The 230686-nt window shown below is 64.3% G+C and carries 226 protein-coding genes (1 of these 226 cut by a window edge); 66 read left to right on the forward strand and 160 right to left on the reverse strand.

What is annotated here, in order from left to right; translation table 11 throughout:
* Positions 1-154 precede the first annotated feature (154 nt).
* Entirely contained in the window at positions 155-2812 is a 2658-nt protein-coding gene (locus CH306_RS22755) for a bifunctional acetate--CoA ligase family protein/GNAT family N-acetyltransferase (protein WP_032398411.1), read from the reverse strand.
* A gap of 64 nt (positions 2813-2876) precedes the next feature.
* On the reverse strand, positions 2877-4145 hold the full coding sequence (locus CH306_RS22760; protein WP_094648031.1) for an acetoin utilization protein AcuC: 1269 nt from the start codon (positions 4143-4145) through the stop codon (positions 2877-2879).
* Positions 4146-4330: 185 nt separating this feature from the next.
* On the opposite strand from CH306_RS22760, the gene CH306_RS22765 reads away from it, so the two are divergent.
* On the forward strand, positions 4331-5017 hold the full coding sequence (locus CH306_RS22765; RefSeq protein WP_032397915.1) for a metal-dependent transcriptional regulator: 687 nt from the start codon (positions 4331-4333) through the stop codon (positions 5015-5017).
* A 46-nt stretch (positions 5018-5063) separates the two neighbouring features.
* The gene (gene galE, locus CH306_RS22770) at positions 5064-6044 is read left to right on the forward strand and encodes a UDP-glucose 4-epimerase GalE (protein ID WP_045195416.1); all 981 of its coding nucleotides are present in this window, start codon (positions 5064-5066) and stop codon (positions 6042-6044) included.
* A 40-nt stretch (positions 6045-6084) separates the two neighbouring features.
* On the opposite strand, the gene CH306_RS22775 is transcribed toward galE, so the two are convergent.
* The 4 genes from CH306_RS22775 to CH306_RS22790 all read right to left on the reverse strand — a co-directional run bounded on the left by CH306_RS22775 (position 6085) and on the right by CH306_RS22790 (position 9889).
* The gene (locus tag CH306_RS22775) at positions 6085-7137 is read right to left on the reverse strand and encodes a DUF4192 domain-containing protein (RefSeq protein ID WP_179272745.1); all 1053 of its coding nucleotides are present in this window, start codon (positions 7135-7137) and stop codon (positions 6085-6087) included.
* Between the two features lie 214 nt (positions 7138-7351).
* Complete coding sequence (locus CH306_RS22780) at positions 7352-8062, reverse strand: DUF5642 family protein (RefSeq protein WP_094648033.1); 711 nt, start codon at positions 8060-8062, stop codon at positions 7352-7354.
* Between the two features lie 112 nt (positions 8063-8174).
* Positions 8175-8807, reverse strand: a complete 633-nt coding sequence (locus tag CH306_RS22785; protein ID WP_045195419.1) for an MBL fold metallo-hydrolase — start codon at positions 8805-8807, stop codon at positions 8175-8177.
* The gene (locus CH306_RS22790; RefSeq protein WP_032397911.1) at positions 8804-9889 is read right to left on the reverse strand and encodes an S-(hydroxymethyl)mycothiol dehydrogenase; all 1086 of its coding nucleotides are present in this window, start codon (positions 9887-9889) and stop codon (positions 8804-8806) included. The genes CH306_RS22785 and CH306_RS22790 overlap by 4 nt, the downstream gene beginning before the upstream one ends.
* 163 nt (positions 9890-10052) lie before the next feature.
* On the opposite strand from CH306_RS22790, the gene sthA reads away from it, so the two are divergent.
* From sthA to CH306_RS22810, 4 genes are all read left to right on the forward strand, one after another.
* Positions 10053-11468, forward strand: a complete 1416-nt coding sequence (gene sthA, locus CH306_RS22795; protein WP_094648034.1) for a Si-specific NAD(P)(+) transhydrogenase — start codon at positions 10053-10055, stop codon at positions 11466-11468.
* Between the two features lie 183 nt (positions 11469-11651).
* The gene (locus CH306_RS22800; RefSeq protein WP_032397909.1) at positions 11652-12596 is read left to right on the forward strand and encodes a proteasome assembly chaperone family protein; all 945 of its coding nucleotides are present in this window, start codon (positions 11652-11654) and stop codon (positions 12594-12596) included.
* Between the two features lie 228 nt (positions 12597-12824).
* Positions 12825-13865 carry an alpha/beta fold hydrolase gene (locus tag CH306_RS22805; RefSeq protein ID WP_032398408.1) on the forward strand — a complete coding sequence of 347 codons (1041 nt, stop codon included), beginning with the start codon at positions 12825-12827 and terminating at the stop codon, positions 13863-13865.
* A 70-nt stretch (positions 13866-13935) separates the two neighbouring features.
* Complete coding sequence (locus tag CH306_RS22810) at positions 13936-16452, forward strand: DEAD/DEAH box helicase (protein ID WP_094648035.1); 2517 nt, start codon at positions 13936-13938, stop codon at positions 16450-16452.
* Here the strand turns inward: CH306_RS22810 and CH306_RS22815 are convergent.
* Positions 16439-17377: a hydrogen peroxide-inducible genes activator gene (locus tag CH306_RS22815; RefSeq protein ID WP_094648036.1), complete on the reverse strand. Its 939-nt coding sequence runs from the start codon at positions 17375-17377 to the stop codon at positions 16439-16441. The two genes, CH306_RS22810 and CH306_RS22815, sit on opposite strands and share 14 nt — an antisense overlap.
* 155 nt (positions 17378-17532) lie before the next feature.
* Here CH306_RS22815 and CH306_RS22820 point away from each other — a divergent pair, with 155 nt between their 5' ends.
* The 3 genes from CH306_RS22820 to CH306_RS22830 all read left to right on the forward strand — a co-directional run bounded on the left by CH306_RS22820 (position 17533) and on the right by CH306_RS22830 (position 19410).
* Positions 17533-18120, forward strand: coding sequence for a peroxiredoxin (locus tag CH306_RS22820; RefSeq protein WP_032397906.1), 588 nt, complete (start codon positions 17533-17535; stop codon positions 18118-18120).
* Position 18121: 1 nt separating this feature from the next.
* The gene (locus tag CH306_RS22825) at positions 18122-18661 is read left to right on the forward strand and encodes a carboxymuconolactone decarboxylase family protein (protein ID WP_032397905.1); all 540 of its coding nucleotides are present in this window, start codon (positions 18122-18124) and stop codon (positions 18659-18661) included.
* Between the two features lie 77 nt (positions 18662-18738).
* Positions 18739-19410, forward strand: a complete 672-nt coding sequence (locus CH306_RS22830; RefSeq protein WP_094648037.1) for a PhzF family phenazine biosynthesis protein — start codon at positions 18739-18741, stop codon at positions 19408-19410.
* Here the strand turns inward: CH306_RS22830 and CH306_RS22835 are convergent.
* Positions 19400-20044 carry a hypothetical protein gene (locus CH306_RS22835; RefSeq protein WP_032397903.1) on the reverse strand — a complete coding sequence of 215 codons (645 nt, stop codon included), beginning with the start codon at positions 20042-20044 and terminating at the stop codon, positions 19400-19402. The genes CH306_RS22830 and CH306_RS22835 overlap by 11 nt on opposite strands.
* Before the next feature lie 38 nt (positions 20045-20082).
* Here CH306_RS22835 and CH306_RS22840 point away from each other — a divergent pair, with 38 nt between their 5' ends.
* On the forward strand, positions 20083-20313 hold the full coding sequence (locus CH306_RS22840) for a hypothetical protein (RefSeq protein WP_032397902.1): 231 nt from the start codon (positions 20083-20085) through the stop codon (positions 20311-20313).
* Here CH306_RS22840 and CH306_RS22845 read toward each other — a convergent pair.
* Positions 20297-21547, reverse strand: coding sequence for an aminotransferase family protein (locus CH306_RS22845; protein ID WP_032397901.1), 1251 nt, complete (start codon positions 21545-21547; stop codon positions 20297-20299). The genes CH306_RS22840 and CH306_RS22845 overlap by 17 nt on opposite strands.
* Before the next feature lie 14 nt (positions 21548-21561).
* Complete coding sequence (locus CH306_RS22850) at positions 21562-22224, reverse strand: Pr6Pr family membrane protein (RefSeq protein ID WP_254924118.1); 663 nt, start codon at positions 22222-22224, stop codon at positions 21562-21564.
* A 68-nt stretch (positions 22225-22292) separates the two neighbouring features.
* On the opposite strand from CH306_RS22850, the gene hrpA reads away from it, so the two are divergent.
* Positions 22293-26189 (forward strand): ATP-dependent RNA helicase HrpA, encoded by a 3897-nt coding sequence (gene hrpA, locus CH306_RS22855; RefSeq protein WP_094648038.1) that lies wholly within the window; start codon positions 22293-22295, stop codon positions 26187-26189.
* 12 nt (positions 26190-26201) lie between these two features.
* On the opposite strand, the gene nrdR is transcribed toward hrpA, so the two are convergent.
* Together nrdR and CH306_RS22865 are read right to left on the reverse strand one after the other, a co-directional pair.
* Positions 26202-26666: a transcriptional regulator NrdR gene (nrdR, locus tag CH306_RS22860; RefSeq protein ID WP_008716872.1), complete on the reverse strand. Its 465-nt coding sequence runs from the start codon at positions 26664-26666 to the stop codon at positions 26202-26204.
* A gap of 100 nt (positions 26667-26766) precedes the next feature.
* Complete coding sequence (locus tag CH306_RS22865) at positions 26767-27177, reverse strand: hypothetical protein (protein ID WP_094630082.1); 411 nt, start codon at positions 27175-27177, stop codon at positions 26767-26769.
* Between the two features lie 384 nt (positions 27178-27561).
* On the opposite strand from CH306_RS22865, the gene lexA reads away from it, so the two are divergent.
* A complete protein-coding gene (gene lexA / locus CH306_RS22870) occupies positions 27562-28245 on the forward strand; it encodes a transcriptional repressor LexA (protein WP_094648157.1) in 684 nt (227 codons plus the stop codon).
* Positions 28246-28322: 77 nt separating this feature from the next.
* Here lexA and CH306_RS22875 read toward each other — a convergent pair whose 3' ends face one another.
* The 3 genes from CH306_RS22875 to ptsP form a co-directional block, all read right to left on the reverse strand.
* Entirely contained in the window at positions 28323-29465 is a 1143-nt protein-coding gene (locus CH306_RS22875) for an acyl-CoA dehydrogenase family protein (RefSeq protein WP_045195435.1), read from the reverse strand.
* Positions 29466-29617: 152 nt separating this feature from the next.
* Positions 29618-30889, reverse strand: a complete 1272-nt coding sequence (locus tag CH306_RS22880) for a uracil-xanthine permease family protein (protein ID WP_179272746.1) — start codon at positions 30887-30889, stop codon at positions 29618-29620.
* Between the two features lie 22 nt (positions 30890-30911).
* A complete protein-coding gene (ptsP, locus tag CH306_RS22885; RefSeq protein ID WP_094648039.1) occupies positions 30912-32600 on the reverse strand; it encodes a phosphoenolpyruvate--protein phosphotransferase in 1689 nt (562 codons plus the stop codon).
* 212 nt (positions 32601-32812) lie between these two features.
* Between ptsP and CH306_RS22890 the strand changes: the two genes are divergently transcribed.
* Genes CH306_RS22890 through CH306_RS22905 form a run of 4 tightly spaced genes read left to right on the forward strand, consistent with a single transcriptional unit; the run spans position 32813 to position 36943 of the window.
* Positions 32813-33580 carry a DeoR/GlpR family DNA-binding transcription regulator gene (locus CH306_RS22890; RefSeq protein WP_032397896.1) on the forward strand — a complete coding sequence of 256 codons (768 nt, stop codon included), beginning with the start codon at positions 32813-32815 and terminating at the stop codon, positions 33578-33580.
* Positions 33577-34587: a 1-phosphofructokinase family hexose kinase gene (locus CH306_RS22895; protein ID WP_032397895.1), complete on the forward strand. Its 1011-nt coding sequence runs from the start codon at positions 33577-33579 to the stop codon at positions 34585-34587. The genes CH306_RS22890 and CH306_RS22895 overlap by 4 nt, the downstream gene beginning before the upstream one ends.
* A 9-nt stretch (positions 34588-34596) precedes the next feature.
* On the forward strand, positions 34597-36642 hold the full coding sequence (locus CH306_RS22900) for a PTS fructose transporter subunit IIABC (RefSeq protein ID WP_032397894.1): 2046 nt from the start codon (positions 34597-34599) through the stop codon (positions 36640-36642).
* Positions 36643-36685: 43 nt separating this feature from the next.
* On the forward strand, positions 36686-36943 hold the full coding sequence (locus CH306_RS22905) for an HPr family phosphocarrier protein (protein ID WP_032397893.1): 258 nt from the start codon (positions 36686-36688) through the stop codon (positions 36941-36943).
* A gap of 21 nt (positions 36944-36964) precedes the next feature.
* Here CH306_RS22905 and CH306_RS22910 read toward each other — a convergent pair whose 3' ends face one another.
* From CH306_RS22910 to CH306_RS22930, 5 genes are all read right to left on the reverse strand, one after another.
* Positions 36965-38020, reverse strand: coding sequence for a hypothetical protein (locus CH306_RS22910; RefSeq protein WP_256981242.1), 1056 nt, complete (start codon positions 38018-38020; stop codon positions 36965-36967).
* Positions 38021-38061: 41 nt separating this feature from the next.
* On the reverse strand, positions 38062-39612 hold the full coding sequence (gene hflX, locus CH306_RS22915) for a GTPase HflX (RefSeq protein WP_200893173.1): 1551 nt from the start codon (positions 39610-39612) through the stop codon (positions 38062-38064).
* 79 nt (positions 39613-39691) lie between these two features.
* A complete protein-coding gene (gene dapF / locus CH306_RS22920) occupies positions 39692-40561 on the reverse strand; it encodes a diaminopimelate epimerase (RefSeq protein ID WP_094648040.1) in 870 nt (289 codons plus the stop codon).
* A gap of 24 nt (positions 40562-40585) precedes the next feature.
* Positions 40586-41515, reverse strand: a complete 930-nt coding sequence (gene miaA, locus CH306_RS22925) for a tRNA (adenosine(37)-N6)-dimethylallyltransferase MiaA (protein ID WP_094648041.1) — start codon at positions 41513-41515, stop codon at positions 40586-40588.
* Positions 41508-42230, reverse strand: a complete 723-nt coding sequence (locus CH306_RS22930) for a class III extradiol dioxygenase subunit B-like domain-containing protein (protein WP_179278605.1) — start codon at positions 42228-42230, stop codon at positions 41508-41510. The genes miaA and CH306_RS22930 overlap by 8 nt, the downstream gene beginning before the upstream one ends.
* A 152-nt stretch (positions 42231-42382) precedes the next feature.
* Here CH306_RS22930 and CH306_RS22935 point away from each other — a divergent pair, with 152 nt between their 5' ends.
* On the forward strand, positions 42383-43870 hold the full coding sequence (locus CH306_RS22935; RefSeq protein WP_094648042.1) for a DUF349 domain-containing protein: 1488 nt from the start codon (positions 42383-42385) through the stop codon (positions 43868-43870).
* Positions 43871-43907: 37 nt separating this feature from the next.
* On the opposite strand, the gene CH306_RS22940 is transcribed toward CH306_RS22935, so the two are convergent.
* The 3 genes from CH306_RS22940 to CH306_RS22950 form a co-directional block, all read right to left on the reverse strand.
* A complete protein-coding gene (locus CH306_RS22940; RefSeq protein WP_256981243.1) occupies positions 43908-44495 on the reverse strand; it encodes an Rv2732c family membrane protein in 588 nt (195 codons plus the stop codon).
* Entirely contained in the window at positions 44492-46012 is a 1521-nt protein-coding gene (gene miaB, locus CH306_RS22945) for a tRNA (N6-isopentenyl adenosine(37)-C2)-methylthiotransferase MiaB (RefSeq protein WP_179272748.1), read from the reverse strand. Before miaB ends, CH306_RS22940 begins: the two co-directional genes overlap by 4 nt.
* A 183-nt stretch (positions 46013-46195) precedes the next feature.
* Positions 46196-46426, reverse strand: coding sequence for a DUF2188 domain-containing protein (locus tag CH306_RS22950; RefSeq protein WP_179272749.1), 231 nt, complete (start codon positions 46424-46426; stop codon positions 46196-46198).
* 911 nt (positions 46427-47337) lie between these two features.
* Between CH306_RS22950 and CH306_RS28825 the strand changes: the two genes are divergently transcribed.
* Positions 47338-47910 carry a hypothetical protein gene (locus CH306_RS28825; protein WP_143545354.1) on the forward strand — a complete coding sequence of 191 codons (573 nt, stop codon included), beginning with the start codon at positions 47338-47340 and terminating at the stop codon, positions 47908-47910.
* Between the two features lie 88 nt (positions 47911-47998).
* Here the strand turns inward: CH306_RS28825 and CH306_RS22955 are convergent, their stop codons facing one another.
* Complete coding sequence (locus CH306_RS22955) at positions 47999-48349, reverse strand: hypothetical protein (RefSeq protein ID WP_143545355.1); 351 nt, start codon at positions 48347-48349, stop codon at positions 47999-48001.
* 254 nt (positions 48350-48603) lie between these two features.
* Here CH306_RS22955 and CH306_RS28830 point away from each other — a divergent pair, with 254 nt between their 5' ends.
* Positions 48604-49200, forward strand: a complete 597-nt coding sequence (locus CH306_RS28830) for a hypothetical protein (RefSeq protein WP_143545356.1) — start codon at positions 48604-48606, stop codon at positions 49198-49200.
* 41 nt (positions 49201-49241) lie between these two features.
* Positions 49242-49895 carry a hypothetical protein gene (locus CH306_RS28835; RefSeq protein ID WP_143545357.1) on the forward strand — a complete coding sequence of 218 codons (654 nt, stop codon included), beginning with the start codon at positions 49242-49244 and terminating at the stop codon, positions 49893-49895.
* A 2-nt stretch (positions 49896-49897) separates the two neighbouring features.
* On the opposite strand, the gene CH306_RS22965 is transcribed toward CH306_RS28835, so the two are convergent.
* From CH306_RS22965 to CH306_RS29195, 16 genes are all read right to left on the reverse strand, one after another.
* The gene (locus CH306_RS22965; protein WP_094648047.1) at positions 49898-50848 is read right to left on the reverse strand and encodes a DUF2971 domain-containing protein; all 951 of its coding nucleotides are present in this window, start codon (positions 50846-50848) and stop codon (positions 49898-49900) included.
* 338 nt (positions 50849-51186) lie between these two features.
* Positions 51187-51603, reverse strand: coding sequence for a hypothetical protein (locus CH306_RS28840; protein ID WP_143545358.1), 417 nt, complete (start codon positions 51601-51603; stop codon positions 51187-51189).
* Complete coding sequence (locus tag CH306_RS22970; protein WP_094648048.1) at positions 51603-51992, reverse strand: hypothetical protein; 390 nt, start codon at positions 51990-51992, stop codon at positions 51603-51605. The genes CH306_RS28840 and CH306_RS22970 overlap by 1 nt, the downstream gene beginning before the upstream one ends.
* Entirely contained in the window at positions 51992-52300 is a 309-nt protein-coding gene (locus CH306_RS22975) for a hypothetical protein (RefSeq protein WP_143545359.1), read from the reverse strand. Before CH306_RS22975 ends, CH306_RS22970 begins: the two co-directional genes overlap by 1 nt.
* A gap of 56 nt (positions 52301-52356) precedes the next feature.
* Complete coding sequence (locus CH306_RS22980; RefSeq protein WP_094648050.1) at positions 52357-53904, reverse strand: HK97 family phage prohead protease; 1548 nt, start codon at positions 53902-53904, stop codon at positions 52357-52359.
* On the reverse strand, positions 53894-55051 hold the full coding sequence (locus CH306_RS22985; RefSeq protein ID WP_094648051.1) for a phage portal protein: 1158 nt from the start codon (positions 55049-55051) through the stop codon (positions 53894-53896). The genes CH306_RS22980 and CH306_RS22985 overlap by 11 nt, the downstream gene beginning before the upstream one ends.
* 24 nt (positions 55052-55075) lie before the next feature.
* A complete protein-coding gene (locus CH306_RS22990; protein WP_094648052.1) occupies positions 55076-56557 on the reverse strand; it encodes a terminase large subunit in 1482 nt (493 codons plus the stop codon).
* The gene (locus tag CH306_RS28845) at positions 56558-56896 is read right to left on the reverse strand and encodes a hypothetical protein (RefSeq protein ID WP_143545360.1); all 339 of its coding nucleotides are present in this window, start codon (positions 56894-56896) and stop codon (positions 56558-56560) included.
* A gap of 338 nt (positions 56897-57234) precedes the next feature.
* Positions 57235-57516 carry a hypothetical protein gene (locus CH306_RS28850; RefSeq protein WP_143545361.1) on the reverse strand — a complete coding sequence of 94 codons (282 nt, stop codon included), beginning with the start codon at positions 57514-57516 and terminating at the stop codon, positions 57235-57237.
* Between the two features lie 113 nt (positions 57517-57629).
* Positions 57630-57923: an HNH endonuclease signature motif containing protein gene (locus tag CH306_RS28855; RefSeq protein ID WP_143545362.1), complete on the reverse strand. Its 294-nt coding sequence runs from the start codon at positions 57921-57923 to the stop codon at positions 57630-57632.
* Positions 57920-58279, reverse strand: coding sequence for a hypothetical protein (locus CH306_RS28860; RefSeq protein WP_143545363.1), 360 nt, complete (start codon positions 58277-58279; stop codon positions 57920-57922). The genes CH306_RS28855 and CH306_RS28860 overlap by 4 nt, the downstream gene beginning before the upstream one ends.
* A 501-nt stretch (positions 58280-58780) precedes the next feature.
* Positions 58781-59983, reverse strand: a complete 1203-nt coding sequence (locus tag CH306_RS23000; protein WP_094648054.1) for a hypothetical protein — start codon at positions 59981-59983, stop codon at positions 58781-58783.
* Between the two features lie 267 nt (positions 59984-60250).
* Positions 60251-60457 (reverse strand): hypothetical protein, encoded by a 207-nt coding sequence (locus tag CH306_RS28865; RefSeq protein WP_143545364.1) that lies wholly within the window; start codon positions 60455-60457, stop codon positions 60251-60253.
* 576 nt (positions 60458-61033) lie between these two features.
* Positions 61034-61504, reverse strand: a complete 471-nt coding sequence (locus tag CH306_RS23005; protein ID WP_094648055.1) for an Lsr2 family DNA-binding protein — start codon at positions 61502-61504, stop codon at positions 61034-61036.
* Between the two features lie 213 nt (positions 61505-61717).
* Positions 61718-62485 carry a tyrosine-type recombinase/integrase gene (locus tag CH306_RS29865; RefSeq protein WP_094648056.1) on the reverse strand — a complete coding sequence of 256 codons (768 nt, stop codon included), beginning with the start codon at positions 62483-62485 and terminating at the stop codon, positions 61718-61720.
* Positions 62486-62514: 29 nt separating this feature from the next.
* Positions 62515-62676: a hypothetical protein gene (locus CH306_RS29195; protein ID WP_179272729.1), complete on the reverse strand. Its 162-nt coding sequence runs from the start codon at positions 62674-62676 to the stop codon at positions 62515-62517.
* A 219-nt stretch (positions 62677-62895) separates the two neighbouring features.
* On the opposite strand from CH306_RS29195, the gene CH306_RS23015 reads away from it, so the two are divergent.
* From CH306_RS23015 to CH306_RS23030, 4 genes are all read left to right on the forward strand, one after another.
* Complete coding sequence (locus CH306_RS23015; protein WP_170944851.1) at positions 62896-63624, forward strand: amino acid ABC transporter ATP-binding protein; 729 nt, start codon at positions 62896-62898, stop codon at positions 63622-63624.
* A gap of 53 nt (positions 63625-63677) precedes the next feature.
* Entirely contained in the window at positions 63678-64511 is an 834-nt protein-coding gene (locus tag CH306_RS23020; RefSeq protein WP_045195442.1) for a glutamate ABC transporter substrate-binding protein, read from the forward strand.
* A gap of 85 nt (positions 64512-64596) precedes the next feature.
* A complete protein-coding gene (locus CH306_RS23025) occupies positions 64597-65274 on the forward strand; it encodes an amino acid ABC transporter permease (RefSeq protein WP_032377154.1) in 678 nt (225 codons plus the stop codon).
* Positions 65274-66146: an amino acid ABC transporter permease gene (locus CH306_RS23030; RefSeq protein WP_032397888.1), complete on the forward strand. Its 873-nt coding sequence runs from the start codon at positions 65274-65276 to the stop codon at positions 66144-66146. The genes CH306_RS23025 and CH306_RS23030 overlap by 1 nt, the downstream gene beginning before the upstream one ends.
* Positions 66147-66235: 89 nt before the next feature.
* Here CH306_RS23030 and CH306_RS23035 read toward each other — a convergent pair whose 3' ends face one another.
* The 5 genes from CH306_RS23035 to CH306_RS23055 form a co-directional block, all read right to left on the reverse strand.
* Entirely contained in the window at positions 66236-66787 is a 552-nt protein-coding gene (locus CH306_RS23035; RefSeq protein WP_094648057.1) for a regulatory protein RecX, read from the reverse strand.
* Positions 66788-66799: 12 nt separating this feature from the next.
* Entirely contained in the window at positions 66800-67837 is a 1038-nt protein-coding gene (gene recA / locus CH306_RS23040) for a recombinase RecA (RefSeq protein WP_008716921.1), read from the reverse strand.
* A gap of 194 nt (positions 67838-68031) precedes the next feature.
* A complete protein-coding gene (locus CH306_RS23045) occupies positions 68032-68223 on the reverse strand; it encodes a DUF3046 domain-containing protein (RefSeq protein WP_032397886.1) in 192 nt (63 codons plus the stop codon).
* A gap of 10 nt (positions 68224-68233) precedes the next feature.
* Complete coding sequence (locus CH306_RS23050) at positions 68234-69406, reverse strand: glycosyltransferase (protein ID WP_179272751.1); 1173 nt, start codon at positions 69404-69406, stop codon at positions 68234-68236.
* A gap of 124 nt (positions 69407-69530) precedes the next feature.
* Positions 69531-70127 (reverse strand): TetR/AcrR family transcriptional regulator, encoded by a 597-nt coding sequence (locus CH306_RS23055; protein ID WP_052050488.1) that lies wholly within the window; start codon positions 70125-70127, stop codon positions 69531-69533.
* Between the two features lie 265 nt (positions 70128-70392).
* Between CH306_RS23055 and CH306_RS23060 the strand changes: the two genes are divergently transcribed.
* Complete coding sequence (locus CH306_RS23060; protein WP_094648058.1) at positions 70393-71289, forward strand: diacylglycerol kinase; 897 nt, start codon at positions 70393-70395, stop codon at positions 71287-71289.
* Between the two features lie 18 nt (positions 71290-71307).
* Here CH306_RS23060 and CH306_RS29200 read toward each other — a convergent pair whose 3' ends face one another.
* The 5 genes from CH306_RS29200 to pgsA form a co-directional block, all read right to left on the reverse strand.
* A complete protein-coding gene (locus CH306_RS29200; RefSeq protein WP_032398397.1) occupies positions 71308-71481 on the reverse strand; it encodes a hypothetical protein in 174 nt (57 codons plus the stop codon).
* A 98-nt stretch (positions 71482-71579) separates the two neighbouring features.
* The gene (pspM, locus tag CH306_RS23070) at positions 71580-72380 is read right to left on the reverse strand and encodes a phage shock envelope stress response protein PspM (RefSeq protein WP_179272752.1); all 801 of its coding nucleotides are present in this window, start codon (positions 72378-72380) and stop codon (positions 71580-71582) included.
* Between the two features lie 112 nt (positions 72381-72492).
* Positions 72493-73302 carry a PspA/IM30 family protein gene (locus CH306_RS23075; protein ID WP_037189526.1) on the reverse strand — a complete coding sequence of 270 codons (810 nt, stop codon included), beginning with the start codon at positions 73300-73302 and terminating at the stop codon, positions 72493-72495.
* 144 nt (positions 73303-73446) lie between these two features.
* Positions 73447-73788 (reverse strand): helix-turn-helix domain-containing protein, encoded by a 342-nt coding sequence (locus tag CH306_RS23080; protein WP_032397883.1) that lies wholly within the window; start codon positions 73786-73788, stop codon positions 73447-73449.
* 252 nt (positions 73789-74040) lie between these two features.
* The gene (pgsA, locus tag CH306_RS23085) at positions 74041-74733 is read right to left on the reverse strand and encodes a CDP-diacylglycerol--glycerol-3-phosphate 3-phosphatidyltransferase (protein WP_373453992.1); all 693 of its coding nucleotides are present in this window, start codon (positions 74731-74733) and stop codon (positions 74041-74043) included.
* Between the two features lie 140 nt (positions 74734-74873).
* On the opposite strand from pgsA, the gene CH306_RS23090 reads away from it, so the two are divergent.
* Both CH306_RS23090 and CH306_RS23095 read left to right on the forward strand, forming a co-directional pair.
* Entirely contained in the window at positions 74874-75461 is a 588-nt protein-coding gene (locus CH306_RS23090) for an amino-acid N-acetyltransferase (protein WP_230597007.1), read from the forward strand.
* A gap of 41 nt (positions 75462-75502) precedes the next feature.
* Positions 75503-75787 carry a YciI family protein gene (locus CH306_RS23095; protein WP_045195454.1) on the forward strand — a complete coding sequence of 95 codons (285 nt, stop codon included), beginning with the start codon at positions 75503-75505 and terminating at the stop codon, positions 75785-75787.
* Between the two features lie 86 nt (positions 75788-75873).
* Here the strand turns inward: CH306_RS23095 and CH306_RS23100 are convergent, their stop codons facing one another.
* Entirely contained in the window at positions 75874-78561 is a 2688-nt protein-coding gene (locus CH306_RS23100) for a DNA translocase FtsK (RefSeq protein WP_179272753.1), read from the reverse strand.
* Positions 78562-78630: 69 nt separating this feature from the next.
* A complete protein-coding gene (locus CH306_RS23105; protein WP_032397881.1) occupies positions 78631-79254 on the reverse strand; it encodes a TIGR03085 family metal-binding protein in 624 nt (207 codons plus the stop codon).
* Positions 79255-79333: 79 nt separating this feature from the next.
* Between CH306_RS23105 and CH306_RS23110 the strand changes: the two genes are divergently transcribed.
* Positions 79334-80113, forward strand: coding sequence for a sulfite exporter TauE/SafE family protein (locus tag CH306_RS23110; RefSeq protein ID WP_032397880.1), 780 nt, complete (start codon positions 79334-79336; stop codon positions 80111-80113).
* A 31-nt stretch (positions 80114-80144) separates the two neighbouring features.
* Here CH306_RS23110 and CH306_RS23115 read toward each other — a convergent pair whose 3' ends face one another.
* The 3 genes from CH306_RS23115 to thyX form a co-directional block, all read right to left on the reverse strand.
* Positions 80145-81899 carry a ribonuclease J gene (locus tag CH306_RS23115; protein WP_094631819.1) on the reverse strand — a complete coding sequence of 585 codons (1755 nt, stop codon included), beginning with the start codon at positions 81897-81899 and terminating at the stop codon, positions 80145-80147.
* Positions 81900-82006: 107 nt separating this feature from the next.
* Positions 82007-82915, reverse strand: a complete 909-nt coding sequence (gene dapA, locus CH306_RS23120) for a 4-hydroxy-tetrahydrodipicolinate synthase (protein WP_027496818.1) — start codon at positions 82913-82915, stop codon at positions 82007-82009.
* A gap of 100 nt (positions 82916-83015) precedes the next feature.
* Positions 83016-83768, reverse strand: coding sequence for an FAD-dependent thymidylate synthase (gene thyX, locus CH306_RS23125; protein ID WP_094631733.1), 753 nt, complete (start codon positions 83766-83768; stop codon positions 83016-83018).
* Between the two features lie 140 nt (positions 83769-83908).
* Between thyX and CH306_RS23130 the strand changes: the two genes are divergently transcribed.
* Complete coding sequence (locus CH306_RS23130; protein WP_032397877.1) at positions 83909-84388, forward strand: hypothetical protein; 480 nt, start codon at positions 83909-83911, stop codon at positions 84386-84388.
* A 27-nt stretch (positions 84389-84415) separates the two neighbouring features.
* On the opposite strand, the gene zwf is transcribed toward CH306_RS23130, so the two are convergent.
* The 4 genes from zwf to CH306_RS23145 form a co-directional block, all read right to left on the reverse strand.
* Positions 84416-85870: a glucose-6-phosphate dehydrogenase gene (gene zwf / locus CH306_RS23135; protein WP_094648165.1), complete on the reverse strand. Its 1455-nt coding sequence runs from the start codon at positions 85868-85870 to the stop codon at positions 84416-84418.
* 66 nt (positions 85871-85936) lie between these two features.
* Entirely contained in the window at positions 85937-87145 is a 1209-nt protein-coding gene (locus tag CH306_RS23140; RefSeq protein WP_094648059.1) for a winged helix-turn-helix domain-containing protein, read from the reverse strand.
* A 35-nt stretch (positions 87146-87180) separates the two neighbouring features.
* Positions 87181-87297 carry an MFS transporter small subunit gene (locus tag CH306_RS29955; protein WP_441344239.1) on the reverse strand — a complete coding sequence of 39 codons (117 nt, stop codon included), beginning with the start codon at positions 87295-87297 and terminating at the stop codon, positions 87181-87183.
* The gene (locus CH306_RS23145) at positions 87294-88655 is read right to left on the reverse strand and encodes an OFA family MFS transporter (RefSeq protein WP_032397875.1); all 1362 of its coding nucleotides are present in this window, start codon (positions 88653-88655) and stop codon (positions 87294-87296) included. The genes CH306_RS29955 and CH306_RS23145 overlap by 4 nt, the downstream gene beginning before the upstream one ends.
* Before the next feature lie 97 nt (positions 88656-88752).
* Here CH306_RS23145 and CH306_RS23150 point away from each other — a divergent pair, with 97 nt between their 5' ends.
* Entirely contained in the window at positions 88753-89235 is a 483-nt protein-coding gene (locus CH306_RS23150; protein ID WP_256981244.1) for a hypothetical protein, read from the forward strand.
* 117 nt (positions 89236-89352) lie between these two features.
* Here the strand turns inward: CH306_RS23150 and CH306_RS23155 are convergent, their stop codons facing one another.
* From CH306_RS23155 to dapB, 3 genes are read right to left on the reverse strand one after another with little or no spacing between them, the layout of a single operon-like run.
* Entirely contained in the window at positions 89353-89805 is a 453-nt protein-coding gene (locus tag CH306_RS23155; RefSeq protein WP_032397874.1) for a flavodoxin family protein, read from the reverse strand.
* A 6-nt stretch (positions 89806-89811) separates the two neighbouring features.
* Entirely contained in the window at positions 89812-90231 is a 420-nt protein-coding gene (locus tag CH306_RS23160) for a hypothetical protein (RefSeq protein ID WP_179272773.1), read from the reverse strand.
* A gap of 50 nt (positions 90232-90281) precedes the next feature.
* A complete protein-coding gene (dapB, locus tag CH306_RS23165) occupies positions 90282-91040 on the reverse strand; it encodes a 4-hydroxy-tetrahydrodipicolinate reductase (protein WP_094648061.1) in 759 nt (252 codons plus the stop codon).
* 91 nt (positions 91041-91131) lie between these two features.
* Between dapB and CH306_RS23170 the strand changes: the two genes are divergently transcribed.
* On the forward strand, positions 91132-91920 hold the full coding sequence (locus tag CH306_RS23170; RefSeq protein ID WP_094648062.1) for an ABC transporter ATP-binding protein: 789 nt from the start codon (positions 91132-91134) through the stop codon (positions 91918-91920).
* Positions 91921-91923: 3 nt separating this feature from the next.
* On the opposite strand, the gene CH306_RS23175 is transcribed toward CH306_RS23170, so the two are convergent.
* The 7 genes from CH306_RS23175 to CH306_RS23205 all read right to left on the reverse strand — a co-directional run bounded on the left by CH306_RS23175 (position 91924) and on the right by CH306_RS23205 (position 102932).
* Positions 91924-93030 carry an alcohol dehydrogenase catalytic domain-containing protein gene (locus tag CH306_RS23175; protein WP_094648063.1) on the reverse strand — a complete coding sequence of 369 codons (1107 nt, stop codon included), beginning with the start codon at positions 93028-93030 and terminating at the stop codon, positions 91924-91926.
* A gap of 83 nt (positions 93031-93113) precedes the next feature.
* Positions 93114-95792, reverse strand: coding sequence for an MGH1-like glycoside hydrolase domain-containing protein (locus tag CH306_RS23180; RefSeq protein ID WP_256981245.1), 2679 nt, complete (start codon positions 95790-95792; stop codon positions 93114-93116).
* Between the two features lie 24 nt (positions 95793-95816).
* Positions 95817-97739 carry a putative nucleotidyltransferase substrate binding domain-containing protein gene (locus CH306_RS23185; RefSeq protein ID WP_094648064.1) on the reverse strand — a complete coding sequence of 641 codons (1923 nt, stop codon included), beginning with the start codon at positions 97737-97739 and terminating at the stop codon, positions 95817-95819.
* Entirely contained in the window at positions 97729-99276 is a 1548-nt protein-coding gene (locus CH306_RS23190) for a GMC family oxidoreductase (RefSeq protein ID WP_032397868.1), read from the reverse strand. Before CH306_RS23190 ends, CH306_RS23185 begins: the two co-directional genes overlap by 11 nt.
* A 12-nt stretch (positions 99277-99288) precedes the next feature.
* Entirely contained in the window at positions 99289-100800 is a 1512-nt protein-coding gene (locus CH306_RS23195; protein WP_094648065.1) for an APC family permease, read from the reverse strand.
* A 24-nt stretch (positions 100801-100824) separates the two neighbouring features.
* Positions 100825-102351, reverse strand: a complete 1527-nt coding sequence (locus CH306_RS23200; RefSeq protein ID WP_045195472.1) for an aldehyde dehydrogenase family protein — start codon at positions 102349-102351, stop codon at positions 100825-100827.
* 50 nt (positions 102352-102401) lie between these two features.
* Positions 102402-102932, reverse strand: coding sequence for a DinB family protein (locus CH306_RS23205; protein ID WP_045199857.1), 531 nt, complete (start codon positions 102930-102932; stop codon positions 102402-102404).
* A 58-nt stretch (positions 102933-102990) separates the two neighbouring features.
* On the opposite strand from CH306_RS23205, the gene CH306_RS23210 reads away from it, so the two are divergent.
* On the forward strand, positions 102991-103245 hold the full coding sequence (locus CH306_RS23210) for a hypothetical protein (protein WP_032398387.1): 255 nt from the start codon (positions 102991-102993) through the stop codon (positions 103243-103245).
* Positions 103246-103370: 125 nt separating this feature from the next.
* A complete protein-coding gene (locus CH306_RS23215; RefSeq protein WP_094648066.1) occupies positions 103371-104291 on the forward strand; it encodes a YdcF family protein in 921 nt (306 codons plus the stop codon).
* Here the strand turns inward: CH306_RS23215 and CH306_RS23220 are convergent.
* Entirely contained in the window at positions 104285-104878 is a 594-nt protein-coding gene (locus CH306_RS23220) for a TetR/AcrR family transcriptional regulator (protein WP_094648067.1), read from the reverse strand. The two genes, CH306_RS23215 and CH306_RS23220, sit on opposite strands and share 7 nt — an antisense overlap.
* 76 nt (positions 104879-104954) lie before the next feature.
* On the opposite strand from CH306_RS23220, the gene CH306_RS23225 reads away from it, so the two are divergent.
* A complete protein-coding gene (locus CH306_RS23225) occupies positions 104955-105434 on the forward strand; it encodes a DUF4188 domain-containing protein (protein WP_032397865.1) in 480 nt (159 codons plus the stop codon).
* Between the two features lie 3 nt (positions 105435-105437).
* Here the strand turns inward: CH306_RS23225 and nuoN are convergent, their stop codons facing one another.
* From nuoN to CH306_RS23295, 14 genes are all read right to left on the reverse strand, one after another.
* On the reverse strand, positions 105438-107000 hold the full coding sequence (gene nuoN / locus CH306_RS23230) for an NADH-quinone oxidoreductase subunit NuoN (RefSeq protein ID WP_094648068.1): 1563 nt from the start codon (positions 106998-107000) through the stop codon (positions 105438-105440).
* Complete coding sequence (locus CH306_RS23235; RefSeq protein WP_373453996.1) at positions 106997-108496, reverse strand: NADH-quinone oxidoreductase subunit M; 1500 nt, start codon at positions 108494-108496, stop codon at positions 106997-106999. The genes nuoN and CH306_RS23235 overlap by 4 nt, the downstream gene beginning before the upstream one ends.
* Before the next feature lie 32 nt (positions 108497-108528).
* Positions 108529-110400, reverse strand: a complete 1872-nt coding sequence (gene nuoL / locus CH306_RS23240; RefSeq protein WP_179272754.1) for an NADH-quinone oxidoreductase subunit L — start codon at positions 110398-110400, stop codon at positions 108529-108531.
* Between the two features lie 13 nt (positions 110401-110413).
* On the reverse strand, positions 110414-110713 hold the full coding sequence (gene nuoK, locus CH306_RS23245; RefSeq protein WP_032397862.1) for an NADH-quinone oxidoreductase subunit NuoK: 300 nt from the start codon (positions 110711-110713) through the stop codon (positions 110414-110416).
* A complete protein-coding gene (locus CH306_RS23250) occupies positions 110710-111471 on the reverse strand; it encodes an NADH-quinone oxidoreductase subunit J (RefSeq protein WP_032397861.1) in 762 nt (253 codons plus the stop codon). The genes nuoK and CH306_RS23250 overlap by 4 nt, the downstream gene beginning before the upstream one ends.
* Entirely contained in the window at positions 111468-112025 is a 558-nt protein-coding gene (gene nuoI, locus CH306_RS23255) for an NADH-quinone oxidoreductase subunit NuoI (RefSeq protein ID WP_032397860.1), read from the reverse strand. The genes CH306_RS23250 and nuoI overlap by 4 nt, the downstream gene beginning before the upstream one ends.
* The gene (nuoH, locus tag CH306_RS23260) at positions 112018-113298 is read right to left on the reverse strand and encodes an NADH-quinone oxidoreductase subunit NuoH (protein WP_094648169.1); all 1281 of its coding nucleotides are present in this window, start codon (positions 113296-113298) and stop codon (positions 112018-112020) included. Before nuoH ends, nuoI begins: the two co-directional genes overlap by 8 nt.
* 26 nt (positions 113299-113324) lie before the next feature.
* Positions 113325-115766, reverse strand: coding sequence for an NADH-quinone oxidoreductase subunit G (locus tag CH306_RS23265; RefSeq protein ID WP_094648070.1), 2442 nt, complete (start codon positions 115764-115766; stop codon positions 113325-113327).
* On the reverse strand, positions 115763-117064 hold the full coding sequence (nuoF, locus tag CH306_RS23270) for an NADH-quinone oxidoreductase subunit NuoF (RefSeq protein ID WP_094631748.1): 1302 nt from the start codon (positions 117062-117064) through the stop codon (positions 115763-115765). Before nuoF ends, CH306_RS23265 begins: the two co-directional genes overlap by 4 nt.
* Position 117065: 1 nt before the next feature.
* Complete coding sequence (nuoE, locus tag CH306_RS23275) at positions 117066-117959, reverse strand: NADH-quinone oxidoreductase subunit NuoE (protein ID WP_094648071.1); 894 nt, start codon at positions 117957-117959, stop codon at positions 117066-117068.
* Positions 117956-119254, reverse strand: coding sequence for an NADH dehydrogenase (quinone) subunit D (gene nuoD / locus CH306_RS23280; protein WP_032397857.1), 1299 nt, complete (start codon positions 119252-119254; stop codon positions 117956-117958). Before nuoD ends, nuoE begins: the two co-directional genes overlap by 4 nt.
* Positions 119254-119916: an NADH-quinone oxidoreductase subunit C gene (locus CH306_RS23285; RefSeq protein ID WP_094648072.1), complete on the reverse strand. Its 663-nt coding sequence runs from the start codon at positions 119914-119916 to the stop codon at positions 119254-119256. The genes nuoD and CH306_RS23285 overlap by 1 nt, the downstream gene beginning before the upstream one ends.
* Positions 119913-120467, reverse strand: coding sequence for a NuoB/complex I 20 kDa subunit family protein (locus tag CH306_RS23290; protein WP_032397855.1), 555 nt, complete (start codon positions 120465-120467; stop codon positions 119913-119915). The genes CH306_RS23285 and CH306_RS23290 overlap by 4 nt, the downstream gene beginning before the upstream one ends.
* Before the next feature lie 71 nt (positions 120468-120538).
* Positions 120539-120898 (reverse strand): NADH-quinone oxidoreductase subunit A, encoded by a 360-nt coding sequence (locus CH306_RS23295; RefSeq protein ID WP_032397854.1) that lies wholly within the window; start codon positions 120896-120898, stop codon positions 120539-120541.
* Between the two features lie 274 nt (positions 120899-121172).
* Between CH306_RS23295 and CH306_RS23300 the strand changes: the two genes are divergently transcribed.
* Positions 121173-121886: an aquaporin gene (locus CH306_RS23300; protein ID WP_094631824.1), complete on the forward strand. Its 714-nt coding sequence runs from the start codon at positions 121173-121175 to the stop codon at positions 121884-121886.
* Here CH306_RS23300 and CH306_RS23305 read toward each other — a convergent pair whose 3' ends face one another.
* Positions 121887-122336 carry a hypothetical protein gene (locus CH306_RS23305; protein WP_094648073.1) on the reverse strand — a complete coding sequence of 150 codons (450 nt, stop codon included), beginning with the start codon at positions 122334-122336 and terminating at the stop codon, positions 121887-121889.
* Positions 122337-122415: 79 nt separating this feature from the next.
* On the reverse strand, positions 122416-123060 hold the full coding sequence (locus CH306_RS23310) for an AMIN-like domain-containing (lipo)protein (RefSeq protein WP_143544574.1): 645 nt from the start codon (positions 123058-123060) through the stop codon (positions 122416-122418).
* Between the two features lie 79 nt (positions 123061-123139).
* On the opposite strand from CH306_RS23310, the gene CH306_RS23315 reads away from it, so the two are divergent.
* Positions 123140-123436 carry a hypothetical protein gene (locus CH306_RS23315; protein ID WP_230597004.1) on the forward strand — a complete coding sequence of 99 codons (297 nt, stop codon included), beginning with the start codon at positions 123140-123142 and terminating at the stop codon, positions 123434-123436.
* Positions 123437-123448: 12 nt separating this feature from the next.
* Here CH306_RS23315 and CH306_RS23320 read toward each other — a convergent pair whose 3' ends face one another.
* On the reverse strand, positions 123449-123880 hold the full coding sequence (locus CH306_RS23320; protein WP_032397852.1) for a hypothetical protein: 432 nt from the start codon (positions 123878-123880) through the stop codon (positions 123449-123451).
* A 58-nt stretch (positions 123881-123938) separates the two neighbouring features.
* Between CH306_RS23320 and CH306_RS23325 the strand changes: the two genes are divergently transcribed.
* Both CH306_RS23325 and CH306_RS23330 read left to right on the forward strand, forming a co-directional pair.
* Entirely contained in the window at positions 123939-124703 is a 765-nt protein-coding gene (locus CH306_RS23325) for a 2-phosphosulfolactate phosphatase (protein ID WP_094631754.1), read from the forward strand.
* A 96-nt stretch (positions 124704-124799) separates the two neighbouring features.
* Entirely contained in the window at positions 124800-125543 is a 744-nt protein-coding gene (locus CH306_RS23330; RefSeq protein WP_032398379.1) for a polyprenol monophosphomannose synthase, read from the forward strand.
* A gap of 9 nt (positions 125544-125552) precedes the next feature.
* Here the strand turns inward: CH306_RS23330 and CH306_RS23335 are convergent, their stop codons facing one another.
* Together CH306_RS23335 and CH306_RS23340 are read right to left on the reverse strand one after the other, a co-directional pair.
* The gene (locus CH306_RS23335) at positions 125553-126353 is read right to left on the reverse strand and encodes an SDR family oxidoreductase (RefSeq protein ID WP_094648075.1); all 801 of its coding nucleotides are present in this window, start codon (positions 126351-126353) and stop codon (positions 125553-125555) included.
* Positions 126350-127024, reverse strand: a complete 675-nt coding sequence (locus CH306_RS23340) for a lysophospholipid acyltransferase family protein (protein ID WP_094631756.1) — start codon at positions 127022-127024, stop codon at positions 126350-126352. The genes CH306_RS23335 and CH306_RS23340 overlap by 4 nt, the downstream gene beginning before the upstream one ends.
* Before the next feature lie 52 nt (positions 127025-127076).
* Here CH306_RS23340 and CH306_RS23345 point away from each other — a divergent pair, with 52 nt between their 5' ends.
* Entirely contained in the window at positions 127077-127649 is a 573-nt protein-coding gene (locus tag CH306_RS23345; protein WP_254924386.1) for a TetR/AcrR family transcriptional regulator, read from the forward strand.
* Here CH306_RS23345 and CH306_RS23350 read toward each other — a convergent pair.
* The 4 genes from CH306_RS23350 to CH306_RS23365 form a co-directional block, all read right to left on the reverse strand.
* The gene (locus CH306_RS23350; RefSeq protein ID WP_179272755.1) at positions 127630-129021 is read right to left on the reverse strand and encodes a M16 family metallopeptidase; all 1392 of its coding nucleotides are present in this window, start codon (positions 129019-129021) and stop codon (positions 127630-127632) included. The genes CH306_RS23345 and CH306_RS23350 overlap by 20 nt on opposite strands.
* Complete coding sequence (locus CH306_RS23355) at positions 128984-131245, reverse strand: polyribonucleotide nucleotidyltransferase (RefSeq protein WP_045195505.1); 2262 nt, start codon at positions 131243-131245, stop codon at positions 128984-128986. The genes CH306_RS23350 and CH306_RS23355 overlap by 38 nt, the downstream gene beginning before the upstream one ends.
* A 393-nt stretch (positions 131246-131638) precedes the next feature.
* Positions 131639-131908, reverse strand: coding sequence for a 30S ribosomal protein S15 (gene rpsO, locus CH306_RS23360; protein WP_032397847.1), 270 nt, complete (start codon positions 131906-131908; stop codon positions 131639-131641).
* 134 nt (positions 131909-132042) lie between these two features.
* A complete protein-coding gene (locus tag CH306_RS23365; RefSeq protein WP_176459297.1) occupies positions 132043-133011 on the reverse strand; it encodes a bifunctional riboflavin kinase/FAD synthetase in 969 nt (322 codons plus the stop codon).
* A 103-nt stretch (positions 133012-133114) separates the two neighbouring features.
* On the opposite strand from CH306_RS23365, the gene CH306_RS23370 reads away from it, so the two are divergent.
* From CH306_RS23370 to CH306_RS23385, 4 genes are read left to right on the forward strand one after another with little or no spacing between them, the layout of a single operon-like run.
* Positions 133115-134077 carry a metal ABC transporter substrate-binding protein gene (locus CH306_RS23370; RefSeq protein ID WP_032397845.1) on the forward strand — a complete coding sequence of 321 codons (963 nt, stop codon included), beginning with the start codon at positions 133115-133117 and terminating at the stop codon, positions 134075-134077.
* Positions 134074-134901 carry a metal ABC transporter ATP-binding protein gene (locus CH306_RS23375; protein ID WP_045195510.1) on the forward strand — a complete coding sequence of 276 codons (828 nt, stop codon included), beginning with the start codon at positions 134074-134076 and terminating at the stop codon, positions 134899-134901. Before CH306_RS23370 ends, CH306_RS23375 begins: the two co-directional genes overlap by 4 nt.
* A gap of 3 nt (positions 134902-134904) precedes the next feature.
* Entirely contained in the window at positions 134905-135777 is an 873-nt protein-coding gene (locus tag CH306_RS23380; protein ID WP_094631757.1) for a metal ABC transporter permease, read from the forward strand.
* A 1-nt stretch (position 135778) separates the two neighbouring features.
* Positions 135779-136531 (forward strand): metal-dependent transcriptional regulator, encoded by a 753-nt coding sequence (locus CH306_RS23385; protein ID WP_371828393.1) that lies wholly within the window; start codon positions 135779-135781, stop codon positions 136529-136531.
* 12 nt (positions 136532-136543) lie between these two features.
* On the opposite strand, the gene truB is transcribed toward CH306_RS23385, so the two are convergent.
* Genes truB through CH306_RS23400 form a run of 3 tightly spaced genes read right to left on the reverse strand, consistent with a single transcriptional unit; the run spans position 136544 to position 139097 of the window.
* Positions 136544-137476 (reverse strand): tRNA pseudouridine(55) synthase TruB, encoded by a 933-nt coding sequence (truB, locus tag CH306_RS23390; RefSeq protein ID WP_094631827.1) that lies wholly within the window; start codon positions 137474-137476, stop codon positions 136544-136546.
* Between the two features lie 35 nt (positions 137477-137511).
* A complete protein-coding gene (gene npt / locus CH306_RS23395; RefSeq protein WP_094631758.1) occupies positions 137512-138177 on the reverse strand; it encodes a 4'-phosphopantetheinyl transferase Npt in 666 nt (221 codons plus the stop codon).
* Complete coding sequence (locus CH306_RS23400; protein ID WP_032397841.1) at positions 138174-139097, reverse strand: metallophosphoesterase family protein; 924 nt, start codon at positions 139095-139097, stop codon at positions 138174-138176. The genes npt and CH306_RS23400 overlap by 4 nt, the downstream gene beginning before the upstream one ends.
* 242 nt (positions 139098-139339) lie before the next feature.
* On the opposite strand from CH306_RS23400, the gene CH306_RS23405 reads away from it, so the two are divergent.
* Genes CH306_RS23405 through CH306_RS23420 form a run of 4 tightly spaced genes read left to right on the forward strand, consistent with a single transcriptional unit; the run spans position 139340 to position 142464 of the window.
* Positions 139340-139738: a TOBE domain-containing protein gene (locus CH306_RS23405; protein ID WP_032398374.1), complete on the forward strand. Its 399-nt coding sequence runs from the start codon at positions 139340-139342 to the stop codon at positions 139736-139738.
* Positions 139739-139748: 10 nt separating this feature from the next.
* Complete coding sequence (gene modA / locus CH306_RS23410) at positions 139749-140546, forward strand: molybdate ABC transporter substrate-binding protein (protein WP_373453993.1); 798 nt, start codon at positions 139749-139751, stop codon at positions 140544-140546.
* Entirely contained in the window at positions 140543-141373 is an 831-nt protein-coding gene (locus CH306_RS23415; RefSeq protein WP_045195519.1) for an ABC transporter permease, read from the forward strand. The genes modA and CH306_RS23415 overlap by 4 nt, the downstream gene beginning before the upstream one ends.
* Positions 141370-142464, forward strand: coding sequence for a sulfate/molybdate ABC transporter ATP-binding protein (locus tag CH306_RS23420; protein WP_094648076.1), 1095 nt, complete (start codon positions 141370-141372; stop codon positions 142462-142464). The genes CH306_RS23415 and CH306_RS23420 overlap by 4 nt, the downstream gene beginning before the upstream one ends.
* A 7-nt stretch (positions 142465-142471) precedes the next feature.
* On the opposite strand, the gene CH306_RS23425 is transcribed toward CH306_RS23420, so the two are convergent.
* The 8 genes from CH306_RS23425 to rimP form a co-directional block, all read right to left on the reverse strand.
* Positions 142472-143800: an MATE family efflux transporter gene (locus tag CH306_RS23425; protein WP_094648077.1), complete on the reverse strand. Its 1329-nt coding sequence runs from the start codon at positions 143798-143800 to the stop codon at positions 142472-142474.
* Positions 143797-144795 (reverse strand): DHH family phosphoesterase, encoded by a 999-nt coding sequence (locus tag CH306_RS23430; protein WP_094648078.1) that lies wholly within the window; start codon positions 144793-144795, stop codon positions 143797-143799. Before CH306_RS23430 ends, CH306_RS23425 begins: the two co-directional genes overlap by 4 nt.
* Before the next feature lies 1 nt (position 144796).
* Positions 144797-145261, reverse strand: a complete 465-nt coding sequence (gene rbfA / locus CH306_RS23435; protein WP_032398371.1) for a 30S ribosome-binding factor RbfA — start codon at positions 145259-145261, stop codon at positions 144797-144799.
* Between the two features lie 101 nt (positions 145262-145362).
* Entirely contained in the window at positions 145363-145653 is a 291-nt protein-coding gene (locus tag CH306_RS23440) for a DUF503 domain-containing protein (RefSeq protein ID WP_094648079.1), read from the reverse strand.
* A 154-nt stretch (positions 145654-145807) separates the two neighbouring features.
* Positions 145808-148720 (reverse strand): translation initiation factor IF-2, encoded by a 2913-nt coding sequence (gene infB / locus CH306_RS23445; RefSeq protein ID WP_094648080.1) that lies wholly within the window; start codon positions 148718-148720, stop codon positions 145808-145810.
* Positions 148721-148817: 97 nt separating this feature from the next.
* The gene (locus CH306_RS23450; protein ID WP_373453528.1) at positions 148818-149078 is read right to left on the reverse strand and encodes a YlxR family protein; all 261 of its coding nucleotides are present in this window, start codon (positions 149076-149078) and stop codon (positions 148818-148820) included.
* A gap of 168 nt (positions 149079-149246) precedes the next feature.
* Positions 149247-150254, reverse strand: coding sequence for a transcription termination factor NusA (gene nusA, locus CH306_RS23455; protein WP_032397835.1), 1008 nt, complete (start codon positions 150252-150254; stop codon positions 149247-149249).
* On the reverse strand, positions 150251-150826 hold the full coding sequence (rimP, locus tag CH306_RS23460; protein WP_032398369.1) for a ribosome maturation factor RimP: 576 nt from the start codon (positions 150824-150826) through the stop codon (positions 150251-150253). The genes nusA and rimP overlap by 4 nt, the downstream gene beginning before the upstream one ends.
* Before the next feature lie 168 nt (positions 150827-150994).
* On the opposite strand from rimP, the gene CH306_RS23465 reads away from it, so the two are divergent.
* Entirely contained in the window at positions 150995-151495 is a 501-nt protein-coding gene (locus tag CH306_RS23465) for a hypothetical protein (protein ID WP_094648081.1), read from the forward strand.
* Positions 151492-151932, forward strand: coding sequence for a ferritin-like domain-containing protein (locus tag CH306_RS23470; protein WP_094648082.1), 441 nt, complete (start codon positions 151492-151494; stop codon positions 151930-151932). Before CH306_RS23465 ends, CH306_RS23470 begins: the two co-directional genes overlap by 4 nt.
* Here CH306_RS23470 and CH306_RS23475 read toward each other — a convergent pair.
* On the reverse strand, positions 151895-153349 hold the full coding sequence (locus tag CH306_RS23475) for an MFS transporter (RefSeq protein ID WP_094648083.1): 1455 nt from the start codon (positions 153347-153349) through the stop codon (positions 151895-151897). The two genes, CH306_RS23470 and CH306_RS23475, sit on opposite strands and share 38 nt — an antisense overlap.
* Before the next feature lie 83 nt (positions 153350-153432).
* Here CH306_RS23475 and CH306_RS23480 point away from each other — a divergent pair, with 83 nt between their 5' ends.
* Complete coding sequence (locus CH306_RS23480) at positions 153433-154047, forward strand: TetR/AcrR family transcriptional regulator (RefSeq protein WP_032397832.1); 615 nt, start codon at positions 153433-153435, stop codon at positions 154045-154047.
* A 3-nt stretch (positions 154048-154050) separates the two neighbouring features.
* Here the strand turns inward: CH306_RS23480 and CH306_RS23485 are convergent, their stop codons facing one another.
* Complete coding sequence (locus tag CH306_RS23485; RefSeq protein ID WP_094648084.1) at positions 154051-155775, reverse strand: acyl-CoA dehydrogenase family protein; 1725 nt, start codon at positions 155773-155775, stop codon at positions 154051-154053.
* A gap of 75 nt (positions 155776-155850) precedes the next feature.
* Positions 155851-157602 carry a proline--tRNA ligase gene (locus tag CH306_RS23490; RefSeq protein ID WP_032397830.1) on the reverse strand — a complete coding sequence of 584 codons (1752 nt, stop codon included), beginning with the start codon at positions 157600-157602 and terminating at the stop codon, positions 155851-155853.
* Between the two features lie 69 nt (positions 157603-157671).
* On the opposite strand from CH306_RS23490, the gene yaaA reads away from it, so the two are divergent.
* The 3 genes from yaaA to mgtE are packed head-to-tail and all read left to right on the forward strand — an operon-like array spanning position 157672 to position 161012.
* Positions 157672-158415 (forward strand): peroxide stress protein YaaA, encoded by a 744-nt coding sequence (yaaA, locus tag CH306_RS23495; RefSeq protein WP_094631764.1) that lies wholly within the window; start codon positions 157672-157674, stop codon positions 158413-158415.
* Positions 158412-159623, forward strand: coding sequence for a DUF2786 domain-containing protein (locus tag CH306_RS23500; RefSeq protein ID WP_094648085.1), 1212 nt, complete (start codon positions 158412-158414; stop codon positions 159621-159623). The genes yaaA and CH306_RS23500 overlap by 4 nt, the downstream gene beginning before the upstream one ends.
* 42 nt (positions 159624-159665) lie before the next feature.
* Positions 159666-161012 carry a magnesium transporter gene (gene mgtE / locus CH306_RS23505; RefSeq protein ID WP_094638050.1) on the forward strand — a complete coding sequence of 449 codons (1347 nt, stop codon included), beginning with the start codon at positions 159666-159668 and terminating at the stop codon, positions 161010-161012.
* A 13-nt stretch (positions 161013-161025) separates the two neighbouring features.
* Here mgtE and CH306_RS23510 read toward each other — a convergent pair whose 3' ends face one another.
* The 11 genes from CH306_RS23510 to mqo form a co-directional block, all read right to left on the reverse strand.
* Positions 161026-162513 carry an MFS transporter gene (locus CH306_RS23510; RefSeq protein WP_045195540.1) on the reverse strand — a complete coding sequence of 496 codons (1488 nt, stop codon included), beginning with the start codon at positions 162511-162513 and terminating at the stop codon, positions 161026-161028.
* Between the two features lie 7 nt (positions 162514-162520).
* Positions 162521-163756 (reverse strand): uroporphyrinogen-III C-methyltransferase, encoded by a 1236-nt coding sequence (cobA, locus tag CH306_RS23515; protein ID WP_032398366.1) that lies wholly within the window; start codon positions 163754-163756, stop codon positions 162521-162523.
* Between the two features lie 11 nt (positions 163757-163767).
* Positions 163768-165450 carry an ATP-binding cassette domain-containing protein gene (locus CH306_RS23520; protein ID WP_045195543.1) on the reverse strand — a complete coding sequence of 561 codons (1683 nt, stop codon included), beginning with the start codon at positions 165448-165450 and terminating at the stop codon, positions 163768-163770.
* Positions 165451-165503: 53 nt separating this feature from the next.
* Positions 165504-167171, reverse strand: a complete 1668-nt coding sequence (locus tag CH306_RS23525; RefSeq protein ID WP_179272756.1) for a DUF7800 domain-containing protein — start codon at positions 167169-167171, stop codon at positions 165504-165506.
* A gap of 57 nt (positions 167172-167228) precedes the next feature.
* A complete protein-coding gene (locus tag CH306_RS23530; RefSeq protein ID WP_094648087.1) occupies positions 167229-168245 on the reverse strand; it encodes a zinc-binding alcohol dehydrogenase family protein in 1017 nt (338 codons plus the stop codon).
* A gap of 2 nt (positions 168246-168247) precedes the next feature.
* Positions 168248-168634 carry a cobalamin biosynthesis protein gene (locus tag CH306_RS23535; RefSeq protein ID WP_094631770.1) on the reverse strand — a complete coding sequence of 129 codons (387 nt, stop codon included), beginning with the start codon at positions 168632-168634 and terminating at the stop codon, positions 168248-168250.
* 13 nt (positions 168635-168647) lie between these two features.
* Positions 168648-170078 carry a cobyrinate a,c-diamide synthase gene (locus CH306_RS23540; protein ID WP_179272757.1) on the reverse strand — a complete coding sequence of 477 codons (1431 nt, stop codon included), beginning with the start codon at positions 170076-170078 and terminating at the stop codon, positions 168648-168650.
* Positions 170072-170692: a cob(I)yrinic acid a,c-diamide adenosyltransferase gene (gene cobO, locus CH306_RS23545; RefSeq protein WP_032397822.1), complete on the reverse strand. Its 621-nt coding sequence runs from the start codon at positions 170690-170692 to the stop codon at positions 170072-170074. The genes CH306_RS23540 and cobO overlap by 7 nt, the downstream gene beginning before the upstream one ends.
* Before the next feature lie 9 nt (positions 170693-170701).
* A complete protein-coding gene (locus CH306_RS23550; RefSeq protein WP_179272758.1) occupies positions 170702-172675 on the reverse strand; it encodes a magnesium chelatase subunit D family protein in 1974 nt (657 codons plus the stop codon).
* Between the two features lie 275 nt (positions 172676-172950).
* Positions 172951-173427, reverse strand: coding sequence for a GNAT family N-acetyltransferase (locus CH306_RS23555; RefSeq protein WP_027496727.1), 477 nt, complete (start codon positions 173425-173427; stop codon positions 172951-172953).
* 11 nt (positions 173428-173438) lie between these two features.
* Entirely contained in the window at positions 173439-175007 is a 1569-nt protein-coding gene (mqo, locus tag CH306_RS23560) for a malate dehydrogenase (quinone) (protein ID WP_230597003.1), read from the reverse strand.
* 144 nt (positions 175008-175151) lie between these two features.
* Here mqo and CH306_RS23565 point away from each other — a divergent pair, with 144 nt between their 5' ends.
* Both CH306_RS23565 and mtr read left to right on the forward strand, forming a co-directional pair.
* On the forward strand, positions 175152-176192 hold the full coding sequence (locus CH306_RS23565; protein WP_179272759.1) for an alpha/beta hydrolase: 1041 nt from the start codon (positions 175152-175154) through the stop codon (positions 176190-176192).
* Positions 176189-177574, forward strand: coding sequence for a mycothione reductase (mtr, locus tag CH306_RS23570; RefSeq protein ID WP_094631772.1), 1386 nt, complete (start codon positions 176189-176191; stop codon positions 177572-177574). The genes CH306_RS23565 and mtr overlap by 4 nt, the downstream gene beginning before the upstream one ends.
* A gap of 6 nt (positions 177575-177580) precedes the next feature.
* Here the strand turns inward: mtr and CH306_RS23575 are convergent, their stop codons facing one another.
* The gene (locus CH306_RS23575) at positions 177581-178147 is read right to left on the reverse strand and encodes an alpha/beta fold hydrolase (RefSeq protein ID WP_094631834.1); all 567 of its coding nucleotides are present in this window, start codon (positions 178145-178147) and stop codon (positions 177581-177583) included.
* A 106-nt stretch (positions 178148-178253) separates the two neighbouring features.
* Here CH306_RS23575 and CH306_RS23580 point away from each other — a divergent pair, with 106 nt between their 5' ends.
* Genes CH306_RS23580 through CH306_RS23590 form a run of 3 tightly spaced genes read left to right on the forward strand, consistent with a single transcriptional unit; the run spans position 178254 to position 180228 of the window.
* Positions 178254-178616: a GntR family transcriptional regulator gene (locus CH306_RS23580; RefSeq protein WP_045199880.1), complete on the forward strand. Its 363-nt coding sequence runs from the start codon at positions 178254-178256 to the stop codon at positions 178614-178616.
* Positions 178613-179536 carry an ABC transporter ATP-binding protein gene (locus CH306_RS23585; protein ID WP_094631773.1) on the forward strand — a complete coding sequence of 308 codons (924 nt, stop codon included), beginning with the start codon at positions 178613-178615 and terminating at the stop codon, positions 179534-179536. The genes CH306_RS23580 and CH306_RS23585 overlap by 4 nt, the downstream gene beginning before the upstream one ends.
* Positions 179533-180228, forward strand: coding sequence for an ABC transporter permease (locus CH306_RS23590; protein ID WP_094631774.1), 696 nt, complete (start codon positions 179533-179535; stop codon positions 180226-180228). Before CH306_RS23585 ends, CH306_RS23590 begins: the two co-directional genes overlap by 4 nt.
* On the opposite strand, the gene CH306_RS23595 is transcribed toward CH306_RS23590, so the two are convergent.
* A complete protein-coding gene (locus CH306_RS23595) occupies positions 180212-181741 on the reverse strand; it encodes a cobyric acid synthase (protein ID WP_094648089.1) in 1530 nt (509 codons plus the stop codon). The genes CH306_RS23590 and CH306_RS23595 overlap by 17 nt on opposite strands.
* 37 nt (positions 181742-181778) lie before the next feature.
* Complete coding sequence (gene map, locus CH306_RS23600) at positions 181779-182654, reverse strand: type I methionyl aminopeptidase (protein WP_045195561.1); 876 nt, start codon at positions 182652-182654, stop codon at positions 181779-181781.
* 138 nt (positions 182655-182792) lie between these two features.
* Between map and CH306_RS23605 the strand changes: the two genes are divergently transcribed.
* Positions 182793-183665, forward strand: a complete 873-nt coding sequence (locus tag CH306_RS23605; RefSeq protein ID WP_094648090.1) for a helix-turn-helix transcriptional regulator — start codon at positions 182793-182795, stop codon at positions 183663-183665.
* 19 nt (positions 183666-183684) lie between these two features.
* Here the strand turns inward: CH306_RS23605 and CH306_RS23610 are convergent, their stop codons facing one another.
* The 5 genes from CH306_RS23610 to dxr form a co-directional block, all read right to left on the reverse strand.
* Entirely contained in the window at positions 183685-185448 is a 1764-nt protein-coding gene (locus CH306_RS23610) for a penicillin-binding transpeptidase domain-containing protein (RefSeq protein ID WP_094631835.1), read from the reverse strand.
* 133 nt (positions 185449-185581) lie between these two features.
* Positions 185582-186418 carry a GNAT family N-acetyltransferase gene (locus tag CH306_RS23615; protein WP_045195567.1) on the reverse strand — a complete coding sequence of 279 codons (837 nt, stop codon included), beginning with the start codon at positions 186416-186418 and terminating at the stop codon, positions 185582-185584.
* Positions 186419-186538: 120 nt separating this feature from the next.
* Positions 186539-187702 carry a flavodoxin-dependent (E)-4-hydroxy-3-methylbut-2-enyl-diphosphate synthase gene (gene ispG / locus CH306_RS23620; protein WP_176459303.1) on the reverse strand — a complete coding sequence of 388 codons (1164 nt, stop codon included), beginning with the start codon at positions 187700-187702 and terminating at the stop codon, positions 186539-186541.
* A gap of 37 nt (positions 187703-187739) precedes the next feature.
* Entirely contained in the window at positions 187740-188960 is a 1221-nt protein-coding gene (locus CH306_RS23625; protein WP_094648091.1) for a M50 family metallopeptidase, read from the reverse strand.
* A 6-nt stretch (positions 188961-188966) separates the two neighbouring features.
* Positions 188967-190229, reverse strand: coding sequence for a 1-deoxy-D-xylulose-5-phosphate reductoisomerase (dxr, locus tag CH306_RS23630; RefSeq protein ID WP_441344242.1), 1263 nt, complete (start codon positions 190227-190229; stop codon positions 188967-188969).
* Between dxr and CH306_RS23635 the strand changes: the two genes are divergently transcribed.
* Positions 190228-190749 (forward strand): DUF1990 family protein, encoded by a 522-nt coding sequence (locus tag CH306_RS23635; RefSeq protein WP_094648092.1) that lies wholly within the window; start codon positions 190228-190230, stop codon positions 190747-190749. The genes dxr and CH306_RS23635 overlap by 2 nt on opposite strands.
* Positions 190750-190762: 13 nt before the next feature.
* Here CH306_RS23635 and puuE read toward each other — a convergent pair whose 3' ends face one another.
* Positions 190763-191662: an allantoinase PuuE gene (gene puuE / locus CH306_RS23640; protein WP_176459324.1), complete on the reverse strand. Its 900-nt coding sequence runs from the start codon at positions 191660-191662 to the stop codon at positions 190763-190765.
* A 217-nt stretch (positions 191663-191879) separates the two neighbouring features.
* Between puuE and CH306_RS23645 the strand changes: the two genes are divergently transcribed.
* Complete coding sequence (locus tag CH306_RS23645; protein ID WP_032397812.1) at positions 191880-192149, forward strand: DUF2631 domain-containing protein; 270 nt, start codon at positions 191880-191882, stop codon at positions 192147-192149.
* 8 nt (positions 192150-192157) lie between these two features.
* Here the strand turns inward: CH306_RS23645 and rlmN are convergent, their stop codons facing one another.
* Entirely contained in the window at positions 192158-193309 is a 1152-nt protein-coding gene (rlmN, locus tag CH306_RS23650) for a 23S rRNA (adenine(2503)-C(2))-methyltransferase RlmN (protein WP_045195572.1), read from the reverse strand.
* A 127-nt stretch (positions 193310-193436) separates the two neighbouring features.
* Between rlmN and CH306_RS23655 the strand changes: the two genes are divergently transcribed.
* Together CH306_RS23655 and CH306_RS23660 are read left to right on the forward strand one after the other, a co-directional pair.
* Positions 193437-193856, forward strand: a complete 420-nt coding sequence (locus CH306_RS23655) for a LapA family protein (RefSeq protein ID WP_032398357.1) — start codon at positions 193437-193439, stop codon at positions 193854-193856.
* 106 nt (positions 193857-193962) lie between these two features.
* Complete coding sequence (locus CH306_RS23660; protein WP_094648093.1) at positions 193963-194805, forward strand: HpcH/HpaI aldolase/citrate lyase family protein; 843 nt, start codon at positions 193963-193965, stop codon at positions 194803-194805.
* A 44-nt stretch (positions 194806-194849) separates the two neighbouring features.
* On the opposite strand, the gene CH306_RS23665 is transcribed toward CH306_RS23660, so the two are convergent.
* The 6 genes from CH306_RS23665 to rpsB all read right to left on the reverse strand — a co-directional run bounded on the left by CH306_RS23665 (position 194850) and on the right by rpsB (position 199933).
* Positions 194850-195548, reverse strand: coding sequence for a class I SAM-dependent methyltransferase (locus tag CH306_RS23665; protein ID WP_032398356.1), 699 nt, complete (start codon positions 195546-195548; stop codon positions 194850-194852).
* Positions 195549-195586: 38 nt separating this feature from the next.
* Positions 195587-196501 (reverse strand): phosphatidate cytidylyltransferase, encoded by a 915-nt coding sequence (locus tag CH306_RS23670; RefSeq protein WP_032397810.1) that lies wholly within the window; start codon positions 196499-196501, stop codon positions 195587-195589.
* 37 nt (positions 196502-196538) lie between these two features.
* Positions 196539-197096, reverse strand: coding sequence for a ribosome recycling factor (gene frr / locus CH306_RS23675; RefSeq protein ID WP_032397809.1), 558 nt, complete (start codon positions 197094-197096; stop codon positions 196539-196541).
* Between the two features lie 55 nt (positions 197097-197151).
* Positions 197152-197880, reverse strand: coding sequence for a UMP kinase (pyrH, locus tag CH306_RS23680; protein WP_032397808.1), 729 nt, complete (start codon positions 197878-197880; stop codon positions 197152-197154).
* Positions 197881-198057: 177 nt separating this feature from the next.
* The gene (tsf, locus tag CH306_RS23685; RefSeq protein WP_032397807.1) at positions 198058-198882 is read right to left on the reverse strand and encodes a translation elongation factor Ts; all 825 of its coding nucleotides are present in this window, start codon (positions 198880-198882) and stop codon (positions 198058-198060) included.
* Between the two features lie 160 nt (positions 198883-199042).
* On the reverse strand, positions 199043-199933 hold the full coding sequence (gene rpsB, locus CH306_RS23690; RefSeq protein ID WP_094648094.1) for a 30S ribosomal protein S2: 891 nt from the start codon (positions 199931-199933) through the stop codon (positions 199043-199045).
* 344 nt (positions 199934-200277) lie between these two features.
* Between rpsB and CH306_RS23695 the strand changes: the two genes are divergently transcribed.
* Positions 200278-200784 carry a M23 family metallopeptidase gene (locus tag CH306_RS23695; protein WP_094631784.1) on the forward strand — a complete coding sequence of 169 codons (507 nt, stop codon included), beginning with the start codon at positions 200278-200280 and terminating at the stop codon, positions 200782-200784.
* A gap of 3 nt (positions 200785-200787) precedes the next feature.
* On the opposite strand, the gene CH306_RS23700 is transcribed toward CH306_RS23695, so the two are convergent.
* From CH306_RS23700 to CH306_RS23760, 13 genes are all read right to left on the reverse strand, one after another.
* The gene (locus CH306_RS23700; RefSeq protein WP_306436634.1) at positions 200788-201966 is read right to left on the reverse strand and encodes a MinD/ParA family ATP-binding protein; all 1179 of its coding nucleotides are present in this window, start codon (positions 201964-201966) and stop codon (positions 200788-200790) included.
* Positions 201967-202174: 208 nt separating this feature from the next.
* Positions 202175-203101, reverse strand: coding sequence for a tyrosine recombinase XerC (locus tag CH306_RS23705; protein ID WP_094648095.1), 927 nt, complete (start codon positions 203099-203101; stop codon positions 202175-202177).
* A gap of 69 nt (positions 203102-203170) precedes the next feature.
* A complete protein-coding gene (locus CH306_RS23710) occupies positions 203171-203953 on the reverse strand; it encodes a siderophore-interacting protein (RefSeq protein ID WP_094648096.1) in 783 nt (260 codons plus the stop codon).
* Positions 203954-204048: 95 nt separating this feature from the next.
* A complete protein-coding gene (gene dprA, locus CH306_RS23715; RefSeq protein WP_094631786.1) occupies positions 204049-205170 on the reverse strand; it encodes a DNA-processing protein DprA in 1122 nt (373 codons plus the stop codon).
* Positions 205167-206672 carry a YifB family Mg chelatase-like AAA ATPase gene (locus CH306_RS23720; protein WP_045195584.1) on the reverse strand — a complete coding sequence of 502 codons (1506 nt, stop codon included), beginning with the start codon at positions 206670-206672 and terminating at the stop codon, positions 205167-205169. The genes dprA and CH306_RS23720 overlap by 4 nt, the downstream gene beginning before the upstream one ends.
* The gene (locus CH306_RS23725; RefSeq protein ID WP_094648174.1) at positions 206672-207028 is read right to left on the reverse strand and encodes a YraN family protein; all 357 of its coding nucleotides are present in this window, start codon (positions 207026-207028) and stop codon (positions 206672-206674) included. Before CH306_RS23725 ends, CH306_RS23720 begins: the two co-directional genes overlap by 1 nt.
* Before the next feature lie 346 nt (positions 207029-207374).
* Positions 207375-207719 (reverse strand): histone-like nucleoid-structuring protein Lsr2, encoded by a 345-nt coding sequence (locus CH306_RS23730; RefSeq protein WP_045195586.1) that lies wholly within the window; start codon positions 207717-207719, stop codon positions 207375-207377.
* A gap of 427 nt (positions 207720-208146) precedes the next feature.
* Positions 208147-208452 carry a DUF2469 domain-containing protein gene (locus CH306_RS23735; RefSeq protein ID WP_008717288.1) on the reverse strand — a complete coding sequence of 102 codons (306 nt, stop codon included), beginning with the start codon at positions 208450-208452 and terminating at the stop codon, positions 208147-208149.
* Positions 208453-208489: 37 nt separating this feature from the next.
* On the reverse strand, positions 208490-209251 hold the full coding sequence (locus CH306_RS23740; RefSeq protein WP_082073708.1) for a ribonuclease HII: 762 nt from the start codon (positions 209249-209251) through the stop codon (positions 208490-208492).
* Complete coding sequence (lepB, locus tag CH306_RS23745; RefSeq protein WP_032397798.1) at positions 209248-210024, reverse strand: signal peptidase I; 777 nt, start codon at positions 210022-210024, stop codon at positions 209248-209250. Before lepB ends, CH306_RS23740 begins: the two co-directional genes overlap by 4 nt.
* 184 nt (positions 210025-210208) lie before the next feature.
* Positions 210209-210550, reverse strand: a complete 342-nt coding sequence (gene rplS / locus CH306_RS23750) for a 50S ribosomal protein L19 (RefSeq protein ID WP_027496692.1) — start codon at positions 210548-210550, stop codon at positions 210209-210211.
* Positions 210551-210682: 132 nt separating this feature from the next.
* Positions 210683-211537 carry a hypothetical protein gene (locus CH306_RS23755; RefSeq protein ID WP_032398353.1) on the reverse strand — a complete coding sequence of 285 codons (855 nt, stop codon included), beginning with the start codon at positions 211535-211537 and terminating at the stop codon, positions 210683-210685.
* 107 nt (positions 211538-211644) lie between these two features.
* The gene (locus tag CH306_RS23760) at positions 211645-213999 is read right to left on the reverse strand and encodes a Tex family protein (RefSeq protein ID WP_179272761.1); all 2355 of its coding nucleotides are present in this window, start codon (positions 213997-213999) and stop codon (positions 211645-211647) included.
* A 68-nt stretch (positions 214000-214067) separates the two neighbouring features.
* Here CH306_RS23760 and CH306_RS23765 point away from each other — a divergent pair, with 68 nt between their 5' ends.
* Complete coding sequence (locus CH306_RS23765; RefSeq protein ID WP_094631787.1) at positions 214068-215021, forward strand: serine hydrolase; 954 nt, start codon at positions 214068-214070, stop codon at positions 215019-215021.
* 5 nt (positions 215022-215026) lie between these two features.
* Here the strand turns inward: CH306_RS23765 and trmD are convergent, their stop codons facing one another.
* From trmD to ftsY, 12 genes are all read right to left on the reverse strand, one after another.
* Positions 215027-215707 (reverse strand): tRNA (guanosine(37)-N1)-methyltransferase TrmD, encoded by a 681-nt coding sequence (trmD, locus tag CH306_RS23770; RefSeq protein ID WP_032397795.1) that lies wholly within the window; start codon positions 215705-215707, stop codon positions 215027-215029.
* A gap of 3 nt (positions 215708-215710) precedes the next feature.
* Positions 215711-216253, reverse strand: a complete 543-nt coding sequence (rimM, locus tag CH306_RS23775) for a ribosome maturation factor RimM (RefSeq protein WP_045195597.1) — start codon at positions 216251-216253, stop codon at positions 215711-215713.
* Positions 216254-216267: 14 nt separating this feature from the next.
* Positions 216268-216510, reverse strand: coding sequence for an RNA-binding protein (locus CH306_RS23780; protein WP_027496687.1), 243 nt, complete (start codon positions 216508-216510; stop codon positions 216268-216270).
* Positions 216507-216983 (reverse strand): 30S ribosomal protein S16, encoded by a 477-nt coding sequence (rpsP, locus tag CH306_RS23785; protein WP_032397793.1) that lies wholly within the window; start codon positions 216981-216983, stop codon positions 216507-216509. The genes CH306_RS23780 and rpsP overlap by 4 nt, the downstream gene beginning before the upstream one ends.
* Positions 216984-217170: 187 nt before the next feature.
* Entirely contained in the window at positions 217171-218001 is an 831-nt protein-coding gene (locus CH306_RS23790; RefSeq protein WP_176459306.1) for a type II CAAX endopeptidase family protein, read from the reverse strand.
* A complete protein-coding gene (locus CH306_RS23795) occupies positions 217998-219104 on the reverse strand; it encodes an amidohydrolase family protein (protein ID WP_094638054.1) in 1107 nt (368 codons plus the stop codon). Before CH306_RS23795 ends, CH306_RS23790 begins: the two co-directional genes overlap by 4 nt.
* 19 nt (positions 219105-219123) lie before the next feature.
* Entirely contained in the window at positions 219124-220683 is a 1560-nt protein-coding gene (ffh, locus tag CH306_RS23800; RefSeq protein ID WP_032398352.1) for a signal recognition particle protein, read from the reverse strand.
* Positions 220684-220813: 130 nt separating this feature from the next.
* The gene (locus CH306_RS23805) at positions 220814-221752 is read right to left on the reverse strand and encodes a M23 family metallopeptidase (protein WP_094648097.1); all 939 of its coding nucleotides are present in this window, start codon (positions 221750-221752) and stop codon (positions 220814-220816) included.
* A 257-nt stretch (positions 221753-222009) separates the two neighbouring features.
* The gene (locus tag CH306_RS23810) at positions 222010-224541 is read right to left on the reverse strand and encodes a [protein-PII] uridylyltransferase (RefSeq protein ID WP_032398350.1); all 2532 of its coding nucleotides are present in this window, start codon (positions 224539-224541) and stop codon (positions 222010-222012) included.
* Positions 224531-224869, reverse strand: a complete 339-nt coding sequence (locus CH306_RS23815; RefSeq protein ID WP_019664269.1) for a P-II family nitrogen regulator — start codon at positions 224867-224869, stop codon at positions 224531-224533. The genes CH306_RS23810 and CH306_RS23815 overlap by 11 nt, the downstream gene beginning before the upstream one ends.
* A gap of 72 nt (positions 224870-224941) precedes the next feature.
* Complete coding sequence (locus CH306_RS23820; RefSeq protein ID WP_176459326.1) at positions 224942-226231, reverse strand: ammonium transporter; 1290 nt, start codon at positions 226229-226231, stop codon at positions 224942-224944.
* A gap of 202 nt (positions 226232-226433) precedes the next feature.
* Positions 226434-227816 (reverse strand): signal recognition particle-docking protein FtsY, encoded by a 1383-nt coding sequence (gene ftsY / locus CH306_RS23825; RefSeq protein WP_094648176.1) that lies wholly within the window; start codon positions 227814-227816, stop codon positions 226434-226436.
* Positions 227817-227920: 104 nt separating this feature from the next.
* On the opposite strand from ftsY, the gene CH306_RS23830 reads away from it, so the two are divergent.
* A complete protein-coding gene (locus tag CH306_RS23830; protein WP_094648098.1) occupies positions 227921-228553 on the forward strand; it encodes an MSMEG_1061 family FMN-dependent PPOX-type flavoprotein in 633 nt (210 codons plus the stop codon).
* A 16-nt stretch (positions 228554-228569) separates the two neighbouring features.
* On the opposite strand, the gene smc is transcribed toward CH306_RS23830, so the two are convergent.
* Positions 228570-230686, reverse strand: partial view of a chromosome segregation protein SMC gene (smc, locus tag CH306_RS23835; RefSeq protein ID WP_256981246.1) — the 3' portion only. The gene runs 1630 nt beyond the window's last position; the window shows 2117 of its 3747 coding nt (coding positions 1631-3747); its start codon lies beyond the right edge, outside the window; it ends in the stop codon at positions 228570-228572.

The following is a 230686-nucleotide window of genomic DNA, read 5'->3' on the forward strand; positions in this document are numbered from 1 at the left end:
CTCCACCACAGCAGCCACACCACCGCCCGGGGGGGGCAGGTCGAGCTGCCCCCTTCCCCCCCCCCCCTGCCGGCGCGCGGGCCCGGCTCTCTCCCCCCCCCCCCCCCCCCCCCGGGACGTCGACTCGGCTGCCGCTTTGTCGTGGCCCGTCCGCTCAGCGCAGGCGACGCGGACCCAGATCGGCCTTGGTGGGCTCAGGCCCGATGCGCACCCGGGCGTCGGTGATCTGCGCGCCGTCGGCGGAGGCCAACACAGGCTCGCAGGAGATCTCGCGAATGTCGGCGATGTCCTCTGCCAGAGCAGAAATACGCTGAACGAGGTCGATCAGGGCATTCTTGTTGACGGGCACCGCATTTCGGTATCCGGACAGCAGCGGAGCCGCTTTGGGCGCGTCGATGAGCTGCGCGGCCTCGTCTTCGGTCAGCGGCAGCACCCGGTACGCGCGGTCACCCAACAAGTCCGAGATCACCCCGGCCAACCCGAACGAGATGAGTGATCCGAACGACGGGTCGTCCTGCACGCGCACGACGCATCCGATGCCCTTGACCGCCATACGCTGAACGTGCAGCAACGGCTCGCCGGAGTCCGCAGCGAGGTTCCGGTACGCCACGCGCACTGCCGAGGCGTCGGCCATGTCCAAGCGCACTCCCCCGAGATCGGGCCGGTGTCGCCACCGCTCCCCGGTCGCCTTCACCGCCACCGGGTAACCCAGTTCGTCCGCCGCGGCGACCGCCTCGTCCTCGTCGGTCACGATTCTGAAGGCCACGACGTCGAGTCCGTAGCAGGACAACAGTTCTGCGGTCTCGAAGTCCGAGAGCCACCGTCCGTGACTGCCCGACGACCGCCATCCTTCCACCAGTCGCTTCGCGCGATCGGAGTCGATGCTCTTGGGACGGACGAGGTTCGACACCGGTCGCGAACGCCACGACGAGTAGCGCCACGCGGCAGCCAGGGCCGCAACCGCCCGCTCCGGACTCGAGTACGACGGCACCGAACCGCGAACGGGATGACCACCCGGTCCGCGTACCGCCAGGACGTCGGGGATTCCTTCGGTGGCCAGGAAAGTCGAGAGCACGGGCTTGTCGGATCCACGAACGGCATTGCCGAGCGCGGCCGCGAACGGTTCGACCTCGACGGCGACCGGAGGCACGAACACGACGATGACGGCATCGATGTCCGACGCGGCCAAGGCCGAGGACACCGCCGCAGCGAACTCTTCGGGACCCGCCTGCGGACCTACGTCGGTCGGATTGCTCGCATGCAGGCCCTTGGCTCGCGCAGCGTCGACGGCCAGCACACCCAGAGCCGTCGAATTTCCCACCACGGCAACCCGCGGGCCAACAGGAAGAGGCTGATTTCCGAACAGGACGGCGCAGTCGAACAGTTCGGAGATGGTGTCGACCTGGATGACGCCGGCCTGCGCGAACAGTGCGCGCACGATCGAGTCGTCGATGTCGGCACCGATCGCGTGGGCGGGCGGCACGGCACCGCGTCCGCTCTTGACCGCGATGATCGGCTTGGTGCGTGCGACCCGTCGAGCGATCCTGGTGAACTTCCTGGGATTACCGAAGCTCTCGAGGTACAGCAGGATCACCTCGGTGGCCGGATCCGAGTCCCAGTACTGAAGTAGGTCGTTGCCGGACACATCGGCGCGGTTTCCAGCCGAGACGAACGTCGACAGTCCCAGCCTGCGGTTGGCGGCCTCGTCCAGAATCGCGATGCCGAGGGCTCCGGACTGACAGAAGAACCCGACGTTACCCGGCGTGGGCAGATGCGGAGCCAGGGTGGCGTTCAGACCGAACTCGGGATCGGTGTTCGCCACACCGAGCGCGTTGGGCCCGATCAAGCGCATTCCGTGCGCCCTCGCGGCGAGCACCAGCCTGCGTTCGCTCTCCTGTCCCGCGGGTCCGGTCTCGCCGAATCCGCCCGAGACCACCAGTAACGCTTTGACGCCCTTGTCGAGGCAGTCGTCCAGTACCGCGTCGATCGCATCGGCGGGTACCGCAGCGATCGCCAGATCGACCGGATCCGGGATGTCGTGCACCGTGGCGTAGGCGCGGACTCCGCGGACCGACCGGTGGTCGGCGTTGACGGGATACACCGGGCCGGTGAAGTTGCCCGCCAGCAGATTCGCGAGAACGGCGTTGCCCACCTTGGAGCTGTCCGTCGACGCTCCGATCACGGCGACCGATCGAGGGCTGAGCACGTTGCGCACACTGCGGGCCTCGGCGGCACGTTCACGCGAATTGCGCACCGAGAGCAGCGCTTCGCTCGGGTCGATCGCGAACTCGAGTCGCAACACTCCCCCCTCGAAGGACCTGCTGACCTGATAACCCGCTTCGCGGAAGACGGTGACCATGTTCCGGTTCTCGGCGAGCACCTCGGCGACGAACATGTTCACCCCGTTCTCGGCAGCCGCCCCCGCGAGGTGTTCGAGCAGGATCGGCCCCAGCCCGCGGCCCTGATGCGCGTCGGCGACGACGAAGGCCACCTCGGCGGAATTGCCGTCTCCCTCGGGAAGTCGTTCGTACCGGCCGACCGCGATGATGTCGTCACCGAGCACCGCGACGAACGCGACTCTGTCGTGGTGGTCGACGGTGGTGAAGTTGAGCACGTCACGCTGGGGCATCGTGGGGTAAGGACCGAAATACCGCAGGTACCTCGTCCGCTCGGACAGCCGGCCGTGGAACGCGACGATGCGCTCGGAGTCCGACGGGACGATGGGACGCAGGTGCACCACACCGCCGTCGGAGGTCAGGACGTCGGCAACCCAGTGCCGCGGAAACGACGTCTCCGCTCGCTCCCGTGCCAGGTCCTTCTCGCTCGGCTCCGACGCCGCAACGGCAGGCTCCTCGGCCGAGGGGCTGTCGGTCGGATCAGTCACGCGGGTCCTCCGGATCGAGTCCGAGCAGTGGAAACACTGCTCGACGGGTGGCGATGATCGCCGAATCGACGCGTTCGAGCGCCCTGTCGGTGCCGTCCGCGCCTGCGAGAGACCCACCGGGTCCGTCCCAGGCGGGATAGTCGACGTCTCCCCCGTCACCCATGGTCTGCGGTAGGTCGACGCTCGGTGCCATGGTCCGCACCCGCTCGCGCCACGTGTCCGGCAGCGGAGACATCGGGTCGATGTCGCGGCCGAGCGCGGCAGCGATGAGGTGCGTCCAGGACCGTGGAACGACGCGCACCAAGCCGTACCCACCACCGCCGACGGCCAACCACCGACCTTCGGAATGCTTGTCCGCCAGATCGCGCATGGCCAGGAACGCAGCGTTCTGGCCGTCAACGGTCAGGGCGAGGTCCGCGAGGGGATCCTCGCGGTGGCTGTCCACACCGCATTGGCTGACGATGATCTGGGGCCGGAACGCCGCGATCGCGCCCGGCACGATCGCGTGGAACGCGCGCAACCACAACCTGTCCGCGGTTCCGGGCAGCAACGGGACATTGATCGAGCTTCCCTCACCGCGTTCGGTTCCCACCTCGGTGGACCATCCGGTGTTCGGCCACAGCGTCGCCGGATGTTGATGCAACGAGACCGTGAGCACTCTCGGGTCACCGAGGAAAGCCGCTTGAACGCCGTCCCCATGGTGAGCGTCGACGTCGATGTAGGCGATTCGGTCGAACCCGTTGTCCAGCAACCACGAGATGGCGATGGCGGCGTCGTTGTAGACGCAGAAGCCCGATGCCCAGTCGGCCATCGCGTGGTGCATACCGCCACCGATGCTCACCGCGCGTCGAGCGCGACCCGACGCGATCTCGCGGGCGGCGGCCAGCGAGCCGCCGGCGAGCATGGCGCTCGCCTCGTGCATCTGCGGAAACACCGGATTGTCGTCGGAACCGAGTCCGTGGACGACGTCGTCGGGATCGCGCAGGGCCGGGCCCTGAGACGGTGCCTGTTTGACGGCCTCGATGTACGCGCTGGTGTGAAACCGGAGCAACTCCGAATCCGGTGCTGCGGCGGGCTCGACCAATTCGACACCTTCGAGCAGGCCGATGTCGGTGGCGAGCGCCATCGTCAGATCGAGTCGAGTCGGGTTCATCGGGTGGTCGTCGCTCCACCGGTAGCCGAGGTAGTCCGCGCTCCACACGACGATGTCCTCGGGGCGGTTCGGGATGGACGCGGCGGCGCGTGTCGCCTGATCAGACATAGGGACAAAACTACGTTGTCGGGCGGGATGGTGTTGCCGGGTTCCGTTGTTGTCCCCGGAGTCCCCCTGTGAGAAGCCACGGGAAAAGACGTCCACCGTTGTGGTGCGCCGCGCCCGCTGCGACTGGGTGCAGCGCCTATTTCGGGACGCTGACGGTAGGATCGAGCCCGACGAAGGGGTTGAGTGTGAAGGATCTGGTCGACACCACGGAGATGTACCTCCGGACGATCTACGATTTGGAAGAAGAGGGCGTGATTCCGCTCCGCGCGCGAATCGCCGAGCGGCTCGAACAAAGTGGTCCCACCGTCAGCCAGACCGTTGCTCGGATGGAGCGCGACGGGCTGTTGTCCGTCGCGGGCGATCGGCACCTGGAGCTGACCGAGAAGGGTCGAAGTCTGGCGGTTGCGGTCATGCGCAAGCACCGTTTGGCGGAGCGCCTGCTCGTGGACATCATCGGTCTGCGCTGGGAAGACGTTCACGCCGAGGCGTGCCGCTGGGAGCACGTGATGAGCGAGGAGGTCGAGCGTCGTTTGGTGACCGTACTGAACAATCCGACGACCTCGCCGTACGGCAACCCGATCCCGGGGTTGGCCGAACTCGGGCTCGGCCAGTCGACTCTGGCACCGGAGGCTCTCATCCGCCTCACCGACGTTCCGGTCGGCCAACCGACTGCCGTCGTGGTGCGTCGTCTCGCCGAGCACGTCCAGTCCGACCCCGAGGTGATCGCTCAGCTCCGCGAGGCAGGCGTGGTCCCCGATGCTCGCGTTACAGTCGAGGCCAAGCCCGGATCGATCACGATCACGGTGCCAGGACACAGCGGTGTCGACATATCCGAGGAGATGGCGCACGCCGTCCAGGTGAAGAAGGTCTGACCTCCCACCGACGACGGCGTTCGACGCGTGTGAGGGAGAACGAACAGTGAAGCTTCTGGTCACCGGTGGTGCGGGCTACGTCGGCAGCGTCTGCGCGGCCGTGCTCGTCGAGCGCGGACACGAGGTCGTGGTCGTGGACAACCTGTCCACCGGTAACCGGGACGCCGTGCCCGGTGGTGCCACGTTCGTCGAAGGTGACGTCAAGGACGTCGCCGCGGACGTGTTGATCGGCGGCGGCTTCGACGCCGTCCTGCACTTCGCCGCGCAATCACTGGTGGGCGAGTCGGTGGTCTCGCCCGACAAGTACTGGAGCGGGAACGTCGTCACCTCGCTGGCGTTGCTCGATGCCATCCGAGCATCCGGCACCGCGAAGCTGGTGTTCTCCTCGACCGCCGCCACGTACGGCGAGCCCGAGAAGACTCCCATCACCGAGGACGCACCCACCCGCCCCACCAATCCCTACGGTGCCACCAAACTCGCGATCGATCACGCGATCACCTCGTACGCCGCGGCCTACGGCCTCGCAGCCACCAGCCTCCGGTACTTCAACGTCGCCGGTGCCTACAACGGTTTCGGCGAGAATCGCGTCGTCGAGACCCACCTGATTCCGCTCGTGCTTCAGGTCGCTCTGGGGCAGCGCGAGAAGATTTCGGTGTTCGGCACCGACTGGCCCACTCCGGACGGTACGGCTGTTCGCGACTACATCCACGTCGCAGACCTGGCCGAGGCACACATTCTCGCCGTCGATGCCGCACAACCGGGTGAGCACACCATCTACAACCTCGGCAGCGGCACCGGATTCTCCGTGCACGAGGTCATCTCGTCCTGCGAGCGCGTCACCGGTCTGCCCATCGCCGTCGAACATGCTCCCCGTCGTGCCGGTGATCCTGCGGTCCTGATCGCCTCGAGTGCGCGTGCGGTCGAGGAGCTGAAATGGACGCCGGAGCTGACCGATCTCGATCGGATCGTGGCCGATGCGTGGACCTTCCTGCAGCAGCTCGGCGATCGGTCGCACGCAGCGCGCTGACCCGCGTTGCCGGCCGATGATCGATGTGCCCGACCGGCCGTCACCGTCGACCGAACGGGTCGCCGGGCAACCGAACTCCGCAGGCGCGCGCGCACGCGAAGCCGCTCTCGGCCACTTCGCGAACGAGTTCGGGACCTGCTCCTGCGCTGAGCGATCGGTCCAGCAGTCGCGCCAGTGAGTAGGTCTCGTCGGCTTCCAGTGCAGCGTCGATCGCGACGCGGGCCATCGGCCCGTCTCCGCGCACGTACGCGCCGAAGGCCAGAAGTGTTGCGGCGACGGCGCGTGCGCCCTTCGGCAGGACGCGGGACATTCTTGCCCAGAACTCTTCGACGAATCCGGCGTCGTCGCCAAGCGTCAACGCCAGCACTGCGTCACGCACCTGGACGTGGCCGATCGCGAGTGCGATGCGAGCGATGTCGGTCGGATCCAATTCGGTGTCGTACGGTCCGCGTGCGATGTACGACAGCACCGAGGTCAAGTCGTCGGTACGAGACCGGGTGCCCTCGCGTCGTTGTCGCGACATTTCGGCCGCCACGGCCCGCACCGTCGCGTCGGGGCCCGGTGCGATGGTCTCGGCGAGCTCGCACCTGGACTTTCGGACGGAGTAGCCGTCGAGCACGCGTGCCACGGTCATCGGAGACGCCGAAGGATCGGATATCAGGCCGTGCCGCTGCGGTCCGCGCAAGGTCCACCACTCGGCGGAATCGGCGATCTCCGACGCCGCGAGGGCCTCGCCGAGCTGTACTCCGAACGATGCGAGTGCGGCGTCGAGTTCGATCACCAGCGCTTCGACGTCGAGCAGATGCGCTGTTCTGACGGCTCGGTCGAGCCTGTCGTCGACGAACACCGCCATGACCGCGGGGATGTTCTCCCTCGCGCAGTAGCCGGCAAGGTGGCCGATGGCGTCGAGCATCTCCTCGGTCGCGCGGGTACGACCGCCTGCGCGCCGATCGGCGTGTTCGCCTGCCAGGACGAGGTCGTGACGCATCGTGGGTCCGACGCCGGCACCGCCGTCCTGGACCGCGATGAGCACCATCGATCGATGCGGGTGGAATCCGAGCATGGCCGGCACGGCTGCCATCAGGTCGCTCACGTGACCGAGTCGAACGCGATGGCGGGAGTCGAAGTTGTCGTGTGAATTCGTCGGTGTGTGCATACCGGAGAATCCTGGCCGGGGTCCTGACGACCGACGAAGTCCCGACCTGGGCTTTCGAACTGCCCTGTGGAGAACCGGTGTGTTGTGGACCGATCGAGTCGCCGGAGCTGTGGACGACCGATTCGTGTCGGTGCGATCTGCTATCGCTCCGTCAGCCCTGGCCGACCTTCTGGACGGCCGCGGTGAACAGCTCGTCGAGGGTCATCGCGTCGGGCGTGCCCGAGCCGAACGACATGAACGTGGCCGACACTCGCACCCCGTCGATCTGGGCCATCAACGTCAGCATCGACTGCGTGACGGCGTCGCCGCCTGCACCCGATGCAACGGTCTGCCGGACGGCCAAGGTGTCGTCCGCGTCGATGGGCGGTGCCGGCGTCAGAGTCGAGGTCACCGTCGAGGTCGCACCGGACTTGGTTGCCGTCACCTCCCCGCACTGTTCGAGCTGCTCCTTGCGCGCCGAGAGCGGTTCGTCCACTGCGGTCAACTCGATCGAGATGGTCGATCGACTGTCGTTGTCGGTTCCGACGATCATGGCCGTTCCCGTCGGGCCGAAGTCCTGGTCGGCAGGCTTGCATCCCGCCGGGCTGACCTCGGCACCGGCCGGTATTCCGCTGAGATCGGGTGCGGCTTGCGAGATCGCCTGCTGGGGCAGAACCAGGGCGTCGTACGGTGCCGGGAAGCTGGACGGGTCGATCAGCAGCGTGTTCAGATCCACACCGGACCGCGCCGACGAGGTGGCACTGCCTGCGCTGGGTTCAGCGGTGCCCGTGACGGTCGAGCTGCACCCCACCAGTACGAGCGCTCCGATCGCCGCCGACGTGGCAGCGCTGGTCAGGCGGGTTCTCCGTGCGGCGGGGCTCACAAGACGTCCTCTTCGAGTAGGTGGGACGCCGCAGCACTCGCTCCGGCGTCCCACCACTGTCTCATTCCGACCACCTCGAACGCGGCAGGCGACCTACCGCAGTGTCGCGATGTCAGCTTCCGCGGGCGATCCACTCCTCGAGGTGCGGTGCCTCGTCGCCGATACGCGTGCCGTCGCCGTGCCCGGTGTTGACGCGAGTCTCGACGGGAAGCGCGAAGAGTCGATCACGGATGGACCCGATGATGGTCGGGAAATCCGAGTACGACCGGCCGGTGGCACCCGGACCGCCGGAGAAGAGGGTGTCGCCGCTGAACAACTCCCCCGCCTCCGGCAGGTACAGGCACGTCGATCCCGGTGAGTGCCCGGGTGTGTGCAACGCCAGGATGTCGGTTCCGGCCACGGTGATGCGCTGGCCGTCCTCGAGGGTCGAGTGCCCGACGCCCGGGTGCGTCTGCTCCCACAGCATCTCGTCGGCCGGGTGCAGCAGAATCGGCGCGTCGAGGGTGTCCGAGAGCTCGGGTGCCACGGTCACGTGATCGTTGTGACCGTGTGTGCAGACGACGGCCTTGACCGTGCGACCGGCTACCGCGTCGACGATCGGGGCCGCGGTGTGGGCTGCGTCGACGATCACGACCTCGTCGTCGTCGCCGATCAGCCAGATGTTGTTGTCGACGTCCCAGGTGCCACCGTCGAGACTGAACGTGCCCGAGGTGACCACGTTCTGGACACGGAATCGACCACTCACAGGATCACCACCGACCGCAGCACGGTGCCCTTGTGCATCTTGTCGAACGCGGCTTCGACGTCCTCGATGGTGATGCGTTCGGTGACGAACTTCTCGAGCGGCAGACGGCCCTGCTGGTACAGATCCACCAACTGCGGGAAGTCGCGCTCGGGCAGGCAGTCGCCATACCAGGACGACTTCAGCGAGCCGCCGCGGGAGAAGAAGTCGATGAGCGGCATCTCGAGAGTCATCTCGGGAGTCGGAACGCCGACGAGCACCACGGTTCCGGCGAGGTCGCGTGCGTAGAACGCTTGCTTCCAGGTCTCCGGACGGCCGACGGCGTCGATCACCACATCGGCACCGAAGCCTCCGGTCAGCTCCTGCACGGCCTCGACGGCGTCGACCACGGAGGAATCGACGGTGTGGGTGGCTCCGAGTTCGAGGGCCCATTCGAGCTTGCCCGGGTCGCGATCGACCGCGATGATCGTCGATGCACCCGCCAATCGGGCTCCGGCGATCGCGGCATCGCCGACGCCGCCGCAGCCGATCACGGCCACCGAGTCTCCGCGCGAGACGTTGCCGGTGTTCATCGCTGCCCCGAGCCCGGCCATCACTCCGCAGCCGAGCAGTCCGACGACGGCGGGATCGGCGTCTGCGGCGACCTTGGTGCACTGGCCCTCGTGCACCAGGGTCTTCTCGGCGAATGCGCCGATGCCCAGCGCAGGGGTCAGCTCGGTGCCGTCCTCGAGGGTCATCTTCTGTGCTGCGTTGTGGGTGTCGAAGCAGTACCACGGGGTGCCGCGCTTGCAGGCTCGACATTCGCCGCACACGGCACGCCAGTTCAGGACGACGAAGTCGCCGACCTCGACGTGCTCGACGCGGTCGCCGATGGTCTCGACGATTCCGGCTGCCTCGTGTCCGAGCAGGAACGGGAACTCGTCGTTGATGCCGCCTTCGCGGTAGTGCAGGTCGGTGTGGCACACCCCGCAGGCCGCGATCTTGACCACGACCTCGTTCGGCCCGGGATCGGGGATGGTGATCGTCTCGATGGAGACGGGCTCGCCCTTGCTCTTGGCAACGACAGCGCGGACCTGCTGCGGCATGTGTTCCTCCACTGTGAATCGGGTGTTTCGTGCTGGGCTCAGCCTCGCACAACGCATCAGTACGTGGCGACATCTGCATGGGTTCGGCCTCCGAATCTCGGAGTTCACAAGGTTGTGACCGGGTGGGCACGCAGTCTTTGCGTGCGGGCGGTACCTATGACGAATGTCTGAACCCATGGAGTACGACCTGGTGGTCATCGGCTCCGGCCCAGGTGGCCAGAAGGCGGCCATTGCGGCTGCGAAGCTCGGCAAGCGGGTGGCGATCGTGGAGAAGGGCCACATGCTCGGCGGGGTCTGCGTCAATACCGGCACCATTCCGTCCAAGACGCTGCGCGAGGCCGTTCTGTACCTCACGGGCATGAATCAACGTGAGCTGTACGGGGCGAGCTATCGGGTGAAGGCCGACATCACTCCGGCCGATCTGTTGGCGCGAACCCAGCACGTGATCGGTAAGGAGATCGAGGTGGTGCGCTCGCAACTGCTGCGCAACCGGATCGAGCTCATCACCGGCGTCGGAAAGTTCCTCGACGCGCACACCATCGTGATCGAGGACGAGTCGCGAGGTGAACGCATCACGGTCAAGGCAGCCAATGTGGTGATCGCCACCGGCACCGCTCCCGCGCGTCCCGCCGACATCGCGTTCGACGATTACCGCGTCCTCGACTCCGACGGGATTCTCAATCTCGAATTCATTCCGGCGTCCATGGTCGTGGTCGGGGCCGGGGTCATCGGAATCGAGTACGCATCGATGTTCGCTGCCCTGGGAACGAAGGTCACCGTTGTCGAGAAGCGCGATTCGATGCTCGACTTCTGCGATCGCGAGATCATCGAGTCGTTGCAGTTCCACCTCCGCGATCTCGCGGTGACGTTCCGCTTCGGGGAGGCGGTGACCGCGGTCGACGTCGGCCCGAACGGAACGGTGACCACCCTTGCCAGCGGCAAGCGGATCCCGGCGGAGACGGTGATGTACTCGGCCGGCCGTCAGGGTCTGACGACAGCACTCGAACTCGAGAACGCCGGTCTGGAGGCCGACGCGCGCGGTCGCATCTTCGTCGACGAACATTTCCAGACCAAGGTCGATCACATCTACGCGGTCGGTGATGTCATCGGATTTCCGGCGTTGGCCGCGACGTCGATGGATCAGGGCAGGCTGGCGGCGTACCACGCGTTCGGCGAATCCAGCGCGAAACTGACCGATGTGCAGCCCATCGGCATCTACTCGATTCCCGAGGTCTCGTACGTCGGAGCCACCGAGGTCGACCTGACGAAGGGATCGATTCCCTACGAGGTGGGGGTGTCGAGGTACCGCGAACTCGCTCGGGGTCAGATCGCCGGCGACTCGTACGGCATGCTCAAGCTGCTCGTCTCCACCGAGGACCGGTCGATTCTCGGCGTACACATCTTCGGGTCGGGTGCGACGGATCTGGTGCACATCGGACAGGCCGTGATGGGGTGCGGCGGCACCGTCGACTACCTCGTCGATGCGGTGTTCAACTACCCCACACTGTCGGAGGCGTACAAGGTTGCCGCCCTCGATGTCACGAACAAGATCCGTGCGCTGGCCAACTTCGACCGCTGATGTCGTCCTCGGCACGAGGGCAACCCGGGACGGGGAATGAACAGCGGTCCACCGGTTGTTCTTTCGGATAGTGAATCGCCACGATCGACGTCGGCGGGTACGGGGCTCGCGCCCAGGATCGGCGTATTCTTACCCGATGCTCGCTTCGAGGTACCTACGAGTCGATCCGAAAGGGGCCCGGCCATGACCGAACAGTCGAAGATGTACGAGCTGGAGTTTCCGGCACCGCAAATCTTCTCCAACGACGGAGTCGGACCCGTCCTCGTGCACGGTCTGGAGGGCTTCTCCGACGCGGGTCACGCAGTGAAGTTGGCGACGACTCATCTGCGCGAGAGCCTGGAGTCGGAACTCGTCGCGTCGTTCGACGTCGACGAGTTGATCGACTACCGGTCCCGTCGGCCGACGATGACGTTCAAGTCCGATCATTTCTCGGATTACGACGCTCCCGAACTGAATCTCTATGCCGTCAAGGACCGCACCGGCACCCCGTTCCTGCTGCTGGCCGGTATGGAACCGGATCTGCGGTGGGAGAAGTTCACCACTGCCGTTCGCCTGCTCGCCGAACAGCTCGGAGTCCGTCGGACCATCGGTCTCGGCTCGATCCCGATGGCCATTCCGCACACTCGGCCGCTCGGTGTGACGGCCCACGCCAGCGACAAGGAGCTGGTCAAGGAAGGCAACAGCTGGGCAGGTGACCTGCAAGTGCCCGGCAGCGCGTCGTCCCTGCTCGAGCTCAGGATGGCGCAGCACGGTCACGAGTCGATGGGCTTTTCGGTGCACGTACCGCACTACCTCGCCCAGACGGACTACCCCGGTGCAGCCGAAACGCTGCTCGAGAACGTCAGCGAAGCCGCCGAGTTGGACCTGCCGCTGGCCGCGCTGGGTGAAGCTGCCGCACGGGTTCGGGAGCAGGTGAACGAGCACATCACCGGAAACGAAGAAGTCCAGTCGGTGGTGCAGGCACTCGAGCGTCAGTACGACACCTACGTGGCCGCGCAGGAACAGCAGTCGACGCTGCTGGCCAGCGACGAGCCACTGCCGAGCGGCGACGAGCTCGGGGCCGAGTTCGAGCGCTTCCTCGCCGAGCAGGCCGGTCTCGACGAGGGAGAAGACACCACCGAGCAGTAGCAGTGTGAGCGGTCACAGAGGATGATGGCTCGGGCGCGCACATCGGACAGTTCGGGCGGATCGAAACATACCTGTAACCGCAAATACGCCCGATGTTCTGCCCCGAGCGTCATCTCGTGCAAGAGTCGTACCAACACGTACTCGGGTACGTACGTCCACACACTCGTGCACGGCGTCGCCGTCGTGTGCCGCTTCGCGCGGTGCACCAGGGAATTTCAGGAGGCGCAGATGAGCACCAATCCGCGCAGTCGCAAGCTCCGCCCGGTTCCCGACGAAGAGCCACGGCTGATCTTCCGGACCATTCACGGATACCGGCGGGCGTTCCGCATGGCCGGTGAAGGACCGGTCCTGTTGTTGATCCACGGGATCGGTGACAACTCCGAGACGTGGAACGAGGTGATCCCGCACCTCGCGAAGAACTACACCGTCATCGCTCCGGATCTGCTCGGGCACGGTCGCTCGGACAAGCCCCGTGCCGACTACTCCGTCGCCGCGTACGCCAACGGCATGCGTGACCTGCTCTCGGTGCTGGGCATCGAACACGTGACCGTAGTCGGACACTCACTGGGCGGCGGGGTCGCCATGCAGTTCGCCTACCAGTTCCCGGGCATGGTCGACAGGTTGGCTCTGGTGTCCTCCGGTGGCGTCACCAAGGACGTCCATCCCCTTCTTCGACTGGCATCCATGCCGTTTCTCAGCGAGGCGGTCAAACTGCTCCGCCTGCCCGGTGCCATCCCCGCGGTGAAGTTGGCGGGCAGCCTCCTGAGCACACTGCACAGCTCTCCCCTGCGTCCCGGGTCGCTCCTGCACGACACTCCGGATCTGATCCGAGTGCTGAGTGAGCTTCCGGCCCCGACGACGTACGAGGCGTATCTGCGGACCCTGCGCGCCGTCGTGGACTGGCGCGGCCAGGTGGTCACGATGCTGGACCGGTGTTACCTGACCGAGAATCTGCCGGTGCTGCTCGTCTGGGGTGATCAGGACTCGGTGATTCCGGTCAGTCATGCGCACCTCGCTCATTCGGCCATGCCCGGTTCCACGTTGGAGGTGTTCGAGAATTCCGGACATTTTCCGTTCCGAGACGACCCGATGCGCTTCCTGCAGGTCGTGGAGGACTTCATCGATTCCACCCCGTCGTTGACGTTCGACGAAGTGCGGTGGCGCAACCTGCTCATCACCGGTGTCGGCGAGGACATGATCACCGGCAGCGCGAGTACGAGACTGGCAGTGCTCGGAGCCATGGGCTCGGACGAACGCAGCGCCACCTGACGCATCGACGGACCCCGCCCGGCGCAGTGTCGATGCGGGTCCGGCCGTCGATCCCACATAGCCTGTAGAGGTGCTTCTCACCGAACTGATTCCCGATACCGCCGCCGCTCGGTCCGACGGCGTCGACCCGGACGTCCTGTTCGACACGTTCACCACCTGGACTGCCGATCGCGGTCTGACCCTGTATCCCGCGCAGGAGGAAGCTCTCATCGAGCTGGTCTCCGGCTCCAACGTCATCCTCGCGACGCCGACCGGATCGGGTAAGTCGATGGTGGCCATCGGAGCCCACTACGCCGCGATGGCCGCGGGCATACGCAGCTTCTACACCGCGCCGATCAAGGCACTGGTCAGCGAGAAGTTCTTCGCTCTGTGCGAGATCTTCGGTGCTCAGAACGTCGGCATGATGACGGGCGACGCGTCGGTCAACTCCGGAGCCCCGATCATCTGCGCCACCGCCGAGATCGTCGCGAACCTCGCCCTGCGTCAGGGCCGCGGCTCCGACATCGGCCAGGTGATCATGGACGAGTTCCACTACTACTCCGAGCCCGATCGAGGGTGGGCCTGGCAGGTGCCGTTGATCGAACTGCCGCACGCCCAGTTCCTGTTGATGTCCGCGACCCTGGGCGATGTCTCGTTCTTCCGGGACGATCTGACCCGGCGCACCGGACGCACGACCACCGTCGTCTCGGGCTCCGAACGTCCGGTTCCACTGATGTTCTCGTACGTCACCACTCCGATCAGCGAGACCATCGAAGAACTGGTGGAAACGCATCTCGCGCCGGTGTACGTCGTACATTTCACGCAGGCCGCGGCACTCGAACGAGCCCAGGCGCTGACGAGCGTCAATGTCGCGTCCAAGCAGGAGAAGGCCGAGATCGCCGAGGCCATCGGCGCCTTTCGCTTCACCACAGGTTTCGGGAAGACCCTGTCGAGACTGGTTCGGCACGGCATCGGGGTGCACCACGCCGGCATGCTTCCCAAGTATCGACGGTTGGTCGAGAAGCTGGCGCAGGACGGTCTGCTCAAGGTGATCTGTGGAACGGACACGTTGGGGGTGGGCATCAACGTTCCCATTCGCACGGTGTTGTTCACCGGACTGACCAAGTACGACGGCATCCGCACCCGCAAGCTTCGGGCCCGCGAGTTCCATCAGATCGCGGGACGCGCGGGCCGAGCCGGCTACGACACCCTCGGCACCGTCGTGGTGGAGGCCCCCGAACACGACATCGAGAACGCGCGTCTGGTGGCCAAGGCCGGCGACGATCCGAAGAAGCTCAAGCGTGTGCAGCGCAAGAAGGCACCCGACGGTTTCGTCTCGTGGGGTGAGCCGACATTCGAGCGGATCATCGCCGCCAGCCCGGAGCCGCTCACGTCCCGGTTCTCGGTGAGCAACGCGATGTTGCTCAACGTCATTGCCCGGCCGGGCAATTGCTTTCATGCCATGCGACACCTGCTCGAGGACAATCACGAGACCCGGCCCGCTCAGCGCAAGCACATCTTACGGGCGCTCTCGCTCTACCGTGGTCTGGTCGATGCGGGCATCGTCGAGCAACTCGACGAGCCGGACGCCGACGGTCGACATGCTCGACTGACGGTGGACCTGCAACCGGACTTCGCGCTCAATCAGCCGCTGTCGACGTTCGCGGTCGCGTCCTTCGACCTGCTGGACGCCGAATCACCGACCCATGCCCTCGATGTGGTGTCGATCATCGAATCGACCCTCGACGATCCGCGTCAGATCCTCATGGCACAGCAGCACGCCGCGCGCGGCGAAGCGGTGTCGCAGATGAAGGCCGACGGCATCGAGTACGACGAGAGAATGGAGCTGCTCGAGGAGGTCACGTGGCCGAAACCTCTTACAGAGCTGCTCGTTCCGGCATTCGAGATCTACCGCGGCACCCATCCGTGGCTCTCCGAGGTCGGCCTGTCGCCCAAGTCCGTGGTCCGCGACATGGTCGAGCGCGCGATGACGTTCGCAGAATTGATCAGCCACTACGGTCTGATGCGGTCCGAGGGACTCGTCCTGCGGTATCTCGCCGACGCTTATCGCACACTGCGCCAGACGGTTCCGCCGGAGTCTCGAACCGAAGAGGTACAGGACATCACCGAGTGGCTGGGTGAGCTCGTTCGGCAGGTGGATTCGAGCCTGCTCGACGAGTGGGAGAACCTCACCGATCCCGGTGCCGAGCCGGAAGCGCTCGTGGAGGCGTACGGATCCGACGTGCCGCGTCCGATCTCGGCCAACCCGCGAGCCTTCCGAATCCTCGCGCGCAATGCGATCTTCCGCCGCGTGGACCTGGCGGCGCGCCGACAGTGGAACACGCTCGACGACCTCGACGACGGCCCGGACTGGGAGGCCGAACTCGAACCGTTCTTCGCCGAATACGGCTCGATCGGAACCGGCCCGTCGGCCCGTGGCCCCGCGTTGTTCACCCTGAACGTCGGTGCGGAGTCCACGACGGTGCGTCAGGTGTTGGAGGACCCCGACGGGGACCACGGCTGGTCGCTCGACGCCGTCGTCGATGTGCCCGAGTCCGATGCGGCAGGCGAGATCGTGTTCGACGAGATCGTGATCACGCCCGGCTGAGGCCATCTGCTTGGCCGGCACGAACCTCGGTGGCGAGAAGACTTGCCAGCGCCCGGTATTCGGCCGAGCGCGCACTCGTGGATCGGTGCACGAGACCGATCGTGCGGCCGGGAGCCGGGTGTGCGAATTCCGCGGTGGACAGGCCCGCACGAGCGACCTCGACCCCGACGGCGCTGCGCGGCAGCAGCGTCAGACCCAGCCCGCCTGCAACGCACTGCACCACCGTGGTCAACGACGCCGCCCGGGTAGCGCTCGCGTCGGGCGCGATGTCGACCGAGCGGCACAGGTCGAGGGTCTGCTCGCGCAGGCAGTGCCCCTCGTCGAGCAGGAGCAGAGGCAGGCCTCGGAGGTCGGCGACGTCCAGATCCCGCCGCCCCGCCAGTGGGTGCTCGGCAGGTAACGCGAGCACGAAATCCTCGGTGTACATGGATATTTCGATCAATCCCGGGTCGGCGAGGGGCAGCGCGAGAACGGCGACGTCGAGGTCACCGGAGCGGAGTGCGTCCAGCAGTCGGGCGGTGTGATCCTCCACTATCCTCGGCACGAGGTCGGGATACTCGGCGCGTACGGCCGGGAGTACTGCCGGCAGCACGTACGGTGCCACGGTCGGAATGATTCCGAGCCTGATACCACCGGTCAGGTGGCCACCCAATCCTGCTGCGGTAGCGACGAATCCGTCCACCGCGTCCAGTGCCGCGGTGGCCCGAGCGAGCAACTGACCGCCGGCAGGCGTCAACAACACCCGGCGAGTGCTGCGCTCGATCAGCTGCACCCCCAGCCCCTGCTCGAGCGCAGCAAGAGCCTGCGACAGCGAAGGCTGGGTGATACTCAGTTGCGCTGCGGCAGAACCGAAGTGGCGATGACGTGCGATCGCCGCGAAAGCCCGCAGATGCGACAGGGTCGGCTGATAGCTTCGATCGGTCACGCCTATCAGTGTAGTGCCACTCATCACGTTTACCTTTGACCACACTTTTGGCACACTCGTACCGGTCGGCCGGGCTCGTACGGCTGCATTCACGCCACCGACCCCGAACCGCTCACATACGGAACCGACGCGATCATTCGACACGAGGAGACCACATGGCACTGTTGACAATTGGCGACCAGTTCCCTTCATACAACCTGACCGCCGTCATCGGCGGAGACCTGTCCAAGGTGAACGCTCAGCAGCCCGACGATTACTTCACCACCGTCACCAGTGACGATCATGCAGGCAAGTGGCGCATCGTCTTCTTCTGGCCCAAGGACTTCACGTTCGTGTGCCCCACCGAGATCGCCGCGTTCGGCAAGCTGAACGAGGAGTTCGAGGACCGTGACGCACAGGTCCTCGGTGCGTCGGTGGACAACGAGTTCGTCCACTTCCAGTGGCGGGCACAGCACGACGAGCTCAAGACCCTCCCGTTCCCGATGCTGTCGGATCTCAAGCGTGAATTGGCTGCTGCCACGGGTGTTCTCAACGCCGATGGTGTCGCCGACCGCGCCACGTTCATCGTCGACCCCAACAACGAGATCCAGTTCGTGTCGGTCACGGCAGGCTCGGTGGGCCGCAACGTCGACGAGGTCCTTCGAGTTCTCGATGCCCTGCAGTCCGACGAGCTCTGCGCCTGCAACTGGAAGAAGGGTGATCCCACCATCGACGCAGGCGAACTGCTGACGGCGAGCGTCTGACATGACGATCGACAACCTCAAGAACGCCGTCCCCGAGTACGCCAAGGACCTCAAGCTCAATCTCGGTTCCATCGCCCGTTCCACGGTGCTCAGCGAGCAGCAGCTGTGGGGCACGCTGCTGTCGGTGGCGGCAGCGTCGAAGTCCGCGACGACGTTGAAGGAGATCGCCGAGGACGCTGCCGATTCACTGTCGGCCGAGGCGTACAACGCGGCACTCGGTGCGGCGTCGATCATGGGCATGAACAACGTCTTCTACCGAACCAAGGGATACCTCGGCGGCAAGTACGACGATCTGCGCGCCGGCCTGCGCATGAACATCATCGGCAACCCTGGCGTGGACAAGGCCGACTTCGAGCTGTGGTCGCTCGCGGTGTCGGCCGTCAACGGGTGCAACCACTGCCTGGAGGCACACGAGAAGACCCTGCGCGCCGAGGGCGTCGACCGCGAGAAGATCTTCGAGGCCATCCGTGCCGCGTCGATCGTCGCAGGTGTCGCGCAGGCGATCGAAACAGGGCGAATCCTCGACGGTGCCGCCGTCTGAGCGTCGTCTCGCACTGTTCACCGAACGAGGGATCCGCGGCCGCGGGTCCCTCGTTCTGCGTTCGGTACCATCCGGGCATGGCTACCGACGTCTCCGTCGTCCGAGTGTTCACCGATGCCGACGGCAGGTTCGGCAACCCCCTCGGCATCGTGGCCGCGGGCGACGTGCACGAGGCCGACAGGCAGCAGTTCGCCGCCGAGCTCGGCTTCAGCGAGACGGTGTTCGTCGATCGCACCGAGTCCGGTACGGCCTCGGCGACCATTCACACCCCCGCCGTGGAGCTGCCCTTCGCCGGACATCCCACGGTCGGACTCTCGTGGTGGCTCCGCGAGCAGGGACATCCCGTCGACGTGCTCACCGTCCCTGCCGGACCGTTGAGCATCCGCTACGACGGCGAGCACACCTGGGTTCGCGCTCGCGCCGACTGGACTCCGCAGTTCACCTTCCATCGGGTTCACGATGCGGCCGAGGTGGCGGCAGCCGATCCGAGTGCCTACGACAGTGGGCACCACTACGTCTGGGCCTGGACCGACGAGGAACACGGCACGCTGCGATCGCGCATGTTCGCACCGATGATGGGTATCGCCGAGGACGAGGCGACCGGTGCTGCCGCCGTCCGGCTGACCGGTGAACTCGGCCGGAGCCTGAACATCGTGCAGGGAGCCGGATCTCGGTTGCGCACCACCATCGGCGACGGCTGGGTGGAACTGGGCGGACGCACCGCGGCGGACGCGTCGATCAGCGTGTGACGGGTACGTCCACTTCGATTTCCTCGCCGAGACGAACTCCGTCGGCCAGTGGCAGTCGGTCGCCGCTCCAGAACTTTCCCGGGTCGAACCAGTTGGCTTTCTTGTTGCCCGTGAGCAGACCCATCGCGTCGTAGGTCATGGCGACCACCTCGGCGCAGTAGGCGGTTTCGAGTGCCGCTCCCTCGCGTCGGTTGCGACGCAGTGCGGGGACTCGGCCCCGGAACCACCGACCGGCGAGCGCCGCAGTGGTCGGGAACGCGGTTCCGTCCATGCGGGCGATCGTGCGCAGCAGGGCGTCCTCCTGCGCAGTCGTCACGGACTCGTCCAATTGCCGCAGCCAACAACGCTGTTCGTACTTCGTGGCCCACTGGGTGACGGCCGCACGCAGATCGTGCAGCTGAACCCCGCGTTGGAAATTTCCGCTCCACATGTCCTGCAACGACTTTCCCAGTTCGGCGTGCCACATCAGCGGAGGCAGGTCGTCGATCACGACGGCCATTCCGACGTGGTTGACGGGACTGTTGGTCAGTGCCTGGATAGCGCGATCGGCGTTCGACTGTCCACGGAAGATCCAGATGTCGCCCGTTCTGGTGGCCTCGACTGCAGTATCGAGGCTGATTCGCGACGGATTCATGGTCCACACCCTAGATCTCGTGACGGTACGGTGGCCGGATGAACGTGTGGAAGGCCCTCGGTCTCGCCGGGATGGTCGGTGTCGCGGCCACCGGGGCGTTGGTGGTCCGATCCGAACGCAAGCGTCGCGCATACGCGCCCGAGGAAGTACGAGATCGGCTGCACCGGCGCTTCGCCGCCGTCCCCGACGAGCCGCAGCCCGCAGCTGCTGCCCCGCGCTCACGCGGACAGCAGCTGCGCAGCAGGCTCCGGTTCAGCCGAGCGCGCTGAGGATACGCGCGGCCAGCTCTTCGATCTCGGCATTCGTCATGACGAATGCCGGCGAGATCTGCATCGCACCCTGACCGGCCGCGCGACTGGACACACCATGCGCTCGAAGCGTCTTGACGAAGGGCAATGCCTCGGCCGGGTCGGCGAGCTGCACGGCGGCAACCGCACCGATTCCGCTCCGGATCTCCGAGACCCTCTCGTGTGCGGCCAACGGCGCGAGGTGGGTGTGCAACGCCGCCTCGATGCGCTTCGAGTGTGACAGCAGTTCCTCGCGCTCGATGATGTCGAGGTTGGCCATCGCGGCCGCGGCCGCTCCGGCATGGCCACCGTAGGTGTACCCATGCCGCCACCACACGCCGCCCGCGAAGAACGGCTCGGCGATCGTCGGGGCGATGAACACCGCACCCATCGGTACGTATCCGGACGTGAGCCCCTTGGCGGTGGTCATCAGATCCGGTTCGAGCTCGAATCGAGTGGAGGCGAACCAACTGCCACCGATACGGCCGAATCCGGTGACGACCTCGTCCGCGACGAACAGTACGTCGTTGTCGCGGCAGATCTGCCGCACCTCGCGCAGGTAGCCCTCCGGTGGGAGGTAGATGCCGCCGGCACCGATCACGGGCTCGCAGAAGAATGCGGCCACGTTCTCGGCACCGACCTCCTCGATCAGTGCCAGCAGCGACTTCGCGTCGTCCCACGCCACCGTTCGGGCGTCGGACATGAGCTCGCCGTAGTGCTCCTTGTTCACCGGAATGCCGGCCAGCGCTGTTCCCGCGACGTGCATCCCGTGGTAGGCCTTCTGCCGGCCGACGATCAGTGTCTTGCTCGGTCGACCCATTTCGACCCAGTAGCGCCGGGCGAGTTTCGCGGCGGTGTCGATGGAGTCCGAGCCACCCGAGGTGAAGAAGATCTTGCTGCCCGGTACCGGGGCGATCGCCGCGAGACGATCGGCGAGTGCCAGTGTGGTCTCGGGTACGAAGTCACCGAAGTTCGAGTAGTGGGCGATCGAGCTCAACTGCGTCGCAACGGCGTCGGCGATCTCCCGACGGCCGTGGCCGACGTTGGTGAACCACAGGCCCGCGGTGGCGTCGAGGTATTCGGTACCCGCGTGGTCGTAGATGTAGGCACCTTCACCGCGGGAGACGACGAACGGGCCGCTGGTCGTGACGGCTCCCATGTCGGCGAAACCGTGCCAGAGCGCGGAAGAGTGTGTGGTTCCGGTGGCAGAAGACATGCGGTACACAGTAGTCACGTGGTTCCGGCCGAGCCCGATCCGTACCTCCACCGTCCGGCGATCCTCCCGAGTGCACCGACCGCGAGAGCCATCAACGCGAAGGCGACGGTGAGAACGAGCAGGCCGATGGCGAGCGCGAGGTAGCCCTGGACGCGTGGGTCGAGGAACGGATAGGGATACCAGTCGACAACGGGCCCACGGACGAGGGTGTAGATCCCGTAGAGAAGCGGAAACAGCAGCCATGTCAGGCTGCGCGATTCCGAGATCTGCCGTCGCGGTGGCGTGAGGATCCAGTCGATCAGCAGGACGACGGGCATGATGCGGTGCACCACGTTGTTCGTCCACGGATCCGCCACGCCCACATCGATGTTGGCGAGCAGTACGGCGTAGATGATTCCGGTGATGACCATGTAGAGGGTGACGGCACCCCGAACGAGCTGCCAGTGCGCTGCGCGTGGATCGACGACGCCGCCGACCAGCAGCACCAGCACCGTCAGCACGTTGCTCATGACGGTGAAGTAGCTGAAGTAGTTGGCCAGCGAGAACGTCGTGGAGGCGAGACCGTCCAGGACGATCGAGATCAGTGCCGAGGCGGTGAGCGCCGCGAACAGTACGCGCAACGTCCTGATCGGTACGGGAGTGCGCGGCTGGACCATCACATCCTGCGAGATGCTCATGTGGCGATCCTGGCACAGTCACGACCTGCATTCGGTGGCACTGCCGAAACCGATATCCTGGGTGAAGTATGTCTACCTCGAACCCGTCCGTTCAGCGTCGCGCTCTCGCCACACGTCTGGCCCAGGTCACCATCCGCGACGAGAACCGGCTGCGGCGGCGATTGGACAAGGCGCGTACCGACGACGCGTTCGCCGCACTCGACCGCGACATCACCCGCGCCGAGACCGTGGTCGCCAACCGCCGCGCTGCGGTGCCCAAGCTCGAATTTCCCGAGTCACTTCCGGTCAGTCTTCGCAAGGACGACATCGCCGCGGCCATCGCCGAGCACCAGGTGGTGATCGTCGCCGGCGAGACCGGCTCCGGCAAGACCACTCAGATCCCCAAGATCTGCCTCGAACTGGGGCGCGGGATCCGGGGCTCCATCGGTCACACACAGCCCCGTCGACTCGCCGCTCGCACCGTGGCCGAACGTATCGCCGAGGAGGTGGGTGAACCACTGGGTGAATCCATCGGCTACAAGGTGAGATTCACCGATCAGTCCTCGGATGCGACCCTCGTCAAGCTGATGACCGACGGCATCCTGCTGGCGGAGATCCAGCGAGACCGGCTGCTCCGCCAGTACGACACCCTGATCATCGACGAGGCCCACGAGCGCAGCCTCAACATCGATTTCATCCTGGGCTACCTCGCGCAGCTCCTCCCCCGCCGACCCGACCTGAAGATCGTCATCACCTCGGCGACGATCGATCCCGAGCGTTTCGCTCGGCACTTCGCGCGCGACGGCGTGCCCGCGCCGATCATCGAGGTCTCCGGCCGCACGTTCCCGGTCGAGATGCGCTACCGGCCACTGACCGTCGACGCCGGGGACACCACGATCGATCTCGACCCCGTCGACGCGACGTGCCAGGCCGTCGACGAGTTGATGGCCGAGGGCGACGGTGACATTCTGGTGTTCCTGTCCGGTGAGCGCGAGATTCGCGACACCGCCGACGCCTTGAACGACCGAAATCTGCGCAACACCGAGATCGTTCCACTCTATGCGAGACTCTCTGCGGCCGAACAACATCGAGTGTTCTCCCCGCACTCGGGCAGGCGCGTGGTGCTCTCGACGAACGTTGCGGAAACATCGCTGACGGTCCCTGGAATCCGCTACGTGGTCGACCCGGGTACCGCCCGAATCTCGCGATACTCGTTGCGTACCAAGGTTCAACGACTTCCCATCGAGCCGATATCCCAGGCATCGGCGCGGCAGCGGGCCGGCCGCTGTGGTCGCGTCGCCGACGGCATCTGCATCCGGCTGTACTCGGAAGAAGATTTCGAGTCACGTCCGCAGTTCACCGAGCCGGAGATTCTGCGTACCAACCTGGCGTCGGTGATCCTTCAGATGACCGCACTCGGGCTGGGCAAGATCGACGCGTTCCCGTTCGTCGAACCACCCGATCCGCGGAGCATCCGAGACGGAATCGGACTGCTCGAAGAGCTCGGGGCACTGAAGCCTGCTACCAAGGACGGCACCGCGGAGCTCACCCCCATCGGCCGGGAACTCTCGGCGCTTCCGGTCGATCCACGGATGGCGCGAATGCTGGTCGAGGCCAACGGCAACGGATCTCTCCGCGATGCGTTGGTGGTCGTTGCCGCGCTGTCGATCCAGGACGTTCGGGAGCGGCCGGCAGAGCATCAGCAGGCGGCGGACGAGAAGCATGCGCGCTTCGCGGTGGAGAACTCCGACTTCCTCGCGTACGTGAAGCTGTGGACCTATTTGCGCGAACAGCGGAACGAGTTGTCCTCCAACCAGTTCCGCCGTATGTGCCGCACCGAGTTCCTGCACTACCTACGTATTCGCGAGTGGCAGGATCTGCACGGTCAGCTACGTCAGATCACCCGTGGACTCGGGTGGACGGTTCCCGACGCCGACTCCACCGAGACCGCGCTGCATCAGTCGCTGCTGTCCGGACTGCTCTCGCACATCGGGCTCCGGGAGGGTGACAAGCGTGAGTTCCTCGGCGCGCGTGGGGCTCACTTCGCGATCTTCCCCGGGTCGGGTCTGTTCAAGAAGCCCCCGCGCTGGGTCATGGCCGCCGAATTGGTCGAGACCGGACGCCTGTGGGGCCGGATGGCTGCGCGCATCGAGCCCGAGTGGGCCGAGCGGTTGGCGCCGCACCTGGTCAAGCGGACGTACTCGGAGCCGCACTGGTCCATCAAACGGGAATCGGCGATGGCCTACGAACGGGTGACGCTCTACGGCATTCCGTTGGTGACGCAGCGTCCGGTGAACTATCACCGCATCGACGCCGAGGCGTCTCGAGAGCTGTTCATCAGACATGCGCTGGTGGAGGGTGAATGGAAGACCCAGCACGCGTTCTTCCACAAGAACCGGGCGCTGCTCGACGACGTGGGTGAACTCGAACATCGCGCTCGGCGACGAGACATCGTGGTCGACGACGACGCTCTCTTCGACTTCTACGACGCACGTATCGCCCCGGAGGCGGTGTCGGCGCGACACTTCGACACCTGGTGGAAGAAGGCACGCAGACAGGACCCGCACCTACTCGACTTCACCACCGACACCGTCGTCAACTCCGACGCGGCCTCGGTTCTGACCGGCGCGTATCCCGACGCATGGCGACAGGGCGAGATCCAGTTCCCACTGACGTATCAGTTCGAGCCGGGCACCGCGGCCGACGGAGTCACCGCGCGCATTCCGATCGCGCTGCTCGCTCAGGTACAGCCGGTGGGCTTCGACTGGCTGGTCCCGGGAATGCGCGGCGAGCTGGTCACCGCATTGATCAAGACGCTGCCGAAGGCACTGCGGCGCAACGTGGTTCCGGCTCCCGACTTCGCGGCCGCGGCGTTGGCGGCCATGAAGCCGCGCGCGGAAACTCTGGTGACGGCGCTGGCCCGTGAGTTGTCCCGGGCTGCCCGGTGCGACATCACGGCGAAGGACTTCGACCCCGCCGCGCTGCCCGAGCATCTGAAGATGACGTTCGCGGCCGTCGACCCGTCCGGAAAGGTGCTGGGCAGCAACAAGGATCTGACTGCTCTTCGAACGAGCCTGTCGGGCGAGGTCGGCCGTCAGGTGGCGAGCGCGGTCGGCGACGCGGAGCGCGCACCCTCTCTGGCCTGGACCTCCGGCACGCTGGGTCGGTTGGAGCCGACGGTGACTCGGCAGGTCGGTGGACAGAAGGTCACCGGCTATCCGGCGCTGGTTCCGGAAGGACCCGGCGTTGCGGTGCGGGTCCTCAGCACCCCCGCCGAGGCGCGGGCGGCAATGCGCTCGGGAACCAGAACTCTGCTTCTGTCGACGGCTCCGAAGGGCACCAAGGCATTGCTGGCCGGCCTACCGACCGCGGAACGTCTTGCACTGGGCCAGAATCCGTACGGTGGAGTCGACGCACTCCTCGAGGAGTGCCGAGTACTTGCGGTCGAAGAGGCCATGGATGCGCACGGAGGACCGGTCCGGGATCCGGATGCCTTCGAGAAACTGAGGGCACTCGTCAACGCCGAGGTTCCGCAGCGCACCGCTGCGGTCCTGGCGTTGGTTCGCCCGGTGTTGACCGCCGCCCTGGCGCTGTCCGCGCAACTTCAGTCCTCCTCGGGCGAGCCGGCGGACGATGTTCGGGAACAGTTCGACGGCTTGATCTTTCGAGGGTTCGTCACCGAATTCGGCTCTCGCAGACTCGCAGACCTGCCGCGCTACCTCGCCGCGGCGACCAAGCGGTTGGCGACGCTGCCGAGCAGTGCAGGCCGGGACGCGGCTGCGATGGACGTGCTCGATCGGGTGTACGCCTCGTACGGGCGACTGTTGGATTCGCTGCCGGAGAGCAGAAAGAACAGCTCCGGGGTACAGGAACTGTTCTGGATGATCGAGGAGTTGCGCGTCGGACTGTTCGCGCAGGGCATTCGCACGGCGTACCCGGTGTCGGAGAAGCGCATCGAGAAGGCGATCTCGGACCAGCGTCGCTGATGGCCGGGCCTGTCAGTCGATGTCTGCGGACTCGCGGTGCTTGCGCAGTTCGTGGATTTCCTTCTCGAAGTCTTCTGCCGAGCTGAACGAGCGGTAGACGGAAGCGAAGCGAAGGTAGGCCACTTCGTCCAGGTCACGGAGTGGACCGAGAATGGCCAAGCCCACTTCGTTGCTGGGGATCTCCGCGGATCCCGCTGCACGGATGGCGTCCTCGACTTGTTGTGCCAGTAGGTTCAGCGCGTCGTTGTCGACATCTCTGCCCTGGCAGGCGCGACGGACTCCCTTGACGACCTTCTCTCGGCTGAACGGCTCGGTGACACCACTGCGTTTCACGACGGCCAGCACTGCGGCCTCGACCGTCGTGAATCGGCGACCGCACTCCGGGCAGGAGCGACGACGCCGGATTGCTTGCCCCTCGTCCATCTCACGCGAGTCGACCACGCGTGAGTCGGGATGCCTGCAGAACGGGCAATGCATGAGGGATCCTCCGTCGTAGCCGATGCTCCGACGACGAGCACGCACATCGGGGCAGTCTGTCGAGGATACTCAGTCTCCTCGAACCCGACGGTGCCGGTGGTCATCTGCCGGGCGTGTACTCGACGACAGCTCCGTCGTGCACCTCGACCACACCCGCCGGTTGCGCGCCGGCATCGGGGGCGACGGCCCGCAGGTTCGCGATGCCGATCAGCCCGCCCGCCACCACCAGGACCGCCAACACCGTCAGCACGATCGAACGCATCCGAACCGGCTGGCCGGCAAAGTGCGCCGAGGTCGCGTCGAACTCGCGATCGGCCTGCTCGCGATCGGTGACATCGGTCCACGACGAATCGAGGACCGGGAGGCACGGTGAACTCTGTGTGCGGGGTCCCGTGACACCGTGCGTTCCGATGGGACTCTGCAGAACGGGACGCGCCCGGCGGCGGCGCTCGACGGCAGTGGATCGGGCGCGGACACCGGCGGCGGTGGGGCGATCGGTGATGATGGTCATCGGAACCTCGACTTCGCTCGTTGGATCGATTGTTCGATCAGGCGTTCGATGGACGCTTGTTCGAAGTTCTATCACGAGCCTCCGACAAAGTCTGCAGAAAACGCGACACGAGTCGAACAGATGTTTGATTCAACAGCTGATACACGCTAGATTCGTGTCAGAAACCACACGCCACACGAGTCGACACCATCAACTCCAGTCCGCGCAGACCTACCACGCAGACCGGATCCAGGACACCAGCAGGAGGCCGACAGCATGAAGGACGAGACCTCGACGAGGTCGACCACGCTTTCCACGACCACCGGTTCCAAGGCGACCGGAGCCAGGGCCACCGCACCGAAGGCCGCAGCGGGTAAGCCTGCCGCAGAACCGACATCCAAGGCCATGGAAGTCGGCACCGACATCAGCGCGGGTCTGACGCAGCGGCAACGGAAGGTACTCGAGGTCATTCGGGCTTCGGTGACCGAGCGCGGTTACCCACCGAGCATTCGAGAGATCGGTGACGCGGTCGGCCTGACATCGACCTCCTCCGTCGCTCACCAGCTCCGTACGCTCGAACGCAAGGGTTTCCTCCGGCGCGACGCCAACCGGCCCCGCGCGGTCGACGTCCGCGGTCTCGACGAGGTGCAGGCCGATCAGGCAGCCGCCGCGGTCGACGGATCGCAGGCGTCCGAGGAGCAGGATCGGTTGCCTACCCCGACATTCGTGCCGGTACTGGGCCGGATCGCTGCAGGCGGTCCGATTCTGGCCGAGGAAGCCGTCGAGGACGTCTTCCCGCTCCCCCGCGAGCTGGTCGGACAGGGTTCGCTGTTCCTGCTCAAGGTGGTCGGTGAATCGATGATCGATGCGGCCATCTGCGACGGTGACTGGGTGGTGGTTCGTCAGCAGTCCGTGGCCGACAACGGCGACATCGTCGCTGCGATGATCGACGGCGAGGCCACCGTCAAGACCTTCAAGCGGTCCAAGGGCGAGGTGTGGCTGCTGCCGCACAACCCGCTGTTCGAGCCGATCCCGGGCAACAACGCCGCGATCCTCGGCAAGGTCGTCACCGTGATGCGCAAGCTGTAGGGATCGTCACCGAGGTGACACGCGAAGGGCCGCAGCACAGGAGTGCTGCGGCCCTTCGCGTCTCTCGGATCAGCGGATCACAGATTCAATCCGCGGCCGATGATCTCCTTCATGATCTCGGTGGTGCCGCCGTAGATGGTCTGTACACGGGAATCCATGTACGCCTTGGCGATCGGGTATTCCTTCATGTAGCCGTAGCCGCCGTGCAGCTGCAGGCACCGGTCGATCAGTTTGACCTGATTCTCGGTGGTCCACCACTTCGCCATGGCGGCTTCTTGCACAGTCAACTTGTCCGCGTTGAGCAGTTCGATGAACTTGTCCACCATGATGCGGGTGGCGGTAGTTTCGGTGGCCAATTCCGCCAACACGAAGCGCGTGTTCTGAAACTTGCCGATCGACTTTCCGAAGGCCTTGCGGTCGCGGCAGTACTGGATCGTCATGTCCAGTGCCGATTCCATTGCCGCGGCGGCGACGACAGCGATCGAGAGTCGCTCCTGCGGCAAGTTCTGCATCAGGTAGATGAAGCCCATGCCCTCGTCGCCGAGCAGGTTGGCGGCGGGCACACGAACGTCGGTGAAGCTGAGTTCGGCGGTGTCCTGGGCCTTCATGCCGATCTTGTCGAGGTTGCGGCCGCGCTCGAATCCGGGCATGTCACGTTCGACGACCAGCAGACTGAAGCCCTGTGCGCCCTTCTCGGGGTCGGTGCAGGCCACGACGATCACCAGATCGGCGTTGATTCCGTTGGTGATGAACGTCTTCGAGCCGTTGAGCACCCAGTCGTCGCCGTCACGTACCGCCTTGGTCTTGATGCCCTGCAGGTCGCTTCCGGTTCCCGGCTCGGTCATCGCGATCGCGGTGATCAGTTCGCCGGAGCAGAATCCGGGAAGCCAGCGCGCCTTCTGCTCGTCGTTCGCGAGATCGATCAGGTACGGCGCGACGACGTCGTTGTGCAGGGTGAAACCGATACCGCTGTATCCGCCACGGGTCGTTTCCTCGGTGACGATGGCGTTGTAGCGGAAGTCCTTGACTCCGCCGCCGCCGAATTCCTCGGGCGCTGCCGTTCCGAGGAAGCCCTGCTTACCGGCCTCGACCCAGACGTCGCGATCGACGATGTTCTGCTCTTCCCACTTCGCGTGGTTCGGCGCTACGTGCTGATCGAGAAATTTCCGGTACGACTCCCGGAACAGCTCGTGCTCGGGCTCGAAAAGTGTGCGTTCCACGAATGTCTCCTTGTTCGGTGCGTACCGGCAGCGACCACGCGAAATCTCTACGAATCTCGATCGCCGGTACGACTGACGTCACAGGGAAACACTACGTCCGCGGCGTCAGGGCGGTCGATGACCAAAACGCGCGCGATCCGTGACCGACCCCGCTAACGACCTCGGGTGCCTGCACTCCTGGCGAGCGCCGAGACGATCGGGTACCCCAGCAGGATGCCCACCGAACCCCAGGCGATACCGCCGAGTTCGACCGATCCGACGGACAGTGTCAGGTCACCGATTCCGGCGACCAGCGCCGCCGCAACGACGATGAGATTGACCGGGTCGGTGAAGTCGACCTTCGCGTCGGTCCAGATGCGTACGCCGAGAAGCCCGATCAGGCCGTACAGCACCAGAGTCGCGCCGCCGATGACCCCGTCGGGGACGGTGAAGATCAGCGCACCGAACTTGGGCGAGAACGCGAGCACCGTCGCCGTGATCGATGCGACCCAATACGCCGCGGTCGAGTACACGCGGGTGGCAGCCATGACACCGATGTTCTCCGCGTAGGTGGTGGTTCCCGAACCGCCGCCTGCTCCGGCGAGTGTGGTCGCCAGCCCGTCGGCGATCAATGCGTCACCGGCCACGTCGTCGAGGTTCTTGCCGGTCATCGCGGCGACGGCTTTGACGTGTCCCACGTTCTCGGCGACGAGGACGATCACCACCGGCAGCGCCACCAGGATCACCGACAGCTCGAAGGACGGACCGCGGAACTCGGGCAGACCGATCCAGCTCGCCGCGCTCAGTGCGTCGAGGCGTGGTTGCGCGATGCCCCCGGTGACGGCGGCGAACACCCAACCCACGACGACACCGAGCAGAATTCCGAGTCGTCCGATCAAGCCGGGTCCGAGCGCCGTCGCCAGCAGAATCGCGATCAGGGTGACGGCTGCGATCAGCGGCTGCGCCTCGAACGACGTGGTGGCGGCCGGTGCCAGGTTCAGCCCGATGAGCACGACGACGGCACCGGTCACGACGGGCGGCATGGCCGCGTCGAGTACCCGTTGGCCCGCGAACTTCACCACGAAGCCGACGGCGGCCAGTACGAGGCCGACACACAGGACCGCTCCGAGTTGGGCGGCGGGTCCGTTCGCTTGGGTGGCACCGAGCGGGGCCAGGAAAGCGAAGGACGAACCCAGGTAGCTGGGAACGCGCCCTCGAGTGATGACGAGGAACAGTGCCGTTCCTATGCCCGAGAACAGCAGCGTCGTCGATACCGGAAATCCGGTGATCGTCGGAACCAGCAGTGTCGCACCGAACATCGCGACGACGTGCTGCATTCCGATACCGATGGTGCGTGGCCACGTCAATCGTTCGTCGGGTGAGACCACCGCCCCGGCCTCGACGGTCTTTCCGTTTCCGTGCAGCGTCCAACCCAGAGTTCTCATGATGGAAGGCAACACTATTGGATCAGCCGAGGATCGCGCTCACTGCCTCGCGGGCGGCGGCGGTGCTGTCCGTTTTCAGGGCTGCGGCGGCCGCTTCCTTGCACTGATCGAGCGTGACCGTCGCCAACTTCGAACCCACGTGCGCGACGGCAGCCGATGCAGCGGACAGAGAGGTGATGCCGAGGCCGACCAACACACAGGCCAGGAGCGGATCGGCAGCGGCCTCGCCGCAGACCCCGACCGGCTTGCCTGCCTTGGCTCCCGCGGCAGCGGTGTGGGCGACCAGTGCCAGTACCGCCGGCTGCCACGGATCGGTCAGGCCTGCGAGCTGAGCGGACATGCGGTCGGCGGCCATCGTGTACTGCGCCAGGTCGTTGGTGCCGATGGACAGGAAGTCGACGTGCTCGAGGATGTGTTCGGCGAGCAGCGCGGCTGCGGGTACCTCGATCATGACGCCGGGGGTGAGTCCTCGTTCACGGACGTCGGCGGCGAAATCCTTCGCCTCCAACGCGGTTGCGATCATCGGGGCCATCACCCACGGGGAGGAGTCGGTCGCCTTCGCGGCTGCCGCGATGCCGTCGAGCTGGCGGTACAGAATCCCGCGGTCGGCCTCGGCGATGCGGATTCCGCGAATGCCGAGGGCCGGGTTTGCCTCGTCGGGATGCGTGGCGAACCGAAGCGGCTTGTCCGAGCCTGCGTCGAGAGTCCGCACGACGACCTTCTTGCCCGCGAACGCGTCGAGTACCTGGGCGTAGATCTCGGCCTGCTCGTCGACGGTGGGTTCGGAGTCGCGGTCGAGGAAGCACAGTTCGGTACGGAACAGTCCGACGCCGTCCGCTGCACTGGATCGCGCCGCGCGAGCACCGGCACCGTCCTGGACGTTGGCGAGAATGTCGACCGCGTGGCCGTCGGCGGTGGTACCGGGACCGACCCACTGGGACACCCGGTCGAGCTCGTCGCGGGCGGAGACGACGGCGGCGCGGGCCGACTCGGCATCGGGTTCGAGTTCGATCCGGCCGCTGGTGCCGTCCACCGATGCGTTCGTACCCGCGGCGATGTCGTCGAGGCCTGCCACGGCGACGATGCACGGAATGCCCAACTGACGCGCGATGATCGCGGTGTGGCTGGTCGGACCGCCCAGCGAGGTGGCCAGACCCACGATCAGCGCGGGGTCGAGGCCGGCGGTGTCGGCGGGTGCCAGGTCGTCGGCGAACAGCACGGACGGTTCGTCCGGCACCGGAACACCGGGCTCCGGAACGCCGAGGATCTCGGCGATGACGCGATCACGGATGTCGCGCAGGTCGGTCACGCGCTCTGCCATCAGTCCGCCGAGCTGGGTGAACATCGCGGCGAACTTGTCCGTCGCCGCCGCTGTCGCGGTGACGGCCGAACTGCCCTTGGCGATCGAGGAGCGCGCGGCTCCCAGCCAGCCGCGGTCCGTTGCCATCGCGGCGTTGGCCGACAGGACTTCCGAGGCAGCTCCGGTCGCCAGCTCCGCGCGACCGCGCAGTCGAGCGGCGACGGCGTTCGCTGCGGCGTCGAAGACGTCCTTCTCGGCATCTCGATCCGCCTCGGCCACCTCGCCGGTATCGGCAGGGATGGCGGGACGGGCACCGGGGCGGATCACGCGGCCGTATCCCACGCCGGGCACGACAGGCGTGCCGTGCAGCGTGGTCTGCGCTGCTCCGGTTCCGGCTGCATCGACTGTCATGTCGCTGTGTCCGGTCGAAGCGGTGCTAACCGATCCCGTCATGTGGTCCTCCTCGGATCCTGCGTGAACAAAGGTCTTCGTACTGTCCGGCGAGCTGTGGTGGGGGCCATCAGTCGCTTGTGTTGTGACCGAGATTACTCCAAACCCTTGACATGTCAACACACACGGGCGTAAAACAACATAAAGCAACATCAACGAGGAAGGAGACGCAGGTGTACGCAGAAGAACGACAGCACTCCATAGCCGAACTCATCAGCACCCAGGGCCGCGTCTCCGTCAACGATCTCTCCGCCACCTACGGCGTCACAACGGAAACCGTGCGCCGTGATCTCGCCACTCTCGATCGAATGGGTGTCGTGCGCCGCGTCCACGGTGGCGCAGTGCCCGCGTCGGCACTGACCACACTCGAACCGGGCGTCTCGGAACGAGAGTTCACCCGGGCCGATCAGAAGGACGCGATCGCGGCCGCCGCCCTGTCCTTCCTCCCTCCCGTCGGAGGCAGCGCCGTGTTCGATGCCGGCACCACAACCGGTCGACTCGCCGGTTTGCTTCCTCACGATCGCGAACTGACGTTGGTGACCAACTCGGTCCCGATCGCCGCGCGCGCCGCGACGATGTCGAATGTCAACCTTCGACTACTCGGCGGGCGGGTACGCGGGACCACCCAGGCGGCAGTCGGCGACGAAGCGCTGAGCGCCCTCGAATGGCTCCGGGTGGACGTCGCGTTCATCGGCACCAATGCCATCAGCGTCGGGCACGGACTGTCCACTCCCGACAGCGACGAGGCAGCCGTCAAGCGTGCCATGGTCGAGGCAGCCAATCATGTCGTGGTGCTGGCGGATTCGTCGAAGATCGGGCGCGAGCATCTGGTCAGCTTCGCCCGAGTGGGCTCCATCGATGTCATCGTCACCGATAGCGACATCTCGATCAATGACCGAAAGAATCTCAGCGACAAAGGAATCGAGGTGGTGATCGCATGATGGTCACACTCACGGCCAACCCGAGCATGGACCGGACGGTCACGCTCGACACGCCGCTCGTCCGTGGCGGCGTCCACCGGGCATCGACGTCGGCCATCGACCCAGGAGGCAAGGGCGTCAACGTCGCTCGCGTTCTCGGCGGATCGGGAGTCGGGGCGTTGGCAGTTCTCCCGGCCAACGTCGGAGACCCCCTGCTCGACGCGATGGCCGCGAAGGGAGTGCGGTATTCCGCGGTTCCGACGTCGGGTCCGGCGCGGACCAACATCACGGTGAGCGAAGTCGGTGGGACCACCACCAAGATCAACGAGCCCGGTGCCACGGTGTCGGAGCGGACCCGTGCGGAGCTGCGGGAGCGGATCCTCGCTCTCGCAGTCGATGCCGAATGGGTGGTTCTCTCCGGTTCGCTCCCGCCGGGCCTCCCCGTCGACTGGTATGCCGAGCTCGTCACTGCCCTGCGTGCCACGTCGGCGAAGGTAGCGGTGGACACCTCCGACGAGCCGTTGCTCGCTCTCGCCGCTGCCTTCCCGGAGTCGGCACCCGATCTGATCAAACCCAATTCCGAGGAACTCGCCCAACTCACCGGGTACGATTCCGAAGAGCTGGAAAGCGCAGCGGCGCAGGGTGATCCGACGGCTGCTATCGCAGCCAGCACGATCCTTCTCGGCCGAGGCGTCGGCGCGGTACTTGCCACTCTCGGCAGTGCCGGAGCCGTACTGGTCACCGAGGACGGTTCCTGGTACGCCAGCCCGCCCCCGATCACCGCGGTCAGCACGGTCGGCGCAGGCGATTCCTCGCTCGCCGGCTACATCCTCGCCGACGCCGAGAACTGTTCCGACGCAGACAAACTCCGCCGCGCCGTCGCCTACGGAACGGCAGCGACCGCGCTTCCAGGCACCACGCTTCCCCTGCCCGAGCAGACCCACCCGAATTCGGTGACGGTCCGTGCGCTCGACATCCCCACCTCCGTCACTCCGTCCACGCTCTCCCCTTCTTCGAACCGTCTCTAGGAGCCTGCAATGTCCACCCCCACCGAAGATCAGCAGATCATCGCCGAGGATCTGATCCTCCTCGACGCCGATCTCGGCGAGTCCAAGGAAGCCGTCATCGAACGCCTCGCAGGCGTTCTGGCTTCCGCGGGTCGCGCAACCGAAACCGATGCCCTGCGCGACGCCGCTCTGGCCCGCGAGGCGCAGTCGGCAACCGGCCTGCCCGGCGGCATCGCCATCCCGCACTGCCGCTCCGAAGCGGTCACCTCGGCCTCTCTCGGATTCGCCCGTCTGAACCCGAAGGTCGACTTCGGTGCCCCCGACGGCCCCGCGGACCTGGTGTTCCTCATCGCCGCTCCTGCCGGTGCCGGTTCGGCCCACATGAAGCTGCTCTCGAGCCTTGCGCGCGCACTGGTGAAGCCGGAATTCGTCACCTCCCTGCGCAACGCGTCCTCGGCCGCCGAGATCGTCACCCTCGTCGACGGGGTCATCAACCCCGCCGCCAAGCCGGCCGTGACGGCCCCGGCCGCAGCTCCTGTGTCGACCGCCAAGCACAGCGCGGCCGCCACCCCGGCCGAGACCACTGCCCCGAAGCACATCGTCGCAGTCACCGCCTGCCCCACCGGAATTGCGCACACCTACATGGCTGCCGATTCACTCGTCGCAGCGGGCGAGCGTGCCGGAGTCACCGTTCACGTCGAGACCCAGGGCTCGAGCGGCAGCACGCCGCTGGACCCCTCGATCATCGCCGGAGCCGAAGCAGTCATCTTCGCCACCGATGTGGGCGTCAAGGGTAGGGAGAGGTTCGCCGGTAAGCCCGTCATCTCCTCGGGCGTCAAGCGCGCCATCAACGAGCCCGACGTCATGCTCACCGAAGCCCTTCGCGCTGCACTGAACCCGGACGCAGCCCGCGTCGGCGGTACCGCAGTGGCCGCAGGCTCCACCGAATCCGCAGGCGAACTCGGCTGGGGCACCCGCATCCGCCAGATTCTCCTGACCGGCGTCAGCTACATGATTCCGTTCGTCGCCGCCGGCGGTCTGCTGATCGCCCTCGGCTTCCTGCTCGGCGGATACGAGATCTCCGGAGTTGCCGAGGACATCGTCGTCAACAACTCCATCACCTCCCTCCCCGAAGGCGGAATCGCCGCCTACCTCGGTGCCGTGCTCTTCCAGATCGGCGCACTGTCCTTCAGCTTCCTGGTGCCCGCACTGGCCGGCTACATCTCCTACGCCATCGCCGACAGGCCGGGACTCGCGCCAGGCTTCACCGCCGGTGCCGTGGCCGTTCTCGTCGGCGCAGGCTTCATCGGCGGCCTCGTCGGTGGTCTCATCGCCGGCTTCGTCGCACTGTGGATCAGCAAATGGAAGATCCCCGCGGTACTGCGTGGCCTGATGCCCGTCGTCATCATCCCGCTGTTCGCCACCCTCATCGTCGGCGCGATCATGTTCCTGCTGCTCGGCAAGCCGCTCGCCGCGATCACCAGCGGACTGACCGACTGGCTCAACGGTCTCAGCGGCTCCTCGGTCATCATCCTCGGCATCATTCTCGGCCTGATGATGTGCTTCGACCTCGGCGGACCGGTCAACAAGGCTGCCTACGCATTCGCAACCGCAGGCCTGTCGGTCACCGACACCGCATCACTGCGCATCATGGCAGCAGTCATGGCCGCAGGTATGGTGCCGCCGCTGGCCATGGCACTGGCCTCGACCGTTCGCTCGCGTCTGTTCACCGAAGCCGAGCGTGAGAACGGCAAGGCAGCCTGGTTCCTCGGAGCAGCATTCATCTCCGAGGGTGCGATTCCGTTCGCCGCGGCGGACCCGTTCCGCGTCATCCCCTCGATGATGGCCGGCGGCGCAGTCACCGGTGCCATGATCATGGCCTTCGACGTCACCCTCAGCGCTCCCCACGGCGGAATCTTCGTGTTCTTCGCCATCGGAAACATCCTGTGGTTCATCGTGTCTCTGGCCGTCGGCACCATCGTCTCGGCGTTCCTGGTCGTCTCGGCCAAGCAGTTCGTCAAGGGCAAGAACGCCCCGACCGAGGCCGAGCTCGATCCGGCACTCGCCACCGTCTGACACTCGCTACGATCGCAACAACCCCACTACGAAGGAGCACCACATGCCCAGCACCACAGTCGCCGTCGGATCCTCGATCGGTCTGCACGCTCGACCCGCAGCACTGATCGCCGACGCCGTCGCCGAAGCCGGCGTGGACGTCACCCTCGCAGTGGCCGACTCCGAGCCCGTGGACGCAGGTTCGGCCCTGATGATCATGACGCTTGGTGCCACCAAGGGCACCGAGGTCACCGTCAGCAGCGACGACCAGGCAGCACACGACAAGGTGGTCGCCCTCGTCGAAGCAGACTTGGATGCCTGACCAGACTGTTTGGCCAAGCGCCTAACGAGAACGCATCGATCGCCGGACGGTGAATCCCACCGCTCCGGCGATCAGCACCACACCGGCAGCGACGGCCGCTCGGAATGTCCATTCCGAGTCCGTCGCTGTCGGCGTCTGTGCCGACTGCTCGGGAACGACGGTCGGCGATACCGGCTCCACAGCAACAGGTTCGGGGGCAGACATCTCGAGATCGACCGCGTCGGGGACCCTCAGGATCGGCGGAAGCGTGGCCTCCGCGGATCCGAATCCGGCCTCGGATGCGATGAGCAAGGAACCGTCGTCGGTGAAGACCGATGCCTCACCCTGCGGCTGATCGGGCAACGCCACCACGGCGCGAGGCGCTGTCGGATCGACCAACGCCGACGCGATGTCCCCGTCCGGCACGCGGAACAGGTAGGCGTCGGTGTAGGTGCGCACTGCGGCCACGGCACCGTCGGCGCTCACCGCTCCCCCGGTCGCCAGTATCGATCCGACCACGAACGGCGGCCCACCGACCGTGTCGGTCGCCGTGAACGCCAGATTCCCGACCTTGCGCATCGGCGTCGGGCCAGGGCTGGACAGATCTGCGACCGATTGGTCGGCGGCGGGTACGTACACCCCGCTCACGCCCGAGAGATCCTTTGTCACGATCACCGGCCTACCACCGGGCTCGATCAGTATCGTCTCGGCGTCGTGCGCGCCGTCGGGGTAGGTCAATCGGTACAATTCGCCCCCGCCCGAGGCCGGGTCCATTCGCGTCAATGCCACTGTGTCGCGGCGCATCCGATTGTCGCCGATGTCCGCCAACCACAGCGAGCCGTCGTACGACGTCAGGTCCTCGACGTCGTACGGGTCGACGGGCACGTCGATCCATCGCGTGACCGCGCAGTTCGCATCGAGTTCGGCGACCCGATCATCGGCTCCGCTGTCTCCGATCACGTAGAGGACGCCGTCGATCGAGGTCAGCCCCGACAACTCCGCGAGTCCAGGATCGATTGGACCACAATAGGTTTCGGTCTCGATCGGTGCACCCGAGGCGACTCCCCCGAATGCGGCGGCCGAGGCCACGACAGCCACGACAGCACCACGGGCCACCAGCCGTGGTCCCACCACCGAGGTCAGACGCTGGGCACGATCGCCGTGAATTCGACGAGCGCCGCCGCAAGCGATTGCGGCACACGAGCTTCCACACGCGTGCCCTCTTCCTCGTGGGCCGTCTTCACGATCCGGCCGTCGGTGTGGATTCGCGCGACCAGATCACCACGGGTGTAGGGCACGAGAACATCGACCAACACGTCCGGCTCGGACAGGATCTCGGCCAGATGATCTCGCAGAGCGTCGATTCCCTCGCCGGTCTTGGCCGAGACGAATCGAGCGCCGTCGAGCAGCCCACGCAGCTGAGTCAGTTGAACCGGATCGGCAGCGTCGATCTTGTTGACCACCAACAACTCCGGCGGCATCTTCGCGTCCTGCTCGCGAACCACCTCGGTGATCACCTCACGCACGGCCTTGATCTGATCGATCGGAAGAGGATCCGAACCGTCGACCACGTGCAGCAGCAGATCTGCATCGGTGACCTCCTCGAGCGTCGAGCGGAACGCCTCGACCAACTGAGTCGGAAGATGCCGAACGAAGCCGACCGTATCGGTCAGCACGATCTCGCGACCGTCCTCGAGCGTCGACTTGCGCGTGGTGGGATCGAGGGTGGCGAACAGAGCGTTCTGAACCAACACACCGGATCCGGTCAGCGCATTGAGCAGACTCGACTTGCCTGCGTTGGTGTAGCCCACGATAGCGATCGACGGCACCGTACCGCTCAGGCGCTGTTCGCGTTTGGTGTCGCGGGCCTGCTTCATGCCCTTGATCTCACGGCGCAGCTTGGCCATGCGCTCACGGATGCGTCGACGGTCGGTCTCGATCTTCGTTTCACCCGGTCCGCGCAGACCCACACCACCATTGCTGCCTGCCCGTCCACCGGCCTGCCGCGACATGGATTCGCCCCAGCCGCGAAGCCTGGGCAACATGTATTCCATCTGCGCGAACGCGACCTGCGCCTTGCCTTCTCGTGAGGTCGCGTGCTGGGCGAAGATGTCGAGGATCAGCGCGGTGCGGTCGATGACCTTGACCTTGACGACCTTCTCCAGCGCATTGAGCTGAGCAGGGGTCAGTTCACCGTCGCAGATGACCGTGTCGGCGCCGGTCGCGAGGACGATGTCGCGCACCTCCTTGGCCTTACCGGAACCGATGTACGTCGCGGCATCGGGCTTGTCACGTCGCTGCATCAGCGCTTCGAGCACCTCCGAGCCGGCGGTCTCGGCCAATGCAGCCAGTTCGGTCATGCTGGACTCGGCCTGCGCGGCCGTGCCGGTGGTCCAGACTCCGACCAGCACGACGCGTTCGAGCCGCAGCTGCCGGTACTCGACCTCGGTGACGTCGGTGAGCTCGGTGGACAGGCCGGCCACTCGACGCAGCGCGGTGCGGTCTTCGAGCTGCATGTCGCCGGAGGACGGGGAATTCTCGTCGCCCAGCGGAGACCGAGCCAGTCGTCTCGACCACGCGTCGGACTCTTCACGGGTCCAGGCGGATTCGGTTTCGGGAGCGCCGTCGATGTCGTCGCGACCGTCGTCGACCGGCTCGCCTGCAGGGGATGTTTCATGTGAGTTCGTCATACGAGCTCCATGATCCACGAAAAGCCCAGCGTATGCACGCGGGTTTCGGTCCACGTGGGTGCCGAGGCCTGCGCGATCGTCAGGACTGAGCCTTCAGCCACCGGTCGTCGATCTCGCCCCGGGCCAGCAACACCGACGGTCCGCGCAGAGTGGCACCGACGTGATCGATGTTCACACGCACCCGACCGCCGAGCACACCGACGCTCACCTCCCCTGTCTCGAGGCCCTCGTAGGACAGCGCCGCTGCGGCCGCTGCCACGGTTCCGGTGCCACACGATCGCGTCTCCCCGACGCCACGTTCGAACACACGCATCTGGACGGCACCGTCGTCGAGCCTGGTCAGGATCTCGACGTTCGCACCGTGGGGGAAGAACTCGGAATCCAGTGTCGGCGGTTGGGACAAGTCGAGCGCGCCGAGAGATGCGCGTGTCAACGCACCGTCGACACAGGCCAGGTGAGGATTGCCGACGTCGATTCCGATGCCCTCGTACGTCCCGCCCGCGAGGGTCGCCGAGCTCGAGCCCATCAGCGTGACGTCCCCCATCGCCACGGTGACATCGGCGTCGGTGTCGTCGAACGAGTGAACGGTCACAGCGCGAGCACCGGCACGCGAACCCACCACGAACTGGTCACGTTGTTCGAGGTCGTGCACCCGCAGGTAGTGCGCGAACACCCGCACACCGTTGCCGCACATCTCGGCGATGGTGCCGTCACCGTTGCGGTAGTCCATGAACCAGTCCTCGTGCTCGACACCCGGCGGCATTCGGTCGAGTACGCCTGCATCTCGGAGCACACCGGCCCGGGCGACGCGCAGAATCCCGTCGGCACCGAGGCCCTGGCGTCGATCGCACAACACCGACACCGCCGACCTGGTGAGTTCGAGCTCGGCTGCCGGATCCGGCAGCACGACGAAGTCGTTCTGAGTTCCGTGGCCTTTGGCGAATTCCATGGTCGCGAGTCTACGGGCGTACGGCTAGGAGGGGTCGATCGCGGACAGCGCGTCCGAGGTCAGCGTCGGCGAGGTGCCGTCGAGCCACCGGACGCGTTCGTCGCGACGAAACCAGGATCGCTGGCGTCGTACGTAGCGTCGGGTTCCGATGAACGTCCGTTCGCGTGCGTGCTCGACGTCGTAGTCCCCCGCCAGCACGTCGAGAGCCTGCGCGTACCCGATCGCCCGTGACGCGGTGACGCCCTCACGCAGCCCCAGGGCGAGCAGCCCTTCCACTTCGTCGAGCAATCCGGTCTCGAACATCAGCCGAGTGCGCTCGGCGATCCGCTCGTCCAGTTCGGCCGTGTCGCGGTCGACTCCCAACACCACCGTGCCCCAGCGAGGTGCACCGATCTTCGGGGCCGATGCCGCGAAAGGCTGCCCGGTCAGCTCCACCACCTCGAGCGCTCGGACCATGCGCCTGCCGTCGGTGGGCAGGATCGACGCGGCAGCCTCGGGATCGGCGGCCGTCAACACGCGATGGATCTCCTCGACGCCGTCGCGTTCGAGGACGGCTTCCCATTTCGCTCGAACGACGGGGTCGGTGGCCGGAAACGCCCACTCGTCGAGCAACGACTGCACGTACATCATCGATCCGCCGACGATGATCGGCCGCGAACCCCGCGATCGAATGTCCTCGACGTCGGCGACCGCAGCCTCCTGGTAGCGGGCGACGGTAGCGATGTCGGTGACCTCGAGCACATCGAGTTGGTGGTGCGCAATCCCGCGCCGCTGCGCGACGGGCACTTTCGCGGTCCCGATGTCCATCCCCCGGTACTGCTGCATCGCGTCGATGTTGACGATTTCGCCGCCGAGTTCCTCGGCCAGATCGAGAGCCAGATTGGACTTTCCTGTGGCAGTCGGCCCGATGACCGCGACCGGTGTCGTGGCCGAATCGCTCGCCCCGTCAGTCACGAGCCCAGGTCCCCACGAAGTATCCGACCCCGAAGGGCGCACCTCGGTAGAGCTCTGTCGTCGTCGTCGCATCGGCTCCAGCGAGTGCCGCCAGCACCTGCCACGCCGCTCTGCCGCCCACACCGAGCGAAGCGCACAGGTCCGGATCCAGATCCGCCAATGCATCGACGTCGGCGCTCGCGAGGGCATCGTCGATACTGCGCTGGACCCCCTCGGCCCGCTCGTCGAACGATCCGGGTGCCTTCGGAGTCAGTGTGTTCGCCCCGTCTGCCAGCAGCAGAACGCCCCAGGTCTCCGCCGAGGCGTCGAACTCTCGGCGCAGCTGCTCGCCGAACTCGGCGCACGACCCGGGGCTCGCATCGGCCGCGATCGTGCGGACCTCGACCGCAGCGTCGGGCGCTGCCACCCCGCGCAGCCACCCGGCGATCAGAACCGCCAGCGGCAGGTCCGGATCTGCCGCAGAGTGCGCTGCGCCGCCGGACAGGCTCACCACCACGTCGACTCCGAAGCCCCGGAACGTGCCGACGGTGGCCGTGCCGTAGGTGGACGACACGCGGTCGACGCCGACGGCGATCCAGCGGTCGACCGTCGACGCCAGATGGGCGGTCGCGTCGACGGCGGCAGTGCGCAAGTCGGCTGTCCGGGCCGCCCCCGCGCCCATCAGTTCGGGGACCAGCAACGGTGGAGAGGGCACCAGGGCCGCGGCACGAAACACGAGCACCACGCTAGTCGGTGGCGCGACTTGCCCCGACGAGTCCACCTCGAGACGTCTGAGCTGTTTCAATGGTCCGATCGGTCGTCACCTAGTTCAATGGTGTCCAGATCGCGATTGAAGGCAGCCGTGACGCGCGGCAGAGATGAGGAACAATGACCGACCCGAACGCCGGCACTCCCACCACCCCAGAGGCTGCATCCTCGGATGCACCCGCCCAGACCCCCGGTGCGACCGCGCCCGGTGCAGCGAACCACGGCGGACCCAAGCCCGGAGGTGGACCCAAGCCCGGCGGTGGACCGAAGCCCGGTGGAGGACCCAGGCCCGGCGGCCCGGGTCCCGGCTCTCCTCGTCCCGGCGGTTCGGCCGGTGCCAAGCCCCACCCGACCCCCTCCCACGTCCCGACCGCGATCCCGACGGTCGCGCCTGCGAGCGACCCCAGCAAGTTCGGCAGAGTCGACGACGACGGCACCGCATGGGTGACCACCGCCGACGGTGAGCGGCAGATCGGGTCCTGGCAGGCAGGAGACGCGGCGGAAGGACTCGCCCATTTCGGTCGGCGCTACGACGATCTGGCCACCGAGGTCGCTTTGCTCGAAGCTCGATTGACCTCCGGTACCGGCGATGCCAAGAAGACCAAGGCCGCAGCGTCCGCGTTGTTGGAGAGCCTGCCGACCGCTGCTGTGATCGGCGACCTCGATCTGCTCGCCAGGCGACTCGACGCGGTCGTCGAGCATTCGGACGCCGCAGCAGCGGTGGCCAAACACGAAAGGGAGCTCGAACGCGCCGAGCACACCGCGCGCAAGGAAGCCCTCGCCGTCGAAGCCGAGCAGATCGGTAGCGAATCGACCCAGTGGAAGCATGCGGGCGATCGGCTGCGAGAGATCCTCGACGAGTGGAAGACGATTCGCGGGGTCGACCGCAAGATCGACGATGCCCTGTGGAAGCGGTACTCCAAGGCACGGGAGAACTTCAACCGTCGCCGCGGCGCCCATTTCGCCGATCTCGATCGTGAGCGCGGTGCGGCCAAGACTCGCAAGGAAGAACTGGTCGAGCGGGCCAGAGCCTTGTCGTCGTCCACGGACTGGGGACCCACCGCAGCAGCGTTCCGCGATCTGCTGGTGGAGTGGAAGGCATCCGGCCGTGCCCCACGCGATGCCGACGACGCGCTGTGGAAGAACTTCAAGGCCGCACAGGACGTGTTCTTCGCTGCCCGCAACGCCGCGGCCTCCGAGCGGGACGCCGAGTTCGAGGCCAACGCCGAGGCCAAGGAAGCCCTGCTGGCCAAGACACACATAGATCCGAGCAAGGACCTCGATGCCGCCCGTTCGGCACTGCGCGACCTGCAGGACAAGTGGGATGCCATCGGCAAGGTTCCGCGCGAGAAGATGCAGGAACTCGAGGGCAAGCTGAGGGCGATCGAGAAGTCCGTCCACGACGCGGTGGAGGCCCAGTGGCGTCGTTCGGATCCCGAGGCCGTCGCCCGCGCCGCCCAGTTCCGCGAGCGGGTGGCTCAGTTCGAGGATCAGGCCGCCAAGGCGACCGCAGCAGGCAAGACCAAGGATGCCGAGCGTGCGCTCGCACAGGCGCAGCAGTGGCGCGAGTGGGCCGACGCAGCAGAGAGCGCCGTCGACGAGTTGTGATCGACCGGCACTCCTGACCGGGGGCGGCCGATCGGACCTACGGGGCCGAGTGGCCGTCCCACAGGCGCAGCTTCTGTTCGCCCGACGCGGCGGCGATGCGCCGCTGCTCCTGAGCTGCGAGCTGGGCGTTCGTCTTGTTCCACACGGCCTTGAGCCAGTGGAAAGTCAATGCGATGACGGCGATCCAGGCGATGATCAGGCCGATTCCCGGTCCGGCACCCTGCAGGTTGTCCGGCACGGTCTGCCGCGTCCAGATCGAGAGCATCCCGTACACCGACGACACCGCACATCCCGCGAGGGCGGCCCACGCCAATGCCCAGATACGGGTGACGAGCGCGAGCACCGACATCACCACGCCGAACATCAGCACCAGCACGACGAAGACGCGTGACGGCAGCGCGATGGACTCGGCAACTGCGGCTTCTCCACCCGTGAGCACGTCGAATCCGCTGGCCGATCCGGTGTGCGGCAACGCGAACGTGACCAACAGGACCAGCACCAGCCCGGCCACGACCATGGCCCGCGCTCCCGGGTCCAGTTCCGTCATCACCGCCCTCTCCGTTCGCCCGAGTTCCTCGGCGGATCGAGAGGGTACGACGCGATCGGGTCCGTCTGTGTCTGTCATGCGGTGCATCCTGTCTCTACCGGTAGCGGCGCCGGTGCGCCGATCGAGGGAAGTCCGAGGCCGACGCCGATCGGTGCCGTCTTGGGCATCACACCGCGTTCGTGGGCGTCTCCTGCTGCCGTACGGCGATGCGTGAGCACGCCGGCGTCGGCGATGAGGTGGTACGGCGCAGCGGCCGTCAGCGTGGTGGTGACGACGTCGCCCGGGCGGATCTCGCTCACGCGTTCGGCGTCGACTGCGAAATGCACGAGTCGGCCGTCCCTGGCTCGCCCGCTCATCCGATGCGTCGCGGCGTTCTTGCGACCTTCACCGGTGGCGACGAGCAGTTCGACCTCGGTACCGATCAACTCTCGGTTGGCAGCGAGAACGATCTCTTCCTGCAGAGCGATCAATCGCAGATAACGTTCTTGCACAACCTCTTTGGGGATCTGATCGGGCATCTCGGCGGCAGGCGTTCCCGGCCGCTTCGAGTACTGGAAGGTGTAGGCATTGGCGAACTTCGCCCGCCGAACCACGTCGAGCGTCTGCTCGAAGTCCTCATCGGTCTCACCGGGGAAGCCGACGATGATGTCAGTGGTGATGGCCGCGTGTGGCATGACCGCGCGCACCTTGTCGATGATGCCCAGGAACTTGCTCTGCCGGTAGGACCTGCGCATCGCCTTGAGGATGCGATCCGATCCGGATTGCAGCGGCATGTGCAGGGTGGGACAGATGTTCGGGGTGGACGCCATCGCCTCGATGACGTCGTCGGTGAACTCGGCCGGGTGCGGAGAGGTGAACCGCACTCGCTCGAGACCATCGATCGAGCCGCATGCGGTCAGCAGCGATGCGAACGCGCCGCGGTCGCGAGGCATGTCCGGATCGGCGAACGAGGCACCGTACGCATTGACGTTCTGGCCGAGCAGCGTCACCTCGAGTACACCCTGATCCACCAAAGCCTGTACCTCGGCGAGGATGTCGCCCGGCCTGCGGTCGATCTCCTTGCCGCGCAGGGCCGGGACGATGCAGAACGTGCAGGTGTTGTTGCAGCCCACCGAGATCGAGACCCAGCCCGCGTATGTCGATTCGCGTTTCGCCGGCAGGGTCGACGGGAAGGCCTCGAGGGATTCGAGAATCTCGACCTGTGCCCGTTCGTTGTGCCGGGCGCGCTCGAGCAACACCGGCAACGACCCGATGTTGTGGGTTCCGAAGACCACGTCGACCCACGGAGCCTTCTCGACGACGGTGCTGCGATCCTTCTGCGCCAGGCAACCACCGACCGCGATCTGCATGTTGGGGTTTCGCGTCTTCGCGGGCCGCAACATGCCGAGGTTGCCGTACAGCTTGTTGTCGGCGTTCTCGCGCACCGCGCAGGTGTTGAAGACGACGAGATCTGCGTCGGTGCCTGCGTCGGCCGGAACGTAGCCCGCTTCCTCGAGCAGCCCGGACAACCGCTCGGAATCGTGGACGTTCATCTGGCAACCGTGCGTGCGCACCTCGTAGCTGCGGCTCGACTGCCGTGTAGCTTCATCGATCATTATTGACACGCACCAGAGTATCAGTGGTCAGAAACAGAAATGCCCCGGTCACATGGACCGGGGCACTCTGCAAGCCAGTGTTACCTGGGCTTTGTCGTGATCGTCACCTTACGGATCGGACCGGGAACCGTGATGGTCTTCTTCTGACCCGGCTTGATGGTGATACGCCTCGTAGTCATGCGCTCACCCCGGAATCGAAGAAGGATCGTTGCCGGGGGCGATGGTGTCTTTCCCCGAAATCGTTCCGTCCATGTTGTGGATGACAAGCTCTCCCCCACCCACAGCCTGGAGACGCCTGCGAGCCACGTTGATGGCATCGGCCTTGGTGTTCTGACGGTCCGTCACGGCCCCGTTCAGTGTCACCTTCCACGTCGTTGCGAACGACTCGTACGTCACGTGCGCTGAATTAGCCACGATCTTCTTCTCTCTACCTCCAGCATTACTGAGCCGAACCGACCAAGGTGTCTTGATTTTGCCAAGGTCGTTGGAAAGAGTTACGTTGGCTAGGAACCCTAGGAAGTTCAAGCCGCAGAGCCTCGTTCCAGTCCGACTCCCGGATTTGGACCGGGGCTTTCGGTGGTTTAAACACTACACCTAGTGTCCGACATCCCCCTACAACACGAGATGTTGCGAATCACATGCTTGGTATTCACTGGTCACGGCATTGCTTGTCCAGCTGAAAAACTGGCCCTCAACCGCAGGCCGTAGCCAGTTACATGTATCCAATATCGTTTTCGGTAAGGGAGATTTTCGTTTGGCCTTTGGCCGCCCCTATAGGCCATTCATGGTCATGTCACCGATGACGGCCTCCTTGTAGAACACGGACACCCGCCCTTGCGGTTGGCGTTGAGCACAGTTGTCGATGGTGCCCCACAAGCCCTGTCATGGGACACCACCGACCGCAGCTACTTCTCTCTGGCGATGACTCCGCACAAACCGATTGCTGCGATGAGAACACCTGTGGTCACATTCGGTATCTGAGCGGTGAAACCGACTGCCGCTAGGAGATTGACGGTCTCCATGATTCGGTTTCTTGTCGGTGGCCTGTGGTCTTCTGATGGTGGGTCGGTAAGCTGGCTCAAGTGAAGCCCTCCTAGAGATGGTTTCGACAGTGGCACCGGGTGATCGTCATGTGGAGTGCAGGTCACCTGGTGTTCCACAACTGTAGGCGGTGGAACCGACAGAATTTTCGTAGCTGCCAGTATGTCCTTGGAGGACGTGACAGGTGTGACGGATGCGACCAAAGTAATGTTGCGTACTGCACCAGGTGTAACCACCACATGGGGATGTGCCAGAGGAACACCCGGTGCACTTAAGATTCGGGCATGCTGCTAGCTCAAGCGCCGGTTCAAGAAATCATTGTGAAGTCTGCAACGCCCTGGTGGACCATCGGTTCTGCTGTGCTCGTTGCCCTCATCGGTTGGTTTGTGATTCACCGGACCAGCAAAGCAAGGGACCTAGAGAATTGGCGCAGGACCACGATCACAAGTGCTGCTGCTGAGTTGATCGAAAAGTCCGACTCGTACAACTTGACCAAAAAAAGTTTGCTCAACCCTCCGTTCCCACGAGGGGAATCACTGCAAGGCCAACTCGAAATAATTTTCGCAGCGCTAAACGAAATGAACTCAAAAATGACCACTCTGCGCATATGCGGGGACGAAGTGGTACATGCCAAAGCCAAAGAAATCTATGAATTCAACAAAACAGACGGTGGCAAGGACATCATTCCGTTCATTAGAGATTACCTTAAAGACCCGAGGAAAAGTCTCGACTCCATAGCAAAAGAAGCACCGAAATATAGGCACGATACATCACAATTAACTCAGCTGCATAACCAACTAATCCAAGCAACGCAGATTGCAACAGGTGTAAAAAAGAAACGAAGCATCAAGTCATGACAAGTGCGGACGGCCCTTGCAACCAAGACGAATTCTGATTGCCAGTATACATCGAAGCAAAGATCATGATGAGACACAAGGTAGCAAATCAATACTTATCCGCGTATCTATCCTGATATCCGGTAGAAACGACCGTCTCAACGACTGGCGTCCATGCAACACCTGATGATTCTCTCGTAAAGTACAGCTCTAAACGAACATGATTATCGACAAATGACCATTCCATCTTTCTGATGAAACAAGTATGCTGCTCGTTCTTCCAGATAATCTTGACCGCATCGAAGATGTCAAACTCGGATAGACCCTTCAAATCATAGAATTTGTCAGGGATAATCATGACTCTAGAAATCTTGTTCTTCGCTAGAACATAATCGTCCATGATTGCATCTGCCCAATCGTGACAACCTGGTCCTAGTTCTTCATTACTGATGTCTTCCATCTTTCCTGTCCCGCGCACAACCTTCGTACGCAGAACTAACCCGCTGATACGGCCTCATCCCATTTCTTGCCACCGCACCCCGCCAGGTACAACTACATCCAAAAAAACTCTGACCAAATTCACACCAGATCGTTGGTTACGCTCCCAGATGCACCGGGTGTAACCACCACATGGGGATGTCCGGAGGAACCTTTGGTGCACCGCTGACGGATAGGCGCAGTGACGGCTGACCGGCATTGCTCTAAGCTCACCTGGTGTTGCCCTTGCGCCTCTTGCTTGCCAACTACATTGCCGAACGGTGGTATCTCGTGGATCAGGAACTGTTGAGAACCATCGGCTTATTCGTTGGCCCAGCGCTCGCTGCTGTCATCGTCATGGTGGGATGGAGAAGAACACATCGTGACGCTCTGGAACGTGACGCGAGGACGCAACAGACTGCCGCTGACCGCGACCTAGAAAACTGGCGTAGAACGACCGTTGTTGACACCGTAATCAGCCTCTTGCAATTGTCCCAACTACGGCTTGACTCAGTTCGTGAATATGGTGAAGACCGAAGTAAATGGATAGATTCCACGCGAAAATTGGAACATCTTTATCTGATACTTGTTCTAGCTGTTCCCGATACCCTATTGAGATATCACGCTGACCTGCTGATAGAACCACACCGTAAGAGTTTGCAAGAATTTCTCGCGCCGCCCAAACCGAACGATCCTTTCATTAACGTTAGACGCGACGCCATCGCATACATGAAAGGCATTGACCATGATCTTCTGCAACGAAACCTCAGAAATGAGGTGATGTTCTTCCTGGGATCAAAAACTCGAGAGGAACTGGAAACCGATAATGGCTAATCGATCGTGACATACGACGTACCTAAGGGACGGTTAAAAAATTGCACAGCAAAGCCAAGATTGCAATACTAGTAGCGCCAATCGTAATTTTGTCGATCTCGACGGCAGTATTCATTGTGTCGATTGCACATTGGGACTATCCGACCGTCATAGGCGCAATGTCACCTTGGCTGACGCTATTCGGCCCGACGTTAGCCGCTGGACTTGTCTATATCGGCTGGACACGAACACACAAGGATGCATCTACTCGCGACTTCGACAACTGGCGTCGGACAGCTCTACTCAAACTTGTTAGTGATCTGATTGCGCTGTCAACAGAGAGAAACCGACTTCTCATCGAAATGGCCGATTCGATCCCCATGGGTGGAGGTAAGAAAGTACCTCTAGATACAGACACCAGTTCACAGGTGTTCAATATGGCAACCATTGTCGAGCAGATGAACCTTCTCGACGAGACTGTGAGCAAGAGCGCAGCACTTATTCTCAGAAAGCATGAAAAATCAGAGAATGCGGTGCCGTCGGATCCTAGCTTATACGAACAGATAGCCTGTCAAATTGTCAAACCCGATTCACTTAAGATGGCACATGGTGTGCTTATGGGCGTCTTCAACAACAGGCTTGGCAACAAGAATTCCCATGCTTCGATCGAATACCGATCTCTGATAAGTGAACTTGAAAAAAACGGAACAATCTGATTTTATCTGAATGGGATACATGAAGGCTCGACCTCAATCTCATCAAACCCATAACTGTGCAACAACATGCGTAAACCTCTGACCTTTTCCTCGGTGTTCACACCCGGCCCCACCGTAATACTCTTGATCGCTACCGCCGGATCAAAATTCAGGTCAATATAAGGCACCATACCGAATTGTTCGGTCGGTCGATAGTGAACATTATGCTTCTCCGAAAAGCTAGATACCACGTGACGCCATTCACGTTCGTCCTTAAAGCCCGCATGCTTGATTTGCGCTACTTGATCAATACCGACGATCCCGAACACGAGATTTCCGAGGTCGTTCGCATTGTTCTCCAATGACAAACCTCTACCTTCGAGCATTTCAAGTACAATTTGTAAGAACGACTCAAACGACACCACAAAGCGGTTAGCCAAATCGTGCTGCTGATGCTTCTGGTACAAAACAGGGTATAGAGCTTTATTCACCTTCGATTGTTCCGAGTCGTCCTCGGTCTTCACACTGAAATTGATACCATCCGGTAACCGTCGCGGAGCGCTCGTAAACTGGTACGTGAACTTCTCTACTTGCTCACCGTGGAACCCGATAGAGTATCCATTTCCGCCCGTGTAACCACGCCATTGACTTAGGGAATCTCCATCCTCCGAAAAGCAAGCAGTGTAGACCGAAACATCAACGGTAGCTTCGATCCCCTCCAGCCACTGGTCGATATGCAAAATCAAGGCTCGTCCGAACTTCTTTTTAGTTTCGTCCTCGCTGACCAGATAGTAGCTTTCCATATAGCTCTTGAAGAGCTCCAACCCGTACTTAAGCTCTAATTTATCGTTCAAGAATCTAACTTCACTTGCCCATAGGCAATTACTCTTCAATATGCCATGGAGGCCGTACACGTTGGTGTAGTGATAGAGATCCGGAATGGTTTTTTTAACAACTGGCTCTGTGTCACCCATAACGCGAGATTACCAGAGCGTTGACTAGCAGACGTCGAAGTAAAGATCACGGTAGCTCTCGGCTGGCACGATGGCTGGTGTCCATGCCACACCTGACGTTGCTCGGCTAAAGTACAGCTCCAAGCTCACATGGTTGTTAGTCACGGTCCACCCTATCTTTTCCGATGAAGCAAACCTATTTATTCTTCCATACGACATTGATGGAATTAAGATTTTCAAGCTCAGACAGAAGCTTCGTGTCGTAGAAGATATCAAGAGTCATCTCCACTCTCGATCCTTTTTTCGAGAACGTGGCGTAGATGGTCTACATAGCGCGGTCTGGTCTGCGCTCCAGTTGCTCAAAGTCCGGCCAGTTTGATTTTGATGCCTACTTCTTCTTCGATGATCGCGATGGCTCGGGGTGTACTTTGCATCAAAGCACGATCAAGCCATGGATTTGGCCCTACCTTATGCGGGCCGTACGACCCCCTGGCGAAACCCCCGTTATGTTGGGCAGCAACATAGATGCCGCCACCGTGACTTGTACGGCCTGGACCGCCTGCCGAAACCGAAGCCTGCATGGCTGTCGACTTGAGTCTGTGACTACCTTTCAGGGCTCCTGTGAACTCCGGTGCCTCATTGATGGCGTTATCGAACATGAAGGCCCCAATGCGGTCGAACGCTGAATTGAACTGACGCACGCTTGCCCTGAACTTTGCGAGCTTAGTAATAAGTTGGTCTCGACCTTTGACCGCAACGGAAATCGCAATGGCCATTACAGATCTACTGCTTGAATATTTAATGTATTGCTGAACGCAATGTTTGATGCAAGTAGTCGTCCACCGTTTTGATCCACCGCGACAAAGCTTGTCACCTGCACATCATCCAGTTCTTTGACCACGAACAAACACTTGCTTGTCAAGCTGTTCAGATGATCCAATGTTGAATCTTTGTCTTCCGGTCCTGCGATAATGCTCAGATTGAACGTGACCATGATGTTGAAGTCGTTTTTTCCTATTGTTGTTTTCACAACGTCGATGTAATTCTGAGCTGGGTACAATTGGACATACGGTGGAGCTTGCTTTCTCATTCCCCCCGCGAATACCGTAACACCGATAGCTTCGAGTTCATCGACTATCTGCTGCTTGTACTGAGTAATGTTCATCAGAACCACCCAACGAACTTGCGCAGTATAGGATATGCATAATGCATTGGATCTTTAGGTCTGGCGGTAACGAATGTTCCATCCTGACCATATTGACCAGATGTGCTGGTATCCCTGTTGTCCGCGTAGTAAAGCTGTTGCCCGATACCCAGAAGCACCGACACATATGTGTTAGCTGGAATCTTGACCTTGCGAGCACCCAACCACTGATCGAGTAAGTCGATAGCTGTTTGAAGATTTCTCGACAGATCTGCATCCGATGTCTCTGCATTGGCACCGATGAACTTACGGAAATCCGCAATGGTCACAGCGCTAGAGACGTAGAGTTCGGAATAAGATTCTACGTATGTGTCGGTACTCATCATCAGGTCCAAGTAACCTTTGCTACACCTTTGCCGTCGAAGACGCCTGTTGCCAAGAATCCAAAAAGGCTGCGTAGTTCTGTAAGGTTCACAATGTTTTCGTCGCTCAATTCAAAGATTGAAGACTCCCATACAAGCAACGCTTCGTTGCTTACAACATAGAAGCTGTTAGCTGGAAGGTTTGGACCTGATACAACTGGTAGACCTGCGATATTTGCGGATCCTGCTGCACCTGGAACCACTGTGCCCGCTGTGTTGGCAGAAGCGTTTCCGTCGATGCGGAACAATGGACGACCTGATGTATCGTTTGAAGTCAACAGAGTCTTGTGAACGTCCCTGGAAACGATAATATTTGTTCCAGCAAGACCGCGTGAGTTGTCCTCAATCGCCATAAGTCCGTCTTCAACGGCTGCAATCCAACCTGATGCTGCTGATGTTCCTGTGATGGAACCACGAACTACAACGTTCAAGTTCGCGTTAGCGATACCTGTAAGAGTCGCTGCAACCTTTGCCTCTGTTGCCTTTGCGTACTCAACGCTCATGTGCTTAAGAGTTGTGTTAAGTAATGGTGCTTTACCGAAACGTAGCGCCTGGACAGATAGCTCTGCGTATCCGCCAAATGTTTCGATTGGTGCTGAATCAGTTGTGATCGCTACCTTGTTGAAAGTAAGCGGCTCACCTTCGGCAGTCTGCTTTGCAACTGTTCCTGTACGAGTAGATACCTTCGCATACTCGATTGTTGATCCTGAGTCACCGGGAATAGCTTCGCCACCAAAGATTGCTTTGATAGGACGACGCTTCTCGATGAAGTTGAGTTCCTTGTCTACCCAGATTGGACGCAACGCATTGTCTGCTGTTGACCCACCTGTATATGCACGAACCTGTAGTGCATCTCGTGATGCATCTTTGCCGTTGTACGCTGCCACTACAGCATCGGCCAGAGTATCGCTTCCGCGAATTTCTGTTACTTCTCTATTGTCTAATACACTGAATTTACGATCTAGCTCAGTAACAGAATCACGTAATCCTGCGACCTCGGTAGAAAGATTGTCACTTTCTGACATAGCTTTTTCATCATCTTCTTTCTGTTTGTTTGATTCGCGGATTTCTATTACCGCTGCCCCGGCATATGCGGGACTTTCTACTAGACTTACTTCTTCTAGCGAAACCTTTGTTCTGACAACAACGTTGTCAATTTCTTCATGCTCCACCGGATTGAAACCGATAGAGAAACTTCTGATCTTCCCTGAAATTGCATCAGAAAGAACTTGATCACCTTTGGCACTTCTGTAGATCTTTGTGGTTACCTCTAAGCCTGCATCTGTTGATACTGCGCTGAGGATAGAACCAATACTCAAACCGTTACTGGTGTGATCGTGTCTGTAATAGACAGGCGCTTCCGAATGATCGGCTATTGCACCTTTGGCGAACTTCTCTTTGTAGCTCGTGACCCCGCGAATCTCCGCAACCTGATCCCAAGGCACCGCGATGCCTACAATCTCACGCTTATCTGCTCTGACTTCTACTACTTCTGAATCTCTAATCTCCATTTTCTGTTGGTTGTTCCTTAGTTTTATTGTCCTGCTCCACCGGCTCAGCGGCCAATGGTTCTAATCCTCGAGTAGCTCTTACTTCATTAGGTGTCACAACTTTGTTTCTGATGTCGATTGCTTCGGCCCGACGCTGAGCCAACGGATCGAGACGCAATAGGTCTGTCTCACGCAAGCTTGCTACTCTGCGACCCGGCAAAAGGTCAGTGAGATGACTTTCGATTTCCAAGATGTAGTTGAGTAACGTCCCTTGCAGGAATCTTGCATTGGAGTCCTGCAAGTTCTGATATGTTGTCGAAGACTGTGTTTGTGCTTCCATAGCCTCTGCCGGAACACCCAGAAGTCGACAAAGCTGCAAATTGACTTCGTGCAAGACTTCAATATATCGAGTGGAACCGGGATCAAGATTGATCGATTCGTAGCTGAGTCCACCTGGCAACACCGCTAGCTGCTGATTTTCTTTGATGAACTTGATGAAGCCCTGAGCCGCATCGTTCATGTCGTCGATATTGATCGAATCGGTTGTCTTCAGCACCCCGCGTGGAGTAGTACCCGAGAACCATTGCTCCGAGTACTGTTGAAGCATAAGAGCGAACCTGAACACCTGTGGTGCTGCCTGAATGGGACCTATGCCTCTTAGCTTGCCGACAATAGGTAAGAGCTTGAGATGACGAATCGAGTCCCTAGGAATCTCTGTCTGACCGATGTAGTAACGAACCTTGCCGTTGCGCTTCTCGATCTTAACTTCTTCCGGGTCCAGAACCTCAAGAGCTGTGGCCTCATTGCGACCGTTGCGAGTGATGCGCCAAAACGCCTCACCATGAAGAACCATTGAGCTTACGGTCTCCTGCACAAACGCTTTACGGCTTTGAAAAGGATCTGGCCTGTTGATGAGGCTCGAATTCTCGATCTTGCGATCGTCCAAGAATGTTTCGACCTCAAGCTCTGAGACAAGAGTCGACAGATACTGCACCGCTCGAAAGACAATATCGATCTGAATTAGTTCGTTTGCCTTAGGCAGATACATACTGGAATGGCTGGGTGGAGTGACACCAGATAGAGGGTCGTAGCCCTCTGGTAACTGATCTTCTCTAATCTGCATTGGGGTTATGTTTTCTAACCCGAATAGTCTTTTAATTGCGCCCATGATGTTATCTCTATTATAGCATTATTAGGCACTAATTGTTTGAAGTTTGTCTCTACTTCTGCTATTCGCGTAATGAACTGCCATAGCCATTGATTTGATTGAATCGATATCAGATGGAGAATCTTTGGTGCTTATTTTGTACCCGTCCCCCGACGCAACCGTGAGGGCTACGGCACGTTGCTTATGCATCACCGGATCATTCTTGTGAACCAGACGGTTGGTAGCTGCAAGAGAGAACGTCACCGATGTGGCCTGTGCGAGCTGCTGCACGTTGTAGAACTCAACCGGTAGGTGGTACTTCTCCCTGAGGTTGACGCGTAGTTCCTTGAGAGTGATCGCGTCCATGACGAAGATTCCCCTGTGACTGCGGTAGAGCTGTCTACAGACCTCCGTGAGCCTGTCAGTAGTTGGATTTCTGATGGTTGCGACAACTTCGGTATGAACCTTGCCCTCGACCAACGTGGCAGCAACTATGGTGGCGTAGTCCCAGTGCTCCGTTCGGTCAATGGCGAACACTGCTCCCCTACGTGAATCGGCCGGCACTCCCTGACCAGCACTTTTAGTCCACATCGCCAGTGGTAGGAACAGATTCTCCGCCTGACCGTGACGGCCTAGCACATACCTGCTCCACTCGTAATCGGGCAACGAGCCGTTCTCCTCTAGAACACGCTCAAACGGGATACGGCCACACTCGACAGCCGGGTTAGCTGCTGCAACCATCTCGTACGATCTGAGACCGTGATGCTGGTCCAGAGCTTCGGAGGCAAAGTACTTGAAGTAGCCGAAACGCTCGTGAAGCCCTTGCATCGCCTCTGTGCCGTACTGCTCCAACGTGTGCAGGAGCGTAGACAGCTCATCCCCTGCACTAGTGATACCCACAAGGATCGAGTCATCCTGAGCTGTGAGACCGATCTTCATGTTCGAGTAAACGGATGGATCGAGCAAATGAACCTCGTCCACCACAATGGCAATGTTGCCATCTGCATTGAAAGGTATGGACTGCAACGACTTTGGTTGCACCGTGGCATACGCCTTGAGTTCCGCGTAGACAGAGTTGTCTTTGGGTCTGAGCGTTCTCGACTGCCTGTTGATGCTGTGGCGGCTGCTGAGGGCTGGAATCTGGTTCATCGGCAAGGTGACGCGCTCGAACAAGATCTGCGCCTGCTGCACCGATGAGGCAACACACCCCATCTTGGTGACGTTGCGACGCTTCGCTGACTTCATGTACCCGAGCCACATCAACGCACCCAGAACCGTTGTCTTGCCCACCTGGCGCGGTATCTCTATGAGGACACCTTCGCGGTATCGCAGCTTCCCCGCTAGACGCTCATCGGCATGATCATCGGGATACGTCTCCAGCACTGCACGCATCAGCCATATTTGCCACTCATCAAGCCTCTGACCTGGCAACATATAGAACTTGTTGACACGCTCAATATCCTCAGCGGTGAGCTTGGTCGTGAAGCTATGTGAGAGCGGCTGTGTGTATTCGGCAGGCAGAAGCATCTAGAGAAAATCCCCAAGAGCTTCGACATCTGGATCGACCTGCTCAGCAAGCTCTGCGGCGAGCTTGGCGTCGTGCTGGCGCTGGCGCTCCTCTGAGACCATCTTCTGTAGTGCGGTGAAGCTCTGACGCCACTCCATCGTGATCTGCCCCGACGTTTGACGGTTGCCCTGGGCTTTTCCGTCCAAGGTGGCTGCTATGTGATAAAGCTGCACCACCAACGGGAGGCAATCATCATCGATGAAGTCTTTGTTCTTATTTGTGTACGCTTCCAAGCTTGATTCATAGCTCCGAAGCGTAAGTTTCTCCAATTTGTCATTATCTACTGCTTTGGCTGGCATTAATTCATTCAATTCCTTTCTATTTATTGGTATATGCGCTGAAATGCGTCAATTTACGTGAATAACGCGTGCATAATATGCATGCGCCTTTGCACGATTCTGCATGGTCCATGCATACTTCTTTTGACGTTTGCCCTTGACAACTCATGGAAGGAAAGACGCTCCGCTCTTGGGTCGCTACGTCTCCTCAAAAAAACATACCCACCCATAAATGTATGACTATGCAGTCCCATGCATGACAGATTTGCTCCATGCATTGCAGCGCATGATCATCCATACGCTGCTTCTCAATGCAATGTCTCTCAATACTTCATGCTTTCATCACGCTATCTTTTGCTTCATTCATCGCGTATCCAAGTGCCATACTGTTTCAGCTCTCCATCTTCGGATACATAAGAGGACACAATCTTGTGGCCAATCAATCTATCCTCGTAGTAACGCTTACGAGATATGTTGGTCTCGTGCATTTCGAGGGCCTGCTCAAGAGTTGTGCTCTTCTCCCCCGCACGACGCGATGCCTCTTCGTATGCGATGCTTTGACCTTCTGAGTCTGGCTCAACCTCACGCTTAACAACACTGATGGTGTGTATGGAGCTGGTGTTCAATTTATTCAACGCCATGATTTGCCCTTGATTTCTTTTACATTACTGCCTATCTTGTGCTCTTTACTCATTATCTATTCCTTCTTTCAATTTATTTAAACTATCTTCTAACTATTCTATTTCATTTACTGTCATTGCTTCATTCTTTCCTTAATGTAATCAGAAGGAAACCAGTCGTGGTTATACCAAGTGTTTCTGTGCTCCCCCGCTTCCTTGGCACCCTTGGAAAAATTATGCCTCGCACACATCGCAACAAGATTGTCTTCATCCCAGAACAGTTCGGGATATTTGGAGCTTGGTCTCACATGATCGACTGTTGTGGCAGGCGTATCGCATCCCTCGACTGCACATTCGTAGTTGTCACGAACCAGAATCTTCTTGGAAAGCTTGGTCCACTTACCTGAGTGGATACGATTGTCGCTCATGCTTTCATCACGTTGAATGCACTGACCAAACCACCACGAATACTGACATCGATCTTGACGCTGTACTTCTGTTGTAATTGCTTCAAGAGGTTGATCAGTTCGATTTCTATCTTCTCTTCATCCCCTGCCGAAACGCCCTGGGTTAACGAGATTGCTGTTCTCGCGAACTCCGACGCTTTGTTTTTCCTAACGTTAGCTACTGCCCTACAACACTCTATGCACCTGGACTGACGGCCATCCTTAGCCTTCTCGTGTTCATAGAAATCATCGAACGACTTTGACTTCTTACATCTTGAGCATGTTTTCATTATTGGACCAACACCCAATGATGAAGCAACGATCTCTTGTTCAGGCATGAAGAATTATCACACCAATGTCTTTTGCAACTGAACTTTTGAGCCAGTTCGCTGGGCATTAGCTCCTGACCCCGCGATTTCTGGCCCTATACGCCTTCATGTACTTCCGACGCTTAAGTTTGAGTGCTTCATCTGATGCATAACGCAGATTCGTTTTGTGCTTGATGTCATCAGAGTTGATTCTGTAATACTGTTGATTGTATTCGCGCACGCAATCACGGCAGTATGAAAATCTTCCATCTGCCAGATCCTTACGGATACTGAAGTCTTCCAATTGCTTTAATTCATCACATCTACTACACTTTTTCATTACTTACTAATAATACCATTTTTGAAGATAAGTTTCTTCTGGTCTATAGAAATAGGACCCACTTGAGGCAGAAACGAATTAAGGCTTGAGGGGCCCTCATTAGATGAAGGTGCCCCGCTAAGGCGAGACAACCTTAGCGGGGCGATGGGATATATAAATAATGGAAATGTTAGATCCCTATTATAGCAAATTTATTGATGCATTTCTTGCGCTTGCCTGAAACATTTTTCGATGTAGTCTTCGAGAGTCAAACCATCCCCGCCATTGTCGTAGAACCATCTGATGTACACACGTCTGTCTCTGTCGGATATTTCAACCGCATCATTCTTGACTACTGATACTGGTTCTGAGCGCTTCACTTGTGCCGGATGATTAACTACCGCCTTGAACTTCTTTCGGCCCTGGCTAATATTTACCGGGAACTGTTCAGGGTAGACGTAGTTCTTATCCTCCCCGCGCAACCCTCGTGGTGTATTGCTGACCACAACCGGTTTGTTGTACTGCGTAACCTGCTCCGGGGCCTGACCTAGGTTCAGACGCTTCAAGCGCTGCTTGAGAGACTTCGGCATCACTGCATCATCTGGTGCATTCTCTGCCCAACTCCACGCCGCCATGATGGTCTTCATGTCAGCTTTCTTTAGATTACTCACCATCTCCAACAGTTCTATGTCCTGACTGATGACCAGATCAGACGGAAACAATTCTTCATCACCTACAAAATCCATGATTACCTCCTTTCGTTTCTCGGCATTGTCGTATCGGTATTTGTCGATTATTTTATGGTAGATATGTCGAGCGTATTGCTGCGGTCTCAAATGAGGCCCTATGCCACCGGGAATCGCATCTAGCATCTCAGCGTAGAAGACAAGGCCAATGCTGACGTTGTCGTCAATCTCTGTCTGCGACAATCCTCGGTACATATTTCGGAGGATCCTTATCGGGTCCGGATCCTCCCCCGGCTGGTCGTATCTGTACTCCCACAACTCTTTTTCAGAAACTTCTGAAAAAAGTGTGCCGAAACCGCTCTGTTTTACGTTGTACTTAGTAGACGAGAGAGATACGTCGTCTTCCTCTTCATCCTCTTCATCCTCTTCATCCTCTACAGAAGGTAGGACAACCTTAGGTAGGGGAAGGTAGATGTCTAACCAGTCATCTATGAGTTCTAAAGATTCTGGAAAATCTATTAGAGCTAGACGCTTTTGGTTTTCGAGCCTCTCGATGTGCTTACGTTGTAACTTGAGGTCTACCTCTTCGCCGGGGGCATAGGAATCGTAGAAATTCTGCCTCAACGTCACCCATCGCTGCTGCAATGCATTCTGAGCCTGAATCTCTACGTTCTGAGTTGTTTTAAACTCCCAGACATCTATCAGGTCATCTTCGAGCAGATCATTCATGAGCAATCACGCTCGTAAGATGCATCAGAAATATCTACACCTAGAAACCATCGGCTGTATTGTGGCGATTCTTTTACTGCCTGTTCTATGTCCTGCTGGTATTCAATAATCATTATGGTCCTTCTTTCTTTTTTATATAGAGAAACCCCCGCAACTAGGACCAGTAGTTGCGGGGGCATGATTTTCTCTATATCTAAAGAAAGTTTTCTGCTTGTATCCTCCTGCCGCTGGTCCCGGTTGTTGAAGCTCTATGTTCAGTATAGCAAATTATTTGCCTGGATCTGGTCGCCAGTCATCATTGTCTTGATTGTAGAAGAGCGCGACAGAGTTCATTTCAGTCTCTTTTTCTCCTACCTGGATAACCAGTTTCGCAATTAGGGCACTACCTTTAATACTTCTGGCACCAGTTAGTCGTTCTAGCTCATCGGTGTCAACCTCGAAATGAAAGCTTGCAGTCCGCTGAATATCACTCATGATTCTCTATTCTCCCGTTTTGCGGGGGTTAAATATAGCATCTTGCCGCAAGATGCTATTTCCTTCGATACATAAGACAATGAACCTTCTTGATCCATCGCCACATAACCGAGCTGCATCAACTCTGAGAACTCGTAATGAGCATGACTGCACATAGTCGTCCTGTCCGTTGAATGACCCGATAGGACGACAGTAGCGCTTCGGGACGCATAGGTCAATAGCAAACAATAAACTTTTCTTTTGTCGAACCAAATTCCAAAGAATGCGATCCAAGTCTTATCTATTATCGATTACCCGAGCTAAGCAGTAATCATTCTTCAATGTTTCCGTCTTTAGTTATTTATCGCTGCCTGCCTATCCTTATAACGAATGGCCGCTAGCTCGAGTTCCCCATCTGACCAGGCATTTTGCACCTAGGCTGAGAAGTTGAAAGCCTCTGACCAGGCGTTCGGTGCAACTTAATCACCTGACCTCACGTATAGGTCATGGCCTGTTCGTCGCTCTGCGTTTATCTGAGCCGGTGACAGCAAAAAGCCCCTGTTCCCAACATGTGGGAACAGGGGCCTTGAGATTCGCCTAGCTGCTGGCGTTGGTCAGTTCGCTCGCATTGTCGGGAACCTTCGGTGTGCGGGAGTTGTACGCCTGTTCGAGGTCACCCGGTATACGGCCACGGTCGGAGACCTTGTAACCGTTCTCGTTCAACCATGCGCGCATGGCCTTGAGCTGTTCAGGATCACGCTTCGCGCTGCTGGACCCCTTGGCCTTACCGGCTCTGCTGCTCAGATCGGCATTCTCCTTCGCAAGTTCGTTGACCTCTTGCTTCAAGGCGTCGATCTGGTCCTGTAGCTCCTCGGCCAGCGCATCCCCATCGGAGGCCAGCCACTTACGGAACCGCTCCTCGTTCTCGGTGCTCATCACCTTCTCGTAGACGGTGGCGTCTCCGGTCAGCTTGATCTTGAACGTTGTCGGCTCGTTGTCCTGCTCCACCTCCTCGCCTGTCAGCTCATCAGTGAAGGTATAGATACTGCGGGTCGTGAACTTTGCCATGTTGTCCTACTTTCGCGGGGGATTGAATGAGTCGGATACTAACATCTACTGAGCTTGTATCTAGTCTTTAGATACTTGACCCATTAATAGATAAACATGAACAGGGGAACCAAAGGAACTACGAGCAAGATGATTCCGGCTACATAGAGTCCCAGAGTCAGAATAATCAAGATCATGAGGAACCAGAAGATAGTTCTGTCAATAGTCACGATGTCACCCGAACATTTCGTGAATGTCTTCATCACGAAACTCAGAGTAAGCACGCAATGTTGTAGCGATGTCGGTATGTCTCATCTGTTTCTGTACCAGGGTATGTGGCGCTCCACGTTCGAGCATGGTCGTCGCGTACCAGTGTCTGAGCATGTGCGGGTTGATTTTGATTCCCACTCTTTGCCCTGCTCGTCTCAGAGATTCACGAACCTGGCTGGGAATCGCGGTATCAGAGATGGTTTCGACCAACGGAGACAACCAGTGCGGGATTGTCACCACAGCTTCGGAGCACTTGACCGGCCCGACACGGAGAACCCTCTGGGAATCGAGGCCAGTTTCACGGGGTGAGGCTTGAAGTTGAACGATCTGACGATCTATCAAAAGTTTGTCGCCGTTGACTGACCTCTGAGTCACAGCACAAGCTTCCCCGACCCTGCATCCTGCGTACATCATCAACAGACCCCGAACCTCGTGCGGTGAGGTCATCAAGGCCAGACGTAGAGCCGACTCCTCTGGCAACACATATGAGCGCTTCGGACTTCTTGGAATTTTGATCTGATGACCCAAGACAGACCGGACAGCGATGACAGTTGCTCTGCGAGTAGCCAAGTTCTCGATGTTGTACATCAGGGATTCGACATCGTCACGGCTCAGAGAATCATCTGTGATCCCGGCACCTAGAAGTAGGCGTCTGTAGCTCCATGCTGTCGACTGTCGAAGGTTCTTAGCCTTGACAACTTGTTCGCATAGTTCACGAATTTCCATGTCCATCCCTTAGAACGGGATGAAACTACACGGTCTCAGTACCCGGACAACCGCTCGGAATCGTGGACGTTCATCTGGCATCCGTGCGTACGCACTTCGTAGCTGCGGGGAACCGACGCCGACGGGTCCGTCACCGGGACGGGATCGGTACTCCCGTGATCGGCCACGTCCACGGTCGGAAAAACACTCGTTTGCACCCCTCCAGGGTACGTCCATCGCACCGACCGGCCCGCCGGGGTCGCGGGCTCCACCACAGACTGTGCAGGGCCGATGTGGGGCAACAGTAAAGTTTCCATTACATAATCGAAGATGACGGGCGAAAACACCGGTCGGCGAGGAAACTACGCATAGGGTTTCGACTTATGACGCACGCCACCGACGCGCCGGCATCGACACCCCCGCCGGGCGCGCCCTCGATGATCTCGCTCAAATCCGTCGACAAACATTTCGGTGATCTGCACGTCCTCAAGGACATCAACCTGGAAGTGCCGGCCGGTCAGGTCGTCATCGTCGTCGGCCCCTCCGGCTCGGGCAAGTCGACTCTGTGCCGGACGATCAACCGCTTGGAGCCGATCGATTCCGGTGCCATCGAGGTCGACGGAGATCTACTTCCCGCGGAAGGCAAGGCCCTTGCGGCCCTGCGCGCCGACGTGGGCATGGTGTTCCAGTCGTTCAACCTGTTCGCGCACAAGACGATCCTGCAGAACGTCATGCTCGCGCCCATGAAGGTACGCAAGCAGAAGAAGGACGAGGCCGAGAAGAGCGCCTTGGCTCTGCTCGAACGTGTGGGAATCGCCAACCAGGCCGACAAGTACCCCGCTCAGCTCTCCGGTGGTCAACAGCAGCGTGTCGCCATCGCGCGATCTCTCGCCATGAACCCCAAGGTGATGTTGTTCGACGAGCCGACCTCGGCCCTCGACCCCGAGATGGTCAACGAGGTACTCGACGTCATGACCTCGCTCGCCAAGGAGGGCATGACGATGCTCGTCGTCACCCACGAGATGGGCTTCGCCCGCAAGGCCGGCGACCGCGTCATCTTCATGGCCGACGGAGCCGTCGTCGAGGACACCGATCCCGAGACCTTCTTCAAGTCGCCCAAGTCCGAGCGCGCCAAGGACTTCCTCGGCAAGATCCTCGGTCACTGACCTGCTTCACCGTTCACCCCGAATACCCGAACCGATCCCTAAGGACATTCACTGTGAGAATCACCCGACCGCTTCGCTTCGGTGTCGCCATCGCCGCTCTGTCCATCGTCGCCACCGCCTGCGGCGGCGGAGAGGAAGCTCGCACCATCTCGAGCAGCGCCGAGTCCGGCAACCTCATCGTCGGCATCAAGTTCGACCAGCCCGGTCTCGGTCTGCGCAATCCCGACGGCACGTTCAGCGGCTTCGACGTCGAGGTGGCCAAGTACGTCGCCGGCAAGCTCGGTGTCGACGAGGCCAACATCGAGTTCAAGGAGTCCCCCTCGGCGCAGCGCGAGACTCTGATCGAGAACGGCGAGGTCGACTACATCGTCGCTACCTACTCCATCACCGACACCCGCAAGGAAAAGGTCGGTTTCGCCGGCCCGTACTTCGTGGCGGGACAGTCGTTGCTCGTTCGTGAGGACAACACCGACATCACCGGTGCCGATTCGCTCAACGACGGCAAGCGACTCTGCTCGGTCACCGGTTCCACCCCGGCCCAGAACATCGCCGACGAGTACCCCGGCGTGCAGCTGCAGCCGTTCGACACGTACTCCGCGTGCGTCGAGGCGCTGCGCAACGGCACCGTCGATGCGGTGACCACCGACGACATCATCCTCGCCGGCTACGCCGCTCAGTCCCCCGGACAATTCAAGGTGGTCGGTGAGCCGTTCACCACGGAGAACTACGGCATCGGCCTGAACAAGGACGACACCGAAGGACGTAACCAGATCAACGACGCCATCGAGGAGATGGTGTCGAGCGGTGCATGGGAGCAGGCCTTCAACGACACCGTGGGCGCATCGGGCTACCCGCTGCCGACCCCGCCCACCGTCGACCGCTACTGATCGACCCTCTCGTCGTGTTCCGCGAGCGCGTGCGCGCGGAACACGACGGTTGGATCTCGCCGAGCCGTGAGGATCAACAAGCACCGTGAACCTATTGAGCAAGTACGGCGATCAATTGATCGACGCGTTTCTCTCGACCATCTACCTGACGTTGGCATCCCTCGTCGGCGCGCTGGTCATCGGAACGATCATTGCCGCGATGCGGGTGTCACCCATCCCGATCGCGCGTGGCATCGCCGCGACGTACGTCACCATCTTCCGTAACACCCCGTTGACCCTGATCATCCTGTTCACCTCGTTCGGCCTGTACCAGACCATGGGTGTCTCGCTCGCGTCGGAATCGTCCTCGACCTTCCTCGACGACAACAACTTCCGCCTGGCAATCCTCGGTCTGAGTGTCTACACCGCGTCGTTCGTCGCAGAATCTCTGCGATCGGGAATCAACACGGTCCCCGTCGGTCAGGCCGAGGCCGGCCGCTCACTGGGTATGACGTTCACCCAGAACATCTCCATCGTCGTTCTGCCACAGGCGTTCCGCGCCGTGGTCGGACCGCTCGGCAGTGTCGTGATCGCACTGACGAAGAACACGACGATCGCATCGGTCATCGGCGTCGCCGAGGCGTCGTTCCTGATGAAGAACATGATCGAGAACGAGGCCGCGATCTTCGTGGTCGGCGGCATCTTCGCGCTCGGTTTCATGATCCTGACGCTCCCGACCGGGTTGCTGTTCGGCTACATCAGCAAGCGATTGGCGGTGTCATGATGAGTGATGCAGTAGCAGTTCTCTACGACGTTCCGGGCCCGAAAGCGGTGCTGCGCTACCGGATCCTGACCGGGGTCGTTGCCGTCGTCTCGCTGGGCGTCGCGTTCCTCATCTACCGAGCACTCGACTCCAAAGGTCAGTTGACCGCCGAGAAGTGGGATCCGTTCCTCGAATCGACCACGTGGACCACGTATCTGATCCCCGGAATCCAGGGCACGCTGGTTGCAGCGGCGCTCTCGATCGTGTTCGCACTGATCCTCGGTGCCGTCCTCGGTATCGGCCGCCTCTCGGATCATCGCGCGGTACGGATCGTCAGCGGCGCGATCGTCGAGGTGTTCCGCGCAGTACCCGTACTGATTCTGATGATCTTCCTGTACGCGGTCTACGCCGATTACGAGGTCTTCAAGGTCAAGTACCTGGCGTTGGCGGCCGTGGTCACCGGCCTGACGCTGTACAACGGATCGGTCATCGCCGAAATCGTTCGCGCGGGAGTCAATTCACTGCCCAAGGGGCAGCGGGAAGCTGCATCCGCGCTGGGAATGCGCAAGAGCCAGGTCATGCTTCTGGTTCTGCTCCCCCAGGCCGTCACCGCCATGCTTCCGGCGATCATTTCGCAGATGGTTGTGGCGTTGAAGGACTCGGCGCTCGGTTACGTCATCGGGTACGTCGAAGTGGTCCGTTCCGGTCAGCAGGTAGGCGCGTTCTACAGCAACTACCTCCCCTCGCTGATCATCGTCGCCGTCATCATGATCATCATCAACTCCGCGTTGACGAAGCTGGCCACCGTGGTCGAACGTCGTTTGCGTTCGCGTAAGCGCAAAGCCGGCGCGACCGACGTGGTTCCCGCTCTCGATGGTGGTCAGGCAGCCTGATCGCCATCGCCGGCAACGAGTAAGGCCCGCAACACCGATGGTGTTGCGGGCCTTACTGTTTCTCGACGGCTACTACTCGAGGTGGACGATCACATCGAGTCTGGGCCGTCGAAGCCTTCGGTGTCGGCACCTGCGCGGTCGAGTTGCTCCTTGACCACCGCGAACGCCATGCCCTGCGAGTAGCCGCGGCGCGCGAGCATACCGACCAATTTTCGGACAACCTTGTCACGCTCGGCGCGGGCATCCGGCCCACTCGAGTCCGGCAACTGCAGTGTGCGAAATCGCTTGCGTACCAGCTCGGCTGCGCGCTGACGTTCGTCGTCGGCATCGATCGTATCAAGTGCGTGCAGAGCGAGTTCGTTACTGACTCCCTTGTTGCGGAGCTCCATACTCAGTGCGCGTTTACCCTTGCCCGAGTACTTGTGCCGGGATTGAACCCATTGCTGCGCGAAGGACTCGTCGTCGACAAGCTTTGCCTTTTCGAGCCGGTCGAGAACGGCGTTCGCGATCTCGGCAGTGAAGCCCTTCTTCGCAAGATTTGCTTCGAGTTCGTGCCTGCTACGCGCTCGGTCGGTCAGTAACCGAAGGCAGACATCTTTCGCCTGCGCCTCGGTGCCGCCACTCTCGTCTCGCTGCTGCACAGCGACAACAGGTTAGAAGTCCACCGGAGCGGCTGCAGGCTCCTCCGCGGTGACGTCCGCGCCGATCTGCAGCTTCTCCATGATCTTCTTCTCGATCTCGTCCCGCACGTCGGGGTTCTCGAGCATGAACTTGCGGGCGTTCTCCTTGCCCTGACCGAGCTGGTCACCCTCGTAGGTGAACCACGAACCCGACTTGCGGATGAAGCCGTGCTCGACGCCCATGTCGATCAACGAGCCCTCGCGGCTGATGCCCTTGCCGTAGATGATGTCGAACTCGGCCTGCTTGAACGGCGGCGCAACCTTGTTCTTGACCACCTTGACCCGGGTGCGGTTACCGATGGCGTCGGTTCCGTCCTTCAGGGTCTCGATGCGGCGGATGTCGAGGCGAACCGAGGCATAGAACTTCAATGCCTTACCACCGGTGGTGGTTTCGGGAGAGCCGAACATGACGCCGATCTTCTCGCGCAGCTGGTTGATGAAGATCACGGTGGTACCGGAGTTGCTCATCGCGCCGGTGATCTTGCGCAACGCCTGGCTCATCAGGCGGGCCTGCAGACCGACGTGACTGTCGCCCATCTCGCCCTCGATCTCGGCGCGCGGTACCAGTGCCGCCACGGAGTCGATCACGAGGATGTCGAGTGCACCCGAACGGATCAGCATGTCGGCGATCTCGAGAGCCTGTTCACCGGTATCGGGCTGCGACACGAGCAATGCATCGGTGTCGACACCGAGCTTCTTGGCGTAGTCCGGATCCAGGGCGTGCTCGGCGTCGATGAAGGCCGCGATGCCGCCTGCTCGCTGAGCACTGGCCACCGCATGCAGGGCGACGGTGGTCTTACCCGAGGATTCCGGACCGTAGACCTCGATGACACGTCCACGCGGCAACCCTCCGATGCCGAGTGCCACATCGAGCGCGATCGATCCCGTGGGGATGACGGCAATGGGCTGGCGGACCTCGTCACCGAGGCGCATCACCGAACCCTTGCCGAAGTTCTTGTCGATCTGCGCGAGTGCGAGATCGAGCGCTTTGTCGCGATCGTATGCAGCCATCGTGAGCTCCCTGTGTCGTGTCGTTCAGCTGTGTCGTGTCGATCAGCTTTGTCGTCGGTAACGCTAGATCGGGGTACCGACAAGAAGTTTCTCGACACCGACCGGCAACCGTTGACCCAAGCATAGGGGAACACGTGTTCGAGTCAACTACCGCAGCAATCGACACGCCGAGAGGATCGACAGGACCTGGGGAACTACCAGCGTTCTCTCGGTACATCGAACTCGTAGCAGATCGACCGCCACACTTCCCGTGGATCGACGCCGTCCTCGATGGCCTGCGCTCCGGTTCGGCCGATACCGGACAGCACGTGATCGGTCAGCAGCGAATCGCCACGAACGGAGCCGAACTCCTCGGTGAGCAGTTCACGAAATTCGGTCAGACGCACAACGACAACCCTAACGTCCGCGCCGTGGAGTGCTGCGGTCGAGCACCCGATGACAGACGGACACGGGATCCTCGACGGACTGCGCCCCGTCCGCCGCCGTCGCCGCCGCCCGGGCGAAGCGCGGATCGGACAGTACGGTGGCCACCGCGTCGGCGATCGAGGTCGGCGTCGGGGGTCGTACGATGACGGCGCTCCCCTGCCGTGCGGCGCGATTGGCCAGCTCCCACTGATCGCCACCGCCCGGGACGGTCACCACCGGAACGCCGTGCATGAGCGCCTTGGCCAGCATTCCGTGCCCACCACCGCACACCACCACATCGGCATGACGCAGCAGATCGTCCTGGCGGCCCAAGCCGGCGTTCGCCCAGTTCGGGAGTACGGCGGGAACTCCGTCGAGAACGGACGCCACCACCCGAACTCCCCTGCCGTCCAACCCTTTCAGCGCCATCTCGAGCATTCCCTCCGCCCCGGTGAAGGCTGTCGACGGCGCGACCATCACCAGCGGTGACGTGCCGTCCGGAGTGTCGAGCAGGTCTTCCGTCGGTTCCCACAGCAGCGGGCCGACCACGTGGGCGTCCTCCGGCCAGTCGGGACGGTGCACCTCGAGCGCAGGCATGGTGGCGACGAGCCGCGCAGCCGGGCCCGGATCCTCGGCAGGCAGCCCGATGCTCGTCCGTGCGCTGGACCGCTGAGCTCGTCCCTGAGCGATCGAGCGTGCCGTCAACGCGCGCATCACGGTATCGCGCAACCTGCCGCGAACCCCGGTACCCGGAGCCAGGCCACTTCCGATGGGAGGCAACCCTTTCGAGGGCGAATACAGTGGATGGGGCGAGAGCTCCACCCAGGTGATCCCGAGCCGCTCCGCGGCCATGCCGCCCCCTGCGGTCAGGATGTCGGACACGACGAGATCGACGTTCTCCCGCTCGAGGTCGGGCAGCAACTCGGTCGAGACGAACGCCGCCCGTGAATGGATACGTTGTCCGGCGTCGAGATCGTCGTCCTCCGGCCGCGGCGCAAGACCACCCAGCGGAAACGCCCGCAGCCCCGCTGCGTGCGCGTCGGGCACCCAGCGGCTACCGGTGAAGAGGATCGGTTCGTCGCCTGCCGCGCGGAAGAGCAGGGACAGCGCGATCGCCGGAAAGGCATGCCCCGGATCGGGCCCGGCCACCACTGCTACTCGCACGAACCCAGCGTGCCACACTCGAGCCGTACCGCTCGACGGGTGCCGGGATCAGGTCGGGAGAGCCGGCCCGAACCCGAGCGGCGAAATGTGCACTCGGTCCCGATTGCGGTCCACGCAGACTCGTTCACGCACTCTCGGGCCGCAGGTAACTGTCCACTGCGTACGCCATCTGACGCGTCACCTCGGTCCCCGAGACGCGCTCGGACACCATCTCCGCGGACTGCACCGCGGACTGCACCATCAGTAGCACCAGCGTGGCCAGCGTCGTGGGATCCCCTGCGCGAATCGAGCAATCACGTTGTCCGGCAACGACCAGAGAAGACAACGCGTCGATGATCAACGACTGACTGGTTCCGAGTCGATGAAGAATGTATGTGGCCAGCACGTCGGAATCGGAACGCAGAATCTTCACGAACAACGGATGGAGTCGAATGCGGTCGGCCACTTCACCCACGGCAGTGACGATCTGATCGCGAGCCGACGCGGTGGCGTCGAAACTCGGAATCAGGGCACCGATCTCACGAGTGAGCAGGCTCGACACCACAGCTCGCGTGTCGGCCCATCTCCGGTACACGGTGGGCCTGCTGACCTTGGCGCGGCGCGCGATTTCGGCCAAGGTGGTGCGCTTGACGCCGTGTTCGAGGATGCAGGACCGGGCCGCGTCGAGAACGGCGTCTTCGACCGACTTCTCGGGAGCTTCTGTTCGGGACGGCGACTGCAGGGGCTCGGACGAGGCAGGACTCGACACCGGCTGCTCGATCACGTGCCACCCTTCGTAGTTCGGACAAAAGGACTGTATTTCCAGCAATAACAGTCTCTTTCGTTACAGTACCTCACGGTTACACGCACCTTCGGCCCCGAAATCACCGGCCACACGCCCGAACAACGTACGCCGGAGGCATACCGCTGCGAATCGCCTCGGTCACCACCACGGGAACCGTCGACCCTGGCAAGCTGATCGATGTGATCGACGAATCGTTGCGACCATGACCCGATCGGTGACGGTGTTGACCAATCCGATGGCCGGCGGTGGTCGCGCGGGCCACGCCGGGCGCTGCGCCGTGGCGCGCTTGCGGGAGCGAGAACTTCACGTCACGACCATCGAAGGCCGCACGCCCGGGGATGCATTGTCGTTGCTCGAGAAGGCCGTCGGCAGCGGTACGGACGCCGTGGTCGCCGTCGGCGGCGACGGGCTCGTCAATCTCGTCGTTCAAGTACTCGCCGGCACCGACGTTCCGATGGGCCTGATCCCGGCAGGCACCGGCAACGACCTGGCCCGAACTCTGGGCCTACCTCGCGACGACGCTGCCCACGCAGCCGATATCGTCGCCGACAACGTCACGCGCGCAATCGATCTCGGACGGATCGGCGACCGATGGTTCACCACCGTCCTGTCCAGTGGTTTCGACTCGCTGGTCACCGAGAGGGCCAAGCGACTGCGCTGGCCGCGCGGACCTCTCCGGTACAACGCGGCCATGGTGCTACAGCTGGCGTCACTCACGAAGCTGCCGTACGTCATAGAACTCGACGATGCCGAACTTCGACTCGATGCCACCCTGGTCGCGGTCGGAAACGGCAGGAGTTACGGAGGCGGCATGGCCGTGTGCCCTGCCGCGCGAGTGGACGACGGTCTGCTCGATGTCACCGTCGTTCGCGGGGCGAGTCGGACGCGCCTGCTCGGACTGTCGCCGACTCTCTATCGGGGAACACACATCGACTTACCGGAGGTCGACACGTACACCTCGACGCAGGTCACGTTGCGGTGCGACGGAATCGTCGCCTACGCCGACGGGGAACGTGTCGCGGAACTACCCGTCACGGCACGCTGCGTACCGCGGGCCCTTCGGGTGTTCGTCGAGCAGGGCTCTGCTGCTCTCGGGTGACGGAACACCGCATCGGCGTCAGAACTTCAGCGACGAGCGATCGTTGTCGGAGGCGATCGCCTTGTACAGCCACACCAGTCCCATCACGATCGCGCCCGCCACCACCAGCCAGAACAGACCCTTGATGATGCTGCCCAGAAGCGCGAGCGCAATCCAGATCAGAACGATGAATCCCAGAATCTTCCAGAACATGAGTGCTCCTACCGTGTCGCCGCGCACCGTGTCGTATCGCGTACGTCGATCCTGGCATCCGGCCGCGACGAACACATCGGGGTGAACCCTGAATTGTCTCAGCGGTGCCGCGACCGGATCTGATCGATTTCGGTGAGTGCCTCGGCCCACCCCTGCAGTCGATCCGTCGCCGACAACAGCTCACGTCGGTGCGATTCCACGACCGTCGTCGACGCCGGTCCGGCGGGCCCGGTCATCCGCGCGGCCGCGGCGACGAGCTGCTCGTACTGATCGACCCCGGTCGCGAGTTCGGCTGCCGCCGAGGCTATTGCGCCGCGGAGGTGCTCGCGGGTCACAGCGCTCGCTGCCCCCGCACGTTCCAGAGCAGCGATGTCGACAGCAACTCCTTCGAGACCGCGAGCCGCATCGGAAGTAACCCCGATCATCTCCTCGACGTCGTCGGTACCGATCGTCTCGGACCTCGCGAGGATCCCCAGCAGCTCGAACAGACTCTGCTCGGCACCGGCCAGTCGGGCCATCGACTCGTACGCGGCGGATCCGCGCTGCGGCGACACGCGCTTGGTGGGCAGGCCGACGGGGACCGGTTGGGCGCGAAGACGCCGCAGCCGCGTCACCGCGAATGCCGCCGGTACCGCCATGAGGGCAGCACTACCGCCGCCCACGAACAGAGTCCACTCCGGAGCCGACAGCACGGCCATCCCCGCGGTTCCCACCGCTGTCGTCGTGGACGCAGCACCGAACCTGATTCCGCGTCGTCTGGCACGGCGAATCTTCTTCAGATGCTTGACACGGGGGTCTTTCCGACGGCCGGCGGCGTCGAGGATCGAGGTACCGACACTTCGAGCGGACTCCGCCAGAGATCTGACCACTGCACCGGACTCGGAGACGGCGGTGGTCACGGATTCTCGATCGAGCGAAACGGCCGGCCGCTTACGCGACCGGCCGGATTCGTGATCTCTTCTACCCATCTCGGCGCTGCTGTCGGACGACCGAGTTGTTCGTCAGGTCGATCTACGCCTGAGCCGGGGGCTCGGGCGTCGCGTCCGGGGACTTGGCAATCGACGGCTTCGCCGCCGCATTGCCCGACGGCAGCGAGTCGCCTGCCATCGAAGCGCGGATCTGCTCGAGGCGGCTGTGGCCCGCCATCTGCACGGATGCCTGCTGGACCTCCATCATGCGACCGGAGACCGAGTTCTGAGCCAGCTCCGCCGATCCCAGGGCGTCTGCGTAGCGACGTTCGATCTTGTCCCGCACGGCGTCGAGGCTCGGGGTGTTGCCGGGCGCGGACAGGGTGCTGTCCATCGACCGAAGGGATTCGCTGACCTTCTCCTGCATCTTCGCCTGCTCGAGCTGGCTGAGCAGCTTGGTACGTTCTGCGACCTTCGACTGCAGGGCCATGGCGTTCTGCTCGACGGCCTTCTTGGCCTGAGTGGCCGCCTGCAGCGACTGATCGTGCAGGACCTTGAGATCCTCGACGCTCTGCTCGGCGGTCACCAGCTGCGCGGCGAAGGCCTCTGCGGCGTTCGTGTACTGCGTGGCCTTCTCGATGTCGCCCGCAGTGGCGGCCTGATCGGCCAGCGTCACCGCTTGCCGAGCGTTCGCATTGAGCTTCTCGACCTCGTCCAGCTGCCTGCTGAGCTTCATCTCGAGCTGGCGCTGATTACCGATGACGGACGCGGCCTGCTGGGACAGAGCCTGATGCTGGCGCTGTGCGTCCTCGATCGCCTGCTGAATCTGAACTTTGGGGTCGGCCTTCTCGTCGATCTTGGAATTGAAGAGCGCCATCATGTACTTCCAGGCTTTGACGAAAGGATTAGCCATGGGGTGGTCCTGCCTCCATCTGTTGCGCCGCGGTGGCCGCGTACGGGTCGGCTGCTCTCGCAGTGACCGAAATGAACCTGTCCGTGCTGTGAAAGTCGGGTGCGTGATCTGGGTCAGGAGTGGAAACTGATTGCTTTTCCGATCTTAGGCGGCTGCGAGAGCTCTGGCAGCAGGTGCCGGAATCACGACGCGAGTATCGCCGTCGATACGGGTGGCGACCGCTGCCTCGTCGAGCCGCGCTGCGGCGGTGGAGGCGTCGGACAGCGTCACACTGACATCGCTCATGACGTCCGAGAGCGGGACGGCGAGTGCGTCGCAGATCGCGGCGAGGAGTTCGCTCGATGCCTCCTTGCGACCGCGTTCCACCTCGGAAAGGTATCCGAGGCTCACGCGTGCGGTGTTCGAGACTTCACGCAGGGTTCGGCTCTGTGCGACGCGAGTACGCCGCAAACTGTCGCCGAGTGCTTCACGCAATAGCAGCGCCATCTCGCTCCTCCTCGTTGGTGTTCGTGCCGACGACTGTGCCGTCGGGACGACAACGTTCATATCTCGTTCGTCCGGAGCCGTCACGATGTTCAACGTCCCAGCCGGTCCGATTGGTTCCCGACCCTATATGCCCGTTCACTCCAACACGTGCCGAAGCTGCTCCGACACGGCTCCCAAGACTGTATCCCGCCGAATCCTCATCCTGCTCGCCCGCGCGCGACACGGCCGCCGCGGAGGTCACGTCGGAGCGATTCACGTCGAGGACACGCCTCGGCGCAGGCGAACGGCCTGCACCACGTAGTCCAGGCCGGTGTACACGGTGAGCAGTACCGCCAGCGCCATCAAGGCAACGGCGAACGGGTCGACGACACTCGGCAGCGGGCACAGGTACACCCCTATCGCGAACGTCTGCACCAGTGTCTTGACCTTGCCGCCGCGGCCTGCGGGTATGACGCCGTGGCGGATCACGGCGAACCGCACTGCGGTGATGCCGATTTCTCGCACTCCGATGATCACCGTCACCCACCACGACAGGTCGCCCAACATCGACAGCCCGACGAGCGCGGCGCCGATCAACGCCTTGTCTGCGATGGGGTCGGCCATCTTCCCGAAGTCGGTGACGAGACCGTACTTGCGGGCCAGCTGGCCGTCGATCCGGTCGGTGATGGCAGCGGCGGCGAAGATCGCGGTCGCGGTCAGCCGCCAGGAGGTGTCGTGGCCGTCGCCGACGAACAGCGCTGCGACAAAGACCGGAACCAGTGCGATCCGGAGCACCGTGAGCACGTTCGCGATATTGAGCAACGGCACTTCGTCCGGGCCGCCCGCGACAGCGTTGCTGTGGGGCAGCCCCGTCGTGCGCGGAGCATCAGCCGGTCCGGAGGCGCGGTTGCCGGAAATCTCACCGCTGGACGGAACGCCGTGATCGGGCGCAACCGGCCCGGTCATCGGCACACCCGCGAGCCGTCGACGACGTACCGGCTCGTATGTCCGCTGTTGCGCAGCACCGATCCGCCGAGACGGGGACACAGCTGCAGAAGCGACACACGGAAAGTTTATCGGTTGAGGGACTGACTACTGTTCACCCCATGACTTCTGGGCCGAATCGGGCGAGTCGCGACATCGCAGACCCCGAATCCGACGTGCATTCCGACCTCGCGGACCGTGGCTCCGTGAACGACGGCACCCTCGTCGTGCGTCGAGCCAGGACCTCCGACATCCCCGAGATCAAACGTTTGATCGACATCTACGCAGGACGCATCCTGCTCGAGAAGAACCTCGTCACCCTCTACGAGGCGGTGCAGGAGTTCTGGATCGCCGAACGTGACGGTGAGATCATCGGCTGCGGTGCGTTGCACGTGCTGTGGGCCGATCTGGGCGAAGTTCGCACGGTGGCCGTCGATCCTGCGGCGAAGGGGCACGGCGCAGGCCACCTGATCGTCGCAAAACTGATCGAGGTCGCTCGTGAGCTGGCACTGCAGAAGGTGTTCGTGCTGACCTTCGAGGTGGACTTCTTCTCCCGACACGGGTTCGCCGAGATCGACGGAACCCCGGTCACGGCGGAGGTCTACGCGGAGATGTGCCGGTCGTACGACACCGGCGTGGCCGAATTCCTGGACCTTAGCTACGTCAAACCGAACACTCTGGGCAACACGCGGATGCTGCTCTCGCTCTGACAGAATCCCGGTATCGATCCTCGAATCCGGAAGAGAGCTCCATGCCCCTGATCGCCGTCACTTACACCTACTCCCCCGCCACCACGGACGGACGCGACACCCATCGCGCGGCACATCGCGCCTGGCTGGCCGATCTGCTCGACCGGAAGACGCTGGTGTCGAGCGGACCGTACGCCGACGGCAGCGGAGCGCTGCTGCTGGTCGAGGGACCGGATGCCGCCACCGTCGAAACACTGTTCGCCCAGGACCCGTTCGCGGTGGAGAACCTCATCGAGACGGCGACGTTCCACGAGTGGACGCCCGTCATGGGGACCTTCACGTCCTGATCGGCCCGCTCACCCGGTTCGGGTGAATGGACCCTTGCACCGACCAGACGGCTGCAGTGGTCCATTCACCCGGGACCGGGGAGCGCTCAGAACTCTTCCGACACGGGCTGCTCGTCCGGGTCGCCGCCCTTGATCGACCACAGCAGACCGTCGAGCTCGTCCGGCTTGACGAGCACCTCGCGGGCCTTCGATCCCTCGCTCGGGCCGACCACCCCGCGGTTCTCCATCAGATCCATCAATCGCCCGGCCTTGGCGAATCCGACTCTCAATTTCCGCTGCAACATCGACGTCGAACCGAACTGACTCGTCACGACCAACTCGACCGCCTGCAACAGCACGTCGAGGTCGTCGCCGATGTCGGGGTCGACATCCTTCTTGTCCGAGACCTTCGCTGCGGTGACGGTGTCGTTGTACTCCGGCTCCGCCTGATTCTTGGCGAAGTCGACGACCGCAGAGATCTCCTCGTCGGTGATGAACGCGCCCTGCAGACGCGTCGGCTTGCCCGCGCCCATCGGCAGGAACAAAGCGTCACCCATACCGATCAGCTTCTCCGCACCCGGCTGATCCAGGATGACGCGAGAGTCGGTCAGGGACGAGGTCGCGAAGGCCAGACGCGACGGCACGTTCGTCTTGATCAGACCGGTGACGACGTCGACCGACGGACGCTGAGTGGCGAGCACCAGGTGAATGCCGGCCGCACGTGCCTTCTGTGTGATCCGCACGATCGCTTCCTCGACGTCGCGGGGAGCGGTCATCATAAGGTCGGCCAACTCGTCGACGATCGCGAGGATGTAGGGGTAGGGCCGATAGACGCGCTCGCTGCCGAGGGGTGCGGTGATCTCGCCGGAACGCACCTTCTTGTTGAAGTCGTCGATGTGGCGGACCTTGTTGATCTGCATGTCCTGGTAGCGCTGCTCCATCTCCTCGACGAGCCAGGCCAACGCCGCGGCAGCCTTCTTGGGCTGCGTGATGATCGGAGTGATCAGGTGCGGAATGCCCTCGTAAGGCGTGAGCTCGACCATCTTCGGGTCGATCAGGATCATCCGAACCTCGTCCGGCGTCGCCCGCGCGAGCAGTGAGACGAGCATCGAGTTCACGAAGCTCGACTTACCGGAACCGGTGGATCCGGCCACCAACAAGTGCGGCATCTTCGCGAGATTGGCACTGACGAAGTCGCCCTCGATGTCCTTGCCCAGTCCGATCACCAACGGGTGGTGATCCTTGCGGGTCGACGGCGCGGTCAGCACGTCCGCCAGACGGACCATCTCCCGGTCCGAGTTGGGTACCTCGATACCGACCGCGGACTTCCCGGGGATCGGCGCGAGCAGGCGAACGTTGTCGGTCGCGACGGCATAGGCGATGTTGCGTGCGAGCGCGGTGATCTTCTCGACCTTGACGCCGGGTCCGAGCTCCACCTCGTAGCGAGTGACCGTGGGCCCGCGGGTGAAACCGGTGACCGCGGCATCGATCTTGAACTGTTCGAGTACCTCGGAGATCGCCTCGATCATGGCGTCGTTGGCCTGGCTGCGGGTCTTGGGCGGATCACCGTCGATCAGCAGCGACAGCGACGGAAGCGTGTAATCGCCGTCGACGACTCGATCGACGACGATCTTGTCGTCCTCGGCTGCCTGCTTCGGTTCGGCCGCTTTGACGATCGGCTTGGGCTTGGGCCGTGGGGGCGCGACCGGCTCGGGGGCAGGTGCGGGGACAGCCGCGTCGGGCACGATGACCTCGGTGGCCGCCTCGGGTGGCGGGGTCTTGCGCGCGCGGGGCGGCTTGGTGACCGGGATGTACTCCTCGGTCGGGTAGTTGTCGTACGGGTCCGCGCTGCCGTGGACCGGGTAGCCGTCGGCGTCGAAGTTGCTGTCGTAGTCGCCGTAGCCCTCGTCTCCGAACTCGGAGCCGAAGTCGGCCGGGTCGTACTCGTCGTATTCGTCTCCGCGACTGTCGGTGCCGAACAGTGCTCGCATCCGATCCGGCACGTCGCGCACGGTGGTGCCGGTGAGCAGGAGTACTCCGAACAGACCGGCGAGCAGCAGCAGCGGCACAGCCAGCCACACGGTGAGGCCGTCGGCGATGGGTCCGCCCGCTACGTAGCCGACGAAGCCTGCGCCCTCGGATCGGCCGGCGGCATCGGTCGGTGAACCGGCGGCCATGTGCCACAGTCCGAGGATCGGCAGACCGAGCAGGATCGAGCCCAGGACCAGTCGCGGTCGTACCTCGGGATGCGGTTCGGACCGCATCAGAACAACGGCGATCGCGACACCGAGCACGGGCGCGACGTAGCCGGCTTCGCCGATGACGGCGCGGATGCCCACCTCTATCCATTCACCGACCGGTCCCCCGGCGCTCAACCAGACACTCGCGGCGACGACCACGCTGACGGCGATCAGTCCGAGAGCGATGCCGTCCCGGCGGTGGCCGTGCTCGATGTCGGCGGCCTTGCTCACCGTCCGAGTCGTGGCACCGACTCCGCGTGCCGCCATCGACCAGGTGGACGCGATGCCCCGCCCGATCGCATCGAGAGCACCGCGTGACTTCTTCTTCGCCGCAGGCCGCCGAGCCGTCGACGCACCCCTGGCGGGTCCCTTGCCGCGCGAGGATGCGTTCGCACGGGAGGTCGCCGGGTTGCGCGGCGCGGTGGGCTTCTTGGGCGTGGTGACGGTGCGCGCGGTGCGGCCGCCACCGGATTTACGGGCGGTGCCGGACGCGCGCGAGGAGCCGGATCCACTGGACCCGGCCCTGGCGGTGGAGGTGCTGGTCTTTCCTGCCATGCCCCCAGGCTAGTCGCAACAGCCCCGTCGAAACCATCCGCAACACCAGTAACAGCGGAGCCGAATGTGTCAGAAGCTCAGATCGAGTGCCTTCACGACAGCGACATCGTCGGCCGAACCCTCGTACAGAACCTCGATCCGGTCGCGTCCGAATGCGTACAGCAACAGTTCCGACGGCTCCCCCACCACGGTCACGCCGGGGCCGGACCCGCCCTTGAACGTCGCCCGTCGCCCATCGGGTGTGCGTACGTGAACCGGTACGGGTGACGAGCGATGACCACCCCGACCCACCAAACGGACCTGCGTCCACAGTCGGGTCTCCACGGCGGTGGGCAACACTCGCCGAGTCCAATTCTCGCCTGCCCGGCGCAGATCCTCGTGATGAACGAACATCTCACCGAGGTTGATCAACGGGTCCAGCAGTGCGAACGGTGACCACATGGGCGGCCCGGTCCGAACGTCCTCCACCACGGCGGCGAACGGCTTGTTCGCCACGGATCGCTGAACCCGCGCCGTGTACCCCGCGAGCGGAGACAGAAATATGCCCGGCGAGGCGTCCAGGCGTCGCTCCCGAACGACGAGATGCGCCGCCAGATCGGCCGCTGTCCACTCACCGCACAGCGTCGGCGCATCGGGACCCACGTCGAGAAGGGTCTGGACCAGTTGGGAACGTTCATCCTGGGCAAGGCTCACGTGCTCCAGGCTACGGCCAGACGGAACCAGCGGCATCCTGCCGCGGGATACCACCCTTTGCCTGGGTAACCTCCCAACAGTGCCGGTATCGGAAATTCTCGTCATCCTGCTCGCCGGGTTCGGAGCCGGAGCCATCAACGCCGTCGTCGGCTCCGGGACGTTGATCACGTTTCCGACGTTGGTCGCATTCGGCTATCCCCCGGTGGTTGCCACCATGTCCAATGCGGTGGGACTGGTCGCGGGAAGTGTCTCGGGTACGTGGGGCTATCGCCGCGAGCTGCGCGGACAGTGGCATCGACTGCGATGGCAGTTGCCTGCCTCGTTCTTCGGAGCACTCGGCGGGGCCTGGCTGCTGCTGCACCTGCCCGAAACGGTGTTCGCCGCGGTGGTTCCGGTGTTGCTCATCGGCGCGCTGATCCTCGTTGTCGCACAACCGAGAATCCAGGCCTGGGCGAAGCGTCGATCGGAGGCCGCGGGCAAGGCCGCGAACCACATCGGTCGCACCAGGATGGCGTTGGTCACCGGAGGCACTCTGCTGGTCGGCATCTACGGCGGCTATTTCACTGCCGCACAGGGAATTCTGCTCATCGGAGTGATGGGGGCACTGCTCCCCGAAACCATGCAGCGGATGAACGCCGCCAAGAATCTGTTGTCACTGGTCGTCAATGTCGTTGCGGCGGTGACGTACACGATCTTTCGATTCGACGACATCAGTTGGCAGGCAGCCGGACTGATCGCGGTCGGCTCTCTGATCGGTGGAGCCGTCGGAGCACGCTACGGCCGCCGGCTCTCGCCGGCGGCCCTGCGTGGTGCCATCGTCGTTCTCGGTCTGATCGGACTCTGGCGACTGCTCGTCTAGCCGATCGCGTCCAGTTCGGCTGCGGGCGTGCCTAGTTCGACTGCGGCTGCGGCTTGACCGCGATGATCGTCGGAACGATCATCGGCTTGCGGCGATACTTGTCCGCCACCCACCGACCGACCACGCGGCGCACGGCCTGCGCGATGCGATGCGTATCGGACACGTTGTCGGAGGCCAACCGCTGCAACTCCGACTCGACGAGTTGACCGGCCTCCTTGAGTGCGGCCGGATCGTCGGAGAATCCGCGACCGGACACCTCGGGTGCGGTCACCGCACGTCCGGTGGCCGAGTCGACGGCAACGCTGATCGCGATGAATCCGCCCTCGCCCAGTACCAATCGATCGGAGAGCGTCGAATCGCCGACGTCACCGACCGAGAGGCCGTCGACGTACACATGCCCCACGGGCACCTGTCCGACGATCTCGGCGAGACCGTCGACCATGTCGACCACCACGCCGTCCTCGGCCAGCACCACGCGTTCCTCGGGGACACCCGTCGCCTTGGCCAGCGCCGCGTTGGCGCGCAGGTGACGCCACTCGCCGTGTACCGGCATGGCATTGGTGGGCCGCACCGCGTTGTAAAGGTACAGCAGCTCGCCCGCCGAGGCATGGCCCGAGACGTGAACCTTCGCATTCTGCTGCGTCACGACGGTCGCACCCCGCTTGGCGAGGCCGTTGACCACTGCGAACACCGAGTTCTCGTTACCCGGAATCAGCGAGGACGCCAGCACCACGAGGTCGTTCGCCTTGACGTTGATCTGGCGGTGCTCGCCGCGAGCCATCCGGGACAGCGCCGACAACGGCTCGCCCTGCGAGCCGGTGGAGATGAGCACCAACCGGTCGTCGGGAAGTGTTGCGGCCGTGTCGACATTGACCTCGAGGCCGTCGGGCACACGCAGGTAACCGAGGTCCTGAGCGATCTGCATGTTGCGGACCATCGACCGCCCGACGAATGCCACTCGGCGGTTGTACCGCTCGGCGACGTCGATGACCTGCTGGATGCGGTGCACGTGACTGGCGAACGACGCGACGATGACGCGCTGCTTCGCCTTGCCGATGACGGTGTCGAGCACTCCGCCGATCTCACGTTCCGGGGTGACGAAGCCGGGCACCTCGGCATTGGTGGAGTCGACCAGAAACAGGTCGACGCCCTCGTCGCCGAGCCGTGAGAAGCCGGCCAGGTCGGTCAGGCGACCGTCGAGCGGCAGCTGATCGAGCTTGATGTCACCGGTGTGCAGCACCAGACCGGCGTCGGTCCTGATGGCGATGGCAAGCGCATCGGGAATCGAGTGGTTCACCGCGAAGTACTCGCAGTCGAACGGACCGTGCTGGGTGTGCTGGCCCTCGATGACCTCGACGAGGTTGGGACGCAAGCGATGCTCACGGCACTTGGCCGCGACGAGTGCGAGGGTGAACTTGGATCCGACGACGGGCAGGTCGGGACGCAGACGCAGCAGGAACGGCACTGCTCCGATGTGGTCCTCGTGACCGTGCGTCAGGACCACTGCCTCGACGTCGGCCATGCGATTCTCGATGTGGCGGAAGTCGGGCAGGATCAGGTCGACGCCGGGCTGCTGGTCCTCGGGAAAGAGCACGCCACAGTCGATGATCAGCATCTTTCCCTGATGCTCGAACACCGTCATGTTGCGACCGATTTCTCCGATGCCGCCGAGTGCGACCACCCGAAGGCCCTTGAACGGGGCCTTCGGCGGTGTCCCGAGGCGCTCCGTCGGATCGAACTCACGACGCTTGTCGGGACGCTGAGTGCGCGCAGAGTTCTGCACCATCGGCTTGCCCTGGCGGGATCCTGCCGGTTGGCCCTGCTTCGGGGCCGGACGCTCGGAGGGAGGTCCGGCGTTTCGGGTTGCGCGTCCGCGCGATCGGTTCGGTCGTGTCATACAAGAACTCCTGCCGCCCGCAGCTCTGCTGCGAGCAATTCGATGTGGTCGATGCTCGGTGGCACCTGGGGAAGTCGTGGTTCGCCGACATCGAGTCCGATGAGGCGAAGTCCGGCCTTCGATGCGCTGACGCCGCCGAGGCGCGCGACCGAACGGATGACCGGGATGAGGCTGACGTTGATCGCCTGTGCGCGTGCGATGTCGCCCATCATGAAAGCGGTGTGCAGCTCACGCAGACGCGCCGGAACGAGGTGGCCGATGACGCTGACGAAGCCGGTGGCACCCACCGAGAGCCAGGGCAGGTTGAGCGGGTCGTCGCCGGAGTAGAACTGCAATCCGGTCGACGCGATCAGTTCGGCACCGGCGTTCAGATCGCCCTTGGCGTCCTTGACCGCGAGGATCCGGGGATGCTCGGCCAGCCGACGCAGTGTCTCGGTCTCGATGGGAACGACCGATCGCGGCGGAATGTCGTAGAGCATCACGGGCAGGTCGGTGGCATTCGCGACCGCGGTGAAGTGCGCGTACAGACCTGCCTGCGGTGGCCGCGAGTAGTACGGGGTGACGACCAGAAGACCGTGCGCGCCTGCGCGAGCGGCATCACGAGCGAGTTCGACGCTGTGCGCGGTGTCGTTGCTGCCTGCCCCGGCGATGATGCGAGCCCGATGGCCGACCGCTGCGATCACCGCACGGAGAAGTTCGAGCTTCTCGTTCTCGGTGGTGGTGGGCGACTCGCCCGTCGTGCCGGCCAGAACCAATCCGTCGTTGCCTTGCTCGACGAGGTGGTGTGCCAGCCGAACGCCTGCATCGATGTCCAACTTACCGTCCGCTGTGAACGGGGTCACCATGGCGGTGAGCACCGTACCGAACACAGGCGCAACGGAAGGAGCGGCGTCACCGTAGGTCATGGCAGCAGATTACCCGGTGCTTTGCCCACTCTCGCGCAGCGGGACTCCCCGCCGACACCGCCGGTGCATACCCGGTCTTCGAGGCAACCGAACCTCGTCGTCAGACCTCGGTCACGAACGGGCTGCGGGCGACTTCCGTGCCGTCCGGCAGCGTCGAGATCTCGAAGTCACCGAACACGTCCGGAGCCACGTCCACGAGCTTACGCAGACATTCCACGGCAACACGTCGAATTTCCACGTCCGCATGTTCGGAGGCTCGCATCGACACGAAATGTCGCCATGCGCGGTAGTTTCCGCTCACCACGACCCTCGTCTCGGTCGCATTCGGCAACACCGACCGGGCCGCCTGACGCGCCTGCTTACCTCGCAGCGCGGCGTTGGTGACCGATTCCAGCTTTCCTTCGAGCGCACCGAGCAGTTCGGTGTAGGCCGCCCGGCTGGCCTCGGTAGCCGAGGCGAACAGCGCCTCGAGTTCGGGATCGCCTTCGACTGCGGGCGGAAGAACCACGTTGGCGTCGTGCTCGGGAACGAATCGCTGCGAGAGCTGCGAGTAGGAGAAGTGCCGGTGCCGAATGAGCTCGTGCGTGCACGATCGTGAGATTCCGGTGATGTAGAAGCTCACGCTCGCGTGTTCGAGAACCGAGAGGTGTCCGACGTCGAGCAGATGCCGCAGGTACGACGCGTTGGTCGCGGTCCGGGGATTGGGCTTGGACCAGCTCTGATAGCAGGCCCGTCCGGCGAACTCGACCAACGCCTGTCCGCCGTCCGCGTCGGTTTCCCAGGGGATGTCGACGGGCGGAACGAACTCGGTTCGGGCGACCAGTTGCACTCTCAACGCAACCGTCCGCGGCACAGCTCTACCTTCGTTTTCTGCTGACACCGCACAACCCTAAACGCGGCACCGATGCCCGGCGAGCGATGGCGTCACTGCGCGGACACGTGACGCCACCAGCACTCCTTGACCGACGTCATTCATGGCGTCACACTGGCGTCATGGAACTGGACAAGTACACCGCGTCACTGCGCACGGATCTACTCGCGGCGGCTGCCCTGGGAGACGAGCACACCCGACAGACAGCGGAGGCTCTCGGAAAGACGGCCGAAGCGTCGGCCAGATTGATGCTGCTCACCGCGTTGTCCGACTTCGCGGCCGAGGTCTCGAACGATCTGGACGGACATACGGTCACCGTTCGTCTCGACGGCACGCAGGCGCACGCCGATGTTCGACGCGACAGCCCGGTGCCCGGTCTGCACGACGGCGATCCGGCGGAGCCCGTCACCGAGGACTACCCCACCATGGACGATGTGTCCGGTGAGGTGCGACGGGTCACGCTGCGACTGGTCGAGCAGATCAAGGAACGTGCCGAGGACGCCGCGAACAACAGCGGAGTGTCGCTCAATTCGTGGTTGTCGCAAGCAGTTCAGGGCGCACTGCGCGATCAGATGCGCAAGGAACGCGGCTGGAACAACTGAGCCCAGGAGTTCGAGCGAGCGCTGGCCCTACTTCTTCTCGCGCCACTCCCGCTCGAACGGCAACCGCCACGCGTGTGGGGCGATGAGTTGATGGATTGCGTTGGGACCCCACGACCCTGGTGCGTACAGACGAACCGGGGGCGGATCGGCGAGCAGCGGCTCCGACACCTGCCACAGCCGCTCGATGCCCTCGGCCGTGGTGAACAGCGTGTGGTCGCCGTACATGGCGTCGAGAATGAGCCGTTCGTACGCCTCGAGGACGTCGCCGACCCGCTCGGTTTCCTGGATGGCGAACTGCATGCTGAGTTTGTCCAGACGCATACCGGGTCCTGGACGCTTGCCGTAGAACGACAGTGACACCTTCGAGGCGTCCGCGAGGTCGAAGGTCAGGTGGTCGGGACCTTGCGCACCCACGCCCGAGCCGGCCGGGAACATGCTCTTCGGTGGTTCCCTGAACGCGATCGAGATGATGCGCTGCCCCTCGGCGAGGCGTTTGCCGCTGCGCAGGTAGAAGGGCACTCCGGCCCAGCGCCAATTGTCGATCTCGCACTTGAGGGCCACGAAGGTGTCGGTGTCGGAGTCGGCGGCCACACCCTCCTCCGAGCGATAGCCCGTGTACTGGCCCCGGACAACGTTTTTCGGGTCGAGCGGCATCATGGACCGGAAGACCTTGTTCTTCTCCTCGCTGATGGCGCGGGGTTCGAGCGCCGTCGGCGGTTCCATCGCCATGAATGCCAGCACCTGGAACAGATGGGTGACCACCATGTCCTTGTACGCGCCGGTGGATTCGTAGAACCCGGCTCGTCCGTCGAGGGCGAGCTTCTCCGGGATGTCGATCTGGACGTGATCGATGAAGTTGCGATTCCAGATCGGCTCGAACAACCCGTTGGCGAAGCGGAAGGCCAGGATGTTCTGCGCGGGTTCCTTGCCGAGAAAGTGATCGATCCGGAAGATCTGATCCTCGTCGAACGTCTCGTGAACCCGAGCGTTCAGGGCGATCGCGCTCTCGAGGTCTGTGCCGAACGGCTTCTCCATGATGATTCGGGAGCGCTTGACCAGATCTGCCGACGCGAGCGTATCCACCACTGCCAGAGCAGCTCTCGGCGGAACGGACAGGTAGTGGAGCCGTTTGGCGCTTCCTCCGAGTTCGATCTCGGCCTCGGCCACGGCCTCCCCCAGCGCCGCCGGTCCTGCCTTCTGCGACACGTAGGTCAGTCGCGAGGCGAAACGACTCCATTGCTCGTCGCCGACTTTGCGGCTCGAGTAGGTGTTGATCGATTCGCGAGCGAGAGCGCGGAATTCGTCGGTCGACATCTCTTCGAGCGAGGTTCCGACGACCCGGATGTTCGGCGCGAGATCGGACTGCGCCAGATGCATCATCCCGGACAGCAGTTTTCGCTTGGCCAGGTCTCCTGTCGCCCCGAACAGGACGACGACCTGGGGTGGGAGTTCCGTGGCGGTGTCCGACCGGCGTGAAGTCACGGTTCGAATAGTGGCACCGATTCTGCCCGAGTGCACTTCGGCGGGACCCGACCCAGCCGACGATGGTCAACGCAATGCGGCGACGAGGTCTCCCCGGTCACCCACCACCACGCGTTCGAGTTCGAGCCAATCCGCCATCTCCCGCAGCACCTCTCGCAGTCGAGGCGCGATGTCGCCCGCGTTGCGGTCGCCTTCGACGAAGGCCGCGACCACGTGCAGCTCGGACCGCGCTCGCACTGCCTTGAGATCGAGTCGGGCCACCAGATGCCCGTCCAGCAGAAAGGGAAACACGTAGTAGCCGTGAACTCGCTTGTGCTGTGGGGTGTATATCTCGATTCGATAGTGGAAGTCGAAGATTCGCTGGACCCGCGGCCGGTAGAAGATCATCGGATCGAACGGGCACAGCAGAGCGGAAGCGGTGGCCGTTCGCGGTGTCCTGGCCTCGCGGTGCAGGAATGCCGGTGCGTTCCAGCCTCGGACGGTCACCTGTTCGAGCACACCGTCCTCGACGAGTTCGGCGATCGCCGCCTTGGCCTGCTTCTGCGAGAGTCGGTAGTAATCCCTCAGATCCGGCTCGGTGGCGACTCCCAGTGCCCGCGAGGACTTCTCGATCAGTGCACGTACCGCGACCGGTTCGTCGACGCGCCTGCGCAGAACGTCGTCCGGGATCACCCGCTCGCTGAGCTCGTACCGGCGCACGAAACCCGTCCGGGCCGGCACGGTCACCACGCCCGCCGCGAACAGCTGTTCGCAGACGACCTTGACGTCACTGCGATCCCACCACGGCCCCTTGCGACCGGGTGTGTCCACCTCGAGGTGCTTCTCGATCTCACCTGCGCTGGCCGCACCGTTGTCGCCGATCACCGCGAGGACGTCGTCGGCGAGAGTCGGTTCACGGTCGAGAATGTGGGCAGCTCCGCCCCACCGCCCGTGCCGATACAGCTCCATTCGCCACCGCATCAGCGCCCAGTCCTCGACGGGTAGCAGCGCGGCCTCGTGTGCCCAGTACTCCACCAATCGACGGGGCCGACGAGCGGTGTCGGTCCATGCGGCGTCGTCGACGATCGAGCGGTCGTACACGCCGACGCGGCTGAACACCGGTGCATAGTGCGCACGAACCACCACCGACACCGAGTCGATCTGCAGCAACCCGGTGGTGTCGATCGCCGCGTGCACCGCGGCCCTGCTCGCCGGCCGAGTACGCGACCGCCTCGACGCCAGCCCCTGGGCGGCCAGGGCCGTGCGACGGGCGGCGGCCGCACTCATCTCCTGCATCGGGCCAGCCTGTCACGGCCCACCGACACGTCGAATCAGGTACTGAACAGATTCGCCGCCTTGAGGATCAATTCGTACAGTCCGTAGGCGAACGGCACGCCGACCCACGCCCATGCGACCGCCATCGTGACCTGCCTCTGTACGCCGCTCATGCCTTCACTCCCGTAGTGGCTGCAGAACCCGCGTGATCGGATTCGTGGTACTTGGAGGCGACCGGTTTGATCGCCTCGTTGGCCAGGAAGCCGACCACGAGCAGGCCGATCATCACGTAGAACGCCGGCAGGTATCGGCCGGTGGTCCCCGGCTCACCCGCGTCGGCGATGGCATTGACGATCAGTGGCCCCAACACACCGGCCACCGACCATGCGGTGAGCAGTCGTCCGTGGATCGCGCCGACCTGGTACGTACCGAAGAGGTCCTTGAGATAGGCGGGAACCGTCGCGAAACCCGCACCGTAGAACGAGAGAATCAACAGAGCCGAGACCATGAACAGGATCTTGTTGGTGTTGGTGAACAGTGCGATGTACAGGTACAGCAACGCTCCGACACCGAGATACATCCGGTAGATGTTCTTGCGACCGACCACATCGGAGACCGAGGACCAGACGAACCGCCCGATCATGTTGGTCAGGGAAAGGAACGCGACGAAACCGGCGGCTGCGGCAGCAAGGGATTCGGGCGAGGTCGCGTCGGGAAAGAAGTCCTGATAGATGCCCGATCCGCGTTCGAGAATGCCGATTCCGGCAGTGACGTTGAAGCACAACACAACCCACAGCAGCCAGAACTGCGGGGTCTTCACTGCGTTCGCGGCCGAGACGTTGTGCGTCGAGATCATCGACGACGACGCGGGCGGGGTCCACCCGGCCGGCTTCCATCCCTCGGCCGGCACTCTGATGAGCACGACACCGAGGGCCATGAACACCGCGTATCCGACGCCCAGCGTGAGGAACGTCTTGGCGATGGAACCGTCGGTGAAGCCGCCGAAGTTGACCATCAGCTGACTGGTGAGCGGAGACGCGATGAGTGCGCCGCCGCCGAAGCCCATGATCGCGATTCCCGTGGCCATACCCGGCCGGTCGGGGAACCATTTCATCAGCGTCGAGACAGGTGAGATGTAGCCGATTCCGAGGCCGATGCCGCCGACGAATCCGTAGCCGAAGATCACCAGCCAGAACTGTCCGAGGGCCATGCCGAGCGCGGACAGCAACAGTCCGGAGACGAAGAAGACCAGGGAGACGGCCATGGCCCACCGTGGACCGTTCTTCTCGACGCGGGTTCCGAAGATCGCCGCGGACAGGCCGAGCATGACGATGGCGAGCTGGAACGGAATGGCGGTGACGGTTCCGCTGAGTCCGAGCGCGTCGGGCTGCGAGATGGCGTTCTTGAACACGCTCCAGGCGTAGGCGGACCCGATCGCGAGGTGAATCGACAGGGCCGCCGGGGGTATCAACCAGCGACTCCACTCGGGTGTGGCGACGATTCTGGACCGGTCGAGAATGGGGAGGGTCATCGAAATCCCTTGGAATAGAAAGTGGTACAAACTTGGACGAGCCCTAGCAGTCAAACACGGGCACCACCCCGGCTGCTCACAATCAGGAATAGTTTCTGTGCCGAAGTCACTATCGGCTCCGGGTATCTTCGAGAAAGTGGATATCGAACGGTGGCGCAGTCGCCTGCCCGTCAAACGGGCCTCCGACGGCGAAGTGATCGGATGGACCGTCGCGCACGAATCGAATACGCGGGACGAGTACGACGAGGACTATCTCGTCGATGCCGTCAATCCTGTCGGGGTCACCGTGGCTCGGGGCGTTCCGATCGAGCGCGCAATCGAGCACCTGGAGGATCGGGGTCTGGCATCGCTGTCGGCGCCGCACTGGACGAAGGCCCCGCTACCACTCGAGCCGAAGACGGACCTGTCAGCACCGCATGACGATTGGCCCTGGCGGCGGGTGCTGATGACACAACTCGACGACAACCGGGTGTGGATCAGGCCCGCGTATCCGAGCTGGCCGGAGCGGCTGCTCGAGATTCCGCTGCAGATTCCTGCCGACGAGATTCTGCGTGCCGACTCCCCCGACGATTCCGACTGAATTCGGTGGCGACCCGGGACGGACCTGATGGCGTCGGCCGTCGCGGGTGTCGGACGGACCGTCGTAGTTCTCGGGGCGCGCGAGTCATCGTGGAAGCCCGTCGGGAAACCGTCACCGTCAGTCGGACAGCCCCGCCGCGACGGTTCCGCCCAATTCGTAGCAGCGTTCACGTGCGGGCTTACCGCTCTCGGCAATGTGTACGGTCCCGAAGACCTTCTCGAGGCCCCAACCCGACGCGATCTTCTCGATGGCCCGTCCGGCACCCACGGTGTCGTCGTTGCCGTGAACCCAAGCGGCGTAGGGCTTTCCGGCAACGGCACCGAGGCACGGGTAGTACACGGTGTCGAAGAAGTGTTTCAGCGCCCCACTCATGTACCCGAAGTTCGCCGGCGTTCCGAAGAGAAATCCGTCGGCACCGAGGACATCCGGAACGGTCGCACCGAGAGCAGGCACACTGCGTACGTCGACGCCGGTGATCTCGGGGTCGTGTGTGCCGTCGAGCACTGCCTCGAGCAGCTCACGTGTGAGCGGGCTCGGGGTGTGATGAACGACCAGCAGGGTGCGCGGCATCGACGGTCAGTTCTCGTTCCGTTCGAGTGCCACGGCGCGCTTCATCGTCTCGCGGGCCCGCCCGCGGTCACCGGCGTAATCGTAGGCACGAGCCAACCGGTACGAGTTGCGCCAGTTGTCCGGATCCTTCTCCCACTCGGTCTTGATCTGTTGGAACAACTCGTCTGCGGCATCACGTTCGATGCGTCCCGACGGTCTGCGCGGAAGGTCCGAGACGTCGAGTTCGAGGCCTTCCTCGTGAATGCGCGATGCCAGCCTCTGATGGTCGAAACCGGCTTTCAACGTGGCCCACACGATCCACAACCCGAGTATCGGCAGCAGCAGGACCCCGATCCCCAGGGAAATGCTCGCCACACCACCGTTCTGGATCAGCGTCACACCGCGCTGACCGAGCAGGAAGAAGTAGAAGCCGAGGATCAGCACCATCACCGTGATGATGGCGAGCACCTTCGTCGTCTTGTTCACCGTCGATCAGCTCACAGTTCCAGCAGCGGATCGAGCCCGACGGTCAACCCCGGTCGTCCGGCGATCTCGCGGACTCCCAGAAGGACTCCGGGCGCGAAGGACGTTCGGTCGAGCGAATCGTGCCTGATGCTCAGCGTCTCACCCTGCGTGCCGAGCAGAACCTCTTGGTGCGCAACGAGTCCCGCGAGCCGGATCGAGTGCACCCGCACGCCGTCCACGTCGGCACCACGTGCGCCGTCGAGTTCGGTGGTCGTCGCATCGGGGCTCGTCGGAGTTCCTGCGGCGGCGCGTGCCTCGGCGATCAGCGCGGCAGTGCGATACGCCGTGCCCGACGGCGCATCGGCCTTGTTGGGGTGGTGCAGTTCGATCACCTCGACGGAGTCGAAGAACCGCGCTGCCTGCTGCGCGAATCGCATCGACAGCACCGCACCGATGGCGAAGTTGGGCGCGATCAGCACACCCGTCTGCGGCGATCCCGCCAGCCATTCGCGAACCTGCTCGAGCCGCCGGTCGTCGAAACCGGTGGTACCGACCACAGCATGGATGCCCTGCTCGATCAGGAACTGCAGGTTGTCCATCACCACGTCGGGATGGGTGAAATCGACGACCACCTGGGCATTCGCGTCGACGAAATTCGCCAGCGGATCACCCTGGTCGACGGTCGCCACGAGCTCGAGATCGTCGGCCGCCTCGACGGCGGCACAGATTGCCTGACCGACCTTGCCGCGTGACCCCAGTACCCCTACTCGAACAGGTGCCGTTGCACTCACGTCGTACCCACACTCGTTTCGTCGTCTTGTCGGTTCTACCGACCTCAGAGCCTACTTCTCCGCGATCCGCACCGGCAGCTACGGTCGTCCGGTGCCATCCAGCGTCCTGTTCGCCGACCGAGTCGATGTCGTGCGCGGCGGCCGATACCTGCTCAGCGACGCCACGATACGGGTCGAGGAGGGCGAGCACTGGGTGTTGCTCGGTGCGAACGGCGCAGGTAAGAGCACTCTGCTCAGCTTGCTCGGTGCCGTGGTGCATCCCACGCACGGTTCCGTGCACGTTCTCGGTCATCGCCTCGGCCGGGTGGACATGCGCGAATTGCGGACGCGCATCGGCCACGTCGATCCCCGTCTGACGGTCGAGGCTCCGCTGACTCTGTTCCAGGTGGTGCTGACCGGCCTGACCAACACTCCCGACCTGATCCCGAGATGGTCGGCCACCGAGGACCAGATCGCCCGTGCCCATCGGTTGATCGGTTCCCTCGGCGTCGCCCATCGCACCGAGGCATCGTGGCACACGCTCTCCCAGGGAGAACGTGGCCGAGCGCTCATCGCGCGCGCCCTGCTCCCCGACCCCGCAGTGCTGTTGCTCGACGAGCCCGCCACCGGACTCGATCTCGCTGCCCGCGAACAACTCCTCGGTGCGCTCGACTCGTTGCGGGCCGAGCACCCGAGCCTGGCGAGCATTCTGGTGACGCACCACCTCGAAGAGATCCCCGCCTCGACCACCCACGCCCTGCTCATCCGCAACGGAAAGGTGTTGGCGCAGGGAGCCGTCGACGCGGTGCTGACCACCGCAAACATCAGTGAGTGTTTCGACCATCCCATCGAGATCTCGACGCAGCGCGGCCGGTGGGTCGCGACCGCCGCCAACAGCTGATGCTCAGTCGAAGACGATGACCTGACGGATCGCGTTGCCGTCGGCCAATTCGTCCATGCCGCGGTTGATCTCGTCCAACGTGATTCTCGAGGAGATCAGCTTCTCGACGGGAAGCCGTCCCTCACGCCACATCTGGGCATAGGTCGGGATATCGCGCGCCGGCACGGCGGAGCCCAGGTAGCTGCCGATGATCGTGCGCGCCTCAGCCACCAGGCCCAGCGGCGAGATGGACGAGCGGGCGTCGGGCGACGGGAGACCGACGGTGATGGTCTTGCCGCCGGGAGCCGTTGCAGCGACGGCGGTTTCGAAGGCTCGGGCGTTGCCTGCCGCCTCGATCACGATATCGGCCTTGATTCCCTTCTCGGCGAGCTCGGCCGGTGAATAGACCTGCGTTGCGCCCAGATCGGTTGCGGTGGAGAGCTTGTCCGGGACTCCGTCGACTCCGATCACCTCGCCTGCACCCACCGACACGGCTGTCAGAACGGCGGCCATGCCGACTCCGCCGAGACCCACCACCATCACCGATTGACCGGGCTTCGGAGTTCCGGCGTTGAGCACCGCGCCACCGCCGGTCAGTACCGCACAACCGAGAACTGCGGCGATATCGGCCGGGATGTCGTCCTCGACCGGCACGACGGACTTTCGGCTCACCACCGCATGGGTGGCGAATCCGGAGACTCCGAGGTGGTGTTTGACCTCTTCCCCGTCACGGTGCAACTTGATGCCGCCGCCGAGCAGGGTCCCGGCATTGTTCGACGCGCTACCGGTGATGCACGGCATCTGACCGTCGGTGGCGCACCCGGCACACTCGCCGCAGCGCGGCAGGAACGTCATGACGACGCGGGTACCGATCGCGATGTCGTCGACGCCCGGTCCGACTTCCTCGACTCGGCCTGCGGCCTCGTGGCCGAGCAGCATCGGGACCGGACGAACTCGATTGCCGTCGACCACCGACAGGTCCGAGTGGCACAGCCCCGCGGCTTCGATTCTGATCAGCAGTTCGCCGTCGCCCGGCGAACCGAGCTCGAGGTCCGAGACGGTGATGGGATGCGAGTCCGCGAAGGGACGAGATCGGCCGATTTCTTCGAGTACTGCGCCGCGAATCTTCATCCCGCCAGACTATGCGGCTCCGCCGCATGTGCGTGGAACTTCGTAGCCCACTACGAAGTTCCACTCACATGGGCCGCAGGCCCTCAGAGCGGCAGACGCGGCCTGAGCAGGTGCGCCACCAGCGCTGTCCACCCGGTTTGGTGCGTTGCCCCGAGTCCCTCGCCGGTGTCTCCGTCGAAGTACTCGTTGAAACTGGGATGCTCGGACCACAACGGGTCGGCACTGGACTCGATGCGATCGCCGTCCGCGGGCCGCTTGCCGTCCACCGGCCGGAACAGTCCGGCGAGACCGTTGTCGATCAGATCGGCCGCGTCGGTGAGGGTGCGGTGGTTGCCCGAGCCGGTGGGGATCTCGATGGTGAACGAGTCGCCGTAGTACCGGCCGTAGGCGCGCAGCTTGTCGGCCAGCAGTACGTTCACCGGGAACCACACCGGTCCACGCCAATTCGAGTTACCACCGAACATTCCGGTACGCGACTCCCCCGGCTCGTATTCGATGGACAGGCTTCGTCCGTCGACGTCGAAGGTCACCGGCTCGCGATACGAGGCCGACAGCGATCGAATTCCGAACTGCGACAGGAATTCCTCGGAATCGAACATCCGCGAGAGGATGCGCTTGAGACGCTCGGGCTGGACGAGCGTGAGCAGCATCCGCACCTCGCCTCCCTCACGCCGAGCCAGCAGTGGGCTGACCATCTCCGGCCGTCGACGCTGAACCCAACGCAGACGGGCGGTGAGGTCGGGGCATTCCTCCTCGACCCACGGCGGGATCTCGGTGGCCCCGAGGATGGGCAGCAGGCCGACCATCGATCGCACCCGCATCGGAACCGCATCGCCCTGAGGTTGGACGAGAACGTCGTAGAAGAAGCCGTCTTCCTCGTGCCAGAGCGAAATATGCTGCGAACCGAACGAATTGACGGCTTTCGCGATCGAGAGGAAGTGCGAGAAGAACTTGGTCGCGACGTCGTCCCAGGCGCTGTCGTGCCGCGCGAGCTCGAGTGCGATCTTGAACATCTGCTGGCAGTAGAACGCCATCCAACTGGTCGCGTCGGACTGCTCGAGTCGGAAGCCGGGAGGCAGTGGTGCAGATCGGTTGAACAGTCCGATGTTGTCCATGCCGAGGAATCCGCCCTCGAAGATGTTCGAGCCCTCGGAGTCCTTGCGGTTGACCCACCACGCGAAGTTGAGCAGCAGCTTGGTGAACACCCGCACCAGGAATTCGCGATCCCGGTAGCCGTCGATGCGATAGACGTGCCACGCCGCCCACGCGTGCACGGGCGGGTTGACATCACCGAACTCCCATTCGTACGCAGGCAGTTGACCGTTGGGGTGCATGGCCCATTCCCGGCACATGAGCACCAACTGTTCCTTGGCGAAATCGGCGTCCACGTGCGCCAACGGAATCGCGTGGAAGGCCAGGTCCCAGGCCGCGAACCACGGATACTCCCACTCGTCGGGCATCGAGATCACATCGGCCAATGCCAGGTGACGCCAGTGCGCGTTGCGCCCACCCGGGTCCTGCCGCGAGTCCGGTGCCGGAGCTCCGACCTTGTCGCCCTCGATCCACTCCTCGACGTCGTATCGATAGAGCTGCTTGGTCCACAACAGGCCGGCGTACGCGCGCCGTGCCACGTGCCGGTCGACATCGGTGAGATCGGCACCGATCACGGCACCGTAGAACTCGTCCGCCTCGACCTGGCGATCGACGTTGACGGCATCGAATCCGGCCCCGAACGTCTGCTCGTCCGGGCGGTTGGGCGAGAGCCGCAGCCTGACCGATTCCGTTGCACCCGGGGCGATGTCGTCGAAGCGATACCAGAACGCAGCCTTCGTTCCCGTCTGCTCGGGGTTGACCGCATCGAGTTCCCCGTCGACGACTCGGCGGCCGATGCCGTCCTTGGGGTAGGACGAGATGTTCTCCTGCCCCCACAGGGCTTCGGCATTGGTTTCGTTGTCGCAGAACAGAACTGCCGGCGTGCCTTCGGCACTGAGGTAGTACCGACCGAGAAATCCGTGATCGACGGCGATCGCTTCGAGTCCACCTGCCATCAGGTCCGGCGGGCTCAGCTGCGCCAGTGTTCCGCCCCGCTCGTCGCGTCCCCAGGACCAGGTGTTGCGCAACCACAGGTGCGGCAACAGGTCGACCGATGCCGCCTCGGGGCCGTGGTTGGTGATCGAGATGGTGATGCAGATGTCGTCGGGCGAGGCCTTGGCGTACGTGACCTGGACGTCGAAGAATCTGTTCTCGTCGAGGATGCCGGTGTCGGCCAGCTCGTATTCGCGGTCGTCACGTCCGCGTCGAGCGTTCTCTTCTCGCAGGTGGGCGTAGGGGTACTCCGCGTGCGGGTAGCGGTAGAGCCACTGCATCCAACTGTGCGTCGGTGTTCCGTCGACGGCCCAGAAGTACTCCTTGACGTCTTCGCCGTGATTTCCTTCTTCGTTGGCCAGGCCGAACAGACGTTCCTTCAGGATCGGGTCCTTGCGGTTCCACAGTGCGAACGAGAAGTTGAGGAATCCGAAGCGGTCGCAGATTCCGCCGATCCCGTCCTCGCCCCAGCGGTAGGCCCGCTTGTGTGCCTGGTCGAACGGGAACGACGCCCAGGCGTTCCCGTCTTCGGAGTAGTCCTCGCGCACTGTGCCCCACTGTCGTCCCGCCAGATACGGACCCCACTGGCGCCACGGTCCGCTGACTCCGGGCGATTCGGCCAACCGATTGTGTTCGACGGTGGACGGGGTGGGAACGCTCACGGGATTGGTGGTCACGGCACACAGTCTGGTGGTTGGCGGTCATCGATGCACGCCGACGTTGGCCGCGAGGTAGCCGACGCGTCGTTGTACCGCGGCGATCTCGCGGATGCCGTCGGTCAGCAGGCTTCGTTCGAGCGGCGACAGATCGGCCATGATCAGCACGTCGCCGGGGCGGTGGCCCGCTGTGATCTGGTCGATCTGATGCGACAGTCGGAGCCGTTGCAGCAGCGCGAACACCTCGGACAGTGCAGTGACATCACGTTCGGAGAGCATGCCGTTACCCGACGCCGCCGCGAGTCGCGCCGGCGTGGAGGCCGAGGCCATGCCGACCGACAGCCCACCCCAGCGAGCGAGGTTGACGATGGGCGTCAGCGCGTGGGCCTTGAGATCGAACGTCCCGCCGCGCCGAGCCAGGACGTCGCGTAGCGATCGCAGCCGAGCGCGGCCGGCGAGCGCATCACGCAGCTGCAACCGCAGTGCGTCGGGGTGATCGACCAGCAGTCGGCGGTAGGCCTCGGGCACTGTGTGCAGTTCTCTCGGGCCCCACACCACTCTGCCGTCGATCATCAGCGAGGACATGATCAGGCCGGAGTCCTCTGCCGGATTGCCACGTTGGCCGAAGGGGTTGCTGAGCCAGTGCGCCGCGGCGCGTTCCCACTGACCGGCCGAGCGTGCGAATCGAGGTGAGCTCGCGACCGCGCCGTTGGTGTCCGACGGTAGCCCGGCACCGTCGAGGCTCTCGTGCACACGGGCGGCCAAGTCCATCAACGCCTCGTCGCGGGTTCTCTGCACCGCGTTCGCTTTCCCTCGGACCTCGGGGTCGGCGGTGGTGTCCGCCCAGCTCAGCGCACTGTCGACGTCCGAGGAGGGCATGGCTTCTCTACGCGCCACGCTGCCGAGAGTGATCCAGGCGAATCGGTCACGCGGCACGTCCGGACGTGCAGTCCATTCGATCTCGACGGCACGGCGGACGATGCTGTCCACCACGACGGAGAGGATCGCGCTGACCGCCATCGCATCGGTTCCGCCCTGGAACAGATCCACCACCAGTCGGGGCACGAGCCTGCCTGCGTCGGCGAGTTCGGCGGAGGTCGACGCCGATGCCACCGCTCGGCGCACCACGAAACTGCGTCGAGTCGACGCAGCGTGCAGATCGGAATCCTCGACGACACCGAGAACCTCGCCCCGATCGGACACCACGAGCATGTGCCGCAGCCCCAGTTCGAGCATGTCCATCAGCACGGTACCGGCCAGCCGGTCCGCCGTGACGGTCTCGGCGGGTGCCGTCATCACCTGCTCTATCGGAGTATCGACTCCGATCCCGGCGGCCACCACACGAATTCGGAGGTCTCGGTCGGTGAATATGCCATGGCGCGAGCCACGCAGCGGAACCAGAACGTACGAGCTGCCCTGATCGGTCATGTGCCGGACGGCGTCTCGAACGGTGGTGCCGACGGGTACGAACACCGCTGGGGCCGAGAGCAATTCACCGACGGTGCGGCCGGCGCTACCCTCGACCGGTCCCCCACGGTATGCAGACGACGAATTGACGGCATCGGCCAGGAACGCCAGACCGGTGGGCGTTGCGAACAACGGCCGAACCAGTGCACCGGGCAACTGCAGGACGACACTCGGTTCGAGTGCCCGCGCTCGGAATTCGACAGTTCCACCGGACAGCAGAGCCGAGAATCCGAAGACTCCACCTTCACCGATGGTGTCGATCGGCACCTCGGTGGGAGAGGTCGCGTCGGGGTGCATGATCACCACGCGCCCGGTATGCACCACCCATACGGTGTCAGTATCGGTCGAGACGTCCATCCGTCGAGGGTCCACAACCCATGCGCCACTGCCGTACTCGCGTTCGACGGCCGCCGCGGCCACCTCGGCCAGCACAGCCGGTGGCGCGCCCTGAAACGGTGGATGCGCGCCGAGGAAATCGGCCAGCTCCGATCTATCCGCCACGGATCAGGTCGGCGCATCTCTCCGCCATGGTCATCACCGTGATGTTGGGATTGACGTACGGCAGCTTCGGCATCGCCGACGCGTCGACCACGCGCAGGTGCGAGACTCCCTTGACTCGTAATTCCGGATCCAGCACGGCCATGGCGTCGTCCACCGAGCCCATCCGCGCCGTGCCCGCCGGGTGATAGACCGTGTTGTGGGTCTTGTGCACGTAGTCGAGCAGGTCGTCGTCGGTGACGGCCTCGGGCCCTGGGGCGAGTTCGCGCTCGATCCATTCCGAGAGTGGACCGTGCGCGGCGATGTCGCGCGCCAGCTTCAGTCCGGCCAGCATCACCGCGTCGTCGTGGCCGTCGGCATCGGTGAAGTAGCGCGGGTCCACTTTGGCACGGTCACGAAAATCTCTGCTGCGCAGACGAACAGTGCCGCGCGAGCGCCCCTGCGTCACGTTAGGAGTCAGGCAGAATCCGTTGTCGGTGGTCGGGTAGCCCCAGCGGAGGGTGTTCATGTCGAACGGCACACTGCCGTAATGCATCATCACGTCCGGGTAGTTCAGCGAGTCGTCGGTCTGCGCGAACACCCCGATCTCCCACCACTGCGAGGACGTGGTGACCATCGGCTTGCTCGCTTCCCAGAACACCAGACCTTCGACGTGGTCGTCGAGGTTCTCACCCACACCGGGAGAATCGACTCGCACCGTGATTCCCATCTCGCGCAGTTGGGCTGCCGGTCCGATTCCCGAGAGCATCAACAACTTCGGCGTGTCGATGGCCCCGGCGGTCACGATGACCTCGCGCCGTGCGGAGACGGTGTCGTAGCCCGTCAGGTCGGGGCGCTGGTATCGCACACCCGTCGCGGTCAGCGATTCGTCGATCAGAATCTCGCTGATCCAGCAGTCGGTGCGCACCTCGAGGTTCGGCCGTGAGCCGATGATCGGGTGCAGGTACGCATGCGAGGTCGACATGCGTGAGCCGTCTTCTCCCGCATTGATCTGAAACCAACCGGCACCGTTGAGTACAGGCGTTCCGCGGTTGAATGCGACCGTGGGAAGACCTATCCCGGCGGCCGATTCGAGTACCGCGGCACCGCACGGATCGTTCGGCGGCACGTCGCGGATTCGCACGGGGCCGTCGTGTCCGCGGCCCGTGTCGTTGTTCTCCACGCGCGCGACGTACGGCAGGATGTCCGACGCGCCCCACCCCGTCGCACCGGCCGCCGCCCAATCGTCGAGGGTTTCCGCAGGTGGGTGAAACGCGATGCAGGAGTTGTGCGAGGAGCAGCCACCGAGCACTTTCGCGCGCGCGTGCCGCATGAAGCTGTTGCCGCGCTCCTGCGGCTCGACGGGATAGTCCCAGTCGTAGCCGGAGTCGAGCAGGTGCATCCACTCCACCAGTTCGAGAATCGCCTTGTCGCCGACGTCGGTCGGCCCTGCTTCGACGAGGCAGACACTGACGGAGGGGTCCTCGCTCAGACGTGCTGCGAGGACGCACCCCGCCGTCCCGCCACCTGCGACGACGTAATCGAACTGGGTGTCTGTCACTGCACGCTCCTTCTAGTTGCCCGTGGAGGCATGTGATTTCAGAGTGCCGATGTGCTTGCGTCCCTTGACTGCGTACCACAGCAGGCCAACGCCGAGGATGCCGCCGATGTAGACGAATGCTCCGAACGTGTTGTACCAGGGGGTTCCGTACACGGCCTCGCGCGGCCACGCGAGGTTGATCGCCATTCCAGCGCCCCACACCACTGCCGCGATGTTGACCGGCAGGCCCCACCTGCCCATCGTGAAGTATCCGCCGGGCTTCAGATCTGCCGGCGGCCACTCACCATTGACTCGTTTGACCAACAGTGGACCGGTGACCATCAGATACGCGAGGTAGATCATGATGATCGCGATCGAGGTGAGGACCGTGAAGATCTGCGGCTGACCGATGTTGACGACGAGAATGACGATGGCCAGCACGCCGATGGTCACCGCGGGCACCACCGGGGTCTGGGTCTTCGGATTCACCTTGGCCAGACTCTCGCCGAAGGGCAACGCGTTGTCTCGGGCCATGGCGAACGTGAGCCGGATCGCCGCGGTGTGCACTGCCAGTGAGCAAACGAAGACCGCGATGACGATGCAGATGAGGAAGACGGTGCCCAGCGGGCCCCACATCACCGATTCGACGATGGACTGCAGGCTGCCGTCGGGACTGCCGAGGGAAGGATCGTTCAGGTCCGGTGCGGCCATGACGGCGAACACCAGGATGGCTCCGCCGATGACGAACGAGGCGAGGATGGCGCGAAAGATCGCCTTGGGGGCCGTGCGCCGAGGTTCGACCGTCTCCTCGCCGAGCGAGCTCGCGGTGTCGAATCCGTACATCACGTAACCCGACGCCAGCGACGCGACCAGGAAGGCACCGAGGTAGCCGCCGCTCTCGCCGGCTCCGTAGCCGTTGGTCGAGAAGAACACCTCCGGCCCGCGAGTGATGTTGGCCGCGAGCAGGATCGCGATGAGAACGGCAGCGATGAGTTCGATGAACACGCCCGCACTGTTGATCATGGCCATCAGCCGGACTCCGAGCGCATTGATCGTGGTGGTGATCGCGATCAGAATCGCACCGAGCAGCACTGCGTTGGCCGCGAAGTCGGTGGCACCCGAGCCGTCACCGATGATCTGGAACCCACTCCAGATACGTGGCAGGTTCAACTGCAGAGCCAGAGCGACGGCAGACAGTGTCACGATCGATGCCGTGAGCATCAACCAGCCCGCCGACCAGCCGACGATCCTGCGGCCCAACAGCTTCGCCCAGTTGTACACCGATCCCGCCACCGGATACTTCGCGGCCAACTCCATGAAGCACAAGGCCACGCAGAGTTGGCCGACGAACACTGCAGGCCACGACCACAGATACGCCGGCCCGGCGGTGCCGAAACCGAAGTAGAAGAGCTGGAACGTGCCGGTGAGAATGGAGATGTAACTGACTCCCGCGGCGAAGCTGGCGAATTTCCCGAGACTTCGATCGAGTGACTCCTTGTAACCGAAGTCGTCCATTCCGCTCGAATTGTCGTTCAGTAGTGCCATGCGCCTGGCCTTTCCGATCTTTCGCTATCGGGTACCGAACCACCCCGCCGCGGTGGGTGAGGTGTTGTGCCAAATATGCTTTGCCTCTTGGTATTCGGACATTCCGGACGGTCCGAGCTCGCGTCCGTTGCCGGACTGTTTGAAGCCGCCCCATTCCGCGGCAGCGGTGTAGACACCGAAGTCGTTGAGCCACACCGTGCCATGGCGAAGCCCACGGACCATCCGCTCGCCTCGCGCGGCGTCCGATGTCCGAACTCCCGCGGCGAGACCGTAATTCGTATCGTTACCCAACAGGAGTGCTTCGGCCTCGGTGCCGAAGCGCTCCACAGTGAGTATGGGCCCGAATGTCTCCTCCTGCACGATATTCATGGACCGATTGCAGTGGTCGAAGATCGTCGGCAGAAAATAGCTACCCTTGTCCAGGGCCGGATCGTCCGGCTTCGTTCCGCCGATGACCAGCGTCGCGCCCTCCTCGACGCCGGTGGCCACGAAGGCTTCGATCTTCTCTCGCTGTGCCTGCGACACCAGTGGCCCGGTCTCGCTAGCCGGGTCCATGCCCGGCCCGATGACGATGGTTTTCGCCCGTTCGGCCACCGCAGCGACGAAGCGGTCGGCGACCGATTCCTCGATGATGAGTCGAGTGCCTGCCGAACACACCTGACCCGAGTGCAGAAAAACTCCGGTCAGGACGTTGTCGACCGAGTCGGCGAACGCCTGTTCGTCGGCCACCGCATCGGCGAACACGATGTGTGGATTCTTGCCGCCGAGTTCGACGGCCACCTTGGTGACGTTCTCGGCCGCCGCGGCCAGGATGTGTCTGCCCGTCGCCAGTCCGCCGGTGAACGAGACGAAGTCGACGTCGCGGTTCCTGGTGAGCGCGTCCCCGAGAACCGCGCCGCTGCCCTGCAGCAGGTTGACCACACCGGCCGGTACTCCGGCTTCTTCCACCAGCTTGGTGAACGCGATGGTGGACAGCGGAGTCACCTCACTCGGCTTGAGCACCATGGTGCAGCCGGCTGCCAACGCGGGGGCGATCTTCCACGAGATCTGCAGCAGTGGGTAGTTCCACGGTGCGATCATGACGCAGACACCGATGGGCTCGTGCACCACACGGCTCAGGATTTCGGGTCGGTCGACGTCGATCAGACGATCGGCCTGCACCACAGCGAGATCGGCGTAGAAGCGAAAGACCGACGTCACGTCGTCGATGTCGATCTCGCTCTCGCCGTACGTCTTTCCGGTGTCGAGGGTCTCGATGCGCGCCAACGTCGCTTTGTCGCGTTGGAGCAGATCGGCGATGCGGTTCAGCAGATCGCGGCGCTCGGCCACCGTGACCGAGCGCCACGGTCCGTCGTCGAACGCCGCTCGCGCGGCTGCCACCGCCCGCAGAGCGTCGTCCGGCGTGGCCTCGTCCACCACGGCGACCGTGCTGCCGTCCGCTGGGTTCACGATGTCTCGGGTACCGCCGTCACCGGCCCCCTGCCACTGTCCGTCGATGTACAACGACGGGCGCAGCGAGGTCGGGTCGAGTGCTGCATCGGAATCGGTCACCGAAACACCTTCTTTCGTAGGGGGTCGGGTGGTGTGTCTACGCTATGCCCTCAACGGCCGATGACTCCATCGATCTGTTCGCGGATGATGTCCGCGTGTCCGTTGTGCCGGGCATATTCACCGATCATGTGCACGTAGACCATCCGCAGCGACATCGGCCCACCGCGCGAGTCGACCAGATCGTCCAACGAGTGCCGGGCCGCGATCTCGTCCGAGGCACCGCACTCGGCGGAGAATCGCGCGAAGTCGGATTCGGCCCCGGACTCGGTCGCTCCCAGAAAGTCGGAGTCCTTACCGAACGCCGCGTCGTACATCGGAGCGAACGACATCGACTCCAGTCGCTCTCGGAACCAGATGCGTTCGACCTTCGCCAGATGACGCACGAGTCCGAGCAGGGAGAGCGTCGAGTGCGGAAACGGTCGCCGCGCCAACTGTTCGGCGTCGGCACCGGCGCAGATGTTGAGCAGTGTCGCTCGATGCCACTGCAGCATTCCTTCGAGAATCGGCCGCTCGTCGCCGACGAGCGGACCCGTGACCTGTTCGGGTGTGGGCGCTGTCCATGTCTTCCGCCGTTCGGTCATGCAGAGATTGTCGAACATGCGACGGCGCTGTGCAGCGCCGCGCATTACGGTGGGATTCATGACTATCGAAGATGTGGGCGGCAGACGAACGGTGACGGCGGACGAGCTTCTTCTCCTGGTGGGTGATCACCTGCTCATAGAAGAGGGTGTCGCGACCGGGTTCATCGAAAGCGCAGGCCAGGTCGCCGAGAACGTGGCGGTGACCGTGACCGACGGCGTCGACGGCACCACGACGACCGAGCGCGTTTTTCTTCCCGATGCCGAGGTGACCATCGAACCCGCCGACCGCGGACGCGCCCCGGTCACTTTGTGACGGAAGAAGTCCCTGCTCAGAAGTACATTCATGTAACTCGAACAACTCTGCTCACACCAGTCACACCGGCACCGAATTGAGCTAGGGTGGCGGAAACCCGTCACCGCTCGAAAAGGACGTCAGTAGTGCGACAAGGCCGAGTACGACCGACCGTTCGCGTTGCCGTGGTGTCCTGCGCCACCGCGCTCGCTGTCGGGTTCGGCTCGATCTCGGCGGTTGCCGCGCCCGAGGCCTCGGCCCCGGCAACCGTCGCCGAAACGGTCCGTTCGGCCGACGCGGAGCGCTACAACGACGCGCAGAATGCATTGGTGAAGGGGCGCTACGACGCCGGTTTCGCGGCACTCGATGCGCTCGCAACCGCTGCCCCGGACGACGCCAACGTGGCAGCTCTGCAGACGTTCTATGCCAACGCGACCGCCGATACCGCTGCTCTGACGGAGCACAGGACCCGCCTGCGCGGCCTGTCTCCAACCCTCGCCGATGCAGTCGATCGCGCCATCGCCATCATCGACGAAGCCGCCACGCAGACAATCGATTTCGCCCCGACCACCGACGGACCGCGTACCGCGATCGTGGTGCTCGGGCTGGGGCTGGAGGGTGACGGCAGCATGACAGACGAGTTGGTGGCACGTCTACGCTCGGCCGTCGACGCGGCGGAGCGCTCCCCCGAGTCCCCCATCGTCGTCACCGGCGGGAATCCGCAGAGCGGTATCACCGAAGCCGAGGCCATGCACCGATGGCTCGTCGACGATGGCATCGCGGCCGATCGCATTCACACCGAATCGACCGCGAATTCGACGGTGCAGAACGCACAGCGCACCACCGCACTGGCAGCCGAGATCGGCGTCGAGAATCTGGTGCTGGCAACGACTCCGAGCCACCTGCGGCGCGCGATGTCGGACTTCGAGATCGCCGGATCCGACGTGATTGGCGCTGCGACCGTCGATGTCGACGATGTCCCGGACCTGCCCACACTCGCTCCGACGGCGCGGTTGGGTATGACCGTGGATGCGACCAAGATTCTCGGAATACCGCGCACCTACTGACGCGTCCACCCGCGCAGCACGCTCTCCGCTCCCGCGTCGAACATCGCCCGACGAGTCTCGTCGTCGGCGGTCGAGGGCATTGCCAATTCGAGCGACACCAATCCGTGCACGATCGCCCAGAACGAGTGGCTGATCAACTCGACCGATGCCCCGTCCATGGTTCCCGCCGCAACGGCGCTCGACACGGCAGCGCGGAGCGGATCCATGGCCGCGTCCGCGCGATGCGCCTCGTCTGCAACATCGATCGAACCGAGCACTCCCCCGAACATCACCGCGTACAGATGCGGATTGGCCAGTGCCCAGGTGCGGTACGCGACGGCGAGCTCCCGTAGGTCCACTTCGGGATCGCCGGTGACCGGAACCCGGCGCTGGGAGTCCCCGAAACTCGCGAACGAGGTGGCGAACAGTGCCACGAGCAACTCGGTACGTCCGCCGAACAGCGAATAGATCGCCGTTGTGGAGGTGCCCTGTGCAGCGGCCAGTTTACGCAGCGACAACGAGTCGACGCCCTGGTGCGCAACGGTTTCCGCCGCGGCCTCCAGTAGCCGGGTCCGCAACTGCTCGTCGTGAATTCTGGGTCTCGCCACTTGCGGAACCTATCACAACGGTGTTTTATAACGGTGTCACACAATGCTTCACCCACCGAACAGACGGGAACACGTCATGCCACCCATCATCGACGGCCGCCGGACGGTCGAATTCGAACGAGACAGCGTCACGGTCTTCCTCATCGGAATGCGGATCAACAATCCGGTGGCCGTTCGCTCCTGGTTACCCGTGGTGCGCGCGATGCCGCGGATGCTCGGCCATCTCGAGCAGGATCGCGCTTCCGGGCTGCTCGGTTACCACTCGTGGCTGGGGCGCACCACCATGCTGGTCAGCTATTGGCGCACTGCCGAGGATCTGACGCGATTCGCCTCCGATCCCGACGCACCACATGCGCCCGCCTGGCGTGCCTTCAATCGATCGGTGGCCGCAACCCGCCACGTCGGCGTCTGGCACGAAACCTATACCGCCACAGCACAGAACAGCGAGGCGATCTACGTCAACATGCCCGCGTTCGGCCTTGCGGGAGCCATCGGCGGACTACCGGTCGGTACCGGCTCGCACACGTGGAAGCAGCGAATGAAGTCCGCGAAGTAAGAGCTACAGGAAGTTCGCGGCACGCGCAGCGAGGTCGAGAACGGGCTGCGGAAAGACTCCGAGAGCGACGGTGACCACCACCGAGACCCCTATCGAGCACGACACCGAGGCAGTCGGGCGCACGATCGTGGCAGTCGTCTCTCCCGGATCGGTGAAGAACATCAGCACGATCACCCGCACGTAGAAGAACGCCGCAATCGCGCTGCACACCACACCGACCACGACCAGCGCCGCTCCGCCTGCACCGGAGGCAGCACTGAACACCGCGAACTTGCCGATGAACCCACTGGTGAGCGGAATCCCGGCGAACGAGAGCAGAAACAACCCGAACACCGCCGCCACCAGCGGTGACCGACGGCCGATTCCCGCCCACCGATCGAGGTCGCTCACCTCACCGCGTTCGTCGCGCGCCAACCCGATGATCGCGAACCCTCCGAGAGTGCTGAAGGCATACGCCACCAGGTAGAACATCGTGGCCGACACACCGGCGTCACCCCCGTCACCGGAATCACCCAGTGCCGTCACTCCCGTGAGGATGAATCCGGTGTGTGCAACGGACGAGTACGCCAGCATCCGTTTGACATCCGTCTGCGTCACCGCGACAACGGAACCCAGCACCATCGTCGCGATGGCGACCACCCACAGCATCGGTCGCCAACTCGAGTCGAGACCGGACAGAGCCATTCCGAAGATGCGAAGAATCGCACCGAACGCCGCGACCTTGGTCACCGTGGCCATCAGCGCCGTCACCGGCGTCGGTGCACCCTGGTAGACGTCGGGAATCCAGGAATGAAAGGGCACCGCGCCGACCTTGAACAGCAGACCCACTGCGAGCAAGGCGGTTCCGATCAGCGCGAGCGATCTGCCCGGGCCGTCCACCGCGATGGCGTCGGCGATGCCGTCCAACCGAACGGTTCCGGCGTATCCGTACAGGAACGCGACTCCGAACAGGAAGAACGCGGACGAGAACGCGCCCAGCAGAAAGTATTTCAGAGCCGCTTCCTGTGAGAGCAGCCGCCGCCGTCGGGCGAGTCCGCAGAGCAGATACAGCGGCAGCGACAGCACTTCCAGCGCCACGAACATCGTCAGCAGATCCGTGGACGCCGGGAACAGCAGCATCCCGCCGATCGCGAACATCGCCAGAGGAAATACCTCCGTCTGGGCGACGCCTGCATCGATGGCCTCCTTCTCCGCCACGCTGCCCGGGGTGGTCGATGCCTGTGGAGTGAACGAATCGATCCGGCGCTCGGCACCGGCCCCGGTGACTGCAACGGTGCGCTCCGCCAGCAGTGCGACTGCCGGAATCGACACCAGCACAATGGTTCCCTGCAGGAAAAGGGTAGGGCCGTCGATCGCGACCGCCCCGTTCATCGCCGACGCCTCGGTTCCGGCCAGACCGAGGATCGCCGCCAGCGCTACCACCAGTCCTGCGAGAGCAAGACCCAGATGCATGAGCCGACGGGCCCGCAGCGGCACGAACGCTTCGACGAGAACGCCGAGAACTGCGACCGAGAACACGATCAGCATCGGTGCCAGCAGACCGTACTGCACCTCGGGTGTGGTCATCGCTGACCTCCTGAACCGTCGACGATCGTGGATTGCACTGCCGGAGTGATGACATCGAGCGCCGGTTTCGGGTAGACGCCGAGCACGATCAGCAACGCGATCAACGGCACCACCACGGCCAGCTCGCGTCGGACGAGATCGGGCACCGTCCGGTTGTCTTCACGGACCGGCCCGGTCATGACGCGCTGGTAGAGCCACAGTATGTAGATCGCCGACAGCACGAGGGCTCCAGCGGCCACGATCGCAGCGACTCCGTATCGACCGAACGTGCCGATCAGCACCAGGAACTCGCTCACGAAGGGGGCGAGGCCGGGTAGAGAGAGCGTGGCAAGTCCCGAGATCAAGAACGTGCCGGCGAGCACCGGTGCCACCTTCTGCACACCGCCGTAGTCGGCTATCGCTCGTGACCCTCGACGCGAGACGAGGAAGCCCGCGATCAAGAACAGGGCGGCCGTGGAAATTCCGTGGTTGACCATGTACAGCGTGGCACCGGCCTGACTCTGACCGGTCATGGCGAAGATGCCGAGGATGATGAACCCGAAATGCGAAATAGACGTGTACGCAATCAGTCTCATCATGTCGGTCTGACCGATCGCCAGTATCGCGCCGTAGACGATGCCGATGACCGCAAGAGCGATGATCCACGGCGCGAACGTCTGCGACGAGCCAGGAAAGAGTTCGAGACAGAACCGCAGCATCGCGAACGTGCCGACCTTGTCCACCACCGACATCATCAAAACCGCAGTCGCGGGCGTGGACTGCACGGCAGCGTCGGGTAGCCACGAATGGAACGGCCACAACGGTGCCTTGATCGCGAAAGCGAACATGAAGCCGAGGAACAGCGCGTTCAGGACCATCGGGTCCACTCCGAGTCCGCCCGATACCGCCGCGTCGGCGATCACGCGCAGATCGAATGTGCCGCCGTCGAACGGCCCGTCGGGTCTCGCGGTCACCACGTAGAGGCCGATGACGGCCGCCAGCATGACCAGACCGCCGAAGAGGTTGTACAACAAGAACTTCACCGCGGCGCGCGTACGATGCTTGCCCCCGAAGCCGCCGATGAGGAAGTACATCGGAATCAACATCGCTTCGAAGAAGATGTAGAACAGCAACACGTCCAAGGCAAGGAACGAGACGACGACCATCGACTCGACCACCAGGATCAACGCCATGTACGTGTGCGACACCCGACGGGAGCCGTAGTGCGCGACGCGACTGCCGTCGTACCAGCCTGCGACGAGCAGCAACGGCGTGAGAACGGTGGTGAGCAACACCAGCACGAGGCCGATGCCGTCGAGGCCGAGGGTGTACCGCGCACCGAAAGCCGCTATCCACGAATGGTCCTCGACGAACTGGTACCGATCGCCACCGGAGTCGAACGACACTGCCAAGGCGACCGACACGGCCAAGGTCACGGCAGCGAAACCCACTGCGACACTGCGCGCGACGGTCGGACGAGTGGCGGGCACCAGGGCGACGACGACCGCGCCGAGCATCGGGAGCACCCAGAGAACGGTCAACCAGGGAGTCACAGAGCCACCACCATCAGTACCACGAGAACGGCTCCCGCGAACATCGCCAACGCATACGACCGCACGTATCCCGTCTGCAGCCGCCGGGACCGCGTCGATGCACCACCGATCGAGCTACCCACCCCGTCCACGACGGCGTCGATACCGTTGTCGGCGTGCACCAGTGCGCGCGTGAGGGTCTGTCCCGGACGCATGAATGCCGCCTCGTTGAAGGCGTCTCCGTAGAGATCGGCACGTGCGGCTCGGGTCACGGCCGACACGTCCTCGGGTGGCGTCGACGGAACCTCACCGACGATGTACTTGCGGTAGGCGACGGTCGCGCCGACCACAACGACCACCAGGACGGCGACGGTGACGACCCAAGCCGGAATCGCGTGCTCCTCGTGAGCCGATCCCACCACGGGCTCGAGCCATGTCTCGAGTCGACCGCCCACCGCGAGAAAGGCACCCGACGCCACCGAGCCGACGGCCAACACGATCATCGGAGCGGTCATCGTCGCCGACGCCTCGTGCGGATGTGCCTGCGCGGACCAGCGTTTCGGACCGAAGAACGTCAACAGCATCACCCGAGTCATGTAGAAGGCCGTCAGACCTGCACCGAGCAACGTCACGCAGCCGAGAATCGGGCCTGCCACTCCCCCGGCGGCGAATGCGACCTCGATGATCGGATCCTTGGCGAAGAAGCCGGAGAACGGCGGCAGTCCGATGATGGCGAGATACCCCAGGCCGAACGTGACGAACGTGATCGGCATCGCGACGCGGAGTCCGCCGAACCGTCGCATGTCGGTCTCGTCGTTCATCGCATGCATCACCGATCCCGCGCCCAGGAACAAGCCCGCTTTGAAGAAGCCGTGCGAGATCAACAGCACGATGGCGTAGGTGTACCCGGAGGGGCCGAGCCCGGCCGCGAGCACCATGTACCCGATCTGACTCATCGTCGACGCCGCGAGCGCTTTCTTGATGTCGTCCTTCGCACATCCGATGACGGCACCGAACAGCAAGGTAACCGCCCCGACGGTGACGGTGGCCGCGCGGGCGGCAGGCGACGCCTCGAACACCGGTCCCGAGCGCACGATGAGATACACCCCGGCCGTGACCATCGTGGCCGCGTGAATCAGTGCCGACACCGGTGTCGGACCCTCCATGGCGTCACCGAGCCAGGACTGCAACGGCACCTGCGCCGACTTTCCACATGCCGCCAACAGCAGCATCAGCGCCATGGCGGTGGCCACGGATTCGCCCGCCCCGCCGATTCCGGCGAACACGTCGTCGTACTGCACGGAGCCGAAGTTGACGAACATGATCATCAGCGCAACCGCCAGGCCGATGTCGCCGACTCTGTTGACCACGAACGCTTTTCGGGCAGCCGACGCGGCGGACGGCTTGTGCTGCCAGAAGCCGATGAGCAGATACGACGCCAGACCGACACCCTCCCACCCCAGATACAGGCCGAGGAAGTTGTCGGCCAGAACCAGCAGCAGCATGGCTGCCAGAAACAGGTTGAGGTACGCGAAGAAGCGACGCCGCTCGGCGTCGTGACTCATGTAGCCGATGGAGTACACGTGAATGAGCGAACCGACCCCGGTGATCAGCAGGACGAAGCAGATCGACAATTGATCTGCGCGCAAGCCGAACTCGACCTGTAATTCGTCGACCGGAACCCACCGGAACAGGGTCTGGGTGAGGGCACGGCCCGACTCGGCGCGGCCGAGCATCGAGCCGAACACCACCGCGGCCACGACGAACGAGGACGCTGCCGCCGCCGTCGCGACGAGGTGCCCCCAGCGGTCGGTGCGCCTGCCACCGAGCAGCAGGAACGCTGCACCGAACGCAGGCAGAGCCGGAAGAAGCCACAGCATCGACATCATTTCTGCGCCCCCGTCAATTCTTCATCAGGGAGTTCTCGTCCATCGAAATCGACCGACGGGATCGGAAGATGGCCATGATGATGGCCAGGCCCACCACCACCTCGGCGGCGGCGACCACCATGGTGAAGAACGCGAACAACTGGCCGTCGAGGTTGCCGTGCATGCGGGAGAAGGTGACGAACGCGAGATTGACTGCGTTGAGCATCAATTCGATGCACATGAACACGATGATCGCGTTACGCCTGACGATGACGCCCGCCGCGCCTATCGCGAACAACAGAACGGACAGGTAGAGATAGTTCTCCGGATTCATCGTTCGTCACTCTCGATCCGAGGATCGGCGAACATGGCGTTGACGGAGGACTCGGATTCGGTTCCGTCGGGCAACAAGGCGCGGCGATCGACCCCGTTGTGCCTGGCATACACTCCCGGGCTCGGCAGCGGTGTCACCCTCGAGCCGTCGCGGAAGCGATCCTGCGCCATCTCTCGCTGACCCTTGACCGGCCCCAGAACTTCTCGGTGCGCCAGAATCATCGCTCCGATCGTGGCAGTGATCAGCAGTGCTCCGGTCAACTCGAACGCCCACACGTATTCGACGAAGATCAGCTCTGCCAGGCCCTCGACGTTTCCGGTCGAGTTGGCGGCGTCGAGACCGGCGAAGTCGAGCCGACCCGCACGGGCCGCGTCGCGCAGCAGTACCCCGATGATCAACAGTCCGAAGCCGATTCCGATGACGACGGCAGCGATGCGGTGGCCACGCAGAGTTTCGGTCAGCGACTCCGAGGTGTCGACCCCGACGAGCATCAGAACGAACAGGAACAGCATCATGACCGCGCCGGTGTAGACGACGATCTGCACGACACCGAGGAACAGCGCTCCCTGCGCCATGTAGAAGGTCGCCAGTACCACCATCGTGGCAGCGAGGAACAACGCAGAGTAGACGGCCTTGGTGCTCATCACCACCCCGAGTGCGCCGATGACGGCGACGACACCGAGGGTCCAGAACTGCACGGCCTCACCGGTGGACGTGGCATCGAGGGCGAGCTGCACCGCAGCTTCCGGTGCACTCATCGCACCGAACCACCATCGGGTTCGGCTGCGGGCTCGGCTCCGGACTCGTGGCCGGTGACGGCTCCCCGGTAGTAGTCCTCGGACGTAAGGCCCGGCGCCATCGCGTGCGGCGGTGCGGTCATCTGCGGTTGCAGCGGGGCCAGCAGCGCGTCCTTCTCGTAGATCAGATCGGCTCTGTTGTCACCGGCGAGTTCGTACTCGTTGGTCATCGTCAGAGCCCGTGTGGGACATGCCTCGACACACAGTCCGCACCCGATGCACCGCAGGTAGTTGATCTGATAGACCCCGCCGTAGCGCTCGCCCGGAGAGTACCTTTCGGTCTCGGTGTTGTCGGCTCCTTCGACGTAGATGGCGTCGGCCGGGCAGGCCCACGCGCAGAGCTCGCAGCCGATGCACTTCTCGAGACCGTCGGCGTACCGATTGAGCTGATGCCGCCCGTGGTAGCGAATCTCGGTGGGCTTCTTCTCCTCCGGATACAGCTCCGTCTCGGGCTTCTTGAACATCGTGGCGAAGGTGACCCCGAAACCTGCTATGGGACCGAGAAATTCAGGCATCGGCGTTCTCCTTCGGTGACCTGGCGGCGGATGAGCGCACACCGGCGTGCCGGCTCGGGAAATTCGAGCCCTGCTCGGGAATGGGAGGTATCGGGAATCCGCCTGCCAACGCATCGAACTCGACGACAGATGCAGGAGGCGGCACGTTCCGTTCCCGTGCATGCCTGCGCACCATCAGCAGCAGCGCACCCAGCACGGCCACCGCGAAGATCATCGACACTCCGAACGTGACCAGTGGTACGTCGTAGCGCTCGGCCCCGAGGACCCGAACCGTCGCGATCACCATCACCCAGACGAGGGCAACCGGAATGAGGATCTTCCAGCCGAAGTTCATGAACTGGTCGTAGCGCAGCCTCGGCAGCGTCGAACGCAGCCAGATGAACACGAACAGGAACACCCAGACCTTGAGGGTGAACCACAGCACGGGCCACCACCCCGAGTTGGCACCGCTCCACAGACTCAGCGGAATCGGAGCCCGCCAGCCGCCGAGGAACAGCGTGGTCGCCAGTGCCGACACGGTGACCATGTTGATGTACTCGGCGAGCATGAACATGGCGAAACGAAGAGACGAGTACTCGGTGTGAAACCCGCCCACCAACTCACCCTCGGCCTCGGGCAGATCGAACGGAGCGCGGTTGGTTTCGCCGACCATCGCCGTCACGTACACCAGGAACGACGGCAGCAGCAGAAACACGTACCAGGTGTTCTGTTGCGCAGCAACGATTCCGGACGTCGACATGGTGCCCGCGTACAGGAAGACCGCCGCGAACGACAGGCCCATCGCGACCTCGTAGGAAATCACCTGCGCAGTCGAACGGAGCGCACCGAGCAGCGGGTACGTCGAGCCCGACGCCCACCCTGCCAACACGATCCCGTACACACCCACCGACGTGACCGCGAGGATGTACAGAACCCCGACCGGCAGGTCGGTCATCTGCAGTGGCGTCGTGGTACCGAACACCGACACCTCGGGGCCGAACGGAATCACCGCGAAGGCCATGAACGCAGGCACCACCGAAATGATCGGAGCCAGAACGTAAATCGGCTTGTCGACGCCGGTCGGAGTGATCCCCTCCTTCAGCGCCAGCTTGATCCCGTCCATCAACGACTGCAACAGGCCCCACGGCCCCACCCGGTTGGGACCGACCCGCATCTGCATCCACGCCATGATCTTGCGTTCGGCGTAGATCGCCACCAGCGGCGTGAGCACCAGGAACACGAAGACCGCCAGGGCCTTCCCGACAACCAACCACCACGGATCGTTGCCGAACATCGACAGATCGGTCGGCGCGGCCACGATCACGACTGCTCACCCTCGGGTCGTTCCACAGAACCCCGACCGATGCGAACCACCGCGCCCGATTGCGCGCCGAGCGACCGGTACACCGCCGAACCGGACGAGTTCAGCGGCAGCCAGACCACGGTGTCGGGCAGGTCGGTGATCGTCAGCGGCAACGTGATCGAGCCCCGGTCCGTCGCGACGCTCACCGGGTCACCGGTCTCCGCTCCGATGGCCGACGCCGTCGCCGCCGACAACCGAACGGTGGGCGGGCGACCGGTCGCGGCGAGATTGTCCTCACCGTCCTGCATCCGTCCCGCATCGAGGAGCATCCGCCACGTGGCCAGAATCGCCTCCCCGGGCCCGAGGGTCGGAACGTCCGCGCGGGACGCGATCCGGGCCACCGGGATGCGCGGGCCGTTCCACACACCGAGGCGAGTCAACTGAGCGCGTGCCGCCGCCGCGTCGGGCACGGCCAGTTCGACGCCCATCTGTGCGGCGATCGCATCGAGGACGCGTTGGTCCGGCATCAGTGCACCGGCACCGAGCGCAGTGTCGAACGCGCGCGGTCGTCCTTCCCAGTCGACGAAGGTTCCCGGCTTGTCGACCACCGGCGCCACCGGGAACACCACGTCGGCCCGCTCGGTGACCGCACTGCGGCGTAGCTCCAGGCTCACCACGAACGCCGATCGGTCCAGTGCATCGAGTGCACCCGCAGGGTCCGGTAGATCGTCGAGATCGATTCCGGCAGTGACCAGGACACGACTCGGTCCGGCGTCGGCCAGGATCGCCGCGGTGTCGCGGCCCACCTCCGCCGGCAACCCGGACACACCCCACACCGCGGCAACCTCGGCGCGCGCAGCCGCATCGGCCACAGGACGACCGCCGGGCAAGACGTTCGGCAGCGCCCCGGCGTCGAGGGCACCGCGTTCTCCAGCACGTCGCGGAATCCAGGCCAGGCGCGCCCCGGTGTCGTCCGCCAGTTTCGAAGCCGCCGACAGACCGCCGGGCACGCAGCCGAGCCGCTCGCCTACGAGCACGATCGCACCGGGCTCGCGAAGGAGGTGCGCAATGGATTCGGTCCCACGATCGCCGACGTGCAACGCATCGAGCCACGCCGGCTCGTCACCGGGAATCGACTGCAGCAGAACGCCGTCGAGCTTTCGTAGACCTCGGGTGGAGAACGGCGCGATCGACGCCACCACCACTGCGCTCGTGCGGTGCGCCTTGCGAAGCCTCAGGAACACCAGCGGCGATTCTTCCTCGGGCTCGAAGCCGACCAGCAACACCACCGGGGCCTGCTCGAGGTCGGTGTAGGTGACCCCCAACCCGGTCGCTGCAATTCGGCCGGCCAGGAAGTCGGCTTCTTCGGTGCTGTGGCTGCGATTGCGGAAGTCGACGTCGTTGGTGTGCAGCACTGTTCGAGCAAACTTGGCGTACGCGTAGGCGTCTTCGAGGGTCGACCTTCCGCCGATCAACACCGCCGCCCGGCCGACCGATGCGGCCAGCCCCGACGCCGCGGCGGCCAGCGCAGCCGACCACGACGTCTCGATCAACTCCCCTGATCCGTCCCGGATCATCGGCGCGGTGATGCGATCGGGTTCGGTGGCGTACTTGAACGCCCACCGTCCTTTGTCACAGTTCCATTCCTCGTTGACCTGCGGGTCGTCACCTGCCAGCCGGCGAAGGACCTTGCCGCGCCGATGGTCGGTTCGTTGAGCACAGCCGCCTGCGCAGTGCTCGCACACGCTCGGTGACGAGGTGAGATCGTAGGGACGCGCCCGGAACCGATATTCGGTGTTGGTCAGCGCACCCACCGGACAGATCTGGACGGTGTTGCCCGAGAAGTAGGAGTCGAACGGCTCGTTACCGAAGATCCCGACCTGTTGAATCGCACCGCGCTCGAGCAGGTCGATGGACGGGTCGCCGGCCACTTGTGCCGCGAACCGAGTGCAGCGCGCGCACAGGACGCACCGTTCCCGGTCCAGCAGGACCTCCGCCGACAGCGGAATCGGTTTGGGGTACGTGCGTTTGGTCTCGACGAATCTGGACTCTGCTCGACCCGCCGCCATCGCCTGGTTCTGCAGCGGGCACTCGCCGCCCTTGTCGCACACCGGGCAGTCCAGCGGATGATTGATCAGCAGCAGTTCCATGACGCCTCGCTGCGCCTTCTCCGCCGACTCCGATGTCACCTGAGTGCGCACGACCATGCCCTCGGCCACCGTGGTCGTGCAGGACGCCAACGGCTTGCGCTGCCCCTCGACGTCGACCAGACATTGACGGCACGCCCCCACCGGATCGAGCAGCGGGTGATCGCAGAAGCGCGGGATCTGCACACCCATCAGCTCGGCGGCGCGAATCACCAACGTGCCCTTGGGAACGCTGATCTCGTGGTCGTCGATGGTCAGTGTCACCATCTCCACGTGGGTCACCGCGGAACGACCATGTGCAGCTGCGGTCATGACGTCAGCTCCTCTGCCATCAGAGTCGATCGGTGTGGATCGAAGGGACATCCCTGTTCGGTGACATGTCGGATGTATTCCTCGCGGAAGTACTTCAGCGAGGACACGATGGGGCTCGCAGCTCCGTCTCCCAACGCGCAGAACGACTTTCCGGCGATGCCGTCAGCGATGTCGAGCAGTGTCGTCAGGTCCGCTTCGGTGCCGGTTCCACTGTCGAGGCGGCGCAGTATCTGCACCAGCCAATAGGTTCCTTCTCTGCACGGCGTGCATTTGCCGCAGGATTCGTGTGCGTAGAACTCCGTCCAGCGCAGTACCGCTCGCACCACGCACGTCGTGTCGTCGAAGATCTGCAATGCCTTGGTACCCAACATCGATCCGGCGGCGCCGACGCCTTCGTAGTCGAGTGGCACGTCGAGGTGGTCGCCGGTGAACATCGGTGTCGACGAACCTCCCGGTGTCCAGAATTTCAACTCGTGACCTGGCCGGATGCCGCCCGCGTAGTCCAGCAGTTCCCGCAGGGTGATACCCAGCGGAGCCTCGTACTGGCCGGGACGACACACGTGACCGGAGATCGAGTAGAGGGTGAATCCGGGTGACTTCTCGCTGCCCATCGACCGGAACCACTCGATTCCGTTGCGCAGGATCACCGGAACGCTGGCTATCGATTCGACATTGTTGACCACCGTCGGGCGTGCGTACAGGCCTGCGACCGCGGGGAACGGTGGACGCAGCCGGGGTTGTCCGCGCCGACCCTCCAACGAGTCGAGCAGAGCCGTCTCCTCGCCGCAGATGTACGCGCCTGCACCGGCATGGATCACCAGCTCGAGCTCGAATCCCGTTCCGAGAACGTCCTTGCCCAGGTAGCCGGCCGCGTATGCCTCGGCGACCGCGGCATGCAGTCTGCGCAACACCGGTACCACTTCGCCGCGGACGTACACGAATGCATGCGATGCCCGAATGGCGTACGCCGCGATGATGATTCCTTCGATCAGCGTGTGCGGGCTCGCCATCAGCAGCGGCATGTCCTTGCAGGTGCCCGGCTCCGATTCGTCGGCGTTGACCACGAGGTAGTGAACTTTCCCGTCACCCTGTGGAATGAAGCTCCACTTCGTTCCGGTCGGGAATCCCGCACCGCCACGGCCGCGCAGACCGGATTCCTTGACCAAGGCGATGAGATCGTCGGGGTCCATGGACAGGGCTTTCTCCAGCCCTCGATATCCGTCGTGACTGCGGTAGGTGTCGAGGGTCCACGAGTTCTTCTCGTCCCAGAATTCGCTCAGCACCGGCGTCAGGGCCATGTCACTTCCCCTTCGTCGACGAATCGGTTTCGGTGGTGTTCGGCTGCGGTGGAACGGTCGCCGACGGAGCCGGAGCGGGTTTCTCGCGCACGGTCTCCGCCACGGCTTCGGCACCGAGATCGGGATGATCGTCCGGCGAGCCGGCGGCCGCCCGGGGAGCCGACATCGAGTGCTCTCGGGCGTACCGGAGGCCGGCGAGGGTGGCTTCGCCTGCGCTGCCGGAGGATTCGAGTGCCCCGGGCCGGTCGTCGGCGAACCCGGCGAGAATTCGCTCGGTCTCGCGGAACGTGCACAGCGGCGCGCCGCGAGTCGGGGTCACCTGCTCACCGGAGCGAAGCGCGTCGACCAGTTCCCGCGCCGACGCCGGAGTTCTGTTGTCGAAGAATTCCCAGTTGACCATCATCACCGGCGCGAAGTCGCACGCGGCATTGCACTCGATGTGCTCGAGGGTGATGGCACCGTCGGCCGTGGTCCCGCCGTGATCGATGTCGAGGTGGTCCCGCAGGGCGTCCATGATGGCGTCGCCGCCCATGACGGCACACAGGGTGTTGGTGCACACTCCGACGCGATAGTTGCCGGTGGGCTCGCGGCGATACATCGAGTAGAACGTCGCGACCGCGGTCACCTCTGCTCCGGTGAGATCGAGTACGTCCGAGCAGAATTCGATTCCGGCCGGCGTGAGGTATCCGTCCTCGGATTGCACCAGGTGCAGCAACGGCAGCAACGCGGATCGGGTCTGAGGATAGCGGGCGAGGACGATGTCGGCGTCGGCGCGCAGGCGGGCCAGGACGTCGTCGGGATAGGATTCGCGTGCGTCGGGGCCGACCAGTTGTACGGCTTCCTCGGGGCGGGCTCCGAGTTGGACGAGTACCGGCTCCGAGCGTGGCGTGGTCATCGGTCCACCCCGCCCATCACCGGGTCGATACTGGCCACGGCAGCGATGACGTCGGAGATCATGCCGCCCTCGCACATCGCGGCAACCGCCTGCAGGTTGGTGAACGAGGGGTCTCTGAAATGCACTCGGTACGGCCGAGTGCCGCCGTCGCTGACGATGTGCACGCCCAGTTCGCCTCGCGGCGATTCCACGGTGGACAGCACTTGGCCCGCCGGCACTCGCATTCCCTCGGTCACCAGTTTGAAGTGGTGGATCAACGACTCCATCGAGGTGTCCATGATGGTGCGCACGTGGTCCTGAGAATTGCCGAGACCGTCGGGTCCGGAGACCAGTTCTGCCGGCCAGGCGATCTTCTTGTCGTCGATGACCACCGGTCCGGGTCGCAGCCGATCGAGAGTCTGCTCGACGATCTTGAGCGATTCCTTCATCTCTTCCACGCGAATCAGATAGCGCCCGTAGCAGTCGCATCCGGTGTCGGTGACGACATCGAACTCGTAGTTCTCGTACCCGCAGTAGGGATCGGACCGGCGCAGATCGTAGGGAAGCCCGGTCGAGCGAAGCACCGGACCGGTGACGCCGAGGGCCATGCACCCCGTCAGGTCCAGGTAGCCGACGTTCTCGGTTCTGGCCTTCCAGATCGGGTTGTCGTTGAGCATGAGTTCGAGGTCGCGTAGACGGCCGGGAAGAACCCGCAGTAGCTCGCGGACCTTGGCGATCGCATCGGCGGGCAGATCCTGAGACAAGCCCCCGGGACGGATGTAGGCGTGGTTCATCCGAAGTCCGGTGATGGCCTCGAAGACGTCGAGTATCAGTTCGCGTTCCCGGAAGCCGAACAGCATCGCCGTCACGGCACCCAATTCCATTCCGCCCGTGGCCAACGCCACGAGGTGCGAGGAAATCCGATTGAGCTCCATCAGCATCACCCGGACCACCGTCGCGCGCTCGGGAATGTCGTCGGTGATGTCGAGTAGCTTCTCCACCCCGAGGCAGTACGCGGTCTCGTTGAAGAAGGGCGAGAGATAGTCCATCCGAGTGACGAACGTGACGCCCTGGGTCCAGTTACGATACTCGAGGTTCTTCTCGATACCGGTGTGCAGGTAGCCGATTCCGCACCGGGCCTCGGTGACGGTCTCGCCTTCGATCTCGAGTATCAACCGCAGCACACCATGGGTGGACGGGTGTTGCGGACCCATGTTGACCACGATGCGTTCCGTGGTCGACCCGCGGGCCAGCTCGACCACGTCGTCCCAGTCCTGACCCGACACCGCATAGATGGTTTCGTCCGTTGCGCTCATCAGTTGTACGACCTGCGCTCGTTGGGAGGCGCAACCCGAGCGCCCTTGTACTCGATGGGAATTCCGCCCAGGGGATAGTCCTTGCGTTGGGGGTGGCCGACCCAATCGTCGGGCATCTCGATCCGCGTCAGGGCGGGATGACCGTCGAAGACGATGCCGAAGAAGTCGTAGACCTCGCGTTCGTGCCAATCGTTGGTCGGATACACCGCGCAGAGCGAGGGCGTGTGCGGATCTGCATCGGGCACAGCCACTTCGAGTCGCACACGGCGTCCGTGGGTGATGGAGACCAGATGGTAGACCACGCGCAATTCCCGGCCGACATGATCCGGGTAGTGCACGCCCGATGCCCCCGTGCACAATTCGAATCTCAGTTCCCCGTCGTCACGGAGAGCACGGGCGACAGCGGGTACGTGCTCCCGCGAGAGATGCAACGTCAGTTCGTCGCGGAAGATCACCACACGTTCGACGGCGTCCTCGAACGGTACGGCTGCGTCCCCGGAGTCGAGAACAGCGGCCAAGCGATCGACCAGGGCGTCGAAGTAGCTGCCGTAGGGTCGGAGCGCGGTATCGACCGACGCCACCGGCGGCTGCAACCGGCCGTAGCCGGACGTGTCGCCGCTCCCCCGGACACCGAACATCCCGCGGGCTCCGTGCGTCGTCATCGCAGCAGCCCCTTCAAGTCGATGGTCGGGGTGGACGCCAACGCTGCAGCCTCGGCGGCCGCGCGCACCTGCTCGCGGTTGACACCGAGCGGCATTTCCTGAATCTTCTTGTGCAGCTCCAGGATTGCGTTGAGCAGCATCTCGGGCCGGGGCGGGCAACCGGGCAGGTAGATGTCGACGGGGACGATATGATCGACACCCTGAACCACCGCGTAGTTGTTGAACATTCCGCCCGAGGACGCGCAGACACCCATGGCGAGGACCCATTTCGGCTCCGCCATCTGGTCGTACACCTGCCGCAGTACGGGCCCCATCTTCTGGCTGACACGCCCCGCCACGATCATCAGGTCCGCTTGACGCGGAGACGCACGGAACGCTTCCATGCCGAATCGCGCGAGATCGAACCGACCGGAGGTGGTGGCCATCATCTCGATCGCACAGCACGCGAGACCGAAGGTCGCGGGCCACAACGAACCCTTACGGGCGTAGCCCGCCAACCCCTCGACGGTGGTCAGCAGAAATCCGCTGGGTAGCTTCTCTTCGAGTCCCATCGATCACGCTCTTTCGCATCCGCTTGAGGTGAGAACAGTGCATCGTGCCGCCGCCGATCAGCGTTCGGGCGTCAGTCCCATCCGAGTCCGCCTCGCCGCCACTCGTAGACGTAGGCCACCGACACGTTGACGACGAACAGTGCCATGGCAACCAGTCCGAAAGCGCCCAGGACGTCGAGGTGCACGGCCCACGGATAGAGGAAGACGATCTCGATGTCGAAAATGATGAACAGCATCGCGGTCAGGTAGAACTTCACCGGAAATCGTTGGCCCGTAGGCGCATGCATCGTGGGCTCGATGCCGCACTCGTACGCGTCGAACTTCGCTCGGTTGTACCGCGCCGGACCCACCATGGTTCCGACCATCACCGAGAACACCGCGAACACGACCGCAATGGCACCGAGAACGAGGATCGGAACGTAGGCGTTCATCCCGGCATCTGCTCCCTCGATCGACTACCACGCCGGCGCGGAGTAAATGCGACGGCCGTACCAATGTGACCTGAAACACACGATATGGGTTCGGTGTCGATCTCGCGGGATTTCGAGGACTCCAGTTTCGTAATCCGTTGACACGCATGGGGCACCCGATCTCGACAGTGTGACTCAGATCACTACCCGGCCCCATGCGATCCGGTCGGACGTCAACGACAAACCTCCCGACGATCCCGGCCGAACGAGGCCGCGGCATGAAACAGGAGGAATGATGAAATCGATTTCCGTCTCGGCACTCGCCGCCGAGGGATTGGGAACTGCCCTGCTCGTGATCTTCGGAGTCGGCACCGCCGTCATCGCGGGCGACACTGTCGGCACCCCGGGCATCGCCCTGGCGTTCGGGCTCACACTGCTCGCCCTCGTCTACGCGATCGGGCCTGTCTCGGGATGCCACATCAACCCGGCCGTGACGATCGGAGCCCTGATAGCTCGCGCCATCACCCCGGTCAAAGCTGCGTTCTACATCGCTGCGCAGGCCGTGGGTGCAGTGATCGGCGCGCTGATCGTACTGTTCGTGGCGTCCGGCCGCCCCGGATACGACATGTCGTCGGACGGTCTGGGCACCAACGGTTTCGGCAGCTCGTCACCCGGAGGATACGGGCTGGCGTCGGTGGCGGTGTTCGAGACGATCGCGACCGGCCTGCTCGTCCTGGTCGTACTGGCCACGACCGCTCCCACCGTTCACCCCGTCGTGGCGGCCGGCATCCCGATCGGCCTCACCCTGACCGTGGTTCACCTGCTGGGCATCGGCATCGACTCGACCTCGGTCAACCCTGCTCGGTCCCTCGGCCCGGCCCTCGTCTCCGGCGGACCGGCCCTGTCACAGCTGTGGGTGTTCGTGGTGTTCCCGTTGCTCGGAGCAGTCATCGCCGGTTCGATCCACCGGTTCGTGCTGACGGTCCCCGCATCGGAGAAGACGGTCTGACTACCGCGGTCGAGAGACCCGGGCACCGACGCGTGCCGAGCGCTGCCCCAGCAGATCGACCACCGCACGCCCGAGCCGAATCGGATCCAACGGGTGCGGTACTGCAGCCTCGGCGCGCGACCATTCGGCCAACCACGCGTCGTCCGGACGTCCGATGAGCACCAACACCGGTGGGCAATCGACGATCTCGTCCTTCAGCTGCTTCGCCAGACCCAGACCGCCGACGGGTGAGGACTCGCCGTCGAGAATCGCCAACGCGACACCGCCTGCATCCATGTGCTCGATGACTACGGCAGCCGTGGCGATGTCGACGTACTCGATGTCACCGAGTGCGGGATCCGGTCGAGTTCCCACCGCAGACTGCACCTGGGCACGGGTGGCGGCATTGCTGCTGTACACGAGCACGCGCAGACGACCGGATGAACTCTCTCCCACTGTGGCGTCGGACACACCGCGATGCTACCGCGCTGTCCCCGCGAATCAGCCCGAAACAGCTACGGCCGACATGCATTCGACGCTGCGAGTCCGGTCAGGACTCGACGGTGACGATCACCGCGGTAGGTTCTTCGGTGGTCGTCACCGTGAACTCGGGTCGATCGGCCGCAACACCGACGAAGGCCTGCGAGATTCCGCCGGGATCGGCCAGAAAATCGACCGAGGCAACAGCGGAACCCCCATGTCCTCGGACACGTTCGGGCCCGGTATACGGAGAGAACGTGCCGTCGGAGTCCGTCGATGTACCGGACAGATCCACCTGCAACACCGATCTTCCCGGCACGGCCAGCGGTTCACTCGTGGCGTAGCGGACGGCTTCGTCGACATACCGCACCGTGTAGGAGACAGGGCCGTTGCCCGCCAACCGGAATTCGACAGTCGACGACCCCTCGAACACCACGTCGGTGACACCGACCGGCGACGCGCTCGGGAACCGCGCGCCATCGAGGCTCGGGGGTAGCTCTATCACCACGGGCGGCGGCGCTTCGACGGTCGGCGCGGGATCGGTCACGGGATCACCGACCACCAACGATCCCGTGACCGTCACGTAGTTCGTGCCGGCCGAGACCTCGTCGACCGGGCCGCTGCCGTCCTCGCCGGCACAGCCCGCGAGAAGACCGAGCGCCAGCGATCCGACGACCCAGAGCGCGAGTGGAGACCTGCGGTGGCCGTCGTACATCGCCATACCGTACTGAAGAAACCGATCGGTTCGGTAGTGCTGTCCCGACGCAAATCGGTCACGATTGCACCGTCCTGCGATGCTGCTAGCGTCGGAGGGTATGGAGCCCAAGAGCTATTCGTCCGGTGAGCGTGTGTTCGGTCCGCCCAACGGGACTTTCGACGCGGACTGGGCTGCCACCGCACTGCGCTCGAACCGCCCCGAGTTGGACCATCCCACATCGGTGCGCTTGGTGGAACGGGCCTGGGAGCTACTCCGAACGCAGGGCCTGCGCGGAGAACCGCTGGCAGCTGCACTGGACCTCGAGCCCGGTCTCGCAACTGCGGTGTCCGCCGTCGCCACCGAGACCGCCGAGCTGTACCTGGACCCTCGGTAGTTTCCGAGTCTCTCAGCGCGCACCGAACTGCTCGACGGCGAAGCCGGCCACGAGCACCGCTGTTCCTCCGATTTCGCCGACGATCAACGACACCATGAACAGATGCGTCCCCGGGACGGGATCGACGAACTGGTTCTCGGTGTCCCGACGAAACCCGTGCACGGTGTAGCTCACGACGGCAGCGACAAAGAACAACAGCACCACCGATGCGGCGATCAGATCCACCGGCACCGACCACGCGCTGAACTGCGCCAGCACAGCGAGTACCAGAGCGGCGAACGAGTACATCAACGCTGCCCGATGGGCGATGTCGACGTACCGGTGGGCAGTGCCGTCCGGAGACGTCGACATCTGGTGGTACTTGACGACACCCAACCCCAGTGCCCACAGCAGCAGCAGACCGGCCACGAGGACGATCACCTTGGTGTCCAGTTCCAACTGCATGTTTCTCCCCCACTAGATCCCGCGCCGAAGGTATCACCGGACTTGCTACCTTTCGGCAATGCCGGCCGACCCCGAACTGTCCCAGAACGCGTACGGACTCCGCTTCGACTGGGGTCTGCGCGGTGCCGATGCCTGTGTCGACGGCGCCGACATCGCCGTCGTCGTGGATGTCCTGTCGTTCACGACCACTCTCACGGTCGCTGTGGACGCGGGTATCGACGTCATCCCCAGTCGGTGGCGCGACGACCGGGCCACCGAGTTGGCCGAGCAGTTCGACGCGGCCCTCGCCGTGGGGCGGTCGGCCGCCTCACCGGGCCGGATCAGCTTGTGCCCGGCCACCGTACGGGCCGCGCCGGCACCGGCTCGGCTGGTGTTGCCGTCACCGAACGGGTCCACCATTGCCCACGATCTCGCGAGCACGGCCCCGCTGTGTGTTGGAGCGTCGCTGAGAAACGCGTCCGCAGTGGGGCAGTGGATACGGGCCGGAAACAGCAGTGCGGTGACAGCGGTCATAGCGGCCGGAGAACGATGGCCGGACGGATCGCTCCGCCCCGCCGTCGAGGACCTGTGGGGGGCCGGTGCAGTCATCGCCGCCCTGCTCGACGCCGGAGCACCCGATGCCTCCCCCGAGGCGAGAACAGCCGCTGCCGCGTGGCGAGCCGTCATGCACGACGTAGGCTCCGAGCTGCGGCAATGCGCCTCGGGTCGCGAATTGGCCGGGATGAGACACCCGGAAGACGTCGACATCGCAGCCGAGGTCGATTCGAGTTCCTGCGTTCCGATTCTGCGCGACGGAGTATTCGTCGACGCGGCTCGGTCGTGAGTCGACGGGCGATCGACACGACCCACGATGCCGACCCGACACGGCCGATCGTGTCCGATATTTGGATCGGACACCCGAATCACGGATCATACGGTGGTGAGTACGGAACGAGTCGCCCCCAAGACCACCGTCGTTGTACCGACGTACAACGAACGTGAGAACCTCCCCAAGCTCGTCGAGCTGCTGGCCGGGTTACAGGTGGAAGGGCTCGGTGTGTTGGTGGTCGACGACAATTCGCCGGACGGCACCGGCGAGGTCGCCGACAAATTGGCCATCGACGGACCCATCGACGTCAGCGTTCTGCACCGCACCGAGAAGAACGGGCTCGGCCGCGCATACGTCGCAGGCATGACGAGAGCGCTCGACGAAGGTGCGGACATCGTCATTCAGATGGACGCCGATCTCTCGCACCCCACCGAGGTGATTCCGGCGATGATCGACAAACTCAACACCAGCGACGCGGCCGTGGTGCTCGGATCGCGATACGTACCGGGCGGAGCGGTCGCTGCCGATTGGCCCTGGCATCGCAAGGCCCTGTCCGCATGGGCGAATTTCTACGTGAACACGATCCTGCGCCTCGGAGTCAAGGATGCGACCGCGGGATTCAAGGCGTGGCACGCGCGCACCCTGCGCACCATCGATGTCGCCTCGGTCGAGAGCAACGGGTACGCGTTCCAGGTGGAGATGAACTATCGAACCGTCAAACACGGCCTCACTCTCGCCGAAGTGCCGATCACGTTCGAGGAGCGCAGCGAGGGCGAATCCAAGATGAGCCTGTCGGTGCAGCTCGAGTCGGCATTGGTGCCCTGGAAGTTGTTGCTGGGCAAGAAGAAACTCTGACCCCACACGTCAAGGCGTGAAGCGTCGGAATCCGCCTTCGGCCCCGATCACCTGACCGGTGATCGAGCCCGAATCGGGCGAGAGCAGCATCGCCACGACGGCCGCGGCCTCGTCGGGAGAGTTCCACCGACCGCGCGGCATGTGGCGTGAAACGAACTCGTCCAGATCCGCACTGGCCCAGCCGGTATCGGTCGGACCCGGATTGATCGTGTTGACGGTGATGCCTCGCTCGATCACCGAATCGGCCAGCGTAGAGGTGATCGACGCAATGGCACCCTTGCTCACTGCGTAGGGAATTTCGGTCGGCATGGGCCCTTCGTTCTGCCCGGAGGTGAACAGTACGACGCGACCACCGTCGGGATGATCCACGTAGCGCCGCACGAATTCCTGAACCAGGAGCAAAGACGCTCGCACGTTCACCGCCCAGGTCAGGTCGAGCGACTCCGCCGTCATCGAATCCAGATCACCCACCTGCGACCGCGCATGGTTGACCTTCAGAGAATCGATCGCACCGAGCCTGGATTCGGCCGCGTCGAACAGGGCTGCCGGTGCCGCGGGATCGACGAAATCGATGTCGAGGTGGCCGAGCCTGTCGTCGGCGATCGACAACTCGGCCAACACCTTCCTCGCTCCCGGTGTGCCTGCTCCCCACGGCTCGGTGGCGTCGTAGCCGTCGCACGAGTGCGCGAAGACGCGGGTGGTCTCGTCCTGCAGCAGACGGTGGGTGACAGCGAAGCCGATTCCCTGCCGCCGGCCTACGCCGGTGACGAGGACTGTTCTGCCTCGTGCCGACACGTCCGAGTTTCTCATGCCGCTTCCTTGACCGACGCGGCGTACACATCGACGTATTCTTGCCCCGACAGGTTCGCCAGCGCCGCCATCACCTCATCGGTGACCGCTCGCAGAATGGCCTTGCTGTTCTCTCCCCCTGCGTATCTCGTGAAATCCAATGGTTCGCCGACGACCATGCGCACCTTTCCCGGACGCCACATTCTCGAGCCGACCGGATTGACGGCGAGCGTTCCGTGCATCACCAACGGTACGACGGGGGCACCTGTTTCGATCGCGACGCGCGCCAGGCCGGTCTTGCCCGTGTACAGCCGTCCGTCGGGCGATCGAGTTCCCTCCGGGTACACCGCCCATACCTTCCCTTGTCGCAGAATACTTTTCGCCGCCGCGAGCGCCGGTGCCGACGCGTCGGCACCGCGTCGATCGACCGGAACCTGACCCGTCGCGCTGTAGAACCACCGAAGCGCCGCCCCCTTGATTCCCCGGCCCGTGAAGTACTCGCTCTTGGCGATGAAGGTGACGCGGCGACGCACCAGGAGGACGAGGAAGAAGGAGTCGACGACCGTGAGGTGGTTGCCCGCGATGATCACCGGACCCGAGGTCGGTAGATTCTGCGTCCCGGACACTCTCGGTCGACCGAGAATGCGCAGAATCGGCCCGATCAACACGTATTCGAACAGCAGGTACCACACGTCGGATCCTCTCGGCTGGACAGCGTCGACACCGAGAGTAGACAATGTCTACGTGCCGGACAACCTCAGGACTCGACTGGTGAACGCGGGTGTTCGCCTGCTCGAAAGCGAGGGACAGGGCGCGCTGACCATCAGAGCGGTCACCCGCGAAGCGGGCGTATCGCACGGCGCACCGAGACGGTACTTTCCGACGTTGAGCGCACTTGCCGCGGCGGTGGCTCGAGTCGGTCTGGTCGACCTGGGGCTGGCGCTGAACTCGGCGGCCCAACAAGCCGTTTCACCCCGCGAGTCACTGGATGCGATGGCACATACCTACGTGCAGTTCGCTGCGCAGCGCCCGGCGATGTTCGCACTCATCTTCAGGCACGACCTGCTCGAGGGCTCGGGCGAGAACCTGCGGCTGGCGTCGCGGCCGGTGTTCGACGCGTTGATCGACGCGGTCGAAGCCGTTGCGCCGGAGAATCCACAGTTCACAGCCCTGCGACTGTGGACCTCCGTGCACGGAATAGCGGCGCTCCACTCCACCCGTGCGCTGGAGCCGATCACCGACGTTTCGGCGGTGACGGAGTTGACCCGCCGCGCAGTGCGCGACGTGATCGCCGACGCTACCGAACGAGGGACCTGACCGACGCAGGCAGCTGGCGAACGTTCTTGTAGGGGCCGACCACCGCGGCACCGAAAGGACGCTCGAGCAACACGGCTGCAACCTCGCGCACCTCGTCGTTGCCGACGCTGTCGATCCGCGCCAACGTGTCGGTGATGTCGCGGTGATTACCGTAGTTCAGTTCACTACGACCGATCCGGTTCATCCGAGAGCCCGAATCTTCGAGGCCCAGAACCAATCCGCCTCTCAACGAACCCTTGGCCCGCGCGCACTCCGCGTCGGTGATGCCCTCGGAGGCGACCTTGGCCAGCACTTCCCTGATCACCGTCGTCACTTCGCCCAAGTTCTCCGGCTGGCAACCCGCATAGACGGAGAAGGCGCCACTGTCGGCGAACGTGTCCACCGACGAGTACACCGAATACGCCAGACCGCGCTCTTCTCTGATCTCCTGAAAGAGACGAGAACTGAGCCCGCCGCCCACGGCCGAGTTCAGCACGGACAACGCCCAGCGGTGCCCCTCGTGTCGACCGAACGCCCGTACACCCAGGCACAGGTGGGCCTGTTCACTGTCACGAGTGGTCAGGCTCAACGTGGGTGCGCTACGCAATCGCGCTGTACCGGAACGTCTTTCGGCCGGCCTCAGGCCCTTGTCCAGATGACCGGAGAACGCTCGGCGCACGAGCGAGACGATCTGCTTGTGATCGACGTTGCCCGCAACCGCAACGACCATGCGCTGCGGGGTGTATCGACGAACGTGGAACGAGTGCAGTTGCGCACGCGTCATCGACTCGATGGATTCGACGGAGCCGATGATCGGGCGTCCGATCGGATGATCGCCGAACATGGCTTCCAGGAAGGCATCTCCCAGCAGATCCTCCGGATCGTCGTCGCGCATGGAGATCTCTTCGAGGACCACCTGACGCTCGACGTCCACATCGGCCGATCGGCACCGACCACGCAGCACCACATCGCTGACGAGATCGATGGCGAGCGCCACGTCCTCGTCGAGCACGTGCGCATAGAAGCAAGTGCTCTCCTTCGAGGTGAACGCGTTCAGCTCGCCCCCGACGCCGTCCATCACCTGGGCGATTTCGAGCGCACTACGCGTAGGAGTCGACTTGAACAGCAAGTGTTCGAGGAAATGTGCCGCACCGGCAACACTGGGCTGTTCGTCTCGTGAGCCGACCCCGACCCACACACCGACCGAAGCCGAGCGAACGCCGGGCACGAACTCGGTGACGACCCGAAGACCACCGGGCAGAGTCGTCCGTTGCACACCCGTATCGATGGTGATGCTCTCTGGAACGGCCGAACGGTACGTCCCGAGGGGACGTACCGTTCGACTCGATTGCTTCTTACTCAGCGCTGACCTCGGCGGGTGCCTCGGAAGCATCGGCGGGAGCAGCCGCGTTGTCGTCCTCGACGGGAACGAGGCTGATCTTGCCGCGGTTGTCGATGTCGGCGATCTCGACGCGCAACTTGGATCCGACGCTGACGACGTCCTCGACCTTGTTGATGCGCTTGCCGTTGCCGAGCTTGGAGATGTGCACCAGTCCGTCGCGGCCCGGGAGCAGCGAGACGAATGCGCCGAAAGCCGTTGTCTTGACAACGGTTCCGAGGAATCGCTCGCCGACCTTCGGCAGCTGCGGGTTGGCGATGGCGTTGATCATGTCGATCGCGGCCTGTGCGGACGGGCCGTCCGCTGCACCGACGTAGACAGTGCCGTCATCTTCGATGGAGATGTTGGCACCGGTCTGCTCGGTGATGGAGTTGATCATCTTGCCCTTGGGCCCGATGACCTCACCGATCTTGTCGACGGGCACCTTGATCGCGGTGACGCGAGGTGCGTACGGGCTCATCTCGTCCGGGGTGTCGATGGCCTCTGCCATGACCTCGAGGATCGTCGTGCGAGCATCCTTGGCCTGCGACAGCGCGCCGGCGAGCACCTTGGAGGGGATGCCGTCGAGCTTGGTGTCGAGCTGCAGAGCCGTGACGAAGTCCTTTGTTCCGGCGACCTTGAAGTCCATGTCACCGAACGCGTCCTCGGCACCGAGAATGTCGGTGAGTGCGACGTAGCGAGTCTCGCCGTCGACCTCGTCGGACACGAGGCCCATCGCGATACCGGCGACCGGGGCACGCAGCGGCACACCGGCATTGAGCAGCGACAGAGTCGATGCGCAGACCGAGCCCATCGAGGTCGAGCCGTTGGAGCTCAGCGCCTCGGAGACCTGACGGATGGCGTACGGGAACTCCGCCTGGCTGGGCAGCACCGGCAGCAGAGCGCGCTCGGCGAGTGCGCCGTGCCCGATCTCGCGACGCTTCGGCGAACCGACGCGGCCGGTCTCACCGGTGGAGTACGGCGGGAAGTTGTAATGGTGCATGTAGCGCTTGGACGTCTCGGGCCCGAGCGAGTCGACCTGCTGCGCCATCTTGACCATGTCGAGGGTGGTGACGCCCAGGATCTGGGTCTCCCCGCGCTCGAACAGGGCCGATCCGTGGGTACGCGGGATGATCGCGACCTCGGCGGAGAGCGAGCGGATGTCGGTGATGCCGCGACCGTCGATGCGGAAGTGATCGGTGAGGATGCGCTGGCGAACCGACTTCTTGGTCAGTGCGCGGAACGCCGCACCGATTTCCTTCTCGCGACCGGCGAAGCTGTCTCCGACCGACGTCAGGACCTGAGCCTTGACCTCGTCGAGCTTGTTCTCACGCTCGGCCTTGCCGGCAATGGTCAGCGCCTCGTTCAGCGGGATCTTGGCGGCGTTCTCCACGGCCTCGAAGACGTCGGACTGGTACGCCGGGAAGACCGGGTAGTCGCCGGTGGGCTTGGCTGCCTTGGCGGCGAGCTCCTGCTGCGCGGTGCACAGCGCGGCGATGAAGGGCTTCGATGCCTCGAGGCCCTCGGCGACGACGGTCTCGTTGGGGGCGGTGGCACCACCCTCGATGAGCTCGATGACGTTCTCGGTGGCCTCGGCTTCGACCATCATGATCGCGACGTCTGCGTCGGCACCGGAGCCGGAGACGATGCGGCCGGCGACGACCATGTTGAACACGGCCTTCTCGAGCTGCTCGTTGGTGGGGAACGCAACCCACTGCTTGTCGATCAGTGCGACGCGAACGCCGCCGATCGGGCCGGAGAACGGCAGTCCGGCGATCTGTGTCGAGGCCGATGCCGCGTTGATCGCGACGACGTCGTACAGATCGGCCGGGTTGAGGCTCATGACCGTGATGACGACCTGGATCTCGTTGCGCAGTCCGTCGACGAACGTCGGACGCAGCGGCCGGTCGATCAGGCGGCAGGTGAGGATGGCATCGGTGGACGGACGTCCCTCGCGGCGGAAGAACGATCCGGGGATGCGGCCCGCGGCGTACATGCGCTCTTCGACGTCGACCGTCAGCGGGAAGAAATCGAATCCCTCACGGGGGTGCTTACCTGCAGTCGTTGCCGACAGCAGCATGGTGTCCTCGTCGAGGTACGCGGCGACTGCGCCTGCGGCCTGCTGTGCGAGGCGGCCGGTCTCGAAGCGGATGGTCCGCTTGCCGAACGTGCCGTTGTCGATGATCGCAGTTGCTTCGTAGACGCCTTCTTCGACGTCCAATGTTGTGGTTTCCGACATGTGTTCTGTTCTCGTCCTCTCGTCTTTGCCGTGCCCGCGTGGACACACCACGAGCCCTCCTGGCTGCGGCGGCATACCTGTGCCGTCCATCTCCGAGCTTCTCTCGGGACGCGGCTACGCGGAGGCGGCCATCGATCGAAGCCCACCGGATCTCGTATCCGAAAGGCCACTACCGAAGACCGTCACCACGGCGTGACAGGCATACACGGCGGTGTGCGGATGCCGTGCATCCGCTTTCTCGTGCTGGTCGAACTGTTTCTTGCGGTACAAACACAGATAGCCAACGAGGAACAGTCTAAGCACTGCCTCGTTGGCTACTGCACTATTGCTGCGAGTCGGGTGCGCACCGGCGCGTCGAACGGTGCATCGGTGACATCCTCGCGTCTCCGAAGACTATCGACGCAGACCCAGACGCTCGATGAGCGAACGGTAGCGGGTGACGTCGACCTTCGCGATGTACTTGAGCAGACGACGACGACGTCCGACCAGCAGCAGCAGGCCGCGGCGGGAGTGGTGGTCGTGCTTGTGCGTCTTGAGGTGCTCGGTCAAGTCGACGATGCGCTTGGTGAGCATTGCAACCTGCGCCTCGGGCGAGCCCGTGTCGGTGGGGTGCAAGCCGTACTCGCCGAGAACGGCCTTCTTCTGTTCGGTGGTCAATGCCACTGGTACTACTCCTGATCAATGACGTCCGCGTGAAAGGAAGCAACGCGCCCCGATCGAACGACCGAGGTCGACACGACGGGATCGAAGCCGGTACAGCCGCCACGGACCGCAGCGTGCACCGAGGGGACAGCCTATCAGGCCGTGCTAGCCGCCAGGATCGAGCGGGCACGCTCGGCGTCGCGGCCCATTTCCTCCACGAGAGCTTCCATCGAGTCGAACTTCTCCATGCCCCGCAGTCGGTCGACGAAGTCGACTGCCACATGTTGCCCGTACAGGTCGGCCTCGCCGTCGAGTACGAATGCCTCGACGGTTCTGGTGCGCCCCGAGAACGTGGGATTGGTGCCCACGGACACCGCCGCAGGGTGCCGCTCCCCCGGAGTGACCGTCCCCATGATCGGGCCGGGCCCGAGCACGGTGAACCACGCCGCGTAGACGCCGTCCGCGGGGATGGCCGAGTACATGGGTGGCGCGACATTGGCTGTGGGATAACCCATCTGACGACCCCGGCCGTCGCCGTGCACGACGACACCCTCCACGCGATGCGGCCGTCCGAGCGCGGCGGCGGCTGCGGCGACGTCTCCGGCATCCACGCACGATCTGATGTACGTGGAGGAGAACGTCACGGCATGCTCGGCGAGCAGGTTGACTCCGTCGACCGCGAATCCCGATCGTTCGCCGATCTTCCGGAGCATCGGCACCGTGCCGAGCGCCTTCTTGCCGTAGGTGAAGTTCTCGCCGACGACGACCTCGGCAACGTGGAGTCGTTCGATCAGAATCTCGTGCACGTACCGCTCGGGGGTGAGTTTCATCAGCTCGGGCGTGAACGGCATCACACAGAACACGTCGATTCCCAGTTCCTCGGCGAGTTCGGCTCGTCTCGTCAGGGTCGTCAACTGCGCGGGATGACTTCCCGGCCGCACGACCTCCATCGGGTGCGGATCGAATGTCATGAGCACGCTGGGAACGCCGCGCTTCTTCGCAGCGCCCACCGCTCGCTCGATCAGCTGTGCGTGCCCGCGGTGAACGCCGTCGAAGACGCCGATCGTGAGCACGCATCTGCCCCAGTCGGCAGGTACATCGTCGAGACCTCGCCATCTCTGCACACCGCGAAGCCTACGGCCCGACGGCCGCTCGGTCACTCTCGGACAGGCGTGTCGCGCGCGGTTGCTATGGACAAAAAGGTATTCCCACGGTAAATATTTCGGGGTGCCTAACTTATTTCTTCGCCAGCGTGGATTTCACGCCGGACGGATTCTTGCGAGCTGGGCCGTGGTTGGACTACTGGTAGCAGCGTCGACGGGCTGCGCCCGCGCCGTCGGAGAGGACGATCCGACTGTGCTCGACGACGACAGACCCTTGGTTCTGACGACCTTCACCGTCCTCGCCGACATGGCCGCCAATGTGGCCGGCGACCACCTTCGAGTGGAATCGATCACAAAAGCCGGTGCCGAGATCCACGGCTACGAGCCGACACCGGGAGACCTACGCACCGCGGAGCAGGCCGAGTTGATCCTGGACAACGGACTCGGGCTGGAGGCCTGGTTCGAGAAATTCGTCGAGCGCATCCCCGCACCGCATGCCGTGGTGAGTGCGAACGTGGATCCGATCTACATCCGCGACGACGCGTACGCGGGCAAAGCGAACCCCCACGCGTGGATGTCCCCCGTCGTGGCCGAGACGTACGTCGAGAACATCGCCGACGCGTTCGTTGCGCTCGACCCCGCCAACACCGACGACTACCGCGCGAACGCAGCGGCGTACGTCGAGCAACTCCGCCGGGTCGGTGCCGAGCTGGACGCCGATCTCTCCGGACTGCCCGCTCGTCAACGTGCGCTGGTCACCTGTGAGGGCGCATTCGGGTATCTGGCTCGTGACTTCGATCTGCAGGAGGCGTACCTGTGGCCGGTCAACGCCGAGCAGGAAGGCACACCGAAACAGGTGGTCCGCACCATCGATTTCGTTCGCGACAACGACGTACCCGCCGTGTTCTGCGAGTCGACCGTCTCGGACAAGGCGCAGCTGCAGGTCGCCGAGGACACCGGCGCTCGGTTCGGCGGACAGCTCTACGTCGATTCACTGAGCGATGCGGCCGGCCCCGTCCCCACGTACCTGGACCTACTGCGCTACGACGCACGGTTGATCGCCGACGCACTGGTGGGAGAACGATGAGCGAGCACACTGGGGCCCCGAATCTCAGGGCCCCGCACGAGAACGAGGCAGCGCTGGCGGTGGACACCGTCAATGTCCGATACCGCGACGTCGTGGCGCTCACCGATGCCAGTCTGACGCTCGCACCGGGCCGGGTGTGCGGGTTGGTCGGCATGAACGGATCGGGCAAGTCGACGCTGTTCAAGGCCGTCATGGGAGTGGTCAAGCCGAACTCCGGATCGATCACCGTGTTCGGCGGCGACCCGGCTCGGGCGCGCAAGGCAGGAACGGTGAGCTACGTACCCCAGGCCGAATCCGTCGACTGGACGTTCCCGATCAGCGTGCGCGACGTGGTGATGATGGGCCGATACGGGAAGCAGAATTTTCTTCGCACTCCCCGAGCAGCCGATCGACGGGCGGTCGACGAGGCTCTCGAGCGCGTCGATCTGGCCGAACTCGCGAGCCGACAGATCGGTCAGCTCTCCGGCGGTCAACGCAAGCGTGCGTTCGTCGCCCGCGCCATCGCCCAGGAGGCGTCGTTGCTGTTGCTCGACGAGCCCTTCGCCGGCGTGGACAAGAAGACCGAAGCCACCATCACCCGGCTGCTCCGCGAACTCGCCGCACACGGCGCCTCGGTTCTCGTGTCGACACACGATCTCCATGCTCTGCCGGATCTGTGCGACGAGGCGATTCTGCTGCAGCAACGGGTGCTGATGCACGGCAGTCCCGCCGAGGTACTGCGTCCGGAGAACCTGGCGCTGGCCTTCGGCATCGACCCGTCGAAGGTCGACCAACTCGGTGCAGGCAATCGAACCCAGGCCACCCCGACCACGGAAGCGAGCTGAACCGTGTATCTCGTCGATTTTCTCGTCGAACCACTCGAATACACCTTCATGCAGCGGGCCCTCCTGGTGACCGTGACCGCCTCGATCGTGTGCGCGGTGCTGAGCTGCTGGCTCGTTCTCATCGGGTGGTCGCTGATGGGCGACGCCGTCTCGCACGCCGTGCTGCCCGGCGTCGCATTGTCGTATCTGCTCGGTGCACCGTTCGCGATCGGCGCTCTTCTGTTCGCCCTCATCGCGGTCGGTGCCATCGGGGTCGTGCGCAACACCACCATCGTCAAGGAGGACGCCGCCATCGGCGTCGTCTTCACCACCTTGTTCGCGCTCGGTGTCGTCCTGATCTCCAAGTTTCCGAGCCAGATCGACCTCAACCACATCCTGTTCGGCAATCTGCTCGGCGTCTCGCAGGCGGACATGATCCAGGTGTTCGTACTCGGCGGCATCGCGTTGGCCGTCATGATCGTCAAGCGTCGGGACTTCACTCTCTTCGCCTTCGACCGCACCCAGGCCCGCGCCGTCGGCATCAATCCGACGGTGATCTCGGCTGTGATGCTGACCCTGCTGGCTTTGACGACGGTGGTGGCACTTCAGGCCGTCGGCGTGATTCTCGTGGTGGCGATGCTCATCACCCCAGGTGCGTCGGCGTATCTGCTCACGCACAGCTTCGGCCGCATGCTGGTATTGGCACCGCTTGTTTCGGTGGGTTGCGCGCTGGTGGGGATCTACGCCAGCTTCTATCTCGACGTGTCCTCCGGTGGCAGCGTCGTGCTCACTCAGGGGTTGGTCTTCGTCCTTGCCTACCTCTTCAGCCCCTCACAGGGCATCGTCGTCCGCGCCGTGCGCCGACGCGGACAGGTACCGGTGGCTCCGGCCGGGTGAGATGTCTTTTTCCATTGGATTGCCTAAGCTCGGCGACGTGGCGCAACGAAAAGACGATCCCGCACCGGCCGACGAGGGCGTCCAGCTGTCCGCGGTTGCGCAGGATTACCTCAAGGTCATCTGGACGGCCAGTGAGTGGAGCGAGGACTCCGTCAGCACCAAGATGCTCTCCGAGCGCATCGGCGTTTCCGCATCGACGGTGTCCGAGGCGATTCGCAAGCTCGCCGACCAGGGCATGGTCGACCACGCCCGCTACGGAGCCATCTCGTTGACGGAGAAGGGCCGCCTGGCTGCCATCGGCATGGTGCGTCGGCACCGTCTGATCGAGACCTATCTGGTCCGCGAACTGGGGTACGGCTGGGACGAAGTGCACGACGAGGCAGAGATTCTCGAACATGCAGTCTCGGATCTGATGATGGATCGAATCGACGCCAAACTGGGTCACCCCGAACGGGACCCGCACGGTGACCCGATTCCGTCGGTGGACGGTGCGATCGAGACTCCGTCCGCGACTCGCCTGAGCGAGTACCTCGACGGACAATCCGGCCGAGTCGCCAGAATTTCCGACTCCGACCCGGCCATGCTCCGCTACTTCGATTCCGTCGGCATCACGCTGGACCTGCCGATCACGGTGGTCGAACGACGTGACTACGCCGGCACCGTCGCCATCGAGCTCGCCCGCACCGACGCCACCGATTCGATCGACCTCGGCCACCGCGCCGCCGAAGCGATCTGGATGGTTCCGGCGAACTGACGTCGGTTCGCTTCAGTGTCCGCGCAAGGTCGCGGGCCGGACCACCATGACCGAACTGGCGCGCTTGCCCTTCTCCTGAAGCAGAGCGATGGTGTGACCCGTGGGATCGACCGCCGCGTACACCCCGTCGATTCCGACCGGATCCAGCCACCTTCCCTGGCTCAACGACTCCGCCTCACCCGCGTCGATCTGCCGGTGCGGAAAGGCCGTTCGCGCCGCCTGGTCGATGTCCAGGCTCACGGCCGGGTTCTCGGCCAGCTCTTCGAGCGTCCGCGCATGGTCGAGGGTGAAGGGTCCGACGCGAGTGCGACGCAGCACGGTCAGGTGGCCGCCGACGCCGAGTGCAGCGCCGAGATCGCGCGCCAGGGCACGCACATAGGTCCCGGACGTGCAGTCCACCTCGACATCGAGGTCGACGAATGCCGATTCGTTGTCCACGACATCGCGCCTAAAGGTCACGTCGAATCGGGTGACGCTGACCTTGCGGGCGGCGAGGGTGAACTCCTCACCTGCGCGGGACAGTTTGTGGGCGCGTTGCCCGTCGACCTTGATGGCGCTGACGCTCGCAGGCACCTGCTCGATGTCGCCCGTCAGGGCGGCGATCGCGGCCTGGATCTCGGAGTCGGAGACGTGCACGGCCGAGACATCGGCCAGCAGGTCGCCCTCGGCGTCGTCGGTCGTCGTGCTCCGGCCGAGCCGGATGGTCGCGGTGTAGGACTTGGTGGTCAGCGAGAGCAATCCCAGCATCTTGGTCGCACGCTCCACGCCGAGCACCAGCACGCCCGTCGCCATGGGGTCCAGAGTCCCCGCGTGGCCGACCTTCCTGGTGCGCAACAGTTTTCGACACGACGCCACCACGTCGTGGCTCGTCACACCCGGCCCCTTGTCGACCACCAAGAGGCCGGCACCGACGAGACCGGACGAAATCTTTTCACGGGCACTCACGAGAGAGCATTGTGCCAGGCCCGCGAATCCGGCCGTCACATCACCGAGATCGCCGTCATCACCAGACCGCCGGCCACCATCCAGCGACCGTCGAACGCCGACAGAGGCGGGCCGGAGACGGTGTCGCCCGGCACCAACAACTCGGAATGGAACGTTCCCGAGAGGTCGTCGCCGGAGCCGGTTCGCTCGAAGGTGATGTGCGCGTCCTCGAAACCGAGCCACCGTCCGGTCAACGGCTCCCAGGCCTTGTACGTCGCTTCCTTGGCACAGAACAACACTCGGTCCCAGTGGATGTCCTCACGACCGGCCGCCTCCAGCCACTCCCGCTCGGCCGGCAGGCTCACCGCCTCGAGCACGCCGTCGGGCAAGGGGCCGTGCGGCTCGGCGTCGATCCCCACCGACCGCACCTGCATCGAATAGGCCAGCACCGCGCCGCGATAACCGTCGCAGTGGGTCAAGGATCCGACCACACCCTTCGGCCACTGCGGTGCACCGGACTTGCCGCGCATGATCGGCGCGGGCTCCACGCCCAACTTCTCCATCGCCACCCGAGCACAGTGTCGAGCCGAGGTGAACTCACGCTTGCGCTTGTCCACCGCCTTGGCCACCAGCGGAGCTTCGAGCGGATGCGGCGTCAAACCCGGTGGGTCCGCGAACAATTCGGCCGAGACGACGCCGTTGGGAAGTATCGATTCGATCACTTGCCTGCCCTCATCTTTTCTACCTCTGCCTCCATCTCGGGCGTCACCGTGAAGTGTCCGCCCCACTTGTTCAACGCACCCGGCGGATACTCGGGGACCGGAAGAATCTGGCGCAGAACGTTCTTCGGCAGGCCGCGGCGCTGCCATTCGCGCGGGTAACCCACCGACACCTCCTCGAAGCGAACGCCGTCGTAGTAGGTCGTCCGCGGGATGTGCAGGTGTCCGTACACCGAGCAGATCGCGTTGTACCGCGTGTGCCAATCCGCCGTCAGAGTGGACCCGCACCACAGCGCGAACTCCGGGTAGAACAGCACCTCGGTGGGCTGCCGGACCATCGGGAAGTGGTTGATCAACACGGTCGGAACGGATGTGTCCAACGCATCGAGACGCTCCCGGGTGGCGTCGATCCGCGCGTGGCACCAGGCATCTCGCGTCGCGTACGGCTGCGAGGACAGCAGGAATTCGTCGGTGGCGACCACGTTCTTCTCTCGCGCGATCGCCAGGCCGTGCTCCTTGTCGCGCGCTCCCTGGGGCAAGAACGTGTAGTCGTAGAGCAGGAACATCGGCACGATCGTCGCCGGGCCGCCTTCACCCTCCCAACGCAGGTACGGATCCTCCGGGGTGACGACGTCGATCTCGCGGCACAGGTTGACCAGGTACTCGTAGCGGGCGGCGCCGTGGATCTGGACAGGATCTTTCACCGTCGTCCACAGCTCGTGATTTCCGGGAACCCAGATGACCTTCGCGAAACGGCTACGGAGCAGCTCGAGCGCCCACTTGATGTCGTCGGTCTTCTCCGACACGTCGCCGGCAACGATCAGCCAGTCGTCGGGAGATTCGGGAAAGATGTCTTCGGTCACGGGTCGGTTACCCCGATGTCCGACGTGAATGTCGCTCACTGCCCACAGCTTCGCTGCCACTGAAAATTCCTTCCGATGCGCTCGGCCGCCGGCGTCGAATCGCCAGAACCGTCCGAGAACGTACCAACGTCCAATACTCCATGCAGATTCCGCGCAGTGTCCGGGCGGGGTGACGCGGCGATTCGGTCGACGACCGAACGGTGTTGCTCACCGACACCGAGATCGAGTCGAAAGACCCGCAGATTCGGGTATATGGTGCCTCTCATGACTTGTTTGCGGACGTTTTCTGGGATTGCACCCCGATGACAGTGCCCCCGGTCCGCGTTCGTGACGCCGCAGCCCTCCTCGGTGTCAGTGACGACACCGTGCGCAGATGGATCGACAGCGGAGCGCTGCCCGCGCTCGAGGACGAGACCGGACGCAAGGTCATCGCCGGTCGCGACCTCGCGGACTACGCACGCGAACATGCCGTTCCTCCGCCCGAGATCTCGTCGGGTGGCAGCTCCGCCCGCAACCGGCTCGTGGGTTTGGTCACCGAGGTCGTCTCGGACGCGGTGATGAGCGAGGTGAGCATGCAGTGCGGGCCGTTCACGATCGTGTCGCTGATGAGCACCCGATCGGTTCGCGAACTGGGGCTCGAGCCCGGCAAGGTCACCGTCGCTGTCGTCAAGGCGACCACCGTCATCGTCGAGACACCGTAGAACGCAGGAGATGTTCGTGAAGACAATGCGCCAGGTATCCGCCCTCGTGGTTGCAGCCACCCTGATGCTCGTCGGATGCAGCTCGCAGTCCGATTCGACAACGCCCGATGTGGCCTCGGACGCCCACGCAGTCGGAGGCGAGATCACGGTCTTCGCCGCAGCTTCGCTTCGCGCGACGTTCACCGATCTCGGTACTCGCTTCGAGGCCGAACACCCCGGAACCTCGGTGGAGTTCAGTTTCGCGGGTTCGTCCGATCTGGCCGCACAGCTGATCTCCGGCGCGCCCGCCGACGTCTTCGCCTCCGCGGATACGAAGAACATGACCGCGACGGTCGACGAGAATCTGGTGGCCGGCAGTCCCGTCGACTTCGCGTCCAACACTCTGACCATCGTGACCGCCCCCGGAAACCCGGACCGCATAGCCTCGTTCGCCGATCTGGCGAACCCCGATGTTCTGACCGTGATCTGCGCGCCCCAGGTGCCCTGCGGTGCGGCGACGGCCGCGGTCGAGACCGCAACCGGCACGCTCGTCCCGGCCGTGAGCGAGGAATCCTCGGTCACCGACGTACTGGGCAAGGTCACCTCGGGGCAGGCCGATGCCGGACTGGTCTACGTCACCGACGCCGCCGGAGCAGGCGCAGCCGTGACCACGGTGCCCTTCGAGGAGTCGAGCGAGGCCGTCAACACCTACCCGATCGCGACACTGCGGGGTTCCGGCAACCCCGACACAGCGCGCGCATTCACCGAGTTCGTCACCGGACCCGTCGGCCGAGACGTGCTCGGTCGAGCCGGTTTCGCGGCGCCGTGACCGCCAGAGCCGTCGACGGCGGGCAACCATCGGCAGGACGCCGTCCGACCGTCGGGGTACCGCCGTGGATATTCGCACCGGCCGCCGTGGGCGCCCTGCTCGTCGTGTTGCCGTTGGCCGCGATGTTCACCCGAATCGACTGGTCGAATTTTCTCGGTCTCGTCACCTCCGAATCCGCCGTCGCAGCACTGGTTCTGAGCCTGAAGACAGCGACGGCCAGCACCGCAGTGTGCGTGCTTCTGGGCGTGCCGATGGCAATCGTGCTCTCGCGCAGCTCGATTCGAGGGCTGTCGATCCTTCGCTCTCTCGTCGTCCTGCCCTTGGTTCTTCCCCCGGTGGTCGGCGGCATCGCGCTGCTCTACACCTTCGGACGCCAAGGCCTGTTGGGCGAGCACCTCGAAGCCTTCGGTATTCGAATAGCGTTCACCACCTCGGCCGTCGTGTTGGCGCAGGTGTTCGTGTCGCTCCCCTTCCTCGTCGTCGGCGTCGAGGGTGCCCTCCGTACGGCCGGCGACCGATACGACGTGGTGGCTGCCACCCTCGGTGCCACCCCCACGACCGTCCTACGGCGGGTCACCGTTCCACTGATTCTTCCCGGACTGATGTCCGGAACAGTCCTCGCCTTCGCCCGCGCACTCGGAGAATTCGGCGCGACGTTGACCTTCGCCGGTTCTCTCGAAGGCGTGACCAGGACGCTGCCGCTGGAAATCTACCTGCAGCGCGAGAGCGACCCCGATGCCGCGGTGGCGCTGTCGCTGGTGCTGATTCTCGTCGCGGCACTCGTTGTCGTCACCGCACGCGGCACCCGATCGTCGGGAACGCTGTGAGTTCACTACACCTGAGGGCCACCCTCGGTATCCGCGGCATCGATCTCGAACTCGATGCCCGCGAGGGCGAGACGGTGGCTGTTCTGGGGCCGAACGGGGCGGGCAAATCGACACTGCTGCAACTCGTCTCGGGCGTGGTGGCACCCGACCACGGAATCGTCCGACTGGGCGAGGACGTGTTGACCGACACCGCCTCGAACACCGCCGTGCCGATTCATGCGCGAGGCGTTGCGACCCTCGCTCAGGAAGCTCTGCTGTTTCCTCACATGGACGCTCGCACGAACGTGGCCTTCGCACCACGCAGCGCCGGCGCGGACCGCGCCACCGCGCGAACCGTCGCCGATACCTGGCTCGACGCCGTCGGAGCCTCCCACCTGGCCGATCGCCGCCCTGCGCAGTTGTCCGGCGGCCAGGCCCAACGTATCGCCATCGCGCGCGCTCTCGCGGCCGATCCACACCTGCTGCTGCTCGACGAACCCCTGGCGGCACTGGATGTCGACACGGCACCGGGCATTCGGCGCGTGCTGCGCACGGTGTTGCGCAAGAGCGGCCGCACGGCCTTGATCGTGACCCACGACCTGCTCGACGTCGTTGCACTCGCCGATTCCGTCGCAGTCGTCGACGGCGGGCGCGTTGTCGAGAGAGGCTCGGTCACCGAGGTCCTCACTGCCCCTCGCAGCGAATTCGGTGCCCGCATCGCCGGGGTGAACCTGATCTCGGGACGGGCCGTCGACGCCGACGACTCGACGTCCCTGACCACCGACTGGGGAGTGACGGTGCACGGCTCCGGGCGGCACGCCACCGACACTCCACTGGTAGCGGTGTTCTCCCCCGCCGCTGTGTCGGTACACCCGACACCACCGCATGCAAGCCCCCGCAACGTGTTCGAGGTGGTGATCGAGGAGATGGAGGTGCAGGGCTCCGGCATTCGTGTTCGGTCACGTCCGCAACCCGACGGTTCCCCCGGCATGGCCGCCGACATCACCCCGGCTGCGGTATCGGATCTCGGGCTCGAGCCCGGCCGCAGCGTGTTCTTCGTCGTCAAGAGCCACGAGGTGGCGTTACACCCCGCGTTGCCGTCGCAGCCCTGACCGACGGTCAGTGTCGTAGTTGGCGGTCGCTGCCGACGACCAACCACTTACCGGACAGCGCCCGTCCCGCGACGGCGAGCATGCGTAGCCCGACGAAGACGCCGAGCCCGGTCCAGATCCCGACCAACCCCCAGTCGAACACCAGAGCCGACCAGATGAACGGTAGAAAGCCCACGACGGCGCACGCCATGGTCGCGTTCCGCAGAAACGCAGCATCGCCACTGCCGAGCAGCACTCCGTCCAGCGCGAACACCACGCCCGCAACGGGAATGATCGCCACGAAGATCCACCAGATCGCATGCATCTCGTCGATGACCGATGCGTCGGTGGTGAACAACTCCGGGACGAACGAGCGTCCGACCGCGAACACGCCTGCGAGGACGACCGCGAAGACCGTCGACCATGCGGTCAGCCGCCACGCGAGTGCGCGCGCGTCGTCGGTCCTGCTCGCGCCGAGGGCGGCACCCACCAGGGTCTGAGCGGCAATCGCCAAGGAATCGAGCATCAGGGACACCAGGTTCCACATGTGCAGGACCACCTGATTGGCGGCGACCGACGCCGCACCGAAGCGCGACGCGACCGCGGCGGCAGACAGGAAGCAGGCCTGGAACGCCAGGCTGCGCACGATCAGGTCGCGTCCCAACACCAGCTGCGCGCGCATCACCGACCAGCGCGGGCGCAACTCGGTGCTCGCTCGCACGACTGCGAACACGAACAGCGCACCGGCGAGGCCCTGCCCGATCACGTTGGCCACGGCCGATCCCACCAGCTCCAGACGCGGGAATCCGAGCAGCCCATGAACCAGCAGTGGGCACAGAACTGCCGACACACCGAAGCCGAACACGACGAAACGCAGTGGGGTCACCGTGTTCTGGACTCCGCGCATCCATCCGTTTCCGGCCAGAGACACCAGGATGAACGGCACACCGAGCAGAGCCACCCGTAGCCACGCGAGAGCCTCGGCGGCGATGTCGCCACCTCCGGTGAGTACCGACACCACGGGCTCTGCCGCGAGTTGCATCACCGCGACGATGGCGATACCGATCGCGAAGGCCAACCAGGTTGCCTGCACACCCTCGCCGACAGCATCACGTTCGCGACCGGCACCGTGCATACGAGCCGCGCGCGAGGTCGTGCCGTAGGACAGAAAGGTCAGCTGGGTGCTGACCTGGGCCAGCACGAGCCCGCCGATCGCCAGGCCCGCGAGGGCCAAGGCACCCAGCCTGCCGATCACGGCGGCGTCGAACAACAGGTAGAGAGGTTCGGCGGCGAGGACGCCGAGGGAGGGCAGCGACAGGCCGAGAATCTTTCGAGCGGTGACCGGAGTGGAGCTCACGACGTGGACAAGGCTCCGCGCAGCGCTTCGATCACGTCGGACAATTCGCCGGTCGCCGTGTAGCCGGCTGCATTGCGGTGCCCGCCGCCGCCGAGTTCGCACGCCACTGCCGAGACGTCGACCTCGGTCTTCGAGCGCAGGGAAACCACCCAGATCGAGCCGAAGTCCTGTTGCTTGAGCACGGCGGCCACCTCGGCTTCGGAGGTGGTGCGCACGATGTCGATCACGCTCTCGATCTCCTCGGAGCGCAACCCGGCCGAATCCTCGCTGCGAATCACGGCGTACACCAGCCCGCGTCCGTCGACGGCATCGGGAATCAGCGAGGCCGAACCCAGGACCGAACCGAGCATCGGGAGCCACTCGAACGGATGGGTGTCGAGCAGTTTGCGAGCGATGTGGGCGCCGTCGATGCCCGTCGCCAGCAGTCGTTCGGCCAGCAGGTGCGACCCGGGACGAACCCACCGGAACGAACCGGTGTCGGTGACCAGGCCCGCGAACAGCAGGTGCGCCAGATCCGCGTCGATCTCCACACCCCACTGGTCCAACATCCGCGCGATCACAGCGGTGGTCGACTCCGCGGAGGCATCCACCACGTTGACCGTGCCGAATCGGGTGTTGCTGCGGTGATGATCGATCACGAGGCTCGCCGACGCGGAATCGAGCCGAGCGCCCAGCGAACCCAGCCGGCCCCGACTTCCGGCGTCGACGGTGACCACCAGGTCGACGGTGTCCGTGACCTTGTCGGCGTCGACGAGAAGGTGCCTTCCCGGCAGCTCGTCCATCGACTCGGGCAGAGACGACGGAGCTGCGAACGCCACCTGGACCCTCGCACCGCGACGTTCGAGTACCGAACCGAGCGCGAGCCCACTGCCGATCGTGTCGGCATCGGGCTGAACGTGACACAGCACGGTCACCGAGGATGCACGTTCGAGCATCTCGATCGCCCGGGTCAGATCCTCGTCGGTCTCCGACACCGACCCCGAACCATCGGCCATGTCAGTCGGCTTCGGCGGGCTCGACGTCTGCAGGCTCGCGCGGGGCTTTGTATGGGTCGGGGTCGCCTGCGGGCTTGGCGTTCGCACGGGCGCGGGCCAGTTCCTCGTCGGCCACTCGGGCGCGTTCGAGAAGGTCTTCCATGTGGCGTGCGGTGTCGGGCACCGTGTCGGTCACGAACGTCAACGTCGGCGTGTACCGCACACCCGTTCCTGCCCCGACCTTCGAGCGCAGGACGCCCTTGGCCTTCTCGAGTCCTGCTGCGGCAGCCTGCAGGTCGGGCGGAGTATCGAGGTCTTCACCCATGACGGTGTAGTACACCGTCGCGTCGTGCAGGTCTGCGGTCACCTTGGTATCGGTGATGGTCACGAACGCCAGCCGGGGATCCTTGATCTCGTGATCGATCGCCGTTGCAACGATGGCGGCGATTCGCTTGGACAACTTACGAGCCCTGGCCTGATCCACCACGACAATCACACTCCTCTTTCATGGCCGGACGTCGATTCTCGCGACGTACCGACGGTTGTGCACTTCACCTCTGCCGAACAGTGCTCGGCACCGGCACCGGATCAATCCTCGGGTCCGAAGATTCTCCGGCGTACCGCCAACAGTTCCAGATCGTTGCGTTCGGCGACATGCCGTTCGCACTCGTCCAGTTTGTCGTGCAGTAGATCTACATCGGTACCGGCTGCAGCGATCCCCAGCAGGGACCGCCGAATACGTTCTCGCTCACCGGTTTCGGCCGCCGACACTCCCAGCCGTTGCAGATCACCGAGGACCGGTTCGACCATCGACCTTTTCTCGGCGAGCGAACGCACGTCCCCCAACAACACGTCCAACTCCAAAGCACCCAGATACACGCTGACGTCCTTCGATCAGCTTCGACGACAAAGCCGGTGGTGGTACAGCTGTCGTACCACCACCGGCTCGAAAGTCGGAGCGCAGTGTCACTCCCCTGGCTTCACCACCGAGCCGACGCGACCGGATGCGGAGCCGAACGGCTCCGCATCGGTTCTAGTCGCGCGGCTTTTCACGGAGTTCGTACGCCTCGATGACATCGCCCACCTTGATGTCGGAGTACGTCACCGTCAAACCACACTCGTATCCCTCACGAACCTCCGTCGCGTCGTCCTTCTCGCGGCGGAGCGAGGAGATCGTGACGGTTTCCGCGACAACTGCACTGTCTCGGATGAGCCGCGCCTTTGCGTTGCGACGGATCGTACCGGAGGTGACGAGGCAACCGGCGATGTTTCCGACCTTGGAGGAACGGAACAGCGCGCGGATCTCGGCCTGCCCGAGGGCGACCTCCTCGTACACCGGCTTGAGCATGCCCTTGAGGGCCTTCTCGATCTCGTCGATGGCCTGGTAGATCACCGAGTAGTACCGGATGTCGACGCCTTCGCGGTTGGCCAGCTCGGTGGCCTTGCCCTCCGCTCGAACGTTGAAGCCGATGATGATCGCGTTGGATGCCGACGCCAGGTTGACGTTGGTCTCCGTGACGCCACCGACACCGCGGTCGATGACGCGCAGCTCCACCTCGTCGTCGATCTCGATACCGAGCAGCGCCTCTTCGAGTGCTTCCACGGTTCCCGAGTTGTCGCCCTTGAGGATCAAGTTCAGCTGCGAGGTCTCCTTCAGAGCTGCATCGAGATCGTCGAGGCTGATGCGCTTGCGGCTCTTGGCTGCCAAGGCATTGCGCTTGCGCGCATTTCGACGGTCGGCGATCTGACGGGCGATCCGATCCTCGTCGACGACCAGCAGGTTGTCGCCTGCACCGGGCACCGACGTGAAGCCGATGACCTGCACCGGACGGGACGGCATCGCTTCGGTGACGTCCTCGCCGTGCTCGTCGACCATTCGACGAACGCGTCCGTACGCGTCGCCTGCGACGATCGAGTCACCGACCCGGAGCGTTCCGCGAGCGATGAGCACGGTCGCGACGGGGCCACGACCACGGTCGAGGTGCGCCTCGATGGCGACACCCTGCGCGTCCATGTCCGGGTTGGCGCGCAGATCGAGCGACGCGTCGGCCGTCAGCAGCACCGCTTCGAGGAGGGCATCGATGTTGGTGCCCTGCTTGGCGGAGATGTCGACGAACATCGTCTCGCCGCCGTATTCCTCGGCGACCAGACCGTATTCGGTGAGCTGCTGCCGGATCTTGTCCGGGTTCGCGCCTTCCTTGTCGATCTTGTTCACCGCGACCACGATCGGCACGTCGGCCGCCTGAGCGTGGTTGATGGCCTCCACCGTCTGCGGCATGACGCCGTCGTCGGCTGCGACCACGAGGATCGCGAGGTCGGTGGCCTTGGCACCACGGGCACGCATGGCCGTGAAGGCCTCGTGACCGGGGGTGTCGATGAACGTCACGAGACGCTCGTTGCCCTCGAGCTCGGTCAGCACCTGGTACGCACCGATGTGCTGCGTGATTCCGCCTGCCTCGCCTTCGCGCACCGTCGTGTTACGAATCGAGTCCAGCAGTCGCGTCTTACCGTGATCGACGTGGCCCATGACGGTGACGACCGGGGGACGCTGTTCCAGGTCTTCCTCGCCGCCGGCATCCTCGCCGTAGGTGAGGTCGAACGAGTCGAGCAGCTCACGATCCTCGTCCTCGGGGCTGACGACCTGAACGACGTAGTTCATCTCGCCGCCGAGAAGCTCCAGCGTCTCGTCGTTGACGGACTGCGTCGCGGTGACCATCTCGCCGAGGTTGAACAGGGCCTGCACGAGTGCGGCCGGGTTCGCGTCGATCTTGTCCGCGAAGTCCGACAGCGATGCGCCGCGGGCGAGACGGATGGTCTCACCGTTGCCGCGGGGCAGCCTGACGCCGCCGACTGCGGGAGCCTGCATGCTTTCGTACTCGGCGCGTTTCGCCCGCTTCGACTTGCGGCCACGACGAACTGCTCCGCCGGGACGACCGAATGCACCTGCTGCTGCGCCGCGCTGACCGGGGCGTCCACCGCCGCCGGGACGACCGCGGAAACCACCTGCGGGAGCGCCGCCTGCGGGGGCACCACCGGGAGCACCGGGAGCGCCGCCGCCGCGGTAACCACCGCCACCACCGCCGCCGCCGGGACGTCCGCCCGGAGCGCCACCGGGACGACCGGGACGACCTGCTGCGGGACCGGGACGTGCCGAACGGGTCGGCATGGCACCGGGGTTGGGGCGAGGAGGCATCGAGCCCGGGCTCGGGCGAGGTCCGGCCTGGCCCGGTGCGGGACGGGGCCCACCCTGGCCGGGAGCCGGACGAGTGCCACCGGACGGTGTTGCGGGACGGGGTCCACCCTGTCCGGGAGCCGGCCGTCCGCCACCGGGGCGCGGAGCACCGGGTGCGGGACGGGGAGCCGGTCGCTCCACGGGAGCCGAGGAGTACGGGTTGTTACCGACACGCGGAGCCTTGGGGCCGGGCTTGGGGCCGGGACCTGCTGGCTTGGGAGCTGCCGGGGCCGGGGCCGGTGCAGCGTCGCTGGTCGCAGCCGACGCGGCCGGAGCCTGCTCGACCGGAGCGGCGGGCGCTGCGGGCGAAGGGGTCGGCGCTGCCGGGGCCGGAGCCGGTGCGGCTGCCGGAGTTGCGGGCGCAGCGGGAGCTGCCTCCGCCGGAGCTTGCGCAGCGGGTGCTTCCGGCTCTGCCGGACGGGGTGCCGGCTTGGGGCCGGGACGGGGTCCGCCCGGTTTCGCTGCGCCCGGCTTCGCGGTGCTGCCTGCAGCGCGATCGGCCGCTGCGCGACCGTTCGGTGCAGCTGCGGCGGGTGCGGACGCGTCCGCACCGTCGGACGGGAAGGATTCACGAAGTCGACGTGCCACTGGGGCTTCGACTGTGGATGATGCGGACTTGACGAACTCGCCCTGCTCTTTGAGCCGTGCGAGTAGTTCCTTACTGGTGACACCGAGTTCTTTTGCCAACTCGTGCACGCGGGCCTTGCCTGCCACTGCTCTCCTCACTGAGAGGCCGAGCGAGGCTTGGTGCCCGCACGACCTCGGGTTATCTCCGATGGACGTTCATCGTTGGTGCTTCACGGTGTGCTCATCAGTGCTGTTGCCTGTTCTTGTCGACGGGTGTTGCTCTTGTCGTGTTCTCGGCCTGCAGCTGCTCGTACTCGTCGAGCACGACTGTCACTGCGGACGAGTCCACATTTCCCGATATCCGAAACGCACGTCCGAAGACTCGGCGTCGTTCCGCATTGTGCAGGCATTCTCGGCTGTAGTGCAACCACGCACCACGGCCGGACATCGAATGCCGGACGTCGGGGACGAGAGCGAATTCGTGCGAACCAGCTTCTCGAACCACGATCCTCAACAGATCGGCGGCCGGCAGTCGCTCCCTGCACCCGACGCATGTACGAATCGGCCGGCTTGTCACCACCGGATACTCGCGTTCATGCCTCTGGGCCGAGAGGTCGTTACCGAACCATCGACCACTCTACCGCTGTATTGCCCCGAACTCCGCATTCCGGCCCTATGCGCTGGTCGTCTCGGGTGCCGCCGCATCGCTGCGGATGTCGATGCGCCAGCCGGTCAATCGAGCGGCCAGTCGAGCGTTCTGCCCTTCCTTGCCGATGGCCAGAGAAAGCTGGTACTCGGGAACCACGACCCGGGCCGCGCGAGCAACCGCGTCGACGACCGTCACAGAGACAACCTTCGACGGGGACAGTGCATTCCCGACGAACGTGGCCGGATCCTCGTCGAAATCGATGATGTCGATCTTCTCGCCGGCAAGTTCGCTCATCACGTTGCGCACGCGCTGTCCCATCGGCCCGATGCACGCGCCTTTGGCGTTGAGACCGGACACGGTGGAGGCAACGGCGATCTTCGAGCGGTGCCCCGACTCGCGGGCCACTGCGACGATGTCGACCGAACCGTCGGCGATCTCGGGCACCTCGAGGGCGAACAGCTTGCGCACAAGATTCGGATGGGTGCGCGACAACGTGATCTGCGGACCCCGATTACCTCGGGCGACTCCGACGACGTAGCACTTGATTCGTTCGCCGTGCTCGTAGCTTTCACCCGGCACCTGCTCGGCAGGCGGCAGGAGGCCGTCGGCTCCGTTGGCGTCACTGCCGATGCGGACGATGACGGTGCCCTTGGCGTTGGCGCGCGTGTCGCGCTGGATGACGCCGTTGACGATCTCGCCCTCGTGTGTGGCGTACTCACCGAACGACCGCTCGTGCTCGGCGTCGCGCAGGCGCTGCAGGATGACCTGACGCGCCGTGGTCGCCGCGATGCGTCCGAAGCCTTCCGGGGTGTCGTCCCACTCGGAGATCACATTGCCGTCGGCGTCGATTTCCTTGGCCATCACTCGAACGGAACCGGTCTTGCGATCGACGTCGATCCACGCGTTGGACTGGTGCCCCTCGGTGTGCCGGTAGGCCGTCAGCAACGCGGTCTGAATCGTCGAGATCACCATCTCGATCGGAATTCCCTTGTCCGCCTCGATGGCACGCAATGCGGCAATGTCGATATTCACTTGTCCGACCCTTCTTCCGGTGCTTCCACGTCCACGATCTCATCGGTGTTCGCGGGTGACGGCCGACCTCCGACCACACCACCCGCCAGGTCCATCTCTTCGGCACTCGGCCGCGAGAACTCCACCTGTACAACAGCTTTCACTACATCGGACAGTGCAACGGAGCGAGTCGCCAGCACACCCTTCTCCTTGGTCACCACGGTGACCGAATCACCGTCGAGCACGCCCACGCGACCGTCGAACTTGCCGTCGCCGAGCTCGATACGCACCTTGCGTCCGCGGGCCCGACGCCAATGCCGAGCCTCGGTCAGCGGGCGGTCGATTCCGGGGGTGGTGACTTCCAGCGTGTACGGGGCTTCCCCGAAATCGGTCACGGCATCGAAGGCGTCCGAGATCTCGCGGCTCAGTTCCGGGAGCGCGTCGAGGTCGATTCCCTCTTCGCGATCGACCATGATCCGCACTGCGCTGTGTTTTCCTGCGGCGACGACGTTCACGTCTTCGAGGTCGTAACCCCGTTCCCGAACGAGGTCGGCGAGCAGTTCGACAACCCTTTCCTTGGACGGAACAGGCATGTCGCGAACTCCTCGTGTGTAGTTGTGGGCGATCCGGCGTGCGGCAGCCGGACTGCGTTTGGTGAACCAACAGCCTACCGCCCCGCAGGCACTGCTCGTGACCACGATCGGTCGACGCGACACACGGGCACGGCGCGTGCCGGCGCTGCGGTCTGGCACGATATCGGAGTGCCAACGCCGACCGTCCCCTTCGCGCTCAGTCGCCGCGGGTTGTTCCGACTCGCCGGTGCCGCCGTACTGTCGGCGACCACCGTTTCCACGATGGTGGCCTGCGGCAGAGAAGAGATCTCCGGTCCTGCCCTCGATACCCTGACCGCGCAGTTGCGCGCAGCCCGAGCCGATGCCGCCGATGCGACCGCGGCCGCGGCCGTGATCGCCGACTACGCGGCCGCACTCGGAATCGTTGCGGCGCAGCGGACCGAACACGCCGATGCGCTCGACACCGAGATCACCCGCGCCACCGGCACCTCGACCGACACGTCGTCGGTCACGGCCACCACCACACAGGCTCCCACGACGCCGCCCGACCTGGCCGCCGTACGGGAGATGTTGACTGCGTCCGCTCGCAGCGCAGCGGATGCGGCTCGCAACGAAAGTGGTTACCGGGCAGGCCTTCTCGGATCGATCAGCGCCTCGTGCACCGTCTCGGCCCTGGTGGTTCTGGCATGAGCGATCTCGGTCCGGAACAGCAAGGCCTGGTCGATGCCCTGCACGCGGAGTACGCGGCGGTGTTCGCCTACGGCGTCGTCGCGGCGTTCTCCAACCCGACGCGCGCCGAACTGGTGGCGTCGAACACTGCCGCTCACCGCGCGCGCCGAGACGCGACCATCGATGCGCTCCGGGCGGCGAGCGTCACTGTGCCACTGCCCGATCCGGCGTACGCGTCCCCGTTCCCGGTGACCGACGCGATCTCGGCTGCGCAGTTGGCCGCGCAGGCGGAGATCGACACGAGCATCGCGTGGCGTTCGTCGATCGAACGCAGCCGGTCGGGAGCGACCCGCGACATGGCAGTGCAGGCACTGACCGACGCCGCGGTTCGCCTCGCGACGTGGCAGCAGATTCTGGGCGTCAGTCCGTCGTCGACGGCATTTCCCGGCCAACCGTGATCGCGCCTGCCGGTCCGGCGGAACGTCCCGGCATGAACAGCGCCGCCACGAGTCCGATCGCCACTGCCCCTGCACCGACCAGCAGTGCCGGTGCCAGGGCGTCGGTGTAACCGGTGGGCGTCAGTGATCCACCCGCTCCGATGAACACCGCAGTCAGCACCGCGATGCCGAGCGCAATACCCACCTCCCGCACGGTGGAGTTCGCGCTGCTCGCGGTGGCGTGATCGTCGTCCTTCATATCGCGCAGCACCGCCGTGGCGGACGGAGCGAACGTCAGTCCCATGCCCACTCCGGCCATCAGCAACGCCGGGACCATCGCCGGGTACTCGGTATCGGGTCCCAGAATCAGCGCCATCCACACGAGCGAGACCGACTGCAGCGCCAGGCCGCCGACCAGTAGCCCGCGCAGGCCGACGCGCTCGGCGAGCAGACCGGCGATCGGTGCGACCACCATCGGTGCGGCAGTCCACGGCAGTGTGCGTAGTCCGGCCTGGAACGGCGTGTAGTTCATGACGATCTGCAGGTACTGCGCGAGGAGGAACACCGCGCCGAACATGCCGAGCGAGAACATGATTCCGATGATGTTGGCGATGGTGAAGCTGCGCGAACGGAACAGGGCAAGGGGCAGCACCGAGTATCGGGTGCGCGAGGCACGCAGGACGAAGGCCACGAGCAGTACCGCCGAGCCGATGAAGCCGGCGAGCACCGTCGCCGACGCCCACCCGTCGTCGTTGCCGTGCACCACCGCCCAGATCAGGAGGAAGACTCCGCCGCCCGAGAGGAGCACGCCGAGCAGATCGAGCGGTCGGCTGCGCCCTGCGGTTTCCTTCAGCGCGATGTACGCCAGCGGTATTGCGACGAGTGCCACCGGTACGTTGATCCAGAAGATCGCCTGCCATGAGATCCCGTCGACGACGGCTCCGCCGACCACCGGCCCCAGTGCGACGCCGAGGCCGGAGACTCCTCCCCAGATACCGATTGCCATCGCACGCTTGCCCACCGGCACGACCGCGGCGAGCAGGGCCAGGGACAAGGGCATGATCGCGGCAGCACCGATTCCTTGTACTGCGCGTGCCGCGATGAGCATCGCTGGAGTCGTGGCGAGCGCGCTGGCAACGGAGGCGGCGGTGAAGACGGCGATTCCGCCGAGGAACACCGCGCGTCTGCCCCATCGGTCACCGAGCGTCGCCGCTGTGAGCATGAACGTCGCGAAGCTGAGGGTGTACGCGTTGAGGAACCACTGCAGTTGTCCGACAGAGGCGTTCAGATCCTGCTGGATGACCGGGAGTGCACTGGTCATCACGAGATTGTCGAGCGTTGCCATGAACATCGGCAGGGATGCTGCGACGATGCCGAGCCACACCGGAACGTTCCGAGTGGCCGGTTGCACTGCAGGCGGAGAGGTTGTGGCGGTCATGGTGGACGTCCCGTCTCGGAGCTTGTAAGCATCGAATGATTACTTAATCCAGACCGTAAGTTATCGACTGATAACCTGTCAACATGTCCGACGCCTCGATCGCCAAGCCCAGAGCCACCCGGATGGACGCGGCCGACCGCCGCGAACTCGTCCTCGACGCCGCGACACAGGCGTTCGCACGCGGGGGTTACGCCGGAACGAGTACCGACGCAGTGGCGAAACTGGCCGGCGTATCGCAGCCGTACGTGGTCCGTATGTTCGGAACCAAGGTCGAATTGTTCCGGCTCGTGTTCCAACGCTCCATCGACGGCATCATGACGGCGTTCGACCGAGTCCTGGCTTCGGGCCCTCTCGACCCGACCGACGACCGGACCTGGGCCGACCTCGGGGGTGCCTACGCCGACCTGGTGGCCGATCGCGACCTGTTGATGGTCATGATGCACGGGTTCGGCGCAGGGGCGGTACCCGAGATCGGCCGGCAGGCCCGAGAAGGAATGGGCGCGATCTACAGCCAGATCCGCAACGGAACGGGCTGTTCGGAAGATCAAGCACGAGCGTTCATCGCGCACGGAATGCTGCTCAACGTCCTGATGTCGATGCAGGCACCGGAGCATCCCGAGGACAGCGCCGGACTGCACGAGATGACGATGTGCGCGTTCGGGACGAAGCTCGTTCCGACCGATCCCGGAGCGCTGTGACGATCAGGGACGCATCTCGTACCGACCGTCGTACGAGACGACCTCGTTCCAGACCGTCTCGAAACGGCCTTCGTCGACCACCGGCTTGCGAATCGCATCCAGAGCCCACTGTTGTTGTGCAGCAATCGACGACGGCTTCCCGTACAGCGCGACGGCGTAACCGGAGAAGTCCCTGATCTGGAAATCGAAGATCTGGTCCATCATCTCGGTCGAGATCTCGTCGGCCTGCTCGAGCAGAAGGTGACCGTAGACGACGAGCGAGAACAGGTGGCCGACCACGAGCAGGAAGTCGAGGTCCTTCTGCTGCGCTTCGTCGGGCGCGCACTCGGCGAGAAACGCCCTGAACGCCTGCGCCTGCTCGTAGAACCGTCCGACATTGGGGATACCGGAGTGCTTCCGGTACACCGGATTCCAGTCGTGGAACCGCACCGAACTCGCACCCCTTGCCGGGCCCTGAGCGAAGAAGAAGCTGTCGTCCACCGGCTCGGTCCGAGTGCCGACATCGGGGTAGTCGGTGGGCGAGAACATGTAGGCAGGCATGAACTTGAGCATCAGGGCGACGTTGACGTGCACGGTGCCCTCGAGTTTGGGAAGTGTTCCGATCAACTGGGCTGCCTCACGGAAGTAGGTGTTCTTCTCGTACCCCTTGGCCGCGATGACGTCGTGCAACAGACGGACGACCGTTTCGCCCTCCGAGGTGACCTTGGCCTTGGTCATCGGATTGAACAGGAGGTAGCGCCGATCCTCGGCTCCCGCGCCGCGGAAGTAGTCCAGCGCCCGAGCACTGAACAGCTTCATGGCGATCAGACGCGAGTAGCCGTCGACGAATGCGCTGCGCACGTGCGGGAAGTCGGTGACGCGATTGCCGTACAGAATTCGGTTGTTCGCGTGCGTGATCGCCTCGTAGAACGCGTGCTCGCAGATGCCGATGGAGCCGGTGCAGAGGTTGAATTTGCCGACGTTGACCGTGTTCAGCGCGGCCGAGAACGCATCGGAACCGGTGTGCAGGATGTCCTGCTGCCGGACGGGGTAGTTCTCGAGCGCGAACGTGCTGACGTACATCTGCCCGTGGACGACGCTCTCGCGAAGCCGGTAGGCCGGATGCGAGCTGTCGGCCACGAAGAACACGTACGAATCGGGTCCGTCCACGTCGGTGCGTCGGCCGAACACCGAGACCATGCCCGCAACGTTGCCGTTTCCGATGTAGTACTTCTCCCCCGACGCGGTGAACTCGAGCTCGGAATCCTCGGACGCGGGCGTCAACAGCATGTCCGTGGAGTAGACATCGGCTCCGTGTGCGCGCTCGGACAGTCCGAACGCCATCACACCGCCGCGGTCCAGCTCGCGTGCGGCGCGGCGTTTGGCGTCGTCGTTGGCACTCATCCAGATGGGGCCCAGACCCAGCACGGTGACCTGCCAGGTGTACCAGTAGGCCAGTCCGTAGAACCCGAGAACCTCGCTCAGGGCAGCGTTGCGTGCAGCGTCCCACCGCGTGTTCGGCGATCCCTCCGCGTACGCGGCGGGCGTGGAGAAGGTCGCGAACAGCTTCTTCTCGGCGACGAATTCGAGAAAGTCGGCCGGCCAGACGCTGTCCAGATCGTCGGCCAGGAGTCTGCCCTTGCCGCGACTTTCGAACCACTCGATCAGTGCGCGCAGTTGTCGGCGAGATTCCTCGTCCAGTTCGGCCGGATCGAACGTTGTCGGATCGAACAGCGAATACTGAGCCACGGTGTGACCTCTCCTAGTCGGTGACCCGAAGCTACCAGCGGGTAACCGACCGCGCAGAAAGATCGCGAGACTGTCCTACGGCGTGCGCCGCACGGCCTCGACGATCCCCTCGACCGCCGAGTCGATGTCGAGTTCGCGACTCTCACCGGTGAAGCGATCACGGATCTCGACCTTGCCGTCGGCCCAACCCCGGCCGAGAACGACCACCAGCGGAACACCGATCAGTTCCGAGTCCTTGAACTTCACTCCGGGCGAGGCCTTGCGATCGTCGAACAGCACCTCGATGCCCTGGGAATCGAGTTGTGTCGCAATGGATTCCGCACCCGCTCGCGCAGCGTCGTCCTTGTTCGCGATCACCAGGTGGACATCGGCAGGTGCAACCTCCGACGGCCACCGCAGACCCTTGTCGTCGTGCATCTGCTCGGCGATCACGGCGACCAGACGCGAGACGCCGACGCCGTAGGAACCCTGAGTCAGGCGAACCGGCTTGCCGGTCTCACCGAGGACGTCGACAGAGAACGCATCGGTGTACTTGTAGCCGAGCTGGAAGATGTGTCCGATCTCGATTCCGCGAGCACTGACGAGCGGTCCACGACCGTCAGGAGACATGTCTCCGTCACGCACCTCGGCTGCTTCGATGGTGCCGTCGGGAACGAAATCGCGACCGGCGACGAGGTTGACCACGTGCTTGCCCTTGACGTCCGCGCCGGTGATCCACGACGTGCCGTCGACCACCCGGGGATCGACGAGGTACCGAACTCCGTTGGCCTGCAACGCACGAGGCCCGATGTACCCCTTGACGAGGAACGGATTGGCCGCGAAGTCCGCGTCGGTGAGCAGAGCGAATTCGGCAGGCTCGAGTGACGCTTCGAGGCGCTTCTCGTCCACCTCGCGGTCACCGGGCAGGCCGATGGCGAGCAGTTCCCACTCCCCTTCGGCGCCCCGCACCTTGAGCAGGATGTTCTTGAGTGTGTCCGCGCCGGTGACGGTGCGTCCGAGATCGGCGGAGTTGGCCCACTCCACCAGGGTCGCGATGGTGGGGGTGTCGCCGGTCTCGTGATCGACGGCAGCGGGCTGCCCTTCGATCGGCAGCGGCGCAGGTGCCGGCGTGGTGACGGCCTCGACATTGGCTGCGTATCCCGACTCGATGCAGCGCACGTAGGTGTCCTCACCGATGTCGCTCTCGGCCAGGAATTCCTCGGAGGCGCTGCCTCCCATGGCACCGGACGTCGCGGCGACGATGACGTAGCTGACCCCGAGGCGGGCGAAGATGCGCTGGTACGCCTCACGGTGGGCGGCGTAGGACTTCTTCAGTCCGTCCTCGTCCATGTCGAAGGAGTACGAGTCCTTCATCACGAACTCGCGGCCACGCAGAATGCCGGCGCGGGGACGCTCTTCGTCGCGGTACTTGGTCTGAATCTGGTAGAGCGTGACCGGCAGGTCCTTGTACGAGTTGTACTCGGCCTTGACGGTCAGCGCGAACAGTTCCTCGTGCGTGGGGCCGAGCAGCATGTCGTTGCCCTTGCGATCCTGCAACCGGAACAGGGCGTCGCCGTATTCGGTCCACCGATTGGTGGTCTCGTACGGCTCGCGCGGCAGCAGTGCGGGCAGGGATATCTCCTGCGCACCGATGGCGTTCATCTCCTCGCGCACGACACGCTCGACCTGCCGCAGCACCCGCAGACCCAGCGGCAACCAGGAGTAGACGCCCGGCGCGATACGGCGGACGTAACCGGCGCGGACCAACAACTTGTGACTGTCGACCTCGGCGTCGGCCGGGTCGTCGCGAAGGGTACGAAGGAACAACTGCGAAAGACGGGTGATCACAGGTTGTCAGACTAGTCGCTCACGCAGTGCCTGTGAGCAGGCGGCCGTGCAGTGAGTAGCCTCGAGCCCGTGCTGATTCTGCTGCCTCCCTCCGAGACGAAGTCCGACGGCGGTTCCGGAGCACCCCTCGATCTGGACCGACTGTCGTTGCCCTCGCTGACGCCGCTTCGCCGAAAGCTCGCCGACGCGCTGGTGGAACTGTCCAGCGACGTCGACGCATCGATCACGGCGCTCGGCCTCGGCCCCACTCAGGTCGACGAGATCGAACGCAACGCCCGGTTGTGGACCTCACCCACCACACCTGCGCTGCAGCGGTACACCGGCGTGCTCTACGACGCCCTCGACGCGGCGTCGTTCACCCGTGCCGGTCGGGCCAGAGCGAACGCGAGGCTGTGGATCGGCTCGGCACTGTTCGGGGCCGTCCGTGCCTCCGATCCGATTCCGTCCTACCGTCTCTCCGGTGGCTCGACCGTTCCGAATTTCGGAACGCTGCGATCACATTGGAAGCCCGAACTCTCCGATGCCATCGACGCCGAGGACGAGGGGATCGTCGTCGACCTGCGATCGGGCACCTATCAGCAACTCGGTCCCGTCCCGGGCGCGATCACCGCAACGGTGCTCACCGAGAAGCCCGACGGCAGCCGATCGGTGGTGAGCCACTTCAACAAGCATCACAAGGGTCTGCTGGCACGCGCATTGACCCTGACCACCGCCGAGCCGAAGGACGTGAAAGCTGTTGCGCGCGTTGCATCCAAGGCCGGCCTTCGGGTCGAAGTGGCGTCGAGCACCGAATTGATCGTGCTCACCGAATGAACGACATTCCGGGACTGCTCCGCCTCGGTGCCGATGCATCGGTCGGCAAGACCAGGAGCCAGCGCGTCGCCGACGACGTCGCGGATCGGCTGGTGTCGATGGACGCGACCGAACTCGGCTCTCGGGCGCTGACGAACATGATCGAGGCGATGTACGAAAACGGCTGGCAGCCCATGGATCTGGTGCATGTCGTGCGGCGTCAGCACACGGTGGCCGTGGCCGATCTCGCTGCCGCGGTGCTGCTGCATCAGGCCGACCTCACCGACGCCGATGCACGGGCCCCGCAGGACTGGGTGGATCAGATGTCCACGATCTGTGAGCAGTTCCCCAAGGTTGCGGCGCGGGTGGAGGCCACGCCCGATTTCCTGACCGCGTACCTGGCCTCCTCGGGTAAGTCCGATTACATCGCAGCCAGTGATCAGTGGCTCGACGTGCTCACCCTGCTCGGCCGATGGCAGACGCTGCCCCGGTGGCCTCAACTCGGCCCCAAGCCGTCCCGATGGCCGCGCACTCGTCCCACGGTGACCGGTGTCGCCGGTACCGACTCACCGAACACCAAGATGCTGAGCAAGATTCGCGGACTGCTGGCCAAGGCCGACGCCACGGATTTCGAGGAGGAGGCCGAGACACTGACGGCCAAGGCGCAGGAGTTGATGACGCGCTACTCCATCGACACCATGCTGCTCTCTCAGGGCCACATCGACATTCACGGCCGACGGGTACATGTCGACGGCCCCCATGCGCCCGCCAAGGCGCAACTGCTGCACGTCGTCGCAACCGCCAACCGCGTCAAGGCGATCTGGGATCCGGAGTTCGCCGTCGCAACCCTGGTCGGGGCTCCGGTGGACGTGGAACAGACCGAGTTGCTGTTCACCTCGCTGCTGGTTCAGGCAACGCGCGCCCTCGGGCATTCACCGCAGGCGAAGAAGCGCAAGAAAGCCGGATCGGCGGCGTTCGGCAAGGCGTTTCTGTACGCCTATGCCGTCCGCATCGGAGACCGCCTCACCGATGCCGACGCGCTCGCACTCGAAGAGGCTCGTCACGAATCAGGTGATCTGCTACCGATTCTCGCCGCGCAGACCGTCGCCGTCGAAGCCGAGTTCGATCGACTGTTCCCGACGGCGAAGCCGATGCGCGGCCCCCGCCTGGACGCCGAGGGCTGGGATTCGGGGCAGGCTGCGGCGGATCGAGCGGACCTCTCGCGCTGAGGTGTTGGAGTCCACCGCTCGTACGCAAGGCAAAATGGTTCCGTGCCCGAAACTCTCGACGACATCATGACCCGTACGTCCGATCTGCTGACCGACCGCGACATGGCCGCCCTGTCCACTCTGATGGCCGAGCTGTCGACCACCGATGCGGTGCGCATGCTCGAGCGGGTCGACTCGTCTCGACGAGCGGTGTTGTTTCGTCTGCTGCCGAAGGACGAAGCGGTCACGGTCTTCGAGCGGTTCGACGCCACCGTTCGCGGCGAGTTGTTCGAGAGTCTTCGCAGTGACGATGTGATCGCTCTGTTCGAGGATCTCGACCCCGACGACCGTGTCGAACTGCTCGACGAACTCCCCTCCAACGTGGCACATCGACTGTTGGTTGGCCTGTCTCCCGACGAGCGCGCGCTCACCGCCCCCATGCTGGGGTACGAGCGCGGGTCGGTCGGTCGCCGCATGAGCCCGGAGTTCGTTCGGCTGCGCAGTGCCGCGACCACTGCCGACGCACTCGATGCCGTGCGACGCACCGGCTCGGACGCCGAGTCGGTGTACCTGTTACCGATCACCGACGATCACCGAACTCTACTGGGGGTGGTGACCCTCGCCGACCTGGCGACTGCGGCACCGACCACTCCCGTCGGCAAGCTGTACTCGGATCATCCGGTGGTCAAGGCCGATTCGTCGGCGGAGGAAGCTGCCCGACTGTGCTTCGAGCACCGCAGTCCTGCAGTGGTCGTGGTCGATTCAGAGCAACGGCTGATCGGCATTCTCACCCTCGAGCAGTCGTCACGAATCCTGGAAGAAGCCGAGGATGAGGACGCTGCCCGCGCCGGCGGCTCGGAGCCGCTGCGCAGGCCGTATCTGTCGACGCCTGTGCTGTCCATCGTTCGCTCCCGCGTGGTGTGGTTGCTGGTGCTGGCGCTGTCGGCAATCCTCACGGTGCAGGTGCTCGAGATCTTCGAGCACGCGCTCGCCGCCGTCGTCACTCTCGCGCTGTTCATTCCGCTGCTGACCGGAACCGGAGGCAACACCGGCTCGCAGGCCGCGACCACCGTCACGCGGGCACTCGCGCTCGGTGACGTGCGACCGCGAGACATAGCCGCGGTGCTGTTTCGCGAGATTCGGGTCGGAGCGACGATGGGTGCGATGCTCGGCACCCTCGGCTTCGTGATCGCAGGACTCGTCTACGACTGGCACCTCGGGCTCGTCATCGGTACGACGCTGTTGTCGATCTGCACACTCGCAGCCACTGTCGGCGGAGCGATGCCGCTGATCGCCAGGAAGATCGGTGTCGACCCGGCGGTCTTCTCGACACCCTTCATCTCCACCTTCTGCGACGCGACGGGATTGATCGTCTACTTCCTCATCGCCAAGGCCGTCCTCGGCGTGTGATAGGCGCTGCTCGTTACCCCTTCTGGGCGTTTTCTTGAGCGGCCTGGGCCTGTGCGACCTGCTGCGGGGTGAAACGAATGAACACCGCAGCGATTCCCGCGACCACGGCGCAGACGGCGCAGCAGAACAGCGCGAACATGTAGCCCGAGCTCAACGCATCGAGCTGGGTGTCGTTCATCAGCGTCGCCGGTCCGGAAATGCCGCCCAACGACAGGGTGCGGGAGGTCACCAGCGCGCCGATCACGGCCAGCGCCAAGGGCCCGCCGAGGGTCTGAGCAACCAGGGCGATGGCGGTCAAGGGGCCGATCTCGGTGGGGCTCACTCCGGCGATGGCGCACAGCGGGAGCGGCACGACCGTCAGGCCGACGCCGAATCCGATGCCGATGACGGGGAAGAACAGGCCGGGGAAGTACGACGAGTCCGCGTTCATGGTCGCAACCGACACCATCAGCCAACCGACCATGATGACGGCACCGCTCAGAATCAGCCACCGTGGGGCGATGCGCGTCACCAGCTGCGAGGCCAGGAATGCGGCGGCACCGAGCCCGAAGGCGAACGGCACGAACGCCAGGCCCGCGTGCAACGGGCTGTATCCCAGGATGTCCTGAACGAACAGTGCCACGTACGCGGCGAGGCAGAACATCACCCCACCGGCGAAGAAGATGGCCACGAACGTCGCCACGCGGTCTCGGCTGCCGAACAGCGAGAACGGAAGCAGTGGGTTGTCGGCGCGTCGCTCGACCATCAGGAACAACCCGAGGAACAGCAGGCCGGCGAGCAGCGAGACGATGACGATCGGGTTGGTCCAGCCCAGTTCGGTGCCCTCGCTCAGAGCCAACACGACGCCGGTGCAGCCGAGCGTCGCCAGAATCGCTCCCGGCACGTCGAGCGGTAGTCTCGCCCCCACCGTCTCCTGCAGCGACACGACTGCGAGCACCACGATGACGACACCGATAGGCACGTTGATCAGGAAGATCCACCGCCACGACACCTCGGTCAACGCACCGCCGATGATCAGCCCGGCGATGGAGCCGACACCGGTCATGGCCGCGTAGATCGCGATGGCCTGATTTCGAACCGGGCCCGGCGCGAACGTGGTCGCCACCAACGCGAACGCCGTGGGCGACGCCACCGCGGCTCCGACGCCTTGGAGCGCACGAGCCGCTACCAGCGTCGCCTCGTTGACCGCGAGCCCGCACAGCAGGGAGGCGACGGTGAACAGTACGACGCCGGCCAGGAACATCTTCTTGCGGCCGAAGGCGTCGCCGAGTCTGCCGCCCAGGAGCATCAGCCCGCCGAAGGCGAGGGCGTACGAGGTGAGCACCCAGTTGCGTCCGGCATCGGAGAGACCCAGATCGGCCTGCAACGGTGCCAGAGCGAGATTGGCGACGGTGCCGTCGAGCACCACCATCAACTGCAGGCCGCTCAGGACGATGATCGCCAACCCGAACGCGCGGGTCGTCACCGGGTACTTGACCTCGGTGCTGGAGGTATCGGGCATCGATGATTCAGGCACGGGCGTTCACGTTACCGGCGTGTACAGAGAAACCGGCAACGGTTCCGATGACCACGATGGCCGGAGGCCTGATCTCCGCGTCGCGAACAGCATCGGCGACGGTGCTCAGAGTGGCGCGCACTTCGCGCTGGGTGCGCATGGTGCCTTCCTGAACGACGATCACCGGGGTGTCGGACGGCCGACCACCGGCGATGAGAACGTCGGCGAACAGACCGATGCGTTCGACGGCCATCAGCAGCACGATGGTGCCCTTGAGCTTGGCCAGTGCATTCCAGTCGACGAGCGAATCGGGATGGTCGGGTGCCACGTGGCCGCTGACGACGACGAACTCGTGGGTGACGGCGCGGTGCGTCACCGGAATCCCGGCGGACGAGGGCACCGAGATGGCGCTGGTGATTCCGGGCACCACCGTGACCGGGATTCCCTCGGCGGCGAGCGCTTCGAGTTCTTCGTATCCCCGACCGAACACGTAGGGGTCGCCGCCCTTGAGCCGGACGACGAACTTGCCTGCCTTCGCTCCGTCGATCAGCGCCTGGTTGATGGCCTCCTGCGCCATCGCGCGGCCGTAGGGAATCTTCGAGGCATCGATGACCTCCACGTGCGGACCCAATTCGGCGAGCAGCTCGGGCGGTGCGAGCCGATCGGCCACCACGACGTCGGCGTAGGCGAGCAACCTGCGGCCGCGGACGGTGATGAGGTCCGGATCGCCCGGTCCCCCACCCACCAGTGCCACGCCGGTCAACGGCGCATGCGCCGAATCGGCGACCACACCGGACTGCAGAGCGTCGATCACGGCATTGCGCACCGCGGCCGATCGACGGTGCTCACCGCCGGCGAGGACGCCGAGGGTCAGACCGTCCCATTCGGCCGACGCCGGGGTGACGGCGGTGCCGTCCTTGGCGATATCGGCTCTCACGCAGAAGATTCTGGACGCGGTGGCCTCGGCGACGATCGCGATGTTGGTCTCGGCCTCGTCGGTGCAGGCGACGGCGTACCAGGCGTCGGCGAGGTCGCCCTCTCGATAGTCACGCAACTCCATCGTCACCTGTCCGAAGGTCGCCATCGCCTCGACTGCCGGTGTGGCCTCGCGCGTGATGACGTGCACCACGGCACCACAGGAGATGAGCAGTGGCAATCGACGCTGCGCGACGGTGCCGCCACCGACCACGACGACGCGTCGACCTTCCAGATTGAGGCCGACCAGATAGGGAGAGTCAGTCGCGTTCACGAGAGGAAACGCTACCGCGCGCGCTGCACCCGCTTCTCGTCCCATACGGGCTCATCGGATTCGTAGGCCTGACCGGTGCTGCCGAACACGAGGAATCGGTCGAAGCTGCGGGCGAACCACCGGTCGTGCGTCACGGCGATGACGGTGCCGTCGAACGCGGCGATCGCGTCTTCGAGTGCATCGGCAGACATGAGGTCGAGGTTGTCGGTCGGCTCGTCCAGCAGCAACAGGGTGGCACCGGACAGTTCGAGCAGCAGAATCTGCACGCGCGCCTGTTGGCCGCCGGAGAGGTTGTCGTAGGACTGCTCGGCGGCTCGGGCCAGACCGTAGCGGTCCAATGCCCGTCCTGCGGCCTCGCGGCCCATACCGTCACGATGTTCGTTGCCCATGTGCAAGATGTCGAGCAGCGTGTTGCCCGCGAGATCCGGACGAGTGTGGGTCTGCGCGAACAGACCGGGCCGGACGCGAGCGCCGAGCACCGCGGTGCCGGTGTGCGGAACCGGATCGAGTGCCAGTTCCTGAACCGGCTCGTGCTCCTTCTCGGGATCGGTGCCACCGTTGGCCAGCAACCTGAGGAAATGCGATTTACCGGAACCGTTGGAGCCCAACACCGCAACGCGGTCGCCGTACCAGATCTCGGTGTCGAAGGGCTTCATCAGTCCGGTCAGTTCCAGCGCCGTACACACCAACGCGCGCTTGGCTGTTCGGCCGCCACGCAGCCGAACGGTGACGTGCTGCTTCAGCGGCACCGCCTCGGGCGGCCCGGCCTCCTCGAACTTGGCCAACCGAGTCTGCGACGCGTGGTAGCGAGCAGCGACGCCGTCGTTGAACTTGGCCTTCTCTCGCAGGCGCAGCACCAGCGCCCGAAGTTTGACCAGTTCCTCGTCCCACCGCCGTCGTAGTTCGTCGAGCCGAGCATTCCGGTCCTCACGCGCGGCGTGATAGGTCGCGAACCCGCCGCCGTGCACCCACGAGGTGGCACCGCTGACGCCCGGTTCCAGCGTCACGATCCGGTTCGCGGCGTTGGCGATGAGTTCCCGGTCGTGGCTGATGAACAGGACGGACTTGTCGGAGTCGCGGATGGTCGCTTCGAGCCAGCGCTTGCCCGGCACATCGAGGTAGTTGTCCGGCTCGTCGAGAAGGAGCAGATTGTCCGAGCCGGCGAACAGAGCCTCGAGCACGAGACGCTTCTGCTCGCCGCCACTGAGGGTCGACGCAGCGCGCCACTTCGCGCGGTCGAACGGCATTCCGAGTGCAGCAGTGGTGACCTTGTCCCAGAACGGTTCGAGGTCGTAACCGCCGACGTCACCCCAATCCGAGAGGGCCTGCGCGTATTTCATCTGGGTCTTCTCGTCGTCGACCTCGATCATCGTGTTCTCGGCGGCGTCGAGGGCCGCAGCGGCCGTCTGCACCGCCGGCGACGCAACCGACAGCAGCAGATCACGAACGGTCGAGTCGTCTCGCAGCTGACCGACGAATTGCCGCATCACCCCGAGCGAGCCCGAGCTCGACACCGATCCTTCGTCGGGGGTCTCGTCCCCCGCGATGATCCGCGTCAGTGTCGTCTTGCCGGTTCCGTTGGGACCGATCAACGCCGTCTTGGCACCGTCGCCGACGCGAAACCCGACACCGTTGAGCAGCTGCCGTCCGTCGGGCAGGAAGTAGACGATGTCGTTCAGTTCGAGGTGGGCCACAACGAACCAGCCAACCTCATCGGCCCGGCGATGGCCAATCGTTTACTCGTCCGCTAGGCGAGGGCCAGGACCGACGTCTCGGTGAGCACCTGTTTGCCCGCATCGTCGACGTGCGCGTGGTGCACCCGCAACCGAGCCGAGTCGCCGTGCAGGGTCAGCAACATGACACCGTTGTCGAACCAGGGGCCCGCCTCGGCCTCCCACTCGACACCGGACGGGCCCACGTGTGCCGCCCGCGCCAGCTTCGACAGAATGCGGGCGGCGGGACGTTTGATGGCCAGCTTGTTGACGGCGCGAATCGGCAGATCGAGCGGATTGCGGAACGGCGACATGGTCAGCTGATACGTGGCCGGTACCTCGCGCCCGCCGACCCCGAAGTCCGCGTTCGCCACGTACGAGCAGTGCACGTCGCCCGAGAGCCACATGATCGAGGCGGGTGTGTTCTCGCCGCGAGAGAGCTCACGCGTCAACGCCGCCATGTCGTTGAAGGAGTTGGTGAAGGCCGCCCAGTGTTCGAGGTCGAGGCCGATCCGCATCTTCTCGGCCACCTTGGCCGACATCGACCCCCAACTGCCCTGTGCCACGGCCTCGTTCCACTGTTCGAGGTAGTGCAGGGCGGGCAGCATGAGGTAGGGCAACGACGACCCGAACAGCAGATGTCGCGGGGTCTTCTCGAGTGCGCGCTCGCGTACCCACGCCCACTCCTTCTCGTCGACCATCTCTCTGTTGTTCGGATCCAGATTCCGTGAGCACCGCGAGTCGATCATGATCAACCGCGTGTCGCCGAAATCTCGGTAGAAGCTCCATCGTCCGGTCTCGGGCCTGCGGTCGACACGTAACGCGAAGTCGGCCAACAGCTTCTCCCGCTCGGCATCGGTGTCGGCAGACCGAACTGCGGCGTACATCTCGTCCTGCGCCAGCTCCTTGGGCGAGAGGTTGCCCAGGTGCTGGTACACCCAGTAGGACGAGTACGCGCCGACCACACGATCGTTCCACCACGGCCGTGTCACGATGTCCCGACGCCAGGAGGCCGACGAGTTCCAGTCGTCGCGCAGATCGTGGTCGTCGAGGATCATGCACGACGGGATGCTCGCCATCAGAGTCCGTACCGGCTCGAGTCCCCACGATTCCCGGTACAGCCAGGAGTACTCCTCGAAATCGCAGATCTCGTTCTCCGCGTCGGTACCGATGGCGCTCTGCGGTCCGTCGCCCGAACTTCGGCGCGCCTGGAGTCGTTCGACGATCTCCGGAGACGGGTCGTCGGCGTAGACCTGGTCACCGAGAAGCAGCAGCGCCTGCGGCCATCGACTCGGATCCTGCTCGATCAGCGCGTTCCCCAGCCCGGCCAAGGCGTCGGCCCCGATCTGCTTCAAGGACTCGTCGCTGTAGTTGTCACCGCGCCGACACGAGCCGAAGGCCAACGTGACGGGTCCCTCGGCGTCGACGGTGTGGATGGCCGCCGTCCGACCTTCCGGGGGCCACACGCGACGCTCGTCGACGAACACCTCGTAGTTCACCGTTGCGTTGGCCGGCAGTCCTTCGAGCGGTACCAGCGCGTAATGGTGGCCGTGCACTCCCCACGTACGTTCGGAACCCCGGACGCCGGCGTCGGTGACCACGGAAACCGTCGACGATTCGGCCATCTCGAACCACAGGGTCGCCGTCTCGGTGCCGACGTACCGGACGATCGGGCCGAGCAGGACGATGCTGTCGGAAGTCATTGGATCCACATTGCCTGCGTCGGCCCGCTTTCGCCAGTCGGTGGCGCGGATCGGTCCTCAGGAACGGGCCGCGACCACGACCTTTCCCCGTACGTGTCCGGTCTCGAGCAACCGGTGTGCTTCGCGGAGCTGCTCGGCGTCGATCGGAGAGAGGACCGTCGTCGCGGTCGTACGCACCGAACCCGCATCGACGAGTTCGGCCACCCTGGTCAGTAGCTCGTGCTGACGAATCAGATCCGCAGTCTCGTACATCGGGCGAGCGAACATGAATTCCCAGTGCCAGGAGATCGCCTTCGTCTTCAGCGGGAGAACGTCGAGTGTCTCGGGATCGTCGATCGCCACTATCTGTCCGAACGGCGTCAACAGGTCTGCATAGATCTCGACCTGGCCGGCGGAATGGGCAGTGAACACGTAGTCGATGCCGTCCGGTGCCACTCGGCGTACTTCGTCGCGAAGATCGCGGTGGTGATCGACCACCTCGGCTGCTCCGAGAGAACGAACCCACTCCACCGCGTCCTCACCCGCTGCCGTCGCGATCGCGCGCACACCAGGAACCAGGGTCCGAAGTAGTTGCAGCACAACAGATCCCACACCTCCGGTGGCACCGACCATCAGCAAGGTTCCGGTGGTCTCGGCAGTGATGCGGAGCTTGTCGAACAGTCCTTCCCATGCGGTGATCACGGTCAGCGGTAACGCCGCGGCCTGTGCGAAATCGAGGGTCGTCGGTTTCTTCGCCACGATGCGTTCGTCCACCGCATGGAACTGCGAGTCGGTCCCGGGTCGGCCGATGTCTCCCGCGTAGTAGACCTCGTCCCCCGGCGCGAACATGGTGACGTCGGCACCGACAGCGCGCACCACACCAGCGGCGTCGAACCCGAGCACCTTCGGCTCGCCCTGTGGATCGTTGCCGGCCCGGACCTTGACATCGACCGGGTTCACCGACACGGCTCGCACCTCGACCAGCAGGTCTCGCGGCCGCACGGCGGGCACGTCGACGACCACATCGGTGAGGCTGGCGGGGTCGTCGATCGGAAGCGAGCGGGTGTAGGCAACGGCTGTCATCGTCTCGGTCATACCTACAGGATGGCCCGAACCCCCGGTCCACCGTCAAGGCAGAGCTCGACCACGGCAACGGTGACACCGGCCGAACCGAACCTGGGCACCGTCAACTTCGTCGAACCGCCGGCCAGCAATGCCGCCGCCTCGGCGACGCTGGCACTTCCGACGGCACGGAGCACCCGAACCGATGTCGTCGGCGTGACGACGGTCGACAGTTCCCTCGCCGAGTAGGTCACTCCCCGAACCCCCATGCTCGACGCCACCGCCGCCACCAGTTCTGCTTTCCGGTCGATCGAGGCGATGGCCTCGACACGCCAGTCCGGTTGCAGCACCGTGGCGATCGCGGCCACGACGGCGGCGGAGCCGACGCCGGCTCGGGCACCGATTCCGACGACCACCCGCATCTCGCGACCTCTCTTACACGCGCGCGTAATCGACGGCGGCCGAGACGAATCGGGTGATCGACTCGGAATTGCCTGCGGCGTGGGTGTGCAGATACGACGCGTGGACGCCGCCCTGCACGAAGCCCTCGCGCACTGCAGTTCTGCCGTCGGTGTTCTGCCTGTGCCAGCCCCAGGCGGCCGGCACCGCCTCGCGCACGTCCCTGGATCGGTTCGTTCCTGCAGGCTCCACTCGCACGACGAGCTTCGTGCGATGGAACTCGTGGCCGGTGATGCGGGTACCCGCGTCGAACAGTGTCGACGATTCGAGGGCAACCGCGTCGCGGTATCCCAGAGTGAGGGTGTTCCCGAATTCCGCGTCCACATCGACGACCCCGGCCATGGCATGACCGTCCAATCGCCGTGCCAGATACAGCAATCCGGCGCATTCGGCGTGGATCGGCAATCCCTGGGCCGCCGCGGCTCGAATGTCGGCGAGCAACACCTCGTTCGCCGACAGTGCGGCTGCGTGTTCCTCCGGGAATCCGCCGGGTAGTACGACTCCTGCTGTGCCGGTGGGCAATCCGTCACGCAGCGGGTCGAACACGGCCACATCGGCCCCGGCCGCGCGGAGCAGTTCGACGTGTTCGGTGTAGCCGAAGGTGAATGCCGGTCCACCCGCCACCGCTATCACGGGCGATCCCTCGCAGGTGCGTACCTCGTCCTCCGGGGACCACTGCGGCGCGGTCACCGACGATCGAGCCAGTGCGCTCACAGCCTCGATGTCGACGAATCGGGAGACCAGGGCGCTCATCGCGTCCACGGCATCGGTTGCGGCACCACCGTGTTCGACCGCGGTGATCAGCCCCAGGTGCCGTGACGGGACGACCAGTTCGCTCATGCGCGGCAGCGCGCCGAGTACCGGAACACCCACCCGTTCGCACGCTTGACGCAACACGTCCTCGTGCCGCTGACTGCCGACGCGATTGAGAATCACACCCCCGATGCGGACGCTGGCATCGAACGTCGAGAACCCGTGCAGCACAGCGGCGAGCGACTGACTGTGCCCGCGGGCGTCCACCACCAGGATCACCGGCGCACCGAGCATCGCGGCCACCCGTGCGGTCGATCCCTCGGCAGACGCCTCCCCCGGGCCGGTCATGTCGATCTTGCCGTCGAACAGTCCCATGACGCCTTCGACGACCGCGATGTCGCAGCCTCGACTGCCGTGTCGGAACAAGGGTCCGATGCGGTCGGCACCGACCATCACGGCGTCGAGGTTGCGGCCGGGGAGCCCGGCGGCGAGCGAGTGATAACCGGGGTCGATGTAGTCCGGCCCCACCTTGAACGGGGCGACGGTGCGGCCGGCGCTGCGCAGCGCACCCATCAGCCCGGTCGCCACCGTCGTCTTCCCGCTGCCCGACGCGGGGGCCGCAATGACCACGGCGGGGCACGACGCGCTCACCATTCGATGCCTCGCTGCCCCTTGCGTCCCGCGTCCATAGGGTGCTTGACCTTTGCCATCTCGGTCACGAGATCCGCGGCTTCGATCAGCTCATGGGGCGCATCCCGTCCGGTGATGACGACGTGTTGGTTGCCCGGTCGATGGGTCAGAACCTCGACCACCTCCGCGACATCGACCCAACCCCACTTGAGCGGGTAGGTGAACTCGTCCAACACGTAGAAGCGGTGTGACTCCTGCTCGATCCGCCGGGCGATCTCCCGCCAACCCTCTGCTGCCGCCTCGGCGTGGTCGACGTCGCTGCCCTTCTTGCGGGTCCACGACCACCCCTCGCCCATCTTGTGCCATTCGACGGCTCCGCCGACCCCGGTGCTCTCGTGCAGATCGCCGAGTGTGCGAAACGCCGCTTCCTCCCCGACCTTCCACTTGGCGCTCTTGACGAACTGGAACACTCCGACGTCGAATCCTTGATTCCAGGCCCGCAACGCCATCCCGAATGCGGCCGTCGATTTGCCCTTGCCCGGTCCGGTGTGCACCGCGAGCACGGGCAGATTGCGGCGCTGACGCGTCGTGAGGCCGTCCTGCGGAACGGTTCCGGGAGCCGGTACACCCTGAGGCATCGCGTACTCCTACGCCGCTGCGCGAACGACAGCGGCGACCTGCTCGGCCGACAGGTCCGCGAGGGCCACGTAGCCACCGCCGAGGCACGCCGCGAAATCGGAAGCGAGTCCGAGGCGGACCATTCCCGATTCGCAGTCCACCACGACGGAGGCGATCTTGTCCGACGCGATGCGCCGGGCGGCAATGCGGGCCCGGCCGACCGGATCGGTACCGCCGGTGGCCCGTCCGTCGGTGAGCGCGACCAGCAGAGCGCGGCGCAGCGGATCTCGAACACGCTCTCGCAGAACGAGTTCACGCGCCTGCAGAAATCCCTGCGCCAGTGGCGACCTACCGCCGGTCTTCATCTTCCGCAATCGAGTGACGGCCACGTCCACCGACGACGTCGGTGGCAGTACGGTCTCGGCTTGCGTGCCGCGCACCGTGATCACGGCAACCTTGTCGCGGCGCTGATACGCATCGCGCAGCAGCGACAGCACCGCACCGGTCACCGCGGAGAGCCGATCTCGCGCAGCCATCGATCCCGAGGCGTCGACGACGAAGACGATCAGGTTGCCTTCACGCCCCTCCTTGATCGCGCCCCGCAGGTCCGCGGGCTCTAGCTTCAACCGGCCGGCGGTGCGGCCGCGGACGACCTGCTGCTCGGCCGCGGCGAAGAGGGTGCCCACCAGGTGCAGACCTCTGCCTGGCTCGACAGTGGGCCGTACCGACCGTCCGTGCGAGGACCGCGACCGCGACCGTCGGCCGGGCGCGCCCTCGCCCACTCCTGGAACCTCGAGCAACCGCGCTCTGAACTGTGCTCCCGGCGTGCCTGCCTGCTTCTCGCTGCCGGCACCCGAGGACGGCGGTGGTTGCTTCGACTCGTCGCGTGAATCGGAGGACTCGGAGTCGGAGGACTGGGACTGGGACTGGGACTGGGACTGGGACCCATCGTCTGGGGCCTCGGGCTCGGGCGCTCCCCCGCCGTCGGGATCGGGCTCCGGGTCGGGATCGGGCTCCGGGTCGGGTTGTTGCTCGGCCTGTTCCGCAGCGTCGCGCATGGCGTCGTCCAACTGCTTGTCGTCGATTCCCGGCTCGTCGAAGGGGTCGCGCCGACGCCGGTGCGGCAGAGCCAGTTCGGCGGCGATTCGCACGTCTTCCTCGGCCACCTCGCTCGCCCCTCGCCAGGCGGCGTGCGCGGACGCGGTACGCGCCAGCACCAGATCGGCGCGCATGCCGTCGACGTCGAAGGAGGCACACAGCGCGGCGATACGACGAAGTTCCTTGTCGCTCAACACCACGTCGTCGAGAATCTTCCGGGCGGCCAGAATCTGCTCGGCCACGGCGATGTCGTCGTTGCGGAACTCTGCGGCGAACGCGTGCGGATCACGCTCGTAGTTCATCCGGCGGCGGACGACGTTCATGCGGACGTCCACGTCCCGCGATGCCGTCACCTCAACTGCCAGACCGAACCGGTCGAGCAGCTGCGGACGTAGCTCGCCCTCCTCGGGATTCATCGTGCCGACGAGCACGAATTGTGCAGGGTGAGAATGAGATACACCGTCCCGCTCGACGTGTACCCGGCCCATCGCGGCCGCGTCGAGCAGCACGTCGACCAGATGATCGTGCAGCAGGTTCACTTCGTCGACGTAGAGCACACCACGGTGCGCGGCCGCGAGGAGACCGGGTTGAAACGCACGTTCGCCGTCGCGCAGAACCTTCTCGAGGTCGATGGACCCCACCACTCGGTCCTCGGTTGCGCCCACCGGAAGTTCGACGAGTTTCGCCGGGCGCGACCCGTCCTCGTCGTCCACGGCGGGCAGTAGGGTCGCGAGCGCGCGCACCACCGTCGATTTCGCGGTGCCCTTTTCTCCTCGAACCAGTACGCCGCCGATACCGGGGTGTACGGCGCACAGAATCAGCGACAACCTCAGCTGATCCTGACCGACGATCGCACTGAACGGATATCCCGGTTCGGGAACACTCCCATTTCGCTGCACAGCCAATTCCCTTCGTGCCCGGAGTTCCGCGCCGGACGTTCGGTCGAGATACACGAAGCCGGGCGGCGATCTGGCTGACAGGGGAATCTTCCGATGAAGAGTCTCCTGAACACAGTGGCGGGACCGCGCCTGATTGACACAGGACTTCTCCGCGACCGACTTCGAACGGAACACTACCGCCGAACGAACGAATGCCACACACGGTGTGGACCGGGTGTGGCATTCGTTCCGGGAGTGGAGCCTGCGGAATGACCCCACTGGTAATCGAGTACTACAGGAGGTCAGGCCTCGCTCCAGGCGGTGCCGCCGCCCCGGCGCATCGGGGTGTGCGGGATGCCGTCCTCGAGAACTTCCTCGCCGTCGGGCAGGAACCCGTGCTTGGCGTACATGTCGACGAGGTAGCTCTGCGCGTTGATCCGGCACGGCGCAGAGCCGACCTCGGCAAGCGCCGCGCGCAGAATTCGCGTGGTGTGGCCCTGTCCCCTGGCGGAGCGTTGCGTGCAGAGCCGGCCGATACGGAACGCCTTCTCGCCGTCGTCGTGCTCCTCGAGCAGGCGAAGGGTGCACACCACTTCGCCGTCCCGTTCGAGCCAGAAGTGTCGCGTCTCGGTCAGTAGGTCACGCCCGTCCAACTCCGGGTAAGCGCATGCCTGCTCGACCACGAACACCTCGACACGCAGCTTCAACAGGTCGTACAACGTGCTGTTGGACAGGTCTAGTGCCCATGATCGTTTGAGAGCTGCTGCTTGCGTATTCATACCTTTTGCTATCACACACCCGAGGGCTGTGCGAGCTCACGAGCATTTTCCAGTTCCAGCGTCTTCGACGTCCAGGCCCAGACCTCGTCGAACAGGGAGCTGTTCTGCGCCAGCTTGACCCCGAGCGAGGGAACCATCTCCTTGAGCTTGGGCTGCCATGCGTCGTACTTGTCGCCGAAGCACCGCTGCAGCACGTCCAGCATGGCCGGAACGGCGGTGGATGCGCCGGGCGATGCACCGAGCAGTCCCGCGATCGTGCCGTCCGCAGCGTTGACCACGGCCGTGCCGAACTCGAGTACGCCGCCGCGACCCTTCTTGCGGATCACCTGCACGCGCTGACCCGCGGTGACGAGCTCCCAGTTCTCGCCGAGCACCGAGGGTGCGAACTCGCGCAGCGTCTCGACACGATCCGCCTGCGACTGAGCCAGCTCACTGACCAGGTACTTGACGAGTCCGAGTTCGGTCACGCCGACTCCGAGCATCGACATCAGGTTGCCGGGCTTGACCGAGCCGGGCAGGTCGGTGATCTTGCCCTGCTTGAGGAATTTGGGCGACCAACCGGCGTACGGGCCGAACAGCAGACCCTGCTGGCCGTTGATCACGCGGGTGTCGAGGTGCGGCACCGACATCGGCGGAGCGCCGACCGACGCCTTGCCGTACACCTTGGCCGAGTGCTGCTCGATCAGTGCCGGATCGGTGCATCGCAACCACTCGCCGCTGACCGGGAAGCCGCCGAATCCCTTGATCTCCGCGATCCCGGACTTCTGCAGCAGGTGCAGTGCGCCGCCGCCTGCGCCGACGAACACGAACTTGGCGTTGACGGTCTTCTTCGCCCCGGTGCGCTGGTTGGCGACCTTGACGTCCCAGGTGCCGTCGGACTGCTTGGTGATGTTGCGCACATCGTGCCCGAAGTGCACGGTGCCGCCCGCGGACGACAGGTAGTTGAGCAGCTGCTTGGTCAGCGCACCGAAGTCGACGTCGGTGCCTTCCTGGCTCCAGTTCAACGCCACCGGGTCGGAGAAGTCACGGCCCTTGGCCATCAACGGCAGTCGCGCGGAGAACTCGTCCTTGGAGTCGATGTACTCCATGCCTGCGAACAGTGGGTTGCCCACGAGCGCCTCGTACCGCGCTCGGAGGTACTTCACGTTCTCTTCCCCGTGCACGAAGCTCACGTGCGGAATGGGGTTGATGAAGTTCTTGGCGTCGGAGAGAACACCGGTTTCGATACCGTGTGCCCAGAACTGACGCGACACCTGGAACTGCTCGTTGACGTTGAGCGCCTTGGCGATGTCGACGCTGCCGTCCTTGTTCTGCGGCGTGTAGTTCAGCTCGCACAGGGCCGAGTGGCCGGTGCCCGCGTTGTTCCACGCATCGCTGCTCTCGGCTGCGGCCGCGTCGAGCCGCTCGTAGACGTCGATCGACCAGTTCGGCTCGAGCTGACGGAGCAGCGCACCGAGGGTGGCGCTCATGATTCCGGCACCGACCAGAACGACGTCGGTCTTGATCCGCTTACCCTGCTCATCTTTGGACACTGGAGAATCGACTTCCTTGTCTGTCGAGATCTCGGCCGGTGGCGGCATCGACCGAAGAACTCTGTTGTAGAGGGGCTACTCACCCGGTGCGGTCAGGTTACTAGCTGGGCCTACCCCATCGGACACCACGTCAACCCGGTCTCGATTGTGCTCCTCGGACGCCGCTCGCGGCGCCCACTACAGTTGTGATCTGTGACTACCTGGGTGCCCGATGTCCTCGGCGACGGCTACGAACAGACGACCATTCCACTCGGTGACGATCCGGACAGCGAGGGGCAGGTCGAGGCCACTCTCGTGCGGTATCAACCGTCGGGTGCCACGAACGTCGAGCGCGCGGTGATCTACGTCCACGGATTCACCGACTACTTCTTCCAGCGACACATCGCCGAACACTTCGCCGCGATGGGCTACGCCTTCTACGCGCTGGACCTACGCAAGTGCGGACGGTCGCGCCGTGAGGGTCAGACCGCGCACTTCGTGACCGATCTGGCGATGTACGACGCCGAGCTCGACGAGGCTCTCGCCCTGGTCCGCGCCGAACGCGCCGATGCCCCGGTGCTGCTCATGGCGCACTCGACGGGCGGACTCGTACTGCCGCTCTGGCTCAACCGCCTCAACCGCCGAGAAGGCGGGTCGGCCGGCCTCGGCCTGTCGGGCGTCGTGCTCAACAGCCCCTGGTTCGATCTGCAGGGTCCACCGGCGATACGCAGCGTCGGCACCGCAGCGATCGACGTGATCGGACGGTTCCGAGCCAAGGCGCAGGTGCCGGGCAGCGGCCTGGACACCTACGGACTCTCGCTCGCCGCCTCCGAGAACGGCGAATGGGACTACGACCTCGACTGGAAACCGCTCGCGGGCTTCCCCATCACCTTCGGCTGGATCCGCGCTGTCCGCCACGGTCACGCCGAACTGCATCGCGGCCTCGATATCGGCATTCCGTCGCTCATCCTGCGCTCGAAGGTGACGCACTTCTCACGCCGGTACAGCTCCGCGGTCGACGCCGCAGACGCCGTCCTCGACGTCCGCCAGATCGCCCGCTGGGCCGGCTGCCTGGGCGACCGCACCACCATCGTCCCCATCGAGGGAGCCCGCCACGACGTGTTCCTGTCCACCGAGGAGCCGCGCGCGCGGGCCTTCGAGGAAATGGACGAGTGGATCGAGTGGTTGCATCGAAGCGAGGGCACCGACCACGCGTCGGGCAAGGACCACACCGAGAGCGGGCACATCTCATGACCGAGCATTTCGACGTCGCGATCATCGGCTCCGGATCGGGCAACTCCATCGCCGATTCGCGCTTCGAGGACAAGAAGATCGCACTTCTGGAAGAGAACTCGACATTCGGCGGCACCTGCCTCAACGTCGGCTGCATCCCGACGAAGATGTTCGTCTACGCCGCCGAAGTCGCCCGTACGGTGCGTGATTCGTCCAAATACGGTGTCGACGCGCGTGTCGACGCGGTGCGCTGGCCGGACATCGTCGACCGCGTCTTCGGCCGCATCGACCCCATCTCGGAGGGCGGCAAGCGCTACCGCGCCGAAGGCAGCCCCAACGTCACATTGTTCGAGGGCCACGCGAGGTTCGTGGGCCCCCGCACGATCGACACCGGCACCGGCACCGTCATCACGGCAGACCAGGTCGTCATCGCGGCCGGATCCCGGCCGGTGGTGCCGCAGTCCATCGCCGATTCGGGTGTCAGCTATCACACCAACAGCGATGTGATGCGGCTGCCGGAGCTTCCCGAGCATCTGGTGATTCTCGGATCCGGTTACATCGCAGCGGAATTCGCGCACGTGTTCTCCGCGCTCGGCTCGAAGGTGTCGATCGTCGCCCGCAAGGACACCTTGTTGCGCGCACTGGACGCCGACATCTCCAAGCGGTTCACCGAATTGGCCCGCGCCAAATGGGACGTCCATCTCGACTCCGGTGAGACCCGTGCCGTCACCGAGGGCGCCCTGCACGGCGTCGAATTGGCCGACGGCACCAAGGTTCTCGGGGACGCGTTCCTGGTGGCCGTGGGCCGCGAGCCGAACGGCGATCGGCTGGATCTGGACACGGCGGGCATCGACATGGACGACGAGGGCCGCATCGTGGTGGACGAGTTCGGCCGCACCACCGCCGAGGGCGTGTTCGCGCTCGGCGACGTCTCCTCGCCCTACCAGCTCAAGCATGTGGCCAACCAGGAAGCACGAGTGGTCCAGCACAACCTGCTGCACGACGCATGGAACGGTGACACCGCCGCGCTGCGCACCAACGACCACCGTTTCGTTCCCGCGGCGGTGTTCACCGATCCGCAGATCGCCGAGGTGGGCATGACCGAGGAACAAGCCCGTGACGCCGGCCTGGACATCACGGTCAAGGTCCAGAACTACGGCGACGTCGCCTACGGCTGGGCGATGGAAGACAGCGAAGGTCTGTGCAAGATCATCGCCGAGAAGGGCACCGGGAAGATCCTCGGCGCGCACATCATCGGCGCTCAGGCCCCGACCCTGATTCAGCCCATCATTCAGGCGATGAGCTTCGGCCTGTCCGCCCAGGACATGGCGCGCGGTCAGTACTGGATTCACCCCGGCCTGCCCGAGGTGGTCGAGAACGCTCTGCTGGGACTCGACCTGTAGTTCCGGTCACCACGGGCTGGTACGCAGCACGATTTCCGTTGCCAGCGCGGCCGGCTCGTCGGCGACGACATTCGCGGCACCGTCGAGTTGAACCACGCGGAAGTCCGAGTAGACGAACCGGCCGCTCGCGTCGGCGGATGCGCGGCCCAGTGAGGACCCGACGACCAGTGTCGTCGGCAACTCGACCGGGGGGCAGTCCGCGGCGCGCACGGTGCCCTGCTCGTCGGCGATCGCGGGGTGGCAACGGTTCACCGCGATCAGACTGGCGAAGCGCCCGAAAGTCTTGGCAGCCAACGTCCAAGCCGACTCCGCACCCGCGCCGCTGCCGACGAGATGCACCCACGACAGCTTCAGCTCGTCGAGAACAGTCAGGATCGCATCGTCGCTGATGCCGTCGATGCTTTCCAGCGCAACGGTTTTCAGATCCGAATTGTGCAGCCGTTCACTGACGGCGTCGTACACATCCACTGGATCGCCTGCATCGGGAAGCAAGAGAACGGCGTGCCTGCTGTCCGGGCCTGCGACCCGAACCGAACATTGCCCACCCGCAGCACTCACATGCGTGAACTCCATGGAGACGACGGTACTGCCTCTTGCGCCGACCACACATCGGTTCTATGGTTAGTTACATGAGTAATGAACCAGCGAGGCGACCAACCTCGACGCATCGGCGGTGGTTCTGATGGACGAGGGCAGGCCCATCTTTCTGCAGATCGCCGAGATCGTAGAGAACTCCATCATCGACGGCTCACTGGCAGAGGAAGAGCAGGTTCCCTCGACCAACGAACTGGCCGCATTCCATCGAATCAACCCGGCCACCGCAGGTAAGGGACTTGCCAAGCTCGTCGCCGACGGCGTCGTCTACAAGAAACGAGGAATCGGAATGTTCGTCACCACCGGGGCTCGCGACGCTCTTCGATTCCGTCGCCGCGACCTCTTCGCTCGCCAGTACATCGACCCGCTCGTCACCGAGGCGCGCAAGCTCGGCATGACCGTCGACGAACTCAAGACAATGCTCGACAACTGGGAGGCAGCGCGATGAGCATCCATGAATTCGATTCGATCGGCGACGATGGCCGCGTGATCGCGAAGGCCACCCACCTCACGAAGAAGTTCGGATCGTTCACCGCTGTCGACGACGTGAGCTTCGAGATCGAACAGAACAAGATCTACGGCTTTCTCGGCCGCAACGGCGCAGGCAAGACCACCGTCATGCAGATGATGACCGCGCAGATGCGCCAGAGCGCGGGCGAGGTCTCGATATTCGGGCAACATCCGTGGGAGAACCCGATTGCACTGGGTCACGTGTGCTTCGTCAAGGAGAGCCAGAAGTACCCCGACGATCTGAAGGTCAAGCACGCCGTTGCGCATGCCTCGCAGATTCTTCCTTACTGGGACAATGACTTCGCCGCCGACTTGCTGCGCGATTTCGACCTGCCCCTCGGCCGCAAGATCAAGAAGCTCTCCCGCGGAATGACCTCGGCGCTCGGCATCGTCATCGGACTCGCGTCACGGGCACCACTTACCTTCTTCGACGAGCCCTACTTGGGACTGGACGCGGTATCGCGACACCTGTTCTACGACAGACTGCTTGCCGATTACGCCGAACGCCCCAGGACCGTCGTTCTGTCCACCCACCTCATCGACGAGGTCAGCGATCTGATCGAACACGTGATTCTCATCGACAAGGGCAAGATCCTGCTCGACGCGGACTCGGACGATCTACGCGAGAGCGCCTTCGAGATCACCGGACCGACGCGCGCCGTCGACTCCTTCGCCTCGGGCCATCGCACTCTGCGTCGCACGGCACTCGGCGCCAGCGCTCGGGCCACGATCGACGGCCGACTGACCGACCGGCAGAAATCGGACGGTGCTGCAGTAGGGCTCACCATCGAACCGGTCCCGTTGCAGCAGTTGATCATCGAACGCACCACCGCCGAACCCGAGGAGGCAGTGTCATGAAACGAATACTGAACGTCGCTCGAATCCACAACACGTCCTGGGCAACGACATTCGTGTGGCCGATGGCGGTTCTCGCGATCGCCTTCGTGATCACCTTCGGCATATTTCTGGTCATCCCGACCACAGACTCCGAATACAACTTCACCGGTAGCGTCTTCTCGATCTATGGATTCGCCATGGCGTTCTACATCACCGCGATCACTCAGTGCTTTCCCTATGCCCTGGGTCTGAGCGTCACCCGCCGCGAATTCCTCACCGCCACAGCGTTGGTAGGTGTGTGCCAGTCGATTGCATTCGGCACGATCATCTACGTGCTGTCCTTGATCGAAGCAGCCACGGATGGATTCGGCCTGAAACTGCGAATGTTCGGCATCGCTCGGTACGCGACCGACAATCCGTTGGTGCAGTGGGCCGCACTCGTTACCGTCATGCTGCTCCTCGGCGGCATCGGTGCATTCATCGGCGTCGTGTATCGACGGTTCCGCACGAACGGGTTGTTCACCCTCGGACTCGGAGCGCTCGTAGTCTTCGGCGGCGGATCTGTACTCGTGACCTGGCAACGGTGGTGGCCGAACATCGGCACCTTCTTCACCGACACCCCACGTATTCTTCTTCTGGTCGTGATCCCCTTGATCATCACCGCAGTGCTGTCGGTGGCCAGCTGGTTCGGTCTTCTCAAAGCAACTGCGTGACAATCTTTTTCGTCGCAGGATCGACGCCGTGCTCGATGAGGTCGAGCACGGCGTTGACGTCGAGGTTGTCTTCCACCAGATCCGCCAGCAGGTCCAACTGCTGCTCACGCAACGCAGCGACCGATGTAGCGGGCGCCACCACGAAGCCGGAACGGCCCGATTTCCCTGCCACCCAGGTGAGGAACGAACGCCGGAAGTCGTCGGACTCGAGCAGGCCGTGCCAGTGGGTTCCCACGACAGTCCCGCGCACACTGCCCTCCGGGGTGCCCGACGCAGTAGCAAGAAGCGCATCGTCGCCGTTCCGCACAACCCGACCGTGGTGAATTTCGTAGCCCGACGCGCAATTCGAGCCGTACTGTTTCGATCGCCCCGTCACCTGCGCGAGCACTTTGTCGCTCGCGAACTCGACCGAGAGATCGAGCAGACCGAGCCCCTGGACAGAACCGGCTCCGGATTCGACGGTGTCGTCGATCGTCCGACCCAGCATCTGATACCCACCGCAGATCCCCAGAACCGGTAGTCCCGCGGCCCCGCGTGCCGCGATCGCATCGGCAAGACCGCTGCGCCGCAGCCACTCGAGATCCGACACGGTGGACTTGCTGCCCGGAACGACCACCAGATCCACGTCCTCGAGCCGGGACGGCTCGGTGACCCAGTGCACGGACACCCCGGGCTCGCAGGCCAACGCCTCGACATCGGTGGTGTTGGAGATTCTCGGCAGACGCACCGCCGCAACGCGCAACCACTGCGAGCCGTGCGGTGGACGCGGCCGCCCCACCGGAGCATCGGGGACGGTTCCGAGCGAATCCTCGGCGTCCATCCACAAGCCGTCGGCGAACGGGACGACACCGTACGTCGGCCGACCCGTCAACGCGCGCAACTGGTCGAGACCGGGTGCCAGCAGAGCTGGGTCGCCCCGGAACTTGTTGATCACGAACCCGGCGACGAGCGCCTGATCCTGCGGAGACAGTACGGCCACGGTGCCGAACAGATGGGCCAGCACTCCCCCACGATCGATATCCCCCACCACGATCACCGGAAGGGACGCAGCCGTCGCCAACCCCATGTTGGCCAAATCCGTGGCGCGCAGATTGATCTCGGCGGGCGAGCCAGCGCCTTCGCAGATCACCACATCGAAGTCCGAACGCAGAGAGGCCAATTCGTCCGCCACCACCGCGCGCAAAGACTGCCGATGCTCGATGTAGTTGCTTGCACTCACCTGCGCCACGGCCCGCCCCCGCACCACCAACTGCGATGTCCGGTCACTCCCCGGTTTCAGCAACACCGGATTGAAACGCACACTCGGCTCCAGGCCACAGGCTGCCGCCTGCATCGCCTGGGCTCGACCGATCTCGCCGCCGTCGAGCGTGACCACCGAATTGTTGGACATGTTCTGCGCCTTGAACGGAGCCACCCGCACACCCCGACGCGCCAACATTCGGCAGAGCCCGGCGACCAGCACACTCTTGCCCGCGTCGGACGTCGTCCCGGCGACCAACAGAGCGCCTTTCACGGCGCTACCAGATCTCGATTCGCTACGCAGGCTCCGCTCACGGCAGTGTCAGGATCTCGCTACCCGTCTCGGTCACCACGAGCGTGTGCTCGAACTGCGCGGTCCACTTCTTGTCGTGCGTGACCACCGTCCAGCCGTCGTCCCACATCTCGGCGTTGATCGTGCCCAGGTTGATCATCGGTTCGATCGTGAACGTCATTCCCGGTTCGATGACGGTGTCCACCGACGGCTGGTCGTAGTGCAGCACGACCAGACCGTTGTGGAAGGTGGTACCGATACCGTGGCCGGTGAAGTCCTCCACCACGCCGTAGCCGAACCGGTGCGCATACGACTCGATGACGCGGCCGATCACGTTCAGCGCGCGACCGGGCTTGACGGCCTTGATGGCCCGCATGGTGGCCTCGTGGGTGCGTTCGACCAGCAGTCGGGCCTCCTCGGAGACGTTGCCCGCCAAGAAGGTTGCGTTGGTGTCGCCGTGGACGCCGTCGATGTACGCGGTGACGTCGATGTTGACGATGTCGCCGTCCTGGATCACCGTCGAATCCGGAATGCCGTGGCAGATGACCTCGTTGAGTGAGGTGCAGCAGGACTTCGGAAAACCCTTGTAGCCCAATGTGGACGGGTATGCGCCGTGATCGATCATGTACTGGTGGGCAATGCGGTCCAGCTCGTCGGTGGTGACGCCCGGTGCCACTGCCCGGCCCGCTTCCTGCAGCGCCCTGGCCGCGATCTTCGACGCCACCCGCATCTTCTCGATGACCTCGGGGGTCTGAACCCAGGGCTCGCTGCCCTCGGCCACGGTCGACTTCCACGCGTATTCGGGGCGCTCGATCGACTTGGGCACCGCGAGGACGGGCGAGACGACGCCTGGTACGAGTGGCTGACGGGGCTTGCTCTCGGCGGTCACAGACATGGACCCAAGAGTAGTCGGCTCGCACTCGGCCGCGGACCGCAGCGCAGTGCCCGTACCAGTCCAAACAGCACATGCCGGTGCAGATATGATCTGGATCACGTTCGTCGCTCGTGCAGTCGACACGAGAAAGGAAGCCCCGTGGTCCATTCGAATTTGTTGCGGCCCCGCGACGGTGATGCCCTGCGCGCGGAGCTGCGCCAGGTGGCAGCGACGTCCGAGGTACCCGTCGTGTTCGGCGGCGAGGTCTCCTCGGAGACCCTGTACCTGAGTGAATTCCACGGAACCCGAACCCGAGGCCTGGACGGACTCGCCATCCCACCCAGATCCGGTCTCGGCGGTCGAGTCATGGAACAGCGCAGGCCCGCGGCCGTCAGCGATTACGGCGCATCGATGTCGATCACCCACCACTTCGATCGACCCGTGCTCGGCGAGGGCCTCAAATCGATACTGGCGGTACCGGTGGTCGTGGCCGGAGTCGCGCGAATAGTGATGTACGCGGCGCTGCGCGAACGCGGCCCCCTCGGAGATCGTGTCGGCGACATCATGACCACCGCCGCCAGGCGTCTCGGCCAGGAGATCTCCGTGCGGGACGAGGTCGACCGCAGGATCCGTCTGCTGGCGACCATCCGCTCGCCGCTCGACTCGGATGTCTCGCGGACCGCCGAGCTGCGTAGTGTCCACGAGGAACTGTCCGATCTCGCCCGGTCGGTCGGTGACGCAGCGATCCGGCGCAGACTCGACGCAGTGGCAGCTCGCGTGGCCGCGTCGTTCGGACAGAACACGCCCGACGACCCACGAGCCCAGGAGGTGTCGCAGTCGTTGACGCCACGCGAGATCGACGTCATCTCGCAAGTTGCCCTGGGCTGCACCAACGTCGAGGTCGCTGCGCGCCTGTCGATCGGTGCCGAGACGGTCAAGTCGTACCTGCGCAGTGTGATGCGCAAAACCGATTCGCACACCCGATACGAAGCCGTGGTGGCGTGCCGTCGACTCGGCGTTCTGCCTTCCTGATCCGAACGCCGCAGCGTCGTCAGTACCCGGGTGGAAGTTGCTCGAACATCTCTCGGGTCACCGCGACCGCGTTGTCCGAGCTGCCGCCGCGCACCACGAGGGTGGCGAAGGCGATATCGCCGCGGTAACCGACGAACCACGAGTGCGAACCGCCGTCGACCTCTGCTTCGCCGGTCTTTCCGTAGACCTCGCCCTGGTCTGCGATGCGTTCGGCCGTACCGCTGGTGACCACCGACCGCATCATCCCGCGCAATCCGTCGACCATCGCCGGTTCGATCGGCGGATGATCCCCGGTGATCACGGTGTCGCGTCCGACCAGGAGGTTCGGCACCGGCGTCGAACCGTGAGCCACCGTCGCGGCGGCCAGGGCCATACCGAACGTCGACACGACCACCCTGCCCTGACCGAAGCCGTCCTCGGTGCGCTGAACCAGTTCTTCGGCCGGTGGCACCGAACCGGAGTCGGTCGGCAATCCGACGACGTCGTAATCCGGGCCGACGCCGAATTGAGAGGCCGCGACGGTCAGCGCATCGGGTGTCATCTCGCTGGCCAGCTTGGCGAACGAGGTGTTGCACGATCGAGTGAAGGCGGTACTCATCGTCACGTCACCCAGTGAGAACTCGTTGTAGTTGGGCACACTGCGCTCACCGATCACGATGCGCCCCGGACACGGGACGGTGCTGCCCGGAGTCGCGAGTCCGCTCGCGATGGCGGCACCGGCGGTGATGATCTTGAACGTCGATCCGGGTGGGTACAGGCCGGCCGACGCCACCGGCCCGTCCCGATCGGCAGCCGGGTTCTGTGCCACCGCCAGGATGGCACCGGTGGACGGCTGGATGACCACCGTCATCGCCTGCTCGGTGCGCGCATTCACCGCTCGCTGTGCCGCGACCTGAATGTTGCGATCGAGACTGATCGAGAACGACGGCGAGGGCTCCGGCGGGGTGTCGGTGAGGACATCGATGTCGACGCCGTTGCGGTTCGTGGTCACCACGCTCCACCCCGCCTTGCCGTCGACCTCGTCGATGACGGCCTTCTTGACCTGGCCCACCAGGTCCGGCGCGAACGTGGGGTCGGTGGACACCAGATCCGATTCGTCGGACGCGGTGACTCCGGGGATCTCGGTCAGTGCGGCCGAAATCGGCTGGTAGTCACTGTCTCGAAGCAAAACCACCGGGTAGTCGCCGTCGACCGAGGTGGCGGATTCGACGATCGACTGCGCAGTGATGGACGCATCGAAAGGCGTCAGCAGCGTCGACAGCGCCGTTGCCGAGGCGACCACGTTGTTCGCATCCGCTGCATCGAATTTGATTCGGTGCACCACCCCCGGCACCAGCACGTCGGTCCCGGAGCGTTCGTTGACCCGAGCCCGCGGAGCCGCCGTGGACCGCAAGGACATCGTCTGAGTGTCGCCGAGCTTGGGATGGATGTCCGACGCCGTCCAGCGCACCACCCACTCACCTTCGCTGCGGCCCATGTTCAGCTGACCGTCGTACGTCCACACGCGATCCCTCGGCAGCTGCCACGTGTAGGTGTAGCCGACCGTGGCCGTGTCGCCGTCGACCTGTACCGACGTCGTCTCGGCGTCGAGCGCCTCGGCCTGAAGGTTGGTCCACGCCTCGGTCAGTGCCGTCGCCGCTGCGTCGGGCTTGTCGGTATCGGCAGCCGCGGCGGCGATGTCGTTGGCCTCGAACGCGGCGAGAAATGCCTGGGCGGCCGGCTCCGGGCCGTCGGGCTTGGGGGTACATCCGGTGAGGGCGGCGGCAACGACGGCTGCAACCATCGACACCGCTCCGACTCGATACCGCACTTCGGTTGCACCACGTGATCTCATTGCGCCCCATCGTAATAGGGCGCTGCCTTCGGCCGCGGCAACGAATCGCGGTTCGCCACGACCCGATCGAGCGACGTCGGAGTCAGTCGAGGAGGACCGTCGTGAAGGTCGCCACCTGGGTCAGGCCGATCTTCGCGTATGCGCGCCGGGCGACGTAGTTGAAACTGTTGACGTACAGGCTCGCGGTGCGGCCCTGGCGGACCACCGAGTTCACCACCGCTGCGGTACCGGACGCGCCGAGGCCGTGCCCGCGCCGATCGGGATGAACCCACACCCCCTGGATCTGACCCACCGTCGCCGACTGCGATCCGATCTCGGCCTTGAACACCACCCGACCGTCCTCGAATCGAGCCCACGCACGCTGCGCGGCAATGAGACTCGAGATCCGTCGCCGGTATCCACGGCCCCCGTCGTTCTGTCTCGGGTCGACGCCCACTTCCTCGATGAACATCGCCACTGCCGCACTCAGATACACGTCCAGTTCCTCGGGACGAACGAGGCGTACGTGCGGATCGGGCGTGATGGACGATCGAACCGACGTGGCCAGCAACGGCTGCTCACCGCGAACCTCACGGGCCGGGCCCCAGTCGGTCTCGAGCATCTCCCACAACGGCAATGTCAGTTCGGCTCGACCGACCAGTGACGAACACAGCCGCGGGCCGCGGCACGCGCGATCGGCGAACGAGCGCAGATCGTCGCCGGATCCGAGCAGAGGAACCAGGTTGGCACCGTAGAAACACAACGACTCGTCCGGTCCACCTCGGCTCCACATCTCACCGTGGAACGACTTCGGATCCAGCCCGGATTCCTGCACCCGAGCGGCAACCATGCAGGTGGCGACCGGGTCGGCGTCGAGCACCCGCAGGACGTGCGCAACATCCCGATTACCGAGAGGCTTCGCACCGAGGAGCTTGAGCACCTACCGACCTCCTGACCACCTACCGCATACACACCGACCGAGCGTGTACCGAATCATTCCAGAGAACCCGTTCCGCCGGTGGCAGAGCGGCAAACCGGACACCGAACCGGTCGAACCCGCTCAGCTGACGGTCACGACCGGTGCGCCACCGTCTGCAGTCTCATCCTTGTCGAATTCCTCGGCGATGCGCATTGCTTCCTCGATCAAGGTCTCGACGATCTGCGCCTCGGGCACGGTCTTGATGACCTTGCCCTTGACGAAGATCTGGCCCTTGCCGTTGCCCGACGCCACGCCGAGGTCGGCATCACGCGCCTCTCCCGGACCGTTGACGACGCAGCCCATGACGGCGACGCGCAGCGGGATCTCCATGCCCTCCAGGCCTGCGGTGACCTCGTCGGCAAGGGTGTACACGTCCACCTGTGCCCGCCCACACGACGGGCAGGAGACGATTTCGAGCTTGCGGGGACGCAGGTTGAGCGACTGCAGAATCTGGTTGCCCACCTTGATCTCCTCGGCGGGTGGTGCCGACAGGGAGACGCGGATGGTGTCGCCGATTCCCCTGGACAGCAGGGCACCGAACGCCACCGAGGATTTGATGGTGCCCTGGAACGCCGGCCCGGCCTCGGTCACGCCGAGATGCAGCGGGTAGTCACACTGTGCAGCGAGCTGCTCGTAGGCAGCGACCATGACGACCGGGTCGTTGTGCTTGACGGAGATCTTGATGTCCCCGAATCCGTGTTCCTCGAACAGGCCCGCCTCCCACAGCGCGGACTCCACGAGCGCCTCCGGCGTCGCCTTGCCGTATTTCTTCATCAGCCGAGGGTCCAGCGATCCGGCGTTGACGCCGATACGAATAGGAATGTTCGCGTCACCGGCCGCCTTCGCGACCTCCTTGACGCGGCCGTCGAATTCCTTGATGTTTCCCGGGTTGACGCGCACCGCGGCGCAACCGGCGTCGATCGCCGCGAAGATGTACTTGGGCTGGAAGTGGATGTCGGCGATCACCGGGATCTGACTCTTCCTGGCGATGATCGACAGCGCGTCCGCGTCCTCCTGTGTGGGGCATGCCACACGGACGATGTCGCAGCCGGACGCCGTCAGCTCTGCGATCTGCTGCAGCGTGGCGTTGATGTCGTGGGTCTTGGTGGTGCACATCGACTGCACCGAGATGGGGCTGTCGCTTCCCACTCCCACCGACCCGACCTGGAGCTGCCTGGTCTTTCGACGCGGCGCGAGTACTGGAACCGGCGGTGCCGGCATTCCCAATCCGACTGACACGGACACAGTGGCCTTCTTTCCTAGCTACGACTGTCGAGTCTACTTAGAACAATTGAATCGGGTTGACGATGTCCGCCGTGAGTGTCAACAAGGAGAACCCGATGAAAACGACGATCACCACGTAGGTGACCGGCATGAGCTTCATGTAGTCCACCGGCGCACCGTCGGGCAGGCCGCGACGGTTGCGGAAGATGTTGCGGATCCGCTCGTAGACGGTCACCGCGATATGGCCACCGTCGAGCGGAAGCAACGGCACGATGTTGAACGCTCCGAGGAAGAAGTTCAACGACGCGAGCAGTCCGACGAACGTCGCCCAGTTGTTCGTCTCGGCAGCCTGACCGCCGATGACGCTGGCACCGACGACGCTCATCGGAGTGTCCAGTCCACGCTCGCCGCCGAAGATCGACTCCCACAGGGCCTCCACCTTCGTCGGCAGCTCCACGAGAGCCTTACCGGTCTGGACGAAGATCTCTCCGGTGAAGGCGAACGTCTCGGGGACTGCCTCGATCGGGTTGTATCGAATGGGTGGAGGGGCGATCGTGGAGCCACTGACCCCGACCGCGCCGACCGTCGTCGACTCCTTGGCTCCGGTATCCGGGTCGGTGACGTAACGCTGCACCTCGGTCGCGGGAATCGTCAGGTCGACCGACGCTCCGTTCCGCTCGACCGTCAGATCGACCGATCCCGACGACGCCTGCACGGCCTCGACGACCTCGGACCAGTACTGCGCCGGTACACCGTTCACCGCGGTGACCACGTCGCCCGTGCGGAGCCCCGCTTGCTGAGCCGGGCTGGCTCCCGAGCACGGCGCGAGTTCCCCGTCCTCGGACTGTGTCGGCGCGATACACACGACGTCACTGACCTGAACGGTCGGCGGCGTCGCCCGATCCGGCGTGCCCCATCCGAGTACAAGGGCGTACACCAATACGATGCCGAGCACGAAGTTCATCGCGATACCGCCGACCATCACGACGATGCGCTTCCACGTCTTCTGGCGGTACATCGCCCGCTCGACCTCGTCCGGTGCGAGCTCGTCGATCGCCGTCATTCCGGCGATGTCACAGAATCCGCCGGCGGGGATCGCCTTGAGCCCGTACTCGGTCTCGCCGCGTCGGAAGGAGAAGATCTTGGGGCCGAAGCCGATGTAGTAGCGGCGGACCTTCATGCCGAGCGCTTTCGCGGTCCACATGTGTCCCGCCTCGTGCAGCGCGATCGACACACCGATGCCGACGGCGAACAGCACCACACCCAGAGCGAACAGCATGTGAGTCTAGAGGCCCTTCTGTTTCAGAAGCTCACGCGCGTGTGCGCGAGCCCAGGAATCCGCTGCGAGGACGTCGTCCACGGTAGTCGGCACCGCCGACCAGTCCCCGCCGCCGTCGTTCAGAACCGACCGCACCGTGTGTACGATCTCGGGGAATTCGATGCGACCGGACAGGAATGCGTCGGCGGCGATCTCGTTGGACGCGTTGTACACCGCAGTCATGCACCCGCCCATGATTCCGGCCTCGCGGGCCAGCTGTACGGCGGGGAAGACTCGATCGTCGAGTGGCTCGAAGTCCCAGGAGAACGCTGCAGTGAAATCGAGTGCGCGCGCGACGTCGGGCACTCGATCCGGCCATCCGAGCGCCAACCCGATCGGCAGCTTCATGTCCGGCGGGCTGGCCTGCGCGATGGTGGATCCGTCCACGAACGTGACCATCGAATGGACGATGGATTGCCGATGCACCGTGACGTCGATCTTCTCGTAGGGCACCCCGAACAGCAGATGCGCCTCGATCAGCTCGAGGCCCTTGTTGACGAGAGTTGCCGAGTTCAACGTGTTCATCGGGCCCATCGACCAGGTGGGATGAGCTGCGGCCTGAGCAGGGGTCACCGACTTCAGTTCCGCTTCGCTCCAGCCCCGGAACGGTCCACCCGATGCGGTGAGGATCAGGCGATCCACTTCGCTCCGGTGGCCACTGCGCAGGCACTGCGCCAGCGCCGAATGCTCCGAGTCCACCGGAACGATCTGACCCGGCGCGGCGGCAGCGAGTACGAGTTCGCCGCCTGCCACCAGCGATTCCTTGTTGGCCAACGCCAGCCGAGCGCCGGTCTTCAGCGCCGCCAACGTCGGTTCGAGACCGAGCGAGCCCACCAACGCGTTGAGCACCACGTCGGCCTGCGTCGACTCGACGAGCTCGGTCACCGCACCGGGCCCACTCAGCACCCCGGGGAAGTCGAGCTCGGCGGCAGCGGCGGGGTCGGCCACAGCGACACGTCGAACACCGGTCTCGGCGATCTGACGGCGAAGGAGGGCGATGTTTCCGCCGCCCGCCGCAAGACCGACGACGACGAAACGGTCGGGGTCGGCGGCGATGACGTCGAGCGCTTGGGTTCCGATCGAGCCGGTGCTCCCCAACAGCAACACACGAATCGGCTCGGCACGATCCGAGGAGGTCGTTCGCTCACGATGGTCTGGCACCGGTCCATTGTTGCCTACCGAGGCTGAGAAACCCCTATGCGTCGCCGTAGCTGGCACGCTGGAGGGCATGGACGTCTCGAAGTATCGCGCGGCATCGTTCAACTACGCCGATGTGGGGGCGACGAGCGGCAGGCTCCCGGCCGGCTACCACCACGTCGAGACGTCACGGGTCATCGGATCCGGAGTCGAGGACTTCGTGGCCGCGGCCGACGCGCTGATGCGCTGGGACATGCATCGCGGCACCGGACTGAAGGTTCACTCCAGCGTCGACCACGCCGTCCCCGACGCGGTGGTCGTCCTCGCGCTCGGACCCGTCCGCATCCCGTGCCGGGTCGTCTACGTCATCGACGAAGCCAACCGCCAGGGTTTCGCGTACGGCACACTCGACGGCCATCCCGAATCCGGTGAGGAGCTGTTCCACGTCGACTACTCCCCCGAGGACGGGACGGTCTCCGCGCACATCACCGCGTTCTCGAACCCGGGCCGCTGGTACACCAGGCTCGGCGGACCGGTGGGCAGGCGGGTCCAGGCCCTGTTCACCGACCGCTACCTGAGTGCGTTGGAAACGCAGTGTCGGTCGCCGCACTGACCCGAGACCTCGATCAGGACACGGGTGGGTGTACCGCGCGCCAGTGCTCGGCGATGTCTATTCGTTTTGCGACCCATACTTTCTCGTGGGACTGAACGTGGTCGAGGAAACGTTCGAGGGCGGCGATGCGCGCCGGCCTGCCGACCAGCCTGCAGTGCAGTCCGACCGAGAGCATCTTGGGACTGCCGTTCTCCCCCTCGGCGTAGAGCACGTCGAACGCGTCCCGCAGATGCGCGTAGAACTCGTCCCCGGTCGAGAAGCCGCCCGGCGAGGCGAACCTCATGTCGTTGGTGTCGAGGGTGTACGGCACCACCAGATGATCGACCACGTCCGAGCCGCGAGTCACCTTCTCCCAGTACGGAAGATCGTCGGCGTAGGAATCCGAGTCGTACACGAATCCGCCGTGCTCGACCACGAGCGACCGGGTGTTCGGAGAGTCACGACCGGTGTACCACCCGAGCGGGGCCGATCCGGTGAGGCCCCGGAGGATGGCCACGGCCTCGGCCATGTGCTCGCGCTCGACGTTCGCGTCGATCTGCTGGTAAGACAGCCACCGCAGTCCGTGACAGGCGATCTCGTGGCCCAGTTCGGCCAGGGCGGCAACCACTTCCGGGTTTCGTTCCATGGCCTTCGCAACGGCGAAGACCGTCAGGGGTAGGTCTCTCTTCTCGAACGCCCGCAGCACTCGCCACACGCCTGCCCTCGAGCCGTACTCGTACAGCGATTCCATGCTCATGTGGCGATTCGGAAAGGCTTGTGCCCCGATCATTTCCGACAGGAACGTCTCGGACTTGGTGTCACCGTCGAGGACGTTGTTCTCCGCACCTTCCTCGTAGTTGAGGACGAACTGGACGGCGATGTTGGCCTGACCCGGCCACTGCGCATGCGGCGGCGTGCGGCCGTACCCCACCATGTCTCGTGGGTAGCTCAGCGGAAACTGGGTCAACGGATGCGGAAGGCGCTCGGACGTCACCGCCGCAGTCTCTCACCGAACTCGGCAGTCTCGCCGAGTGAGCGCACAACCCTGATGGCTACGACGGACGGTCGTATGCCAATATTGTCCGAACGCGGCAGGCTCGACGCCTCGTGAAGAGCGACTTCGAGAATTCATGACCCGAGAGGACCGACCGGTGGCAAATACCGAACTGGAATCCGCTTCGTACGACCCGGTCGTCGATACCCGCAACGAGGTGCCGGACGTGCCGTCCGCCGAGTGGGGTTGGAGTGGTGAGTCGAACCGCGCGATGCGCGTGGCCGCCCTCGTCGTCGCCGCGTTCCTGCTGTTCATGATGATCGGAAACCACACCGGCAAGGTCGAGGACCTGTGGCTGATCGGCTTCGCTGCGACGCTGGTAGGGCTCGTCGTGCGAGATGTGATCGTCCGCCGCAAGCCCCGCTAGCAACCGATTCAGTTCTCGGCTGCCAGCTGACCGCACGCCGCGGCGATTTCCTGACCGCGGGTGTCGCGGACGGTGCACGAAACACCCTGGGCAATCACCCGTCGAACGAATTCTCGCTCCACCGGCTTAGGGCTGGCGTCCCACTCGCTGCCCGGAGTCGGATTCAGTGGGATCAGGTTCACGTGGACCCGGGATCCGAGTGCCTTGTGCAGCTTCTTTCCCAGCATGTCGGCCCGCCACGGCTGATCGTTGACGTCCCTGATCATCGCGTACTCGATGGACACCCGTCGTCCCGTCTGGTCGGCGTAATACCGCGCTGCGGACAGCACCTCGGCAACCGACCAACGGTTGTTGACGGGAACCAACGTGTCGCGGAGTTCGTCGTCGGGTGTGTGCAGCGATACCGCCAACGTCACCGACAGCCCTTCGTCGGCCAGCTTCCGAATCGCCGGTGCCAGGCCGACCGTCGACACCGTCACCGAGCGCTGCGAGAGGCCGAGCCCGTCGGGTGCAGGCGAGACGATCTTGCGCACCGCGGCGACGACCCTCTTGTAGTTGGCCAGGGGCTCGCCCATCCCCATGAAGACCACGTTCGACAGACGACCCTCCCCACCGGGGACAACACCGTCGCGCATGTCCGCGGCCGCCGACCGCACCTGGTCCACGATCTCGGCCGTCGACAGGTTCCGGGTCAGACCGGCCTGACCGGTTGCACAGAACGGGCAGGCCATTCCGCAGCCGGCCTGGCTCGAGATGCACAGCGTCGCGCGGTCCGGGTAACGCATGAGGACGCTCTCGAGCAGAGTGCCGTCGTTGGCTTTCCACAGGGTCTTGCGGGTGTCACCGTCGTCACACGCCAGATGTTTGATCGCCGTGAGCAAGGTCGGAAAGAGGTCGGCTCCGACCTTCTCTCGCGCCTCGGCGGGAAGATCCGTCATCTTCGTCGTGTCGGCTTCGAGCCGGCCGTAGTAGTGCCGAGCCAATTGATCGGCACGGAACGCAGGCAGGCCGAGTGCCTTCACGGCCTCGCGCAATCCCTCTCTGTCCAGATCGGCGAGGTGGCGCGACGGCATACCGCGACGTGGGGCGGTGAAGACCAGGGGGAGATTCGGCCTCTTCTGCTCGGTCGATGTGTTCGTTGCGTCGGCGGCCTCACTCATACCTCCATTGTCCACCTGTTTGCCTCGCAGTCCTATTCGCGCCGGTTTCCGTCCGTTATCCGATGGGTATCGAGGTCGTGGCCGGATGCGCGTGCATTCGGCCTTCACGTGCGGAAGGATCATCGACATGGCCACCAGAGCTGACGACAGTCACGAGACATCGCTGGACAAATCAGGCGCGGTTCATCCCGGCGACCACAGCGCCTCGGGTGACCTCGCGCCCATCACGACGCCGGACTCGGACGGTCGTTCGGCACCGGATCCGGAGTTCGCCCCGGAGCCCCAGGCAAGCACTTCGACCGACGTCGCTCACACCCGCACCGCTGCGCTGTGGACCGGCCTGGTGGTCGGAGCCGTTGTCCTGGTCGTTCTGCTCGTCTTCATCGTGCAGAATCTCGACTCCGTCACCGTCCAGATCTTCGCCTGGCAGCTCGATCTGCCACTGGGCATCAGCATGCTGCTGGCAGCGATCGCAGGCGCACTGGTGATGGCGATGGTCGGCGGAGCGCGAATCCTTCAGGTCAGACGCGCAGCGAAGAAGAAGTAGCGGCACGGACCGTGAACACTATGCACAGAAGGTGGCGCTGATCGACTGAATCGATCAGGATTTCGGGTGCCCCACTTCACTCGAGGAGCATGACGTGACAACTTTCATGGAGACACCCGTGGCATCCGGCGTTGCCCCCGACCGCGCACGGTCCTGGCTGCTCGTACCGGCCACCAAGCCCGAAACCTTCGGCGACGCCGTCGCGTCGGGAGTCGATGCAGTCATCCTCGACATCGAAGACGCAGTCGCTCCGGCCAAGAAGCCGGCCGCGCGCGAGGCCGTCGTTCGATGGCTCCGTGAAGGTAACTCGGCGTGGGTCCGCATCAACGACGCCACGACCTCGTACTGGGCCGACGATCTCGCCGCGTTGTCCGGCCTGCCCGGACTGGTCGGAGTCATGCTCGCGAAGACCGAGAGTGGTGGCCAGGTCGAGGCCACAGCTGCTCGCCTGGCACCCGGCACCCCGATCCTGGCACTGGTGGAGTCGGCGATGGGCCTCGAAGCCGCCACGGAGATCGCCCGCGCGGATTCGACGTTCCGACTCGCATTCGGTAGCGGGGACTTCCGCCGCGACACCGGCATGAGTGACGACCCCCTGGCGATGGCGTACCCGCGTTCGCGCCTGGTCGTCTCCTCACGCGCAGCGCGCATTCCGGGACCGATCGACGGACCGACGCTGACGGCCAACGACAGCATCCTCGGACGCGATGCCGCGCTGACCCTGTCCATGGGCATGACGGGCAAGTTGTGCATGCATTCGGAGCAGGCTGCCATCGTCAACCGCGAGCTCGCCCCGTCACCGACGGATGTGTCGTGGGCCCGTGACGTCATCGATGCCCTCGGTGCCGACGGAGCGCACGTCAAGGACGGAAGCGACCTTCCGCGTCTGGCGAAAGCACTCAAGATCAACGAGTTGGCCGAGATCTTCGGGATCTCCGCCGCTTCCTGACAACGCCCGCGGTCGAGGTGCTTCGGCCGAATCCGACCGGCTCGTTACCGCACCTCGATTCCGGTCGGCTTGTATCGGACGTGCACTCGATACCGCACGTCGAACGAGACACCGTCCACCGACTTCACCGCATCGCGCGCAACGCGTGGCCCGAACTCGATTCCCAGCACGTCGCGCAGTATGCGTCGGTTCGGAAACGTCCACCTCGTGTCGACGCGGGTGAGCGCGAAACCCTGTGCTTCGAAGAACGCCTCGACCGTCGACGGGGCGTAGTGCGGTAGATCCGCCCGCATCCAGTCCCCGTACGGCGAAGCGGTCGCGTCCAGATCCACCACGACCAACGCTCCGCCCGGCCGGAGTACTCGCATGGCGTCGACGATTCCCGGCCCACAGCCCGGTCCGAAGAAGTACGCGGTGCGCGCATGGACGACGTCCACGGTGCCGTCGCCGATCGGGAGGGAATCCGCCCGCGCGGTCTTCACCTCGACGTTCTGCAGGCCCGCGACTCGCCTTCTCGCCGCGTCGGCAAGTGGTTCGTGCGGCTCGATGCCCAGCACCCGTTCGGCGTCGGCCGCGAACACCGGAAGATGAAAGCCGCTTCCGCAACCGACGTCGACGACCGTCCTCGCTGTCCAGTCCGCTACCGACCTGATCGCATCGAACACAGCACCGTCGACGTCCTGAGCGCGATTCTCCGCCTCGTACAGGTGCGGCCAATTCCAGATGTTCGGGCTGGGAATCACCCCGGTGACATCACTGCGCACGCCGGACAGCAGTCCGCTCAGAGGAGCACGGTGAACACGAGCCATGCCACGAACGCCGAGGGCAGCAGCGAATCGAGCCTGTCCATGATGCCGCCGTGGCCGGGCAGCAGCGTGCCCATGTCCTTGATGCGAAGATCACGCTTGACCTGCGACTCGATCAGATCGCCCAACGTGCCGGTCACCACGAGCACCACACCGAGAAGGATGCCGATCAGCGAGTTGGCCTCGAGAATGAGCGTGACGGTCAGCAGACACCCGATGATGCAGAAGATGAGAGACCCGACGAGCCCTTCCCAGGACTTCTTCGGGCTGATGGCCGGTGCCATCGGGTGCTTGCCGAACAACACACCGGCGATGTAACCGCCGACATCCGAACAGACGACTCCGATCACGAACACCAGGATGCGTCCTGCCCCGTTGTCCTGCAGCACCATCAGAACGGCGAACGAGGCCAGGAGTGGCAGCCAACAGGCCACCAGGACGGTCACGGAGAGTTCTTCGAGGTAGTTCTTCGGTGCTGTGCCGAATCCTTGGCGCAGCAGCAGCCACACCATGCAGACCACGACGGTTCCGACCGCGGCACTGAGTACGCCGACCGCCCCGAACGGCCAGCCCAGCCAGATCATGGCCTGCCCGCCGAGAATCAGTGGGATGCGCGGAACCAGCACACCGCCCTCACGCAGGCGCTTGGACACCTCGTACGTCGCGACGGCCAACGCAACCGCAACGACACCGATCCACACCAGCGGGACGAACACGAGCACGAGAATCAACCCGATACCCAAACTGCCGCCGACGCCGATCGCGGCAGGCAGATTACGGCCGGCTTTCCCGGCGGACTTCGCTGCGGCGACACCGGACGAGGCAGCGGGCGTACCGCTGCCCTCCTGCCGATCCGGTCCCACCACTGTCGTCATCTCCTCGAAATTCATCGTCGTCCGTCTCGAAAAAGCAGCTGTCGAGGTCGAGTCAGACCTCCATCAGCTCGCCCTCTTTGCGCTTGACGAGTTCGTCCACGGAGGCGGTGTACTTCGCAGTGGTCTTGTCCAGATCGTTCTCGGCTCGGACGACCTCGTCCTCGCCTGCCTCGCCGTCCTTCTGGATCCGCTTGAGCTCTTCCATCGTCTTTCGGCGGACGTTGCGAATCGACACCTTTGCGTCCTCGCCCTTGCCCTTGGCCTGCTTGACGAATTCGCGGCGACGTTCTTCGGTGAGCTGCGGAACTCCGATCCGAATGAGGTTGCCGTCGTTGGTGGGATTGACGCCGAGGTCGGAGTTGCGAATAGCGGTCTCGATGGGTCCGAGCTGACTGGACTCGTACGGCTTGATGACCACCAGGCGCGCTTCGGGGACGCTGATACTGGCCAGCTGAGTGATCGGCGTCGGAGCACCGTAGTACTCGATGACGATGCGAGAGAACATTCCGGGGTTGGCACGTCCGGTGCGAATCGAGGACAGATCGTCACGCGCAACCGATACGGCCTTTTCCATCTTCTCTTCGGCATCGAAGAGAGCTTCGTCAATCACGATCTGTCCTCCATCGTCTTCGTCTTCGATTCGCTCGCGTCACCGTCGGCAACGATCACGACGTGACCAGCGTGCCGATCTTCTCACCGGACACAGCGCGAGCAATATTTCCCTGAATCAGCAAATTGAACACCAGCATCGGCATCTGATTGTCCATGCACAGACTGAAGGCCGTCGCGTCGGCAACCTTGAGTCCCTGTTCGATGGCCTCGCGATGCGTGATGGTGTCGAACATCGTCGCATCGGGATCGAGGCGCGGATCGGCCGAGTACACGCCGTCGACTGCCTTGGCCATCAACAACACCTCGGCACCGATTTCCAGGGCGCGCTGCGCAGCGGTGGTGTCGGTGGAGAAGTACGGCATGCCCATGCCGGCTCCGAAGATCACCACGCGCCCCTTCTCCAGGTGTCGTCGCGCGCGAAGCGGAAGGTACGGCTCGGCGACCTGACCCATCGTGATCGCCGTCTGTACCCTGGTGGCGACGCCCTGCTTCTCCAGAAAGTCTTGCAGCGCAAGACAATTCATGACGGTACCGAGCATGCCCATGTAGTCCGAGCGAGACCGGTCCATGCCGCGCTGCTGCAGTTCCGCACCACGGAAGAAATTGCCACCACCGATCACCACGGCGACCTGAACCCCGGTGGCCACCACCTCGGCGATCTGTTCGGCAACGTTGTTCACGACATCCGGATCGAGACCGACCTGGCCGCCTCCGAACATCTCCCCACCCAGTTTGAGCATCACGCGGCGGAACCCGGGACGGTCAGGGGCCGGATCGGTCATAGCTCTCCTCGGTACTCGTCGAACACTACGGTTTCCTCTTGGATCATCCTGCCCTATCGAGGCCCGGGCGATGGACAGGGCTCCTGCATGCACACCCACCTGCCCCGCGCACGAGCGATGCCGCCCACTCGATGGAATCGAATGAACGGCATCGCCTCGACCGAACCGGTACGCAGACTAGCTGGCACCGACCTCGAACCGTGAGAAGCGCGTGATGGTCACGCCGGCCTCGTCGAGAATGGCCTTGACGGTCTTGTTGCCGTCCTGCACCGACTTCTGCTCGGTGAGAACGACGTCCTTGAAGAATCCGTTGACGCGACCTTCGACGATCTTCGGCAGCGCCTGCTCCGGCTTGCCTTCTTCGCGAGCGGTCTCCTCGGCGATGCGACGCTCGGCGGCAACGAGATCCTCGGGGACCTCGTCGCGCGTGACGTACTTGGCCTTGAGGGCCGCGATCTGCATCGCGGCAGCACGCGCAGCATCGCCCGCGGCATCGCCGTCACCGGTGTACTCGACCAGCACGCCGACGGCAGGCGGCAGGTCCGCGCTGCGCTTGTGCAGGTACGTCGCGGTGTTGCCGTCGTAGGACACGACGCGGCGCAGTTCGAGCTTCTCGCCGATCTTGGCCGACAGCTCGTTCAGAGCCGTCTCGACGGTCTTGCCGTTCAGGTCGAGCGCCTTGAGGGCGTCGACGTCGGCAGGCTTGCCTGCTGCAGCCGTCGACGCGACGGACGCGGCGAACGTCTGGAACTCGTCGTTCTTGGCCACGAAGTCGGTTTCGGAGTTGATCTCCACGAGCACTCCACCCTCGGCGACGACGAGGCCTTCGGCGGTGTTGCGCTCGGCGCGCTTGCCGACGTCCTTGGCACCCTTGATACGCAGGTACTCGACGGCCTTGTCGTAGTCGCCGTCGTTCTCGGCGAGCGCGTTCTTGCAGTCCATCATTCCGGAGCCGGTGAGCTCACGGAGCCGCTTGACGTCGGCGGCAGTGTAGTTCGCCATCGTGGGCGAGCCTCCTCAAAAGTCTGGGTACGGGCGTTGACGAAAAATGCTGTTCTCAGGGCGTGATCGACGAGCTCGCAACTGAGCCGGACCGATCACAACCCTGACATACCGAAGCGGCCCCGGCCCACCCCTGAGGGTGAACCGGGACCGAATTCGATCAAGCCTGAGCGGCCGGTGCTTCTTCTGCAGCCGGTGCTTCTTCTGCTGCCGGTGCGTCGGCGGCCGGAGCCTCTGCTGCCGGGGCGTCCGCTGCGGGAGCGTCGGCTGCCGGTGAAGCCTGTGCGAGCTGCTCGAGCTCCCACTCGGCGAGGGGCTCGCCTGCGCCGACCTCGGTCTTGGCGTCGGACGCGGTGTTCTGACCCGCGCGGGCCTGCACACCCTCGGCCACTGCGGATGCAACGACCTTGGTCAGCAGCGCTGCGGAACGAATGGCGTCGTCGTTGCCCGGGATCGGGTAGTCGACCACGTCGGGATCGCAGTTGGTGTCGAGGATCGCGATGACCGGGATCTTCAGCTTGCGAGCCTCGCCGACGGCGATGTGCTCCTTGTTGGTGTCGACGATCCAGATGGCCGACGGAACCTTGGCCATGTCCCGGATACCACCGAGGGTGCGGTCCAGCTTGGTCATCTCACGCGTGAGCATGAGGATTTCCTTCTTGGTGCGACCCTCGAAGCCACCGGTCTGCTCCATGGCCTCGAGCTCCTTGAGGCGGAGCAGACGCTTGTGGACCGTCTGGAAGTTGGTGAGCATGCCACCGAGCCAGCGCTGGTTCACGTAGGGCATACCCACGCGAGTTGCTTCAGCGGCGATGGACTCCTGCGCCTGCTTCTTGGTACCGACGAACAGAACCGTGCCACCGTGGGCGACGGTCTCCTTGACGAACTCGTAGGCCTTGTCGATGAAGGTCAGAGTCTGCTGCAAGTCGATGATGTAGATGCCGTTGCGGTCGGTGAAGATGAATCGCTTCATCTTCGGGTTCCAGCGACGGGTCTGGTGTCCGAAGTGTGTGCCGCTGTCGAGCAGCTGCTTCATTGTTACTACAGCCATGGCTGAAGAACTCTCTTTCGATGGTGCGGTTGACGCAGAGTGTCGGTGACCTCTGCCCTGGCGGCCGCTGAAGTTGCCGGACCCGACATCACGAAGATCTCGGGACCGCCGACAACCGGTTCTCGTATCGTCGATTCTGCGCAAGGCAGACGATGCGATGGAGCGGACGCGCGAAGTCGACCCGTGCACGCACAGGCCGCAGTACGAGTGTAGACCTGCCATCGCCCCCGTCATAACCAGGCCCGTCTGTCAAGAGTTTCCGAGACCTGTGGACAAAGAAATCCCTTGTCCACAAATCTCCTCCGCGGTCGTTCGGTCGGCCCGATCCAGGAGATGGTCGACGGGTGAACGTCTGCCTCCCGCGCCGCACTTTCGCGGTGTGCCTCGCGACCGCGGTTGCACTCTCGACGCCGGTCGCATCGGCACAGCAGGGCGCATTCGCCTGGCCGCTGCAGCCGAGGCCGCAGGTCGTCACCCCCTTCGACCGCCCGGAACAGAATTGGCTGCCCGGCCATCGCGGTGTCGACCTCGCCGCACCGGAAGGCCGATCGGTACTGGCCGTCGCCGACGGCACCGTGGTGTTCGCCGGGTCGGTCGCGGGAAAGCCCGTCGTATCGGTGGATCATCCGGGCGGACTGAGATCGACGTACGAACCGGTGGTGGCCTCGGTTGCCGCCGGCGCGCGTGTTCGGCGAGGGACCGTGCTGGGTTCGTTGGCGTCGGGGCACGAGAGCTGTCCGTCGACGTGCCTGCACTGGGGCGTCAGACGTGGCCGCGAGTATCTCGATCCCACGGCGTTGGTGCGCGTGAGTCCGATCAGGTTGAAACCGCTCGACGAGGACGGCAGATGATCGTCAGCGCTGTGGGCCGGAGTGTCTGCCGGACGCCGCGGGAAAGTCGTCGGCCACCATGGCAGCGAGTTCGACGAACGCGCTTCGAGTCTGGGGACGCAACTGGTCCAGATCGACCACGGCTCCCTCTGCGAGGTGTTCGTCGAACGGAACCACCAGCACGGCGCGACAGCGCTCGAGGAAGTGCTGCTGCAACAAGTTCATGTCCACCGCCGACGAACCCGGGCGAACCGAGCTGATCACCACCACGGTGCGCTCGACCAGATGGCCGTAGCCGTGCAGCTCCAGCCAGTCCAGCGTCGCGGCAGCACTGCGAGCACCGTCGACCGCAGGCGAGCTGACCAGAACCAGCGCGTTCGCCAGTTGCAGCACCCCGTTCATCGCCGAGTGCATGATCCCGGTACCGCAATCGGTCAGGATCAGGTTGTAGTACACCTGCAGCATGTCGATGACGGCGCGGTAGTCCTGCTCGCCGAACATCTCCGACGCGGCGGGGTCACGTTCGCCGGCCAACACCTCGAGTCGACTCGGTGCCTGCGAGGTGTGCTCGCGGATGTCGGAGTAGCGACGAATGTGCGGTGCCGCGGCCAGCAGATCTCGCACGGTCGACGACGTCTGACGCGGAACTCGCTCCCCCAGAGTGCCGAAGTCGGGATTTGCGTCGACAGCGATGACGCAATCTCCGCGCAGGGACGCGAAAGTCGAGCCGAGGCCCAGCGTGGTCGTTGTCTTGCCGACACCACCCTTGAGCGAGAGGAACGCGATCCGGTAGTCGCCGAGCACCGGCTGCCGAATGCGTTCGACCTGGTTTCGGTACCGCTCTTCGGCCGTCGATTCTCCGGGGCTGATGACCCCGCCGGTGAGCCGGTGCACCCCGCGCCGCCAGCCCGAGCTCGACGCTCGCTTGGGGCGCTTGAGCAACGAATCCGCGCCCAGCTCCTGACTGTTGGGGCGGTAGGCGTTGGGCGCTCCCGACCACGGTTGCGGCGACCATCGATCGGGCTGCGTTCGCGCATCCTCGGTGTACGGCGGTGCCGGCAGATACCGGTCCGGCTGCACCGGAGGTGGCCCGGGTTCGAGCGGCACGGGAGGGTTGTACCGCGGCGGCAGGGGCTGCCGGTCGCCCGAGTCGGGCGTCTGCCACGGTGGTGGCTGCCGAGGAGTCGAGCGAGGTGCGGACATCGAATCCGACGATACGGGCCTGTCGCCGGTGTCGCGTGCGTCGTCCGACCGACCGTCGGGACTCCGTCGGTCGGCGGAAGAGCCGTTGCGGACATGCATGGACCACGTCTCCGAAGTACCTTGCGGTCGGTCGCGGTCCACGGTCCCCCGTATTCGGTGTCGTCAGTCGGACACGACGCTACCAAACGTTGTGCCGCCGACGCTCGGCTCAGGCTCGGGGATGCGCCTGATCGTGCACGGCCCGCAACCGTTCGACCGACACGTGAGTGTAGATCTGGGTGGTCGCCAACGACGCGTGACCGAGCAGCTCCTGCACCACTCTCAGATCGGCTCCTCCCTCGAGGAGGTGAGTTGCCGCGGTGTGACGTAGGCCGTGCGGACCGAGGCTGGGACCACCGGGGACGGTCTCGAGTACCGCGTGCACCGCCGTTCTGGCCTGCCGTTGATCGAGCCGTCCACCTCGACGTCCCAGCAGCAGGGCCGCACCGGATCGATCACAGACCAGTTCGGGTCTGCCGCTGACCAGCCAGTTCTCGATTGCATGTGCCGCCGGCGCACCGAACGGAGCCGAGCGTTCCTTGTTGCCCTTGCCGATGACGCGAATCAGGCGGCGATCGGTGTCCACGTCGTCGACGTCGAGTCCGCACAGCTCCCCCACCCGCACCCCGGTCGCGTACAGCAGTTCCACGATGGCCCTGTCCCGCAGCGCGATGGGATCGAGCTCCGCGGCACCCGATTCGGCAGCGGCCAAGGCCTGCGCCGCCTGGCTGTGGCGAAGAACACCGGGCAATGTGCGATGACCGGCCGGGCCGGCCAGGCGTTCCGCCGGCGCTGCTGTCACCGCTCCCACCCGCTCGAGCCACTTCCCGAAGGTCCTCGCCGACGAGGTTCGCCTCGCCATCGACGTTCTGGCCGAGCCGGCTGCAGAGTGCGTGGCCAACCACGAACGCACCGCGCGGAGGTCGAGGTCGGCGATGCTCGCATCCGGAGAGGACTCCGCGAAGTGCGCGAGCAAGGAACGCGCATCGGAGACGTAGGCCCGGATGGTGTGCTCCGATCGCTCTCGACCGAGTCGCAGGTGCTCGGCGAATTCCTCGACGTGAATCTCGAGGTGCGGCGGCAGCGAATCGGTCATCGACTCAGCTTGAGCGCCGGCAGGCCGGGCGACAACCGGACACGCCGTCGGAGGTGGTTCGTCGTGGGATCAGGCGTCGACTGCGGATTCGGCCTGTGCGAGTTCGCGCTTCCACACTCGGAACGTCTCCTCGGTTCGGCCGCGACGCCAGTAACCCGAGATCGAGGCCCATTCGGCACCGACCTCCCGCTCCTTGCGGATGTAGGGCCGGATGTTGTGCATGACGGCCTGCGCTTCTCCGTGCACGAAGACCTGCGCCTGCCCGGGCAGCCATTCCGTTTCCTTCACCGCTGCGATCAACGGCGCATTGTCTCCGGCCCGGTCGTCTCCGACCTCGTTCGAGGACGCACCTCGGTGGACCCAGGTCACATCCACGACGGCGAGCGTCTCCATGTAGATCTCGTCGTGCCGGTCGGCAACTTCGATGAAAACCTTGGCGACGGCGTCTTCCGGAAGCGCCTCGACGGCAGCCGAGATCGCCGGAATCGCCGATTCGTCGCCGGCGAACAGATGCCAGTCCGCGTCGGGGCGCGGGGCGTACCCACCGGACGGGCCGTAGAACGACATCTCGTCTCCCGGCTTCGCCCGAGTGGCCCACGGCCCGGCGACTCCTTCGTCGCCGTGCACCACGAAATCTATGGCGATCTCCCGCGCGCCGGTGTCGACCGACCGAACGGTGTACGTGCGCATGATCGGTTCGTCGTCGGTCCCGAAGAACAACTTGACGTAGGCGTCGGTCTCGTCGATCGCATCGAAATCGTCGAAGTTGGCCCCACCCAGGTAGACCCGGTGCATGTGCGGGGTGAGCGCTTCGGTGCGCAGGACGGACAGGGTGGTTTTCTTGCGTGGCACTTCGGACCCCTCTTCGAGCGAACGACGCCGATACCCGATGCATCGACTAAGCATTACCTAACACCCTACCGTTCGGGCTCGAGGTCGTGGTGCGCTCATCCACGCACCACGCGGAACCATCCGGTCTCGTCGCTGGCCACGAATCCGTCCATCTCCAGTACCGGCAGGGATGCACGCACCTTGCTCAGCGGCACACCGGAGTGCTCGGACAACTCTCGACTCGACAATGATCCGGTCGCCGGCAACGCGTCGTAGATCAACAGGGCGGTGTCCGAGAGCGCATCGGTCTCGCGAAAGAGCTCGGGCCGAGACTCCTCGGGCGACCCGAGTACGCCCGCCTCGGCGACCACGTCGTGAGAGCTCGACACGAGCACGGCCTCGCCCTCTCGGATCATGCGATGACAACCCGTCGAGGTGGGTGAGGTGACCGGACCGGGTACCGCGAGCACCGGACGGCCCAGTTTGGCTGCCCACGCCGCCGTGTTGCGTGCACCGCTGCGCCACCCGGCCTCGACGACCACCACAGCCGATCCGAGTGCCGCGACGAGCCTGTTGCGAGCGAGGAAGCGATGCTTCGCCGGGGTCGTGCCCGGCGCATACTCGCTGAGAACCAGTCCGTGAGCAGCGATCTGCCGCAACAGCCGCGAATGGCCCGCTGGATACGCACGATCGACGCCACAGGCGAGTACCGCCATCGTCGTTCCCTCGACTCCGAGGGCCGCTCGATGTGCCGCGGCATCGATGCCGAAAGCCGCTCCCGAGATGACGGTCCAGCCGTCGAGCGCCAGATCGGACGATATCTCCGCCGTCACATGATCACCGTAGGGACTCGATGCGCGTGTCCCCACGATGGACACCGATCGCTCTGTGATCGTCGCGACCGGACGAGTTCCCAGCGCCCACAATGCAATCGGTGGACAGGTGTCCACCCCTGCGGTCATACCCGGTCCGTCGAATCCGAGGAAGCGCCACGCCGGCCACTCGTCGTCGTCCGGGGTGATCAATCGGCCTCCGAGCGCAGCGATGTGATCGAGGTCTGCTGCCGCAGTGTCGAGGTGGGCGCGAACCGCGAGCCGCTCCCCCAGCCCACCGGCCCGCACCGCTGCTGCCGTCGATTCGGGACCGTGAGCTGCGGCATGATCGACCACCGGTCGATGCGGGCCCTGCGCCACGCGGGAGAGATACGCCCAGGCCAGTCGTCGCGAGTCGTGTGTCATGCCACTCCCCTGTCCCTGAAGTCCAACGCGGCTCCTACCTCGTCGGCACCGGGGACCGCGCCGCCGGCGAGATCGTTCAGCGTCCACGCCACCCGAATGGCTCGGTCTGCGCCGCGCGCGGTGAGCGATCCGTTGCGCAACGCCCGCTCGACCGGAGCGAGTGTCGAGCGCGCCAATCGAAATCGTTGGCGCAGAGCGGGTCCCGGCACCTCCGCATTGGTCCTCCACCCGAACTCCCGCCACCGCTCCGCAGCGGCGTCCCTGGCCCCGGTCACGCGTGCGCGTATCTCGCTCGTACCCTCCCCCACGTCGTCGACCAGTGCGCCCGTCGCCACACCCATCATCTGAATGCGCAGATCGACACGGTCGAGCAACGGCCCGGACAGCTTGCCGAGATACTTGCGCCGCGCTATCGGCGGGCAGACACAGTCCACTTGTCGCGCCGGCGCACACGGGCACGGATTGGCTGCGAGAACCAACTGAAATCTGGCCGGGTACCTGGCAACACCGTCACGGCGAGCAATGCGAATCTCACCGTCCTCCAACGGAGTACGCAATGCCTCTAGTACTCGAACGCTCATCTCGGCGCACTCGTCCAGGAACAGGACTCCCCGATGTGCTCGGCTGACCGCTCCCGGTTTGGCCATTCCGGTTCCGCCCCCGACCAAGGCACTGACCGAGGTCGAATGATGTGGCGCGATGAACGGCGGCGACGTGATCAGAGGCCGCGCCGTGGTCAACAGACCCGCCACCGAGTGAATGGCGGTCACTTCGAGCGCTTCCGATTCGGTCAGCGGCGGGAGAATTCCCGGAAGCCGTTGCGCGAGCATCGTTTTTCCTATTCCCGGCGGCCCGGTCAGCATGATGTGATGCGCGCCCGCAGCGGCGACTTCCAGGGCCCATCGCGCATCGGCCTGTCCGGCGACATCACTGAGATCCGGGTAGGCCTGCTCGTGCCATTCGGTCGGGACGGGCGACTCGAGGGCCTGCTCACCACGAAGCCACGCCACCACGTCCCCGAGCGAACCCGCACCCAGCACCTCGATTCCGTCCACCAGACCCGCCTCGGGTAGGCACTGCAGCGGAACGACCACCCTCTGCCACCCCGCACTCTTGACCGCGAGCACCCCGGGCAGGACCCCACGAACTGCGCGCAGCCTGCCATCGAGTGCCAACTCACCCAGAAATACGGTGTCGGACAGGCATCCGCGCGGAATCGCCTTCGCGGCATCGAGAACCGACAACGCGAGCGCAAGGTCGTACACCGATCCGCCCTTGGGCAACGTCGCGGGTGACAGCGCGAGAATCACCCGACTGTCCGGCCAGGTGCCACCCGAATTCTTCACGGCGGCTTTCACGCGATCACGCGATTCGTTGAGAGCAGTGTCGGGCAACCCGACCAGATGCGTACCGGGCAGGCCCTGCCCGATATCTGCTTCGATTTCCACCAGCACACCGTCGACCCCGTTGACCGCCACCGAATGCGCTCTCCCGAGCGGCATCAGAATGCCGACCGAACGTGCGTGACGACCGGTTCGTCGTGCGGACCGACCACTATCGCGATCACGTCGAAGCGGATCTGCACCCACGGTCCCTGCTGCAGAGAGAGCCACCGCAGCGCGAGCCCTCTGATCCGAGTCCGTTTTGCGTACGTCACCGCTTCGGCGGGCGTTCCGTAACCGATTCCCGATCGGGTCTTCACTTCGACGAACACCACTGTCTCGCCCTCGCGCGCAATGATGTCGAGTTCACCGGTTCGATGCCGCCAGTTCCGCTCGACCACATCCAGGCCGATGTCCTCGAGATAACGCACCGCGAATTCCTCACCGCGCGCACCGAGTTCCTGGTTGGTTGCCATGTCCGCCATTCCTCCACTCTCCGACCGCTCAATGCGGTCGATTCGGTCGTCTCGACGGTGGCACGACTCGGAAGAGCAATAGCGAAGAAAGCGCAGGTGGACGATTGCCCTGTGGACAACTGTTCGGCTGGGGAACAACGGTCCGATCATCAGCGGCGATTCACCCGCTGTGTCGGACGGCCGTGCTAGCGCTCGAGCACGTCCGAGTTACCGGCCGAGAACAGACCCGACAAGCAAAAAGCTCCGTCCGGATTCGGACGGAGCTGATGCGGTGTATCGATACGACGGCGAAAGTACCGATACGAAAACGGTGCCGAGACCTCGCGCCTCGGTTCGAGAAGAACGGTCAGTGAGCAGCCTCGTAGGCCGCCTGCACATCCTGGCTGATGCGGCCACGGGCACTGACCTCGTGGCCGTTCTCGCGTGCCCACGCTCGAATGTCCTGCAGATCGACCTTGCCGCGAACCGGTGCTGCTCCAGCGCCGCCCTTACGTGTGCGGCGGCCGGAAATCTTCTCGGCATGCTCGATCCAGAATGCCAACTGTTCGTGCAATTCGTTCGCATGCTTGAGATTCAAATCGATGCGGTACTGGTTTCCACCGATGCCGAATTCGATGGATTCACCTTGGCCTTCTTTGATGACCGAACCGTCTACATCGTCGATCATCTGCACAAGTGTCTTGCGTGCCATCTCGTACCTCTTACACGTCTGGGGGATGTGATATTCAAGTTCTACCACCCATTCTCGTTTTCACGCAAAGAACTGCAAGCGTTTCGCGACGTGTCGAATCGACGAATATCGGTGCAGAAATTCGACGGCTTTTCGAGTGAGTAATCGCTGATATCGAATAACCCTGTTGCGCAATCGTTTTCACCTACACTACCCACCTGCACCGTTCGACGCAGAACAAATCTTCGGGACATCGAACACAGAAACAGAACATGCGGACCGATTTGGCCGGGTGTCCAGCTTTTCGTCCGGCAATACGATCGGAACTTCGACGACCGATTCGAATCAGGCGGTTCGCAGCCCGTCCCTCCGAGCCGGATGTGCGGCACGTCCACTCGAGCCCGATGTTCGGGCGGCTCGGCCACGCCGCACCGTCGGACGAGGAGAGCTATTCCGGCAGGCGAAGATCTGGTTTGTCCAACTCTTCGATGTTGACGTCCTTGAAGGTGATCACACGGACATGCTTGACGAATCGGGCGGGGCGATACATGTCCCACACCCACGAGTCGGACATTCGCAATTCGAAGTAGATTTCACCGTCGGCGTTGTGCGGAATGAGTTCGACGGAGTTCGCCAGATAGAACCGACGCTCGGTTTCGACGACGTAGTTGAACTGACCCACGATGTCCCGGTACTCGCGATACAGCGAGAGCTCCATCTCGGTTTCGTACTTTTCGAGATCTTCGGCACTCATCGGTTTCTTTCATCCTCCAGTCGGGCGTGAACTGCAATCATCGCGTACCGGCGTCGCCGCAGTCCATTCGCCCCAGGGCGTCGACGGCGTCACGAGAGAGCCCTGCGGCCGCCGCTGCGACATTCGCGTAGGACATTCGATGTTCGCAGCTCGGGCCGAGGGCGATCATCGCGGCGGAATGTGCGCGCGTGCTGTACCCCTTGTGCACGGCGAATCCGTAGCCGGGAATCGACTCGTCCATCTTCACCATCGATCGATCCCGGGAGACTTTCGCCAGCACGCTCGCCGCGGCGATGCACGCCGCGGTGGCGTCGCCGCCGATCACCGGTAACGACGGAACCGGAAGACCGGGTACTCGAAAGCCGTCGGTGAGTACGTAGCCCGGGGTCATGCCGAGCCCGGCAACCGCGCGTCGCATTCCCTCGATGTTCGCCACGTGGACTCCGATGCGGTCGATCTCGGCCGCATCGATCGACACCACGCTCCATGCCAGTGCCAGCCTCTGGATCTTGGGAAAAAGTTCCTCGCGTCGTCGCTCGGTCAGCTTCTTCGAGTCGTCCAGGTCCGCGAGAGCGGCATGAGCCCGCGCACCGAGAACACACGCCGCAACGGTCAGTGGACCGGCGCATGCTCCTCGTCCCGCTTCGTCCACTCCAGCGACCGGTCCGAGACCGTTGCGCTCGAGCGCCGATTCCATCGTCCGTAGGCCTGCCGCTCGTCGGATGACCGGACGCGGCGGCCACGACGACCTAGTCAGGGTTGCGCGCGCACGCGGCGCACGCCTGGGGGTCGAAGTCATCGACCTTGGATGTCGGGAGAATCAAGGATGCCGGTTCGTGACGGCGGCAGCGCGATGAACACGGCCTTACCGATCACGTTGTCGAGGGGAACGGTGCCGGTGAGCTCGTCGGTGACGTGATACCGCGAATCCCGCGAGTTGCTCCGGTTGTCACCCATGACCCAGATGTTGCCCTCCGGCACGGTGACGGGGTCGAAGCACCGTCCGGACTTCAACTCGGTGTCGCACGTCATCGTCCCCGGGGTGAACGGGAAATCCATCTGGATGTACGGCTCGTCCAACGGCTGTCCGTCGACGAGGACTCGACCCTGGTCGTCGCAGCATTCGACGGTCTGACCGCCGGTGGCGATGACGCGCTTGACCAGATCGTTCTCGTCGGGAGCGACTACGCCGATCAGCGAGCCGACTTCCTGTGCTCCCCGAATCACCGCGTTGTCGGACCGTTGTGACACGAATTCGTCGTTCCACGAATCCGGGCCGCGGAAGACGACGATGTCGCCGGGCTTCGGGTCGCCGAACCGGTATCCGATCTTCTCCACCACGATGCGGTCACCGGTGCAGCCGGTGCAGCCGTGCAGGGTCGGCTCCATCGATTCGGACGGGATCAGATAGACCCGGGCAACGAATGTCTGGAGCAGAAAACTCAGTACCAGCGCTACCAGAATGAGAATGGGAAGCTCACGCCAGAACGATCTGGGCTTGCGTTCTCGACGCTTCTTCCGTGAAGACTCGTCGTCGGGCTCGTCGGTCGGATCCTGTGGGGACTGCGTCACGTGATCAGGTTAGCCGGAACCGTCGCCCGCACGGCCGGACGGTGTGCGCATGGGCGGTTCGCGGCTCTCGATCCGCTCGCCGGCCGGGAGAAACGTGGGACGACAGCGGGTGGAAAGCACCATGCCGCGTCGCCCTGACGGGCAACGCGGCATGGTGTGAACTGAAGTGTCCGGGCGGAACCGGTCAGCGCTTTTCCTTGATCTTGGCAGCCTTGCCACGCAGATCGCGGAGGTAGTAGAGCTTGGCGCGACGGACGTCACCACGGGTGAGGACCTCGAACTGCGCGATGTTGGGGCTGTGCACCGGGAAGGTGCGCTCGACGCCGACGCCGAACGAGACCTTGCGGACCGTGAACGTTTCGCGAACGCCACCGCCCTGACGTCGGATGACGACGCCCTTGAAGATCTGAATGCGCTCCTTCGAGCCTTCGATGACCTTGACGTGCACGTTCAGCGTGTCGCCGGGGCGGAAATCGGGGATGTCGCTACGCAGCGACTGATTGTCGAGAAAGTCCAAAGTGTTCATCGGTTGTGCCATCCTTGCGTTCTGCGCATGAGTAGAGGAACCGAGCGGCTCGCTGATGCAACGGCTCGACTGGTTCGTACTCCGAGTGAGGTCCGTGCCTGCTAGAGGCAACCCGACCATTGTGCCAGACCATCAGGCGTTCGACGAAATCGGCGCTTCTCGGCTCGACGCCGTCTCGCTCGCCATCGGCGCAGGTAGGACCGTCCGCGCCAATTCGTCCTCGGTGGCCTCGCGTGCGTGCACGATGCTCGGCTTCCCGGCGATCGCGTCCTGGAGATAGATCTTGGCCCGGATGATCGGCCGTCGCCACCGCTTCTCTCGGCGCAGAGCGCGTTCCATCTTCTTCGGCCTGGTGGTGTAGCGCCACCTCGCCCACGGTGCGCTCGGCCTGCTCAACCGCACTGCGGCCAGAACGAGGATCGGCAGGACGAACAGCCCGAGCAGTCCGGTCCAGATCTTGCCCTTGAGCAGAACGATGACACCGAGCGCGAGATTGGCCAGGGCCAGCACCGCCAGGGTGCCACGCACCCACGGGTCGGGATCGGCCCGGAAGTCGGCCGGGCTGAGCAACTCCAGGGGGTGGAAGCCGAGCAGCAGCAGGCCGGTGAACGCCACTGCCGCGAACACGGCGTCCACCGACGTGCGGCCCTGTTCGGACCAGTAGACATCACGGAGATAGAAGATCAACGCGAACTCGTCGAGGACGAGAGCGGCGCCGATGCCGAAGATCGCCGCCAACGCCGCGCCGACCGGCTCGGAACCGTCGACGTACACCGCGATCAAGCCGATCCCCGCCAGCAGCATCAGCACGATTCCGAACACGACGTGGTGGATGTGCTGACCCCCGGGCGTGATGTTTCCCGGCCACCATTTCACGTCTGCGCGAATCATTCTGACGCTGAGGCGGATCAGGAGGAACCCCGCCAACAGCCCCAGCAGGAAACACAGCAGCGGCAGGCGGCCGTGATCGATGACCCCGTGTTGCAACCACCTCACGTGTGCCTCACGTCCTTCCTGCCGAACGACCGGTGATCGCGTTTCACCCTATTCGCGTCCGGGACCACCCAGGGCAGCATCGACCGAGGAACCGTTCGCTATTTTCCGAATCCCGCCTTCCGCAACGCGTCGGCCATGGAACCGGCAGCCGGTGTCGCCGTACCAGCGCCCCCGGCCGTACGACGATCCCGTTGCGGGCGTGCGTCTCGTCCGCGGCCGGCCTGATGTGCGCCCGCGCCCCGTCCCTGGCCTCGCGGACGGTCACCCTGCTGTCCGCGTCCGGCGTCCTTGCCGCCGGACGCGCCGGGTTCGTCGTCCAGCCGCAGGCTCAGACCGATGCGCTGACGGGGGATGTCGACCTCCATCACCTTGACGCGAACGACGTCACCGGACTTGACGACCTCACGCGGGTCCTTGACGAAGTTGTGCGACATCGCCGAGACGTGCACGAGCCCGTCCTGATGCACACCGACGTCGACGAACGCCCCGAACGCCGCCACGTTGGTCACGACTCCCTCGAGCGTCATGCCGGGCACCAGGTCGGCGACCTTCTCGATACCGGCGGCGAAGGTCGCGGTCTTGAACTCCGGACGTGGATCGCGGCCCGGCTTCTCGAGTTCGGAGATGATGTCGGTGACGGTGGGCAGACCGAATCGGTCGTCGGCGAATTCGGCGGGGTCGAGCCCGCGCAGCAGTGCTGTGTTGCCGATGACCTCGCGCACCCCGACGCCGGCCTTGCCGACGATGCGGCGCACAACGGGATATGCCTCCGGGTGAACACTCGACCGGTCCAGTGGATCCTCTCCCCCTGAGATGCGGAGGAATCCGGCGCACTGCTCGAAAGCTTTGGGCCCCAACCGCGGAACGTCTTTGAGTGTGCTGCGGCTGGAGAACGGACCGTTCTGGTCACGGTGTGCCACGATGCTCTCGGCAAGAGAGCCGGCGATACCGGAGACCCGCGAGAGCAACGGTACCGACGCGGTGTTGACGTCGACGCCGACGGCGTTCACCGCGTCCTCGACGACGGCGCCGAGAGATCGGGCCAGCAGAGTTTCGGAGATGTCGTGCTGGTACTGCCCGACGCCGATGGACTTCGGATCGATCTTGACCAGCTCGGCCAGCGGATCCTGCAACCTGCGGGCGATCGAGACGGCACCGCGGATCGACACGTCCAGTTCGGGCAGCTCGCTCGAGGCGTACGCGGAGGCGGAGTACACCGACGCTCCGGCCTCGGACACCACCACCTTGGTCAGGTTGGCGGCAGGGAACTGGGCGATCAATTCTGCTGCCAGCGAGTCGGTTTCACGCGATGCGGTGCCGTTGCCGATGGCGATCAGTTCGACCTTGTGCTTGGCGGCGAGTCCGGCGAGGGTGGCCACCGCCTGATCCCACTTGCCCTGCGGTTTGTGCGGGTAGATGGTGTCGTGGTCGACGACCTTTCCGGTGGCGTCGACGATCGCGACCTTGGTGCCGGTACGGAAGCCCGGGTCCAGGCCCATCGTGGTGCGGTTGCCCGCGGGCGCGGCGAGCAGCAGGTCCTTGAGGTTGCTCGCGAACACGTCGACGGCGTCCTTCTCGGCCGATTGGCGCAGTCGCATGCGGGTATCGAGGGAGACGGTCACCAGCATCTTGGTACGCCACGCCCATCGGACGGTATCGAGCAGCCACTTGTCGGCGGGCCGTCCTCGATTCGCGATCCCGAACTTGGTAGCGATCCGACCCTCGTAGACGCTCGGGACGCCGGGGGTCGGTTCGTCACGCTCGGGCTCGAAGCCGAGCGAGAGTACTTCTTCCTTCTCGCCTCTGAACGTGGCGAGGATGCGGTGCGAGGGCAGGCTGGTGAACGGTTCCGAGAACTCGAAGTAATCGGAGAACTTGGCACCCTCTTCCTCTTTGCCCTTGCGAACGGACGCGACGAGCTTGCCGGACGTCCACATCAGTTCGCGCAGTTCACCCACCAGATCCGCGTCCTCGGCGAAACGCTCGACGAGAATCGCCCGCGCGCCGTCGAGTTGCTCCTGATCGAACTGGGCCGGGTCGGTGGTGGGGTCGGAGAACAGGGCGTCGGCGACGGGCTCGTGCCCGGCCTCCCGTGCGATCTGAGCCTTGGTTCGGCGCTTGGGCTTGAACGGCAGATAGATGTCCTCGACGCGAGCCTTGGTGTCGGCCAGCATCAACGACTGCTCGAGCGCTTCGTCGAGCTTGCCCTGCGAGCGGATGGACTCGATGACGGCGTCTCTGCGCTCGTCGAGCTCGCGCAGGTACCGCAGCCGCTCGTCGAGCTGACGCAGCTGCGTGTCGTCGAGGGTGCCGGTGACTTCCTTGCGGTAGCGCGCGATGAACGGGACCGTCGACCCGCCGTCGAGCAATTCCACGGCGGCACGAACCTGTTCTTCACGAACGTCGAGTTCTTCGGCTATGCGCTTGTTCACAGATTTCAGAGCAGTGGTCACGGCGATGGACCCTACCGCTACTGTGGGACGAGTCGGTCGGCGGTTCAACGTGTGGGAGAGTTTCGCGGATGGTCAGGTTGTCTCGATTCCTGGCTGCAGCCTGCGCCTCCCTGCTGCTGGTCGGCTGTTCGGTTCCTCCCGACGATCAGGTCGGTGACTCCGCGTCGAAGGAGACCGCCGAGACGTCGGCATCGCCCTTTCCCGATATGGACAAGGTCGACGGCGTCGCCCTCGAAGCTCGTATCCCGATGGCGATCGCGTCGGCCCGGGCCCGTGGCGCCGATGTGGATTTCGCGCTGTTGGATCGTCAGACGGGCTCCTACTACAGCAGCAACGCCGATGTTCAGGTCGAAACCGCGTCGGTGTCCAAGCTCTTCATCGCCGACGAGGTGTTGTTCCGAGCGCAGTCGGAGAACCGCCCGGTCTCCGCCGACGATCTGGCCACCATGACCAGCATGCTCGAGCTGTCCGACGACAACGCCGCGTACACGCTCTGGTACCGCTACGGCTCGTCCGACATCGTGCGCACGGTCGCAGCTCGCTACGGCCTGACGAGCACCACAGCTCCCGGCGACGACCAGTGGTACAACACCGAGACCACGCCCAGTGACCTGGTCGGTTACTACGCGGGGTTGCTGGGCGGCAGCGGCGGTTTGACGACTGCATCGACGGACGTGGTGATCGGAATGCTGCGGCGTTCGGCACCGATTGCCGCGGACGGCTACAAACAGCATTTCGGGATCGTCGACGGTCTTCCCGGAGAGAGCGTGCACGCTGTGAAACAGGGTTGGATGTGCTGCGTGTCCGATCGGTGGGTCCACCTGTCGACAGGCACGATCGGTGTCGACAACCGCTACGTTCTGGCTCTGTCCTCACGCGAGGACATCTTCTACGCGGACGACATGGAAAGCTATCCGGACACCGCCGTCGTCGACGTCAGCGACGACGCCAGCGCACTGCACGCAAGGGAAACTCTCACCGGATTCGTCTCGATGCTCTTTCCCGACGGCACCGTCAGCTGAATTCGTCAGTCCTGCAGCAGGTCCGGACGACGCTCGGCGGTCCTGTCCAATGATTGCTCTCGACGCCACGCTGCGATCTTCGCGTGATCACCCGAGAGCAGCACCGACGGAACGTCGAGATCGCGCCACCGAGCGGGACGCGTGTAGCTCGGCCCTTCGAGCAGACCGTCGGAGAACGAATCCTGCTGATGCGACTGTTGATTGCCCAGAACCCCCGGCATCAGTCGCACCACGGCCTCGGCCATGACGAGGACGGCCGCCTCGCCGCCGATGAGCACGTAATCGCCGATGCTGACTTCCTCGACACGCACGCGACGCGCGGCGTCGTCGAACACGCGTTGGTCGATGCCTTCGTATCGGCCGCAGGCGAATACGAGATGTTGCTCGGAGGACCATCGCTCGGCTGTCCGCTGGGTGAACGGCACGCCGGCCGGGGTCGGGACGACGAGGAGAGCATCGTCTGTGAGCACGTCGTCGAGTGCGTCGCCCCACACTGTCGGCTTCATGACCATTCCGGGCCCGCCGCCGTAGGGCGAATCGTCGACGGCCTTGTGCACATCGTGAGTCCACGACCGCAGATCGTGAACCTCGACCGAGACGAGGCCGCGGTCGATTGCTTTGCCCAGCAACGCAGTTCGGAGCGGCGTGAGGTATTCGGGAAAGATGGTGACGACGTCGAGGCGCACGATCTACTCCGGATCCAGCAGACCCTCGGGCGGATCGATCTCGATCGTCTTGTCGGCCAACGACACCGTCGTCACGATGGCCGCTACGAACGGCACGAGAATTTCGGCGCGGGTGGCTTCGCCGAAGCCCGGACTCGGCGTGATGGAGAGCAGCTCCCCCGCTGCGGAGTGAAGGACCTCGCGGACCGTTCCGACGACGGTGCCGTCGGTCAGGATCACTGTGAGGCCTTCGAGTTCGTGGTCGTAGTACTCGTCCGGATCGTCGGACGGCGGAAGGTCGGTGGATTCGACGACGAACAATATGCCGCGCAGTTGGTCAGCGGCAGTCTTGTCGTCGATACCGTTCAGACGCAGCAGAAGCCGTCCGGAGTGTTCCCGGACGGCTTCCACTGTGTACGAGGCCGGTTCCGCGTTCGATCGGGGCCTGCGGCCCGAGAGAACGGTTCCTTCGGCGAAGCGGTCGTCGGGGTTGTCGGTGCGAACCTCGACGACGACTTCGCCTTTGATGCCGTGCGACTTCGCGACACGGCCGATGACCAGCTCCATGATGGGTACGTGACCTACTGGTCCGTGTCGACCACGTCGACACGGATGCCGCGACCACCGATTCCCGAGACGAGCGTGCGCAGCGCCGTAGCGGTACGACCGCCACGGCCGATGACCTTGCCCAGATCGTCGGGGTGCACGTGGACTTCCACGGTGCGGCCACGACGGCCGGTGATCATCTCGACGCGAACGTCATCGGGATTGGCGACGATGCCGCGAACGAGATGTTCGACGGCATCGGCGACAACGGCACTCACTTCTCAGCAGCCTCGGCGGCCGGCGCGTCTGCTGTCTCGGTTGCTGCAGCGTCGGTGGTCTCCGCGGCGGCGTCGTCGGCCTTCGGAGCCTTCTTCTTCTTGGCGGTGGTGGCCTCGCCCTGCGGCTCGGAGTCGGCCTGCGCCAGCGCTGCGTTGAACAGGTCGAGCTTGGAGGGCTTGGGCTCGGCGACGCGGAGGGTTCCCTCGGCACCGGGGAGGCCCTTGAACTTCTGCCAGTCACCGGTGATCTTGAGCAGTGCCTCGACAGGCTCGGTAGGCTGTGCGCCGACGCCCAACCAGTACTGAGCCCGCTCGGAGTCGATCTCGATGACGCTGGGGTCCTGCTTGGGCTCGTACGTGCCGATGGTCTCGATCGCACGGCCGTTACGACGGGTGCGAGCATCGGAGATGACGACGCGGTAGTGCGGGGTGCGGATCTTGCCGATACGCATGAGCTTGATCTTGACAGCCATGTTCTGGTGGAGCCTTTCGAAAGTTGGTCACGGCGCAATTCAGCGGTTCGCACGGCATGCGAGCCCGGTTTTGCGTTGAGGGTTGTTGTGACCGCCGCGCGGTACGTAACCGGAAGACGGGCGAACAGCTGTTCATTGTGCCAGACGGGCGGCTCGATCGGTGAATCGGGCCTGTGGACCCCTCACCTCACGCGAACAGGACCAGCAGGGCGGGGAGGGTGTTGTTCACCGAGTGCGCCGTGGTCGACGCGACGATCGAACCGGAACGCATCCGTGCGATGCCGATCGCGAATCCACCCCACAGCAGCACCACGAAGCGCCACCACTCGCGGTGCCAGATCGCGAACACCACCGCGGTGATCGCCAGGACGACCCATCGATTGCCCAACCAGGCCATGGGCATCGGGCGGGTGCGTTTCTCGAGTGCTCCCCACAGCATGCCGCGGAACATCGTTTCCTCGCAGATCGGTGCACCGAGCCAGATCCACACGGCCAGAGCGATTTTCCAGCCGACGGTCGTGTCGGTGACGTCGCCGAGCGGCATCGGATCGTCCAACTCGATACCGGACAACAGAATCAGCGCCAGCAGGAGGCCACCGACCACCGCGACGCCACCCCACGCCAACCCGGATCGGAGGTGACCGAGGAATTCGGGGGTCGACCTGGGGAGGCCGAAGTCGACGACGGGTCCGTTTCCTCGGGTCATCGAGACGGCCACCGCCACGCCCGCAGCGAGAAGGCTCGGAATCATGATGCCCACCACGAAGACGGCCGAGGCGTCCGACGTCACGACGAGCCCGAGTATCAGAAATCCCGCCAGGTTGAGCCCCAGCACGAGCGCCGCGGCCGGCAGTCCCCACCGTTGACCGCTTCTGCGTTCGAGCGCGGCCTGCTCGGCTCGCCAGTAGGTTTCGGACAACCCCGAACCCTGCTGCTCGATTCGATTCATCGGTGCCATTGCGGCCCAGCTGGGTCGGTTCGGATCGGGCTGTCCTGCATCGCTTCTCGGATCGGTCACCCTCGGCCCACCGGCCCGTTCGTCGTGCGGCCGCGCCGATCGGTCACGCGTCCGCGCAGGATCACCAGCTCCGGATCGGCCAGCACGTCCGGTCCCCCTCGCGGATCGTCGGAGTAGACGACCAGATCCGCGGGCGCGCCGTGCTCGAGTCCCTGCCGACCCAGCCACGACCGGGCGTCCCAGCAGGCAGCACCGAGCGCGTCCGTCGGAGAGAGACCCACGGCGGCCAGCGCGGCTACCTCGTCGGCGATGCGTCCGTGCGCGATCGATCCACCGGCATCGGTACCTGCGTAGATGGGAATGCCTGCGTCATGGGCTCGTCCGACGGTGGCGGCGACGCGTTGGTGGAGCGCCCGCATGTGCCGGGCGTAGACCGGATACCGGGTGGCGGAATCGGCGATGCCGGGGAACGTCTCGATGTTGATCAGCGTCGGTACCAGAGCGGTGCCGTGGTCGACCATCATCTCGACGGTCTCGTCGGTCAGACCGGTGCCGTGCTCGATGCAGTCGATTCCCGCCGCGATCAGACCGGGCAGAGCATCCTCGCCGAACACGTGGGCTGTCACCCGCGCTCCCTCGGCGTGGGCGGCAGCGATGGCGTCGACGAGGATCGAGTCGTTCCACAGTGGCCGGAGATCTCCCACCGAGCGGTCGATCCAGTCGCCGACGAGCTTGACCCAGCCGTCGCCGAACCGGGCCTGCTGAGCCACCGCCTCGGGCAGTTGCGATTCGTCCTCGATGTCGATCGCCAGACCCGGGATGTATCGCTTGGGTGATGCGATGTGGCGGCCCGCTCGGATGATGCGAGGTAGGTCCTCGTACTCGTCCAGGGCGCGTGTGTCGACCGGGGACCCGGCGTCGCGCAGCAGCAGCGCGCCGACGCCTCGCTCGGTCTCGGCCTGTCGGATCGACCCGATCAGGTCGGTGTGTCCCCCGCCGTATTCGATCCCGACATGGCAGTGCGCGTCGACCAGGCCGGGCAGGACCCACCCGCCGTCGTGGACGAAATCCGCATCCGCAATGGGCTCGGTGGACAGAACACCGCCCTCGATCCAGAGGTCGATCTCCGTCCCGTCCGGCAGTCCGCGGCCCCGCACCCGCATGGCCGACACGTGCGCGCGCTTACTTCTTGGGCAGTTTCAGTTGCGAGAGGTCGATGCCTTCCAGCCCTGGCGGCAACTGGTCGAGGCCCTTGGGCATGGACGACAGATCGGGCATTCCCGCCGGCATTCCACCCGGCATGCCGGGGAATCCACCGCGGATCTTCGGCTGCGTCGGACCGCGAGCGCCCTTCTTCCCTTTCTTACCCTTCTTGTTGTTCCGTACCTGCTTGCGCGCGCCCGGCATGCCCATCCGACCGGCCATGGCCGACATCATCTTGCGAGCCTCGAAGAACCGGTCGACCAGCTGGTTGACGTCGGAGACCTTGACGCCCGAACCGTTCGCGATACGCAACCGTCGTGACGCGTTGATGATCTTCGGGTCGGTACGTTCCTGCGGCGTCATGCCCCGGATGATGGCCTGAACCCGGTCGAGTTGCTTCTCGTCGACGTTGGCGAGTTCTTTCATCTGGCCGGCACCGGGCAGCATGCCCAGCAGGTTTCCGATCGGCCCCATCTTGCGGACGGCCATCATCTGCTCGAGGAAGTCGTCGAGCGTGAGTTGCCCCGAGCCGATCTTGTTGGCCGTCGCCTCGGCCTGCTCGGCATCGAAGTGCTGCTCGGCCTGCTCGATGAGGCTCAGCACGTCGCCCATGCCGAGGATGCGGCTCGCCATGCGATCGGGGTGGAAGACGTCGAAATCCTCGAGCTTCTCACCGGTCGACGCGAACATGATCGGCTGGCCGGTGACCTCGCGGACGCTCAGCGCAGCACCGCCCCGGGCATCGCCGTCGAGCTTGGTGAGTACGACACCGGTGAAGCCGACGCCGTCACGGAACGCCTCGGCGGTGCTGACGGCGTCCTGACCGACCATCGCATCGAGAACGAACAGTGTCTCGTCCGGCTCGACCGCGTCGCGAATTCCCGCGGCCTGATTCATCAGCTCGCTGTCGATGCCGAGGCGACCTGCGGTGTCGACGATGACCACGTCGTACTGCTTGCTGCGAGCCTCGGCGATGCCGGCCCTGGCAACCTCGACGGGATCCGCTGCCGAGACTCCGAGTGCATTGTCGCCGCCGCCGATGGACGTGCCGGGGTGCGGCGCGAAGACGGCGGCACCGGCGCGCTCGCCCACGATCTGCAGCTGGCTCACGGCACCGGGACGCTGAAGGTCGCACGCGACGAGCAGTGGGGTGTGGCCCTGGCCCTTGAGCCATTTCGCGAGCTTGCCCGCCAGCGTCGTCTTACCCGAACCCTGCAGACCGGCGAGCATGATCACCGTGGGCGGGTTCTTGGCGAAGACGAGCCTGCGAGTCTCGCCGCCGAGGATGCCGACCAGTTCCTCGTTGACGATCTTGACGACCTGCTGGGCCGGGTTGAGCGCGCCCGAGACCTCGGCACCCTTGGCCCGGACCTTGATGCGGTTGATGAATTCACGTACGACGGGCAGTGCCACGTCCGCTTCGAGCAGGGCCAGACGGATCTCACGGGCCGTGGCGTCGATATCCGCGCCGGACAGTCGACCTTTGCCACGCAGGTCCTTGAGAGTCCCGGTCAACCTGTCGGAAAGGGATTCGAACACCGATTGCACTCCTGAGCTAGCCGATCACCGAAAACGAGCCGAATCCGGCACGGTCACCAGACTAGCGGCAGCACGCCTCGTCGTCGCTGCGGCGTTCGACTGTCGTGTCGAACGTGTCGATGCCGACCGGTCAGGCGTTGCGCGCGGAATCGTTCCACGTCACTGCCACACCCCGGGTGGCGAGCCACTGCGCGGGGTCGACCTTGACGCCGGAGGGATCGTGCACCTCGAAGTGCAGGTGTGGGCCTGTCGACTGGCCACGGTTGCCGACGGTGGCGATCTGCTCACCGGCCGACACACGCTGGCCGGGATGAACGGAGAAGTCGTTGACGTGTCCGTAGACCGTCTCGGTACCGTCGTCGTGCCGCACCTTGACCCAGAGACCGAAGCCGGATGCCGGTCCTGCGTCGGACACGGTGCCGTCGGCGGCGGCGTAGATGGGCGTTCCGATGGGTGCTGCGATGTCGAGGCCACTGTGCTGGGTGCCCCATCGCGAGCCGAAGTTGGAGGTCAACACCCCTGCCACGGGCTGCACTGTGCCCTTCTTCAGCGAGCGCAGGCTCTCGAGGGGTGACTGAACACCGGCTCCCAGCTGCCCCAGGCCGACATCGTCGAGCCATTGCTGGGCGGCAGCGCCGGGATCGGCTCCGAATGCGGCCAGTGGGTCGGAGGTCGGTGCGGGTGCTGGTTCCGCAGCGGGCGCGGTTTCGGCAGGCGCGGCCTCGGGCGGTGCGGGCTGCGAAAGCGGGGGCGCGAGCTGTGGGGGTACGAACTGCGGGATCTCGAGTTGGGGTAGCTCGAACTGGGGTAGCTCGAATCCAGCGGGCAGTAGTCCCTCCGGTACGGCGAACGGGAGTCCGGCTGCGGGTGGCTCCGGAATCGGCGCGGCCGCGGCGGTGCCTGCACCCATCGACGTCGCGCCGACGACGATCGCGCCGGTCGCGGCGACGATGGTGGCCGCCCGTCGACCGACGACGGGGCTGTCCGGTACGGCGCGGTGCCTGCCGCGCGTGGGACGCGCTGCGAAGTCGGTCGGTGTGTGGACGGTCGACCGTCGGTGGGATCCCACAGTTCGTGCCTCTCGAATGACCAGGAGTGGAGCCTGCAGGAACGACGTGGTTCCAGCAGTGCGGAGCCTGCAGGAACCACATGGTTCCAGCAGGAACGATGTGGTTCGAGCAGTGTGGAGTGTGCAGGAACGGCTGAGAGTGTCGTTTCTGCGTGGGGACGAATGTAACAAATCGGCATCGGCGGCAGTCCCGTCGGCCGGAAGTTCGTGAGAAGTCACCAGCGCGAGCCGGTCTGCTGTCGCATTCCGACCCGCGGTCAGGTGCCTTCCGGCTTTTCCGGAGGCTTGGGCGGTTCGGGGGCGGGTACGACCGCGAGGATCGCTCGCTCGAGGTCCTCGCGCACCGCCCTGCTGTCTGCTCCCGCCAGGTCGATGCAGAACGAGTCGACCACCGAGCTGCCCAGGGTCGACACGCGTGCCCACCGGATGTCGGATCCCTGCTGTTCGATCGCGCTGGCCAACCGGCAGAGCAGACCGAGCCGGTCCTCAGCTCGTAGCTCGAGTACCACCTGACCTGGTTCGTTGTCGTCGAACCAGAGCACCCGAGGCGGAGCTTGAGCGTAGAGAACCGGGACGGCCGAATCCTCTGCGTCGTCCTCGACGGTGTCGGCTCTTGCGTCGCGTTCCTTGGCGTCGAGCACGGCGACGAGGTCGAGTTCGCCGGCCTGAGCGCGGATGATCTCCTGCCGCAGCAGACCGGCCTGCGGCGGGGAGCCGAAGAGCGGCGCGACGTCGAACGAGTTGATCGCCGATCCCTCGTGACTTCCGAGAGAGGCCGAGAGCACGCGCAGCGAGTGCAGTGCGAGGACTCCCGCGGCATCGGACAGCAGCCCGGGCGTGTCGGGGGCGATGACCGTGACGACGAAGGTGTGCAGCCCGTCGGTCGGCGCGATGTCGACGTGGACGCCTCCCCGCGCGGCGAGTTCGATGTGCGCCGGGTCGAGTGGATCCGGTGAGGGCAGACTCTCCCCCGCCATCACCAATCTGCAGCGACGCACGAGCTCACGGATGAGCGAGGCCTTCCAATCACCCCACACCCCGGGGCCGGTGGCGAGCGAATCCGCTTCTGCCAGTGCGTGAAGCAGCTCGAGCAGAATCGTGTCGGCACCGAGCGCGTCGACGACGGTTTGCACGGTTGCGGGGTCGTCGAGGTCGCGTCTGGTGGCGGTCTCCGGCAGCAGTAGGTGGTATCGCACCATCGCCGTCAGCAGTGCCACGTCGGAAGGCCACAGGCCGAGCCTGTTGCCGATCTGGATGGCCAGATCTGCGCCGACGACACTGTGATCGCCGCCGCGTCCCTTGCCGATGTCGTGGATCAGTGCGCCGAGCACCAACAGGTCAGGACGCGCAACGCGGGTGGTCAATGCGCTTGCGTAGGCTGCGGTTTCGACCAGATGTCGATCGACCGTCCACGTGTGCACCGCATCTCGCGGCGGTAGGTCGCGTACCGCGCCCCACTCCGGAATGAGCCTGCCCCACAGTCCGGTTCGATCCAACGCCTCGATCGCCGCGATCGCCTTGCGACCCGATCCGAGCAACACGAGCAGATCGTTGAGTGCTTCCTTGGGCCAGGGTTCCCGAAGTTCGGGGGCGCTGTCGGACAGCCGGTTCAGGGTCGAGGCGGACATCGGCATTCCGGTCTGGGCCGACGCCGCTGCGACTCGCATGATCAGGCCGGGATCCTTGTTCGGTCGAGCGTCGCGGGCGAGAACGACCTCGCCGCCGTGTTCGACGACTCCCTCGTCCAGCGGGCGTCTGACCGGGACTCGACGCAGTCTCGAAAGACCCCGTCGCGGTAACGAATTGCCTGCGGTTCGCAACCCGACGTCCACCGAATAGCTGATGGTGCGAGCCGAATCGCTCAGCACGCGTGCGAGATCGAAGCGATCCCCGATGCGCAGCGCGGCACCTATCTCGTCGGCGTCCTGCGCGCGCAGTTGATCCCGTGCTCGACCGGCGACGCGGTGCAGTTCGGTGCGCACGTCCAACAGGCGTCCGTGCGCGAACGCCAAACCGCCACCCGGTGATTCGGGTCCGAGCCCGGGCATACCGTCGGTCAACTGTGCGATGGAGAGGGCGTCGAGCAACTGGACGTCACGCAGTCCCCCGCGGCCGCTCTTGAGATCGGGTTCGGCGCGGTGCGCGATCTCACCGCTGCGCGACCACCGTCCGCGGGTCTGCTCGATCAGCTCGTCGAAACGCCCTCGAATACCGTTGCGCCACTGGCGACGTACGCCGCCGATGAGAAGATTGCTCAATTCGACGTCACCGGCGATGTGACGCGCCTCGAGCATTCCGAGGGATGCCGTCATGTCTGCTGCAGCGACCTGCAGAGCCTGCGGCACCGTGCGCACACTGTGATCGAGCTTGATGTGCGCGTCCCACAGTGGATACCACAGCTTGTCGGCGACATCGGAGACGATGCGTGGTTCGAGATCGTCGTGCAGCAGGATCAGGTCCAGATCCGAATAGGGCAGCAGTTCACGACGAGCAAGACCGCCGACAGCGACGATCGCGAAGCCGGAGTCCGGTTTGATCCCGAGCTCGGCACCTTTGGTGGTCAGCCAGAACTCGTGGAGATCGACCAGAGCCTGCCGGAGCGAGGGTGCATCGAGTCGACGATTGCGTGTTCCGCCGTCGAGTAGTTGTTTTCTGGCCCGAGCGAGATCTGCTGCAGCATCGCTCGTGCCCTTCGATGCGGAGCCCGTGGAGACCGAAGGCCCCGATCCTGACGCTTTCGCGCCAGAACCGGGGCCCACGGCCCGAGACCCTTTGGGGTCAGAGTGCATCTGCGCCACGTTCTCCGGTGCGGACTCGGATGACCGAGTCGACCGGAGAAACCCAGACCTTGCCGTCACCGATCTTGCCGGTGCGTGCAGCCTCGACGATGACCTCGACGACCTTCTCCACAGCGGCGTCGTCGACGACTACCTCTACGCGGACCTTCGGGACGAAGTCCACCGAGTACTCGGCACCTCGGTACACCTCGGTGTGGCCCTTCTGGCGGCCGTAACCCTGAACTTCACTGACTGTCATTCCGAGTACGCCGGCCTGCTCCAGCCCCGTCTTGACGTCCTCCAGGGTGAACGGTTTGACGATTGCCGTGATCAGCTTCATTTTTGCTTCCCTTCACAAGACCTCGAGTGCCCGTTGTCGTACGGTGCAGCGTTCACGTCTATCTCTACCTTGTCAGGCGAAATCATATGCAGTCTCGGCGTGCTCGGCCTCGTCGATGCCGTTCGCCTCCTCCTCGTCCGTCACGCGCCAGCCGAGAGGCTTGAGCGCGAACGCGATGACTGCGGTGACGATGGCGGTGAAGATCAGCGCGAACAGTGCGATGACGATCTGCACGACGAGCTGCTTGTAGTCGCCGCCGTAGAACAGGCCGGTCTCGGATCCGAGGAAGCCGATTCCGATGGTTCCCCACAGGCCTGCGACGAGGTGAACGCCCACGACGTCGAGCGAGTCGTCGTAACCGAACTTGAACTTCAGGCCGACGGCCAGTGCGGAGAGCACACCGGCGATGACACCGAGGATCATGGCTCCGACCGGCGTGAGTGCGCCTGCGGCCGGGGTGATCGCGACCAGACCTGCAACGATGCCCGAGGCGGCGCCGAGGCTGGTGGCGTGTCCGTCGCGGATGCGCTCGGTGATGAGCCAGCCCACGATGGCGGCTGCCGTGGCTGCGGTGGTGTTGACCCAGGCCACACCGGCGATTCCGTCGGCCGCGAAGGCCGAACCGGCGTTGAATCCGAACCAGCCGAACCACAGCAGAGCTGCGCCGAGCATCACGAACGGAAGGTTGTGCGGGCGGTAGGCGACCTTGCCGAAGCCGGCGCGCTTGCCGATGATGATCGCCAGAATCAGACCGGCGATACCGGCGTTGATGTGCACGACGGTGCCACCGGCGAAGTCGATCGGAGCGACGTTGGCGACGAGTCCGCCTTCACCGTCGTCGGTGGTGCCGAAGATCATTGCCGCAAGACCGTTCTCGGATCCGGAGAGCAGTCCGCCGCCCCAGACCATGTGTGCGAGCGGGAAGTACGCGAGGGTGACCCAGATACCGGCGAAGGCGAGCCAGGTGCCGTACTTGACGCGGCCTGCGATCGAGCCGCTGATCAGTGCGACCGTGATGATGGCGAAGGTGACCTGGAATGCCACGTCGATGACGTTGGCGTAGCCCCATGCTCCGACGATGTAGTTGCCGTCCGCGTCGGTGATCGAATCCTTGAGTCCGAAGAACTCGAACGGGTTGGCGAAGACTCCGCCGATGTCCTGGGTGCCGTAGGACATCGACCAGCCCCACAGGAAGTAGATGATCGAGACGACGGCCATTGCTCCGAACGACATCATCATCATGTTCAACACGGACTTCTGCTGCGACATACCGCCGTAGAAGAACGCCAAGCCCGGCGTCATCAGCAGTACCAGCGATGCTGCCATCAGCATCCACGCGGCGTTGCCGGAGTTGGCCAACATATCCTCGGGACTCACGTACACCCTCCATTCTCCTGCACACCGGTTGGCGCGCCGTTAAGCAAGAAGAGTGGTTTCACGAGGTTTCATCCGTGACACTCGGGTGTTTCGGGCATGTGAACGCATGACCGGATTCTGTTGCAAAAAGGTTTCGTGCTGGCGTTTGTGCTTTTTCCCCGTTTCGCAGGCCACCCTGCGGGGTCGATCAGCCGAGCAGCGCGTCCACGAACGCACCGGGCTCGAAGGGTGCCAGATCGTCGGCACCTTCCCCGAGACCGACGAGCTTGACGGGCACTCCGAGCTCACGCTGCACCTGAAAGACGATGCCACCCTTCGCGGTTCCGTCGAGCTTGGTCAGCACGACACCTGTGATGTTCACGATCTCGGCGAAGACACGGGCCTGCGTCAGTCCGTTCTGGCCCACGGTTGCGTCGAGAACGAGCAGAACGTCGTCGACGTGGGCCCTCTTCTCGATGACACGCTTGACCTTGCTCAGTTCGTCCATCAGCCCCGATTTGGTGTGCAACCGTCCCGCGGTGTCGATGAGAACCACATCGACGCCGTTCTCGATCCCTTTGCTCACCGCGTCGAAGGCGACCGCAGCCGGATCCGCTGCCTCCTTGCCGCGAACCACCTCGGCACCCACTCGTTCGGCCCAGGTCTGCAGCTGATCGGCCGCAGCAGCGCGGAAGGTATCGGCGGCACCGAGCAGCACCCGCCGCCCGTCCGCGACCAGCACCCGAGCCAGTTTGCCCGTGGTGGTGGTCTTGCCGGTGCCGTTGACTCCGACCACCAGCAACACCGCGGGGGCACCGTCGTGTGGCAGAGCACGAATGGACCGGTCGAACTCGGGGTGCAACTGCGCCACGAGAATCTCGCGCAGCAGGGCCCTGGCATCGGCTTCGGTGCGAATACTGCGGGCCGCCATCTGCTCACGTAGCGTCCGCATGATCTCCGCGGTGGTCGCCGAACCGATATCGGCGATCAGCAGCGTGTCCTCGACCTCTTCCCACGAATCCTCGTCCAGGTCGCCGCCGCCGAGCAGTCCCAGCAGGCTCTTGCCCACCGCGGACTGAGATCGTGCGAGCCGTCCACGGAGACGATCGAGCCGGCCCTCGGTCGGGTCGATGGTGTCCAACCGGCGAGGCGCAGGAGCAACGGTGTCTTCCACCGGAGGCTCCGGCGCAACGGTGTCTTCCACCGGAGGCTCCGGCGCAACGGGCTCGGCGACGGTGACATCGGTCGCCGGGGCCTCGGGTTCGAGCACTTCCGGCTCGATCCAGACGGTCTCCGATTCGACCGGTTCGGCGGTGGGAACCACCGGCGGCGGCTCCACCGGCTTCGACTCGGCCGGCTTGGGGGCCTTCGGGATCACGGGTTCGGCTGTCGCCGTTCCCTGACTGAACGAGAAACCGCTGCCCGCGGTGTAGCCACCGGATCTGTCCTTGGTGGCCGCGTCCTCGATTCGCGCCGCCTCGTCCGACTTGAGGGACACTCTCCGACGACGGGAGAGCACCAGCCCGACGACGAGGACGACGAGCAGGACGGCAGCGATCGCCGCGACGATGATCCACGCTTGGTTACTCACGTGGAACATCCTCTCAGGCGATCGTGGCCGCTCGTCACCGGTGGTGCACCGACCGCGAAAAAGCGCTTCCCGCCCGGGAGTTCGAGTCGATAGCATTCACGGTCATGGAGTGGACCACGGTGCGTGACGCCGCCGAGCTGACCGAGATGTTCGGAACGCCGAGCTTCCGAGCCGCGAACAAGGACCGACGCACGCTGCACCCCCTCGACGTGCAGTGGCTCGCTGCCTCACCGTTCTGCCTCCTCGGAACCTCCGACGCGAGCGGGAGATGCGACGTCTCACCCAAGGGCGATCCGGCCGGCAGTCTGGTGCACGTCGTCGACGACACCACGATCGCCCTCGCCGAGCGGCCGGGCAACCGCCGGATGGACGGCTATCGCAACATTCTCGAGAACCCGTTCGTCGGCCTGAACTTCTTCGTCCCCGGCCGCGGCGACACCCTTCGCATCAACGGTCGCGCGTCCCTGGTCACCGACGCGCCGTTCTTCGACGAGCTTCGGGTCGAGGGTCATCGCCCGATCTTGTGCCTGGTCGTCGACATCGAGGAAGTGTTCCACCACTGTGCGAAGGCGTTCATGCGGTCCAAGTTGTGGCAGCCCGAGACGTGGGACGCCGACGCCATCCCCGATGTCGCCACTCTGACGAAGGCGTTGATTCCGCAGGCTCCCGAGACGGTGGAGGAACTACGCGAGTACTACGGACCGTCCTACGCCGAGCAGCTGTATCCGAAGCAGTAGCTGCGGCGGACGAACCTCAGGAGACGGTGTCGGGTTCGGCGACGACGGATGCCGCCTCCGGCTCGTGTGCGTCGGGCTCCACTGCGTCCGGCTCGTGGGCGTCCGACTCCACTGCGTCCGACTCCACTGCGTCCGACTCCACTGCGTCCGACTCGGCCGCGGGCACCGCGACGCGTTCTCGGTTCAACCGCTGCGAGATGACCGTGGTGATGCCGTCGCCGCGCATGCTGACGCCGTACAGCGCGTCGGCCACCTCCATCGTCGGTTTCTGGTGCGTGATCACGATCAGCTGCGACTTCTCGCGAAGCTGCTCGAACAGTCCGATCAGACGACGCAGGTTGGTGTCGTCCAGTGCGGCCTCGACCTCGTCCATGACGTAGAACGGTGACGGTCGGGCGCGGAAGATGGCTACCAGCATGGCCACCGCGGTCAGCGATTTCTCGCCGCCGGAGAGCAACGAGAGTCGCTTGACCTTCTTGCCGGGCGGGCGTGCCTCGACCTCGATGCCGGTCGTGAGCATGTCCGACGGGTCGGTCAGGATCAGTCGTCCTTCACCGCCGGGGAAGAGCTTGGCGAACACCCCGGTGAATTCTCGTTCGACGTCGAGCCAGGCCTCGGTGAAGACCTGCAGGATCCGTTCGTCGACGTCGGCGACGACGCCGAGAAGGTCCTTGCGGGCGGACTTGACGTCCTCGAGCTGGGTGGACAGGAAGTTGTAGCGCTCCTCGAGGGCTGCGAACTCCTCGAGGGCGAGCGGGTTCACCTTGCCGAGTGTGGCGAGGTCGCGCTCGGCGCGTTTGGCGCGCTGCTCCTGGGTGGCTCGGTCGAACGGCATCGGGGCAGGTGCCACCACCTGCTCACCCCGCTCCTTGGCCGCCTCGTACTCGGCCATCTCCAGTTCGGTGGGAGGCAGGGCCACATCGGGCCCGTACTCGGCCACCAGATCGTCGAGGCCGATGCCGTGCTGCTCGAGAATCGTCGTCTCGAGTTGTTCGATCCGCAGCGCTGCCTGCGCACGGGCGACCTCGTCCCGGTGCACGGCGTCGGTGATCGACGCCAGCTGACCCTGCAGGGCTCGGACCTGCTCTTTGACCTTGTCGAGCTCGATTGTGCGCGTTGCACGCTCGGCGGACAGCTCGTCGCGCCTACGGGCAGCGGCCGCAACGACCGTGGCCAACCGCGCGGCGACTTCTTCGCCCGCTTCCCCGACCGCCGCCGCCACTGCGGCCGCATGCCGACGCGCTGCGCTCTCGCGCTCGGCTCGCGCCCTGGCCTCACGCTCGGCTCGCGCCGCCCGTCGAAGCGAATCCGCCCGGCCTCGTACGGACTGTGCGCGCTCTTCGGCGGTCCGCACGTTCAACCGAGCTTCGACCTCGACGGCACGCACTTCGGTCAGTGCCGCTGCCGCCATCTCCCGTTCCAAGGTGGTCGCAGCGTCACCGCTCTCGCCGTCTCCCGCGAAGCCGGATTGCTCGTCTTCTGCCGTCCGCAGGTTCTCTTCCAGCTCGGCCAGCCGCGCGATCGCTTCTTCTCGACTGGCCTCGGCAGAGCTACGCTGCGTCGTCAATCGCGCAGACTCCGCGTGAGCCGAACGCGCCAGTTGACCCAATCGGCCCAACTGTTCGTACACCGCGGCCATCGCGGCGTCGGATTCGTTGAGTGCTGCGAGCGCTTGCTCGGCCGATTCGCGCCGATCCCGTTGTTCTTCCAACGCGCCTGCCAACGCCGCGTCGAGCTCCTCCGCGCGGCGGACCGCCGCGGCCAACTCCACCGTCGACGTGTCGATGGCCGACTGAACCTCGAGGGTGCTTGGACGACGGTCCGAGCCACCGGTGACCCAACCGGCTTCGACGACGTCGCCGTCCTTGGTCACCGCACGCAGCTCACCGGAATCGGAGACCAGACGGTGGGCCGCGTCGAGCGAGTCGACGGCGACCACACCGTCGAGCAGGGCCGCCATGGCCCCGGCCAGCCGGTCCGGATACTCGATCAGGTCCAGCACCCATCGAGCGCCGTTCGGGAGGTCCGGACGTGGAACCGATTGCGCTGCAACGATATTGCCGTGCACGATGGACGCGCGACCACCGTCGGCCGCACGCAGCGCCAGCACGGCATCACGCGCGGCATCGAACG

This window comes from Rhodococcus sp. 15-725-2-2b (assembly GCF_002259075.1).
Lineage (GTDB): Bacteria > Actinomycetota > Actinomycetes > Mycobacteriales > Mycobacteriaceae > Rhodococcoides.

Excerpts from the sequence above, each read along its gene's own strand:
- CH306_RS22760 (WP_094648031.1), bottom strand. The coding sequence starts at position 4,145 with ATGTCTGATCAGGCGACACGCGCCGCCGCGTCCATCCCGAACCGCCCC.
- CH306_RS22790 (WP_032397911.1), bottom strand. The coding sequence starts at position 9,889 with ATGCCGCAGCAGGTCCGCGCTGTCGTTGCCAAGAGCAAGGGCGAGCCC.
- sthA (WP_094648034.1), top strand. The coding sequence starts at position 10,053 with ATGTCTGAACCCATGGAGTACGACCTGGTGGTCATCGGCTCCGGCCCA.
- CH306_RS22800 (WP_032397909.1), top strand. The coding sequence starts at position 11,652 with ATGACCGAACAGTCGAAGATGTACGAGCTGGAGTTTCCGGCACCGCAA.
- CH306_RS22805 (WP_032398408.1), top strand. The coding sequence starts at position 12,825 with ATGAGCACCAATCCGCGCAGTCGCAAGCTCCGCCCGGTTCCCGACGAA.
- CH306_RS22820 (WP_032397906.1), top strand. The coding sequence starts at position 17,533 with ATGGCACTGTTGACAATTGGCGACCAGTTCCCTTCATACAACCTGACC.
- CH306_RS22825 (WP_032397905.1), top strand. The coding sequence starts at position 18,122 with ATGACGATCGACAACCTCAAGAACGCCGTCCCCGAGTACGCCAAGGAC.
- CH306_RS22830 (WP_094648037.1), top strand. The coding sequence starts at position 18,739 with ATGGCTACCGACGTCTCCGTCGTCCGAGTGTTCACCGATGCCGACGGC.
- CH306_RS22835 (WP_032397903.1), bottom strand. The coding sequence starts at position 20,044 with ATGAATCCGTCGCGAATCAGCCTCGATACTGCAGTCGAGGCCACCAGA.
- CH306_RS22840 (WP_032397902.1), top strand. The coding sequence starts at position 20,083 with ATGAACGTGTGGAAGGCCCTCGGTCTCGCCGGGATGGTCGGTGTCGCG.
- CH306_RS22845 (WP_032397901.1), bottom strand. The coding sequence starts at position 21,547 with ATGTCTTCTGCCACCGGAACCACACACTCTTCCGCGCTCTGGCACGGT.
- CH306_RS22850 (WP_254924118.1), bottom strand. The coding sequence starts at position 22,224 with ATGAGCATCTCGCAGGATGTGATGGTCCAGCCGCGCACTCCCGTACCG.
- hrpA (WP_094648038.1), top strand. The coding sequence starts at position 22,293 with ATGTCTACCTCGAACCCGTCCGTTCAGCGTCGCGCTCTCGCCACACGT.
- nrdR (WP_008716872.1), bottom strand. The coding sequence starts at position 26,666 with ATGCATTGCCCGTTCTGCAGGCATCCCGACTCACGCGTGGTCGACTCG.
- CH306_RS22865 (WP_094630082.1), bottom strand. The coding sequence starts at position 27,177 with ATGACCATCATCACCGATCGCCCCACCGCCGCCGGTGTCCGCGCCCGA.
- lexA (WP_094648157.1), top strand. The coding sequence starts at position 27,562 with ATGGAAGTCGGCACCGACATCAGCGCGGGTCTGACGCAGCGGCAACGG.
- CH306_RS22880 (WP_179272746.1), bottom strand. The coding sequence starts at position 30,889 with ATGAGAACTCTGGGTTGGACGCTGCACGGAAACGGAAAGACCGTCGAG.
- ptsP (WP_094648039.1), bottom strand. The coding sequence starts at position 32,600 with ATGACAGTCGATGCAGCCGGAACCGGAGCAGCGCAGACCACGCTGCAC.
- CH306_RS22895 (WP_032397895.1), top strand. The coding sequence starts at position 33,577 with ATGATGGTCACACTCACGGCCAACCCGAGCATGGACCGGACGGTCACG.
- CH306_RS22900 (WP_032397894.1), top strand. The coding sequence starts at position 34,597 with ATGTCCACCCCCACCGAAGATCAGCAGATCATCGCCGAGGATCTGATC.
- CH306_RS22905 (WP_032397893.1), top strand. The coding sequence starts at position 36,686 with ATGCCCAGCACCACAGTCGCCGTCGGATCCTCGATCGGTCTGCACGCT.
- hflX (WP_200893173.1), bottom strand. The coding sequence starts at position 39,612 with ATGACGAACTCACATGAAACATCCCCTGCAGGCGAGCCGGTCGACGAC.
- dapF (WP_094648040.1), bottom strand. The coding sequence starts at position 40,561 with ATGGAATTCGCCAAAGGCCACGGAACTCAGAACGACTTCGTCGTGCTG.
- CH306_RS22935 (WP_094648042.1), top strand. The coding sequence starts at position 42,383 with ATGACCGACCCGAACGCCGGCACTCCCACCACCCCAGAGGCTGCATCC.
- CH306_RS22940 (WP_256981243.1), bottom strand. The coding sequence starts at position 44,495 with ATGACAGACACAGACGGACCCGATCGCGTCGTACCCTCTCGATCCGCC.
- miaB (WP_179272748.1), bottom strand. The coding sequence starts at position 46,012 with ATGATCGATGAAGCTACACGGCAGTCGAGCCGCAGCTACGAGGTGCGC.
- CH306_RS28825 (WP_143545354.1), top strand. The coding sequence starts at position 47,338 with ATGCTGCTAGCTCAAGCGCCGGTTCAAGAAATCATTGTGAAGTCTGCA.
- CH306_RS22955 (WP_143545355.1), bottom strand. The coding sequence starts at position 48,349 with ATGGAAGACATCAGTAATGAAGAACTAGGACCAGGTTGTCACGATTGG.
- CH306_RS22965 (WP_094648047.1), bottom strand. The coding sequence starts at position 50,848 with ATGGGTGACACAGAGCCAGTTGTTAAAAAAACCATTCCGGATCTCTAT.
- CH306_RS28840 (WP_143545358.1), bottom strand. The coding sequence starts at position 51,603 with ATGGCCATTGCGATTTCCGTTGCGGTCAAAGGTCGAGACCAACTTATT.
- CH306_RS22970 (WP_094648048.1), bottom strand. The coding sequence starts at position 51,992 with ATGAACATTACTCAGTACAAGCAGCAGATAGTCGATGAACTCGAAGCT.
- CH306_RS22980 (WP_094648050.1), bottom strand. The coding sequence starts at position 53,904 with ATGGAGATTAGAGATTCAGAAGTAGTAGAAGTCAGAGCAGATAAGCGT.
- CH306_RS22985 (WP_094648051.1), bottom strand. The coding sequence starts at position 55,051 with ATGGGCGCAATTAAAAGACTATTCGGGTTAGAAAACATAACCCCAATG.
- CH306_RS22990 (WP_094648052.1), bottom strand. The coding sequence starts at position 56,557 with ATGCTTCTGCCTGCCGAATACACACAGCCGCTCTCACATAGCTTCACG.
- CH306_RS28845 (WP_143545360.1), bottom strand. The coding sequence starts at position 56,896 with ATGCCAGCCAAAGCAGTAGATAATGACAAATTGGAGAAACTTACGCTT.
- CH306_RS28850 (WP_143545361.1), bottom strand. The coding sequence starts at position 57,516 with ATGGCGTTGAATAAATTGAACACCAGCTCCATACACACCATCAGTGTT.
- CH306_RS28855 (WP_143545362.1), bottom strand. The coding sequence starts at position 57,923 with ATGAGCGACAATCGTATCCACTCAGGTAAGTGGACCAAGCTTTCCAAG.
- CH306_RS28860 (WP_143545363.1), bottom strand. The coding sequence starts at position 58,279 with ATGCCTGAACAAGAGATCGTTGCTTCATCATTGGGTGTTGGTCCAATA.
- CH306_RS23000 (WP_094648054.1), bottom strand. The coding sequence starts at position 59,983 with ATGAATGATCTGCTCGAAGATGACCTGATAGATGTCTGGGAGTTTAAA.
- CH306_RS28865 (WP_143545364.1), bottom strand. The coding sequence starts at position 60,457 with ATGAGTGATATTCAGCGGACTGCAAGCTTTCATTTCGAGGTTGACACC.
- CH306_RS23005 (WP_094648055.1), bottom strand. The coding sequence starts at position 61,504 with ATGGCAAAGTTCACGACCCGCAGTATCTATACCTTCACTGATGAGCTG.
- CH306_RS29865 (WP_094648056.1), bottom strand. The coding sequence starts at position 62,485 with ATGGACATGGAAATTCGTGAACTATGCGAACAAGTTGTCAAGGCTAAG.
- CH306_RS23015 (WP_170944851.1), top strand. The coding sequence starts at position 62,896 with ATGATCTCGCTCAAATCCGTCGACAAACATTTCGGTGATCTGCACGTC.
- CH306_RS23030 (WP_032397888.1), top strand. The coding sequence starts at position 65,274 with ATGAGTGATGCAGTAGCAGTTCTCTACGACGTTCCGGGCCCGAAAGCG.
- recA (WP_008716921.1), bottom strand. The coding sequence starts at position 67,837 with ATGGCTGCATACGATCGCGACAAAGCGCTCGATCTCGCACTCGCGCAG.
- CH306_RS23060 (WP_094648058.1), top strand. The coding sequence starts at position 70,393 with ATGACCCGATCGGTGACGGTGTTGACCAATCCGATGGCCGGCGGTGGT.
- CH306_RS29200 (WP_032398397.1), bottom strand. The coding sequence starts at position 71,481 with ATGTTCTGGAAGATTCTGGGATTCATCGTTCTGATCTGGATTGCGCTC.
- CH306_RS23075 (WP_037189526.1), bottom strand. The coding sequence starts at position 73,302 with ATGGCTAATCCTTTCGTCAAAGCCTGGAAGTACATGATGGCGCTCTTC.
- CH306_RS23080 (WP_032397883.1), bottom strand. The coding sequence starts at position 73,788 with ATGGCGCTGCTATTGCGTGAAGCACTCGGCGACAGTTTGCGGCGTACT.
- pgsA (WP_373453992.1), bottom strand. The coding sequence starts at position 74,733 with ATGACCGGGCCGGTTGCGCCCGATCACGGCGTTCCGTCCAGCGGTGAG.
- CH306_RS23090 (WP_230597007.1), top strand. The coding sequence starts at position 74,874 with ATGACTTCTGGGCCGAATCGGGCGAGTCGCGACATCGCAGACCCCGAA.
- CH306_RS23095 (WP_045195454.1), top strand. The coding sequence starts at position 75,503 with ATGCCCCTGATCGCCGTCACTTACACCTACTCCCCCGCCACCACGGAC.
- CH306_RS23100 (WP_179272753.1), bottom strand. The coding sequence starts at position 78,561 with ATGGCAGGAAAGACCAGCACCTCCACCGCCAGGGCCGGGTCCAGTGGA.
- CH306_RS23115 (WP_094631819.1), bottom strand. The coding sequence starts at position 81,899 with ATGGTGCAGAACTCTGCGCGCACTCAGCGTCCCGACAAGCGTCGTGAG.
- dapA (WP_027496818.1), bottom strand. The coding sequence starts at position 82,915 with ATGACCTACGGTGACGCCGCTCCTTCCGTTGCGCCTGTGTTCGGTACG.
- CH306_RS23130 (WP_032397877.1), top strand. The coding sequence starts at position 83,909 with ATGGAACTGGACAAGTACACCGCGTCACTGCGCACGGATCTACTCGCG.
- CH306_RS23140 (WP_094648059.1), bottom strand. The coding sequence starts at position 87,145 with ATGCAGGAGATGAGTGCGGCCGCCGCCCGTCGCACGGCCCTGGCCGCC.
- CH306_RS29955 (WP_441344239.1), bottom strand. The coding sequence starts at position 87,297 with ATGAGCGGCGTACAGAGGCAGGTCACGATGGCGGTCGCATGGGCGTGG.
- CH306_RS23145 (WP_032397875.1), bottom strand. The coding sequence starts at position 88,655 with ATGACCCTCCCCATTCTCGACCGGTCCAGAATCGTCGCCACACCCGAG.
- CH306_RS23155 (WP_032397874.1), bottom strand. The coding sequence starts at position 89,805 with ATGCCGCGCACCCTGCTGGTCGTTCATCACACCCCGAGCCCGCTCACA.
- CH306_RS23160 (WP_179272773.1), bottom strand. The coding sequence starts at position 90,231 with ATGGTGCTGATCCTCGGCTTCTACTTCTTCCTGCTCGGTCAGCGCGGT.
- CH306_RS23175 (WP_094648063.1), bottom strand. The coding sequence starts at position 93,030 with ATGAAGATTCGCGGCGCAGTACTCGAAGAAATCGGCCGATCTCGTCCC.
- CH306_RS23195 (WP_094648065.1), bottom strand. The coding sequence starts at position 100,800 with ATGGCACTACTGAACGACAATTCGAGCGGAATGGACGACTTCGGTTAC.
- CH306_RS23205 (WP_045199857.1), bottom strand. The coding sequence starts at position 102,932 with ATGACCGAACGGCGGAAGACATGGACAGCGCCCACACCCGAACAGGTC.
- CH306_RS23210 (WP_032398387.1), top strand. The coding sequence starts at position 102,991 with ATGACTATCGAAGATGTGGGCGGCAGACGAACGGTGACGGCGGACGAG.
- CH306_RS23225 (WP_032397865.1), top strand. The coding sequence starts at position 104,955 with ATGCCACCCATCATCGACGGCCGCCGGACGGTCGAATTCGAACGAGAC.
- nuoN (WP_094648068.1), bottom strand. The coding sequence starts at position 107,000 with ATGACCACACCCGAGGTGCAGTACGGTCTGCTGGCACCGATGCTGATC.
- CH306_RS23235 (WP_373453996.1), bottom strand. The coding sequence starts at position 108,496 with ATGCTCGGCGCGGTCGTCGTCGCCCTGGTGCCCGCCACTCGTCCGACC.
- nuoL (WP_179272754.1), bottom strand. The coding sequence starts at position 110,400 with ATGATGTCGATGCTGTGGCTTCTTCCGGCTCTGCCTGCGTTCGGTGCA.
- nuoK (WP_032397862.1), bottom strand. The coding sequence starts at position 110,713 with ATGAATCCGGAGAACTATCTCTACCTGTCCGTTCTGTTGTTCGCGATA.
- CH306_RS23250 (WP_032397861.1), bottom strand. The coding sequence starts at position 111,471 with ATGAGTGCACCGGAAGCTGCGGTGCAGCTCGCCCTCGATGCCACGTCC.
- nuoI (WP_032397860.1), bottom strand. The coding sequence starts at position 112,025 with ATGCCTGAATTTCTCGGTCCCATAGCAGGTTTCGGGGTCACCTTCGCC.
- nuoH (WP_094648169.1), bottom strand. The coding sequence starts at position 113,298 with ATGTTCGGCAACGATCCGTGGTGGTTGGTTGTCGGGAAGGCCCTGGCG.
- CH306_RS23265 (WP_094648070.1), bottom strand. The coding sequence starts at position 115,766 with ATGACCGCAGCTGCACATGGTCGTTCCGCGGTGACCCACGTGGAGATG.
- nuoF (WP_094631748.1), bottom strand. The coding sequence starts at position 117,064 with ATGGCCCTGACGCCGGTGCTGAGCGAATTCTGGGACGAGAAGAACTCG.
- nuoE (WP_094648071.1), bottom strand. The coding sequence starts at position 117,959 with ATGACCACGCCACGCTCGGAGCCGGTACTCGTCCAACTCGGAGCCCGC.
- nuoD (WP_032397857.1), bottom strand. The coding sequence starts at position 119,254 with ATGAGCGCAACGGACGAAACCATCTATGCGGTGTCGGGTCAGGACTGG.
- CH306_RS23285 (WP_094648072.1), bottom strand. The coding sequence starts at position 119,916 with ATGACGACGCACGGAGCCCGCGGGATGTTCGGTGTCCGGGGGAGCGGC.
- CH306_RS23290 (WP_032397855.1), bottom strand. The coding sequence starts at position 120,467 with ATGGGACTCGAAGAGAAGCTACCCAGCGGATTTCTGCTGACCACCGTC.
- CH306_RS23295 (WP_032397854.1), bottom strand. The coding sequence starts at position 120,898 with ATGAACGCCTACGTTCCGATCCTCGTTCTCGGTGCCATTGCGGTCGTG.
- CH306_RS23300 (WP_094631824.1), top strand. The coding sequence starts at position 121,173 with ATGAAATCGATTTCCGTCTCGGCACTCGCCGCCGAGGGATTGGGAACT.
- CH306_RS23310 (WP_143544574.1), bottom strand. The coding sequence starts at position 123,060 with ATGTACGACGGCCACCGCAGGTCTCCACTCGCGCTCTGGGTCGTCGGA.
- CH306_RS23315 (WP_230597004.1), top strand. The coding sequence starts at position 123,140 with ATGCTGCTAGCGTCGGAGGGTATGGAGCCCAAGAGCTATTCGTCCGGT.
- CH306_RS23320 (WP_032397852.1), bottom strand. The coding sequence starts at position 123,880 with ATGCAGTTGGAACTGGACACCAAGGTGATCGTCCTCGTGGCCGGTCTG.
- CH306_RS23325 (WP_094631754.1), top strand. The coding sequence starts at position 123,939 with ATGCCGGCCGACCCCGAACTGTCCCAGAACGCGTACGGACTCCGCTTC.
- CH306_RS23335 (WP_094648075.1), bottom strand. The coding sequence starts at position 126,353 with ATGAGAAACTCGGACGTGTCGGCACGAGGCAGAACAGTCCTCGTCACC.
- CH306_RS23350 (WP_179272755.1), bottom strand. The coding sequence starts at position 129,021 with ATGCTTCCGAGGCACCCGCCGAGGTCAGCGCTGAGTAAGAAGCAATCG.
- CH306_RS23355 (WP_045195505.1), bottom strand. The coding sequence starts at position 131,245 with ATGTCGGAAACCACAACATTGGACGTCGAAGAAGGCGTCTACGAAGCA.
- CH306_RS23375 (WP_045195510.1), top strand. The coding sequence starts at position 134,074 with ATGAGCGAGCACACTGGGGCCCCGAATCTCAGGGCCCCGCACGAGAAC.
- CH306_RS23385 (WP_371828393.1), top strand. The coding sequence starts at position 135,779 with ATGTCTTTTTCCATTGGATTGCCTAAGCTCGGCGACGTGGCGCAACGA.
- CH306_RS23405 (WP_032398374.1), top strand. The coding sequence starts at position 139,340 with ATGACAGTGCCCCCGGTCCGCGTTCGTGACGCCGCAGCCCTCCTCGGT.
- modA (WP_373453993.1), top strand. The coding sequence starts at position 139,749 with ATGTTCGTGAAGACAATGCGCCAGGTATCCGCCCTCGTGGTTGCAGCC.
- CH306_RS23430 (WP_094648078.1), bottom strand. The coding sequence starts at position 144,795 with ATGGCCGATGGTTCGGGGTCGGTGTCGGAGACCGACGAGGATCTGACC.
- rimP (WP_032398369.1), bottom strand. The coding sequence starts at position 150,826 with ATGCCTGTTCCGTCCAAGGAAAGGGTTGTCGAACTGCTCGCCGACCTC.
- CH306_RS23470 (WP_094648082.1), top strand. The coding sequence starts at position 151,492 with ATGAGCGATCTCGGTCCGGAACAGCAAGGCCTGGTCGATGCCCTGCAC.
- CH306_RS23475 (WP_094648083.1), bottom strand. The coding sequence starts at position 153,349 with ATGACCGCCACAACCTCTCCGCCTGCAGTGCAACCGGCCACTCGGAAC.
- CH306_RS23480 (WP_032397832.1), top strand. The coding sequence starts at position 153,433 with ATGTCCGACGCCTCGATCGCCAAGCCCAGAGCCACCCGGATGGACGCG.
- CH306_RS23500 (WP_094648085.1), top strand. The coding sequence starts at position 158,412 with ATGAACGACATTCCGGGACTGCTCCGCCTCGGTGCCGATGCATCGGTC.
- CH306_RS23510 (WP_045195540.1), bottom strand. The coding sequence starts at position 162,513 with ATGCCCGATACCTCCAGCACCGAGGTCAAGTACCCGGTGACGACCCGC.
- CH306_RS23525 (WP_179272756.1), bottom strand. The coding sequence starts at position 167,171 with ATGACTTCCGACAGCATCGTCCTGCTCGGCCCGATCGTCCGGTACGTC.
- CH306_RS23530 (WP_094648087.1), bottom strand. The coding sequence starts at position 168,245 with ATGACCGAGACGATGACAGCCGTTGCCTACACCCGCTCGCTTCCGATC.
- CH306_RS23535 (WP_094631770.1), bottom strand. The coding sequence starts at position 168,634 with ATGCGGGTGGTCGTCGGAATCGGTGCCCGAGCCGGCGTCGGCTCCGCC.
- CH306_RS23540 (WP_179272757.1), bottom strand. The coding sequence starts at position 170,078 with ATGGTGAGCGCGTCGTGCCCCGCCGTGGTCATTGCGGCCCCCGCGTCG.
- cobO (WP_032397822.1), bottom strand. The coding sequence starts at position 170,692 with ATGCCTCAGGGTGTACCGGCTCCCGGAACCGTTCCGCAGGACGGCCTC.
- CH306_RS23555 (WP_027496727.1), bottom strand. The coding sequence starts at position 173,427 with ATGAATACGCAAGCAGCAGCTCTCAAACGATCATGGGCACTAGACCTG.
- mqo (WP_230597003.1), bottom strand. The coding sequence starts at position 175,007 with ATGCCGCCACCGGCCGAGATCTCGACAGACAAGGAAGTCGATTCTCCA.
- mtr (WP_094631772.1), top strand. The coding sequence starts at position 176,189 with ATGACCGAGCATTTCGACGTCGCGATCATCGGCTCCGGATCGGGCAAC.
- CH306_RS23575 (WP_094631834.1), bottom strand. The coding sequence starts at position 178,147 with ATGGAGTTCACGCATGTGAGTGCTGCGGGTGGGCAATGTTCGGTTCGG.
- CH306_RS23585 (WP_094631773.1), top strand. The coding sequence starts at position 178,613 with ATGAGCATCCATGAATTCGATTCGATCGGCGACGATGGCCGCGTGATC.
- CH306_RS23590 (WP_094631774.1), top strand. The coding sequence starts at position 179,533 with ATGAAACGAATACTGAACGTCGCTCGAATCCACAACACGTCCTGGGCA.
- map (WP_045195561.1), bottom strand. The coding sequence starts at position 182,654 with ATGTCTGTGACCGCCGAGAGCAAGCCCCGTCAGCCACTCGTACCAGGC.
- CH306_RS23610 (WP_094631835.1), bottom strand. The coding sequence starts at position 185,448 with ATGGTTGCAGCCGTCGTTGCCGCCGCCCTCACCGGATGTACCCCCAAG.
- CH306_RS23625 (WP_094648091.1), bottom strand. The coding sequence starts at position 188,960 with ATGCTGTTCGCTCTGGGTGTGGTGCTGTTCGCCGTCGGCATCGGTGTG.
- CH306_RS23635 (WP_094648092.1), top strand. The coding sequence starts at position 190,228 with ATGGACGTCTCGAAGTATCGCGCGGCATCGTTCAACTACGCCGATGTG.
- dxr (WP_441344242.1), bottom strand. The coding sequence starts at position 190,229 with ATGCCCTCCAGCGTGCCAGCTACGGCGACGCATAGGGGTTTCTCAGCC.
- puuE (WP_176459324.1), bottom strand. The coding sequence starts at position 191,662 with ATGGTGGGGTACGGCCGCACGCCGCCGCATGCGCAGTGGCCGGGTCAG.
- rlmN (WP_045195572.1), bottom strand. The coding sequence starts at position 193,309 with ATGAGTGAGGCCGCCGACGCAACGAACACATCGACCGAGCAGAAGAGG.
- CH306_RS23655 (WP_032398357.1), top strand. The coding sequence starts at position 193,437 with ATGGCCACCAGAGCTGACGACAGTCACGAGACATCGCTGGACAAATCA.
- CH306_RS23660 (WP_094648093.1), top strand. The coding sequence starts at position 193,963 with ATGGAGACACCCGTGGCATCCGGCGTTGCCCCCGACCGCGCACGGTCC.
- CH306_RS23670 (WP_032397810.1), bottom strand. The coding sequence starts at position 196,501 with ATGAATTTCGAGGAGATGACGACAGTGGTGGGACCGGATCGGCAGGAG.
- pyrH (WP_032397808.1), bottom strand. The coding sequence starts at position 197,880 with ATGACCGATCCGGCCCCTGACCGTCCCGGGTTCCGCCGCGTGATGCTC.
- tsf (WP_032397807.1), bottom strand. The coding sequence starts at position 198,882 with ATGGCGAACTACACTGCCGCCGACGTCAAGCGGCTCCGTGAGCTCACC.
- rpsB (WP_094648094.1), bottom strand. The coding sequence starts at position 199,933 with ATGGCTGTAGTAACAATGAAGCAGCTGCTCGACAGCGGCACACACTTC.
- CH306_RS23700 (WP_306436634.1), bottom strand. The coding sequence starts at position 201,966 with ATGTCCGCACCTCGCTCGACTCCTCGGCAGCCACCACCGTGGCAGACG.
- CH306_RS23705 (WP_094648095.1), bottom strand. The coding sequence starts at position 203,101 with ATGACCGATTCGCTGCCGCCGCACCTCGAGATTCACGTCGAGGAATTC.
- dprA (WP_094631786.1), bottom strand. The coding sequence starts at position 205,170 with ATGACACACGACTCGCGACGACTGGCCTGGGCGTATCTCTCCCGCGTG.
- CH306_RS23720 (WP_045195584.1), bottom strand. The coding sequence starts at position 206,672 with ATGCCGCTCGGGAGAGCGCATTCGGTGGCGGTCAACGGGGTCGACGGT.
- CH306_RS23725 (WP_094648174.1), bottom strand. The coding sequence starts at position 207,028 with ATGGCAACCAACCAGGAACTCGGTGCGCGCGGTGAGGAATTCGCGGTG.
- CH306_RS23730 (WP_045195586.1), bottom strand. The coding sequence starts at position 207,719 with ATGGCACGCAAGACACTTGTGCAGATGATCGACGATGTAGACGGTTCG.
- CH306_RS23735 (WP_008717288.1), bottom strand. The coding sequence starts at position 208,452 with ATGAGTGCCGAAGATCTCGAAAAGTACGAAACCGAGATGGAGCTCTCG.
- CH306_RS23740 (WP_082073708.1), bottom strand. The coding sequence starts at position 209,251 with ATGACTTCGACCCCCAGGCGTGCGCCGCGTGCGCGCGCAACCCTGACT.
- rplS (WP_027496692.1), bottom strand. The coding sequence starts at position 210,550 with ATGAACACTTTGGACTTTCTCGACAATCAGTCGCTGCGTAGCGACATC.
- CH306_RS23765 (WP_094631787.1), top strand. The coding sequence starts at position 214,068 with ATGGTCAGGTTGTCTCGATTCCTGGCTGCAGCCTGCGCCTCCCTGCTG.
- rimM (WP_045195597.1), bottom strand. The coding sequence starts at position 216,253 with ATGGAGCTGGTCATCGGCCGTGTCGCGAAGTCGCACGGCATCAAAGGC.
- rpsP (WP_032397793.1), bottom strand. The coding sequence starts at position 216,983 with ATGGCTGTCAAGATCAAGCTCATGCGTATCGGCAAGATCCGCACCCCG.
- CH306_RS23795 (WP_094638054.1), bottom strand. The coding sequence starts at position 219,104 with ATGCGGGTGCGGGGCCGCGGACTGCCGGACGGGACGGAGATCGACCTC.
- CH306_RS23810 (WP_032398350.1), bottom strand. The coding sequence starts at position 224,541 with ATGCACTCTGACCCCAAAGGGTCTCGGGCCGTGGGCCCCGGTTCTGGC.
- CH306_RS23815 (WP_019664269.1), bottom strand. The coding sequence starts at position 224,869 with ATGAAGCTGATCACGGCAATCGTCAAACCGTTCACCCTGGAGGACGTC.
- CH306_RS23820 (WP_176459326.1), bottom strand. The coding sequence starts at position 226,231 with ATGTTGGCCAACTCCGGCAACGCCGCGTGGATGCTGATGGCAGCATCG.
- CH306_RS23830 (WP_094648098.1), top strand. The coding sequence starts at position 227,921 with ATGGAGTGGACCACGGTGCGTGACGCCGCCGAGCTGACCGAGATGTTC.